The sequence below is a fragment of the Streptomyces sp. NPDC006384 genome (genome assembly GCF_042870695.1).
GTDB lineage: Bacteria > Actinomycetota > Actinomycetes > Streptomycetales > Streptomycetaceae > Streptomyces.
Window position 1 is genome coordinate 1 of sequence record NZ_JBIAHR010000006.1, and the last position, 173501, is coordinate 173501.

Consider the following 173501-nt stretch of genomic DNA (forward strand, 5'->3'; position numbering starts at 1 on the left):
TTTTGGCACGCTGTTGAGTTCTCAAGGAACGGACGCTTCCTTCGTACTCACCCGAGAGACTCTCTCAGGCTTTCCTCCGGGCGCTTCCCTTCGGTGTTTCCAACACTATCAGGCTTTTCCAGTCCCTCTGACCACCCTCCTGCGAGCACGCAGAAAGTGATCCGGAGATAGGATCTGACAGGTTGGATGCCTGCCAGGCACGAGCGCACGCTTCGCATCGCTCAACCTCAAGCAGGAGTTACGACTGTACACGGGTCCGCGGAACGGGTGCAAATCCGTGGGGAGTGTGGTCTAGACCTCTATTGCGGAACACTCGTGCGGAACCGGTACTTCCTATGACATACCCTGCTGCTCAGTGCGCCGTCCGGGACAGGCAGTGACGGCCCGTACCGATCTCCACCACCGGGAGGCTTCCCATGACCACCGTCTCGTCCCCTCTTGCAGGACGTGCCATTGGACTGGCCGCTGTGCCGGATCCGGTCTTCTCCGGGGCCATGGTCGGCCCGGGTACCGCCATCGATCCCGTCCGGGAGCCTTCCGAGGCCGTCGCTCCCGTGGACGGGGTCATCGTGTCTCTGCACCCGCACGCGTTCGTCGTCGTCGACGAGAGCGGTCACGGTGTGCTGACCCACCTCGGCATCGACACCGTGCAGCTGAACGGCGAGGGTTTCGAACTGTTGGTGAACAAGGGCGACACCGTCTCGCGCGGGCAGGCCGTGGTGCGCTGGGACCCGGCCGCCGTCGAAGCCGCGGGCAAGTCCCCCGTCTGTCCTGTCGTCGCCCTCGAGGCGACGGCCGAGGCGCTCGGTGATCTCCGTGAGGACGGCGAAGTGAAGGCCGGCGAGACTCTCTTCCTCTGGAACTGACGACGGCGCCGTCGCACGACGGCCGGCAGGACAACCACCGCGGCGGCCGGGCCCGCCGCACTATCTGGACGGGTGAGATGGAGACAACGCTGCGAGGCGTCGGTGTGAGCCACGGTGTGGCGATCGGCGAGGTTCGGCACATGGGGACGGCGGTGCTCGAGCCGCCGGCCAAGCAGATCCCGGCGGAGGACGCGGAGCGGGAGCAGGGGCGCGCCCGCAAGGCCGTGGAGGCTGTGGCTGCCGACCTGATGGCCCGCGGCAACCTCGCCGGGGGCGAGGCCCAGGCGGTGCTCGAAGCACAGGCCATGATGGCGCAGGACCCCGAGCTGATGGCCGACGTGGAGCGGCGGATCGCCGTCGGCAGCACCGCCGAGCGTGCGGTGTACGACGCCTTCGCCGCCTATCGCGCGCTGCTGGCCGGGGCCGGTGAGTACCTGGCCGGCCGTGTGGCGGACCTGGACGACGTACGGAATCGCATCGTCGCCCGTCTGCTGGGCGTTCCGATGCCGGGCGTGCCCGACAGTGACGAGCCGTACGTGCTGATCGCGCGGGACCTGGCGCCGGCGGACACGGCGCTTCTCGACCCGACGCTGGTGCTCGGCTTCGTCACCGAGGAAGGCGGGCCGACCAGCCACAGCGCGATCCTGGCGCGGGCGCTGGGGGTGCCGGCCGTGGTGGCACTGCCGGGCGCCGGTGAGCTCGCCGAGGGCACGGTGATCGCGGTGGACGGCAGCACCGGCGAGATCTTCGTGAATCCCAGTGCGGAGAAGAAGGCGCAGTTGGAGGCGCAGGCCGCCGAGCGGAAAGCCGCGCTGGCCGCGTCGAGCGGGCCGGGTGCGACGTCCGACGGTCACAAGGTGCCCCTGCTGGCCAACGTCGGTGGTCCCGCCGACGTGGCTGCCGCGCTGGAGGCGGGTGCGGAGGGCGTCGGCCTGTTCCGTACCGAGTTCCTGTTCCTCGACGACAGCGCGAACGCGCCGTCCGAGGAGAAGCAGGTCACTGCCTACCGGCAGGTGCTGGAGGCGTTCTCGGAAGGGCGGGTCGTCGTGCGCGTGCTGGACGCGGGCGCGGACAAGCCGCTGGACTTCCTCACCCCGGCCGACGAGCCGAACCCGGCGCTGGGCGTGCGCGGGCTGCGTACCCTGCTTGACCACCCGGAGGTGCTGCGCACGCAGCTGACGGCGCTGGCCAAGGCCGCCGAGGGTCTGCCGGTCCACCTCGAGGTCATGGCCCCGATGGTCGCGGACCGTGCGGACGCCAAGGCGTTCGCCGATGCGTGCCGCGAGGCCGGGCTGCGGGCGAAGTTCGGTGCGATGGTGGAGATCCCGTCGGCCGCGCTGCGGGCACGCTCGATCCTGCAGGAGGTCGAGTTCCTGTCGCTGGGGACGAACGACCTCGCGCAGTACACCTTCGCCGCCGACCGGCAGGTGGGTGCGGTGTCCCGGCTGCAGGACCCGTGGCAGCCCGCACTGCTCGACCTGGTCGCACTGTCCGCCGAGGCGGCGAAGGCCGAGGGCAAGAGCTGTGGAGTCTGCGGTGAGGCCGCGTCCGATCCGCTGCTGGCGTGTGTGCTGACCGGCCTGGGTGTCACCTCCCTGTCCATGGGTGCCGCGTCGATTCCCTATGTCCGGGCGACGCTGGCGAAGTTCACGCTGGCCCAGTGCGAGCGGGCGGCCGCGGCCGCTCGGGCGACGGACAGTGCCGAGGAGGCACGGAGCGCGGCTCAGGCGGTGCTGTCCGGCGAGTAGTCCGGGCGCGGCATGTCCGTGGTCTTCGGTGAAGGGCGCTCCACCTTCGGGTGGGGCGCCCTTCGCGCGGTCAGTGGTGGTGGTCCGGGGCCGGGCCGTCGTCCTCCAGGCCGGGCGGGGCGCAGTAGTCGACGTTGGACTCGGGAGAGATGAGGTCGCCGGATTCGGCGTCGGTGCAGTAGGCGTCGAAGACCTCGCCGGCGGAGAGGGGCGCGAGTCCGTATCCGCGCAGGCGCCAGCCGTAGATGCGGTCGGGGCTGCCGGGGGTGCTGGTCCGCATGACGAGGCCGCCCGGGGTGCGGGTCGCGAGGCCGAGGGCCAGGACGGCGGTGAATTCCAGGGCGTCGGTTTCGTCGATCTGCGGGACGCCTGTGGTGTCGTCGTCGGCGTGGAGGACGGCCGTGAGGGTCTCCGGTTTCGTCGAGACGCTGCAGACCAGGTGGCGGTTGCCCGGTGGGGCCGTTTCCAGGATGCGGGTGAGGAGGCGTGAGGCGCGGGCGAAGGCGGCGCGGCCGAGGTCCTCGCCGCAGGTGGCGCATGCGCCGAGGCGGGCCAGCAGGAGGGAGGCGTACTCCCAGGTGGCCTGGCGGACGGCCTCGTCGACGAGGTCGGGGACCAGATCGGCGAGCGGCCGGCCGTCGTAGGGGACGGTGGGTCCGTGGACGGCGACTTCGGCGGTGAACCGGGTGCGGGTGGCGGGGAGATCGGGGTCGAGCCCCGTCGCCGCGCAGAACTCGGCGTAGTCCTCGGGGTCGAAGAGGGCGATCGTGGTGTGGGTGCCCTGGGAGGCCCGGGTGCGGAGCAGGGCCTCGACCTGCCGGAGGTAGACGGCATGGTCGTCGAAGGTGAAAGTGCGGTAGCGCCGCATGGCGCGGAAGTCGTGGTCGTCGGTGAGCAGTCCGATGGTGCCGGCGATCTCGCGGCCGAGGACGCGTCGCATGGTCTGGTCGGTGTGCGCCATGTTTCCCCCTGTGCACGGTCGATCAATGCTCACTCACCGTAACCGGCGGCACTGACAACAGGGGCCGGGCGGGAGCGGGCCGGCTCCTGGGGCCGGCCGGCCCGCTCGCCGGAGTGTCCGGTCAGGCGCGTTTGCGGGCGAGGTCCTCGTAGAAGTGCAGGAGGTCGAGGTTGTCGATGGAGCCCGGGTTGACGGCCTTGTCCAGCGGGGTGCCCTGGAGGAGGCGCTTGACGGGGACCTCGATGCGCTTGCCGGTGAGGGTGTGCGGGATGCCGGGGACCTCGATGACCTCGTCGGGGACGTGGCGCGGGGAGAGCTGTTCGCGGATGGTGCGCTTGATGCGGTCCAGGAGGGCGTCGTCGAGGACGGCTCCGGGGGCCAGGTGCACGAAGAGGGGCATCCAGTAGCCGCCGTCGGGCTGTTCGACGCCGATGACGAGGGACTCCCTGATCTCGGGGAGGCGTTCGACGGCCTCGTAGATGTCGGCGGAGCCCATGCGCACGCCCTGCCGGTTGAGGGTGGAGTCGGAGCGGCCGTGGATGACGACGGAGCCGCGGGAGGTGAGGGTGATCCAGTCGCCGTGCCGCCAGACGCCGGGGTAGGTGGCGAAGTAGCTGTCGTGGTAGCGGCTGCCGTCGGGATCGTTCCAGAAGCGGACCGGCATGGAGGGCATGGGGTTGGTGACGACGAGCTCGCCGACCTCGTCGACGAGGGGTTCGCCGTTCGGGTCCCAGGACTGCAGGTCGGTGCCGAGGCCGGGCGCCTGGAGTTCGCCGGTGTACACCGGGAGGGTGGGTACGGCGCCCGCGAAGCAGGAGCAGACGTCGGTGCCGCCGCTGACGGAGGCGATCCACAGGTCCGCCCCGCTCCCGGCGAATTCGTCGTGGAGCCAGCGGAAGCCGTCGGGCGGGAGCGGGGAGCCGGTGGTGGCGACGCACTGGATCCGGGAGAGGTCCAGGTCGCGGGCCGGGTGGACGCCTGCCTTGCGGCAGGCCATGACGTAGGCGGCGGAGGTGCCGAAGAGGGTGGCGCCGGTGCGTTCGGCGACGCGCCACTGGGCGTCCGTGGCCGGGTGGCCGGGGCTGCCGTCGTAGAGGACGACCGTGGTGCCGGTGAGCAGGCCGGAGACGAGGAAGTTCCACATCATCCAGCCGGTGGACGTGTACCAGAAGAAGCGGTCCCCGGGGCCGAGGTCGCAGTGCAGGCCGAGCTGTTTGAGGTGCTCGACGAGGATGCCGCCCTGGGACTGGACGATGGCCTTGGGCAGGCCGGTGGTGCCGGAGGAGTAGAGCACCCACAGGGGGTGGTCGAAGGGGACCTGTGCGAAGACCGGGTCCGTGTCGGCGGCCGTGAGGGCGTCCCAGTCGAGCGCGCCCTCGGGGGTCTCGGTGCCGAGGAGCGGGATGTGGACGACGGCGCGCAGGGTGGGCAGGTCGCGGCGGAGTTCGGCGACCGTGTCGCGGCGGTCGTGCTCCTTGCCGCCGTAGCGGTAGCCGTCGACGGTGAACAGGACGACCGGTTCCACCTGCTGGAAGCGGTCGAGGACGCTGCGGGCGCCGAAGTCGGGAGCGCAGGAGGTCCAGACGCCGCCCACGGCGGCGGTGGCGAGGAGCGCGACCACGGCCTGGGGAATGTTCGGGAGGTAGCCGCTGACGCGGTCGCCGGGGCGGACGCCGAGGGCGCGCAGCTCCGCGGCGAGGGAGCCGACCCGGCGGCGCAGCTCGGCCCAGGTGACGGGGCGGGGGTCGTGGGTCTCGTCGACGTACAGGAGGGCCGGTTCGTCCGGGCGGGTGGCGGCCGCGCGCAGGGCGTGCTCGGCGTAGTTGAGGGTGGCGCCGGGGAACCACTGGGCGCCGGGCATCGAGCGGTCGCCCAGCACACGCGCGTAGGGGGTGGTGAAGCGGACGTCGAACCATTCCGTGACGGCTTTCCAGAAGGTGTCCTGCTCGTCGACGGACCAGCGGTGCAGGGCCGCGTAGCCGCCGTCGGCGGGGGCGCCGTGGTGTTCGGCTGCCCAGGTCTGGAACCTGGTGATCCGTGCCTGGGCGATGCGCTGCGGATCTGGCTGCCAGAGCGGCTGGGGGTTCACGGTCGTCATGGTGCGGCTCCCGGACTGTGCGCGTCGTGTGCGTCCTCCGCGCACGGGCTGGGGTGTGCGCGTGACGCGGCTGACACGGACGATGCCACGGGAGCGACTCCCGCACCAGGGTGCGCCCCACATAGTCGAGGTCGCGGAGGTGTGGCGCTCTCATAGGTGAACGGCAGTTGAACGTCGCCCGGGGCGGGGGCCTGCGGTGGCAGGGTGAGCGGCATGGACGGTCGTGACCTGGTGCGTTCGGTGAAAGTGTTCGGTTGTGCGGGGGCGGCGCAGGGGTTGCGTACGGTGCGGGCGGTGTGGCGCGGGCGGCGTGCGGACGCCGCCGCGCTGCCCCCGCGGGGGGTGGAGCGGGCGCGGGTGCCGGGGCTTCTGCGGGAGGTGGAGCCGGGGCCGGGGGGCGGGGTGATCCGGTTCGACCGTGCGGAGCTGCGGATCCTCGTCGCCGTGAACGGGGCCGTGTTCTGGGGCTGGGACGGGGCGGAGCCGGAACCGTCGTACGCGCTGGCGGGCAGCTGTCCGGAGCCGGATCCGCGGGCCGTGCTGGAGCCGGACAAGGACGGTGGCCGGCGAGTGGTGGCGGAGCGGGTGACCGTGGCCGTGTCGCGGCACGGCGCGGTCGAGGTGCGCACGCCGGGGGGCGTGGTGCTGCGCCGTGAGCTGCCGCCCCGGTGGTGGGAACCGGCCGGGGGTGGCCCGGCGCGCTGGACGCAGCGGTCCCAGGTGGCCGCGGACGCCCGGTTCTTCGGGCTGGGGGGCCGGGCCCCGGGGCCCCGGCTGCGCGACGGCCGGTACCGGTTGTGGAACGCCGGTGCGGGCCCGTTCTCCGCCGCCGGTGAGGGGGCGCCGCACGTGACGATGCCGGTGCAGCTGGTGGTGGCGGACGCGGGGACCCACCTGGTGTTCCATGACAACCCGTGGGACGGGACGGTGACCCTGCGGGAGGGCGAGGAGGGTGCGGGGTCGGGGCACGACCGGCCGGGCACGAGTGTGCTGCGGATGGACGGGGGTCCGTTACGTTGCTGGGTGACGGTGGGTACTCCGGCGCGCGTGCTGCTCGCCTGGGCGTCGCTGACGGGGGCGGCGGCGCTGCCGCCCGCGTGTGCGCTCGGTCATCATCACGGGCTGCGGGGGCTCGGGAGCGAGCAGGAGCTGCGGCAGGCCGTCGCGGACCACGAGGCGCACGGCCTGCCGCTGGACGCCGTGCATCTGGACGCCGGCCGTCTCGACGGCCACCGGCCGTTCACGGTGGACGAGGAGCGGTTCCCGAAACTGCCGGTGCTCGCTCAGGAGCTGCGGCGGGACGGGATCCGGCTGGTGTCCGTCGTCGAGCCCGGGGTGCCGCCGGTGCCCGGGAGCGCCGCGTACGACAGCGGTGCGGAGGCGGACGTGTTCGTGCGGGGCGCGGCCGGGCCGGTCGTACGGGGGGTGGGGCGGGCCGGGGACGTGGTGTTCCCGGACTTCACGCACGCGCGTGTGCGCGAGTGGTGGGGCGGGCTCTGCGGGGAGCTGCTGGAGCAAGGGTTCGCCGGGGTCTGGCACGACCGGGACGGACCTGCCTCTCTCACCCCGTTCGGGGAGACGGCGCTGCCGCGTTCGGCCCGTCACCGGCTGGAGGGCCGGGGCGGTGACCACCGGGAGGCGCACAACGTGTACGCGCTGTGCATGGCCCGGGCCGGGTACGAGGGTCTGCGGCGGTCGGCGCCGGAGGAGCGGCCGTTCGTCCTGTCGCGTTCGGGGTGGGCCGGGATGCAGCGGTACGGCGGTTCCTGGGCCGGGGAGGTGTCCGACGGCTGGCCGGGGCTGCGGGCTTCGCTGGCGCGGGTCGTGGGGCTCGGGCTGTGCGGGGTGCCGTTCTCGGGGCCGGAGGTGGGCGGGTGCGGGGAGAGGCCGTCGCCGGAGCTGTATCTGCGGTGGTTGCAGCTGGCCGCGTATCTGCCGCTGCTGCGGACGTCCGGGGGTGCGCGGGCCGGGTGCCCGGAGCCGTGGGAGTTCGGTGCCGAGGTGCTGGAGCACGCGCGCGCGGCGCTCGTCGGGCGGCGGCGGCTGACGCCGTACTTCGCGACGCTGGCGTATCTGGCCCGGCACACCGGCGCGCCCTGGGTGCGGCCGCTGTGGTGGGCGGCGCCGGAGGACCGGGCGTTGCGGGACTGCGAGGACGCGTTTCTGCTGGGCGACTGCCTGCTGGTGGCGCCGGTGCTGGAGCCCGGTGCGGCCGGGCGTACGGTGCGGCTGCCCCGGGGGCGCTGGTACGACACGGCGACGGAGCGGGCGTACGAGGGGCCGGGGACGGTGTCCGTGGAGGCGCCGGTGGGCCGGATTCCGGTGTTCGCGCGTGCGGGAGCGGTCGTCCCGGTGCGCGGGGAGGACTGCGGGCCGGAGCTGGAGGTGTGGGCGCCCGCCCGGGGGCAGGCCGGGGGCGGGCTCGTCGTGGCGGACCTGGGTGACGGCCGGGAGGAGGCGGGGGCCGAGCGGTACGTGGTCCGCTGGGAGGGACCGCGGGTGGTCGTGGAGCGGGAGGGCGGGGACGGCCCGGCCGAGCCGTCCCGGCCCGTGCGCGTGCGGGGGTCGGCGGAGTGCTCCGATCAGATGTAGCGGCCCTCGAACCAGGCCCGCACGGCCCGGGTGTGGAGGGGGAACGCCAGCTCCTCGGCCCGGTGCAGGAGGTGCCGGCCGTCGGTCTCGTCGGTGGCGGTGAAGGGCGGGAGGTCCCGGGCCGGGCGTTCGGGGAGGAGCCCGAAGAGCAGCAGGTGGCCGTCGGGCGAGCTCATGGCGTCGGCGAGCCGTACGTCGCGGCTCGCCGCTTCGATGCCGGTCTCCTCCTCGAGCTCGCGGACGACGGCCTGCCGCCAGTCCTCGCGGTCGTCGATGTAGCCGCCGGGCAGTGCGACGCCGCCGAGGGCGGGGGCGACGGTGCGGGTGACGACGACCAGGGCGGTTCCCCTGGTGTCGTACACGGGCTGGAGGGCCACCGCCACCGGCAGGGGATTGCGGTAGGCGGTGGTGCCGCAGGCCGGGCAGGTGCGGGGCCAGCCGGAGGCGCCCTCTCCGTAGGGCGTGCCGCAGCTCGAACAGTGGGAGCCGGGGGCGGGGTCGGGAACGGAGGAGTGATTCTCGGACACGCGGCGGACTGTATCCGATCATCAAGTGGGCGGCTTGGGCGGCTGGTTCAGTCGCGTCCGGTCAGCGACCGCGCGGAGACCGGGAAGTCGAAGTAGGTGTCCGGGTAGGGCTCGGGCTTGTAGGTGAAGTGCCACCACTCCTCGGGGAGGTTGACGAGGCCCGCTTCTTCCAGTGTGTTCTTGAGCAGCAGCCGGTTGGCGCGCTGGGTGCCCTGGACACGGGGGTCGAGGGTGTGCGAGAGGGTGTCGAAGCAGTCGAAACCGGTGCCCATGTCGACGGAGTTGTCGGGGAAGCGTTCGTCCTGGGGTGCGAAGCAGGGGACCAGCGGCTGCCCGGGGCGGTAGGGGCGGGCGGGCTTCGCCGGGAGCCGCACGAGCGTGAGGTCCACGGTCGATCCGCGGCTGTGACCGGACTTCTCCGCGATGTAGCCGTCCGCGAACAGACGGCTCTTGTCGACGTTCGGGTAGAACTCGGCCTTCATCGCCTGGTCGTCGAGGTCTTCGGCCCAGCGGACGAAGTGGTCGACGGCGCGTTGCGGGCGGTAGCAGTCGTACACCTTGAGGGAGTAGCCCTGGCGCAGCAGCCGCTTCTGGGCCCGGTGGAGGGCCTCGGCGGCGGGGCGGGTGAGGATGCACAGGGGCTGGTGGTAGCCGTCGATGCGCTCGCCGACGAAGTTGTGCGGGGTGACGTAGCGCATGTCCTGGATGATCGTGGGGTCCACGCTTCTCAGGGCCACGAAGTCCGCGGGTGCCTTGGGCGAGGGGGCGGTGCGGGCGGCGGCGGTGGCGGGGACGGTGGTCACCGCGAGCAGGGCGGCGACGGCGGTGACCAGGGGGCGTACGACGGCGGGGAGTCGGAGTCGTGTCATGTTCCCTGCGTCTATCAGGCGGTGGCGCCGCGGGGGAAGTGGGCGAGCGGTCACCGGTGTCGCGGAGGCGTGCCGGCGGATGCGTGACGGCGTGCGAGAGGCGGGCCGGTTCAGGTGGTGACGGGCCGCGCCCTCGAAGCAGTCGACGCCGACCACGAAGGGGATGGAGCACCGTTCGAAGTAGTCGACGGCGGCGAAGCAGTGCTCCAGGCGGCGCGTGTCGGCGAGGACGACGGCGCCGAGGGTGGTCTTGCCCCCGCCGAAACCGCCGGCCACCAGGATCTTGAGCGTGACGGGCTCGACCGGCGGCTCACCGCGCTGAGAACGTCCGAGGACCATCGCTCTCTTCTCCTCGCCGTCCCGCGGGCCGCTCCACCGGGCCCTCGGGTGCTCGGCCGTGCCGCGGGGCCGCCTCACAGGGCCCGCAGGCCGCTGATCACGTCGCGCAGGACGTTCTCGTCGGGCAGTTCGGCCGGGGGCACGGGCCGGTTGACGTGCACGAGTTCGGCGTCGACGAGGTCACCGACCAGAACCCGTACGACGCCTACGGGCAGGTCGAGTCCGGCGGCGAGTTCGGCGACCGTCTGCGGGGTGTCGCGGCACCGTCCGACGATGTCCACGTGTTCCGGGGCGAGCGTGGCGTCCGCCTCCGGGTCGTCCGCGTGGGGTTCCGCGACCACCAGCGCGATGAGGTCGAGGCGGTGCTGGGCCGTGCTGGTGGTACGGCCGCGTGTCATGGCGTACGGACGGACGACGGGGCCTGCCTCGTCGTCGAACCAGTGGTTGCTTCCCTGACCGTCTGCGCTCATGTCGTCCCACTTACCCGCCCGAGGGCGGAACGGTGCGCGGGGCGGTGGCCAGATGCGCGCCGACCCGCTTGACGAGGAGGGTCATCTCGTAGGCGACCTGGCCGATGTCCGAGTCGGCGTCCGACAGCACGGCGAGGCAGCTCCCGGCACCGGCCGCCGTCACGAACAGGAAGGCGTCGTCGAGTTCGACGACCGTCTGCCGGACGCCGCCCGCCTCGAAGTGGCGGCCCACGCCCTTGGCGAGGCTGTGGAGGCCGGACGCCACGGCGGCCAGGTGTTCGCTGTCCTCCCGGGTCAGTTCCCTGGACGCCCCGGTCGCGAGGCCGTCGCCGGACAGGACGACGGCCTTGCGGATGCTCGCGACGCGGTCCACCAGGTCGTCGAGGAGCCAGTTGAGCTCACCGGACGGGGTCGCGGTGGGGCCGGTCGTCCTCGGCGTGGTCATCGGCCGTCTCCCTCGGTCGTTCGGTGTGGTGCCCGTGGTGCCTGCGGCGCTCGGGGTGCCGGTGGTCGGGTGCCGCCGGTGGCGTCGTCGGTGGTGTCATCGGTGGTGTCGTCGCCCGCGGCGTTCTCCGCGCGGCCTCGTTGCCAGCCGCGCTGGAGGGAGGCCATCCGGTCGCGCACCTCCTCGGCGTCCCGGCCGGCCGGTTCGCGCCGTTCCTCGTCGGGGCGTCCGGCGCTCCGTCTGAGCCGGGGGGCCAGGCCGGCCTGGCGCACGCGGCGGGGCAGCGTACCGCCGTCGGTGGTGTCCGGCCCCGGACGGCCGGGGGCGTGCTCGGTCTCGCGGCCGGCCGTGTCCGAAGGGGTGTCCTCCCGTCGGCGGCGGACCGGCAGCGCGGGTGGCGTGTCCGGTTCTGTCCGCAGGGCGCCCTGGCCGGTTCCGGGCCGGGGGGCGTCGTCCGCCCGGTCACGGGTGCCGCGCCCGGGCACCGGGCGTCCGTGCGAGCTGACCAGCTTGGGGGTCCGGCGGCGGGGCAGCGGCACGGGGGCGCCCGGGCCGTCCTCGGCACCGGGCGCCGGTGCTCCGCCGGGCCGGGCCTGGCCGCCGGTGCGATCCGGGGCCTCCGGTTGTTCTCCGTCCTCGGGGAGGCGGCCCGGTCCCGCCGTCGGGCGTCCGAGGGCGTCGGACGCCGGACGGCGCCGTTCGCCGCGCCGGTCCGCCGGGGCGTCCCGCGTCCCGGCGGACCGGCGCGGACGGAACAGGCCGCCCTCGCCGCCCTCGCCGTCCTGGTCGTCGAGGGCGGCGGGAAGGTCGTCGAGGGCGTCCAGGTCGACGGGCGCCTCCAGTTCCACGGGGCCGTCCAGCAGCGGGGCCGGCCGGCCCGGCAGGCGTACGGGCAGGTGCGCGAGGGCGGACCGGCTGCCGTCGCCCCGCTCGTGCTCCTCGGCGCGCCGGCTGCCGTCGAGGCGGAATCCGACGCCGTCGGTGTCGGGGACCTCGTCGCTGAGCAGCGCGTCGGGGAGGAGGACGACGGCGGTGATGCCGCCGTACGGAGAGGGCCGGAGGGAGACGCGGACGTTCTGGCGCCGGGCGAGGCGGCTGACGACGAACAGGCCGAGCCGGTCGGTGTCGGACAGCTCGAACTCCGGTGTCTCGGCGAGCCGGAGGTTGGCGTCGAGGAGGGCGTCCGCGGTCATGCCGAGACCGCGGTCGTGGATCTCCAGGGCGAAGCCGTTGGCGACCCGTTCGCCGAGGACCTGTACGGCGGTGTGCGGCGGGGAGAACACCGTGGCGTTCTCCAGCAGTTCGGCGACGAGGTGGGTGAGGTCGGCGACGGCCGGGCCGGTGACGGCGATGCCGGGCAGCCGTCGGACCTCGATGCGCTCGTAGTCCTCGACCTCGGCGACGGCGGCCCGCACCACGTCCATGAGCCGGACGGGCTTGCGCCACTGCCGGGAGGGGACGGCACCGGAGAGGATGACCAGGCCCTCCGCGTGCCGGCGCATGCGGGTGGTCAGGTGGTCGAGCCGGAACAGGTCGGCGAGTTCCTCGGTGTCCTCGGTACGGCGTTCCATGGCGTCGAGCAGGGTGAGCTGCTTGTGCAGCAGCACCTGGCTGCGGCGGGCGAGGTTGACGAACACCTCGGAGACGCCGGCCCGCAGCTCGGCCTGTTTGACGGCGGCCTCGACGGCGGCGCGCTGGAGGGTGTTGAGGGCCTGGCCGACCTCGCCGATCTCGTTCCTGTCGTACTCCAGGCGCGGCACCTCGGTCTCGACGTCGACCTGTTCGCCGGCCGAGAGGCGCCGCATGACGCCGGGCAGGCGGACACCGGCCGCCTCGTGGGCCTCCAGGCGCAGCTGCCTGAGGTCGCGGACGAGGGACCGGCCGACGCGGACGGACAGGAAGAGGGAGAACAGCACGGCGATCAGGCCGAGTGCGCCGACGACGACCGCCTTGGTGATGACGTTCGTCGCGACCGGCCGGACCCGGTCCTGGTGGCGGTCGGCGGCATGGCCGTCGAGGTCGCCGAGTTCGTCCAGGACCTTCCCGGCGGCGGTGTCCCAGCTCTTGGCGGTGACGCCGTCGGGCATGCCGCCGGCGGCGGACACGACCGCCTCCTCGGCGGTGCGCAGCGGAGCGGAGGAGGCGTTCTTCCAGAAGCTCTCGTACCGGCCGCGTTCCGCTGCGGGCAGCAACGGGAGACTGCTCTCGTACAGGACGGTGCGCTGGGCCACGAGGTCCGAGACGGTCCGGGTCTCGTCCCGGGTGAGACGGCCGGTGACCAGGGCGGAGCCGAGCAGGGCGTCCTCGCGGGAGAGCAGTTCGCGTGCGCGGGAGACGTCGACGAGCGCGCGGTACTGCTTGTCGAGACCGACGTCGTCGATGACGTGGAGGTCGGTGAGCAGAGCGTGGCAGGGGTCGACCAGGCGGTTGTAGAGGCCGAGTGCCTGGGTTCGGCCGACGGTGCCGTCCTCGACGCCGCGGCGCAGGGAGTCGAGGCCGGCGAGGGCGTCCAGGACCGCGGTCAGCCGCTCGCCCTCGGCCGGGCCGAGCGCGTCGCGCACGTCGCCGTTCCCGGCGTTGCGGCGGAGCTCGGCGACGGCCTCGTCGGTGGCGGTGCGACTGCGGCGCAGCGCGGAGAGGCCGTCGGCGGCTCGCGGGTCGGCGAGGTGGACGAGGGTCTGGCGGCGTTCCTGCTGGAGGACGCGGACCGTGTCCTCGACGGGGTAGCCGACCTTCTCGACGAGGGTCGACACGTCGAACAGCCGGCTCGCCTCACGGCCCGTGAGCACGGTGGCGAAGGCCCAGATCGCGGTCAGGGACACCAGCGGCACGAGAAGCAGCGCCACGATCTTCCGGCGGATCGACTTCCCGCGAAAGCGCATGTCCTCCCCCAGCCGGACCCCCACCGGAAGGGGGCACACATGTGCGTCAACAAACGGCGCGAGCCTACTACTGACACGCAGATGACCCGAAGACCCGTCCGGAGGACGAACGCCCGCTCCGACGGGCGGGGATGGTGAGTTGTCAGGTCATTGCGGAATATTGCCTCCCGCGATGCGGCCTGGGTGGAGCCGTGTGTCCGCGGCGTGGAAGGACGATTGGCCGAAAGCAGCCGACCGCGCTCGGCTGCGGGAATCCTGACGGCCTGTGGTTCGTCCTTCTTCACGGAGCGGGGAGGTTCCACGGGAGGGGAGGCGGAATCGGCCGAGGGGCCGCGTCACGCCTCCCGGCGGCGTAAAGCGGCGCAAGCCGGGCAGCCAGAGGGGAGCCGGGTCTTCGGACACGGGCGAGCGGTCTGTCAGGTGGTGGGGAGTGACATGGTGATGGGCGCGGCGGAGCGGCGCGAGGCCGGCGGGGACGCCGGGAAGGCCGGGCCGGTGCCGGGAGCGGGCCGCGGAACGCCGGACAACGGTGCTCCGGCGCCTCCCGGGCAGGCCCCGGAGCAGTCGAGCGGACGGGAACCGCGGCCGGAGTACCGGCCGTTGTGGACGGAGGAGCCCGCGCGGCGGCGCCGGCTGCCCGATCCGGTGCGCACGGCCGCCGTGCGCGCGGTGATCGTCGTGGCCGTGACGCTGGTCCTGGCCATGGTGGCCTTCCTGTTCACGATGGCCGGTTCCTGGCTGGCGTTCCCGATGGTGATCGGCAGTGTGGCCGGCACGGTGGTGGCCACGTGGAGCGTGCTCGACGTGTGGGTGACGCGCCAGGTCTGGAACCAGCGCCACGGTGTGGTGTCGATGCCGAGCAGCACCGCGCGGGCCGTACGGCGCGAACGGCGCCGGGCGCGGCGGCAGGCGCGGACCGCCCAGCGGTCCCAGGAACGGATATCGGGGCGCGGCCGGACGGGGCAGCTGTCGCACCCCTGAACGGCCGCGCGCCGTGGACGATTCCAGCGCGCGACCGGAACACCGGTTCCTACGCGGGTGACTGCGCGGGGCGTTTGAACATCCGGGTCGCCGTGATCTCGCTGTGCACCGTCTCCCCCTCGCTCGCGGGGGCCGGCTGGGGCAGTCCGGGCCTCAGGTGCTCCTCCACGCTGATGTACTTCAGTCCCGCCCTGAGGTCGGCGTCGTTGCGCAGCCGGATGACCAGGGGGAACTCGGCGAGGGCGGTCGTGTCGAACAGGCCGGTGGTGTACAGCAGCTGCACGCCGAGCGCGTCGGAGACGGCTCGCTGGAGTTCCAGCAGGTAGGTGGCGTTGGCGCGGCCGATGGGGTTGTCGAGGAACAGGGTGCCGGCGTGGCGGTGCCGGTCGTGGCCCCGGTCGTTGCTGCGCAGGGCGGCCATCGTGCAGTACAGGGCGATGGCGGCGGTGAGCAGCTGGCCGCCGGAGAACACGTCGCCCATCTGCCCGACGGGGACGCGCTCGGCGCGCAGGACGGCGTCGGGCTTGAGGATCTCGACGGCGACGCCCTTGGGCTGCAGGGCGGCGGCGACGCCGCGCAGCAGCAGGGACATGCCGTCCCGGCGCAGGTCGGAGTTCTTCTTCACGGCGGCGCGGGTGGCCTCGTCGACGACTTCGCCGAGCCGTTCGGTGAGGGTCGCCTGGTCGGGTTCCTCGAAGCGGATGCGCAGGAACTCCTGTCCGGACCACTCCCCGAGCCCCTCCGGCAGCCGGGACAGCCGCTGGGCGGAGCGGAGGGTGGCGAGGGCCGACTCGACCAGACCGCGCAGCCGGTCCACGATCGAGTCGCGGTTGCGTTCCAGCTGGGCCAGTTCGTCGGTCAGGACGCGGAGCCGGGGGGCGAAGGCGTCCGCCCACTTCGCGGCGTGCTCGGGCAGCGCGGAGGCGGGCAGTTCGCGGATCTGCTGGCGGGCGGGGGTGCGGACCTGCTCGTAGCGCGTGGAGTTGGCGTGGCGGACGAGGATGTCGCTCGCCTCGCGCACGGCGGACTCGGCGGCGGACAGGTCGGCGGCGCAGCCGCGCAGCGCACGGCGGGTCTCCGCGGCGGACTGCCGGGCCTCGTCCAGGGTGCCCGGGTAGGGCTCGGGCTCCTCGGGTTCGTCCTCCGGGGTGTGCTCGCGCAGCAGGTCGCGGAGCATGGCGGCGATCTCGTCGAAGCCGCCGGCCGCGTCCTCGGCGGCCCGGTGCGCCTCGAGGAGCTCCGCGTGGGCCTCGCGGGCCTGGGCGAACGCCTCGGTGCGGGAGGCGAGTTCGGCCGTCGCCGTGCGCAGCAGGGTCTGGGCGTGGCCGGCGTCGCGCGGGACGAGCTCCTCCGGGAGGTCGGTGTGGGCGTCGCCGTCCTCGGGCGCGAGCCGCTCGGCCTCGCCGCGCAGCCTGCCGAGCTGCTCGCTCGCGTTCGACACGCGCGTCTCCAGCAGCTGCACCAGCTCCTCGGCGCGGGCCGCGGCGGCCTGCCGGGAGGGACCGTCGGAGCCGTCGGGCGACTCCAGGAGCTGTCCGGCGCGGGTGCGGACCTTGTTGCTGAGCCGGTCCAGCTCCGCCCGGGCGGCGCTCTCGTCGCTCTCCGCGCGGGCCTGCTCGGCGCGCAGGTCGGCCCCGACGCCGACCTTCTCGTACACCTGGGACGCGGCCCGGTAGGCCTCGCGCAGGTCGGGCAGGGACGCCTTCGGCGCGTCCGTGCCGTTCCCGGGGGCCTCCCCGGGTACGTCGTCGGGGGCGCCGGCGATCTCGGAGCGTTCGGCGCGCAGCGCGCGGGCGGTGCGGCGGGCGTCGTCGGCGGCGCGCTGGGCGGCGCGGCGGTCCTCGTCGGCGGCGCGGGCCCGCTCCAGGCACGCCTGGGCGCGGGCCTCGGCCTCGGCGCCCTCGTCGGCCAGTTCCCGGAGCCGGGCCTGCCAGCCGGCGCGTTCACGCAGCCGGGAGGCGAGTCCGGCGAGGGCGTCGGCGGCGCGGCGGGCCTTCTGCGCCGCCTCCTGACGCTCGTCGCGCATCCGGACGGCCTCGGCGGCGCTCTCGTCGGCCTCGGCCCGTGCCGTGCGCGCCTCGGCCAGCTCGGCCTCGGTCTCCTCGGCGAAGGCGCGCGCCTCCTCGGCGGCGCGGGCCAGTTCGGCGAGGCGTCCGGCGGGGCAGCCGGAGCGCCAGGAGGCGAGCCGGGCCGCCAGTTCCCGGTCCTTGCCGAGCCGGGCGGCGAGCGCGCGGATCTCCTCGTCGCGCTCGGCCGCCCGCGCGCGCAGGGCCTGCCGTTCCTCGTCGGCGGCGTGTTCGTCGTGCATGGCCGGGTTCGGCGGGACGAGGAAGACGTCCTCGGCGGGGGAGCCAGGGGCGGGGGTGGGTGCGAGCAGGGCGGCGGCGGTGCCGACGGCCACGGCGGAGCGCGGCAGCAGCGCCGCGTCGCCGAGGACCTCCCGGGCGCGGGTGTGCGAGTCCGGGTCGGTGATGATCACGCCGTCGACCAGTTCGGGCCGGGCGGCCAGTACGCGTGCGTGGTCGGCGGGGTCGACGGCCTGGGCGAGGTAGCGCCAGCCGGGCAGGGCGGGGATGCCGTGCTCGCCGAGGAACTCGACGGTGGCCAGCACGTCCGGGCCGGGCGGCAGCAGTCCGCCGTCGCCGAGCGCGCCGAGGATGCGGGAGTCGTCGGCGGCGGCGGTGCGCAGGTCGAACAGCTGGCGTTCGGCGGAGGAGACGGTGTCGTCGAGCAGCTCGCTCAGTTCGTCGGCGAAACGGTCGAGTTCCTCGGCGGTCAGGGCCGTGTCGGCCGCCCCGGACTCGTCGGTGGTGTCACGGTCCGTGGCCCGACGTGTCCGGGGGATGCCCGGGCGGGGGTGGGCGGCCAGGCCGAGCAGTTCCGCGAGGCGTTCCTCGGCGGCCAGCGCCCCGGCGGTGCGCCGCTCGGCCTCGTGGGCGCGTTCCGCGGCGGTGGCCGCGTCGGCGGCGCGGGCGGCGGTCAGCTCGGCGCGGCTCTCGGCGGCTGCGGCCTCGCGCGCGTGCTCGGTGGCCCGGCGGGCCTCCTCGCGGGCGGTTTCCCAGGCGGCGACCGCGGTCTTCTCCGCGTCGCCGGCCGCGAGGGCGGCGCGGGCCGGGTCGGCGTCGAGCGTGCTGTCGTCGAGCCAGCCGGCCCGGACGGCTTCGGCGGTCTCCTGCTCGACCTCGGCCAGGCGCTGGCGCAGGTGCCCGATCTCGCTGCGGGCCCGCTGGGCCTCGGTGGCGGCGGTGGTGGCGTCCCGGTGGGCGGTTTCACCGGCCTCCTGGAGGGAGGCGGACCGCTCCTCCTCCTCGTTGGCGTGCCGCTCGGCCTTCCCGGCCGCCGCGTGCAGGGCGCGGACGAGGTCGACGGCGGCCCGGGCGCGGGCGGCGAGCGCGGGTGCGGCGTCCCGTTCGGCCTCCTGGATGGCGGCGGACACGCGGGCGACGCGGTCGGCGGCCGCGCGGTGGCGCAGGACCGCCTCGGCGGCCTGCCAGGCGGCGTGCAGGGTGCGCGCGTCGGCGAGTTCCCGCTTCTGCGCGGCGGCCGACTTCTCGGCGGCGGCCAGGGCCAGTGAGGCGTGCCGGTAGGCGAGTTCGGCGGCGACGCGCCCGCTGCGGTCGCGGGCCGCTTCGGTGTGGGTGACGGCGTGGGCGGCGGCGGTGACCCGCTGGGCGAGGTCGCCGGCCCGGGCCCGCTCCTGGGCGGCCCGGGCGGACAGCCGCCGGGCCAGGGTCCTGGTCCGGCGTTCGGCGCCGGTGTGGACGTCCCGGGCGCGGGCGCGGGCGTCGGCGGCCTCGACGATCCGGCCGAGCAGGTCGACGGAACCGGCGGTGAAGTCGCGTTCGGCGATGAGCTCGGCTCGCCGGCCCAGCTTGTTACCGAAGCCGCTGACCAGGTCGGCGAGTCCGTCGGTGTCGCGGGTGTCGGTGACGGCGCGCAGCAGCAGATCGGTGAAGTCGGAGTCCTTCTTGACCGCGAAGAGGCCGGCCGCCTCGCCCTCGTCGGCGTTCATCTCGCGCTGGTAGCGGAAGAGTTCGGGGTCGAGGCCGAGGTCGCCGAGGTGCTCTATCCAGCGGTCGTGGATCTCCTCCCAGTGCACCTCCAGGTGCGGGTAGGCCTTGCCGGCCTCGGTGAGCGCGTCCCGGAAGCCCTTCATGGTGCGCCGCCGGCCCCGGGCACCGGAGACGCCCTCGGCGGGCGGGCGGACGGCGGTGGCCTCGGCGACGGGCAGGTTGTCCAGGGTGAGTCCGGGGCCGGGCCGGAAGGAGTACCAGGCCTCGGCGAACTTGCGCGGGTCGTTGGAGACCTGGCGGCCGCGCCACTCGCTGACCTTGCCGACGACGACGCACTCGCCGGTCCGGACGTGCTGCCACTCCAGGGCGACGTGCCCGCAGTCGTCGGCGAGCAGGAACTTGCGCAGCACACCGGAGCTGGCGCCGCCCAGGGTGTTGCGGTGGCCCGGCAGCATCACCGAGAAGATCAGCTTGAGGAGGACGGACTTGCCGCCGCCGTTCTCCAGGAACAGCACGCCGGCGGGCGCGGGCCGGCGGGGCGGGCCGACGGGCTCCTCCTCGAAGAACTCCGCCTGCGCGGGCGCGGGATCGGGCACGGGCTCGCCGACACCGCGCAGGTCAAGCACGGTGTCGGCGTAGCGCGCACCGGCGGGTCCGATGGAGTAGAGGCGGACCCGGGACAGCTCGTACATGGCGGACTCTCGTAAGGCTTCGTGACGTCGGGGCGTGGTGGTGCGGGGCGGTGTCAGGAGGAGTGGAACGGCAGTCCGGCGTCGGCCACCAGTTCCAGGTCGTCCGTGTCCTCGGCGGGCAGCAGCGTCGCCGTGCCGTCGGTGACCGGGACGACGCCCAGGTCCAGCAGCTCGGCCATGGCGGCGCTGCCCGCCATGTCACGCACCTGGAGCTGGTAGCGGGCGGTCGTGCGGTACGTGCCGCCGTTCTCGTCGCCGGTGCGCTGGAGGAAACCGGACTCGGTGAGGAACGCGGCGGCCTTGCCGACGATGCCCGTGGTGGAACCGGGAAGTCTGCGGGCGTCCTTGGTGGCGCCGGTGGCGCTGCGCCGGGCCCAGACCCGCCAGGCGGCCTCCAGTCCGGGGGCGTCGCTGACCGGGTCGGTGTTCTCGCCGTGCGCCTCGGCCCGTTCCTCCAGGCGCCGGCATGCCTGGCGGACGAAGGCGTCGACGCCGTTGACGGTGACGCGGCCGATGTAGCCGTCGTCGGCGAGGTCCTCGGGGCGCGGGTAGGCCATGGCGGCGACGGCGAGGTGGGCGAGGCCGTGCAGGAACCGGTCGCCGGAGTCGGTGGCGGCGCGGCGCGCGTAGTCGCCCATGCGGACGGCGAACACGGAGTCCTCGGCGGCGGTCACGGCCATGCCGGCGCGCGGGGAGACCTCGAGGACGACAAGTCCGAGGCCCGCGGCGACGGCGTCGGCGAGGCGGGCGAAGGGCGGGTCCTCGCGGTAGCGGCGCAGCAGGTCGGCGTACTCCTGGTCGCGTGCGGGGAGCAGCTTGGGCTGGAGGCCGAAGGCCACGAGCCGCGCCGCGTCGGCGGCGTCGGCGGGCGTGACGGCCGCGGTGGCCGGCGCGGCGCCCGTCTCCGGTTCGCTCCGGTCGACGTGCTCGGTCACGGTCGGTGCTCCTTGCTGTGCTGGTGCTTCTCGCTGTGCTGGTGCGGGGGCCCGCCCCCGGTGTGCCCGGTGCGTCTCACGCGGCCTCCGTCCGGTCCGCCGCCATCCCGGCCGCGTCCAGCAGTGCCGTGCCGACGATGAGGTCGGCGCCGCCGAACTCGGGGTCGTCCAGCTCGGTGCCGTCGTCCACGGCGAACAGCAGCTTGGGTTCGCCCTGCCGGTAGGCGGTGCCGACCGGCGGGCTGGCCGCGTGCACGGCCAGCAGGGCGACGAGGTAGGGGAGGTCGGGGTCCTGCGCGCGGGCGTCGGCCAGCAGTCCGGACAGGCGGCGCGGCGCGTCGTGCGGCAGGTCGAGCAGTTCCATGGCCGCCGCCAGCTGTTCCTCGCTGAAGCGGCTGTCGTCCGGCGTGGCGATCAGGTCGGGCTCGGGCATCTCGGCGCCCAGGTGCTCCCGCTCCACGGGCGGGGTCAGCAGGATGTCGACGAGGTCGCCGACCCGGACGGAGACGGGCGTACGCAGTCCGGTGCCGTGCGCGAAGAAGGCGTCGGTCGCGCGCAGCGCCTGCTCCAGGGGCAGCGGCAGGACGGGGGCGACGAGGTGGCCGTACAGGTCGAGGCCCGAGGTGGTCCGGGGGGCGGCGAAGGCCTGCCGGTCCTGCTCGGCGCGGAAGAGCGGCCCGGCCTCCAGCAGGCGGGACTGGAGCTGGGTGTGGCGGCGGATGCAGTCCTTGACGATGTCGACGAGCTCGGCCGCGCGGCGCTTGTGCTCCGGGTCCTCGGACTCGTCCCGGGCCTTGCGGATGTTGGTGAGGATCGCGTTCTCGTGCCGGTACCGGTCGGCGACGTGGTCCAGGGCCTCGGCGATCATGTCGGGGACGGTGTTCAGCCAGTCGACCGCGCGGACGTTGCGCCGGGTGGCGTCCAGGGCCCTGCGCAGGGTCTCGGAGTACTGGACGGTGCGGTAGCGCGCCTGTTCGGCGGCGAGCTGGGCGTCGGCGAGCCGGCCGCGGCTGATCAGCACCTCCAGCTTGACCTCGGCGGCGATCTGGGCGCTGGTGACGTCGGTGTCCAGGGCGCCGACCAGGACGTTGACCGCCTCGTCGGTGGTGCGCAGATAGACGGTGCCGCCGGGGCCGGGGACCTCCTCCAGCAGCTTGAAGTCGTAGTCGCGCCGCACATAGGTGCCGTCCGGCTCGAAGGTGCCGTACACGGCGCGGAAGCCGCGGTCGACGCTGCCGACGTTGATCAGGTTCTCCAGGACCCACCGGGCCACCCGCTCGTGCTCGGCGGCGGGCCGCGCCGGGGCCTGGGCGGCGACGCGCGGCACGAGCCGGGCGACTATCTGGTCGTGGTCGGCGCCCGTGTCGAAGTCCATGTTCAGGGTGACGAGGTCGATGGCGGCGAGCGCCACCTCCGCCATGCCGTACACCGAGTACTCGCCGGCGAGGTTGGCCTTGCGCGCGTCGAGGTCGTGCAGCGGTGCCGTGCAGGCGAGCGCGCGCAGCCGCCGCGCCAGTCCCTCGTCGGCGGCCGGGCCCGGGGCGGGGCGCGGCCCCGCGCTGAGCTGGGGCGGAACGCTGTCCGTCGATGCAGGCGAAGTCACGTTGCACAGACTAGGTCCTCGGTCTGACAACAACCCAAACGGCGCAGAACCACCGCCGCACGGCACGGCCTCGAGCCGGCACGGGAAGCCCCGGGCCGGCGGGCCCGCCGTATGAAGAAGAGGCCCGGAACGGCCGCGTGGAGAACGGCTCGGAGGGCCGGTCGCTGCCCGCCGCCGCTCAGACCGCGGGCGTGTCCGGGCCGAAGCGGCTGCGCACCGCCGTCTGGACCTCGTCCTCCTCTGCCGGGTCGGCGGCGAGCCGGCGCAGCTGTTCGACGACACGGTTGTCGCCGGTGGCGGCGTACCGGGCGGCCAGTTCCCGGGTCGTCTCCTCACAGTCCCACAGGCACTCCACGGCGAAGCCCGCGGCGAAGGACGGGTCGGTGGCGGCCAGCGCGCGGGCGGCCCGGCCGCGCAGATGGGAGGAGGCGGTCTCGCGGTAGATGTGGCGCAGTACGGGGGCGGCGCAGGCGATGCCGAGCCGACCGGTGCCGTCGACCAGGGTCCACAGAGTGGCGGCGTCCGGCCCTTCGACCCGCACCGCCTCCCGCAGTGCGGCGAGGACGAGGTCGCGGTCCTGCGCGCCGCCCCTGCACGCGAGGACGCGCCCCGCGGCGGCACCCAGGGCGTCGGGCCGCCGGACCCAGACCCGTGCCCGTTCGACGGCCGCCAGGGCACGCATGCGTTCGAAGGCCGCGACGGCGGCCTCGACGACGGGCGCCGTGCCGGTGATCACGGCCTCCTCGATCAGGTCGAGAACGCCGGGGTCGTCGCAGTCCGCCAGGTAGCGCAGGGCCGTACAGCGGGCGCCCTCGGTGCCGGACCGCGCGGCCTCGACGATCTCGGTCCGGTCCTCGGAGCCGGCGACCGCCGCGAGACAGCGGGCGGCCGGGACGTGCAGCGCGGCGCCTCGCTCGGCACCCTGCTGGGCCCAGTCGAACACGGCCTGCACGCTCCAGCCCGGACGCGGCCCGGAGGAGTTCATCTGCCGCTGCCAGCGGTCGAAGCTGCCGGCCTCCCGGGCGGCACGCACACGCGTGGCGATCGATTCGCGCGGGTCCTCCGCCCACAGGCGCCAGGGCCGGGGTTCGAAGGTGTCGCGCACGGCGACGGCCAGTTCGGCGTCACCCTCGGGATCCCGTGGGAAGCGGGCCAGGACGGGCACGGCCAGGGCCCGCAGCCCCGCGTCGTCGTCGCGCAGCGCCAGTTCGTCCAGGGCCCAGGCCCAGTTGACGCCGTGCGCGGCGTACCGGCGCAGCAGCCGGAGGGCGTCGAGCCTGCCGTAGGACGCGAGGTGGCCGAGGACCGCGAGGGCCAGCCCGGTGCGTGACTCGTCGGGGTCGAGGACGTCCTCGGGGTCGAAGAGGTGGGCCTCGATCGCGTCCAGGCCGCCGTGGAGGTCGAGATAGAGACGGGCGTAGTAGAGGGAGCGGTTCTCCAGCTGCCAGTCGTGGCGGGGGTCGTGCAGCACACAGTGGTCGAGGGCCGCGAGCGCCTCGGCGCGCGGGGCGGTGAGAGCGTGCAGCGTGCCGTCGCCGCGCCCTCGCTGCAGCAGGCCGAGCAGGGTACCGCTGGGCGCTATGACCGGATCGAACATGGGAAACAGCCTCACATCAAGCGTCGACGCAACCGGGAAACACGCGTTACCTGGCCGGGCGACAACACGTCGGAGAGCCCGCCGTCTCTTGCTTGCTGCTGACCATGTTCCTCTGCCTCTCGTCGGTGGCCCATGCGGGCCGTGTCACGGCCCGCGCGGTGCGGCAACACCTGCCCAGCCATCACGTCCGTGAACCACGTCGTCATGATGACCCGGCGGTCACATCTGCCGCGACCGAAATTTCGGCGGCCCCGTACCGCCTCCCCCGTCTGTCGTGTCGTCCCCGGTCGGCCCGGCCGGCCAGGCATTGGGTCAACTCCCGTTCAGGCCACCCCGAACAGCTCCAGCAGCTCGGTGCGGGCGAACATCCGTGCCGTGTCGACGGCCGACGGGGTGCCCGCCGAGGGGTCGGCGCCGGCTTCCAGAAGCGCCTTGGTCACCTCGGTCTCCCCCTTGAAGGCGGCACCGGCGAGCGGGGTCTGGCCCCGGTCGTTGACCCGGTCGGCCTCGGCGCCGCGGGCCAGCAGCGCGCGCACCGTGCCGGCGTGGCCGTGGTAGGCGGCGAGCATGACGAGGGAGTCGCCGCGGTCGTTGGTGAGGTCGGCCGGAACGCCGGCGTCCACGTACGCCACCAGCTCCTCGGTCCGCCCCTGCCGGGCCAGATCGAAGATCTTGGTCGCCAGCTCCACGACCTCCGGGTCGGGGGCTTCACTCATCGGCCGGACCACCTCTCACTACGGACGTACGAACGTCGGGGACTGCGTGTGCGCACGGCCGCGAGCGGTGCGGCCGTGCGAGTGAATCGTCAGGGTACTGGCTCGCGCGGCGTCCGACCGGACACCCCCGAGGTGGAAGATCGCCCCGGATCCGGCCGACGGCCGCGCCCCTGCCCGGCCGACCCGAGGAAGACTCCGCCATCCGGGGCAAATGTGCGAAATTTCCCCCATTTGCACCTTTAATCGTATGGATACATGCTGTGAGCCTGGAAGTACTCATGGTGACTGTCCCCGCGAACCAGGAGAACTCACATGATCCTCTCGATCTCAGGCGTGGTCCTGCTCGGCATCGTCGTCTTCATCTTCTTCCGCAAGGACGGCCTGAAGGCCTCCCACGCGCTGGTGGCGGTCCTGTTCGGCTTCTACCTCGCGAGCACGGCCATCGCCCCGAGCATCAAGGCGGGCGGCGAGAGCCTGGCGGGCCTGCTCGGCGGAATCAAGTTCTGACGGCCCTCCCCGCCCGAAACCCGCACGTACGGACTTCCCTGGAGGCAGCAGTGGCCCGGCGGCCCCTCCCCCGCATTCTGAGCAACGGCGGCGCACAGCTCGCCCGGAGCCGGGAGCTGGCCCGGACGGCGGCCGACAGCGCCACCGACGTCCTCCAGCCGCTCATCACCATCGTCCGCGGTCTGCGCCGACTGGCGTCGGCCGCGTGGCGCAGATGGACCGAGACCCCGAAGGACCGCCGCGGCGCGGTGCTGTTCCTGGTGGCCTCCGTGGTCCTGGTCGTGGCACTGATGCCGTACGGCCCGCTGCTCGCCGTCGTCGTACTGATGACGGCGGCGGCGTGGCAGGGCAGGGAACGCGCCCCGGTGGCGCCGGCGGGCCCGGACGAGGCCCAGGTCCACCGCCTGAAGTCGCTCTACGAGGCGCTGGTCCCGTATTTCTCGATCGCCGAGGACCCCGATCCGCTCTACACGCACGGCGGCTCGTGGGAGAAGGCGTTCCCGGCCTACGAGTTCGACGACACCGGCCGCGTCCGCGAGCTGGTGGTCCGCTACCCGGCCTACTTCACCGACGGGGAGGCGGAGTCCCGGGCGCGGATCGAGCACCTGCTCACCGCCAAGGCCGGCCGGGGCCGTGAGTACCACTACGCGTGGGACGAGGAGGCCAACCACCTCACGGTCACCGTCCTCGCCCCGCTGCCCACCGACATCACCGCCCAGCGCTTCGTCACGGCCCCCGGCGAGACGGTCCTCGGCTTCACCGACCCGACCCGGGTGCAGCGCACCCTTCCGCTCACCCACGGCGAGGAGCAGCGGGACGTGCCGCCGGTCGTCTGGCGCACGGGGGTCCGCTCCACCGAGCCGCATCTGCTGGTCCTGGGGCAGCCCGGCACCGGCACCTCCACCCTGCTGCGCTCCATCGCCCTGCAGGCCCTGCACCACGGCGACCTGGTCGTCGTGGACGGCGGCGGCACCGGCGAGTACGCCTGTCTGACCGGGCGCGACGGCGTCCTGGCCGTCGAGTGCGGCCTCGCCGGGGCGCTGGCCAGCCTCGAGTGGGCCGCCCACGAGACGGAACGCCGGCTGATCTCCGTCAACCGGGCCCGGCAGGAGGGCGAGCCGCCGCCCGACGACACCCGCCGGCCCCTGTGGGTGCTCGTGGACCGTCCGAGCGCCTTCACCCACCTGGCCGCCGCGGACGGACGCCGGGATCCGCAGACCCTCCTCCAGATCCCGCTGCGGCACGGCCGCGCGGCGAACGTGACGGTGGTCGTCGCCGACCAGCTGGACGCCCTGGACGCGCTCTGCGACGCCGTACGGCAGCACACGCGCGCGCGGGTCGTGCTCGGCCCGGCCACGGCCGACGAGCTGACGGCGGTGCTGGGCGCCGCCCCGCAGACCACACCCGTCGACCAGGTGCCGCCCGGCCGCGGCTACGCCCGCCTCGGCACGGGCCCGGTGCACCGTCTCCAGGTCCCGGCCACCCCGGACCCCTACGACGACGCCACGAGCGACGCCCACCGGCGGGCGGTGCTGGACCTGCTGCCGCCGCGCACGACGCCCGCCGACGGGGAGCATGCCTCCGTGCCCGCGAAGGCCGTGCCGAAGGCGGTCGTCATCGAGACGAAAGGGCTCCCGGTGGAGGCGGAGGCCGCCCCCGTCGCGGCGCAGGAGAACCCGGTGAGGACCACAGCGGTACCCGCCGGGGCCGAACCCCTTCACGCGCAGGCCCGGGAGGTGCCCGCCGCCGAGGTGAAGACGCTCGTGCCGAAGTCCGGGGCACCGGCCGTGGAGACGGCGGAGACGGCGGAGACAGCCGGCACGGCAGAGACCGCAGAGGCGGCAGGGTCCAGGGCGAGGGCCGAGGCGGGGGCGGTGACCGCCCCCGCGGGAGAGACCTTCACCACCGAGGCCCCCCTCGTCGCGGCGGTACCGGCCGTGGGCGCCACCGCGGAACCGGTCCCCGCCGAGACGGGGGTCCCGGAAGCCGTCGCGGCCAGGGCCGTCGCGGTGAAGCCGAACTGACCGCGGACGACCGGGCCCGTCCATAACCGGGCCGGGGCGGGCCGCCCTTCCCCGCCCCGGCTACGCCACGAAGGTCCGGGGGGCCTCGCTTCCCGGGGCACCCCCGTTCTCCACCAGCCGGGCCGCCGCGGCCAGCCGTACCGCCGCCTCGTCGGCCACCGCCCCGCCGACGGTGAACGGCAGGCGGACGTACCCCTCGAAGGCGCCGTCGACCCCGAAACGGGGGCCGGACGGGACCCGCACCCCCACGCGCTCCCCCGCCTCGGCCAGCCGCGAGCCCGACAGGCCGCCCGAGCGCACCCACAGGGTGAGCCCGCCGCGCGGCACCTCGAACTCCCAGTCCGGCAGCTCCCGCCGCAGGGCCGCCACCAGTTCGTCCCGGTTCTGCCGGGCCTGCTCGCGGCGCATCCGCACGGCCTGCTCCCAGCCGCCCGTGCTGAACAGCCAGTTCACCGCCAGCTGCTCCAGGACGGGCGTGCCCAGGTCGGCGTAGGCGCGGGCGGCGACCAGGCTGCGGATCACGTCGGGCGCGGCGCGGACCCAGCCGATGCGCATGCCGGCCCAGAAGGCCTTGCTGGCGGAGCCGACGGTGACGACCGTGGAGCCGGCCGGGTCGAAGGCGCACACGGGGCGCGGCATCTCGACGTCGTCCTCCAGCCACAGCTCGCTCATCGTCTCGTCGGCCACCAGGACGGTCCCGGCCGACCGGGCCGCCTCCACCAGCCGGCGCCGCTGGTCCTCGTCGGCGAGGGCGCCGGTGGGGTTGTGGAAGTCGGCGACGACGTAGGCGATGCGGGGCGCGGCCTCGCGCAGCACCTGGCGCCAGCGGTCCACGTCCCAGCCGGTGAGGCCCTCGGCCATGGCGACGGGGACGAGCCGGGCCCCCGCCTCGCGCATCAGCTGGAGGATGTTGGCGTACGAGGGCGACTCGACGGCGATGCGTTCGCCCCGTCCGCCGAAGAGGTGGCAGATCGCGTCGATCGCGCCCATCGCGCCCGTGGTCACCATGATCTGCTCGGGCATGGTGGGGATGCCGCGCGCCGTGTAGCGCTCGGCGATCATCGACCGCAGCGCGGGCAGTCCGGCCGGGTAGTCGCCGTGGGTGTGCGCGTAGGGCGGCAGCTCCTCCAGGGCGCCCTGCACCGCGCGCGTCAGCCAGGGCTCGGGCGCGGGGAGCGCCGCGCAGCCGAGGTCGATCATCGAGCCGAGCGCCTCGGGCGGCAGGGGTTCCAGGCCGCGCGCGGGCAGGGGGTTCCCGGCCGGTACGGCGGTCCAGCTGCCGGCGCCGCGGCGGGACTCCAGGAAGCCCTCGGCGCGCAGGGCCTCGTAGGCGGCGGCGACGGTGGTGCGGCTCACCTTCAGGGCGAGGGCCAGTTCGCGTTCGGCGGGCAGCCGGGCGGCGACCGGCACGCGTCCTTCGAGCACGAGCAGCCGGACGCCGTCGGCGAGGGCGCGGTAGGCGGGCGGGCGGCGGGTGCCGGGGCCGGCCGGGCGGTCCTGCTGGGAGCCGAGCAGCCGGGCGAGCTGCGCCGCCCCCACGGCCGAAGTCCACTGCGCCATGGAAATCAGTCCACCTTCCCCGAATTGGCCGTGGTTGGCCGTTGTTCTCGCGCCACAGGCTGTCATGAAGCAGGCCACTACCACCACACAGGGGGCACATCTTGTCCAGCGAGCGGCAACTCCCACGCCGGCTGACCCAGCTGTACGGCGGTCTCCTCCTGTACGGCGCGAGTTCGGCGCTGCTGGTCAGGTCGGGGCTCGGCCTCGAACCGTGGAACGTGCTCCACCAGGGCCTCGCCGAGCGCACCGGCCTGTCCATGGGCGTGGTGCTGACGATCGTGGGCGCCGGCGTGCTGCTGCTGTGGATCCCGCTGCGCCAGCGGCCGGGCCTCGGCACGGTCTCCAACGTGCTGGTGATCGGCGCGGCGATGGACGCGACCCTGGCCCTCGTGCCCGGCGCCCACGGCTGGACCGCGCGGATCGCGATGATGACGGCGGGGATCGTCCTGAACGGGGCGGCGACCGGGCTGTACATCGCGGCCCGGTTCGGCCCGGGTCCGCGCGACGGCCTGATGACGGGCCTGAACCGGCGCACGGGCCTGTCGGTGCGCCTGGTGCGCACGGTCCTCGAGATCACCGTCGTGGCGACGGGCTTCGTCCTCGGCGGCACGGTCGGCGTCGGCACCCTGCTGTACGCGCTGTCCATCGGCCCACTCGCCCAGGTCTTCCTGCGCCTGTTCGCCGTCCCCGTGACACCGCGGGGCGGCACGGTGGTTGCCGGGGGGCTGCCGGACCGCGCGATACTGCGGCGGTGACCACCCCGATACGCCACCCCTACCTCGACCACCCCGGCCCGATCGCCTTCGCCCACCGGGGCGGGGCGGCGGACGGCCTGGAGAACACCCTCCGCCAGTTCCGGCGCGCGGTGGACGCCGGTTACCGGTACATCGAGACGGACGTCCACGCCACGCGGGACGGCCGGCTCGTCGCCTTCCACGACGCGACCCTGGACCGGGTGACGGACGGGGCGGGCCGGATCGCCGACCTGCCGTGGGAGGAGGTGCGCCGCGCACGCGTGGCGGGCGAGGAGCCGGTGCCGCTCCTGGAGGAGCTGCTGGAGACCTTCCCCGGGGTGCGCTGGAACATCGACGTGAAGGCGGAGCCCGCGCTGCGCCCCCTGCTGACCCTGATCGGGCGGACGAACGCGTGGGACCGGGTCTGCGTCGGCTCGTTCTCCGAGGCCCGCGTGGTCCGCGCCCAGCGGCTGGCCGGTCCGCGCCTGGCCACCTCGTACGGCACCCGGGGCGTCCTCGCTCTCCGGCTGCGCTCCTGGGGGCTTCCCGCCGCGCCGCGCCGCTCGGCGGTGGCCGCGCAGGTGCCCGAGGCGCAGTCGGGCATACCGGTGGCCGACGACCGCTTCGTCCGCGCGGCCCACGCGCGCGGGCTGCAGGTCCACGTCTGGACGGTGAACGATCCCGCCCGGATGCACCGGCTCCTCGACCTGGGGGTGGATGGCATCATGACCGATCACATCGACACACTGCGCAAGGTCATGGAGGACCGCGGCGTCTGGGTCTGAGACCGTCCAGGGCCCGGGATCCGAGGCCGGGACTCGGCGACGGCGCGCGTTCACGGGGGAAGCGAGGGCACGGATGGGCATCGGCACCGTGCGGACGGACGCGGCCGACGGGGCCGGCGACCGGCGGCGCGAGCAGCGCGGCTGGTACTTCTACGACTGGGCGTGCTCCGTCTACTCGACGAGCGTGCTCACCGTGTTCCTGGGGCCGTACCTGACATCGGTCGCCGAGTCGGCGGCGGACGCGGACGGGTACGTCCATCCGCTGGGTGTCCCGGTGCGCGCCGGGTCCTTCTTCGCGTACTCGGTGTCCCTGTCGGTGATCGTCGCGGTCCTGGCGATGCCCCTGGTGGGTGCCGCGGCCGACCGCACCGGCCGCAAGAAGCCGCTCCTGGCCGCCGCCGCGTACACCGGGGCGACGGCGACGGCCTGCATGTTCTTCCTCGACGGCGACCGCTATCTGCTGGGCGGCCTGCTCCTGGTCGTCGCCAACGCCGCGCAGAGCGTGGCGATGATGCTGTACAACTCCTACCTGCCGCAGATAGCGCCGCCCGCGGAACGCGACGCGGTCTCCTCGCGCGGCTGGGCCTTCGGCTACGCGGCCGGGGCGCTGGTGCTGGTGCTGAACCTGGTCCTCTACACGGCCCACGACTCCTTCGGCCTGAGCGAGAGCGCCGCGGTCCGCGTCTGCCTGGCGTCGGCGGGGCTGTGGTGGGGCGCCTTCGCACTGATACCGCTGCGCCGGCTGCGCGACCGCCGCGCTCCCGCGCGGGAGGCGGCCCTGCCCGGTTTCCGGCAGCTCGCGGCGACCGTCCGCGACATGCGGCGCCGTCCGCTGACCCTGGCCTTCCTGCTGGCGTACCTCGTCTACAACGACGGCATCCAGACGGTGATCTCCCAGGCCTCGGTCTACGGGTCCGAGGAGCTGGGGCTCGGGCAGTCCACGCTCATCGTGGCCGTGCTGCTGGTCCAGGTGCTGGCGGTGGCGGGCGCCCTGGCGCTGGGCCGGCTGGCCCGGACGTACGGCGCCAAGCGCACGATCCTCGGATCACTGGTGGCCTGGACGGTCACCCTCGCGGCCGGGTACTTCCTGCCGGCCGGGGAGCCGGGGTGGTTCTTCGCGCTGGCCGCGGGGATCGGTCTCGTCCTCGGCGGCAGCCAGGCGCTCTCCCGCTCCCTGTTCTCGCACATGATCCCGCCGGGCAAGGAGGCCGAGTACTTCTCCGCGTACGAGATGAGCGACCGCGGTATGAGCTGGCTGGGGCCGCTGCTGTTCGGGCTCACCTATCAGCTGACCGGGAGCTACCGGGACGCGATCATCTCGCTGGTGGCGTTCTTCGTCATCGGTTTCGTGCTGCTGGCGCGGGTGCCGGTGAGGCGTGCGATCGGCGACGCGGGCAATCCGGTACCCGAAAGGATTTAGCACTCGACCCGAAAGGGCTGTAGTGTACGCGTTTGGCCTGCCAGGCGTACCGTTACTGCGCGTCAATGGCGCCGAAACGGTATGTCACAACTGGTAACAGGAGTGACAAACCGGACGTCGGCGGGTACTGCACTGGTTGCAAGGCTGCGGCTGCGACGGCGACGCAGGGCCCGGAACGGGGACTCCGGACGGGAATCTTTACCGCCGCCCGGACGTTGACCGGATGACGACGACAGCGACACCTGTCCTGTGGGCGACAAGCCCGGGAGGCACGATTCATGAGTGAGCGAGCTCTTCGCGGCACGCGCCTCGTGGTGACCAGCTACGAGACGGACCGCGGCATCGACCTGGCCCCGCGCCAGGCCGTGGAGTACGCATGCGAGAAGGGGCATCGGTTCGAGATGCCCTTCTCGGTCGAGGCGGAGATCCCGCCGGAGTGGGAGTGCAAGGTCTGCGGGGCCCAGGCACTCCTGGTGGACGGCGACGGCCCTGAGGAGAAGAAGGCCAAGCCCGCGCGTACGCACTGGGACATGCTGATGGAGCGGCGCACCCGCGAGGAACTCGAAGAGGTCCTCGAGGAGCGGCTGGCCGTTCTGCGCTCCGGCGCGATGAACATCGCGGTGCACCCGCGGGACAGCCGCAAGAGCGCCTAGTCCCCACGGGGACCGAGCCGGTCTTTCAGCGAACGCGGAGCGGGCGCCGTACGTGACTCACGTACGGCGCCCGCTTCGTCGTGCGCGTTCCCCGCGCCGTGCTCTTCGCGGACGGCGCGGGGGCAGCGGCGCGGAGACTCAGCGTGCCAGCGGCGGACGGGGGCCCTGCGGAGCGTCGCCCGGTTCGTCCCGGATCACCTCGCCCTGGACGACCTTGCCGTCCGGGCGGTGCATCCGGGCCTGCCGGAAGGCGTCGCCGAGGCTTCCGGGACCGGCCTCGCGGAGCTTGCGCTCGACCGTGCGCTGCGTGTACCGGCTCACGGCCTTCTGGACCGGGGGCAGCAGAAGGAGCAGGCCGAGGACGTCCGAGATCAGACCGGGGATCATCAGGAGCAGCCCGCCCAGCATCGTCAGGCCGTTGCCCTCACTGTTCCGGCGGGGCTCCGGCACGGCGCCGGACTGCTGCTGCTGGAGCGTCTCGGTGAGATCGCGGAAGGCCCGGCGGCCGGCCCGCTTGATGACCACGGAGCCGAGGAGCACGCCGGCGACGAGGAGCAGGAAGACCACGAACCCGCTCGACGCGCCCGCGACCACGGTCAGCAGCCAGATCTCCAGCACGAGCCACGCGGCGGCGCCCAGCGGCAGGTAGGTGCGCAGCCGTGAGCGCCGGGGCGGCCGGGCGGGGGACCTGGGAGTCTGAGCGCCTGTCGTCATGCTCCCAGTGTGCCTGGGCCCGGCTCAGCGCGGGATAAGGGGGCGATCAGGCCTTCCGGTCCGGTGCGTCGGCCTGTGCCCGGGCCGGCTCCCCGGCCGGTCCTGCGGCCGGCGCGCCGGTTGTCCTGTCGCGGCCCAGCACCTTGCCGACCCGCTCCCCCACGCCCCAGGTGGTGACCCTCCAGAGGGCCTCCACGAGGATGTCGCGGCTCATCTTCGAGTCGCCGAGCTCCCGCTCGACGAACGTGATGGGCACCTCGACGACGTGGTATCCGGCCTTGACCGCCCGGCGGGCCAGGTCGACCTGGAAGCAGTAGCCCTGGGAGGCGACATCGTCCAGGCCGAGCCCTTCGAGGGTCTCCCGGCGGAAGGCCCGGTAGCCGCCGGTGACGTCGCGCAGCGGCAGGTCCAGGGCCAGGCGGGAGTACATGCTGCCGCCGCGGGAGATGAACTCGCGGGACCTGGGCCAGTTCACCACCCGGCCGCCGGGCACCCAGCGGGAACCGAGCACCAGGTCGGCGCCCTTGAGCGCGGTGAGCAGACGGGGAAGCTCCTCGGGCTGGTGGGAGCCGTCGGCGTCCATCTCGATCAGCACGCCGTAGCCGTGCTCCAGCCCCCAGCGAAAGCCGGCGAGGTAGGCGGCTCCCAGACCCTCCTTGCCCTTGCGGTGCAGGACGTGGACCTGCTCGTCCCCGGCGGCCAGTTCGTCGGCGAGTCTGCCGGTGCCGTCGGGGCTGTTGTCGTCGGCCACGAGAACGTGGGCCTCGGGGACCGCCTCGCGCACGCGCCCGACGATCGCCTTGATGTTCTCCGCCTCGTTGTAGGTCGGGATGATCACCAGGGCCGTGCCCAGGGGGCCGAATCGCCTCCCGTGGTCCGCTGCCGCGAGCGTCCCGTCGCCGTCGTTCACTACTGCCCCTTCATGTCCGTACGCAGAGGACCACCATAGTGGCCAGGGCCTGCGATGACGTGACAGGACGCCGGAATGGCGGTGTCACCGTCCCCGGAGCGGGGTAGGGATGTGTGTTTCGGGCCGTTTCCGCGGCGGATGGGGGCCCGGCGCCCTTCGGGCCGGCCCGGGACCCGCCGGCTGCGGATCGACCGGGGCCGTTGTCTACTGAGCGCCCGGGCCCCACCCGGGTCACACCTCCCGACCGGCCGTGACGTCCCCTCGTCACGGCGCGAGCGCTGAGCCTGGCTCCCAGTGGCGGTGCCCCGGTGCGGCACACCGTCCCTGACGCAGCGGCGCCGCGGCGAGTGCGCGGACGTTTCCCCGGTCGGGTGTCCGGTGGTGGACTCCGTCGAACCTACCGGGCCCCCGCCGCGGCCTGTCAACAGGGGTCCCACCTGCGTCTTTCACGCCAACACCCAGGTCAGCGCGGTGTCCGGCCGAAGTTTACGGGCCGGAAGATCATCGCCCCGTCGGCCGTGGAGATCACTCGCCCGGCCGCACGAAGACCGTGCGGCCGCCCACCACGGTGCGCAGACAGACCGGCAGGTCCCGGCCCGGGGTGAGATCGGGCAGGCCGGGGGTGCCGGAGCGGGGGTCCGTCGACCAGCGCGCCACCCGGTCGTCGGGAGCCTGCACGACCAGTTCGCCGGTGCGCCACACGGCGTAGTCCGCGGGCGCGCCCGGCACCAGGACGCCCGCGTCGTCCCGGCCGACCGCCCGCCAGCCGCCGCGCGTGTGCGCCGTGAACGCCGCGCGCACGGAGATGCGGTGCTCCGGGGTGCGGTGGAAGGCGGCGGCCCGGACGGTGCCCCACGGGTCGAGGGGCGTGACCGGGCTGTCGGAGCCGAAGGCGAGCGGGACACCGGCGCGCAGCAGCGCCGCGAAGGGGTTGAGGGTGCGGGCCCGCTCGGCGCCCAGCCGCTGGGCGTACATGCCGTCCTCGCCGCCCCACAGGGCGTCGAAGGCGGGCTGGACGGAGGCGGTCAGGCCCAGTTCGGCGAAGGCCGCGACGGTCTCGGGCGTCATCATCTCGGCGTGCTCGACGCGGTGGCGGGCGGCGCGGACGCGGGCGAGGCCGAGCTTGTCGGCGGCGGCGCGCACGCCCTCCACCACGGTGGTGACGGCGGCGTCGCCGATGGCGTGGAAGCCCGCCTGGAGACCGGCCTCGGTGCAGGCGACGACGTGGGCGGCGACGTCGGCGGCGTCCAGGTAGGCGGTGCCGGTGTGGGCGGCGTCGGCGTAGGGCTGGTGCAGGCAGGCGGTGTGCGAGCCGAGGGCGCCGTCGGCGAAGAGGTCGCCCGCGGCGCCGGCCGCTCCCAGCTCGCGCGCCTTGTCGACGTCCTGTTCGGCCCAGTAGCCGACCACCCGGGGGCCGTCGCCCTCGGCCGCGAGGCGCAGCAGGCCGGTGAGGTCGTCCTCGGAGGAGATCTCCGGGCCTGCGCACTCGTGAACGGTTCCGATGCCCAGCGAGGCGGCGTGCGCGAGGGCGGCGCGCTGGGCCTCGGTGCGCTGGGCGGGGGTGACAGCGCCCAGCGCGGCGGCGCGCACGGCGTGGTGGGCGTCGGCGGTGAGCGGGCCGTCGGGCCGGCCGACGTCCTGCGGGACGAGGTCGAGCAGGGCCGTCGTGACGACCGCCGAGTGGACGTCGATCCGGCTGAGGTACAGGGGGCGTCCGCCCGTGGCCCGGTCGAGTTCGGCACGGGTCGGGGGCAGGCCGTCGGGCCAGCGGGAGGCGTCCCAGCCGTGTCCGAGCAGGACGCGGTCGTCGGGGCGGGTCGCGGCGAAGTCCCGTACGAGGGCGAGGGCCGCCTCGCGGGAAGGCGCGCCGGACAGGTCGAGGCCGGTCAGCGCGAGGCCCGTGGACGTGGTGTGCACGTGTGCGTCGGTGAACGCCGGGGTGACCAGGGCTCCGTCCAGGTCGATCACCTCGTCCACGCCGTCCGCGAAGGCGTCCGCGGCGCCCTCGGAGCCGACCCAGGCGACCTGGCCGCGTTCGACGACCATGGCCGTCGCGAAGGGGTCGGCGGGACTGTGGACCTCGCCGCGGCGCAGCAGGACCGTGGCGGGCGGGGTGGTGGACTCACTCATGGCAACCAGTCTCGCCCCTCGCGCCGGCCGGTCCGCAGGCAGGTCGGCGCCGCGCGCGGGGCGGGGGTTGCCGGGACGGGTCAGATACGGGGCGGGCGGGCCTCGTAGGGCGTCGAGAGGACCACCGTGGTCCGGGTGGACACGCCGGCCAGGGAGCGCACCCGGGCGAGCAGCTCCTCCAGTTCGTGCGGGGTGGCCACCCGGACCTTGAGGATGTAGTTCTCGTCGCCCGCCACGCTGTGGCAGGCCTCGATCTCGGGGACCCCGGCCAGCCGGTCGGCGATGTCGTCGGGGGCACTGGGGTCGAACGGTTTCACGGAGATGAAGGCGGTCATCGGCAGCCCGACGGCCTCCGGGTCGACGACCGCGGCGTAACCGCGGATGACGCCACGCTGCTCCAGCCGCCGCACCCGCTGGTGCACGGCCGACGTGGACAGGCCCGTGGCCTTGCCCAGGTCTGTGTAGCTCATCCGCCCGTCCTTGACGAGCAGCTGCACGATCTGTCGGTCCAGCTCCTCCATGGCGCAAGAACCTACAGTGCGCTTGACCTCCCCGGACACCCGCGTGGACGGGGGCATGGCCGGTCCGTGCCGCGGGAGGGCGCCGGCCGGTGCTCCGGCGGGGACAAAACCACCGCACCGGACACCTGCGCGTGGCATGTGACGAACGCCACACACGTTGGTCCTTCTCCGTGATGTTCCCGTGATTACTCGTGAGATCCGGCGGGAAGTGCTTGCTGTGGCCGAGACCGCAGTGCCGTCACGGCCCAGCCCGAGGGGGAGAATCCCATGCAGAGTCTTAAGCGCCCTGGTCGTACCGCGCCCAAGCGGCAGCAGCCGGTCGTCGAGTCCGTGCCGGAGGGCGTCGATCCCGACGCCTTCGACGACGAGGAGCTCGACGCCTACGACACCTTCGAGATGTACCGGGTGATCTGCCCGGACTGCGCGCAGCCCATCGCCCTGCTCGCGGACGAGGAGGTGCTGCCGGAGCACGCGCTGTGCGCCTCGCCGTGGGATCCCTTCGGCCTCACCGTCTGCGCCGGCACCGGCCGCAGGGCCGACGACGCCCGTCCGGCGGACGAGTCCTTCGAGCCGCACGAGCAGGACACCGCCCTGCTGCTGACGCTCCCGCGCGGCCTCGACTGGCGGACGCAGCCCTTCTCCCACGTCGGCGGCCCGGGCTCGCGCCCGATGCGCATGCCGGTGATGCGGCGCCAGGCCGCCTGAGCGGCCGCGCCCCGGCGCGCAGCGCCTGCGCACGGAGCCACCCCTGTCGCCGCGCCATGGCCTCGAGTGCCGTGGCGCGGGCGGGACCGCCGGGCCGGGCAGCCGGGAGCGTGCCCGTGCGTCCGGGCCCGGCAGGACGCCCCGCCCGGACGCCGCGGCGGAGCGGTCACGGAGGGCCGGGCGGCGGACCTCGTGGACGTACGCTCGATTCCGTCGGCCGGTGACCTGTCCGCGCTTCGCCACGTTGCCCGGGTATGACTCCCACGCACTCGGCCACCGGGAGCCGGCGCCGTGCGTTCGTGCCGGTGCCGACGGGCATGGCCCCGCCGGCACCACAGCTCCCGGATCCGCCGATCTACCGTGAGCTGATGCGGACCTGGGCCGACCGTGGCCGCACCCTGCCGGGGCGCCACGATCCCGAGTGGCTCAGGCTCGCGGCGCCCCCGCACGGAGCCGGCGACGTCGTGTCCGGTGGCGACTTCAGCGTCACCGGCACCTTCAGCGTTCCTCGGGCCCCGCGAGATGACGGGCGATGACCATCCGCTGGATCTGGTTGGTGCCCTCGACGATCTGCAGGACCTTGGCCTCGCGCATGTAGCGCTCGGCCGGGAAGTCCGCGGTGTAGCCGTAGCCGCCGAGAATCTGCACGGCATCGGTGGTGACCCGCATCGCCGCGTCGGTGCAGTACAGCTTGGCCATGGCCGCCTGCTTGCCGAAGGGCAGTCCCGCGTCGCGCAGCCGTGCCGCCGTCAGGTACAGGGCGCGGCCGGCCTCGACCTGGGTCGCCATGTCGGCGAGCATGAAGCGCAGCCCCTGGAAGTCGGCGATCGGTCTGCCGAACTGCCGTCGCTCGCCCGCGTAGGACACCGCCTCGTCCAGCGCGGCCCGGGCGACGCCGATCGCGCAGGCGGCGATGCCGAGCCGTCCGGACTCGAGCGCGGACAGGGCGATCGCGAACCCCTGTCCCTCCTCGCCGATGCGCCGGGCGTCGGGGACCCGCACGCCGTCGAGGTGGACCTGCGCGGTGGGTGAGCCCTTGAGGCCCATCTTCTTCTCCGGCACCGCGGCGCTCAGGCCGTCGGCGTCGCCGGGCACCAGGAACGCGGTGATGCCGCGCGGGCCGTCCTGCCCGGTGCGCGCCATGACGGTGTAGAAGTCGGCGATCCCTCCGTGGGTGATCCACGCCTTGGTGCCGGTGATCACCCAGTCGTCGCCGTCGCGCACCGCCTTGGTGCGCAGGGAGGCGGCGTCCGAGCCGGAGGCGGGCTCGGACAGGCAGTAGGCGCCGAGCATGCCTCCGCCGAGCATCGCGGGCAGGTGCTCGGCCCGCTGCTCCTTGGTGCCGTACGCGGCGAGCGCGTAGGAGGCGAGGGTGTGCACGCTGACGCCGAGGCCGACGGTGAGCCGGGCCGCGGCGAGCTCCTCGAGGACCTGGAGGTATACCTCGTAGGGCTGGTCCCCGCCGCCGTGCTCGGCGTCGTAGGGCAGGCCGAGCAGGCCCGAGTCGGAGAGCAGGGCGAAGACCTCGCGCGGGAAGCGTCCGGCGTCCTCCTCCTCGGCCGCGTGCGGGGCGATCTCGCGCTGGGCGATGTCGCGGACGAGCGAGATCAGGTCCCGGGCCTCGTCCGTGGGCAGTTGCCGGTCCACCGGCTGCGGGGCGCGGTCGGGCATGGCGACGCTCTCCTCCCTGTCGGGCACATCGGCGGACGTGCGCCTTGGGTGGAGGCGGCTCCGCCGGGTCGTTCGGCCTGGCCGATGCTCGCACTCCCGGGTCGCGGAAGCGGCTGACCAGCGGCTGTGCGCTGTGAGTATGCCCGATCGGAGGCATGGAGTCACCAGTTAACGAGCGCTCACTTCGGGAAGTTTCCGGCTTGCGCGCCGGGCCGGGCCCGGCACGGGACGCGGAGGGGGCGGCGGGCCGGTGTCCGTGGGGTCGTACGCGCTCTCGGCGACGGTCCCGACGATCGCCTCGCGCACTCCGTCGCGGACGGCCCGCACCTCGGCGTCGAAGCCGACGCCGCCGCTGACGACGGCGGCGCGGCGGGCGGCCTGGCCGGGCTCGGCGCGGGACAGACACCCGCCGGTGGTGCGGTGGACGCGCTCCGCCGCCGGCGGTTCGGTGCCGCCCACCGCGGTGGTGACCGGACCGGCGGCCGGATCCTGGATGATCGCCGGGTAACAGCCCCGCCCGGACCGGAAGCAGTGGTGGATCAGGCTCTTGGCGACACGCGCCGGGCGGGTGGTGTCGTCCGTCGGGAGCGCGTCGTACGACGTGTCGGCGAACGACGTGCGCCCGATGGCGACGAGGCCGGGGCGTGGCGCAGGTCGCACGAGGGTCGCGTCAGAACAGGCCGAGCTGGACCACGAGCATCGCGAACACCACGACGAGGGTCCAGCCCGCGATGTGCTCGACGATCTTCGGGCCGTCGTCCTCGGGACCGCCGGTGCGGACGCGGGTGGCGGTGGCGGTGTGTGCGGTCATGACTTCTCGCTGCTCTCGACGACTGCTGGGATCCCCCCGGAACCCTGTCCACTTTGCCACTGGGAGCGGCTTTCGTGGCGGAGACGTTCCTCACAGGGCCCCGCCCCCGGCGCGGTGCGCACCGGGGGCGGGGCCGGTGTTCGGGGACGGGGGTCAGCGCACGCCCACCGCCGCGAGCGCCCTGCGCCGGCGGGGGTCGGGACGCGCCGGGAAGTACAGGTAGCAGACGCCTCCGGTGCCGGAGACGACCTTGCCGCTCGCGTTGTACCGCTTGGTGCGCAGCCAGATGTTCTCCCACTCGCGGCGCCTGTAGACCCGGCGTACGGCCTCGTTGTCCGGTGAGGCGGGGTCGTTGGCGACGACGTCGCCGTCGGCGGTGAAGCCGGTCACGGTCATCAGGTGACCCGCGGTGCCGTAACCGGCCCCGGTCAGCTCCTCCTCGAGGAAGGACTGGGACGTGATGACCGGGATGCCGGCCGCGATCAGCGTCTCCAGGTCGGTGAGGGAGCCGAGGCGGGTGACCACGCCCTGCAGGCCCTCGAAGGTGGCCGCGTAGGCGGCGTTGAAGGGCCAGTTGCCGCAACCGGCGTACTGGTGGTCGTACGTGTACCGGGCCGCGTGGCAGACCTGGGGGTCGGTGTACGACGGATCGACCCAGGCCAGTTGTTCCTCGGTGAGCCGGCCGCCCCAGTACTCGACGACCATCTGCGAGGAGGTCGGGCTGCACCAGGCCTCGCCGCCGTTGTCGTACTCGGGGTAGCGGCCCTTGTGGATCTCCTGCGAGTAGCGCGGGACGCGCAGTTCGCCGGTGTGGCCGGGCCGGGAGGCCGGGACCGTGAAGCGGTCGGGGACGTCGGAGCCCATCACGCCGATCCGGTGGACGGTGGGCGTGAGCCTCGTGCCGGGGCGGCGGTGGAGGGTGAGTCTGATCCGGCAGGACACCAGGCGCAGGCCGGTGGAGGCGTCGTCGAGGGAGAGGGTGTCCGTCCAGACGCTGCTCCTGCCGTCGCTCTGGCCGTCGACGGAGGTCCGCTTGATGTCCTGGTCGCCGGCCGCCCAGCGCCCCATCACGTACCAGGGCGTCTTTGTGCCGTCGGAGTAGGTGCCCCTCAGCTCGGTCTGGATCCAGGTGCCGGCCGGGGTGTGCGCGTTCCAGGAGGCGATGAGCTCCGTCGAGGGCACGGCGAGCCGGTGTTCGGGCGAGGTCCAGGTCGCGTACTCCCAGTCGGCCGTCCCGCCGGTGTGCGGATCGGTGTAGGCGGTGGTGCCGGCCGGGGCGGCGATGACGACGCCGGGCCGGGCGCCCGCGACGGGTCTGGTGCCCCGGCCTGTGCCGCCGCACCAGTCGTGGAAGGTGACCCAGGCCCGGTTGTCGACCGGACGGTGGGTGCGTTCGGGGTCCGCGGCGTCCGGGCCGGCGGCCGGGGCGGCCTCGGCGCCGGACGGGACCGCCGCACCGGTCACGGCGGTCGCTGCGGCGACGGCGGCGGCCAGGACCGTTCTACGGGACGGCTGTTCGGCTCTGTTCATGGGCGGATGACCCCCAGGGTGTGCGCGTCGGGCGGGACCGTTGCACGGATGTGCGCCAACTATGGCCGCAGGCCGCCGCTCCCGCCAGCACCCCCGCACACGCCACGCCATGCACACGGGTGCCGTGCGGGCGCGGACGGCCGTGCTCCGGAGCGCGCGGGCGCGGTTAGAGTGCTGGGCGAACGACGCCCGTCCCCCTCCTCCCCGCCCAGGACTCGCCATGCACGGCCTCGCCGCCCGGATCCGCCGGCTGCCCCCCTCCTGCGGGCCCGTGCGCCTCGTCGGCGTGGACGGACACGCGGGGTCCGGGAAGTCGACGTTCACCGGGCGGCTGGCCGTCGCGCTGGGCGGTGCGCCGGTGCTGCACCTCGACGACGTGGCCAGCCACGACGAGCTGTTCGACTGGACGGCACGTCTGACGGACCAGGTGCTCGGGCCCCTGCGGCACGGCGGCACCGCGCGGTACGCGCCCTACGACTGGCGGGCCCGGCGCTTCACCGCGCCCCGGGCACTGCCGCCCGCACCGGTCGTCCTGGTCGAGGGGGTCGGTGCCGGACGCCGGGCCCTGCGCCCGCATCTGGCCCTGCTGCTCTGGATGGAGCTGGAGCCCGAGGAGGCGTGGAGCCGCGGCAGGGCGCGCGACGGGGCGGAACAGCGGACCTTCTGGGACGAGTGGATCCCGGCGGAGCGCCGGCACTTCGCCGACGACCCCACGCGCCCCTTCGCGCACCTGCTGGTACGGCAGAGGGACCAGGGGTACGAGGTGCTGCCGGGGCCCGCGGGAAACGCAGGCCCGGGCGCGTCCCTCACGCAGGGTGACGGACCTTCCGCATTGTGTTGATTCCGTGAAGACGGCTTCCCCGCGACGCGCCACAGTGCCCCAACTTCGCTTGACCCCGGGGTCGTACAGGTCTTACGTTCTCAATGTGCGGTGATTCCGAGCCGCCCGTGAGCACGAAGCCCCCGGTTGTTCCCCCGTGACCGGGGGCTTCGTTCTGCCCTCATTCCTCGCTTTCCGGACGCTCCACGGCATGGCGCACTCACGCTGGGTCACCGCCCCGTCTGCGCCCCCTCCGCCTCCACCTCGGCAAACGGCCCTTCCCGGCACCTTCGGCGGGAACACGGCCGCGGGTACGATGCCCCTCGGTGCGACCTGCGTACGACTGTTGCACGCACCTTGCAACTCCGGCCGTACGCAGAGCGGTTGGAGTACGGGCCGACGGGTGACGACCCGGCGGCGTACCGACGGGGGCACGGTTCGTGGGGGACGTGATGGACTTCGGCACGCAGGGCCCGCAGGCCCCGGCCGACCTCGCCTGGCTGCGCGGCGTGGACGCCTACACGGTGGGGGCCTACCCGCAGGCGGAGGAGGAGTTCCGGGCCGCGGTGCGCATCGACCCCGCGATGGCCGACGCCTGGCTGGGCCTGCACGCGCTGCGCGTCGACACCACGAACGCGCTGCTCAGGATGTTCCGGCACCGCGACCGCTTCGGCGAGCAGCGCACCCGGTACCGTCGTACGCTCAACTCCTGGTACTGGCTGGGCTGGTGGGTCCAGCCCGTGCTGGAGACCACGCGCGACCTGCTGCTCGCGCACGCCTCGCACTGGCTGGACGGACGCCATGTCCCGGAGCTGGACCGCGCGTTGGCCGGGCTGCCGCCGGTGGACACCGACCCCCAGGTGCGTTTTCTGCACGCCTGCCGCGCCTATCTCGTCAAGGACTGGGAACAGCTCGTCCGGCACACCGACCCGCTGACCGGCGACCCGCTGCTCGGCATCGAGGCCGGCCTGTTCGGCGGCATGGCCCGGGTGCGGCTGGAGATGTACGGACAGGCCGAGCCGCTGCTGTCGGCGGCCCTCATGCGGTGCCGCAGCGAGCAGCCGCAGCGCAAGGAGCTGCGGTACTGGCTGGCGCGGGCCCACGAGGGCACGGGCCGCAGTGCCGCGGCGCTGCCCCTGTACCGGGCCGTGCACCGAGTCGACCCGGGCTTCATGGACACCTCGGCGCGGCTGGCGGCGATCTCAGAGGGTGACGGGTACGACGAGGCGGCCGACCTGGCGGGGCCGGCCGCGGCCGGTGCCGGAGCGGACGGCCTGGACGGGCCCGACGGACTCGATCCGTTCCTCGGCGTGGAGGAACGGGGCCTCAAGCTCTCCGATCCGCAGCCGCCGTCCGCCGCACTGCCCTCGCCGACCGGTCCTCCGGTGCGCGAGAGGGCCGCCGCGCCGGGCCCCTCCCTGCCCGCCGGGCCCACGGACCCCGCGTTGCTGGAGGACGCGCTCGCCGAACTGGAGCGCATGGTGGGCCTGGATCCGGTGAAGCGTCAGGTCAAGGCCCTGTCCGCGCAGCTCAACATGGCGCGGCTGCGGGCCGGGCAGGGGCTGCCGGTCCAGCCGCCCAAACGTCACTTCGTCTTCTCGGGCCCCTCCGGCACCGGCAAGACCACCGTGGCCCGCATCCTGGGCCGCGTCTTCTACGCCCTCGGCCTGCTAGGCGGTGACCATCTCGTGGAGGCGCAGCGAGCCGACCTCGTCGGTGAGTACCTGGGCCAGACGGCCGTGAAGGCCAACGAACTGATCGACTCGGCGCTCGGCGGAGTGCTCTTCGTCGACGAGGCGTACTCGCTGTCCAACGCGGGGTACGGCAAGGGCGACGCGTACGGAGACGAGGCGCTGCAGGTGCTGCTGAAGCGGGCGGAGGACAACCGCGATCACCTGGTGGTGATCCTCGCCGGCTATCCGGAGGGCATGGACCGTCTGCTGGCGGCCAACCCCGGGCTGTCGTCCCGGTTCACGACGCGGGTGGACTTCCCGTCGTACCGGCCGCTGGAGCTGACCGCCATCGGGGAGGTGCTCGCCGCGGAGAACGGGGACGTGTGGGACGAGGAGGCGCTCGACGAGCTGCGGTCGATCGCCGGGCACGTGGTCGACCAGGGGTGGATCGACGAGCTGGGGAACGGGCGGTTCCTGCGGACGCTGTACGAGAAGAGCTGCGCGTACCGGGATCTGCGGTTGTCGGGGTACTCGGGGGAGCTGACGCGGGACGATCTGGCGACGTTGCGGTTGCCGGATCTGATGCAGGCGTACGGGGAGGTGCTGTCGGGGCGGGGTCCGCAGGCCCCTCCGGGGGTGTGAGGGGACGGGGCCGGGCGGCGCCGGCGGGTGCCGCCTGCCGAGGCCGGCGACCGGGTGGGTTCTCGCTCGCCCCGCTGGGGGCCGCTGTGGCGGCGGTCAGGTTGCCAGGGCCTGTTCCGGAGTCGTGGGCGGGCGTTGTCCTGTCAGTGGCGGGGGCTCGCGGTGGGCCGGGTCGCGTACTTCGCCCACGAGGAGTTCGAGGACGTCCTCCAGGGCGACCAGGCCCAGCACCTTCCCGGACGCGTCGGCCACCTGGGCGAGGTGGGTCGCGGCGCGGCGCATGACGGTGAGGGCGTCGTCGAGCGGGAGTTCCGGGCGGAGCGTCGTCATCGGGCGCCACAGCCGCTGGGGCACCGCGCGGCCGGAGTCCTCCAGGTCCAGGACGTCCTTGACGTGCAGGTAGCCCATGAAGGCGCCGGTGTCCGCCGCGACCGGGAAGCGCGAGTACCCGGTGCGGGCGGTGAGGCCGACGACCTCCTCCGGGGTGACCGAGGGGCTGACCGTGACCAGGCGGTCGCGTCCGAGGAGTACGTCCGTCACCGGGCGGGAGCCCAGTTCCAGGGCGTCCTCCAGGCGTTCCTGTTCCTCGGGGTCGAGCAGGCCGGCCTGGCCGGCGTCCTCGACCAGCCGGTTGAGCTGCTCACTGGTGAAGACGGCCTCGACCTCGTCCTTCGGCTCGACGCGGAACAGCCGCAGGATGCCCCGGGCGCAGGCGCCGAGGGCGAGGGTGACCGGCTTGCAGAGGCGGGCGAAGGCGACCAGGCCGGGGCTCAGCCACAGGGCGGTCCTCTCCGGGGCGGCCATCGCGAGGTTCTTCGGGACCATCTCGCCGATGACGAGGTGGCAGAAGACGACGGCGGCCAGCGCGACGGCGTAGCCGAGCGGATGGATCATGCCGTGCGGCAGGTGGATCCACGCGAAGACCGGCTCCAGCAGGTGGGCGACCGTGGGTTCGGCGACCGCGCCGAGCGTCAGCGAGCAGACGGTGATGCCGAACTGGGCGGCGGCCATCATCTGCGGCAGCCGTTCCAGCCCGTACAGCACCTGCCGGGCGCGGGCGGTGCCGAGGGGTTCGATCTGGCTGCGGCGTACGGAGACGAGGGCGAACTCGGCGCCGACGAAGAAACCGTTGGCCAGCACGAGCAGTGCGGCGAACAGGAGTTGCAGGGCGCTCACCGGGCGGTCTCCAGCGCGGGGACCGGCGCCGTGCGCACCAGCCGTATCCGTTCGGCACGGTAGTGGCCGACCTGGCGGACCGAGAGCCGCCAGCCGGGCAGTTCGGCGCGGTCGCCGACGGCCGGGATGCGGCCGAGCAGGTCGGCGACCAGGCCGGCCACCGTCTCGTACGGCCCCTCGGGGGCTTCCAGGCCGATGCGGCGCAGGGCGTCGACGCGGCAGCTGCCGTCGGCGTCCCAGGCGGGGTTGCCGTCCTCGGGCGGGGCGGGGGCGAGTTCGGGGACGTCCAGTCCGTCGTGCTCGTCGCGGACCTCGCCGACGATCTCCTCGACGATGTCCTCCAGGGTGACGACGCCGGCGGTGCCGCCGTACTCGTCGACGACGACCGCGATGGGCTGTTCGCTGCGCAGGCGGGTGAGCAGCGGCCGTACCGGGAGGGTCTCGGGGACGAGCAGGGCCGGGCGGGCGATGCGGGCGGCGGGGGTGCGCAGCCGGCCGTGCGCGGGTACCGCGAGGGCGTCCTTGAGGTGGACCATGCCGACGATCTCGTCGATCTTCTCCCGGTAGACGGGGAAGCGGGACAGTCCGGTGGCGCGGGTCAGGTTGACCACGTCCTCGGCGGTGGCCGAGGAGTGCAGGGCGCTGACCTTCACGCGCGGGGTCATGACGTGCTGTGCGGTCAGCCCGCCCAGCGACAGGGTCCGTACGAAGAGGTCGGCGGTGTCCTGTTCGAGGGCGCCGGCGCGGGCGGAGTGCCGGGCGAGGGAGACCAGTTCGCCGGGGGTGCGGGCGGAGGCCAGTTCCTCGGCCGGCTCGACGCCGAGCATGCGCACGAGCCGGTTGGCGACGGTGTTCAGCGCGGCGATCACCGGGCGGAACAGCCGGGCGAAGACGTGCTGCGGGCCGGCGACGAAGCGCGCGACCTGCAACGGCCTGGACACGGCCCAGTTCTTGGGCACCAGCTCGCCGATCACCATCTGCACGGCCGAGGCCAGCAGCATGCCGACGACGACCGCCGCACCGGGCACGGCGCCTTCGGGGACGCCGATCGCGGTGAACGGGCCGTCCAGGAGCCGGGCGAGGGCCGGCTGGGCGAGCATGCCGACGACGAGGGAGGTGAGGGTGATGCCGAGCTGGGTGCCGGAGAGCTGGAAGGACAGCTCCTTGAGGGACTCGACGACCCGGCGGGCTCGCCGGTCGCCGTCGGCGGCGGCCTGTTCGGCGTCCGGCCGTTCGACGGTGACGAGCCCGAACTCGGCCGCGACGAAGAAGCCGTTGGCCAGGATCAGCAGGAACGCGGCTGCCAGGAGCAGCAGGGGGGTGGTCATGTTGCCGCCGCCTGTGCGGGGACGCGCGCCTCGCGGGTGCGGTCCGCGTCATGTCGGCAGGGGGCGGCGCAGATACTGCAGGACGGTCCGTCCATCGCCGGAGGGAGTCACTCCTCGGGTAGCAGGAACCCCCGCGCACCGGGCGGGGCGAAGGGGCGGAGCCGCGACGGCCGCGACTCCGTTCTCAGATTAATCACGGAAAGGGCGTGTGCGGCAGGGCGGACGCCTCCGTGCCGGTGCCCGGCACGCGGCCGGAGGCGTTCCGCCCGGGGTGCGGGGTCAGTCGCGCGGTGCCTCGGGGCCGGTGGCGGAACGGGCGTCCACCAGGGCACGCAGGGCCCGGGCGTCGGCGATGGCGCGCTGCTTGGCGATGCCCGGCTGGATGCCGAGGGCGGGCAGGCTGGTGCCGTCGCTGAGGTCGAGGAACACCCACGGGTCGCCCTGACGGAGGTTGACGCGGAGGATCTCCGGCCATTCCAGACGCCGCACCCTCGTCAGGTTGACGACGGTGACGCCGGTCTCGTCGGCGACGACCTTGGGCCGGGCCAGCAGCAGGAGGACGCCGGCCATGACGAGGGCGGTCAGCGCGAAGCTGATGCGCTCCGCCGGGGCGAGGCCCGGCAGCAGCATGCCGACCGTCGTGACGGTCACCAGGGCGGCGACGGCCAGGACGAGGAGGACGGCGCGGGTGCGGCCCGGCCGGAAGGTGACGGGCAGGGCGGGCAGGTCCGGTCCGGCGCCCGACGGTGCGTCCGACATGGTGGGTGTGCTCCGGGTCATGCTGGAGGAACGACGGTCAGGGGCGGCGGGTCAGCGACCGCGGGTCACAGACGGCAGGCGTGGATGGCCGTGGTCAGGATGGCCCGGGCGCCGATGTCGTACAGGTCGTCCATGATCCGCTGGGCGTCCTTGGAGGGGACCATCGCGCGGACCGCGACCCAGCCCTCGTTGTGCAGCGGGGAGACGGTCGGGGACTCCAGGCCGGGGGTGAGGGCGACGGCCTTCTCCAGCTGCTCGACGCGGCAGTCGTAGTCCATCATCACGTAGGTCCGGGCCACCAGGACGCCCTGGAGGCGGCGCAGGAACTGCTGGACCTTGGGGTCCTCCGCGTCGGCTCCGGTGCGGCGGATCACGACCGCCTCGGACGTCATGATGGGCTCGCCGAAGACCTCCAGGCCGGCGTTGCGCAGCGAGGTGCCGGTCTCGACGACGTCGGCGATGACCTCGGCGACCCCGAGCTCGATGGCGGTCTCGACGGCGCCGTCGAGGTGGACGACGGCGGCGTCGACGCCGTGCTCGGCGAGGTGGCCCGCGACGATGCCCTCGTAGGAGGTGGCGACCGTCCTGCCCTTGAGGTCGTCGATGCCGGTCGCGGTGCCCGGCTTGGCGGCGAAGCGGAAGGTGGAGCGGGCGAAGCCGAGCGGGAGGATCTCCTCGGCGTCGGCGCCGGAGTCGACCAGCAGGTCGCGGCCGGTGATGCCGATGTCGAGCTTCCCGGAGGAGACGTAGATCGCGATGTCGCGGGGGCGGAGGTAGAAGAACTCCACCTCGTTGACCGGGTCGACGATCCGCAGTTCCTTGGACTCGCGGCGCTGCCGGTAGCCGGCCTCATGCAGCATCTCCCCCGCGGGGCCTGACAGGGAACCCTTGTTGGGGACGGCGATGCGCAGCATGAGGTCGGCTTCCTTTGTGTGAAGGGGTGGAGAAGAAGGGGGTCCGGCTCTACAGGTGGGCGTAGACGTCGTCCAGGGAGATGCCGCGGGCGACCATCATCACCTGGACGTGGTACAGCAGCTGGGAGATCTCCTCGGCCGCCGCGTCCTTGCCCTCGTACTCGGCGGCCATCCAGACCTCGGCGGCCTCCTCGACGACCTTCTTGCCGATGGCATGGACCCCCTTGTCCACCAGTTCGGCGGTGCGGGAGGTGGCGGGGTCGCCGCTTGCGGCCTTGTGCTGGAGCTCGGTGAAGAGCTCCTCGAAAGTCTTCTTGGACATGGTGCCGCCCACTTTACGCGTAGTGCCGGGCGGCCTAGCGCCACGGTTCGGATACTGAACGCAGCGTGGCCGCGGTGGCGACGGCCGCGGTGACCGCCTCGTGGCCCTTGTCCTCGCTGGAGCCCTCGAGGCCGGCCCGGTCCAGGGCCTGCTCCTCGGTGTCGCAGGTGAGGACGCCGAAGCCGACGGGGACGCCGGTGTCGACGGATACCTGGACGAGGCCCTGGGTCACGCCCTGGCACACGTAGTCGAAGTGCGGGGTGCCGCCGCGGATGACGACGCCGAGGGCGACGATCGCGTCGTAGCCGCGGCCGGCGAGGACCTTGGCGACCACCGGGAGCTCGAAGCTGCCGGGGACCCTGAGCAGGGTCGGCTCGTCGATCCCCAGCTCGTGCAGGGCGCGCAGGGCGCCGTCCACCAGTCCGTCCATCACCTTGTCGTGCCACAGCGACGCGATGACGGCGACCCTCAGGTCACCCACATTGCGTACGGACAGCTCCGGTGCACCCTTGCCGCTCACGTGTCTCCTCGCTTCTCTGCTCGCCGCTGCTTACTGGTTGCCGCAGGTGGACACGGGCGTGGTGTCCAGCCAGGGCAGGTCGTGTCCCATCCGGTCCCGCTTGGTGCGCAGGTAACGGAGGTTGTGCTCGCCGGCCTGGACCGGCATCGGCTCGCGGCCGGTGACCCGGATGCCGTGCCGTTCGAGCGCGTCGCGCTTGTCGGGGTTGTTGGTCATCAGCCGTACGTCACGCACGCCGAGGTCGGCCAGGATCTGGGCGCCGGCGCCGTAGTCGCGGGCGTCGGCGGGCAGGCCGAGCTCCAGGTTGGCGTCGAGGGTGTCGCGGCCTCGTTCCTGGAGTTCGTAGGCGCGCAGCTTGGACATCAGGCCGATGCCGCGTCCCTCGTGGCCGCGCAGGTAGACCACCACTCCCCTGCCCTCGGCCTGGATGCGGTCCAGGGAGGCGTCGAGCTGGGGGCCGCAGTCGCAGCGCTGGGAGCCGAAGACGTCGCCGGTGAGGCACTCGGAGTGGATACGGACCAGGACGTCCTTCCCGTCGCCGATCTCGCCGTGGACGAGGGCGACGTGCTCGACGCCGTCGACGGTGGAGCGGTAGCCGTACGCGGTGAACTCGCCGTGCCGGGTGGGCAGGTGGACCTCGGCCTCGCGGCGGACGGTGGGCTCGGCGCTGCGGCGGTAGGCGATCAGGTCCTCGATGGAGATGATCGTCAGGCCGTGCTTGCGGGCGAACGGGATCAGCTCGGGCAGGCGCAGCATGCGCCCGTCCTCGCCGGCGATCTCGACGATGGCGCCGGCCGGGCGCAGGCCCGCGAGGCGGGCGAGGTCGACGGCGGCTTCGGTGTGGCCGTTGCGGGCGAGGACGCCGCCGGAGCGGGCGCGCAGCGGGAAGATGTGGCCGGGGCGGACGAGGTCGTCGGGCTCGGCGGTGCCGCCCGCCAGGAGCCGGAGGGTGGTGGCGCGGTCGGAGGCGGAGATGCCGGTGCTGACGCCGTGGGCGGCGGTGGCGTCGACGGAGACGGTGAAGGCGGTCTTCATCGACTCGGTGTTGTCGTCGACCATCTGCGGCAGGCGGAGGCGGTCCAGTTCGTCGCCCTCCATGGGGGCGCAGATCAGGCCGCGGCACTCGCTCATCATGAAGGCGACGATCTCCTCGGTCGCCTTCTCGGCGGCGATGACGAGGTCGCCCTCGTTCTCGCGGTCCTCGTCGTCGACGACGACGACCGGGCGGCCGGCGGCGATGTCGGCGACAGCCTGCTCGACGGGGTCGAGGAACAGGTCCTCGGGGCCGTCGGTGCTGTAGAGGACGGGTGCCGTGCTCATGCGGGCGCTCCTTCCGGGACGGGCCGCGCCGCGGTGCGGGAGCGCAGCCACCAGTCGCGCAGGCCCCACAGGACGAGCGCGCCGTAGACGACGTAGACGAAGCCGGAGAAGGCGAAGCCGTTGGCGAAGTTCAGCGGGACGCCGACCAGGTCGACCAGCAGCCAGGCGAACCAGAACTCGACCATGCCGCGCGCCTGGGCGTACATCGCGACGACGGTGCCGACGAAGATGTACGCGTCCGGCCAGGGATCCCAGGACAGGGTCGGGAAGGCGGTGAACAGGCCGCCGACGGCGAGCGTGCCGAGGGCGGCGACGCCGAGCAGGGCGACGCGTTCGCGCCAGGTGGCGAAGCGGACGGCGATGGAGCCGTCCTGGGTCTGCCGCCGGCCGCGGTTCCACTGCCAGAAGCCCCACGCGGCGACGACCATGACGACGACCTGCTTGCCGGCGCTGCCGGAGAGGTGGGCGGTGGCGAAGGCGGCGAAGAGGATCAGGCCGGAGACGAACTGCACGGGCCAGGTCCAGATCGAGCGCCGCCAGCCGAGTGCGAGGCCGAGCAGGCCGATCACGTTGCCGATCATGTCCGACCACTTGATGTGCTGGCCGAAGAGGACGAACGCCTCGGAGTTGAGCCAGTTCACCGGGTGCCCCCCTGGGTGCCGAGCAGGCGCTCGACGTACTTGGCGATGACGTCCACCTCGAGGTTGACCGGGTCGCCGGGCTGTTTGATGCCGAGCGTGGTCAGGGCGAGGGTGGTGGGGATGAGGCTGACCGTGAAGAAGTCGGGGCCGGCGTCGACGACGGTGAGGCTGATGCCGTCGACGGTGATGGAGCCCTTCTCCACGACGTAGCGGGCGAGGCCTGCGGGCAGGGAGATCTTCACGAGCTCCCAGTGCTCGGAGGGCTTGCGCTCCAGGATCTCGCCGGTGCCGTCGACGTGGCCCTGCACGATGTGTCCGCCGAGGCGGGCGCCGACGGCGGTGGGGCGTTCCAGGTTGACGCGGGAGCCGGTGGTGAGGACGCCCAGGCTGGAGCGGTTCAGGGTCTCCGCCATCACGTCGGCGGTGAACTCGTCGCCCTCGTGGTCGACGACGGTGAGGCAGACGCCGTTGACGGCGATGGAGTCGCCGTGCCGTGCCCCTTCGGTGACCGCGGGGCCGCGCACGCGGAAGCGGCAGGCGTCGTCGAGGGTCTCGACGGCGGTGATCTCGCCCAGTTCTTCGACGATTCCGGTGAACACTTCCCGGGTCCTCCTGCCTCTTCGGGCACGGACTCCGGGGCTGTCGTGAACGACAGGGACCGCGAGCAAGGACACCGGGAACGACGCCGGACGGGCCCACCCGTGACGGGCGGGCCCAGAGATCGGCGGCGCGCACGTGTGCTCGCCCGCCGCGCACTGCCTCCCATCCGGACTTTAACCGTCGGTCCAGGAATTTCACCTGGTCAACCGGTCGCTGGAGGCGACCGGGTCGCGGACTGTAACCGCCGGTTCGGACTTTCACCGACCCCGGAGTGCGCTGCTTCTGGTACAGGGCCAGTCTGCCACGCCCGATCACCCTCCATGCGGCCGGAGCGTGTGGAGTGACTCACAGAGCGTTCCTCCAGCGCGATCCCACCGCGTCCCGGCGGCCCGACCGGGCCGCCGGCCAGGAGAGCTGTCGTCCCGACGGCCTGTACCGGCTCCCTGGCGTCGACGTCCCCTACTGCTCGGGGTACGACGCCGGGGGCCGGGAGAGGATGGGCGCGGACCATCCGCGCCGGGTGATCGGCCACTTCACGGCCTGGCGCACCGGCAAGGACGGCAAGCCGGCCTACCTGGCCTCGGACATCCCCTGGGACAGGGTCTCACCCACATCAACTACGCCTTCGCGCACGCGGACGGCGGCGACAGGCTCTCCGTCGGCCCGGCGCACCGGACGGGCGGCCCCCACCCCCTCGCCCGGACCGCAGAACGTCGCGGGCTACCGCTCCGGCGGCGCGAACAGTTCGTCCTGGGCGCGGTCCCGGGCGGTCAGCAGTGCCCCACGCAGGACGGCGCCGCCGCCCAGTGCGGTGGCCCGCACCTCGGTGGCCAGCGGCGACATCCGGGTGAGGCGGTCCTGGACGCGGGCGGCGAGCGCGTCGGCGCCGGCGCGGCCGACCTCGCCGGCCAGCACCACGCAGCCGGGGTCCAGGACGGAGACGACAGCGGCCGCGCCGAGGGCGACCCGGTCGGCGAGGGCGTCCAGGAAGCGGGCGGCCCCCGGGGCCGTGGCCGACCGGCGCACCGCCTCCCGTACCAGCGCGGCGGCATGCGGCTCGGGCCCCTCGGGCACGGCCGTCACCCCGTGTTCCGCCGCCAGCGCGCTCACCGCCGCCGCACCGGCCACGGAGTGGAACCCGCCGTCGCAGTCGGTGGCCGACGGCAGGCCCGCGGTGCCCGGCACCGGCATGAAGCCGATCTCGCCCGCGCCGCCGGAGACGCCCCGGCGCAGCGTGCCGTCGAGGACGACCGCGGCGCCGATGCCGAGGCCGAGCCAGAGCAGGACGAACGTGTCCCGGCCCCGGGCCGCCCCGTCGCGCTGCTCGGCCAGGGCGGCCAGGTTGGTCTCGTTCTCGACGCCGATCCGCGCCTCGGGGAACCTGTCCTGAAGGGCGGCCGTCAGCCGTCGGTGCCACGCGGGCAGGCCCGTGGAGTCGCGGAGTTCGCCGCTGACCGGGTCGATCAGTCCGGGCGCGCCGATGCCGACGGTGTGCAGCCGGCCGGCGCCCGCCTCCTTCGCCGCCCGCTCGACCAGGCTCACCGCCTGCTCCACCGCGGACCCCGTCCCGGTGTCGTCACCGATCGGCCCGGACACCTCGGCGAGGACGCGGCCGAGCAGGTCGGACACCAGCACGGCGACGCTCTCGGTCCGCACGTCGAGGGCGGCGAGGTACGCGCGGCCGGCGACGATGCCGTACAGCTTGGCGTTGGGGCCGCGGCGCTGCTCGCCCGACTCCCCCACCACCTCGACCAGTCCGGAGGCGATGAGGCGTTCGACGAGGTCGGCGACCGTGGGCCGGGACAGACCGGTCAGCTGCTTCAGCCGCCCCGCCGTCAACGGGCCCTCCTGCTGGAGCAGTCGCAGGGCGAGCCGGTCGTTGATGGCCCGGGCGGTGCTCGGTGATGCGGGCATGCCGGGATCCTTCCAGATCTGCGGTCGCGGGGTCCGCGGAGAATACTCCCTATCTATCAGGCAGGCTTCCTGATAGTTTACGCGGCGCGACGAAGACGGAGCAGTGGACACGGATCCGACGGAGGAACCGAGAATGAGCGCAGTGGTCTGTGCGCACGGCCGGGTGAGGCGTGCCCGGTACGCCGTGGCGGCCGTGTTCGCCGTGCACGGCGCGGTCACCGGCTCGTTCGCGACCCGGGTGCCGTGGATCCAGGACCACGCCGGGGTCAGCGCGGGCCAGCTGGGACTGGCGCTCGCCTTCCCCGCGCTCGGCGCCTCCGTCGCCATGCCGCTGGCCGGCGGCGTCAGTCACCGCTTCGGCGCACGCACCGCCCTGCGCGGTCTGCTCGCCCTGTGGACGCTGGCGCTGGTGCTGCCCGCCCTCGCCCCGAACCTGCTCACCCTGTGTCTCGCCCTGTTCGTGTACGGCGCCTCGGCGGGCATGTCGGACGTGGCGATGAACGCGCTCGGCGTCGAGGTGGAGAACCGGCTCGACAAGTCGATCATGTCCGGGCTGCACGGCATGTGGAGCGTGGGCGCCCTGATCGGTTCGGCGGCCGGCACGCTCGCCGCCCACCTGGGCTCGGACGCGCGGCTGCACCACGCCCTGGCCGCGGCCGTGCTGACCGCGGCGGGGCTGGTGGCCTGCACCTGGGTGCTGGACATCCAGCCCGCCGAGGACGAGGACCCGCCGCCGCGGTTCGCGCTGCCGCCCCGGTCGGCGCTGCTGATCGGCGCCGTCGGGTTCTGCGCGGTGTTCGCCGAGGGCGCGAGCCTGGACTGGTCCGCGGTCTATCTGCGGGACCAGCTGGAGGCCTCGGCCGGACTGGCGGCGGCCTGCACGACGGGCTTCACGCTCACCATGGCCCTGGCCCGGCTCGCCGGGGACAAGGTGGTGGACCGGTTCGGCGCGGTGCGCACGGTCCGGGTGAGCGGTGTGCTGGCCACGCTCGGCGGCCTGCTCGTGGTCGTCGGCGGGCATCCGGCGGTGGCGATGGCCGGCTTCGCGCTGATGGGTCTCGGCATCGCCGTGGTCGTCCCGCTGTGCTTCGCGGCGGCCGGCCGGGCCGGTTCCAACCCGAGCCTGGCCATCGCGGGCGTGGCGACCATCACGTACACCTCGGGCCTGGTGGCGCCGAGCGCGATCGGCGGTCTGGCTCAGGCGACGAGTCTGATGGTGTCGTTCGGCCTGGTCACCGCGCTGGCCTGCTGCCTGGTGGTCTTCGCGAAGGTGCTGCGGGCCGGCGACCGCGAGCGGCCGAAGGTCAGCGGGCCGGGCGCAGCAGTGCCCGGCCGGCAGTCCTGAAGGCCTCGCTCCACGGCGCCGGGCGCAGCGTCGCGGGGTCGAGGCGGACCAGCACCCGGGTGCCGCGGGCGTACGTGGTGGCGCCGTCCGCGGAGCAGAAGCGGAAGCCGTACGTCAGCCCGGTCGTGCCGAGCCGCTCCAGCCAGAGGTGGACGGCGTACGCGCCCGGCCGGGTGACCGGCGCCTCATAGGTGATCGTCAGTTCCCTGACCGCGTTGCAGGCGTCGCCGGCCGCGGTCCAGTCGCCCTCGAAGCGGAAGCCGTGCTCGGTCCACAGCTCGGCCCAGGCCCGCTCCACCATCACGGGGTAGCGGGCGTTGTGCAGCAGGCCGAGGGCGTCCAGGTCGTCGAAGTGGACGGTGACGGGGGCGAGTCTGCCGTAGGACAGGGCGGGCGCGGCGGGGGCTTCGGCGGTCACGGGCGGGGCTCCTGGTCCTGCTCGGTGGTGCTCACGTGCGGCGGAACCCCTCCATCCTAAGCGGACGCTCAGTGACGGTGGCCGGGGGAAGGCGCTGGTCAGCGAGGGGCCGCGGGACGTGGCAGGGGCGGCTACCCCCGACAATGGTGCGGACAGACCTCATGCACGGCAGAAAGCGAAACCTCACCATGGACCTCGGCGTGCGCTGGAAGCTGCACGGTGACGGGAAAGTACCCGCGCCCGGAGCGGTGGTCCGCCCCGACGAACGGCTCTCGTGGCCCCGCACGGCCGGGCTCGGCGCCCAGCACGTGGTGGCCATGTTCGGGGCGTCCTTCGTGGCTCCGGTCCTGATGGGCCTGGACCCCAACCTCGCGATCATGATGTCGGGCGTGGCGACCGTCATCTTCCTGCTCGCCACCCGCGGCCGGGTGCCCAGCTACCTCGGCTGCTCGCTGTCCTTCGTCGGTGTCGCCGCCGTGATCCGGGCGCAGGGCGGCACCAGCGCCACGGTGACCGGCGCGGTCCTCGTCGTCGGCGTCGCGCTGTTCCTGGTGGGGCTCGCGGTGCAGCGCTTCGGCGCCCGGATCATCCACGCCGCGATGCCGCCGGTCGTCACCGGCGCGGTGGTCATGCTGATCGGCTTCAACCTCGCCCCGGTCACCGCCACCACCTACTGGCCGCAGGACCAGTGGACGGCGCTGCTGGTGATGCTGTTCACCGGTCTGGCCGTGGTCTGCCTGCGCGGCTTCTGGTCCCGCATCGCGATCTTCCTCGGGCTGGTCTTCGGCTACGCCCTCTCCTGGGCCCTGGACCAGGTCTTCGGGAAGATCCACTCGGTGGACGGCAGCGGCAGGGTCACCGACCACTGGCGGCTGGACCTCTCCGCCGTCGGCCACGCCGACTGGATCGGCCTGCCGTCCTTCCACGGGCCGAGCTTCGAGTGGTCGGCGATCCTGGTCGCCCTCCCGGTGGTCATCGCGCTGGTCGCGGAGAACGCCGGGCACGTCAAGGCGGTCGGCGAGATGACCGGCGACTCCCTCGACGACAAGCTGGGCACGGCAATCTCCGCGGACGGCGTCGGCTCGATCCTGTCCACCGCGGTCGGCGGCCCGCCCAACACCACCTACTCCGAGAACATCGGCGTGATGGCCGCGACCCGGGTCTACTCGACGGCCGCCTACTGGGCCGCCGCCGGCTTCGCGCTCCTCTTCGGCCTCTGCCCGAAGTTCGGCGCGGTCGTCGCCGCGATCCCCGGCGGCGTCCTCGGCGGCATCACGGTCATCCTCTACGGCATGATCGGCCTGCTCGGCGCGCAGATCTGGGTCAACGCCAAGGTGGACCTGCGCAATCCGCTGAACCTGGTGCCGGCCGCCGCGGGCATCATCATCGGCGTCGGCAACGTCAGCATGAAGTTCACCGACACCTTCTCCCTCAGCGGCATCGCGCTCGGCACCCTGGTCGTCATCACCGGCTACCACGCGCTGCGCGCCTTCGCCCCGGCCCACCTCAAGACGCAGCAGCCGCTGCTCGACGAGGGCACGTCGTCGTACGACGAGGAGACCGGGGGCGACGGCTCTCAGCGCGCCAAATCGTAGGCGTAGGACGGGGTGAAGGTGCCCGGGGCGCCCTTGCAGCCGTCCGACTCGCCCGGCAGCTTCACCCACAGGTAGGCGTCGATGCGGCCCATGCCGGTGCTCAGGGTCGGCGTGCGGCCGATCTTGCGGCCGGCGGGATCGCACCACTGGCCGTCGGGCGGGGCGCCGTTGCCGTTGCGGCTGGTGTCGATGACGGCTCCCAGGCTCGCCGGGCCGCCGAGGGCGTCGAGGACCGCGCGGTCGTAGGCGATCTCGTCGGCGGTGGTGTGGAAGTTGGAGACGTTGCTGAAGATGCCGTCGGAGGAGTCGGCCGAGGCGGCACCGGCCTGCCTGAGCCACCGGGCCTGCTTGGCGGGCGCGTGCCAGCCGGAGTGGCCGGCGTCGAAGTAGACGCGCGCCCTCGGGTTGGCGTCCTTCATGACGCGCCCGGCGCGGGCCAGGGAGGCGAAGCGGGCGGCCCGTTCGCCGTCGGACAGGCACTCGGCCTGGGCCACCGAGTCGGGTTCCAGGACGACGATGACCTCGCCGGAGCCGAGCCCCGCGGCGAACCGGTCGATCCAGGCGTCGTAGGCGCCGAGGTCCGGGGCCCCGCCCTCGGAGTGCCCGCCGCAGTCCCGGCCGGGTATCGCGTACGGCACGACGACCGGCACCCGGCCCTGCGCGGCCGCGCCCGAGGTGACCGCGCGGACCCGGGAGGTGATGGTGTCCGGCGTGAAGTCGGCGAACCAGACGGCGGCCGGGTGGTCGGCTATGCGGGACTTTATGACGTCCCGGAGCGGGTCGCCGGGGTTGGCCCGGACCCAGTCGAGGACCTGGGACTCGGGGTGCCGGTAGAGCCGCGCGGAGACCGTGGTGGTCCGCGTCTCCTCCCCGGTCCTTCGCGGCGAGGGGCTCGGGCTCGCCTTCCGCGTGCCGGAGGGCGAGGCGGAGACCGACGGTGTCGCCGGCACGGAGGGGGTCGGCGACGGGGACGGGGAGTGGGAGTGGGGCGAAGGGGACGGGTGCGGCGAACTCGTCGTCAGCGGCCGCGCCTCGTCGACCCCGCCACCGCCGCCGTCGTCCTCACCGAACGCGGACAGCATGCCGGTCGCGGTGCCGACCGCGACGACGACGGACGCCGCAGCGACCATCGCGCTGCGCCGGACGGCGCGCCTGCGCTCGGACCTGCGAGCGGCCAGGCGCCGGGCACGAAGGCCTGACACGTACGTTCCCCCCTCCCGTACGGCGGGCGCGTTCCCCCGTTCTGGGGAAGCGTCGGGCCCGCCGGCACTGCTCCCACCCTAAAGCTGCGACCCTGCCGCCATGGCGCACTGTGAGCAAGTTCCGGCGTCCGTCCGGACCGTGGACACGGTCCTGACCCGGATGCGCGCCCTCGACTCCGCGCTGCCCGCGTGGGACGGGGTGGCCGTCTTCAACCGTGTCTACCTGACCGTCACCGAGGCGGTCGGCCGGCACATCGGCACAGGTCTGTTCCCGGACGCCCGGGCCGCGACCGCGCTGGACGTGCGCTTCGCGGAGCGCTACCTGGCCGCCGTGGACGCCCTGGAGAACGGACGCCGGCCGCCCGCGTGCTGGCGCCCCCTGTTCCAGTTGCGCCGTCATCCCGGCGTACGTCCGCTGCAGTTCGCGCTGGCGGGCATCAACGCGCACATCGGGCACGACCTGGCGCTGGCCGTGGTGGACACCTGTCGTACGCTCGGCTGCGAACCCGCCGACCTGGAGGACGAGTTCGACCGGGTGGGCGACCTCCTCGTGTCGCTGGAGGAGCGCGTGCGCGACGAGCTGATGCCGGGCCCCGACCTCCTGCAGATCGCCGACCCGCTGACCCATCTGCTCGGGTCCTGGAGCCTGGAGCGCGCCCGCGAGGCCACCTGGGCCTCGGCCCGCGCGCTGTGGGCGCTGCGCCGGACGCCCGACGTGGCCGGGGAGTTCACCCAGCGGCTGGACGCGGCGGTGGGCTTCGCGGGCCGCATGCTGCTCACCCCGCTGCGGAACTGACCCGGCGCCGGCCGGTCCGGCCGGCGCCGGGGTCTAGTCCTCGGGGAGTTCGACCGGCGCGATCTCGTCGTAGAGGTCGCCCGGGCCGGGGTTGGCCGGGTCGGTCTCGCCGCCGAAGTGGTGCATGACGCCCCAGACCGCGTTGAGCGCGGTCTGGACGGCGCCCTCGGCCCAGCCGGCCGTCCAGGAGATGTCGTCGCCGGCCAGGAAGATGCCCCGCTTGTCCTCGGGCAGCCGGTCCTGCATGAAGTGTGTGAACAGGCGCCGCTGGTAGCGGTAGTGGCCCGGCAGGTTGGCCTTGAACGCGCCCATGAAGTAGGGCTCGTTCTCCCAGGAGACCGTCACCGGGTTGCCGATGATGTGCTTCCTGATGTCGACCTTCGGGTAGATCTCGCCGAGCGACTTCAGCATGACCTCCATCCGCTCGTTCGCGGACAGCGGCAGCCACTTCAGGCTGTCGTCGCACCAGGTGTAGGAGAGGCAGATGACGGCCGGCTTGTCCGGGCCGTCGTCGAGGAGGTAGGTGCCGCGGGTCATGCGGTCGGTGAGCGTCATCGACATGACGTCCCGGCCGGTCTCCTCGTCCTTGTCCAGCCAGAACGGCCGGTCCACGGGCACGAAGAGCTTGCTGGACTCCATGTAGTGGGTGCGCTCGATCGCCGTCCAGTGGTCGATCGGGAAGAGCGAGTCGTCGCAGGCGACCTTGGAGAGCAGCATCCAGGACTGGGCGGTGAAGATCGCCGCCCGGTAGGTGCGGATGTCGCCGTTCGCGTCGGTCACGGTGATGTGGTTGCCGGCGGTCCGGTTCAGGCGGGTCACGGCCGGGCGGGGCTCGCCGCCCTCGTGCAGGCTCGCGAGCGAGGTGCCGTACGGCCAGTGGACGATCTTCTCCGGCTCGCGCTCCCACAGGCGCAGCGGCAGCTGCTGGGAGCCGCCGACGATGCCGCGGTGGTGGTCGTCGGCCTCGGTGTAGACGACGCGGAGGATCTCCAGGATGGAGTTGGGGAAGTCGGTGTCCCAGCCGCCGGTGCCGAAGCCGACCTGGCCGAAGATCTCGCGGTGCCGGAAGGACTTGAAGGCCTCGGACTCGCAGAGGAAGCCGTAGAAGGTCTGGTTGTCGAGCTTCTCGACCAGCTTCGACCAGATCTCGCGGATGCGGGGCACGTCGCGCTCGCGCAGGGCGCGGTTCATGTCGGAGAAGTCGGCGCCCTCCTCCAGGCACCTGGCCCAGGCCTCGGCGACGTCCCGGTAGACCTGGGGCAGGTCGTCGAGCGTCTCGGCGTAGTGCGACTCGCCCTTGAGGTCGACGACGGTCGAGGGGGTCGCCTCGGCGAGGGGGTTGGGGAAGGGACGGGTCTTCAGGCCCACGAGGTCGATGTAGTGCTGGAGGGCGGTGGAGGACGGCGGGAAGCGCATCGCGCCCATCTCGGCGGTCAGGGACTCGTCACAGCCGTCGAAGCCGACGGTCCGCAGCCGGCCGCCGATCCGGTCGGCCTCGTAGACGACGGGCTTGAGACCCATCTTCATCAGCTCGTAGGCGGCGACGATGCCGGACAGACCGCCGCCGATGACGGCGACCTCGGTGCCGTGCTCGGTCGCGGGTATCTGGCCGAGGCCCGCCGGGTGGGCGAGGAAGTCGTCGTACGCGTACGGGAAGTCCGGGCCGAACATGGTGATCGGCGGCTGCTGCTCGTCGGCGTGCTCGATCGCGTTGGGCACCGTGGACGTCATGGGGTACGGACTCCTTGCACAGGTGGTACGGGGGTGGCGGTGGGGGGTCAGACGAGGGACCCGTAGAGACCGGGGAGGCGGTCCTTCAGGTACGGGTTGGTCTCGCGGGAGGCGGCGAGGAAGGCCGGATCGGCGTCGGCGAGGATCAGTTCCTCGGTACGTCCGGCGCGGGCGCGGGGCGTGCCGTCGGGCCCGGCGAGCACGGAGAGCCCGACGAACTCGAACTCGCCCTCCGGGCCGACCCGGTTGACGTACGCGACGTACATCTGGTTCTCGAAGGCCCGCACGGGCACGACGGACTCGGCGACGAACTGGAACGGGTGCATCTGCGCGGTCGGGACGAGCAGCAGGTCGGTGCCGGCCAGGGCGTGGGCGCGGACGTTCTCCGGGAACTCGACGTCGTAGCAGATCATCAGGCCGACGGTCAGGCCGTTCAGCTCGGTCTGGACGACCGGCTGCTCGCCCGGCACGAAGTGCTCCCGCTCGAAGCAGCCGAAGAGGTGGGTCTTGCGGTAGTTGGCGAGGCGGGTGCCGTCGGCGGAGATCAGCTGGACGGAGTTGAAGACGCGCTCGCCGTCCCGCTCGGGGTAGCCGTACGCGACGGCGAGGCCGTGGCGGGCGGCGGTCTCGGCAACCGCGTCGGCCGCCTCGCCGTCGGCGGCCTCGGCGAGGCGGCCGATGCCGTCGCCGATGGCGTACCCGGTCAGGAACAGCTCGGAGGTGACGAGCAGCCCGGCTCCCGCGGCGGCGGCGCGGCCCGCGGCCTCGTCGAGGACCTGGAGGTTCTCGGCGGTGGAGCCGGGTCGGCCGGAGCTCTGGAGCAGGGCGGTGCGCATGCGTGTTCCTCACCGGTGGGAGGGGGTCGGGGGCCAGATAGACGGTACGGTCGGCGGACTCCGCCGGACAAGAAGCAGCCGTTGCGCGCCGGTGAGCGGCTCGTTGCGTCCGCCGGGCACGCGGCGGCGATTCGTTGCGCGCCTCGTCCGTCCGTCCCTCCTCCCCGGGGCGCAGTTCCCGCCCGTCCTCCCCCGCCGCGCGGCGGAGAGCGGTGCCGCCTTCGGAACGATGTGGCGGGAGCGCCGCGCCGCGACAGTGGTGACCGTTCGGTTCACCGGGTTCCGCCTGCGGAGAGGACCACCATGAAACGCCGTACGACGACCACCGCGCTCTGCGCCGCGCTGCTGCTCACCGCCGCCACGACCGGCGCGGCCGTCGCCTCGGGCCCTCACCGGGACCCGTCCCCCGGGGAGGCGGCCGCGCTCACCGGCACCGCGAAGCTGTACCGGTCGGCCGGGGACGACATCACCTTCACCTTCGACGCCCACCTGGCAGCCGAGAACGGCGACGACCCGCTCGAGGCGACCGGGACCTTCGAGTTCAGCCACCACCGGAACGGCAAGGGGGCTCACGCGAAGGCCACCGTCGACTGTCTGCTGACCGGCGGTGACGTGGCCGTCGTGACCGGCGTCATCACCTCCTCCGACCTGCCCGGCGCCACGGGCAAGCGGGTCGGCGTCACCGTCCACGACCGCGGCCGCCACGACCGCCTGGGCTACAGCTGGGTCGCGAGCGGTTCGCCCGCCGGGACGGACGGGCTGCCCCGGTGCGTGGGGTCGGCGCCGTTCGAGAAGGTGAAGAAGGGCACGGGCGACTTCAGGGTCGTGCCCTGGCAGCCGAAGCTGTAGCCCGGGCGGCCACCAGCACCGCCGCCGTCAGCAGGTACGGCACCGCGAGGATCGCGAACGCGGTGCCGTGCCCCGTCTCCGTCCCGGCCACCGCGTACGCCCCGTACACCGCGACCGTGGCCACCTCGGTGCCGAGCCCCGCCACCGAGGTCAGGGTCGCCCGGCCGGCGCTCTCGATGCGGTGCTGGAGCCGGGCGTCGGCGAGCACGCTCGCCAGCTGCAGGCCGCCGAAGGCGACCGCGACCAGCGCCAGCCCCGCCGGCGTACCAGCGCCGGCGCCCAGGGCGAGGGCGAGGGCGGCGCCGGCCAGCAGGCCGGCGAAGCCGGTGTCGCCCAGCCGTTCCGCGGTGCCGGCCAGCAGACCTCCGGCCGTGGCGCCGGCCCAGACCAGCAGAAGCAGCCACGGCACGGTCGCCTGGGCCACGCCGGTGTCGCGGACCAGCAGCGGGGTGTACTCGTCGAGGGCGCCCCACACGGCGCCCACGGCCGGCACGAGCAGCAGCGCGCCACGCACGGACCGGTCTGCGCGGGCCTCGGACAGCCCGGCCCGCAGGGCCGGGAGCCAGCCGCCTTGGTGTCCGCCGGACGGCCGGTGCTCGGGGAAGCGGGTCGCCACGGCCGCCGCCAGCAGGCAGACCAGGATGCTCGCCGCGCCCACCGCCGGATAGCCGCCCCGGGCGAACACCGGCCCGGCCAGGCCCATCGCGGCCATCACGGCCACCAGCCCGGCCGAGCGGGCCCTGCCCATGACGCGGGCGTACCGGCCGGCCTCGCCGAGCCGTTCCAGCTCGTCGTGGACCAGCGCCTCCAGCGCGCCGGACCCGAGCGCTCCCCCGGCGCCCCACAGCACGAAACCGGCCGCGAAGGCGCCGTAGGAGGGGAGGAGCACCCACAGCGCGAAACCGGCGGCGGTGAGCAGCGGGCCGAGGCAGAGGAGGAGCCGCCGCGAGACGGCGTCGGCCCAGGCGCCGGAGGGCACCTCCAGCAGCACGCCGGTGACGGACCACAGGGCGAAGAGGGAGGAGATCTGCCAGACGGACAGGCCGGTGTCGGCAAAGAGCAGCGCGTACACCGGGTAGAGCAGGACGAAGTCGTCGAGGAACGCGTAGCCGTACAGCGTGGCCGCAAGGCGCCGGCAGCCGGCGGACGGCACACGGGCGGGTGTGGGAGACATGGGACCTTCCCGAGGGGAGCGGATCGGACACCGGGGGTACGGCGTCCGGGGCGGCCCTCGGGGGCGGTCACGGCCGGTGGATCAATGTCGCCTGGTCATGACACCGATGCTAGACGCGACGGCGTCCCCGTGCCCGGCGTTCACGCGGGCGCCCCCGACGAGAAGCGCCGCAGCAGCGGCGAGAGCACCAGCACCGACTTGGTGCGCTCGACGAAGGGCTCCCCGGCGATCCGCTCCAGCACCCGTTCGAAGTGCCGCATGTCGGCGGCGAAGACCTGGGCGATGGCGTCCGCGTCCCCGGTGACGGTGGACGCGGCCACGACCTCCTGGTAGCGCTCCAGCCCCCGCCGGATGGTCTCGGGCGAGGTGTTGCGGCGGCAGTGGATCTCGACGAACCCCTCGGTCTGCCAGCCGAGCGCGGCCGGGTCGACCCGTACCGTGAAGCCGGTGATGGCGCCGGTGGCGCGCAGCCTGTCCACGCGCCGTTTCACGGCGGGCGCGGACAGGCCGACCGACTGCCCGATGTCCGCGTAGGAGCGGCGGGCGTCCTCGGCGAGGGCGTGCACGATGCGTTCGTCGAGATCGTTCAGCACTGCGGGTCGTTCACTTCACTTCTGGTGCGCCCGGACCGCGGACGTGTCCGGCGTGGCGAGTCGGGAACGGCGATGGCCGTACAGGAAGTAGAACACGAGCCCGGCCGCCATCCAGGCACCGAAGACCACCCAGGTGACGGTCGACAGGCTGCCCATCATCCAGACGCAGAAGGCGAAGCCCAGGGCAGGCAGGACCGGGGAGAGCGGCACCCGGAAGCTGCGCGGCATCTCCGGGCGGGTCCGGCGCAGCACCACGACGGCCACGTTGACCAGGGCGAAGGCGAAGAGGGTGCCGATGCTGGTGGCGTCGGCGAGCTGCCCGAGCGGGACGGCGGCGGCGAGGACGCCGCAGAACAGCGAGACGATCAGGGTGTTGGCGCGGGGCGCGCCGCTCTTCGGGTGGACCTTGGAGAACACCCTGGGGACCAGTCCGTCGCGGGACATCGCGAACAGCACGCGGGTCTGGCCGTACAGGACGGTCAGCACGACGCTGGCGATGGCGACGACCGCGCAGAACGCCAGCAGGGTGCCCCAGAAGCTGTGCCCGGTGACGTCGGTCATGATCTGGGCGAGGGCGGCCTCGGAGTCGGCGAAGCCCTTCCACGGCCTGGCGCCGACGGCGACGGCGGCGACGAGGACGTACAGCACGGTGACGATGGCGAGGGAGAGCATGATCGCGCGGGGCAGGTCGCGCTGGGCGTTCTTCGCCTCCTCGCCGGCGGTGGAGGCGGCGTCGAAGCCGATGTACGAGAAGAAGAGCGTCGCGCCGGCCGCGCTGACGCCGGCCATGCCGAGCGGCATGAAGTTCTCGTAGTTCCCGGAGCGGAAGCCCAGGACGCCGACGGCGCAGAACATCACCAGCGCGGCGATCTTGACGACGACCATGACCGTGTTGGCGCGGGCGGACTCGCGGGCGCCGCCCAGCAGGAAGGTCATGGCGAGGAGCACGACGATCAGCGCGGGCAGGTTGAAGACGCCGCCGTCGCCGGGCGGGGCGGAGAGCACCGCCGGGATGGTGACGCCGATGGTGCCGTCGAGGAGCTCGTTGAGGTACTCGCCCCAGCCGACGGCGACGGCGGCGACGGACACGCCGTACTCCAGGACCAGGCACCAGCCGCAGATCCAGGCGATCAGCTCGCCCATGGTCGCGTAGGTGTACGAGTACGAGGAGCCGGCGACGGGGATGGTGCCGGCCAGTTCCGCGTAGGACAGGGCGGAGAAGAGCGCCGTGAGGCCGGCGATGACGAAGGAGAGCGTGACCGCCGGTCCGGCCTTGGGGACGGCCTCGCCGAGGACGACGAAGATGCCGGTGCCGAGGGTGGCGCCGATGCTGATCATCGTGAGCTGCCACAGGCCGAGGGAGCGGCGCAGGGTGCCTCCCTCGCCCTGGCCTCCCTCGGCGACCAGGCGTTCCACGGGCTTGCGGCGCATGAGGCGCGCGGCCAGGCCCGGGGACGCGGGGGCGGCCGGTGTGTCGTGGGGCGGGGGTGCGCCGTGGTCGAGCACGCGTTGACTCCTTTGTCACTGCCGGTCGCGCCGCCGGCCTGTGCGGGCGGTGTCGCGGCGGGCTTCTGGAGCGGCGGGGACCTGACGGGTACCCCCGCGGAAGCGGGAACCCACCGAGCGGGGTCCCCGCCACGCCACGTACAGCGAAGAACCTTACGAGCGGGGTGTTCCCCGTGGTAATGCAGCAACCTTGCGCATCACCGCACGATCGTTGCGTCTGCCGGGGCGGGGCGTAGGTTCGTTGCGCGGGGGCTGTACGGAGTTGCGCGGAGCGCCGCCGGGCGGTCCGGTGACGGATCGTCCCTGGTCAGTGCCGGGAACGGCGTACGGCCCCGGTCCGTCCCGGGGTGACGGGACGGACCGGGGCCGTACGGACGGCCGAGAGGCCGTATACGGGGTGCCCGGGGGCCGTGCGGGACGGCCCTGTACGGGTCAGCTCCAGCTGGCGTGCAGCGGCTTGCCCTCCGCGTAGCCGGCGGCGCTCTGGACGCCGACGATGGCCTTCTCGGCGAACTCCTCCAGGGAGGCGGCACCGGCGTAGGTGCAGGAGGAGCGGACGCCCGCGATGATCGAGTCGATCAGGTCCTCGACGCCGGGACGGGCCGGGTCGAGGAACATCCGGGAGGTGGAGATGCCCTCCTCGAACAGCGCCTTGCGGGCCCGGTCGTAGGCGGACTCCTCGGAGGTGCGGTTGCGCACCGCGCGGGCGGAGGCCATGCCGAAGGACTCCTTGTAGGCGCGGCCGTTCGCGTCGTGCTGGAGGTCGCCCGGGGACTCGTAGGTCCCGGCGAACCAGGAGCCGACCATCACGTTGGACGCGCCGGCCGCGAGGGCCATCGCCACGTCGCGCGGGTGGCGGATGCCGCCGTCGGCCCACACGTGCTTGCCGTACTTCTTCGCCTCGGCGGCGCACTCCAGGACGGCGGAGAACTGCGGCCGGCCGACGCCGGTCATCATGCGGGTGGTGCACATGGCGCCGGGGCCGACACCGACCTTGATGATGTCCGCGCCGGCCTCGATCAGGTCGCGCACGCCTTCGGCGGAGACGATGTTGCCGGCCACGATCGGCACCTGCGGGTTCAGGTCGCGCACCAGCTTGACCGCGCTGATCATCGACTCCTGGTGGCCGTGCGCGGTGTCGATGACGAGGGTGTCCACGCCCGCGTCCAGCAGCTGCTTCGCCTTGCCCGCCACGTCGCCGTTGATGCCGACGGCGGCGGCGATGCGGAGCCTGCCCTGCGCGTCGACGGCCGGGGTGTACAGCGTGGCGCGCAGAGCGCCCTTGCGGGTGAGGATGCCGGCCAGGCGGCCGTCCGCGTCGACGGCGGGCGCGTAGCGGCGGTTGGCGGCGTCGAGGGTGTTGAAGGCCTCGCGCGGGTCCATGTCCGCGTCGATGAGGAGCAGGTCCTTGGACATGACCTCTTCGAGCTGGGTGAAGCGGTCCACGCCGGTCAGGTCGGTGTCGGTGACCACGCCGACGGGCTTGCCGTCCCCGTCCACGACGACGCCGGCGTTGTGCGCCCGCTTGGGCAGCAGGGAGAGCGCGTCGGCGACGGTCTGGTGCGGGGCCAGCACGATCGGCGTGTCCAGCACGAGGTGACGGCTCTTCACCCAGGAGACGACCTCGGTGACGACCTCGATCGGGATGTCCTGCGGGATGACCACGAGGCCGCCGCGCCGGGCCACCGTCTCGGCCATGCGGCGGCCGGCGATGGCGGTCATGTTGGCGACGACCAGCGGGATCGTGGTCCCCGTGCCGTCCGGGGAGCTGAGGTCCACGCCCTGCCGGGAGCCGACGGCGCTGCGGCTCGGCACCATGAAGACGTCGTCGTACGTCAGGTCGTGCGAGGGCTGGATGTCGTTGAGGAAACGCACGTGCTGCACATCCCAGTCGATCAGAGGTGGCCCCCGGACAGGTCAGCCAGGGGGAAAGAGCACGTACTTCATTCTCCCACGACCGGTGACGGACGGTCTCCGGGCGGATCATCCAGGCCGGTCGGCGGCCTGCTTGGAGGAACCTCCAGGCCCCAGGGTCACGAAGAGCCCCGGTCCGCGGTCGGTCGCCTCCCCGAACACCTCCTCGGCCACGGCCCACTCGTCCGGCCGCGTCTCGGCGTACGCCCGCCAGCCCCGCACGACGACCAGCAGTCCGCGCTCCGCCGCTCCCTCGGGCCAGGCCGAGGGGTCGGCCAGGGAGTCGGCGAGCGCGTCCCAGTCCCGGCCGGCCGGGTCGGGCAGGCCGGGCAGGCCGGGCAGGCCGAGGGTGCGGGCGCAGCGGTCCATCAGGCCCGCCCGGTCCGTGACCCCGTCGAGGTCGAGCGTGACCACGAGCCGGCCCGCGGGGTCCTCCGTCATGCCGCACTCCTCTCCTGACCGGCCGTCAGGCACCGTCCGGGTCCGACCGGTTGAGCGTCGGCTTGGGCGCCGTACCGGCCGTCAGCAGGTAGTCCGCGGCCGACGTGTCCGTCACCAGGCTGGTGACCAGACCGGACCGCAGCACCGCGTCGATGGCCGCCGCCTTGCGCTGCCCGCCCGCGATCGCGACGACCTCGGGGATACGGCGGAGCTGGTCGGCCGTGACCGTGATGCACCGCTCCCCCAGGTCCCGTCCGACGCGGCGGCCCTCGGCGTCGAAGAGGTGCGCGGACATCTCGGCGGCGACGCCGAGCGAGGCGTAGTGCGCGCGCTCCTCGTCGCTGAGCATGTCGTGCACCGTGGAGATGCCCGGCTCCCAGGAGCCGATGGAGACGCAGGCGACCGTGACCTTGTCGAAGTACTCGAAGGCCCGGGCGATCCCGGTCTGGTGACGCAGCGCCTGGGCGGTGGCCGCGTCGGGCAGCAGCATCGGCGCGTAGATGGGGTGGGCGTCGCCGCCGGACACCTGGGCGGCGCGGCGCACGGCCTCGACGGAGCCGCGCTCGGCGGTCCCCGCGTCGTACACGCCCGTCAGCTGCACCACCGTGCACGGCGGCAGCCGGTCGAGCGCGGCCGCCATGTGGATCGTGGAACGGCCCCAGGCGAGGCCGAGCACGTCACCCTCGTCGACCAGCTCGCCGAGCAGGTCGGCGGCCACCTCGCCCAGGTTCTCCGGGTCGGGCGTCTCCTCGGCGTCGGCCGGGGACTCCACCACGACGGCGTGCCTGAGGCCGTAGCGGGCCCGCAGGGCGTCCGAACGCTCCGCGTCCAGCTCCGCCGGCACCCGGATCTCGATTCGTACAAGGTCCCGCTCGAGGGCGGTCTCGAGGACCCGGGCCACCTTGAAGCGGCTGACGCCGAACTCCTCCGCGATCTGGATCTTGGACTTGCCCTCGAGGTAGAAGCGGCGGGCCATGGCCGCCGCCTGGACCAGCTCAGCGGGTCCCATCCGCATGGCTGAACGGCCCGCCGACATACCCGACACGGCGATCTCCTTCACTGCTGTTCACACTCTGGATTCGCCGTTCATCCTTGCAGATTCGGCGCACTCGATCAGCCCTGATGGGTGCCGTTCACGTTCTGTTCCTCAGTGATCGCACGCCCAGGACGCCTTGGCGGTCGCCGCCTCGGCCTGCTCGCGCAGCGCACGTACCGCCTCGGCCGGGTCGGACGCCCCGTACACGGCGCTGCCCGCGACGAAGACGTCGGCACCGGCGTCGGCGCACTGCTCGATCGTGGACGCCGAGACGCCGCCGTCGACCTGCAGCCACAGCTCCAGACCGTGCTTCTTGATCAGCTCACGGGTGCGGCGGATCTTCGGCAGCATGATGTCGAGGAACGCCTGCCCGCCGAAGCCCGGTTCGACCGTCATGATCAGCAGCATGTCGAGCTCGGGGAGCAGGTCCTCGTACGGCTCGACCGGCGTCGCGGGCCGCAGTGCCATGGAGGCGCGGGCGCCCTTGGCCCGGATCTCGCGGGCGAGCCGGACCGGGGCGGCGGCGGCCTCGACGTGGAAGGTGACGGAGCCGGCACCGGCTTCCACGTACTGGGGCGCCCAGCGGTCGGGGGCCTCGATCATGAGGTGGCAGTCCAGCGGGGTGTCCGTCGCCCGGGCCAGCGACTCCACGACCGGCACGCCGAGGGTGAGGTTGGGGACGAAGTGGTTGTCCATGACGTCGACGTGGAGCCAGTCGGCTCCCCGGACCGCCTCGGCCTCGTCCGCGAGGCGGGCGAAGTCGGCGGACAGGATGCTGGGGTTGATCTGCGCGGCCATGCCCCCAAGACTGCCATGCTCTCCGGGGACGGGGGGCATGGGGTTGTTCTTCGGCCGCGGGCCGTCCCCGGTCGCTCGCGCCCCGCGGCGGGGCCGCACGATGTCACAGCCCCGCGCCCCTTCGGGGCGCGTCAGGCGGTGCGGCGGATCAGGGCGAGGTACATGGCGTCCGTGCCGTGGAGGTGGGGCCAGAGCTGGATGTCGGGGCCCTCGCCGAGATGGGGGACGCCGGGGAGGAGGGGGCGGGCGTCGAGGAGTTCGGTGTCCGGGTGCTGCTTGAGCACGTCGGCGACGACCGCCCGGGTCTCGGCGAGGTGCGGCGAGCAGGTGGCGTATCCGACGACGCCGCCGACCCGGACGGCCTCGAGGGCGCTGCGCAGCAGCCCGCGCTGGAGCGGGGCGAAGCCGTCCAGGTCCTCGGGACGGCGCCGCCAGCGCGCCTCGGGGCGGCGGCGCAGGGCGCCCAGGCCGGTGCAGGGCACGTCGACCAGGACGCGGTCGAAGCTGCCGGGCCGCCACGGCGGGCGCGTCCCGTCGGCGGCGATCACCTGGTACGGGCCGGAGTTGCCGTCCAGCGCCCTGGCGACCAGCCCCGCCCGGTGCGGCTGCTTCTCGGAGGCGAGCAGGAAGGCGCCGCGCTCGGCGGCCAGCGCGCCGAGCAGCGCCGCCTTGCCGCCGGGCCCCGCGCAGCCGTCCAGCCAGCGCCGGTCGGGCCCGTCCAGGGGCGCGCCCGCCAGGGCCAGCGCGACGAGCTGACTGCCCTCGTCCTGCACGCCCGCCCGGTTCTCCCGGACGGCCTCGACGGCCCCGGGTTCGCCGCCCTCGCTCAGCCGCACCGCGTACGGCGACCAGCGCCCCGGTACGGCCGCCTTCTCCTCGAGCAGCTCCCCGGTCGTGGCCCGTCCGGGCCGGGCGACCAGCGTGACCTCGGGCCGCTCGTTGTCGGCGGCCAGCAGTTCCTCGATGCCGGCCCGGCCGCCGCCGAGCGAGTCCCACAGCGCGGAGACGACCCAGCGCGGGTGCGAGTGGACGACGGCGAGGTGCTCCTCGGGGTCCTCGTCGTAGGGCGGGGCGACCCGCTCCAGCCAGCCGTCGAGATCGTCCTGCGCGATCCTGCGCAGCACGGCGTTGACGAACTTGGCCCGTCCGTCGCCGAGCACCACGCGCGCCAGCTCGACGGAGGCGGACACGGCCGCGTGGGTCGGGATGCGCGTCCCGAGCAGCTGGTGCGCGCCCAGGCTCAGCACGTCCAGCACCGGCGGGTCGACCTCCCGCAGCGGCCGGTCCACGCAGGCCGCGATGATCGCGTCGTACGTCCCCTGCCGGCGCAGCGTCCCGTACACCAGCTCGGTGGCGAGGGCCGCGTCCCGGGCGTCGAACTTCTCGGGGCCTTCGCTCTCCCGCGCCTTGCGCAGCAGCGGCGGCAGCACGAGGTTGGCGTAGGCGTCCCGTTCGTCCACGGCCCTGAGCGCCTCGAAGGCGAGGATGCGGACGGGGTCCTTCCGGGGCCTGCGGTACGGCTTGCCGGGCTTGCGGGGACGACGGGGCTGCTCGTTCACGAAAAGGTGCTCCGGGTGTGGGATGAAGTGCGGTGACCAGCGTACGTCGGGCCGGTGACCGGTGACGCCGGGGTCAGGCGCCCAGCAGCTCGCCCTCGGCGATCCGCACCCCGCGCGCCCAGTCCGCGCCCCGCATCGGCTTCTTGCCCTGCGGCTGCACCCACAGCAGCTCCACGGCGTGCGAGCCGGTGCCGGCGTACACGTTGTTCTTGCCGGCCGCGAGCTGTCCGGGGGCGAGGTCGGTGCGGTCGGGCACGGGCGCGGCCTGCACCAGCTTGAGCCGCTCGCCGCGGAACGTGGTCCAGGCGCCGGGCGCCGGGGTGCAGCCGCGGACCACGCGGTCGACGCGCAGTGCCGGGGCGGTCCAGTCGATCCGGGCGTCCTCGACGGTGATCTTCGGCGCGAGGGTGACGCCCTCGGCGGGCTGCGGCACGGCTTTCAGGCTGCCGTCCTCGATGCCGTCCATGGTGGCCGCGAGCAGTCCGGCGCCGGCGAAGGCGAGCCGGGTCAGCAGGTCTCCGCTGGTGTCGGTGGGGCGGACGGTCTCGGTGACCGTCCCGAAGACGGGCCCGGAGTCGAGTCCCTCCTCGATGAGGAAGGTGGACGCCCCGGTGATCTCGTCGCCGGCCATCAGCGCGTGCTGCACGGGCGCGGCACCGCGCCAGGCGGGCAGCAGCGAGAAGTGCAGGTTGACCCATCCGTGGACCGGCACGTCCAGGGCCACGCGGGGCAGCAGGGCGCCGTAGGCGACGACCGGGCAGCAGTCGGGGGCGATCTCGCGCAGCCGCGCCAGGAAGTCGGGGTCGCGGGGCTTCGCGGGCTTGAGCACCTCGATCCCGGCCTCCTCCGCCCGCTCGGCCACCGGGGAGGCGACCAGCCGCCGCCCGCGTCCGGCCGGGGCGTCGGGACGGGTGACCACGGCGGCCACCTCGTGGCGCTCGGAGGCGATCAGGGCGTCCAGGGCGGGAACGGCGACCTCGGGGGTACCGGCGAAGACCAGCTTCATGGGTGGGACGGGCCTCTCGGGCGGGGGCGGATGCGGGCGACGCACCAGTCTACGAGCCCGAAGACGCCCGGCGGCCGACGGCGGTGCGCGCACCCCGCGGCAGGCCCCGGCCTCCCGGCCGGCGGAAACGGGCGGTGCGAGGGCGTGCGGGGGCGGGAGAGGAGTACCGGGGACGAGGACCCAGGCGCGCATCCCACCAGGAGGGGCGCACACATGCCCTCACGCCCCCATCCCGTGACCAGCGGAGCGCCCACGCGTTGGTCAAGGAAGAGTTGACCACACAGGGCCGCGCGCGCGACCCGATTCCTTTCAACGCCGGTTCGAGAGGCTTGTTCATGGCCGACCACGCAACCCACGACGCCCAGGCTCGGGCCAGCCTGCACTTGCTGGTGCGGGACATCGAGCGGGTCCGCCGGCAGGTGGACGCACTGCGCACCCTCACCGCCCAGCTGGGCAACGTCTACCGTCCGCGCCGTTCCGGCCCGTCCACGGGCTTCGTCGTCTACGGACGCGCCCCCGCACCGACGGTCCGTCTCGCCCAGGAGCTGCGGGACAGCGTCGAGACCCTGGTCACGGCCGCCGTGGACTTCGACCGCTCGCTCGGCTTCTCGTGGGACGCGGTGGGCTCCGCGCTCGGCGTCACCAAGCAGGCGGTGCACCGGCGTTACGGCTCCCGCCGGGCCGCCGCCCAGGCCGCGGCCGCGGAGATCCCCGAGCGCGCGCCGGAGCCCATGGGCACGGGCACGCGGACGGTGAGCGCCGACGTGCCGGCCGTGCCCACGGTCCCCGCGGCCCGCTCCATGCCGACCCAGCCGACGGCGGGAAGCCCGTCCCTGCGGGAGGACCCCAGGCCGACGGCCTTCCCGGGCTCACGCAACGGCTGACGACCCGGCCCGCTCTCCCGGGGACCTGCGGGAAGGCCCGCCGCCTCCGCGCCGCGCCAGGACACAGGGCCCGCGGCTTCCCCGATTCCCCGCGACAACTGGTCCGTCCCCGCCCTCCCGGTGATCTCCGGGAGGGCGCCTCTCTTCCCGGACACCCCCGCGTGCCGGGCCGGGCGGCTCCGGCCTCCCCTGCACCGGCGGGACGGCCGCGGCCCTCACCCGAGGCCACGGCCCTCACCCGATGTCGAGCGGATCGATCCGCACCCACACCGGTACGTCGTTCCCGCGGGCCGTCCGCGCCGCCTGGGCCGCCTTCAGCGCACCGGCCAGCGCCGCCCCGCTCCCCGGCGGCACCCGGATCAACGCCCGCTCCCAGTGCTCCCCCGGCGGCGGCCCGCCCGCCCGGCGCGGGCGCCCCGGCGCCGTGACGGGCAGCGGCACGGGCCCCAGCACCTCGGCCTCGCGCGGCAGCTCCACCGCGCTCAGGAAGCCGGCCACCGCCTCGGGAGGACCGGCCACGGACGCCATCCGCGACACCGGCGGAAAACCCAGCTCGGCCCGCTCGGCCAGCTCCCGCAGCGCATGGCCGACGGGATCCCAGCGCACCAGCGCCTGCACCGGCCGCAGGGTCGGCTCGGCCACCACGACGACGGTGCCGCCGGCGCTCTGCGGACGCACCAGCGCGGCGGCCGCGAGCCAGCGCCGCAACGCGTCCTCACCGGCCCGCAGGTCGGGCCGCCCGAGCATGGCCCAGCCGTCGAGCAGCAGAGCCGCCGCGTACCCGCCCTCGGCGACGGGCTCGGCACCCGGGGTGCTGACGACCAGGGCGGGCGCCCCCGACACGGTGTCCAGCACCTGTTCGCGTCCCGAGGTGCGCACCGGCACCGCGGGGAAGGCCCGGCCGAGCTCCTCGGCGGTGCGGCGCGCCCCGACGACCTGCGCGCGCAGCCGGAAGGCCCCGCACTCCGGGCAGTGCCAGGCGTTCTCCTCGCGTCCGCACCAACCGCAGCGCAGCGCCGGTCCGGACTCCTGCCCCTCCAGCGGCCCGGAGCAGTGCCGGCACCGTGCGGGCGTCCGGCAGGCGGCGCACGCCATCCGGGGCACGTATCCGCGCCGGGGCACCTGCACGAGGACCGGCCCGTGCCGCAGCCCGTCCCTGACGGCCTGCCAGGCCAGGGTGGGCAGCCGGGCGGCCCGGGCCGCCTCGTCCCGCGCCAGGTCCCCGTCGCCCACGGTCCGCACGAGCGGGGCGGCGGCCCGCACCTGCTCGCGGGCGGCTACCAGCGGCCGGGCCCAGCCGGTCTCCACCAGCTGGGCGGCCTCCACGGTGCAGTGCCGGCCGCCCAGCAGGAAGCCGCACCTGTCCTGGGCCGCGCGCAGCAGCAGCACCTCGCGGGCGTGCGGCTGCGGGGCGTGCTGCTCGCTGTGGCTGTCGTCGCCGTCGTCCCACAGGGCGACCAGCCCGAGGTCACGCACCGGGGCGAACATGGCGGCACGGGTCCCGACGACGGCCCGTACGGCTCCGCGGCGCACCGCGAGCCACTGGGCGTACCGCTGCTCGGGGCCGGCGTCGGCGGTGAGCACCGCGTGCCGTCCCTCGCCGAGCAGGGCGGTCAGCGCGGCGTCCGCCCGGGCGACCGCCCTGCCGTCCGGCAGCACGGCGAGCGCGCCCCGGCCGGAGGCCAGCGTGGCCGCCACGGCACGCGCCAGCTCCTCGCTCCAGGCCGGTCCGGGCAGCGCGTTCCACACCGCGCGCGGCGCCCCGCCCGAGGCCAGGGCCGCGAGGAACTCCGGTCCCTGCCCGTACCGCTCCCAGGAGCCGGGGGCGGGCACCGGCGGCGGGGGCAGGGGGGCGGGTGAGGGCCGCTTCTCCGCCCTCGCGTTGCGCGGCGGCACGGCGAGCTGCAGGACGTCGGCGAGGCTGCCCGCGTACCGGTCGGCGACGGCCCGCGCGAGACCGAGCAGCTCCGGGTCGAGCACCGGTTCGGGCGAGACGACCTGGGCCAGCGCGGCCAGCGGGCCCGCGTAGTCGGACTCCGCGCGCCGCTCGATCAGGAAGCCGTCGACGAGGCCGCCGCCCTCGCGGCGTCCCTCCCGCACCCGGTGCCGGCCGGCGCCGAACCGCACCCGCACCCGCACGCCCGGCCGGGCCTCGGCGTCCAGTTCCTCGGGGACGGCGTAGTCGAAGTACCGGTCGAGGTGGAGGACGCCCTTGTCGACCAGCACCCGGGCGACGGGCAGCTCCCTGGCCAGCGGGGCGCCGCGCCAGGTCCGCGGCTTGGCCCGCGGCGTCTTCGCCCTGCGCACGCTCTCCCGGATGAGCGCGAGCTGTTCGGGCGGCGCGTCGCCCGCGCCACCGCCCGCCGGTCCGTTCTCGCTGCTCACGCCTGCATTCTTACCAAAGGCCACTGACAACCGGCGGCCCGCCCGGGTGGGCACCGCCTCTCCCGGGGGCGGCCGCGCACGGCCTGCGGACACGCCGGGGCCCGGCGCCCCCAGGGGGACGCCGGGCCTCGTGCCGTGCCTTCGGAGAGGAACCGGACGTTACAGCCCGGCCGCCTCGCGCAGCGCGTCGACGCGGTCGGTGCGCTCCCAGGTGAAGTCCGGCAGCTCACGGCCGAAGTGGCCGTAGGCGGCGGTCTGGGCGTAGATCGGGCGGAGCAGGTCGAGGTCGCGGATGATCGCGGCCGGACGGAGGTCGAAGACCTCGTCGATGGCCTTCTCGATCTTCTCCGCGTCGATCTTGGCGGTGCCGAAGGTCTCCACGAACAGACCGACCGGCTCGGCCTTGCCGATCGCGTACGCGACCTGCACCTCGCAGCGGGAGGCGAGCCCGGCGGCGACGACGTTCTTGGCGACCCAGCGCATCGCGTACGCGGCCGAGCGGTCCACCTTGGACGGGTCCTTGCCGGAGAAGGCGCCGCCGCCGTGGCGGGCCATGCCGCCGTAGGTGTCGATGATGATCTTGCGGCCGGTCAGGCCGGCGTCGCCCATCGGGCCGCCGATCTCGAAGCGGCCGGTCGGGTTGACCAGGAGACGGTAGTTCTCCGTGTCGAGCTTGATGCCGTCGTCGAGCAGCGCCTTCAGCTCCGGCTCGACGACGAACTCCTTGATGTCGGGCGCGAGCAGCGACTCCAGGTCGATGTCGCTCGCGTGCTGCGAGGAGACGACGACCGTGTCGAGGCGGACGGCCTTGTCGCCGTCGTACTCGATGGTGACCTGGGTCTTGCCGTCGGGGCGCAGGTAGGGGATGGTGCCGTTCTTGCGGACCTCGGACAGGCGCTTGGACAGGCGGTGCGCGAGGAAGACCGGGAGCGGCATCAGGGTCGGGGTCTCGTCGGACGCGTAGCCGAACATCAGGCCCTGGTCGCCCGCGCCCTGCCGGTCCAGTTCGTCGTCGTCGCCCTCGACCCGGGACTCGTACGCCGTGTCGACGCCCTGCGCGATGTCCGGGGACTGCGCGCCGATCGAGACGGACACGCCGCAGGAGGCGCCGTCGAAGCCCTTCTTCGAGGAGTCGTAGCCGATCTCCAGGATCTTGCCGCGCACCAGCGTGGGGATGTCCGCGTACGCCTTGGTGGTGACCTCGCCGGCCACGTGCACCAGGCCGGTGGTGATCAGCGTTTCGACGGCGACCCGGGACGCCGGGTCCTCGCGCAGAAGCGCGTCGAGAATGGTGTCGCTGATCTGGTCAGCGATCTTGTCGGGGTGGCCCTCGGTCACGGACTCCGAGGTGAACAGGCGACGGGACACAACGCTCCCTGGGGTTGCAGCGGCTGCTGGCTGATCATTGGTGGACGGCACGGGGAGCTGCACCCGGCGACGTCCGAGAACAGTTTATCGGTCGCACTCGGCCGCGGACTCACCCGTCTCAGCTCTCGGAAGGGCTGTGACCTGCGGCACGGGCATTCTGCACAATGCGGAGGGCCGTTGGCCAGGCACGCCACGCCCGATCGCGCGGTGGCCACGGGCGCCGGGGGCCGGACGGGGCATTCAGCCGAGCCGTTCCGCCACGAGGTCCCACACCGTTTCGGCCAGGGCCTCCTTCGGGCCGTGCGCCACCGGGGTCTCGCTGCCGTCGGCGCCGAGGACCACGGCCTCGTTCTCCTCGGAGCCGAAGGTCCTGCGTTCTCCGACCTCGTTCACCACGAGGAGGTCGCAGCCCTTGCGCTTCAGCTTGGCCCGGCCGTTGGCGAGGACGTCGTCCGTCTCGGCGGCGAAGCCGACGACGATCTGCCCGGGGCGGGCCCGGCCGGCGGAGATCTCCGCGAGGATGTCCGGGTTGCGGACCAGCGCGATCGGCTCGGGTTCCCGGCCGTCCTTCTTCTTGATCTTCCCGGTGGCGTACGTCGCCGGCCGGAAGTCGGCGACCGCGGCGGCCATGACGACGGCGTCGGCGTCCGCCGCCGCGCGCAGCACGGCCTCGCGCAGTTCCACGGCGGTGCCCACCGGGACGACGTCCACGCCGGCCGGGTCGGGCAGTGCCGCGTTGGCCGCGATCAGCGTGACGCGGGCGCCCCGGGCGGCGGCGGTGCGGGCGAGGGCGTAGCCCTGCTTGCCCGAGGAGCGGTTGCCGAGGAAGCGGACGGGGTCGAGGGGCTCGCGGGTGCCGCCGGCGCTGACGACGACGTGCCGTCCGGCGAGGTCGGGCTCGGTGACGCCGCGGGCGAGCACCCGGCGGCAGACCTCGAAGATCTCCCCCGGGTCGGGGAGGCGGCCCTTGCCGGTGTCGACGCCGGTGAGGCGGCCGACGGCCGGTTCGATCACGACGGCGCCGCGGCGGCGCAGGGTCGCCACGTTCTCCCGGGTGGCCGGGTGCTCCCACATCTCGGTGTGCATGGCGGGGGCGAAGACGACCGGGCAGCGGGCCGTGAGCAGGGTGTTGGTGAGGAGGTCGTCGGCGAGGCCGTGGGCGGCCCTGGCGAGCGTGTCGGCGGTGGCCGGGGCGACGACGACCAGGTCGGCGTGCTGGCCGATGCGCACGTGCGGGACCTGGTGGACGTCGTCCCACACCTCGGTGGAGACGGGGTTGCCGGACAGGGCGGACCAGGTGGCGGCGCCGACGAAGTGCAGCGCGGAGGCGGTCGGGACGACGCGCACCTCGTGTCCCGACTCGGTGAATCTGCGCAGCAGCTCGCACGCCTTGTAGGCGGCGATCCCGCCGCTGACCCCCAGAACGACCTTGGGCTTGTCCACCGTCTCTCCCGACCTCGGTATGCGTAGGCCCCCATCACACACCACAGGCCCGGCAGTCGGACCGCCGGGCCTGTGGAAAAGTCAGCTTCAGGCTGAAAATGCTACTGCTGGCACTACTGTGCCGGGCCCTCGATGGCCTCGGACGTCAGCAGACCCGCGTTGATCTCGCGCAGGGCGATCGAGAGCGGCTTCTCGTGGACGTGGGTGTCGACGAGGGGACCGACGTACTCGAGGAGGCCCTCGCCGAGCTGCGAGTAGTACGCGTTGATCTGGCGGGCCCGCTTGGCCGCGTAGATCACGAGGCTGTACTTCGAGTCCGTGGCCTCGAGGAGCTCGTCGATCGGCGGGTTGATGATGCCCTCGGGCGCGGAGATGGAAGAGGACACGCTCTACCTTCCGATGGATGGGAAAGAATCAGTCGGGTCGATCGGCCGGGCTCGCTGGACCTGGCGCGATCACACGACGTTCGTCAAGGCTAGCAGCTCGCGCGCCACGTCCTCGACGGAGGTGTTGACGAGGGTCTCGTCGAACTCCGGCTCGGCCGCCAGCTCGACCCTGGCCGCGGCGAGGCGGCGCTCGATCACCTCCGGCGGTTCGGTGCCGCGGCCGGTGAGCCTGCGCACCAGCTCCTCCCAGGAGGGCGGGGCCAGGAACACCAGCTGGGCCTCCGGCATGGAGGCGCGGACCTGCCGTGCGCCCTGGAGGTCGATCTCCAGCAGCACCGGCTCACCGGCCTCCAGGCGCTCCAGCACGGCGGCGCGGGGTGTGCCGTAGCGGTTGCCCGCGAACTCGGCCCACTCCAGCAGCTCGCCGTTGGCGATCAGCTTGTCCATCTCCTCGTCGGTGACGAAGAAGTAGTGGACGCCGTGCTGCTCGCCGGGGCGCGGCTTCCGTGTCGTCGCCGACACGGAGAGCCAGACCTCGGGGTGTTCCTTGCGCATATGGGCGACGACCGTGCTCTTGCCGACCCCCGAGGGGCCGGAGAGCACGGTCAGCCGCGGACGAGCGTCCGGGGGTGCGGGGGACGTCCCCCGGGGTGTTGCAGCCATGCGGCGATTATTCCAGCAATCGCGCGGTGCCCGGGACTCAGGAGCCCGTGCTGCCGAACTCACGCTCCAGGGATGCGATCTGGTTGGAACCCAGACCCCGCACGCGGCGGCTCTCGGAGATGCCGAGCCGCTCCATGATCTGCTTGGCGCGGACCTTGCCCACGCCCGGCAGGGACTCGAGGAGGGCGGAGACCTTCATCTTGCCGATGACGTCGTTCTCCTGGCCCTGCTTGATGACCTCGTGGAGGGAGGCGCCGGAGTGCTTGAGTCGATTCTTGACCTCGGCCCGCTCCCGGCGAGCCGCGGCGGCCTTTTCGAGCGCGGCTGCGCGCTGTTCAGGGGTAAGGGGCGGAAGAGCCACGCCTACGTCACCTCGGATGTCGAACTGTCGGATACGGACCGGTGAGGAACCTAGTCGCCCCACACCTGGGGAGCCACGAGCAACACACGCGCCCGGTCCCCCCGCCGCCCTGAGGGGCGCGGGGGCTGCTCCCACTCGACGGAGACTAGCGGTCGATGCCGCCAGAGTCAGCGAGAACAGCGGAAAAGTCCAGGTCAGCATCTATCAGGCCGGACATTTAGGGCAAAATTCCTCGCTTTGGGGAGTGGTTTCGGGCTCAGGACGCCGCGACCGCGCTCCGGATCTCCTCGGCGAAGCGGTCGGCGGCCGTCCGCAGCGCCCCGATGTCGGGGCCGTGACGAAGAACACCCCGGCTGACGTTCGGCACCACGTTGCGCACGGCGTCCCCGAAGACCCGCGGGAGGTCCGCGGGGGTGGCCCCCTGGGCGCCGATGCCGGGAGCCAGCAGCGGTCCGCCGATGGCCAGGTCGTAGGAGGACAGGTCGCCGAGGGTGGCGCCGACCACCGCGCCGAAGGAGCCGAGGGGCCGCTCCCCCTCGTTCTCGGCGGCCAGGTGCGCCAGCATCGTCGCGCCGACGCCGCGCCCGTCGGCGCGCACCGCGTGCTGCACCTCGCCGCCCTCCGGGTTGGAGGTCAGCGCCAGCACGAACAGGCCGGTGCCGTTCTCGCGCGCCAGGTCGACGGCCGGCTTCAGGGAGCCGTAACCGAGGTACGGGGAGACGGTCAGCGCGTCCGAGAACAGCGGGGCGCCCCGGCGCAGGAAGGACTCGGCGTAGGCGGCCATGGTGGAGCCGATGTCGCCGCGCTTGGCGTCCATGACGACCAGCGCGCCGGCCTCCCGGGCCTCCTGCACCGACTTCTCCAGGACGGCGACGCCGCGCGAGCCGAAGCGCTCGAAGAAGGCGCTCTGCGGCTTGAGCACGGCGACGCGGCCGGCCACGGCCTCGACGACGGTGCGGCTGAAGCGCTCCAGGCCCGCCACGTCGTCGTTCAGGCCCCAGTCGGCGAGCAGCGAGGCGTGCGGGTCGATGCCGACGCACAGCGGGCCGCGTTCGTCCATGGCACGGCGCAGGCGTGCGCCGAAGGGCTCGGGGACCGTCATGCGTTCTTCCTCACGTCGGCGCCGACCGCGTCGGCGAGGGTGGCGTACGGGCTCTGCCGCAGACGGGCGGCGAGCCCCCGGTGGATGGCGCGGGCCCAGAAGGGACCCTCGTAGATGAAGGCGCTGTAGCCCTGGACCAGCGTGGCGCCGGCCAGGATGCGCTGCCAGGCGTCCTCGGCGCTCTCGATGCCGCCGACGCCGACCAGGGTGATCCGGTCGCCCACGCGCGCGTACAGGCGGCGCAGCACCTCCAGGGAGCGCGCCTTGAGGGGGGCGCCGGAGAGGCCGCCGGTCTCCTGGACCAGGGCGGGCGCCGAGCGCAGGCCGAGGCCTTCGCGGGCGATGGTCGTGTTGGTGGCGATGATGCCGTCCAGACCGAGCTCGACGGCGAGGTCCGCCACCGCGTCGACATCCTCGTCGGCGAGGTCGGGCGCGATCTTGACCAGCAGGGGCACGCGCCGGGCGGGCACGGCCCGGTCGGCGGCCTCGCGGACGGCGCCGAGCAGGGGGCGCAGGGCCTCGGTGGCCTGGAGGTTGCGCAGGCCGGGGGTGTTGGGCGAGGAGACGTTGACGACCAGGTAGTCGGCGTACGGGGCCAGCCGTTCGGCCGACTTCACGTAGTCGCCGACGGCCTCCTCCTCCGGGACGACCTTGGTCTTGCCGATGTTGACGCCGACGACGGTCCGGAAGACCGGGTTGCGGGAGGCCAGGCGGGCGGCGACGACGCGGGAGCCGTCGTTGTTGAAGCCCATGCGGTTGATCAGCGCCCGGTCGGCCACCAGCCGGAACAGCCGCTTCCTGGGGTTGCCGGGCTGCGGCTCCCCCGTCACGGTGCCGATCTCGACGTGGTCGAAGCCGAGCATGGCCATGCCGTCGACGGCGACCGCGTTCTTGTCGAAGCCGGCGGCGAGCCCGAAGGGGCCGTGCATGCGCAGGCCCAGGGCCTCGGTGCGCAGCTCCTTGTGGCGGGGGGCGAGCACGGCGGCGGCGAAGGTGCGCAGCACGGGCACGCGGGCGGCGAGACGGATCCAGCCGAAGGCGAGGTGGTGGGCCTTCTCCGGGTCCATCCGGGAGAAGAACAGCTTGAAGAAGATCTTGTACATGTGTCCTCGTAGGGCGTCATGCGGGGCTCATGGCCAGGGCTCATGAAGAGGGGGACACCGTTTCCGGTGTCCCCCTCGGGGCTGCTAGTCGCGGGCCGCGGTCAGGAACGCCGCGTGTTCCTGCAGTGAGCGGACCCCCACGTCGCCGCGGTTGAGGGCGTCGATGCCCTGGACCGCCGCCGCGAGCGCCTGGACCGTGGTCAGGCACGGGACGGACCGGGCCACGGCCGCCGTACGGATGTCGTAGCCGTCGAGGCGGCCGCCGGTGCCGTACGGGGTGTTGACGATGAGGTCGACCTCGCCGTCGTGGATGAGCTGGACGATGGTCTTCTCGCCGTTCGGACCGGTGCCCTCGGACTGCTTGCGCACGACCGTGGCGTTGATGCCGTTGCGCTTGAGGACCTCGGCGGTGCCGGAGGTGGCGAGCAGCTCGAAGCCGTGGGCGACCAGCTCGCGCGCCGGGAAGATCATCGAGCGCTTGTCGCGGTTGGCGACCGAGATGAACGCCCGGCCCTTGGTCGGCAGCGGCCCGTAGGCGCCGGCCTGCGACTTGGCGTAGGCCGTGCCGAAGACGGAGTCGATGCCCATGACCTCGCCGGTGGAGCGCATCTCCGGGCCGAGGACCGTGTCGACGCCGCGGCCGTGGATGTCCCGGAAGCGGGACCACGGCATCACGGCCTCCTTGACGGAGATCGGCGCGTCCAGCGGCAGCTCGCCGCCGTCGCCGTTGGCCGGGAGCAGGCCCTCGGCGCGCAGCTCGGCGATGGTGGCGCCGAGCGAGATGCGGGCGGCGGCCTTGGCCAGCGGCACCGCGGTCGCCTTCGAGGTGAAGGGGACGGTGCGCGAGGCGCGCGGGTTGGCCTCCAGGACGTAGAGGATGTCCCCGGCCAGCGCGAACTGGATGTTGATCAGGCCGCGCACGCCGACGCCCTTGGCGATGCCCTCGGTGGAGGCGCGCAGCCGCTTGATGTCGAAACCGCCCAGCGTGATCGGGGGCAGGGCGCACGCCGAGTCGCCGGAGTGGATGCCGGCCTCCTCGATGTGCTCCATGACGCCGCCGAGGTACAGCTCCTCGCCGTCGTACAGGGCGTCGACGTCGATCTCGATGGCGTCGTCGAGGAAGCGGTCGACCAGGACCGGCCGGGAGGGGCTGATCTCGGTCGACTCGGCGATGTAGGACTCCAGGCGGGTCTCGTCGTAGACGATCTCCATGCCGCGCCCGCCGAGGACGTAGGAGGGCCGGACGAGGACCGGGTAGCCGATCTCGTCGGCGATGGCCTTGGCCTCGGCGAAGGTGGTGGCGGTGCCGTGCTTGGGGGCGGGCAGGCCCGCCTCCTTGAGAACCTGGCCGAAGGCGCCGCGGTCCTCGGCGGCGTGGATGGCCTCCGGGGAGGTGCCGACGATGGGCACGCCGTTGTCCTTGAGCGCCTGGGACAGGCCCAGCGGGGTCTGGCCGCCGAGCTGGACGATCACGCCCGCGACCGGGCCGGCCTGCTGCTCGGCGTGGACGATCTCCAGGACGTCCTCCAGCGTGAGCGGCTCGAAGTACAGCCGGTCGGAGGTGTCGTAGTCGGTGGAGACGGTCTCCGGGTTGCAGTTGACCATCACGGTCTCGTACCCGGCGTCGCTGAGCGCGAAGGATGCGTGGACGCAGGAGTAGTCGAACTCGATGCCCTGGCCGATGCGGTTCGGGCCGGAGCCCAGGATGATCACCGCGGGCTTCTCGCGCGGCGCGACCTCGGTCTCCTCGTCGTAGGAGGAGTAGAAGTACGGCGTCTTCGCGGCGAACTCGGCGGCGCAGGTGTCGACCGTCTTGTAGACCGGGCGGATGCCCAGCGCGTGCCGGACCTCGCGGACGACGTCCTCGCGCAGGCCGCGGATCTCGCCGATCTGCTGGTCGGAGAAGCCGTGCCGCTTGGCCTCGGCGAGCAGGTCGGCGGTCAGCTCGGGCGCCTCGGCCAGCTCGTCGGCGGTCTCCTTGATGAGGAAGAGCTGGTCGACGAACCAGGGGTCGATCTTCGTGTACGCGAAGACCTCCTCGGGGGTGGCGCCCGCGCGGATGGCCTGCATGACGGTGTTGATCCGGCCGTCGGTGGGCCGGACGGACTCCTCCAGCAGCGTCTTCTTGTCGCCCGGCTCGCCGACGAAGGTGAACTGGCTGCCCTTCTTCTCCAGCGAGCGCAGCGCCTTCTGGAAGGCCTCGGTGAAGTTGCGGCCGATGGCCATGGCCTCGCCGACCGACTTCATGGTGGTGGTCAGCGTCGAGTCGGCGCTCGGGAACTTCTCGAAGGCGAACCGCGGGGCCTTGACGACCACGTAGTCGAGCGTCGGCTCGAAGGAGGCCGGGGTCTCCTGCGTGATGTCGTTCGGGATCTCGTCCAGCGTGTAGCCGACGGCCAGCTTGGCGGCGATCTTGGCGATCGGGAAGCCGGTCGCCTTGGAGGCCAGGGCGGAGGAGCGCGACACGCGCGGGTTCATCTCGATGACGATGACCCGGCCGTCCTCGGGGTTCACCGCGAACTGGATGTTGCAGCCGCCGGTGTCGACGCCGACCTCGCGGATGATCGCGATGCCGACGTCGCGCAGCACCTGGTACTCGCGGTCGGTCAGCGTCATCGCGGGCGCGACGGTGATCGAGTCGCCGGTGTGCACGCCCATCGGGTCGAAGTTCTCGATGGAGCAGACGACCACGACGTTGTCGTTCTTGTCGCGCATCAGCTCCAGCTCGTACTCCTTCCAGCCGAGGATGGACTCCTCCAGGAGCACCTCGGTGGTCGGCGAGAGGGTGAGGCCCTGGCCGGCGATGCGGCGCAGCTCCTCCTCGTCGTGGGCGAAACCGGAACCGGCGCCGCCCATGGTGAAGGAGGGGCGCACGACGACCGGGTAACCACCGAGCTCCTCGACGCCCTTGAGGACGTCGTCCATGGAGTGGCAGATGTAGGACCGGGCGGACTCGCCGTGGCCGATCTTCCTGCGGACCTCCTCGACGACCTCCTTGAACAGGTCGCGGTCCTCGCCCTTGTGGATCGCCTGCACGTTGGCGCCGATCAGCTCGACGCCGTACTTCTCCAGGACGCCGTTCTCGTGCAGCGAGATGGCGGTGTTGAGCGCCGTCTGGCCGCCCAGGGTGGGCAGCAGGGCGTCGGGGCGCTCCTTGGCGATGATCTTCTCGACGAACTCGGGGGTGATCGGTTCGACGTAGGTGGCGTCGGCGATCTCCGGGTCGGTCATGATCGTCGCCGGGTTGGAGTTCACCAGGACGACGCGCAGGCCCTCGGCCTTGAGCACGCGGCACGCCTGGGTGCCGGAGTAGTCGAACTCGGCGGCCTGGCCGATGACGATCGGGCCGGAGCCGATGACCAGGACGGACTGGATATCGGTGCGCTTAGGCACGCTGGCCCTCCATCAGGGAAACGAAGCGGTCGAACAGGTACGCGGCGTCGTGCGGACCGGCTGCCGCTTCGGGGTGGTACTGGACGCTGAAGGCCGGCTTGTCGAGAAGCCGGAGGCCCTCCACCACGTTGTCGTTGAGGCAGACGTGGGAGACCTCGGCGCGGCCGTAGGGGGTGTCGGAGACCTTGTCGAGCGGGGCGTCGACGGCGAATCCGTGGTTGTGCGCGGTGACCTCGACCTTGCCGGTCGTGCGGTCCTGCACGGGCTGGTTGATGCCGCGGTGGCCGTACTTCAGCTTGAAGGTGCCGAAGCCGAGCGCGCGGCCCAGGATCTGGTTGCCGAAGCAGATGCCGAACAGCGGGGTGTCCCGCTCCAGGACCGCCTGCATCAGGGCGACGGGGTGGTCGGCGGTGGACGGGTCGCCGGGGCCGTTGGAGAAGAACACGCCGTCGGGGTTGACGGCGTAGACGTCCTCGACGCTCGCGGTGGCCGGCAGGACGTGCACCTCGATGCCGCGCTCGGCCATGCGGTGCGGGGTCATGCCCTTGATGCCGAGGTCGATCGCGGCGACGGTGAACTTCTTCTCGCCGATCGCCGGGACGACGTACGGCTCGGTGGTGGCGACCTCGGCGGAGAGGTCGGCGCCGCTCATCTCGGGGGCCTGGCGGACCTCGGCGAGCATGGTGCCCTCGTCGGGCAGCGCGTTGCCGGAGAAGATGCCGACGCGCATGGCGCCGCGCTCGCGCAGGTGCCGGGTGAGGGCGCGGGTGTCGATGCCGGAGATGCCGACGACGCCCTGGGCGGCGAGCTCCTCGTCCAGCGTGCGCGTCGAGCGCCAGCTGGAGGGCACGCGGGCGGGGTCGCGCACGACGTAGCCGGAGACCCAGATCTTCCTGGACTCCATGTCCTCGTCGTTGACGCCGGTGTTGCCCACGTGCGGGGCGGTCATCACGACGACCTGGCGGTGGTACGACGGGTCGGTGAGGGTCTCCTGGTAGCCGGTCATGCCGGTGGAGAACACGGCTTCGCCGAACGTGGCCCCCACGGCCCCGTAGGCGCGGCCGCGGAAGACCCGGCCGTCCTCCAGGACGAGTACGGCGGGAGTCCGGTGGGCTCCCCTGGTGGAGGTCGTCATCGTGCGCCTTCCGTTTCCGTCTTGTTGATCATGTCGTTCAGAATCTCGACCCACTCGTTGTGCTCGGCCGCGTGGTCGGAGCGGAAACCGGAGTCGATCAGTTTGCCGCCGTGCTCCCAGGTGACGACCAGCAGGCCGCCCTCGGTGAGCACCTTGCCGGCGATGCCCTTGTCGAGCCGGGCCTCGCGCAGTGCGGCGGCGGGGACGAAGAAGTCGTCCGCGCCGGGGCGTACGACGTCCAGTCCCTCGTCCGTCAGCGTGAGCTCGGCCCGGCTGCGGGTGCCCAGTCCGTGCGCCACGATGCGGTCCAGCCACTGCCCGGCGGTGGTGGAGCCGTGGTAGCGGCCGCTCATCGTCAGTCTCGCCGGACCGGGGGCGTCCGGCGCGCCGGGCAGCCCGGGCAGGTCGCCCTGGAGGGTGCCGCGCCACTTCCAGCCCTCGCGCATCAGCCAGTAGACGAGCGCGACGAACAGGGCGAGGCCGACGACCCAGCCGATGCGGGCCGCCCAGTCGGTCACTTCCGCCGATTCCTTCCCGGCGGCCAGCAGGATTACAGGTGTCACGTGAGCTTCCCGTCGACGAGCGTCGCCTTGCCCCGCAGCCACGTGTGCGTCACACGGCCCGGCAGCTCACGCCCCTCGTACGGAGTGTTGCGGCTGCGCGAGGCGAAGCCCGCGGGGTCCACCCGGCCACGGTATGCCGTGTCGACGAGGGTGAGGTTGGCGGGCTCACCAGCCGAGACGGGACGGCCGTGTCCGGTGGCCTGTCCGATCTGCGCGGGCTTGAAGGACATCCGGTCGGCGACGCCGGCCCAGTCCAGCAGGCCCGTGTCCACCATGGTCTCCTGCACCACCGACAGCGCGGTCTCCAGGCCGACCATGCCCATGGCGGCGGCGGCCCACTCGCAGTCCTTGTCCTCGTGCGGGTGCGGGGCGTGGTCGGTGGCGACGATGTCGATCGTGCCGTCGGCGAGCGCCTCGCGCAGGGCCATGACGTCACGCTCGGTGCGCAGCGGCGGGTTGACCTTGTAGACCGGGTTGTACGACCGCACCAGCTCGTCGGTGAGGAGCAGGTGGTGCGGGGTGACCTCGGCGGTGACGGCGATGCCGCGGGACTTGGCCCAGCGGACGATCTCGACGCTGCCGGCGGTCGACAGGTGGCAGATGTGGACGCGGGAGCCGACGTGCTCGGCGAGCAGCACGTCCCGCGCAATGATCGACTCCTCGGCGACGGCCGGCCAGCCCCCGAGACCCAGCTCGGCGGAGACGACGCCCTCGTTCATCTGGGCGCCCTCGGTGAGCCGCGGCTCCTGGGCGTGCTGGGCGACGACGCCGCCGAAGGCCTTCACGTACTCCAGCGCCCGGCGCATGATCACGGCGTCGTGGACGCACTTGCCGTCGTCGGAGAAGACGGTGACGCCGGCCGCGGAGTCGTGCATGGCGCCCAGCTCGGCGAGCTTGGCGCCCTCCAGGCCGACGGTGACGGCGCCGATGGGCTGCACGTCGCAGTAGCCGGACTCCTGGCCGAGCCGCCAGACCTGCTCGACGACACCGGCGGTGTCGGCGACCGGGAAGGTGTTGGCCATGGCGAAGACGCTGGTGTAGCCGCCACTCGCCGCCGCGCGGGTGCCGGTCAGGACGGTCTCGGAGTCCTCGCGGCCGGGCTCGCGCAGGTGGGTGTGGAGGTCGACCAGGCCGGGCAGCAGCACCTTGCCGTCCGCCTCGATCACCTCGGCGCCCTCGGCGCTCAGGCCCGTGCCCACCTCGGCGATGACGGCGCCGTCGATCAGCACGTCCTGCGGCTCGCCGCCGAGCACCTTCGCACCGCGGATCAGGGTCTTGCTCATCTTCTTACTTCTCCTCGGTGGTGCGGAGTTCAGAGGTGGGCGCGGAGCGCCTCGTTGTCGGGGTGGTGGTGGGCGACGGGTGGGCGACGGCGGGCTCGGCGCCGCCGAGCAGCAGGTACAGGACGGCCATCCGGACGGAGACGCCGTTGGTGACCTGCTCGACGACGGTGCAGCGGTCGGAGTCGGCGACCTCGGCGGTGATCTCCATGCCGCGGACCATCGGGCCGGGGTGCATCACGATGGCGTGCTCGGGCATCTTCGCCATGCGGTCGCCGTCCAGGCCGTAGCGGCGGGAGTACTCGCGCTCGGTCGGGAAGAAGGCGGCGTTCATGCGTTCGCGCTGCACGCGCAGCATCATCACCGCGTCGGACTTCGGCAGGGTGGAGTCGAGGTCGTAGGAGACCTCGCAGGGCCAGGTCTCGACGCCGACCGGCAGCAGAGTGGGCGGGGCGACGAGGGTGACCTGGGCGCCGAGGGTGTGCAGCAGGTCGACGTTGGAGCGGGCGACGCGGCTGTGCAGCACGTCGCCGACCAGGGTGATGCGGCGGCCGTCCAGGTCCTTGCCGAGGCCGGCGTCGGGGCCGACCAGGCGGCGGCGCATGGTGAAGGCGTCCAGCAGGGCCTGTGTCGGGTGCTGATGGGTGCCGTCGCCGGCGTTGATGACGTGCGCGTCGATCCAGCCCGAGGTGGCCAGGCGGTACGGGGCGCCGGAGGCGCCGTGCCGGATGACGACGGCGTCGACGCCCATCGCCTCCAGGGTCTGTGCGGTGTCCTTGAGGGACTCGCCCTTGGAGACGCTGGAACCCTTGGCGGTGAAGTTGATGACGTCCGCGGACAGGCGCTTCTCGGCGGCCTCGAAGGAGATCCGGGTCCGCGTCGAGTCCTCGAAGAAGAGGTTGACGACGGTCCGGCCGCGCAGGGTCGGCAGTTTCTTGATCGGCCGGTCCGCGACCCGGGCCATCTCCTCGGCGGTGTCGAGGATCAGGACGGCGTCGTCGCGGGTGAGGTCGGCGGCCGAGATGAGATGACGCTGCATCTGTCAGGCTCCGTAAGGCGAGTCATGCGAAAGAGCGGGATAATTCGGGCGGCCTGGGGCGTGCGGGGGCACACCGGGGCGGCGTACGGCAGGGGTGTGCGCGTACGCGTGCGGTCAGGGGTGGGCGCCCGGGGTGTCCTGCTTGGCGCCGAGCAGCACGGTGTCGCGACCGTCCTCCTCGGCGAGCTGGACCTTGACCGTCTCCCGCAGCGACGTGGGGAGGTTCTTGCCGACGTAGTCGGCGCGGATGGGCAGTTCGCGGTGGCCGCGGTCGACGAGGACGGCGAGCTGCACCGCGCGCGGGCGGCCGATGTCGTTCAGCGCGTCGAGGGCGGCGCGGATGGTGCGGCCGGAGAAGAGGACGTCGTCGACGAGGACGACCAGACGGCCGTCGATGCCGTCGCCGGGGATCTCGGTGCGGGCCAGCGCGCGCGGCGGGTGCATGCGCAGGTCGTCGCGGTACATGGTGATGTCGAGCGAGCCGACCGGCATCGTGCGCTCGGTGATCTGCTCCAGCTTGGCGGCGAGCCGACGGGCGAGGAAGACGCCGCGGGTCGGGACGCCGAGGAGCACCACGTCGTCGGCACCCTTGGCGCGTTCGACGATCTCGTGGGCGATGCGGGTCAGCACCCGGGCGATGTCGGGGCCCTCGAGAACGGGCCGGGCATCGGCGGGCGGATCCTGCCGGGAGTCCTGCTGCTTGTCCATACGAAACGGACCTCCTTCTCCGCCTCACGGGACGGACCTTAAAGGACGTCGGAATTGCGCCGCCTACGTTACCAGGTCACCGGAGCCGCCCGGGACGCACCCTCGACACGCCCCCGTCACTCCCGTGCCGCCCCGGCATCACCCGCCCGCAGCAACGGAGGGCGAATACCACGGAAGCATCGGTGCGGACCATTCGGCTTGACGCGGAAGAGTAACGCTGCGTAACCTCACAGTGAGTTACCAGCCGAGCGGCAGACAACACAGCCGGCCGCGTCGACACCTTGTCCGGGGAGCCATATGTCCAGCGAATACGCCAAACAGCTCGGGGCCAAGCTCCGGGCCATCCGCACCCAGCAGGGCCTTTCCCTCCACGGTGTCGAGGAGAAGTCCCAGGGCCGCTGGAAGGCGGTCGTGGTCGGGTCGTACGAGCGTGGCGACCGCGCCGTGACCGTGCAGCGTCTCGCCGAGCTGGCGGACTTCTACGGCGTTCCCGTGCAGGAGCTGCTGCCGGGCACCACCCCGGGCGGTGCCGCCGAGCCGCCGCCGAAGCTGGTCCTGAACCTGGAGCGGCTGTCCACGGTGCCGGCCGAGAAGGCGGGCCCGCTGCAGCGTTACGCGGCCACGATCCAGTCGCAGCGCGGCGACTACAACGGCAAGGTGCTCTCGATCCGCCAGGACGACCTGCGCACCCTCGCCGTCATCTACGACCAGTCGCCGTCGGTCCTCACCGAGCAGCTGATCAGCTGGGGTGTGCTGGACGCCGACGCGCGCCGCGCGGTGGCCTCCCACGAGGACGCCTGAGCGCACCGCGCTCTGCGCGCAGACAGCAGAAACGTGGGGGGGGGGGGGGGGGGGGGGGGGGGGGGGGGGGGGGGGGGGGGCGGGGGGCGCCGGCGGGGGGGGGGGGGGGGGGGGGGGGGGGCGGGGGCCGGGCGTCCCCCCCCCCCCCCCCCCCCCCCCCCCCCCCCCCCCCCCCCCCCCCCCCCCCGGCCCCCCCCCCCCCCCCCCCCCCCCCCCCCCCCCCCCCCGCGGGCGTTCTGCGGTGCCGGAGTCGGCCCCCGCGTGGAACGCCGGAGGGCCTGTGACACCCTCGCGGGTCGCCACAGGCCCTCCGGCGGCTGTGTCTGTCAGGCCTCGTCACGGCGCAGCGAAGGCTTCAATTCCTTCAGCCGGCCGAGCAGACCGTTGACGAACGCGGGCGACTCGTCCGTGGAGAACTCCTTCGCCAGCTGCACCATCTCGTCGAGGACGACGGCGTCCGGGGTCGCGTCGACCCAGATCAGCTCGTACGCGCCGAGACGCAGGATGTTGCGGTCGACGACCGGCATGCGGTCGAGCGTCCATCCGACCGAGTACTGGGAGATGAGCTCGTCGATGCGCTCGGCGCGCTCGGCGTAGCCCTCGACCAGCTCCATCGTGTACTCGCTCACCGGCGGCTGCCGGGTGTCGGACCGGGAGTGCCGGACCCAGTCGGCGAGGACCGTCAGGACGTCGGCGCCGCGCTGATCGCCCTCGAAGAGGATCTGGAAAGCGCGCTTGCGGGCCGTGTTGCGGGCAGCCACGGTTAGCTGTTCACCCGGCCGAGGTAGTCGCTCGTACGGGTGTCGACCTTGATCTTCTCACCGGTGGTGATGAAGAGCGGGACCTGGATCTGGTGGCCGGTCTCCAGGGTGGCGGGCTTGGTGCCGCCGGTGGAGCGGTCGCCCTGGACACCGGGCTCGGTCTCCTGGACGGTCAGCTCGACGGCGGCCGGCAGCTCGACGAAGAGCACCTCGCCCTCGTGCTGCGCGACGGTCGCCTCGAAGCCCTCGACGAGGAAGTTGGCGGCGTCGCCGACGACCTTGCGGTCGATCATCAGCTGGTCGTAGGTCTCCATGTCCATGAAGACGAAGTAGTCGCCGTCCATGTACGAGAACTGCATGTCGCGCTTGTCGACAGTGGCCGTCTCGACCTTGACGCCGGCGTTGAAGGTCTTGTCGACGACCTTGCCGGAGAGCACGTTCTTGAGCTTGGTGCGCACGAAGGCCGGGCCCTTGCCGGGCTTGACGTGCTGGAACTCGACGACGGACCAGAGCTGGCCGCCTTCGAGCTTGAGCACCATGCCGTTCTTGAGGTCGTTCGTGGAAGCCACGGTTGCGGAATCTCCTGGACTGGACTGACGTGGACGACCCCGGGGCGGTCTGGCGCACAGCGCGAAGGCTAGAGCGCGAGCAGCTCCTTGGTCGTGATGGTGAGTAGCTCGGGTCCGCCGTCCGCCTCGGGGCGCACGACGAGCGTGTCATCGATCCGGACCCCGCCCCGGCCCGGGAGGTGGACCCCCGGTTCGACGGTGACCGGCACACAAGCGTCCAGTTTACCCATGGCCGCGGGGGCCAACTGCGGGTCCTCGTCGTTTTCGAGTCCGACACCGTGACCGGTGAGCGCCGGAAGGTGCTCCGCGTACCCGGCGGAGTCCAGCACCTGACGGGCCGCACGGTCCACGTCACGGCAGGACGCCCCGGGCACGAGAGCCTCCCGGCCGGCCCGCTGGGCGGCGAAGACGAGGTCGTACAGCTCGATCTGCCAGTCGGCCGGCGAGGTGCCGATGACGAAGGTGCGGCCGATCTCGCAGCGGTAGCCGCGGTACGTCGCGCCCAGGCAGACGGAGAGGAAGTCGCCCTCCTCCACCCTGCGGTCGGTGGGCCGGTGCCCGCGCCGGCCGGAGTTCGGGCCGGTGCCGACTGAGGTCGGGAAGGCGGGACCGTCGGCGCCGTGGTCGACCAGGCGGCGCTCCAGCTCCAGGGCGAGGTGCCGCTCGGTACGGCCGACGAGGATGGACTCCAGCAGTTCGCCGAGGGCCTGGTCGGCGATCTCCGCGCCGATGCGCAGGCAGGAGATCTCCTCCTCGTCCTTGACCACGCGCAGTTGCTCGACCGCCTGGCCGAGGTCGCTCAGCCGGAGACCGGGGGCGGCCGAGCTCATGGCCCGGTGCCGGACGACGGTGAGGTGGTGGTCCTCGGTGGCGAGGGTCTCGGCGCCCTGGGCGGCGGCGAGGCCCGCGGCGACGACGGCCGGGTCACCGCCGGGGTCGGTCAGCGCCCGCAGGGACGACGACCCGTCGGGCCTGCCGTCGGTGGAGCGGCCGTCCGGCGGGCCGGCGCACACCAGGAGATCCTCGGTCCGCCCCAGCAGCAGTACGGCACCGCGCGGGGCGGCGCCGGCGAGATAACGCACGTTGGCGGGCCGGGAGACGAGCGCCGCCGCGCTGCCGCCCGCGTTGCAGCGTTCTCGTAGGCGCGTCCGGCGGGCCTCGTACACCTCTGACATGGACCGAGCGTATGGCTCCGCCGGGGGGTGCGCCGCTCGGGTGGGCCGAGTGGGCGGGGCCGGGAGACACGGGGTGCGCCGACGGGGGTGGAGCTTGCTGTTGTGCGGCGGCCGGCCGCCGGTGGGGGTTGCTCGCGCCCCGCGGCGGAGCCGCAGACGGACACAGCCCCGCGCCCCTGCGGGGCGCTCACCAGTTGGGTGGGCTGGCTATGGAGCGGGCGAGGGCCTCGTCCAGGAGGCGGGCCGTTTCCGGGACGTCGAGCTGGGAGTTGTCGATGATCGGGAGACCCGAGCCGTACCAGCCGGCCATGCGGCCGTGGATGCGGGCGACCTCTTCGTCGCTGAGCCGCCGGTTGCCGCTGCGCTCGGCGTTGCGCTCCAGGACGACGTCCAACCCCGGCAGCAGGACGACGGGGAGCAGCCCCGGCCCGACGTGCCGTTTCCAGCCGCCGAGTCCGACGACCGGGCGGTCGGGGAAGACGGCGTCGTCGAGTATGCAGGAGATCCCGTTGGCGAGGAAGTTGCGCGCGGAGAAGCCGCAGGTGCGGCGGGCGAGGCGATACTGCGCCTCGGAGTGCTCGTTCCACCCGGTCTGGGGGTCGGCGAAGCCCGAGCGGACCCATTCGCGCACGTCGTCGAGGCTGATGTGGGCGGTGGGGACCCTGCGGTGCTCCGCCCAGTACTTGGCGACGCTGGTCTTGCCCGCGCCCGCGGGCCCGATGAGCAGGACGGCGAGGGTGGTCGTGGCCGGGTCGGGCGCGGAGGCTGCGGCGCCCGGCGCACCGGGCTCCGCGACGGGGCCGCCGGGCGGCAGCGGCACGTGTCCGGTGCCCTCCGTCGCGGGCGGCGGTGCGGGGGCGTGCCGCGGGGCCGCGGGGTGCGGGGCCCGCATCGGGTACCCCGGTGCCGGGGGCGGCGGCACGGGTGCGGGGCCCTGGTGCGGGCCCGGGTGGTGTGCGGCCGGGGACCAGCCGACGGCCGGTCCGTGCCCCGGCTGGTGGGGCGGCGGCAGCGGAGAACCCACTGCGTGCTGCATCCGGTGCCACTCCGTCTCGTACAGGCGATGGGCGCTTATCGCGGGGCGGGCCCGCGTGCTACTGAACGGTACCGCCCCCGGGTGTCCTTCGGTGAACGGCCGGGGGCGGTCCGAAGTGCCCGGCCCGCAGGGCGAATCGGGCGAAAGGAGCGCCGGGTGGCCTACTCGCCCACCTCGCCGTAGGCGGCGAGGAGGACTGCCGGGTCGGGGCCCTCCAGGACGGTGGGCCTGGCCAGGCCGTCCAGGACGATGAAGCGCAGCATGTCGCCGCGGGACTTCTTGTCGACCTTCATGTTCTCGACCAGCTTGGGCCACTGGTCGTAGCGGTAGTGCAGCGGCAGGCCGACCGCTTCGAGGACGGTGCGGTGGCGGTCGGCGGTGGCGTCGTCCAGGCGGCCGGCGAGGCGTCCCAGTTCGGCGGCGAAGTGCATGCCGACGGAGACGGCGGCGCCGTGGCGCCACTTGTAGCGCTCGTTCTTCTCGATGGCGTGGCCGAGGGTGTGGCCGTAGTTGAGGATCTCCCTCAGGCCCGCCTCCTTGAGGTCGGAGGAGACGACCTCCGCCTTGACCTTGATGGAGCGCACGATCAGCTCGGCGGTGTGCGGCCCGGCCGGGGTGCGCGCGGCCTGCGGGTCGGACTCGATCAGGTCGAGGATCACCGGGTCGGCGATGAAGCCGGCCTTGATGACCTCGGCGAGACCGGAGACGTAGTCGTTGACCGGGAGCGAGTCCAGGGCGGCGAGGTCGCACAGGACGCCGGCGGGCGGGTGGAAGGAGCCGACGAGGTTCTTGCCCTCGGCGGTGTTGATGCCGGTCTTGCCGCCGACGGCCGCGTCGACCATGGCGAGCACGGTGGTCGGGACGGCGATCCAGCGCACGCCGCGCAGCCAGGTCGCGGCCACGAAGCCGGCGAGGTCGGTGGTGGCGCCGCCGCCGACACCGACGACGACGTCGGTGCGGGTGAAGCCTGACTGGCCGAGCGCCTTCCAGCAGTAGGCGGCGACCTCGGCGGTCTTGGCCTCCTCGGCGTTGGGCACCTGGATGGCGATCGCTTCGTAGCCCTGCTCGGCGAGGTCGGCGCGCAGCGCGTCGCCGGTCTCGGCGAGGGCCTCGGGGTGGATCACCGCGACCCGCTTGGCCTTGGCGCCGATCAGGCCGCCGAGCTCGCCCAGGAGCTGACGGCCCACCAGGACCTCGTAGGGGTCGGATCCCGCGGTGCCGCCGACCTGGATCCGGGTGACTGCCTCGCTCATGCTTCCTTCAACTCCAGTGCGTCCAGGACGGTCCGGGTGACTTCCTCCGGGGACCGTCCGTCGGTCGCCACGACGACCGTGGCGACCTCCTCGTAGAGATGGCGGCGGGCCTCCATCAGCTCGCGCCACTGCTTGCGCGGGTTGACCGCGAGCAGGGGGCGCGCGACGTTCAGGCCGGTGCGCCTGACCGCTTCCTCGACGTCCATCGACAGGTAGACGACGCGCTGCCCGGCGAGCAGGCCGCGGGTGTCCTCGTCGAGGACCGCGCCGCCGCCGAGGGCGAGGACGCCGTCGTGCTCGGCGAGGGCCGTGCGCACGGCCTGCTTCTCCAGGGCGCGGAAGGCCGGTTCGCCGTCGTCCACGAAGATCTCGGCGATGGTCCGTCCCTGGGCGGAGACGATGTCCTCGTCCGTGTCCCGGTAGGCGGTGCCGAGACGCTCGGCCAGCAGCTTCCCGACGGTGGACTTGCCGACGCCCATCGGTCCGACCAGGACGATCAGCGGGGTGCTCATCGGATGGCCAGGTTGTCGAGGTAGGAGGTGACGTTGCGGCGGGTCTCGGTGACGCTGTCGCCGCCGAACTTCTCCGCCACGGCGTCCGCGAGGACGAGGGCGACCATCGCCTCGGCGACGATGCCGGCCGCCGGGACCGCGGAGACGTCGGAGCGCTGGTGGTGGGCCTGCGCTGCCTCGCCGGTGGTGACGTCCACGGTCTTCAGGGCGCGCGGCACGGTCGCGATCGGCTTCATCGCGGCGCGGACCCGCAGCAGCTCGCCGGTGGACAGGCCGCCCTCGGTGCCGCCGGCGCGGCCGGAGACGCGGCGGATGCCCTCGGGCGTGGCCACGATCTCGTCGTGCGCCTTGGAGCCGGGCACCCGGGCCAGCTCGAAGCCGTCGCCGATCTCGACGCCCTTGATCGCCTGGATGCCCATCAGGGCACCGGCGAGGCGGGCGTCCAGCTTGCGGTCCCAGTGCACGTGCGAGCCGAGGCCGACCGGGACACCGTACGCCAGCACCTCGACGACGCCGCCGAGCGTGTCGCCGTCCTTGTGGGCCTGGTCGACCTCCGCGACCATCGCCTTGGAGGTGTCCGCGTCCAGACAGCGCAGCGGGTCGGCGTCCAGCTTCTCGACGTCCGCCGGGGTGGGGTACACACCCTGCGGGGCCTTCACGGAGCACAGTTCGGTGACGTGGCTGACGATCTCGATGCCGGCCGTCTCCTTCAGGTACGACCGGGCCACGGCGCCGAGGGCGACGCGGGCGGCCGTCTCCCGGGCGGAGGCGCGCTCCAGGACGGGCCGGGCCTCGTCGAAGCCGTACTTCTGCATGCCCGCGAGGTCGGCGTGGCCGGGGCGGGGACGGGTCAGCGGGGCGTTGCGGGCCAGACCGGCCAGCACCTCGGGGTCGACCGGGTCGGCCGCCATGACCTGCTCCCACTTGGGCCACTCGGTGTTGCCCACCATGATCGCGACCGGGGAGCCCAGGGTGAGGCCGTGCCGCACGCCGCCGAGGAAGGTGACCTCGTCGCGCTCGAACTTCATCCGCGCGCCGCGACCGTAGCCCAGCCGCCGCCTCGCCAGGTGGTCCGCCACCATGTCGGTGGTGATCGGCACGCCGGCGGGCAGACCCTCCAGCGTCGCGACGAGTGCGGGACCGTGGGACTCCCCCGCGGTCAGCCAGCGCAACCTGCTCAACGGTGCTCCTCAGTGCTCGCGCCCCGGTTGTGTCCGCGTACGCGTCTGCTCCGCGTACGGCGGCGGCGTGACCGGGTGCGCGGGCCCCGGTCCGCCACCTCCGATCCTCCCACGTCCGGCCGTCCGGCCCGGTCGCCGGTCCATCTGGCGGACGCGCGGCCGGACGGAGCGGGTGCCCCGGTCCTCCTGAGGAACCGGACGGACCCTAGCGGTCCGCGAGGGCGCGCTCGCCCGCCTTCCGCATGGCGGCCAGCGGGGCGGGGGCACGGCCCGTCATCCGCTCGACCTGGAGCACCGCCTGGTGCAGCAGCAGGTCGAGGCCGCTGACGACGGCACCGCCGTACGCCGACCAGCGGGCGGCGAGCGCGGTCGGCCAGGGGTCGTAGAGCACGTCGAAGAGGGTCCCGGGCATCTCGGGCACCGCGGAGGCCAGCGCGTCGGTGGTGCCCGCGGGCGTGGTGGCCACGACCAGCGGAGCGTGCAGCGCCTGCTCGGCGTGTGCCCAGTCGGCGATGCGCACGTCGACGTCCAGCCGCTCGGCCCAGCCCCGCATCTCGGCGGCGCGCGCCTCGCTGCGGACGTACACGGTGACCTCGCCGGTGCAGACCCGGGCGAGAGCGGCCAGCGCGGAGGACGCGGTGGCGCCGGCGCCGAGGACGGCGGCGGTCTCGGCCTTCTCGATGCCGTGCTCGCGCAGGGCGGCGACCATGCCGGGGATGTCGGTGTTGTCGCCGGTCCTGCGGCCGTCCTCGGTGAACACGACGGTGTTCACCGCGTCCACCGAGGCGGCGGTCTCGCTGATGCCGTCCAGCAGCGGGATCACCGCCCGCTTGAGCGGCATGGTCAGCGACAGCCCGGCCCATTCGGGGCCGAGCTGCTCGAGGAAGCCCGGCAGCGCCGCCTCGTCGACGTCGAAGCGGTCGTACGTCCAGCCCGCCAGGCCCAGCTCCGCGTAGGCGGTGCGGTGCAGCACCGGGGAGAGGGAGTGGGCGATCGGCGAACCGAGAACGGCGGCCCGCCGGCGGTCAGTTGCGGGAGCTGGCATCGAACTTTTCCTTCAGCTTCAGGAACTCGTCGTGCGTCTTGGCGAACTCGGTGTTGCTCACGCCGTCGGTGGCCACGAAGTACATCCAGCCGTCGTCCGTGGGATCCAGCGCCGCCTGCAGGGCCTCTTCGCCGGGGTTGCCGATGGGGCCGGGCGGCAGGCCCCGGTTGGTGTAGGTGTTGTACGGGTCCATGTTGGTGTTGATCTCGGACTCGCTGATGTGGATCTTGCTCTGGCCCATGAGGTAGTTGAACGACGAGTCGAACTGGAGCTTCTGGTTCGTCTCGGTGTTGGTGGTCTTGAGCCGGTTGTAGATGACCTCGGACATCTTGCGGAAGTCGTCGTGGGTCTTGCCCTCGGCCTGCAGCAGGCTCGCCACGGTGAGCAACTGCCACGGACCCTCGAGGCCGAGCCCCTGCGCCTTCTGCTCGAGCCCGATCCTCTCGTACTGCTCGTTCGCCCGGGCCACCATCTGCCTCAGGACGTCCTCGGGCTTCTGCCCCTTGGCCGCCGGGTAGCTGGACGGGTACAGGAACCCTTCCAGCGGGTCCTTCACGTTCTTGTGGTTCATCGCCCACTGGGGCAGACCGAGGCTCTTCCACTCGCTCTTGGCGACCTTGGCGGTGGTGCCCGCGGAGACTCCGAGCTGCTTGTCGATCATCTTGTAGACGTCGACGTTGCGCTTGCCCTCGGCGATGATCAGGTTGCTGCGGCTCTTGGGGCTGAGCAGGAGTTCGACCGCGGCCTTGGCCGACATCTCCTTCTGCAGCGTGTAGACGCCGTCCTGGATGCTCTTGCCGTTCGGGGCGCTCTGCTGGGCGGCGATGAAGGCGTCGACGCTCTTCACGACGCCCTTGCGCTTGAGCTCCTGGCCGATGGCCGAGCCGCCCGCGCCCTTGGGGATGGTGACGACCACCTGCTCGCCGTTGCCGTCGCCCGCGAAGTCCGGGGCCGCGCCGAAACGATTTTGGTAGAACTGGTAGCCGAAATACCCGACGCCGGCCACACCGCCGCCCAGGACCAGGCAGACCACCAGGCAGGCGCATCCGTTGCGGCGTTTCTTCGCTCCCGCGCCACGGCCCCTGCGGTCGCCGCGCCGGCGGTCCGCGTCCTTCGCGTGGTCCTCGGTGCCCCCGTCGGCGAAGAAGGCGTGCTCGTCCTCGTCGGGACCGGGATCCCCGTCGGTGCGCTGCGGCCCGGGTTCGGCGCGTCGGCGGCCGGGCGGCTCCGGCGGCGAGTACGCCTGGGGGGTGCCGTAGAAGTCGGGCTGCTCCTCGTCGTACGTGGCGCTCTGCTGGCCGTAGGGGTCCGACGGGTCGACGGGGTACTGCACGGGGGGATGTGCGCCGCTCCCCCACTCGCCGTCGTCGCCCTGGCCCTGCTGGGGCTGCGCCTGGGCCGCGTACTGCTGGTCGTACCGGGGGTCGTGCTGCTGCGGATCGTACGGCCGGCCGTACTGGTCGTACTGCGGCTGCTGGCCGTACTGCTCCTGCCCCTGCTGCTGACCGTACTGGTCGTACCGGGGATCGGTGTGCTGCTGACCGTACTGGTCGTACTGGGGCTGCTGGCCGTACTGGTCGTACTGCTGCCCGTACTGCTGCTGGGCGTAGGCGGCCTGGCCGCCGTCGCCCCAGTCGCCGTACTGCTGCTGCGGCTGCTCCGGATGCGGACGGCCGTCGTGGGGGGACTGCCGGCCCGTGTGGGCCTGCTGGCCACCCCATCCGCCGTCCCCGGACAACGGGTCCTCCGGATGCCACGGTTCGGAGCCTGGACCCCGGCCATACTCAGTCATCGATCCCCTAGAGCCGCGAGGCGGCGGTCCGCGCGGCCTGTCATGGGGGCCGGCTCCGGTTCCGCCTCTTGCTGTGCGGGGCTGTTCGAATGCCGCCGCATCGCGCGGAACGTTACCGTATCGCGATCAGATGACCACTTCGACGCCCTCACCGGGTGCTTCGCCTGACACCCGTTCGGATTCCAGCGCCTGCTGAAGGATGATCACAGCGGCGGCCTGGTCGATGACCGACCGGCCCTTCTTGGACTTCACACCCGAGGCGCGCAGCCCCTGACTCGCCGTCACGGTCGTCATCCGCTCGTCGACCAGCCGCACGGGGACGGGTGCGATGCCCTTGGCCAGTTCCTGGGAGAAGCCCCTGACCTTGGCCGCGGCCGGTCCCTCGCCCCCCTTGAGGGAGCGGGGGAGGCCGACGACGACCTCGATCGGCTCGTACTCCTCGACCAGTTGCCGCAGGCGGCGGTGGGCCGCCGGGACATCGCGTCCGGGAACGGTCTCCACCGGGGTGGCGAGGATCCCGTCGGGGTCGCACGAGGCGACCCCGATCCGGGCGTCACCGACGTCGATCGCCAGTCGTCGGCCTCTGCGCATGACCGGACCTACTTCGCCGTCTCGGCGACGAGGCGCTCCACGGCGTCCACGGCGTCGCCGATGGCGGCCGCGTTCTGGCCGCCGCCCTGGGCGACGTCCGGCTTGCCGCCGCCACCGCCGCCGAGGGTCTTGGCGGCGGTGCGCACCAGGTCACCGGCCTTGAGACCGCGCTCGCGGGCGGCCTCGTTGGTGGCGATGACGGTGAGCGGCTTGCCGTTGGCAGTGGTGAACAGGGCGACCACGGCGGCCCGGCCGCCCTGGATGCGGCCGCGTACGTCGAGGACCAGCTTGCGCAGGTCGTCGGCGGTGGTGCCGTCCGGGACCTGCCCGGTCACCAGGGCGACGCCGTGCACGTCCTTGGCGGAGTCGGCGAGCGAGCCGGCGGCCTGCAGGACCTTCTCGGCGCGGAACCTCTCGATCTCCTTCTCGGCTTCCTTGAGCTTGCCGAGCATGGCGGAGACCTTCTCCGGGAGCTCCTCCGGGCGGCCCTTGATCAGCTCCTGGAGCTGGGCGACGACCGTGTGCTCACGGGCGAGGAAGTTGTAGGCGTCCACGCCGACCAGGGCCTCGATGCGGCGCACGCCGGAGCCGATGGAGGACTCGCCGAGCAGCTTGACCAGGCCGAGCTGGGCGGTGTTGTGCACGTGGGTGCCGCCGCACAGCTCCTTGGAGAAGTCGCCGATGGTCACGACGCGGACGCGCTCGCCGTACTTCTCGCCGAACTCGGCGATGGCGCCCTGCTTCCTGGCCTCGTCGATGCCCATGATGTCGGCGCGGACGTCCAGGTCACGGGCGAGCACCTCGTTGATCTTCTGCTCGACATCGGTCATCACGGCCGTCGGCACGGCGGACGGCGAGCCGAAGTCGAAGCGGAAGCGTCCGGGCTGGTTCTCGGAGCCGGCCTGGGCGGCCGTCGGGCCGAGGGCGTCGCGCAGGGCCTGGTGGGTGAGGTGGGTGGCCGAGTGGGCGCGGGCGATGGCCTTGCGGCGCCGGTCGTCGATGGCGGCGTGGGCCTTGGCGCCGACGGTGATCTCGCCGACCTGGACGACGCCCTTGTGGACGTAGACGCCCGGGACCGGCTTCTGGCAGTCGCGGACCTCGATGACGGCGCCGGAGTCGGCCTTGATCCTGCCGGTGTCGCCGATCTGGCCGCCGCCCTCGGCGTAGAACGGGGTGCGGTCGAGGACGATCTCGACCTCGTCGCCCTCGGTGGCGGCCGGGGAGGAGACGCCGTCGACGAGGATGCCGACGATCGTGGACTCGCCCTCGGTGTCGGTGTAGCCGATGAAGTCGGTGGCACCGGCGCGGTCGGCGATCTCCCGGTAGGCGCCGAGGTCGGCGTGGCCGGTCTTCTTGGACTGGGCGTCGGCCTTGGCGCGCTCCCGCTGTTCCTTCATCAGGCGCCGGAAGCCGTCCTCGTCCACGGCGAGACCCTGTTCGGCGGCCATCTCCAGGGTGAGGTCGATCGGGAAGCCCCAGGTGTCGTGGAGCAGGAAGGCCTTGTCGCCGGAGAGGACCGTGCCGCCGGCGGCCTTGGTCTCGCTGACGGCGGTGTCGAGGATGTTGGTGCCGGCCTTCAGCGTCTTGAGGAAGGCGTTCTCCTCGGCGACGGCGACCTTCTCGATGCGCTCGCGGTCGGTGATCAGCTCGGGGTACTGCTGCCCCATCATGCCGATCACGACGTCGATCAGGTCCTTGACGACCGGACCGGTGGCGCCGAGCAGGCGCATGTTGCGGATGGCGCGGCGCATGATGCGGCGCAGCACGTAGCCGCGGCCCTCGTTGCCGGGGGTGACGCCGTCGCCGATGAGCATCACGGAGGTGCGCATGTGGTCGGTGACCACGCGCAGGGAGACGTCCGAGGCCTGGGCGTCGCCGTAGGCCACGCCGGTCAGCTCGGTGGCCTTGTCGATGACGGCCATGGAGGTGTCGATCTCGTACATGTTCTGCACGCCCTGCAGAATCATGGCGAGGCGTTCCAGGCCGAGGCCGGTGTCGATGTTCTTGCTCGGCAGGTCCCCGAGGATCTCGAAGTCCTCCTTGCCTGTGCCCTCGCCCCGCTCGTACTGCATGAAGACGAGGTTCCAGATCTCCACGTACCGCTCGTCGTTGACGGCGGGGCCGCCCTCGGCGCCGAACTCGGGGCCGCGGTCGTAGTTGATCTCGGAGCAGGGGCCGCAGGGGCCGGGGACGCCCATGGACCAGTAGTTGTCCTTCTTGCCGAGGCGCTGGATGCGCTCGGACGGGACGCCCACGACGTCGTGCCAGATGCGCTCGGCCTCGTCGTCGTCCTTGTAGACGGTGATCCACAGACGCTCGGGGTCGAGGCCGTAACCGCCCTTGTCCTGGGGGGTGGTGAGCAGCTCCCAGGCGAGCTTGATGGCGCCTTCCTTGAAGTAGTCCCCGAAGGAGAAGTTGCCGCACATCTGGAAGAAGGTGCCGTGCCGGGTGGTCTTGCCGACCTCCTCGATGTCCGGCGTGCGCACGCACTTCTGCACGCTGGTGGCGCGGTCGAAGGGCGGCTTGACCTCACCCAGGAAGTAGGGCTTGAAGGGCACCATGCCCGCGGGCACGAGGAGCAGAGTCGGGTCGTCCGCGATGAGCGACGCCGAAGGGACGACGGTGTGACCGCGCTCCTCGAAGAAGCTCAGCCAGCGGCGGCGGATCTCGGCCGACTCCATCAGTGGTCCTCATTCCGGTTGTACGGGTACGTCGTCCTGTCGATGCGCGACAGGGCGGGCTTGGGGTCGTTGCGGTTCTCGATGGCGGTGTACCGCACGGGCGCGGGCAGTTCACGGTCGACGGGGGCGTTCAGCCCGAGCGCGTCGTCCAGTTCGGCCTCCCGCCGGGCCATGTTCTCGCGGACGTCGAGGGCGAAGCCCACCGCGCGGTCCTTGAGCCGGGTGCCCGCCTCGATCGCCTTGTCGGCCGCGGTCGCGGCGAGGCTGTCGGGGGTCAGCTGCCTGAGCTTGCGGTTGACCTTGGTGGTGGCCCAGACACCGGCGGCCATGCCGGTGCCGAACCAGAACGTACGGCGGAACATCCCTGGATCAGTCCTTCTTCCGCTTGGCCCGCCGCGCGTCCGGGATCGTACGGCCGACGATCACCGTGCGCCGCGGCTCCCTGGCCGGCTGGTCCTCCTTGCGGCCGCCGAGTGCCCGGCGCACGCCGTAGCCGAACGCCGCGACCTTGACCAGGGGGCCGCCGAAGGTGGAGGCCACGGTGGTCGACAGCGCCGAGGCGTTCGACGTGACCTCCTGGACGTCGGAGGCGATCGCGTCGACCCGGTCGAGCTGGGTCTGCGCGGAGCGCACCGCCGAGGAGGCGTCGGCCAGCAGCGGGACGGCCTGGTCGGTCACGTCCGCCACCAGCTTGGTGGTCGCCCTGAGCGTCTGGGCCAGTCTCGCCAGTGCGACGGCGAGGAAGGAGACCAGGATCGCCCAGAAGACGGCCACCAGGATTCCGGCCACCTCACCACCGGACACTGCGCACCCGCTCCCTGAAACGTGCCTGAACATCGAGAACATCGAAAAAGTCGTGCACCGAGCCTATCGCGCCGGACGCGGGGCTCCGTACCGGATTACCGTCCGCGCGCAGGGCGGGGCGGGGGCGGGAGGCGGCGGGCGTGCACAGCGCGAAGCCCGCCGCCCCGCCCGCCCTGAGGGGCGGGAGGGACGGCGGGCCGAGGTACCGCGGAGGTACTGACGTCCGGCTGGATCAGCGGGCGTAGTACTCGACGACGAGCTGCTCGTCGCAGATCACCGGGATCTCCTTGCGGTTCGGCTCGCGGTCCAGGCGGAACGCCAGGGCCTTGAGGTTCACCTGGAGGTAGCGCGGGATCTCGCCGTCGGGGGCGAAGCCGCCCTCGCGGGCGATCGTGAAGAGCGTCTTGTCCTTGGAGCGCTCGCGCACCTGCACGACGTCGTCCGGACGGACACGGAAGGACGGCTTGTCGACCTTCTGGCCGTTGACCTGGATGTGGCCGTGGACGACCATCTGGCGGGCCTGGTAGATCGTGCGGGCGATGCCCGAACGCAGGACCAGCGCGTCGAGACGGCGCTCGAGCTCGATGACCAGGGCCTCGCCGGTCTTCATGTTGGTCTTGGAGGCGCGCTCGTAGGCACGGACGAGCTGACGCTCGCTGAGGTCGTACTGCGCGCGCAGACGCTGCTTCTCGAGCAGACGGACCTTGTAGTCCGAGTTCTGCTTGCGGCCGCGGCCGTGCTCACCCGGCGGGTAGGGGCGGGCCTCGAAGTACTTGACGGCCTTCGGCGTCAGCGCGATGCCGAGGGCACGCGACTTCTTGACCTTGGGGCGGGACTGGTTCGCCACTGTCTGTGTCTCTTTTCTGAGTCTCCGGCTTGTCAGGGTTGAGGGAGGTCGCATCCGCAGCCGGGGAAACCCGCCGGTCCCATGGGACCTGCCGGGCAGCCGCTCCCCTGGTCTGGGCACATACGTGCAGCACGCGAGTGGCCCACCGACCGGTCCCGGAACTCCGGGTGGTGGTGGGCGGCCCGCGACACCGTTCGACGGTGCGCGACGCTCCTGGAACCCCGAGGGGTTCCGGCTGGTTGTCCCGTTCTGACTGCACGGAACTCAGCGCTTCGGGCGATTCTACAGGCTGCTCAGGGCCGCTTGCGACCGAGGTGCTCCCGGGTCCACTCCACCGCGTCCGCGTACCGGGCCTCGGCTCCGTGCCGGGTCGGGGTGTAGTAGGTGCGGTCCTTCAGCTCGTCCGGGGCGTACTGCTGGGCGGCGATGCCCTCGGGCAGGTCGTGCGGGTAGACGTAGCCCTGTCCGTGTCCGAGCTTGCCCGCGCCCTTGTAGTGGCTGTCGCGCAGGTGGGCCGGTACGGGACCGGCGTGCCCCTTGCGCACGTCCTCCAGGGCGGCGCCGATGGCGGTGGTGGCGGCGTTGGACTTGGGGGCGAGGGCCAGGGCGATGGTGGCGTGGCTGAGGGTGAGGGCGGCCTCGGGGAAGCCGATCATGGCGACGGCCTGGGCGGCGGCGACGGCGACGGGCAGCGCGTTCGGGTCGGCGAGGCCGATGTCCTCGCTGGCGGAGATCATCAGGCGGCGGGCGATGAAGCGGGGGTCCTCGCCGGCCTCGATCATGCGGGCCAGGTAGTGCAGGGCGGCGTCGACGTCGGAGCCGCGGATCGACTTGATCAGGGCGCTGGCGACGTCGTAGTGCTGGTCGCCGTCACGGTCGTACTTCACCGCGGCCCGGTCGACCGTCTCCTCCAGCGTGGTCAGGGCGATCTCGCCCTCGCCCTTGTCGAGCGCGGCCCCCGCGGCGGCCTCCAGGGAGGTCAGCGCGCGGCGGGCGTCGCCGCCGGCGATGCGCAGCAGGTGGTCCTCGGTGTCCTCGGGGAGGGTGACGGCGCCCCTGAGCCCCCGCTCGTCGGTGAGGGCGCGGCGGAGCAGGCCCCGGACGTCGTCGTCGGTGAGGGGTTCGAGGGTGAGCAGGAGGGAGCGGGAGAGGAGGGGCGAGATCACCGAGAAGTACGGGTTCTCGGTGGTGGCGGCGATGAGGGTGACCCAGCGGTTCTCGACGGCCGGGAGGAGGGAGTCCTGCTGGGCCTTGCTGAAGCGGTGGATCTCGTCGAGGAAGAGGACGGTCTCCTTGCCGTACCCGCCGACGGCGCGGCGGGCGCCGTCGATGACCGCGCGGACCTCCTTGACGCCCGCGGTGATCGCGGACAGCTCCACGAAGCGCTTGTCGGTGGCCTTGGAGACGACGTACGCGAGGGTCGTCTTGCCGGTGCCGGGCGGGCCCCACAGGATCACGGAGGAGGGGCCGGCGGGGCCGGACGCGCCCTCGCCGACCAGTCTGCGCAGCGGCGATCCGGGCTTGAGCAGGTGCCGCTGGCCGACCACCTCGTCGAGGGTGCGCGGGCGCATCCGCACGGCGAGGGGGCTGCCGGACGGATCCTTCTCCTGGCGTTCTTCTGCTGCGGCGGTGAACAGGTCGGGCTCCACGCGAGAACCCTAAAGCACCGCACCGACAACGCCGCCGGCCCGGTGGGCGGCCGGTCAGCTGGTCCAGAAGTCCCACCAGCGGGTCAGGATCAGCATGCCGATGATGCCGATGTGCAGCACCGGCATGACCCAGGTGAACTCGCCGAAGAAGCTCTTGAGCCAGCCGGGGGCGGGCAGGAAGCCCTTGCGGACGTTGAAGGAGGTCACGTACCAGAACATGAGGATCGTGGCGACCCAGGCCAGGCAGCACCACAGGCACAGGGCGTTGATCCGGTACAGGGACTGGAACATCAGCCAGGCGCAGAAGCCGACGCCGAAGAGGGTGCCGGCGTTGAAGGTGAGCCAGTACCAGCGCGGGAAGCGGGCCCCGGCGAGCAGGCTCATGCCGACGCAGATCACGATGCCGTAGGTGGCCAGGCCCAGCATCGGGTTGGGGAAGCCGAAGACGGCGGCCTGGTCGCTCTCCATGACGCTGCCGCAGGAGACGACCGGGTTCAGGCTGCAGCCGGGCGTGAACGTCGTTCCCGCGACCTTGGCCTCGAGGAGCTTGAACTTGTCGAGGGTGATGACCCACGCGGCGAGCACCCCGGCGGCGCCCGTGATCACCAGCAGCAGGGCGAGGGCGCGGCCGGCGCCCTCCGCGCGCGGGGCTCCGGAGGCGGGTTCCGGCGCGGGCTCTGCCACGGTGGAGACGTCCTTCACTGTCGTCTTGCTCATCACGCCGATTCCGTCACTTGAGTCGGGCCTGCTTCGGGCAGGGGCCATTGTGCCGCACGGAGCCGTACGACCACCGTTCGATGAACATAAGAACGTACCGGCGGTCGCTCTGGGGCGTGATGTTCCGGCCGATGTCCGTTCGCCGGGGGCACATGTGAACGATCGCCTGTGCCCCCGGGCGTACGGAGGTCAGCCGAGCCGGGACTCCAGTTCCGCGACGATCTCGTTGACGCCGATCGCCGTCTGCTCGCCGGACTCCATGTCCTTGAGCTGGACGACGCCCTCGGCGAGGTCGCGCTCGCCGAGGACCAGGGCATAGCGGGCGCCGGAGCGGTTGGCGGCCTTCATCGCGGCCTTCAGGCCCTTGCCGCCGTAGGAGAAGTCGGCGGCGACACCGTTCTTGCGCAGCTCGGTGACCTTGGCGAACAGGATCCGGCGGGCCTCCTCGCCGAGCGGGACGGCGAAGACGGAGGTGGCGGCGGGGATGTCCAGTTCGATGCCCTCCGCCTCCAGGGCGAGGACGGTGCGGTCGACGCCGAGGGCCCAGCCGACGGAGGGCAGGGCGGGGCCGCCGATCATCTCGGACAGGCCGTCGTAGCGGCCGCCGCCGCCCACCGCGGACTGGGAGCCGAGTCCGTCGTGGACGAACTCGAAGGTGGTGCGGGTGTAGTAGTCCAGGCCGCGCACCAGCTTGGGGTCGTCCTCGAAGACCACACCGGCCGCCGTGATCAGCTCGCGGACCTCCTCGTGGTACGCCTTGCAGGCGTCGCACAGGTAGTCGCGCAGCAGCGGGGCGTCGGTGAGCTGCTTCTGCACGTCGGGGCGCTTGTCGTCCAGGACGCGCAGCGGGTTGATCTCGGCGCGGCGCAGCGTCTCCTCGTCCAGGTCCAGGCCGCGCAGGAAGTCCTGCAGGGCGGCCCGGTAGACGGGGCGGCACTCCTTGTCGCCCAGGGAGTTGAGCAGGATGCGGAAGTTCCGCAGGCCGAGCGCGCGGTACGACTGGTCGGCCAGGATGATCAGTTCGGCGTCCAGCGCCGGGTCCTCGGCCCCGATCGCCTCGGCGCCGACCTGGGAGAAGTGGCGGTAACGCCCCTTCTGCGGACGCTCGTAGCGGTACTGGGAGCCCGAGTACCAGACCTTCACCGGCAGGTTGCCCGCCTTGTGCAGGTTGGCCTCCAGGACGGCGCGCAGCACGGGCGCGGTGGTCTCCGGGCGCAGGGCGAGCCGGTCGCCGCCCTTGGTCTCGAAGACGTACATCTCCTTGGTGACGATGTCGGTGGACTCGCCGACGCCGCGCGCGAACAGCTCGACGTTCTCGAAGCCGGGCGTCTCGATGTAGCCGTAGCCGGAGTTGCGCAGCGGGGCGGCGATCGCCTCGCGGACCGCCAGGAACTTCGCGGAATCGGGCGGCAGCAGGTCGTACGTGCCCTTGGGGGCCTTGAAGGTGCTCACGGAAGGTCTCTCGTCACATTCCTCGTCGGGGCGCGTCGAAGGCGCCCTGGCCGTCGGCCACCTGCCGCAGATACGGGTTGGTGGCGCGCTCCTGGCCGATGGTCGTCTGGGGGCCGTGGCCGGACAGCACCACGGTCTGGTCGTCGAGCGGCAGGACCACACGGGCGAGGGACGCCAGCATGTCGTCCATGGAGCCGCCCGGCATGTCCGTGCGTCCGATGGAGCCGGCGAACAGCAGGTCGCCCGAGAAGAGGACCGGCGGGATGTCCGCCGCCTCGGGCAGGCCGAAGGTCACCGACCCCTTGGTATGGCCCGGCGCGTGCGCGACCGTCAGCTCCATGCCCGCCAGTTCCAGCTTCGTGCCGTCGGTCAGTTCCCTGACGTCGTCCGGCTCCCCCACGGTGAGCTCGCCCATGAGGGGCATGCCGAGGGAGCGGCCGATCCCCTTCTCGGGGTCGCTCATCATGTAGCGGTCGTCGGGGTGGATCCAGGCGGGCACGTCGTGCGCGCCGCACACGGGGACGACCGAGGCCACGTGGTCGATGTGGCCGTGGGTGAGGACGACGGCGACGGGCTTGAGCCGATGCTTGGCGAGTGCCTCCTCGACGCCCTGCGCGGCCTGGTGGCCGGGGTCGATGATCACGCACTCCTCACCCGCGGCGGGGGCGACGAGGTAACAGTTCGTCCCCCAGGCCCCGGCGGGGAACCCGGCAATGAGCACGATCGTCCTTCGTTTGTGTCGGTACGGGTGGCTTGCGGGCGGGCTGCGCCCGTGGTCAGAGCCTACCGGCGGTGCCGTTTCCTCAGCGAACCCATATACGGTACGGGGCTACACGCACGCGGTCGGTTCGTCACTCGCACGCGTACCGGTCGGCACACACGACGCATGAGGAGAGAACCCGGTGGTCAGCCAGGAGCAGCGGCGGCGTCAGCTCGCCCGGGAGAAGTTCTTGCGGCAGCAGCAGCGGCGCACCTCCGCGCGCCGCAGGGCGCGCACGCGCAACGCGGCGATCGCCTCGGCTCTCGGGGTCGTCCTGATCGGCAGCGTCGCGCTGTACACGACCGGGGCCGTCGGGGGCGACGACGACGGGACGAACGCGAACGCGGAGGTCACCCCGAGCGCCTCCGCGAGCAGCAAGGCCCCGGACCCGTGCGACAAGCCCGCCGGCGGCAAGGTCAAGACGCAGACCTGGAAGAAGGAACCTGCGATGGCCATCGACAAGTCGGCGAAGTACACGATGAAGCTGTCGACCACCTGCGGTGACATAGACATCGCGCTGAAGGCGTCGGCGGCGCCGCGCACCGTCAACTCGTTCCACTTCCTCGCGGGCAAGGGCTACTTCGACCACACGAAGTGCCACCGGCTGACCGACCAGGGCATCTACGTCCTCCAGTGCGGCGACCCCCAGGGCACGGGGATGGGTGGCCCCGGCTACACGATCCCCGACGAGAACCTGAAGGACAAGAGCCTCCAGGGCAACGTGTACCCGGCGGGCACGGTGGCGATGGCCAACCAGTACAACGCGCAGACGCAGCAGGGGCGGAACTCGGGCGGCAGCCAGTTCTTCCTCGTCTACCAGGACAGTCAGCTGCCGCCGGACTACACGCCGTTCGGCACGGTGTCCGAGGCGGGGATGAAGGTGCTGAAGAAGATCGCGGACGCCGGGGCGCAGCCCATGGACCCGACGACGGGGAACACGGCGCCCAACGCGACGGTCGTGATCAACAAGGCGACGGTCACGGAATCCTGAGCCCCATCTGCGGAATTTCGGTCGCGCGGGATGCGGACAGGCCCCCCGCCGGTCGCCTATGTTGGCCGTGACGAAACTGTGGACGATGCCCGGGGGCGACAGAGCCCTCCGCGGGCATCATGTGGAGGAGGCGCTGTGAGCAGCGACCCGTGGGGCCGCGTCGACGAGACGGGGACCGTGTACGTGCGTACGGCCGACGGCGAGAAGGTCGTCGGTTCCTGGCAGGCAGGCTCCCCCGAGGAGGCGCTGGCCTATTTCGAGCGCAAGTACGAGGGCCTGGTTGTCGAGATCGGCCTCCTCGAGAAGCGAGTGAAGACCACCGACCTGTCGTCGAAGGACGCCCTGGCCGCCGTGGAGCACCTGCGCGAGCAGGTCGACGCGCACCACGCGGTCGGTGACCTGGAGGCGCTGCGGGCCCGGCTGGACAAGCTCGTCGAGCTGGTGGAGAAGCGCCGCGAGGAGCGCAAGGCTCAGCGGGCCAGGCAGTCCGACGAGGCGCGGAGCGCCAAGGAGGCGCTGGTCGCCGAGGCCGAGGAACTGGCGCGGTCCGACCAGTGGCGGGCGGCCGGTGAGCGGCTGCGGTCGCTGGTGGACACCTGGAAGGGGCTGCCGCGCCTGGACCGCAAGTCCGACGACGAGCTGTGGCACCGCTTCTCGCATGCGCGCTCGGCGTTCTCCAAGCGCCGCAAGCAGCACTTCGCGCAGCTGGACGCGCAGCGCGAGGAGGCCCGCCGGATCAAGGAACGGCTGGTCGCCGAGGCCGAGGCGCTGTCGAACTCGACGGACTGGGGTCCGACGGCGGCGCGATACCGCGATCTGATGTCCGAGTGGAAGGCAGCGGGCCGCGCCCAGCGCGAGCACGAGGACGCCCTGTGGAACCGCTTCCGCGGCGCCCAGGACGTCTTCTTCGCCGCCCGCAGCTCGGTCTTCGCCGAACGGGACGCGGAGCAGGCGGAGAACCTCAAGCTCAAGGAGGAACTGGCCGCGGAGGCGGAGAAGATCCTCCCGGTCACGGACCTCAAGGCCGCCCGCGCCGCGTTCCGCTCGCTCAACGAGCGCTGGGAGGCCATCGGCCATGTGCCGCGCGACGCCCGGCCGAAGGTCGAGGGCCGGATGCACGCCGTGGAGCGGGCGATCCAGGAGGCCGAGGAGGCGGAGTGGCGCCGGACCAACCCGGAGGCACGTGCGCGCGCCGAGGGTCTGACCGGTCAGCTCCAGGCCGCGGTGGACAAGCTGCGCTCCCAGATCGAGCAGGCGCGCGCCCAGGGCAACAACGCCAAGGCCGACAAGCTCCAGCGGGAGCTGGACGGCCGGCAGGCGCTGCTGGACCAGGCCCTGAAGGGCCTGCAGGAGTTCGGCGGCTGACGCGCAGGTGAGAGGGGCTCCCGTACGGTGCGTACGGGAGCCCCTCTCGCATGTGCCGCGCCGTCCGGTCCGCGGGCCTACGACGGCCTGCGCGCCGACGTCACCCGGTACACGTCGTACACGCCCTCCACGCCCCGTACGGCCTTCAGGACGTGCCCGAGGTGTTTCGGATCGCCCATCTCGAAGGTGAAGCGGGAGGTCGCCACGCGGTCGCGGGAGGTCTGGACGGCCGCGGAGAGGATGTTGACGTGCTGGTCGGAGAGCACGCGGGTGACGTCCGACAGCAGCCGGGAGCGGTCCAGCGCCTCGACCTGAATGGCGACCAGGAAGACCGAGGACTGGGTGGGCGCCCACTCCACGTCGAGGATGCGCTCGGGCTCGCGGGAGAGCGAGTCCACGTTCACACAGTCGCTGCGGTGGACCGACACACCGCTGCCACGGGTGACGAAGCCGATGATCGGGTCACCGGGGACGGGCGTGCAGCAGCGGGCCAGTTTGACCCACACGTCCTCGACGCCCTTGACGACGACGCCCGGGTCGGCGCTGGCACGGCGCTTGCGGCCGCGACCGCGCGAGGGCGGTACCGACTCGTCGATCTCCTCGGTGGCGGCCTCCTCGCCGCCGAGCGCCTGGACCAGCTTCTGCACGATGTTCTGCGCGGAGACGTGCCCCTCGCCGATCGCCGCGTACAGCGCGGAGATGTCCGAGTAGCGCATCTCGTGCGCGAGCGTGACCAGGGAGTCGCCGGTGAGGATGCGCTGGATCGGCAGGTTCTGCTTGCGCATGGCGCGGACGATGGCGTCCTTGCCCTGCTCGATCGCCTCGTCGCGGCGTTCCTTGGAGAACCAGCCGCGGATCTTGTTGCGGGCCCGCGGGGACTTGACGAAGCCGAGCCAGTCGCGGGAGGGGCCGGCGCCGGCCGCCTTGGAGGTGAAGACCTCCACCAGGTCGCCGTTGTCCAGCGTGGACTCCAGCGGGACGAGGCGTCCGTTGACGCGTGCCCCTATGGTCCGGTGACCGACCTCGGTGTGGACGGCGTAGGCGAAGTCCACGGGGGTGGCCCCGGCGGGGAGCGCTATGACGTCGCCCTTGGGGGTGAAGACGAAGACCTCGTTGCGGGACAGGTCGAAGCGCAGGGACTCGAGGAACTCGCCGGGGTCCTCGGTCTCCTTCTGCCAGTCCAGCAGCTGGCGCAGCCACGCCATGTCGTTGAGGTGGTCGTCCTTGCCCTTGCCCGTCGTCCTGGGCGCGTCCGTACGGATCTTGGAGGCGCCGGCGACGGCCTCCTGCTTGTACTTCCAGTGCGCGGCGATGCCGTACTCGGCGCGGCGGTGCATGTCGAAGGTGCGGATCTGCAGCTCGACCGGCTTGCCGCCCGGCCCGATGACCGTCGTGTGCAGCGACTGGTACATGTTGAACTTGGGCATCGCGATGTAGTCCTTGAACCGCCCCGGAACCGGGTTCCAGCGGGCGTGGACCGTACCGAGCGCCGCGTAGCAGTCGCGGACGGTGTCCACCAGGACGCGGATGCCCACCAGGTCGTAGATCTCCGCGAAGTCACGGCCGCGGACGATCATCTTCTGGTAGACGCTGTAGTAGTGCTTGGGGCGGCCGGTGACGGTCGCCTTGATGCGGGCCGCGCGCAGGTCCTGCTGGACCTCGTCGGTGACGACGGCGAGGTACTCGTCGCGCTTGGGGGCGCGCTCGGCGACCAGGCGGACGATCTCGTCGTACATCTTGGGGTAGAGGATCGCGAAGGCGAGGTCCTCCAGCTCCCACTTGATGGTGTTCATGCCCAGGCGGTGGGCGAGCGGCGCGTAGATCTCCAGGGTCTCGCGCGCCTTCTTCTCCTGCTTCTCGCGCTTGAGGTAGCGCATGGTGCGCATGTTGTGCAGGCGGTCGGCGAGCTTGATGACCAGGACGCGGGGGTCCTTGGCCATGGCGACGACCATCTTGCGCACGGTCTCGGCCTGGGCGGCCTCGCCGAACTTGACCTTGTCCAGCTTGGTGACGCCGTCGACGAGCAGGGCGACGACGTCGCCGAAGTCACGGCGCAGGTCCTCCAGGCCGTACTCGGTGTCCTCGACGGTGTCGTGCAGCAGGCCGGCCATCAGCGTGGCCGGGTCCATGCCGAGTTCGGCGAGGATGGTGGTGACGGCGAGGGGGTGCGTGATGTACGGGTCGCCGCTCTTGCGCTTCTGGCCGCGGTGCCAGCGCTCGGCGACCTGGTAGGCGCGTTCGATCTGGCGCAGGGTCGCGGTCTCGATCTTGGGGTCGTTGCTGCGCACTATCCGCAGCAGGGGCTCCAGGACCGGGTTGTACGGGTTGGCGCGCTGCACGCCGAGGCGGGCGAGGCGGGCGCGGACGCGGTTGGAGGAACCGGAGCGCGCCGGCTGGCCGGCGGGGGCGCGGACCACGGGGGCGTTGCGTTCGCGCTCGGGCGGCGTGGGCGGCTTGGGGCCCGGCTGCTGCCCGGCGGGCTTGTCGACGGGCGCGGCCGGGGCGTGCTGGATCGGCCCGCGGGTGTCGTTCTTCGCCTGCGGCCCGCTCGGCGCGGGCTTCGCCGCGGCCGAGGCGGACTCGGGCTTGGCGGCGGTCAGTGGCTGGGCCTCGTCTGGCAAGAGGACTCCTCGTGCGCGATCCGGGTCCCCCGGTCAGGCTCCGGAAACCCCATGGTAGCGATCCTGCGCCCGGGGATCGCCTTCAGGCCGATGTGGAAGGGACCCTCGACGGGGAAACACCGGAGGCGGGCGCCGGATTCCTCCGGGCCCGCCTCGGGGTGCGGCGCGGGGCCGCGTCAGACGGTGAGCAGCGCCTCCAGCGGGGCGCCGGCCAGTGCGGGCACGAGCCGGGCGCGGCCGTCGAGGAAGCCCAGCTCCATCAGCACGGCGAGGCCCGCGACCTGGGCGCCGGCCCTGCGGATGAGCTGGACGGCGGCCTCGGCGGTGCCTCCGGTGGCGAGGACGTCGTCGACGATCAGCACGCGGTCGTCGGCGTCCAGGTCCTCGGCGTGCACCTCGATCTCGGCCGATCCGTACTCCAGGTCGTAGGCCTGGCCGAGGGTGGCTCCGGGCAGCTTGCCCGCCTTGCGGACGGGGACGAAGCCGAGGCCGGCCCGCAGGGCGACCGGGGCGCCCAGGATGAAGCCCCGTGCCTCCAGACCGACGACCTTGGTGGCACCGGTGCGCCCGGCGACCTCGGCGAGGGCGTCGGTGAGCGCGGTGAACGCCGCCGGGTCGGCCAGCAGCGGGGTGATGTCCTTGAACACCACGCCCGGCTCCGGGTAGTCGGCGACGTCCCGGATACGGCTGAGCAGCAGCTCCTGGATGTCGGTCATCGGCGCTTCCCCGAGGGTCGGCCGCGGCCCCGGCTGCGGGACGCGGGCTGGTTGCGGGGACCGGCCACCGCTGCCGCGGCGCCCTCGGGCTCGTCCTCGGCGTACGGCCCGCCGGTGACCGGTGCCTCCTCCGGCTCGCCGTTGGCGGCGATCTGGGCGCGCTTGGCGAGGACGCGCTTCTTGAGGGACTTCATCCGCGGTTCGGCCTCCTTGAGGTCGGCGACCAGCGGTGTGGCGATGAAGATCGAGGAGTACGCGCCGGCCGCGAGGCCCACGAACAGCGACAGCGAGATGTCGTTGAGCATGCCCGCGCCGAGGACACCGCCGCCGATGAACAGCAGGCCGCCCACCGGCAGCAGCGCGACCACCGTGGTGTTGACGGAGCGGACCAGGGTGCTGTTGATCGACCGGTTGGCGATCTCGCTGTAGGTCCAGCGGGTCTGCTTGGTGATGTCCTTCGTCTGCTCCTTGAGGCTGTCGAAGACGACGACCGTGTCGTAGAGCGAGTAACCGAGGATCGTGAGCAGACCGATCACCGTGCCCGGTGTGACCTCGAAGCCTACGAGGGCGTAGATGCCGACCGTGATGGTGATGTCGTGGATCAGCGCGATGAACGCGGCGAGCGCCATGCGCCACTCGAAGGCGATCGCCAGGTAGATCACGACGAGGACCATGAAGATCGCCAGGCCCTGCCAGGCCTTGTTCGCGATCTGGTCGCCCCAGCTGGGGCCGACCAGGTCGGCGTTGATCTTCTCCGCGTCGACCTTCAGGTCCTTGGAGAGGTCGTCCTTGATCTGGTCCGACTTGGCCGTGTCGATGCCCGCGATCTGGATGCGCAGGCTGCCGTCGCCGAGCTTCTGGACGATGGCGTCGTGGCCGGAGGCCTCTTCCGCGTACGACTCGGCCTGGGAGACCGAGGCGCTCATGTTCTTCGGGGTGGTGAAGACCGCACCGCCCTGGAACTCGATGCCCATGTGCAGACCGCGCACCGCCAGGCCGACGATGGCCGTGATGGTGATCAGGATGGAGATGCCGTACCAGATCTTGCGGTTCTTGATGAAGTCGTAGCCGACCTCGCCATGGTGCAGCCGGGCGCCGAGCTTGCCGAGCTTCGACATCTCTCACGCCTCCTTCGGTTCGACGGGGCCGGCGGACGGACGGCGGGTGCGGCGCAGCGGCGGCTTGGCACCCAGGCTCTTCGGGTCGAGGCCGGACCACTTGTGGCCGCTCGCGAAGAACTTGCGGCGGGCCATGAGCTGGAGCAGCGGCTTGGTGAAGAAGAACACCACCACCACGTCGAGCAGCGTGGTCAGACCCAGCGTGAACGCGAAGCCCTGGACCTTGCCGACGGTGACGATGAAGAGCACCGCGGCGGCGAGGAACGACACGAAGTCGGAGACCAGGATGGTGCGCCGGGCACGCGGCCAGCCGCGTTCGACCGCGGGACGCAGCGAGCGGCCCTCACGGATCTCGTCGCGGACGCGTTCGAAGAACACGATGAACGAGTCCGCCGTGATGCCGATGGCGACGATGGCTCCGCACACGGCCGGCAGGTTCAGCGCGAAGCCGATGGTCGGGCCGAGCAGGGACATGATCACGTAGGTGAGTCCGGCGGACACCAGCAGCGAGGCGATGGCGATGAACGACAGGCCGCGGTAGTAGACCAGCAGGTAGAGGACGACCAGCGCGAGGCCGATGGCGCCGGCGATCAGGCCGGCCTGCAGCTGCTCACCGCCGAGCGCGGCGGTGACGGTGGTGACGCTGTCCTCCTTGAAGGTCAGCGGCAGGGCGCCGTAGGACAGCATGTTGGCGAGGCTCTGAGCCTCTTCCTGGCCGAAGCTGCCGGAGATCTCCGCGTTGCCGCCGGTCAGGGCCTGGCTGACGTAGGGGTCGGAGACGACCTCGTTGTCCAGGACGATGGCGAACTGGTTCTGCGGGGTCTGGTTCCGGGCCAGCTTGCCGGTGATGTCCGCGAACTTCTTGGCGCCGGAGTCCGTGAACTTCATCGTGACGGTCCAGCCGGCGGCCGTCTGCGTGTTGAAGACGGCGTCGGCCTTGTCGACGTCGGTGCCGTCGACCGCGGCGGGGCCGAGGATGTACTTCTGCCACTGGCCCTGCGCGTTCTGGCCGCAGGCCACCGTCGAGTCGCCGGGCTTGGCACCGTCGCCGGCCTTGGCGCGGGCCGACTCGTCCGTGCAGTCGAGCGCCGCGTACTGGGCCTGGAGCGCGGCGGTCGCGTCGTCGCCGGAGGCACTGGCGCTCGGGGACGGGGCGGCGGTGCCGGAGGGCTTGCCGGAGGCGGAGGGGCTGGGGTCGGCCTTCAGGGCGTCGGTGAGCGCACGGCCCTGGGAGGTGGCGCCGGGCGAGGCGGAGCCGGACGGGGACGAGCCGGCCTTGTCCGGCTCGGTCGCCTTGTCGGTGGCCGTGCCGGTCGCCTTGTCACCGGCGCTGCCGGAGGCGCTCGGCGCGGGGCTGGCGGTCCCCGCGGGGCCGGAGAGTTCGGTGGCGACGACCGGGCGGAAGTAGAGCTTGGCGGTGGTGCCGACCTGGGCCCGGGCTTCCTTGGAGTTGGTGCCCTTGGGGATGTTGACGATGATGTTCCGGTCGCCCTGGGTCTGCACCTCGGCCTCGGAGACACCCAGACCGTTGACGCGGCGGTTCATGATGTCGACCGCGGTGTCCATGTTGGTCTTGTTGATCGCCGACTCCTGGCCGGCCTCGGGGACCGCCCGGAGCGTGATGCTCGTTCCGCCGGCGAGGTCGATACCGAGACGCGGAGTCGTGTGTCCGGAGGCGAACATGCCTCCCGTGAGCGCGGCGACGACGATCACGATCAGGGCCAGCGAGCGCCCGGGCTTGCTCTGGACGCTCGCGTTCTTTCCCTTTTTAGGTGCTACCACCTGTTCGTACTCCCTCTCGGGCCGCCGCACGCCGGGTCGGCGCACGGACGGCCATCACATGGTGTGGAGATCCGCGCGAGCCGCGCGTCGCGCGGGGTGCACGCGAACCGACCGCGCACCCCGGGACCCGGCTACTTCGCCTCGGAGCCGCCGTCGGACTTCTTCGACTGCTCGTCCGTCTTCGCCTCGGCGGTCGTGGCGTCGGCCGTCGGCTCGTCGGCCACGTCCTTCTTGCCGAGGTCGACGGGCTTGTCGTCGGAGTCGTCGGCGGAGGCACCGGTCTCGGTGAGGGAGGAGACATCGTCCGGGACGGTCTCGGCGTCGGACTTCAGGTCGTGCTCGATGCCGTGGACGATGCGGTTGTACTCGTCGTCGCTGAGGACGGCACCGATCGAGTTCTTCGCGAAGAGCAGCTCGACGCCCGGGCCGGCGTCGAGGAGGACCGTGTCCTCGTTGACCTCCTTGACCGTGGCGTACATGCCCCCGATGGTGCGGACACCGGAACCGGGCTGCATCTGGTTCCGCATGTCGATGGCCTGCTGCTGCTTCTTCTTCGCCGACCGGGTCATCAGGAACATGGCCCCGATGAGCACGATGAACGGGAGGAGGGTCACGAGACTCACGGGTCGGTACTTCCTTCACACGACCGCAGATGGCGAGCGGCCTGATGGTTGGGGGTGTGTGCGCCGCCGGCAGGGGCGGCATCGGCGGAGTCTAAGCGAGTCCGCGCGCAGGGAACAACGCTCAGCATGGCACTGGGGTTCCTGCCACGGCCAATGTGCCTGCCGTGACGGGGACGTCACGTCCCGAACAGGTCCTGTTGTCCGTTTCCGGAGGACTGCGCGTGCGGCGGGGTCAGGCCGAGGTGCGCCCATGCGGCGGGGGTGGCCACCCGTCCGCGGGGGGTGCGGGCGAGCAGACCCTCCCGGACGAGGAAGGGTTCGGCCACCTCTTCCACTGTCTCACGCTCCTCCCCCACGGCGACGGCGAGCGTGGACAGGCCGACCGGGCCGCCGCCGAACAGTCCGAGCAGGGCCTGCAGCACGGCCCGGTCGAGGCGGTCCAGGCCGCGGGCGTCGACCTCGTAGACGGCGAGGGCGGCGGCGGCGATCTCCTGCGTGATCCGGCCGTCGGCCTTGACCTGGGCGTAGTCGCGGACGCGGCGCAGCAGGCGGTTGGCGATGCGGGGGGTGCCGCGGGAGCGGCCGGCGATCTCGGCGGCGCCGGCCGGGTCGATCTCGACGTCGAGCAGTCCGGCCGAGCGGTGCACGACGCGTTCCAGCTCGGCCGGTCCGTAGAACTCCATGTGCGCGGTGAAGCCGAAGCGGTCGCGCAGCGGGGGCGGCAGCAGGCCCGCGCGTGTGGTGGCGCCGACCAGGGTGAAGGGGGGCAGTTCGAGCGGGATGGCGGTGGCTCCCGGGCCCTTGCCGACGATGACGTCGACGCGGAAGTCCTCCATCGCCATGTAGAGCATCTCCTCGGCGGGCCGCGACATGCGGTGGATCTCGTCGAGGAAGAGCACCTCGCCCTCCTGGAGGGAGGAGAGGATCGCGGCGAGGTCGCCGGCGTGCTGGATGGCGGGCCCGGAGGTGATGCGGATGGGGGCGCCCATCTCGGCCGCGATGATCATCGAGAGGGTGGTCTTGCCGAGGCCGGGGGCGCCGGAGAGCAGAACGTGGTCGGCGGTGGCCCCGCGGGCGCGGGCGGCGCGCAGGACGAGGTCGAGCTGCTCGCGGACCTTCTCCTGGCCGATGAACTCGCCCAGGTCCTTGGGGCGCAGGGCCGCCTCCACGGCCTGGTCCTCGCCGTCGGCGACCGAGTCCACCAGCCGTTCCCCCGCGGCCTCGGTGTCGGTCGTGTCGTCCCAGTTCATGAGGTGTGCCTCGGTTTTCGCTACGGGCTATCGGGCGCGGTTCAGTGTCTGCAGGGCGGCCTTGAGCAGCTGCCCCACCTGGGGCGTGCCGCCGGCGGCCTCCGCCTGGGGCGCCACGGCGGACACGGCCTCGTCGGCCTCCCGGGTCGCGTACCCGAGACCGATGAGGGCGGCGTGCAGCTGGTCGCGCCAGCCGGCGCCGGCCGGGGCGCCGACGGCGGGAGCGCCGACCGGTTCGCCGAGGCGGTCCTTCAGTTCCAGCAGGAGCTTCTGGGCGCCCTTCCTGCCGATGCCGGGAACGGCGGTCAGCGCCTTCTCGTCGCCGGTGGAGACGGCTCTGCGCAGGGCGTCGGGGCGGTGCACGGCGAGCATCGCCTGGGCCAGGCGGGGGCCGACGCCGCTGGCGGTCTGGAGCAGTTCGAAGACCTGGCGTTCGTCGTCGTCGGCGAAGCCGTACAGGGTCAGGGAGTCCTCGCGGACGACGAGGGAGGTGGCGAGCTTGGCGGGCTTGCCGACGCGGAGGGCGGAGAGCGTGTTCGGCGTGCACTGGACGGCCATGCCGACCCCGCCGACCTCGACCACCGCGGTGTCGGGGGCGAGGGCGGCGACCGTGCCGCTGACGAAGGCGATCATGCCGTACGGCCTTTCGTTGCCCGGGGGGTCCGGGAGGGGGTGGTGGAGGTGTGCCGGGCCACGGCCTGCTGGAGCCGGTTCTGCGCGGGGGCGCGCCAGATGTGGCAGATGGCGAGGGCGAGGGCGTCGGCGGCGTCGGCGGGTCTGGGGGGCGCGGACAGCCGCAGCAGGCGGGTGACCATGGCGCCCACCTGGGCCTTGTCGGCGCGTCCGCTGCCGGTGACGGCGGCCTTGACCTCGCTGGGGGTGTGCAGGGCGACGGGGATGCCGCGCCGGGAGGCGCACAGGATGGCGACGGCGCTGGCCTGGGCGGTGCCCATCACGGTACGGACGTTGTGCTGGCTGAAGACGCGCTCCACGGCGACGAACTCCGGCCGGTGCTCGTCCAGCCACTGTTCGATGCCCTGCTCGACGGCGACGAGGCGGTGGCCGAGGTCGGCGTCGGCGGGGGTGCGGACGACGCCGACGCCGAGCATGGTCAGCGGCCTGCCCGCGACGCCCTCGACGACACCGATGCCGCAGCGGGTCAGCCCCGGGTCCACCCCCAGTACGCGCACGTCCACGCCTTCCCTCGATCACCTGTTTGTGCAGGCTATCGGGTACCACCGACAACGGCGGCGGGCCGGGGGACGTGTCCCTCCGGCCCGCCGGGATGCCATCGCGCGTGCGGGCGCTACGCGTCGACCTTCTCCATGACCTCGTCGCTGACGTCGAAGTTGGCGAAGACGTTCTGCACGTCGTCGCTGTCCTCCAGCGCGTCGATCAGCTTGAAGATCTTGCGGGCGCCCTCCTCGTCGAGCTCGACCTGCATGGTCGGGACGAAGTTGGCGTCGGCGGACTCGTAGTCGATGCCGGCGTCCTGGAGGGCGGTGCGGACCGCGACCAGGTCGGTGGCCTCGCTGATGACCTCGAAGGTCTCGCCGAGGTCGTTGACCTCCTCGGCGCCCGCGTCCAGGACGGCGCCGAGCACGTCGTCCTCGGTCAGCTCGCCCTTGGGGACGATCACGACGCCCTTGCGGTTGAACAGGTACGACACCGAACCCGGGTCGGCCATGGAGCCGCCGTTGCGGGTCATGGCGACGCGGACGTCGGAGGCGGCGCGGTTGCGGTTGTCGGTGAGGCACTCGATGAGCACCGCGACACCGTTGGGGCCGTAACCCTCGTACATGATCGTCTCGTAGTCGGCGCCACCGGCCTCCAGGCCGGCGCCGCGCTTGACCGCGGAGTCGATGTTCTTGTTGGGGACCGACTGCTTCTTCGCCTTCTGGATGGCGTCGTACAGCGTCGGGTTGCCTTCGGGGTCGGCGCCCCCCATGCGGGCCGCGACCTCGATGTTCTTGATCAGCTTCGCGAAGAGCTTGCCGCGCTTGGCATCGATGACGGCCTTCTTGTGCTTCGTCGTGGCCCATTTAGAGTGGCCGGACATCTGCCTGTCTCCTTCGCGTAACCCGTCTTTGTACGAACGGAGGAATCCTACAAGGACCCCGGGGCCCCGTTCGCGCGCACCATGTCGGCGAAGAGGCGGTGGACGCGGTGGTCGCCGGTCAGCTCCGGGTGGAACGAGGTGGCCAGCGCGTTGCCCTGGCGGACGGCGACGATGTGGCCGTCGTGCTCGGCGAGCACCTCGGCACCGGCGCCCACGGACTCGACCCAGGGGGCGCGGATGAAGACGCCCTCCACGGGGCCGCCCTCGACGCCCTCGACGCCGACGGCCGCCTCGAAGGACTCGTTCTGCCGTCCGAAGGCGTTGCGGCGCACGATCATGTCGATGCCGCCGACCGTCTCCTGGCCGGAGCGCGGGTCGAGGATCTTGTCGGCGAGCAGGATCAGGCCGGCGCAGGTGCCGTAGACCGGCATGCCGTCCCGCACCCGTGCGCGCAGGGGCTCCATCACGCCGAAGAGGACGGCCAGTTTGGAGATGGTGGTGGACTCGCCGCCGGGCAGCACGAGGCCGTCGACCCCGGCGAGTTCCTCGGGGCGCCTCACCGGCCTGGCCACGGCGTCGGCCGCGGCCAGGGCGACGAGGTGCTCCCGTACGTCGCCCTGGAGGGCCAGGACGCCGATGACGGGGGTGTCGCTCATGGGATCGGTGCCTTACCAGCCGCGGTTGGCGTAGCGCTCGGTCTCGGGGAGGGTGTCGCAGTTGATGCCGACCATGGCCTCGCCGAGGTTGCGGGACGCGTCCGCGATGATCTTCGGGTCGTCGTAGAAGGTGGTGGCCTTCACGATGGCGGCGGCGCGCTTGGCGGGGTCGCCGGACTTGAAGATGCCGGAGCCGACGAAGACGCCCTCGGCGCCGAGCTGGCGCATCAGCGCGGCGTCGGCGGGGGTGGCGACACCGCCGGCGGAGAAGAGGACCACCGGGAGCTTGCCCAGCTCGGCGACCTCCTTGACCAGCTCGTACGGGGCGCGCAGCTCCTTGGCGGCGGCGTACAGCTCGTTGTTGTCGTATCCGCGCAGCCGGGCGATCTCGTTCTTGATCTGGCGCAGGTGGCGGACGGCCTCGACGACGTTGCCGGTGCCGGCCTCGCCCTTGGAGCGGATCATGGCCGCGCCCTCGGCGATGCGGCGCAGGGCCTCACCGAGGTTGGTGGCACCGCAGACGAAGGGGGTGGTGAAGGCCCACTTGTCGGAGTGGTTGACCTCGTCGGCCGGGGTGAGGACCTCGGACTCGTCGATGTAGTCGACGCCGAGGGACTGCAGGACCTGGGCCTCGACGAAGTGGCCGATGCGGGACTTGGCCATCACGGGGATCGAGACGGCGTCGATGATGCCCTCGATCATGTCTGGGTCGGACATGCGGGCCACGCCGCCGTCCTTGCGGATGTCGGCGGGGACGCGCTCCAGGGCCATGACGGCGACGGCGCCCGCGTCCTCGGCGATCTTCGCCTGCTCGGGCGTGACGACGTCCATGATCACGCCGCCCTTGAGCTGCTCGGCCATGCCGCGCTTCACGCGGGCGGTGCCGGTCTCGGGGGCCTGGTTTTCGGAGAGCGTGCTGGACACGGGTACCTCGCTGGTGAGAAAGAGGAGTTGCTGCAGCACTGAGGAAACGCGACGGGAGCAGGCCACAGCAAGGGCCAATAGGCAGCCGGTGGCTCCTTTTGGGGGCCGGTGTCCGAGGGGTGGCGGGCGGAAGGCCGCGCCGGTGGCCCCGGCGGGCGGCCCTCCCCGTCAGGTGGCCCGGTCGACCAGGGCCGCCGGCGGCTCGTCGTCCATCTCGAAGGCCAGCGGGAACGGGGCGTGCCCGGCGAGCCGGAACCAGCGGACCTTGCGGTGCTCACGCAGCCTGCGTGCGCCCCCCACCGCGTCGTTGTGGAAACGCCGGGCCATCGGTACCCGGCGCACCGCCTCGGCCAGTTCGCGGGCCGCCTCCTCGCCGCCGGGGGCCTCGCGCAGGGCGTCCACCTGGAGCTGGTCGGCGAACACGGCCCGCAGGGCCTGGCTCAGCTCGCTCTCGGCGACCTCCCGCTGTTCCTCCTCCGCCTGCCGGGCGGCGTGCGCGGCCTCGTACAGCACGATGGAGGCGGCAGGGTCCAGCACACCCGAGGTGGCCAGCTCCTGGGCCACGGAGGCCCTGCGCAGCAGCTGGGCGTCGAGCGCGGCACGGGCGGCGTCGATGCGGGCGTGCAGACGGTCCAGCCGGCCCGCCGTCCAGCTCAGGTACAGGCCGATCGCGATGAGGACGACCAGGATCCAGATGAGGGTGGGAGTCACGGGCGGCAACCCTACGGGAGCGCTCCGCGGGACGGGGCGGGCGCCTCCGCGGCGGGCGTCTCAGTCCTTCGCCGCCAGGCCGAACCGCGCGCGCAGGCCCGTGGCCCTCTCGTCCGCCGCCACCGCCGCCGCGCCCGCCGTCACCGTCTCGTAGACGGAGAGGATGTCCGCGCCCACCGTCGACCAGTCGAAGCGCCGTACGTGCGCGCTGCCCCGTTCCCGCAGTCCGGCCCGGCGCTCGGGGTCGGCCAGCAGCCGCAGCGCCGCGTCGGCCAGGGCGTCGGCGTCCTCGTTGGCGAACAGTTCGCCGGCCGCCCCCTGGTCGAGGACCTGGGCGAAGGCGTCCAGGTCGGAGGCGAGCACGGGGGCGCCCGCCGACATGGCCTCGACGAGGATGATGCCGAAGCTCTCGCCGCCGGTGTTGGGCGCCACGTACAGGTCGACGCTGCGCAGGAGACGCGCCTTGTCCTCGTCGCTGATCATGCCGAGGAACTCCACCCGGGGGCGCAGTTCGGCGGGCAGGGAGGCCACCGCCTCCTTCTCGTCGCCGCGCCCGGCGACCAGCAGCCGGGTCTGCGGGCGGGCGGCGAGGATCTTCGGCAGGGCCCGCATCAGCACCGGCAGGCCCTTGCGGGGTTCGTCGATGCGTCCGATGAAGCCGATCGTGTCACCCTGCCACTCGGGCCGGGGCTCGGCGTTCGCGAAGAAGCCGACGTCGACGCCGTTGGGGATCACGACCGCGTCGCCGCCCAGGTGCTCGACGAGGGTGCGGCGGGCGTACTCGCTCACCGCGATCCGGGCGCTGATCTTCTCCAGGGCGGCCTGGAGGATCGCGTACGCGGCGATCATCGCGCGGGAGCGCGGGTTGGACGTGTGGAAGGTGGCCACGATCGGGCCCTGCGCCGCCCAGCAGGTGAGCAGGCCCAGCGACGGTGAGGTCGGCTCGTGGATGTGGATGACGTCGAAAGCGCCCTCGTGCAGCCAGCGCCGTACCCGGGCCGCCGACAGGAAGCCGAAGTTCAGGCGGGCCACCGAGCCGTTGTACGGCACCGGAACCGCGCGCCCGGCCGAGACGACGTACGGCGGCAGCGGGGTGTCGTCGTCGGCGGGGGCGAGGACGGACACCTCGTGGCCGAGGCGGATGAAGTACTCGGCGAGGTCCCGGATGTGGAACTGGACGCCGCCCGGCACGTCCCAGGAGTACGGGCAGACGATGCCGATCCTCACGAGGCGTCCCGCCCGCCGCCGGGCGCCTTGGCCGGGTCGAGGTCCTTCAGCCACAGGCGCTGCAGCATGTGCCAGTCCTCCGGATGCTCGGCGATCCCCGTGGCGAAGGCGTCGGCCAGCGCCTGTGTCATGACGGACGTCTTCTCACGCCGCGTACCCGTCCCGGGCACCTCGACCGGCGGATGGACCCGGCCCCGCATGACCGGCGAGTCGTCGTACCAGAGTGTCACCGGCAGCAGCCGCGCGCCGGTCTGCTGGGCGAGCAGGGCGGGGCCGGCCGGCATGCGGGCCGTCTCGCCGAAGAAGTCGACCTCCACTCCGGAGGCGGACAGGTCGCGGTCGGCGACCAGGCAGACCAGGCCGCCGTCGCGCAGCCGCCGGGCGAGGGTGCCGAAGGCGGTGCCGCCGCTGTGCGGGAGGACCTCCATGCCGAGGCCCTCGCGGTAGGCGACGAAGCGGTCGTAGAGGGACTCCGGCTTGAGGCGCTCGGCGACGGTCGTGAACGGAATGCCCAGTGCGGTGGTGGCCCAGGCGCCGGCGAGGTCCCAGTTGGCCAGGTGCGGCAGGGCGAGGACGACGCCCTTGCCCGCGTCCAGGCCGTCGGTCAGGTGGTGCAGCCCCTCGGGGACGAAGCCCGCCCTGACGCGCTCGGCGCTCCAGGCGGGCAGCCGGAAGGACTCCATCCAGTACCGCAGGTACGAGCGCATGCCCGCGCGGGAGAGCTCCGCGAGCCGCTCGGGCCCCGCGCCGGGCACCACGCGCGCGTAGTTGCTCTCCAGCCGCCGCACGCCCGCCCCGCGCTGCTTCCAGGCGAGATCCGCCACGGTACGGCCGAGGCGTACGGCGGCCGGCTCGGGAAGCTTCTTGACGGTGCTCCAGCCGGCGCCGTACAGGGCGTCGGACAGTCGTTCCTGGAGGCTCACTTGGCCGCCTCGGTGCCCTGGTTCTCCTGCGCGGCGGCGTCCGCCTCGGCGGACTCCCGGCGGACCGTGACGACGCGCTGGACCAGCGTGACGAGGCTGCCGACGGCGACGATCCACAGGGCGACGGGCAGCAGGTACTGGATGCCGGGCACACCGAACTTGTGCAGCCCCGCGAAACCGGCGGCGACCAGGGAGATCACCAGCCGCTCGGCCCGCTCGACCAGGCCGTTGACGGCGACCGGCAGGCCGATCGACTCGCCGCGCGCCTTGGTGTACGACACCACCTGCCCGCTGGCCAGGCAGAAGATCGACACGGCGCACAGGACGTTGTCGTCGCCGCGGCCCGCGTACCAGAGGGCCAGCCCGCCGAAGATCGCACCGTCGGCGACCCGGTCGAGGGTGGAGTCCAGGAAGGCGCCCCAGCGGCTGGAGCGGCCGAGCTGGCGGGCCATGTTGCCGTCGACGAGGTCGGAGAACACGAAGAGCGTGATCACGACCGTGCCCCAGAAGAACTCGCCCATGGGGTAGAAGACCAGCGCACCCGCGACCACTCCGGCGGTGCCGATGAGCGTGACCGTGTCGGGGCTGACGCCCCTGCGGATGAGAAACGCGGCGAACGGTGTGAGGACACGCGTAAAAAATGCACGCGCGTACTTGTTCAGCATGGCCTTCCCGACGGTCGGTGTGGCCGCGCGGCCCTTGCTGGCCACCGGCTGGCCCATCGTAGTCACGCGCGCGCACGGGCGGCGGACGGGCACCCGAAGCCGGCCCGCGCGACCCCGTTCCGCGACCGGGCGACGGCCGTTCCGTGACCGGACGGCACCCCGCTCCGGCCGGCGCACGTCCCTCGTATGGACGCGGGGTGACGGGAGTGGGAATCTCGAAGGACCGCGGGCGTCGCCGGAGCCGTCAGTGCACGCGGTCCCGCGTGTCCGCGCCCCCGACGACCTCACCGCGCACGGGAGGCAAGGCCATGGGCGACAAGGCACACAACCACCCCGGAGCCGCCGGCAGGGCAGCGGCGGCCGACCGTCCCGCGTCCGTACGGAACGTGGTGCTGGTCGGCCCCTCCGGATCGGGCAAGACGACCCTGGTGGAGGCTCTCGCGCTGACCGCGGGAGCCGTGAACCGGGCGGGCCGCGTGGAGGACGGCGGCTGCGTCTCGGACTACGACGAGATCGAGCACCGGCAGCAGCGCTCGGTGCAGCTCTCCCTGGTGCCGGTGGAATGGGACGGCATCAAGATCAACCTGCTGGACACCCCCGGGTACGCCGACTTCGTCGGTGAGCTCAGGGCCGGTCTGCGCGCCGCGGACGCGGCCCTCTTCGTCGTCTCGGCCTCCGACGGGGTGGACGGCTCGACCCGCATGCTGTGGGAGGAGTGCGCGGCCGTCGGCATGCCCCGCGCCATCGTCGTCACGCATCTGGAAGCCGCCCGGGCGGACTTCGAGGAGATGACGCGCCTGTGCGCCGAGGCCTTCGGCGCGGACGACCCGGACGCGGTGCTGCCCCTGTACCTGCCGCTGCGCGGCCCTCAGGGACCCGACGGGCACGCTCCCGTGACGGGGCTGATGGGACTGCTGACGCAGCGGCTGTTCGACTACTCCTCCGGCACCCGCGAGGAGTCCGCACCGGTCGGGGACCAGCTGCCGGTGATCGACGAGGCCCGCAACCGGCTGATCGAGGGGATCATCGCGGAGAGCGAGGACGAGACCCTCATGGACCGCTACCTCGGCGGCGAGCGGATCGACGTCAAGACCCTGATCGAGGACCTGGAACGGGCCGTCGTCCGCGGCGCGTTCTTCCCCGTCCTGCCCGCCGCCCCCGCCGCCGAGGGGGCCCGGCAGGGGCTCGGCACCGTGGAACTGCTGGAGCTGGTCACCCGCGGCTTCCCTACCCCCCTGGAGCGCGAGGCGCCCCGGGTGACCACCCCCGACGGCACACCCCGCGAGCTGCGGATGTGCGACCCCGACGAGTCGCTGGTCGCGGAGGTCGTCAAGACCTCCTCCGACCCGTACGTCGGCCGGATCTCCCTCGTGCGGGTGTTCTCCGGCACCCTGCGCGCCGACCGGACGGTGCACGTCTCCGGGCACGGCCTGGCCGACCGCGGCCACGAGGACCACGACGTCGACGAACGGATCGGCACCCTGTCGACCCCCTTCGGCAAGCAGCAGCGGCCGGTCTCCCATGTGATCGCCGGTGACATGGCGTGCGTGGCCAGGCTGAGCCGCGCGGAGACCGGGGACACCCTCTCCGCCAAGGACGACCCGCTGCTGATGGCCCCCTGGGAGATGCCCGACCCGCTGCTGCCGCTCGCCATCCGGGCGCACAGCAAGGCCGACGAGGACAAGCTCTCCCAGGGTCTCGCGCGGCTCGTCGCCGAGGACCCGACGATGCGCCTCGAGCACAACCAGGACACCCGCCAGGTGGTCCTGTGGTGCCTCGGCGAGGCCCACGCCGACGTCGCCCTGGAACGGCTGCGCAACCGGTACGGCGTCCAGGTCGACGTCGTCCCCCACCGCGTGGCCCTGCGCGAGACGTTCGGGAGCCGGGCGACCGGACGCGGCCGGCACGTCAAACAGTCCGGCGGGCACGGACAGTACGCCGTCTGCGAGATCGAGGTGGAGCCGCTGCCGGGCGGCTCCGGCATCGAGTTCGTCGACAAGGTGGTCGGCGGGGCGGTCCCCCGGCAGTTCATCCCCTCGGTCGAGAAGGGCGTGCGCGCCCAGGCCGCCAAGGGCGTCGCCTCCGGCCATCCGCTGATCGACGTCCGCGTCACCCTGCGGGACGGCAAGGCCCACTCGGTGGACTCCTCCGACGCGGCCTTCCAGACGGCCGGCGCGCTGGCCCTGCGCGAGGCCGCCGCCGACGCGAGGATCCACCTGCTCGAGCCGGTGGCCGAGGTGAGCGTGCTGGTCGGCGACGACTACGTGGGCGCCGTGATGAGCGACCTGTCGGGGCGGCGCGGCCGTCTGCTCGGCACCGAGCAGACGGCCGGCGGGCGGACCCTGATCCGGGCCGAGGTGCCCGAGCTCGAGATCGGCCGGTACGCCGTCGACCTGCGCTCCCTCTCCCACGGCACCGCGCGCTTCGACCGCCGCTACGCCCGGCACGAACCGATGCCGCCCCAGGTCGCGGAACGCCTGCGCGGGGAGGTGGGTGCGGCATCGTAGCGGCGCTGTAGCGACACCGTGACGGCACCGCGCGAGCCGGACGCGACGCCCCGGCCGCCGGCGTCCACCGGCGCGGGCAGGCCCGCGCCGGTGGCGTGCGCCCCGGCGCACGAGGGCGCACCGGGAGGCCGGACCGCGTGCGCGGGGGCGCCTTCGGCCGTCCGGTGACGCGGAGCGGCGACGGCGGATACGCTGATGCACTGATCAACAAGTGTGCGGGGCAGGGAAGTCGGGAAGGCCGCAGGAGCGACGAGTGGTGGCGATCGGGGGCGGGAATGGCCGTTGACGGCGGTTACGCGGACTTCTTCGGACCGCAGGTTCCGCGTACGGACGACGGGGGGCAGACGGCCACCTTCGCGCTGGCCTCGGCCGCCTACCGGGACAACCCGGTGGAGGAGATCAAGAAGGCCGACAACGAGTGGCACCAGACGACCGTCAACCCGGGCCGCTCCTGGGCCACCATCTTCCGCCCCAACCTCGGCGAGGCCTTCTCCCGCGCGGTGACCGACCGCATGCTCGGCGGCGACCGCAAGCCGCTCATCCAGTCCTTCGGGGCCGAACCGCAGGTGGTCGTGGAGCACTGCCTGGCGGCCAACGGCATCCGCAAGGCCCGCGACAACCGGCTCACCCTGGTGAGCGTGGTGTGCGGACTGCTGTTCCTGCCGGGCACGCTGGTCTGGCTGCTCGGCTTCCAGATCCGCACCACCGTCACCAAGTCGGAGAACAGGCGGGCCGGCGCCCTGGGCACCGCCGTGCTCGTCGCGATCGCCGCCCTGGCCCTGCTGTTCCTGCTCAGGATGCCGTTCTCCGGCTTCTGGGCGTGGTACGCGCGGGCGGCCGTGGTGGCGCCCGTCATCGGCTGGTTCTGGGCCAAGCGGATCTGCGAGGCCACCGCCCGGGATCTGCGGGAGCGCTGGGACGGACTGCTGTCCGGCAGCGGCGTCGGCGCCAAGGTCCCCGAGGCCGTCCCCAGCAACCCGAACGAGACCGCGGCCGAACAGCTCCGCCAGTCCCTGGCCAGGCTCGGCGCCGAGCAGCAGTCCAACTCCGTCTTCTACGCCGGCCCCAAGGGCATCCTCGGCATGGGCACCCGCTGGGGCAGCTGGCAGCTCGCCGAGGAACTCGTCCCGGCCGACCCGACCCGCGAGATCCACCCGTTCCGCAGCTGGGACGTCATACGCGCCATCCACGACCAGCTGAGCATGCTCCAGCGCGGCCCCCTGAACACCGGCGGCTTCCCCACGCCCTCCATACGGCACTGGATCGTCACGCCGATCGGCGAGAACGCCAAGGCGGTGTCCCGCCCGGAGGGCACGGACGTCGAGGCCTACCAGGTCAAGCCGCACGCGGTCCAGGAGATCTGCAACAAGCAGCAGTTCGGCGCCGGCGACCGGCACTACCTGGGCGTCCAGTGGACGCTGTGGGACGGCCAGCTGGTCCTCACGATGATGATCACGGTGACCGTGCTGCACGCCACCTTGCGCATCGAGGTCACCGGCCACGCCCTGGGCCCGGTCAACCCGCTCTTCACGACCAAGCCGGAGGCCCCCTCCAAGGAGGTCGCCAAGTCGTTCAAGCCGTGGGAGACGCGCAAGGTGATGCTCCCGCTGGTCACCGCCAACGAGGTGGTACGGCTCGCGGTGCGCGCCCCGCTCACCTGGTACCCGCCGCTGCTGAACTGGCTCGGCGGCACGATCGGCCTGCCCGAGCCCTTCGGCCTGCGGCACGCCTGGGCGGACCAGCCGTGGCGCCACCGCTTCATGGCCGACGACGCGCTGCGGGCGGCGACGCCGGTGCTGCGGGTGGTGCACTCGGCGGCGATCAAGGTGCTGGAGGAGAACGGCGTGGACACGGAGAAGTTCGGCGCGCGCTCGGCGTTCCTCAGCACGGCGGTGCAGGACCCGTCCCCGAAGAAGGCCGACCTGTACGACGCGTAGGCCCCCGGCGGTCCGGCCGGAGGCGTGCGGACGCGCCGGTCAGCCCGCCGGCCAGGCCTCCGCCAGCATCTTGCGGGTGTCGGCCAGGAGCTGCGGCAGGATCCTCGTGTGCCCGATCACGGGGAGGAAGTTGGTGTCGCCGCCCCAGCGGGGCACGACGTGCTGGTGCAGGTGGGCGGCGATACCGGCACCGGCCACCGTGCCCTGGTTCATGCCCAGATTGAACCCGTGGGCCCCGGAGGCCCCGCGCAGCGCCCTCATGGCCTGCTTGGTGAGTTCCGCGAGCTCCGCGGTCTCCGCCTCCGTCAGGTCGGTGTAGTCGGCGACGTGCCGGTAGGGGACGACCATGAGGTGGCCGCCGTTGTAGGGATACAGATTGAGCACTGCGTAGACCAGCTCACCACGCCGCACGACCAGGCCGTCCTCGTCGGACTTCGCCGGGATCGAGCAGAAGGGGCAGCCGTCTTCGGCGCCGGGGCCGGTGGGCTTGTTCTCACCCTGGATGTAGGCCATCCGGTGGGGCGTCCACAGACGCTGGAACGCGTCCGGCGTCCCCACTCCGATCTGCTGCTCCGGCTCACTCGTCATGCGTGCCAGCATATTCGCCACCGGGCGGGACACGGGGTGAGGGTCGGCCCCTTCCCAGGGGCCGACCCTCATCGCACCCGCGCCGGCGGGGACCACTCACACCTGGACGCGACGCTCCACCACATCGAGCAGCTTGGCGATCGCCTGGTCACGGGGGATTCCGTTCTCCTGCGACCCGTCGCGGTAGCGGAAGGACACCGTGCCGGCGTTCATGTCGTCGTCGCCGACGATGATCATGAACGGGACCTTCTGCTTCTGCTGGTTGCGGATCTTCTTCTGCATGCGGTCCGAGGAGGAGTCCACCTCGACCCGCAGCCCCTTCTTCCTCGCGTCCGCCGCGAACTGCTCCAGGTACTCGACGTGCGCGTCGCCGACGGGGATGCCGACCGCCTGCACCGGGGCGAGCCACGGCGGCATCGCGCCCGCGTAGTGCTCCAGCAGCACCGCGAAGAACCGCTCGATCGAGCCGAACAGCGCGCGGTGGATCATGACCGGGCGCTGCTTGGCGCCGTCCGCGCCGGTGTACTCCAGGTCGAAGCGCTCCGGCAGGTTGAAGTCGAGCTGGATGGTCGACATCTGCCAGGTGCGGCCGATGGCGTCGCGCGCCTGCACGGAGATCTTCGGCCCGTAGAAGGCGGCACCGCCCGGGTCCGGGACCAGGGGCAGACCCTGCTTCTCGGCGACCTGGCGCAGCGTCTCGGTGGCCTCTTCCCACGCCTCGTCGGTACCGACGAACTTCTCCGGGTCCTTGGTGGACAGCTCCAGGTAGAAGTCGGTCAGGCCGTAGTCGCGCAGCAGGTTCAGGACGAAGGTGAGCGTCTTGTCGAGCTCCTCCGCCATCTGCTCGCGGGTGCAGTAGATGTGCGCGTCGTCCTGGGTGAAGCCGCGGGCGCGGGTCAGGCCGTGCACGACGCCCGACTTCTCGTACCGGTACACGGTCCCGAACTCGAACAGACGCAGCGGCAGTTCGCGGTAGGACCGCCCGCGCGCGTCGAAGATCAGGTTGTGCATCGGGCAGTTCATGGGCTTGAGGTAGTAGTCCACGCCCTCGTCGAGCTGCATGGGCGGGTACATGCCGTCGGCGTACCAGTCCAGGTGGCCCGAGGTCTCGAAGAGCTTCCCCTTCGTCGCGTGCGGGGTGTAGACGAACTCGTAGCCCTCCTCCTCGTGGCGGCGCCGCGAGTAGTCCTCCATGACCCGGCGGATGATGCCGCCCTTGGGGTGGAAGACGGCGAGGCCGGAGCCGATCTGCTCCGGGATGGAGAACAGGTCGAGCTCGGAGCCGAGCTTGCGGTGGTCGCGCTTCTCGGCCTCGGCGAGGAACTCCAGGTGCGCCTTCAGCTCGTCCTTGGTGGGCCAGGCGGTGCCGTAGATGCGCTGGAGCATCGGGTTCTTCTCGCTGCCGCGCCAGTAGGCGGCGGCGTTGCGCATCAGCTTGAACGCCGGGATGTTGCGGGTGCTGGGCAGGTGGGGACCGCGGCAGAGGTCCTTCCAGCACAGCTCGCCGGTCTTGGCGTCCAGGTTGTCGTAGATCGTCAGCTCGCCGGCGCCGACCTCGACGTCCGCGCCGTCGTCGTGGGACGCGGAGCCCTTGAGGCCGATCAGCTCCAGCTTGTACGGCTCGTCGGCGAGCTCCTCGCGGGCCTCCTCGTCGGTGACGACGCGGCGCGAGAAGCGCTGGCCGCGCTTCTGGATCTCCTGCATCTTCTTCTCGATGGCCTTGAGGTCATCGGGGTGGAAGGGCTTCTCGACGTCGAAGTCGTAGTAGAAGCCGTCCTTGACCGGCGGGCCGATGCCCAGCTTGGCCTCGGGGAAGAGTTCCTGCACGGCCTGGGCCATGACGTGCGCGGTGGAGTGGCGCAGGATGTTCAGGCCGTCCTCGGAGGAGATCTCGACGCCCTCGACGGTCTCGCCGTCCCTCAGCTCGTACGCGAGGTCCCTGAGCTCGCCGTCGACGCGGGCGGCGATGACCGAGCGCTCGCCGGCGAAGAGCTCGGCGGCCGTAGTGCCCGTAGTCACCACGCGTTCTTCCCGCTCGGAATCGCGTTGGATGATCACACGGACGTCTGACACCGGTCTCTCCTGACTGAAGTGGGACTGCGGCGCCATACCGGAGCGCACGCATGAGGGCGATCGTACCGACCCGGGCCCGCCCCGGTCGAAATCATTCCCCTCCGCAGGCCTCCCCGAAGACGTCCAGGTTCTCCTGGAGGGCCTTCAGCAGCCGGTCCCGCTCGGCGTCGTCGACCTGTACGGGGGTGACCTCGCAGGCGCCGGTGAGGCGGCGGAACCCGCCCCGGCTCTCCAGCCGTCCCAGCACGCGCACGGGCAGCCCGACCAGGTGCGCGTGCCCGGCGATGCGGTACGCCTCCTCGTCGAGCGTGATCCGTACGTGCGGGACGTCGGCCCCGGCGAGGACCCGCAGCCGTACGGTGCCGGCGCCGCGCGGCCCGGCCCTGCGCATCCTCACGACCGTGCCGGTGAGCCGTACCGGCACGGAGGGCTCGGCGCGCAGGTAGCGGGCGCCGGCCTCGCGCAGGGCGGGCAGGTCGCCGGGCGAGAATTCGACGGGTTCGGCGGAGGCGGCGCAGCCCTCGGGAACCCCGGCGGCCGGGGCCCAGGCGACAGCGATCCGGGCGCCCTCGGTGCCCCGGACGAGGGCGACGAGCGCCTCGGTGAGTTCGTGGCTGACGCCCGCCGCGACGGCGCTGTCGAAGGCGTCCATGGCGCCGGTGGCGCGCCGGTAGTCGACGGCCTCGCGGGTGGCGAAGAGGGCCTGGTGGAGGCGGACGGCGAGGGGGCGGCCGGTGGTGACGGGCACGAACGCGGTGAGCCGGCGGCCGTCGGTGACGGGGCCGACCAGGACGTCGGCCAGGGCCGCGGCGGCGGCGCGGCGGTGCCGGGCGCCGTGGTAGCCGGCCCGGACGCGGGTGGCGAGGGCGCCGGCGAGCAGGATGCCGCGGGCGGCGGAGCGCAGGTGCTCCTCCACCGGCCAGGCCGCGGTGCCTGCGGGGCCGGCCGGCAGGTCGCGCCACCAGCGGATCTCGTCGCTGGGTACGGCGAGGGAGACGAGGATCTCGCGGGCGGAGGGCGCGGCGCTGCGGGACAGGGCGAGCAGTGCCTCGGCGAGCAGGTCGTCGCTGTCGGGGAAGGCGCGGCTGTCGGGCACCAGCAGGCTGGTGGCGCCGCCGCCGGGGCCGGGCGGGGTCCAGCGGCCGTAGCGGCCCGGGGCGCCGCCGCGCCGGTGCCAGCCGTGCCGGTGCAGCAGGGCGGCGAGCACGGCCGGGTCGACGGCGGCGGGGTCGGGCGGGGCGCCGTCGCAGGTGTCGCCGCCCGCGATCGCGGGGTGCGGGCGGACGGGGCGCAGGGGTTCGTGGGTGGGGCGGTGCGTCATGGTTTCCCTCCCGTCCCGACCCGCGTCATGATCTCGCACAGCGCCCGGTCGTCGAAGACCCGCGCGGTCGGTATCCGCACGGTGGTGCGGTGCCGGCCGGTGACCGGGTGTCCGGCGAGGTTGGTCCAGTAGCAGCAGTGCCTGAGGTCCAGGCGGTCGTGGCCGGCGCGCAGCCACTGGTCGCGGGAGCGCGGGACGATCATCACGACCAGGATCTTGTGCACGGAGACCGGGGTGCGGGCGAGCTTGGCCAGGTGGTCGTTGTCGAGGGTGAAGGAGAAGAAGCGGCCCGGGGGGCTCGGCGGGATCTGGTAGGTCGCCTTGAGCTGCACCTTGATGGTGACCTCGTCGTCGACGGTGTGTCCGGGCGCGCTGTGGCTGACGTGCCAGTCGATGCCGTTGTCCGGGAAGGGCTGGGACAGCGAGCAGCCGGCCGCGGCGGCGACCGCGTGCAGATAGCCGACCTGCAGGGTCTCCATGCAGGCGGTGGTGGCGAGGGAGCCGCGGACGGGTGCCGTGCGCTCGGGCAGCAGCCCGCCCCGTTCGGGCTGCGCTATGGCCATGGCCGACAGCCTTCCAGAACTGGTGTATCCGCGCTGCGGGCCGCTGAACTGCAAAGACCCGTACTCCTGTTGTGTCCTTCCGGCGTACGCCGCAAACAGCCCGGGTATCACCGGACCGGGACGGACGACGGCGCGTCGGCTGCCCTGCCGGGACGAGGAGTTGAGTGCCCTATGACGTGCTGGTTCGAGGGGCCGCTGGCGGCCTTCGACACGGAGACGACGGGTGTGGACGTCGAGAACGACCGGATCGTTTCGGCGGCCCTGGTCGTGCAGGACGCCCCGGGGCTGCGGCCCCGGGTGAGCCGCTGGCTGGTGAATCCGGGTGTGCCGGTGCCGGAGTCGGCGACGGCGGTGCACGGGCTGACGGAGGAGTATCTGCAGCGCAACGGGCGCTGGCCGGCGCCGGTGATGCACGAGATAGCCGAGCTGCTGGGCGAGCAGGCCCGGGCGGGGCGGCCGCTCGTGGTGATGAACGCGCCGTTCGATCTGACGTTGCTGGACCGGGAGTTGCGCCGTCACCGGGCCTCGTCGCTGGCGGCCCGGCTGGAGCGGACGTCGCTGTGTGTCCTCGATCCGCGGGTGCTCGACAAGCACCTGGACCGCTACCGCAAGGGCCGTCGCACCCTCACCGACCTGTGCGCGCACTACGGCGTCGAGCTGGCGGACGCGCACGACGCGGCGGCGGACGCGCAGGCCGCGCTGGAGGTCGTACGGGCGGTGGGGTGTCGCTTCCAGGCGCGGCTGGAGCGCCTGTCCCCCGCCGAGCTGCACACGCTGCAGGCGGTGTGGCACGCGGGGCAGGCGCGCGGGCTGCAGGCGTGGTTCGCGCTGAACGGGAGCGAGGAGGCGGTGGACCCGGCCTGGCCCCTGCGTCCGGACCTGCCGGCGGCGGCGTGATCACGCGAAGAAGCCGGTCCGTCGTGCGACGGACCGGCTTTTCCCGGTGGGCGATACTGGGTTCGAACCAGTGACCTCTTCGGTGTGAACGAAGCGCTCTCCCACTGAGCTAATCGCCCGGGAACGCACTGAACAATACAGGTCCCGGGCCCATTCCTTCAAACCGCTCGCCGGCCGCCGGACAGGTGCGCCGCCAGTCCGCGCCGTCCCGCCCGCATCATCAGCCGGTGATTGGCCCGGAACAGGGGCCGTCCCGGCACGGCGAGGCGGCGCAGCAGGGGTTTGCGGACGTCGGCCTCCTGGTCGTAGCGGACGCGGGCGCCGCCGGTGCCGTCGGGGGCGACCGTCCAGCGGGCCCGGCCCTCGATGTCGCCGGTGAGGGAGACCTCCAGCACGCCCGCCGCCGGGTCGCGGCGCAGTTCCCGCACGGTCTGGGTCAGGTCGTACGGGAGGAGGGAGCGGATCCGGACGGTCCCGGTGGTGGCGTCGAGGCGGGTGACCTCGCGCACCTGGGGCCACCAGCGGGGGTAGTCCTCGATGCGTTCCAGTTCGCGGTAGACGGCGGGGGCGGGCGCGGGCAGGGTCCACAGGCTGCGGAAGACGTAATGGTTCCGGTCCATCCGTGGAGTGTGCCCGCGCCCGCGGCCGTCATATGCGGGCTACGGCATCCTGTCCCCCAGGAGTGCGAGGTTCTCGATGGCGGCGAGGCCGTAGAGGGCGGTGTCGTTGGTGGAGACCCAGGTCGCCTCGCTGCCCGGCACCAGGGCGGCGGGGCCGGTCAGCTTCTCCGTCCTCCAGGGTGCCGATTCCCGGTAGCCGTCGGAGTTGTAGAACTTGTCCCAGGCGCGCTTGGCGAGCTTGTCGTCGCCGGTCTTCACGGCGGCGTAGGCGTCGAGGCGGGAGTGGCCCTGGAAGAGGATGAGGTTGCCGAAGTTGCTGCCGTAGCGGGCGGCCTGTTCGGCCTTGGTGGCGTTGAAGTAGCGGCAGTAGTCGAAGTAGGCCTCGTTGAACTCCGGCATGTCGACGAGGTCGATGAGCTCGGCGCACAGTTCGTTGAGGCCGAAGACGGCGGAGAGGTGCGAGACCCCGACGACCGGCTTCTCGGCGATGGCGAACCGTCCGGTGTCCAGGTCGTACAGGCCGGTGCCCTGGACGAAGCCGTTGGGCTGGGCGGCGATGGTCTCCATCGTCGACAGCACCCGCGCCTTCGCCTTCTCCCACTTGGGCCCCTTGCGCTCCCACTCGGTGAGCCACGCCGACACCAGGCCGCTCCAGTCGGTGCCGAAGCCGATCGACAGCGCGTGCCGGTCGGGTGTGTACGGCTCGGTGCGGATCTTGCGGATGGGGTCGAGGACGAGGAAGGTCTCGTCGGAGTCGACGTTGGCGTGCATGAGGTCGCCGACGCGTTCGTCGGCGGTGAGGAAGTAGTAGTAGCGGCGGTAGGTGGTGTTGGCGATGCGCTGCTGTTTGGCGCTGTCGGCGAAGTGCTGCACGCCGTGCCGGGTGCCGAGGCCGGCCCACTTGCCGAGGTGGTAGACGTCGACCTCGCCGGTGTGGCGGGTCATCGCCTCGGCGAAGCGGAAGATGTCGGCGCGGCCGCTTCGGAGGTACGCGTACCAGAGCCACAGGTCGGGCGAGAGCTCGGAGTTGTCCCAGGCGTAGCCGCCGACGTCGTAGCGCCACTGGTGCCGCACGGTGTCGTAGGTGTGCATGATGTCGCCGTAGTCCCAGAAGCCGTACCAGCGGCGCTGCTCCACCTGGTCCTTGTAGTAGGTGAAGAGGAAGTCGAGGTGGTCCTCGATCCTGGCCTTGGCCGGGGTGGAGCGGTCGGGTTCGGCGAACAGGCCCTTGCCGAAGACGCCGGCCTTGATGAGCTGCTTCGGCGGCGCGGCGAGCTGCGGCAGGATCCGGACGGCCTCGACCTGTTCCGCGAGGGTCTCGGCGCTCGGTGTCGACTCGTTGGCCCAGAAGAGGAGTTCGGAGGTGCGGGCGATGCCGTAGGGGGTGCCGAAGCCGGGCTCGTAGTCCTCGTAGGTGATGTTGAGGCCTTCGAGCTGTTCGGGGTAGGTGTCCTGGCCCATGCCGTCGTGGTAGAAGCGCATGTCCATGGGCTGGGCCTCGGGGGACCACAGCCAGAGGGTGACCTCGGCGGCGTCGGTGTGGGCGTCGCGGATGTCGAGCTGGGCGGGGAACTTCTCCCAGAATTCGCGCAGGCCGAAGGAGAGGCCGCCGCTGACGCCGCCGACATAGCCGAATCCGGAGGCGCGCCGGCCGCCGCCGGCGGGGATCCAGCCGTAGCCCTTCTTGGTGCGCTTGCGCAGGGCGAAACCGTCGGCGGAGAGCTGGGAGAGGGTGTAGTCGCCCCATTCGGGGATGTACTGCAGGCGGGTGGTGACCCGCTGGTCCCAGGTCGAGGGGTCTGGCAGCTTCTTGCCCGCGAACTGTGCCTCCTGGACGGCGATTCCGGGGTCGCGGCGCAGCCCGGTGATGCCCTTGACGGCCTCGCGGAGCATGCCGGTGCCCTCGCCGCCGATGCGGATGTGGCGGTCGTAGGACTCGTCGCGCATGGGCACGGTGAAGCGGACGCCGAGGCCGCGGATGAAGTCGCCGCTCGCCTTGCCGGGTTCCTGGGTCCCGTCGTAGGTGATGGTGTGCACCATGCGGAAGGAGTCGGCGCCCGCGTAGAAGTAGAGGCGGATGGAGAACGGCAGCCAGCTGCGACTGCCCTTGCGGTGCTTGCCGTCGATGCGGACGACGGCGCGGACGGGGCCCTCCTGTTCGACGGTGACCTCCAGGACGGCGCCGTCGAAGCGCTCGGTCCTGACGTTGGTCTGGTCGCCGTCCTCGAACTCGGGCTGGCGCAGCAGGACGAGGCGGCCGTCGCGGGCGATCTCGGTGGAGCCGCGGGTGACGGACTTGACGATCGTGGCGCCCGACTTGGCGATCTTCGCGGTGATGACGCCGGTCGAGACGTCGATGGTGCCGCCGCTCTTGTCGACGGTGACCTTCTTCTCCGGGGCGGCGGGCGTGCCGGTGGTGAGGGTGAGCTTGCCGGAACCGGAACTCACCGCGTGGGCGGTCCACTTGAGGGATCCGTCGGGCCAGTAGGCGATCGGCCAGGTCTGGACGGGGACGGGCCTGCCGTCGGCATCGGTCAGGGCGAAGGTCTGGTCCTCCTTGCAGGCGCCCTTGGGCCAGGGCACGCCGACGGTGGAGCCGGGGGCGGCGCCGAGGCCACCGTCCTCCAGCCAGTCCAGGGTCACCGGGTCGGCGTCGGCGGCCTCGGCGCGGGGTGCGGCGGCGGCGTTCCGCGTTCCCAGGGCCCAGCTGAACTGGGCGGCGGCGCCGGCGACGGCGGCCGCCTTGAGCAGGGATCTGCGGGGGATGGGGGACATGGCCTTTCCTTTCCGTTGCAAGGTGCAAGTGGTGTCAAGGGCATGACAGAGAGAGGTACGGCGCCGGAGCGCCGACCTCGTAAGAGGGGCACCACCCGTCAGCGGTGCCGGTACCGCTTCTCCACGGCGACGGCCGCCGCCGCGACGGCCCCCAGGACGGGGACCGCCAGCGGCGGCACGAACCAGGCGGACAGGACCACGACGGCCAGGCCGCACACCACCAGGAACGAGCCGGCCGGGTCGAGCACGGTCCGCCGCCCGGCGTCCGCGAGCAACGCCCGCCAGGAGGCGCCGGGCGTCCAGACGGCGGCCGCCCGCAGCAGGGCCACGGAGGCACCGACCAGCGCGAGGATGCCGACGGCCCCGACGAACGGCCCGCCGGGGAGACCGGCCTGCGCGGCCAGGACGTCCACCTGGACCGCGACGGCCACGGCCCACCAGGCGAGCCCGACGGCCCACCCGCGGCGCAGGGCCGTACGGAAGTCCGTGAGGAACTCCCGCAGACCACCGGCCTCGTGCGCCGTACGGCGGCGCAGATGCCGTGCGCCGGCGGCGAAGGCCGCGGGACCGGTGACGACGCCGAGCGAGGCCACGGTGATCCACACGCCGGTGAGCATGCACTCGGCGAAGACCGCGAAACGCTCGCCGAACACGGACTCCTTGCGCCGGGACTCCTTGCGCAAGGCTCGGGCCTTCACGTGTGCTTCGGCCATGGTGAACGCCTCAGCCCTTCAGTCCGGAGGTCGCCATACCGTCGATGAGGTAGCGCTGGAAGGACATGAAGAAGGCGATGACGGGCACCAGCGCCACCAGCGACATCGCGATCATGCTGCCGTAGTTGGAGATGCCCTCCTGGTCGCGGAACATCATCAGGCCCAGCGAGACGGTGTACTTCTCGGGGGAGTTGAGGTAGATCAACGGTCCCATGAAGTCGTTCCAGGCGTTGATGAAGGTGAAGATCGCGCTGGTGATGAGCGCGGGCCGGCTCAGCGGCAGCACGATCGACCAGTAGGTACGCAGGTGCCCGCAGCCGTCGAGCTTGGCCGCCTCGTCCAGCTCCTTGGGCAGACCGCGCATGAACTGCACCATCAGGAACACGAAGAAGGCTTCCGTGGCGAGGAACTTGCCCGCGACGAGCGGCACCAGGGTGTCGGTGAGCTCCATGTTGCGGAAGAGCACGTACTGCGGGATGAGCAGCACGTGGTACGGCAGCAGCAGCGTGCCGATCATCAGCGTGAACAGCAGGTTCCGCCCGGCGAACCGGATCTTGGCGAAGGCGTACGCGGTCAGCGAGCTGGACAGCACGACACCGGCCACGGCGAGGACGGCGTACATCAGCGAGTTCCAGAAGAAGCTGCTGATGGAGATGCCGGAGATGCCGTCGGCGAGCCCGGAGAAGTTCTCCCAGACCGGCTTCGTGGGCAGCAGGTCGAGGCTGGCGATGATCTCCTTGCTCGGCTTGAACGAGGCGCCGACCACCCAGATCACGGGATACAGGACGACCGCGAGGACGACGAGCGCGCCCAGGTGCCAGGCGATCGCTCCGAAGCGCCGGCGCTCGTTGGCATTGCGCACGGCAGGAGTGGTGGCGGTGGTCACTTGGTGGCCTCCTCGTAGTGCACCCACTTCTTCTGCGACCAGAACAGGACCGCCGTGACGAGCGCCACCGCGATCACCAGCGTCCAGGCCATCGCGGAGGCGAAGCCCATCTGGGCCTCCTTGAAGCCCTTCTGGTACAGGTAGCAGGTGTAGACGAGCGTGGCGTCGGCGGGCCCGCAGGACGTGTTGGAGACGACGTACGCGGAGCCGAACACCTGGAACGCGTGGATGGACTCCAGCAGCACGTTGAAGAACAGCACCGGGGAGATCATCGGCAGCGTGATGTTCCAGAACCGCCTGAGCGGCCCGGCACCGTCCACCTCGGCGGCCTCGTACAGTTCCTGCGGGACCTGCTTGAGGCCGGCCAGGAAGATGACCATGGGTGCGCCGAACTGCCAGATGCTCAGGGCCACCAGGGCGTAGAGGATGTAGTCCGGGTTGCCGATCCAGCCGCCCACGTCGATCCCGAGGATCTTCTGGCCGCGGTCCACGATCGCGTCGTCGGAGAACAGCGCTCGCCAGACGAAGCCGACGGAGACGCTGGCGCCGATCAGCGAGGGCATGTAGAACGCGGCCCGGTACAGGCCCTGCCCTCGCCGCTTCTGCGCGAGCAGCAGCGCCACACCGAGCGCGAGCAGCAGCTTCAGCGGGGTGGCCACAACGACGTACTTGAGGGTGACCTCCACCGACTTCTGCCAGCGCGGGTCCTGGAACATCGTCGTGAAGTTGTCCAGGCCCACCCACTGGGGCGGCGTGAACAGGTTGTAGCTGGTGAACGCGTAGTACAGCGACGCGACCATCGGGCCCGCCGTGAGGAGCAGGAAGCCCGCGATCCACGGCGACATGAAGAGATAGCCGGCGATGTTCTCGCGGCGTCGCCCGCGCCGCCCGGCGGCGGGAGCGGTGGACCGCTTCCCGGCCGGGCGCACGGGCGCTTCCTTGACGAGCGTCATGGTGACAGGTCCCCTCAGCCCGCGGCGAACGCGGCCTTGGCCTCGCCGAACAGCGCCTTGGCGGCGTCGGAGGGCTTGGTCTTGCCCTGGGCGACCTCGCCGCCGATGCGCAGGAACGCGGCCTCGACGACGTCGGCGCCGGACGGGTGCGGTGTGATCTTGCCGAGGACCCCGGCCGCGGCGACCTCTTCCTCGTACGCCTTGACGCCCTTGTTGGTCTCGTCGGTGGGCGTGTAGGCCTTGTACTGCTCCTCGGTCGCGAGGATGCCGCGGTCGTACCCCATGATCTTGCCGACCTCGGGGTCGTGCACCATGAAGTCGATGAACTGGGCCGCTTCCTTGGGGTGCTTGGTCCCGGAGAAGGCGCTCAGCATCAGCGAGCCGAGGTACTGGCCGGTGTCCTTGCCGTCGGTGGTGGGAATCGGCGCGAGGCCGTAGTCGGACTCGCCCTCGCCCTCGTAGCGGATGGAGAAATTGTCCCAGGTGAACTCGGAGGCGGCGAGGCCGGCCGACAGACCGGACTTGGGAGCGACCTGCTCGATCTTCTTGGGATCGGCGACGAGGCCGGACCGCACGCGCTTGTAGCCGTCCTCCCACCACTGCGTCAGATCGTCCTCGGTGAAACCGAGCCCGGTGTCCGTGAAGAAGGCCTTGCCGTTCTGACGCAGATACAGGTCGTAGAGGTACATGATGCCGAAGTAACCGGTGTCACCGGCGATCTTCAGCTTGTCCTGGATCGTCTGCAGCGCGTCGAAGTACTCGTCCCAGGTCCAGCCCATCTTGACCTCGACGCCGGCCTTCTTGAAGGCCTTGAGGTCGATGACGAGCGCCATGGTGTTGGCGCCGACGGGTATCGCGATCTGCTTGCCGTCGACCTGACCGTTCGACAGAACTCCGTTCCGGAAGTTCTCGAGGTTCAGATTCCCGGCGTCCGCCTGCGACTTGAGGTCCAGCAGAATACCGCGCTTGTCGTACTTACGCAGGAATCCGACCGCATTCTGGAAAACGTCCGGCGGATTCCCGCCGGAGGCCTGGGTCTGGAACTTCTCCCAGAACGCCTGATAGTCGGTGAATTCGGGCTTGATCTTGATCTTCGGGTACTTCTTCTCGAAGAGCGCGATCGTCTTCCTGATGGCGATGGCGCGCGGCTCGCCGCCCCACCACGCGTAACGGAGCGTCACTTCCCCGTTTCCGGAGCCGGTGCCGCCTCCGCACGCGGTGGCCGTCGCCCCCAGTCCGGCGACGGCCAGCGAGGCCCCTGCCGCTTTGAGGATCGTCCGCCTCTCCACATTCTTCCCGTGCTGCATATGAGCCTCCCGCGACGCTCGCGTCCCGCTTCGTGAATCGTTTCAAGTAAGCGCTTGCTGGCACAAGTTACGGAGGGCCCCCGGGCACGTCAATGATTCGGACAGGAATTGATGGCGGCGGGGAGCGCCGAGGCGGTGACGGCAATGACGGCCCCGACGGCCGGAGTGGGAGAAACGTGCAGGCAGAAGGGCCGTGACCGAGGGGCCGAACGCCGACGGGCCCGCGACGGCGTCCGACGGGAAAGGTCACGGTTGGATGAAGGCGGGCGAAAGCGGAACGACGCCCGGGGCCGCGGGAGGTGGCCGAAGATCGCCCTGGGGCACGCACGGGCACCTCCCGAACGGGGCTCTTGAGCCAGGAGCCGGGACGGGAGCCCCCACCGACGGGGGGACACGGCAAAGCGGCCCGGCTCACCATTGGTGAGCCGGGCCGCCTGATGATCCGGTGGGCGATACTGGGTTCGAACCAGTGACCTCTTCGGTGTGAACGAAGCGCTCTCCCACTGAGCTAATCGCCCGGACGCAGGAAGAACATTACCCCATGTCAGAGGGTGCTCGTGACCGGCGGGGGCCAGGGCCGCCGGTCACGCGGCACCTCACTGGTCCTCGATCTTCCAGGGCATCTGGAGGCCGAACTTCCACAGGTAGATTCCGGCCAGCACGCCGAAGATCACCACGCCGACCGAGGTCAGGATGATGTTCCGGCGCCGCACCTTGGGGTCGAGCGCGCGCTGCGCCGCCTCGGTGACCTTGCGTTTGGTCCACCGGAGCACGAGCTGCGCCCAGACGAACTCGGTCGCCCAGATCGCCATGCCACCGAAGATCACGACCCAGCCCGGTCCGGGCAGCACCAGCATGGCGGCGCCGGCCACGACGACCGCCAGGCCCACGACGAAGACGCCGACCTGCCAGCTCAGGTGCAGGGCGCGGCGCGCCTTGACGAATTCAGGCGCCCGCGAGCCGAGCGCCTGCACGGGCGCCACCTCGCCGTCCGCCCCCGTACGGTCTTCCGCCACGGCCGCCTCGCCGGGCTTGTTACTCCCCGTGTTCATACGGCCAAACACTACCGGAGCGAGACCTGTCACCGTAATGGGCGCACACCGCGAACGACCTTTCGGCCGGATGGGGTACGTAAACACACGCAAAACGCTCAGAGGGGTTTACAACGGCACCGTAGGTGGCATGTCGATTTCGCCGACGTGCGAATCCCCGAGCGCACACTGAGCGAAAGGCCCTGGCGCTTATGAACACCACGGTCAGCTGCGAGCTGCACCTGCGCCTCGTTGTGTCGAGCGAGTCCTCCCTGCCTGTCCCCGCAGGCCTGCGGTACGACACGGCCGACCCCTACGCCGTGCACGCCACCTTCCACACCGGAGCCGAGGAGACCGTCGAGTGGGTGTTCGCCCGCGACCTCCTCGCCGAAGGCCTCCACCGCCCCACCGGTACGGGCGACGTCCGCGTCTGGCCGTCCCGCAGTCACGGTCAGGGCGTCGTGTGCATCGCCCTGAGCTCCCCGGAGGGCGAGGCACTGCTCGAGGCCCCGGCACGGGCCCTGGAGACCTTCCTGAAGCGCACAGACGCCGCCGTGCCCCCCGGCACGGAGCACCGGCATTTCGATCTCGACCAGGAGCTCTCGCACATCCTGGCGGAAAGCTAGGGCGAGGCCCCGTAATCCGCCCGGCGCCGTCGACTCGGGGTGACGGCACGGGCCCGGACAACCGCATACGGCACACACCGGCGTCGCGCCCTCGGATCTCCGTGGGGCGCGGCGCCGGTGCGCCTGCGTGGGGACGGTGTGCCGACGCGGAACCGGCGGTGAGGGAGCTGCGGCCGGTCACCGCGCAGGGCCCCGTGACCGGGCCGGGGCCGAGGGGAACCGTCGAGGGGAACCGGGACCGGTCCGCCACCGTTGTACCGGCGACCGTGGGCAGAGGCGGGGCGCGGAGCCGGTCGGGCCGCCGCGGAAGCCACTACCATCGGCCAGCATCGGCGGGTGCCCGCGCCCGACCCCCAGGCCAGGGAGCAGAACGTGCTGATCACCCACGACACCCGGTGCGCGCTCGACACCGTGGTGGATCTGGTGAACACCGCGCCGGAGGACGAGTCGGCGCCGGACGGGCTGCCGGACGTCCCGGCCCTCGAGAATTTCGTGAGGGCGCACGAGATCAGCGACGTGGGCGTCCTTTCGGAGCCGGACCTCTCGGCGGTGCGCAGGATCCGCGGGCGGTTCGCGTCCGTCTTCGCCGCCCCGGAGCCCCGGGCCGCCGCCGAACTGATCAACGAGCTGGTCGCCGCCGCCGGTACCACTCCCCGGCTCACCGACCACGACGGCTACGACTGGCACATCCACTACTTCGCGCCCGGTGCCTCCGTCGCCGACCATCTGGCCGCCGACTGCGGCATGGCCCTGGCGTTCTTCGTGGTCGCCGGGGAGCACGAGAGGCTGCGCCGGTGCGAGGCGCCCGACTGCCGGCGGGCCTTCGTCGATCTGTCCCGCAACCGCTCGCGGCGGTACTGCGACAGCCGTACGTGCGGCAACCGGCTGCACGTGGCCGCGTACCGGGCACGGCGCAAGGAGGCCGCGGGCTGAAAGAGGCCGGTGTCCGCGACATGCTTCGACACGGCCCCCGGCGGGTGACGCCGGGGACCGCGGGTACGGCTCACAGCAACAGCAGGTCGTGCAACGAAGCCATGAGGAGCAGACACCCGATCACCGCCAGGAAGATCATCAGCGGTGGCTGGGAAAGGGCGAAGAGGCAGCCGCGCGCCTGTTCCTGCCGTGGCGCGGTTCCGCTCTGTCTCGTGTCCAGCTGTGTGTCCAGCTGAGTCGGGTCCGGCATCTCGCGGCGATGATGACGCAGCGCACCCGTGGTCCGCGATCAACACGCCCGTGAAGACCGGAAGATCATTGGATTCCGCGATGTCTGGTTCGGATCGTGATCGTTCGGGGGCACCGGCTGACGGCCTCGGACCGGTGTGCCGCTGTCAGATGCCGTGCTTCTTGAGGATGGCCTCGATGTCGCTGAAGTCGTCGTCGCCGCGCGGTGCGCTCGCGGCGGGCCGGGTGGCCTGACGGGTCTCGGAGCCGCCCAGGGAAGGCGTGGAGGCCGACGGGGCGACCGCGTCGGGCCGTGCCGCGGCCCGGGCCGCCCTGCGTTCCCTGCGGGTGCCGCCGCGGCGGCGCTCCACGGCGCGGGTGGTCATGAACAGCAGCCATGCCACCCCGAGCACGGCGAAACCGGCCCAGGCGGTCGGGCTGAAGGCCGTGTCGGCCAGCCACTGGACGATGCCCGTCATCACCAGGCCGACCGGGATCAACGAGTAGGCGGCGATGCGGGCGGCCGTGAGGAAACGCCTGCGGTACGCGGTGACCGCCGCGATGCCCAGGCCCGCCGCGGACACCGCGGAACAGACGGTCTCGGCAATCATCCGGTCCTCCAGGCTGGGTCGGTCGGGCACGCGTGCTTCCGTCCCTTCCATCCTGCACCGCCGGACCCCGCGGGAGCCACGCCCCGGCCCGAGATCAGGGAGATCTGGGGGACCGGCTCCTCCCCAGGTGCCGGTGGCGGCGTAGGCCGGGAGCGTGCCGGGTCCGGTTGGGGCGCCGCCGTCGGGGCTGGGAGACTGGGCCCATGAGCGACTCCTCCCCCGCCCCCGCCGCCGTTCCCGTCCTCGACGTCTGGTGCGAGCTGCAGTGTCCGGACTGCCTCACCGCCCTGGACGACATCCGTGCCCTGCGGGCCCGATACGGGGACCGTCTCGAGGTGCGGCTGCGGCACTTCCCGCTGGAGAAGCACAAGCACGCCTTCGCCGCCGCGCAGGCCGCCGAGGAGGCCGTGGCGCAGGGCCGGGGCTGGCCGTACGTGGAGGCCGTGCTGGGCCGGGTCGCGGAGCTGGAGCGCCGGGGCGAGGCCCTGCTGGTCGAGGTGGCCCGGGAATTGGGGCTGGACGCGGAGGAGTTCGACACCGCCCTCGTCGACGGCCGGCACATCCTGATCGTCGACGCCGACCAGGCCGAGGGCAAGGCGATCGGCGTGACCGGCACCCCGACGTACGTGATCGGCGGCGAGCGTCTCGACGGCGGCAGGAGCCAGGAGGGCCTGCGCGAGCGCGTCGAGGAGATCGCGGACCGGCTCCTGGCCGCGCGGGAGGCCTGAGCCGGCGCGGGCCGCCGCGCGGCTACAGCAGTGGCTTGGCGTAGCTGCGCCGCACGGTCCGGTGGCCGAGGGACTCGTAGAGCCGCTCGGCTGCGGTGTTGCCCGCGAAGACGTTGAGGCCGAGCAGGTGCCGGCCGGCGGCGAGCGCCTGTCTCTCCGCCAGCAGCATCAGTGTGCGGCCGTGGCCCCGGCCGCGGTGGTCCGGGTCGGTCTCCACGTCGAAGACGTAGGCCTGCTCCTCGCGCAGGGCCAGCCACAGGGTGCCGACCCGGATGCCGTCGTGCTCGAGGACGCTGAGCAGCGTGTTCTCGGTGTCCAGGCCCCGGGGCAGGAGCGTCTCGTGGTCGTGGCGGGACTTGGCGCGGGCCGCGGCCCCGGTCATGCCCCGTTCCGTCCAGGTACGCACGTACTGCTGCGACTGGCGGGCGTACCAGGTGTCGAACTCGGCGGGGGTCATGGGGCGCGGGGCGCTGCCCGCGGGCAGGGCGGGCGGGGTGGCGGGGAGCGTCTTCAGCATGCCGCGGCTGTACAGGACGTAGCCGAGCGCCTCGGCGAGGTGCGCCCCCGCCTCCTGGTCGTCGGTGACGCTCACCTGGATCCGCCGGCAGCCCCAGCTCCGCGCGACCTCCTCGGCGGCGAGCGCGGCCACCGTGCCTCTTCCGCGCCGGCGGTCGGGTTCGTCGATGCGCAGGTCGTGGATCACGGCGACCGAGTCGCCGAAGGCGGGGTCGGTGCCGAGGTGCACCGACCCGACGGGGCGGCTGTTCACGCACACCTGGTAGCGGCGTGAACGGGCCCCGTCGGCCGCGCGCTGGAGCGGCCCGGTCGGCCGCAGGGTGGTGGTCATCACAGGTGTTCTACCCACGAAGCGGCCCAGGGCGCAGCCGGATATCGCGTGTCAGGGGTCGAGGTCGTCCGCGGACCGTTCCTCGAAGATCCGCATGGCCTTGGCGGTCACCGGGCCGGGCGCGCCCGGCAGTTCACGGCCGTCGACGCGGTGCACGGCCTGCACGTCCCGCAGGGTGGAGGTCAGGAAGACCTCGTCGGCGCGCTCCAGGACGTCCAGCGGCAGGTCGGTCTCGCGGGCGCCGGTCCACTCGACGGCCAGGGCGCGGGTGATGCCGGCGAGGCAGCCGGAGGCGACCGGCGGGGTGTGGATCTCGCCGTCGAGGACGACGAAGACGTTGGACCCGGTGCCCTCGCACAGCCGCCCGGCCGTGTTGCCGAACAGGGCCTCGGTGGCCCCCTGTTCGCGGGCACGGGCGAGGGCGACGACGTTCTCGGCGTAGGAGGTGGTCTTCAGGCCGGTGAGCGCGCCGCGTTCGTTGCGGGTCCAGGGGACGGTGATCACGGCGGTGGAGTCGGGGCGGCGCCCGGTCTCGCCGAGGGCGACGACGAGGGTGGTGCCGTGCTCGCCGCGGTCGGAGCCCAGCGGGCCGTGGCCGCCGGTGTAGGTGATGCGCAGCCGGCCGAGCGGCACCGGGTCGGCCTCGAGGACGGCGGCGCAGGCACGGCGGACCTCGTCGAGGTCCGGGTCGGGCAGGCCGAGGCCGCGGGCCGAGCGGGTCAGCCGGTCCAGGTGCCGGGTCAGCGCGAACGGCCTGCCGTTCACCGTCTTGACCGTCTCGAAGACGCCGTCGCCCACGGTCAGCCCGTGGTCGAGAACGGAGACGCGGGCGGACTCGGTGTCGCGCAGCCCGCCGTCGAGCCAGATCTTCACGTCTGTGGTGCCTCTTCCTGTCCGTCCGTCCCGTACGCACCCGACGCTACCGCGAGGAGCCGGGACGCCTTCAGTTCGGTCTCCCACCACTCCCCCTCGGGGTCGGATCCCCAGGTGATGCCGGCGCCGGTGCCGAAGCGGAGCAGCCCGGCGGCGCGGTCGATCCAGAAGGTGCGGATGCCGACGGCCAGCTCACCGGTCCCCCGGTCGGCGTCGACCCAGCCGACGCCCCCGCAGTAGGGGCCCCGGGGGGAGGTCTCCAGCGCGTCGATGATCCGCAGGGCGCTCGGCTTGGGGGCGCCGGTGACCGAGCCGGGCGGGAAGGCGGCGTCGAGGAGTTCCGGCCAGCCGGCGTCCGCGCGCAGCTCGCCGCGCACCGTGGACACCAGGTGCACGAGTCCGGGGTGCTTCTCGACGGCGCACAGGTCGGGCACGGTCACGGTGCCCGGGACGCAGACCCGGCCGAGGTCGTTGCGGACCAGGTCCACGATCATCACGTTCTCGGCGTGGTCCTTCTCCAGCAGGTCCGCCTCGGTCCGTCCGGTCCCCTTGATCGGCCCGGACTCGACGGTCCGGCCGTCGCGCCGCAGGAACAGCTCGGGGGACGCGGTGGCGATCTCGACGCCGTGCCGGGGCAGCCGGACCGTGCCGGCGTACGGCGCGGGGTTGCCGCGGGCCAGCAGAGCGGTGAGGGCGTCCACGTCGGCGTCGGGGGCGACCGGTGCGGACAGCACCCGGCAGAGGTTGGCCTGGTAGACCTCGCCGGCGGCTATGTGCGCGCGGATGCGCCGTACGGCGGCGGTGTACGCGGCGCGGTCGAGGGAGGACGTCCAGTCACCGGCGGCCGGTCCCCGCCAGCGGCCCGGCACCGGCGCGGGGACGGCCCGCGTCCGTACGTCGGCGAAGCGCGCGCAGGTCAGGCCGCCCTCGAAGTCCGCGCAGACGGCCCAGAAGCCGCGGGAACCGAGGGCGGCGGGATCGCTCGTGACGTCGAGCAGGCCGGTGGCGAGACGGTCGCCGAAGCGGGCGAGGGGTGGGAGGTCGAGCACGTGGCCGAGTCTAGGCGGGGTGTCCGAAAGTCGGCCCGGACGTGTCCTTCCGGGGGCTTGACCGGGTCCGTGCGCCGGGGCACCGCAGCACGCTGCGCAAACGCGTTTTTGTGCTGGCCCGGGAATCCGCTAGAGTTCAACACGTCGCCGGGACGCGGAAGCGGACCGAACCGACAGGCGGACGTAGCTCAGTTGGTAGAGCGCAACCTTGCCAAGGTTGAGGTCGCGAGTTCGAGCCTCGTCGTCCGCTCGCAGGAACAGGGGGACCTCCCGGGTCCTCTACACTCCTGGTGGAGTGGCCGAGAGGCGAGGCAACGGCCTGCAAAGCCGTCTACACGGGTTCAAATCCCGTCTCCACCTCCAAGGACGATTAGCTCAGCGGGAGAGCGCTTCCCTGACACGGAAGAGGTCACTGGTTCAATCCCAGTATCGTCCACTGTCCGCAAGGACCTCGATCCGCAAGGGTCGCGGTTCACGAGGACCCCGCGCGATTAGCTCAGCGGGAGAGCGCTTCCCTGACACGGAAGAGGTCACTGGTTCAATCCCAGTATCGCGCACGCAGTACCTCCCAGGACGATTAGCTCAGCGGGAGAGCGCTTCCCTGACACGGAAGAGGTCACTGGTTCAATCCCAGTATCGTCCACGCCATCCGCGAAGCCCCCGGCCGTCTCGTTACGGCCGGGGGCTTCGTCGTGCCGGTGCCCGGCCGTGAAGGGCCGGGCACGGGGTCAGCTGGAGAAGAGCATGCGGCCGAAGCTCTTCTGGCGGTGGTGGCCGTAGTGGCCGTGGCCGGCCTGCGGGGCGCCCCAGGCGGGGGCCGGGGCGGCCGGGTAGGCCTGCGGGGCGGGCGGGGGCGGCGGCGCGGGCTGCGACCACTGGGCCTCCAGGCGGGTCAGCGACTCCAGCTCCCCGTAGTCGAGGAAGATCCCGCGGCAGCCGCTGCACTGCTCGATCTGAACGCCGTTGCGGTTGTAGGTGTGCATCGGTGCGTGGCACTTGGGGCACTGCATGCTCGGCTCAACTCCTCGCCGGTCGGTCCTGCTTCGCGTATCGCCAGGACAGACTCCTGTCCGGCGGCGGTCGGTTGCACCCTACTTCGGGAGACACCGGATCAGTCCGGCGGGGAGGACGGCGGGACGGAGGCCATCCGCGCGCAGGCGTCGACCAGGGAGCCCTCCACGTCGTCCAGGGGGCGGCCGGCCGCGACCGCCTTGGTGACGGCCCGGGCGGCGGTCTGCGCGGTGAGGGCTCGCGCCGGCACGTCCAGGGCGGGCCAGGGGTCCCCCTCCCGCGGGACGGCCGGTCCGCCGGCCGCCCGGTAGGCGCCCAGGAAGCGGTCCCACTCGCCGGACGGAAGGAGCCCGCAGGCGTACCAGGCCGCGGGCCGGGCCAGGTCCCAGGCCGGCACGCCCGTGCCCAGGTCGTCGACGTCGATCAGCAGCCAGGGACCCTCGGGGCCGGGGTGGCGTACGAGCTGGCCGAGGTGGAGGTCGCCGTGGCAGAGGACGGCCGGGGCCGGCATGGCACTCTGCCCGCGCGCCCAGGCGGGGAGGGCCGCCCAGGCCCGCAGCACGGGGGCGGTGGCGGGGTGGTCCGGGGCGGTGGTGCCCAGCAGTGCGACGGCGCGGGCCGCCTTCTCGGGGCCGCGCATGGGCGGCAGGCCCGCGACGGGCGACGGGCTGCGGTGCAGGCGGGCGAGGAGGGTCGCCGCGGCCTCCCAGGGGGCGGCGTCCGGGGCGTCGGGGTCGACGGGGGTGCCGTAGGGCCAGTGGGTGACGAGCCGTCCGCGCAGGCCGGCGGGGGCCGGGCGGAGCGGGGGCAGGAAGATGCCGGGGAGCCCGGCGGCGACGGCGACGCGGAGGGCCAGCCCGGCCGGGTCGGCGTCCGCGGCGTGGGCCTTGGCGACGGTGCCGGCGTGGCGGACGACGGTGGCGTCGGGGCGGTCGGCGAGGGTGGCCGCGCCGCAGGGGCAGGTGCCGGTGCGGGCGTGCGCGGTGTCCCTGACGTGGGCCGTCAGGGCGGGGAGGAGGGCGTCCGGGGTCACGGGGTGAGGGTACGGGGACAGAGCAATGCCGGCGCAGCTCCCCAGCTGCGCCGGCATCATGCCGTCCGCCGCACCCCCGTCCCCACGGGGTTTCCCGGATGGATGACCTGCCCGGACCGCTCTTCCGGGCCCGGGGCGCTTCTCAGCGCCCCAGCATCACACCCACGGACGACGCCTGTGTGGCCACCGTCTCCCACCCGTCGAAGACGAGGAGGAGCAGGGCCGCCAGGGGCAGGGCCATGAGTGTCGCCACCACCGGGTGACGGCGTCCCTGACGGCTCCGCTCCCGCGTGCGGACCGGTGTCCGCGGTGCCGTCCGGATCATGGCCCTTCTCCTGACCGTTCTCGTTGTCCGTCTGCGGCGGCGGGTGTCCGACCTCGGGGGACGAGTCCTGCACCCGCCGCTCGACCTCAAATCTAGGCGGGCGGGGGCCGGCGGGCGTCATGCCCTCGTACCGAATGCCGGGCCTCCCGGAGGATGAGCCGCCGCCCGCGGTGTACTCCCCTGGGTGGAGACCCGCCCGCGCGTCTCGGGGTCTTCCCGGAAGGGCCCCGTTCCGGCCGGTGACTTCGATCACCCACCGCCGGCCGCGGCGTGCCGGCGGCGGCGTCGGCACGCCGCGGCGGGTGTCCGTCCGGCAGGCCAATCGCCCTGCCGGCGCGGGCGGTTGGGCCCGCCGGGCGTACCGGGGCCGGCCGTCCGCGCGGACCTGCCGGTTCCTCAACTCTCCGGTACGTCACCGACAATCCCTCGGGAGGAGAGGGCGCGGCCTCTGCGCGCCCGCCGGTGTGGAAACGTAAGCTGTGGCACGTCACAGGGACCGGGCAGCGGGGATGAACATGGCGATGATGCGCCTGAGGCGCGAGGACCCGCGCGTCGTCGGCTCGTTCAGGCTTCACCGGCGGCTCGGCGCGGGCGGTATGGGCGTGGTCTACCTGGGCTCCGACAAGAAGGGGCAGCGGGTCGCGCTGAAGGTCATCCGGCCCGACCTGGCCGAGGACCAGGAGTTCCGGTCCCGGTTCGCCCGCGAGGTCTCGGCGGCCCGGCGGATCCGCGGCGGGTGCACCGCGCGGCTGGTCGCCGCGGACCTGGACGCGGACCGGCCCTGGTTCGCCACGCAGTACGTTCCCGGGCCCTCCCTGCACGACAAGGTCGTCGACGAGGGCCCGCTGTGCGCGGCGGACGTCGCCGCCGTGGGCGCCGCCCTGTCGGAGGGTCTTGTCGCCGTGCACGAGGCGGGGGTCGTGCACCGGGACCTGAAGCCGTCCAACATCCTGCTGTCCCCGAAGGGGCCGCGGATCATCGACTTCGGCATCGCCTGGGCGACGGGCGCCTCGACGCTCACGCACGTCGGTACGGCGGTCGGCTCGCCGGGCTTCCTCGCGCCGGAGCAGGTGCGCGGCGCCGCGGTCACCCCGGCCACGGACGTGTTCTCGCTGGGCGCCACGCTGGCGTACGCCTCGATGGGCGACTCGCCCTTCGGGCACGGCAGTTCCGAGGTGATGCTGTACCGCGTGGTGCACGAGGAGGCCCAGCTGCACGGGGTGCCGGACGCGCTCGCGCCGCTGGTCCGGGCGTGTCTGGCGAAGGACCCCGAGGAGCGGCCCAGCACGCTGCAGCTGTCCCTGCGGCTGAAGGAGATCGCCGCCCGGGAGGCCCAGGGGTTCGCCGACGTACGGCCGCCCGCGCCGCGTTCCGGCGAGGCGGACCGGCCGACCGGGCGGCTCGCCGACACGTACCCGGAACGGGAGCGTGTCCAGCGGCGCACGCAGGGACGGCCGGGAGGGCAGGACACCTCCGGTTCGCGGGGGGCGTCCGGTTCGCGCGGCGCCTCCGGGTCCCGGGGCGGTGCGCCCGGGAGGGGAGCCGTTCCCTCGCGCGACGGCACGCCCCGCGACGGCGCGCCCCGCGGCGGTGGCTCGCGCGGCGGGGCCACGGGATCCCGGCCCGGGTCCCGGCCCACGCCCGCCTCCCACGGTGCCGGGCGGAACGGCTCGCGCTCCGGCGGCGGCGGCAGGCCCGGGCCCCGCAGCGGGGCCGGCCGTCCGGGGACGAGGACCACGGGCACCCGGCTGCGTCCCGCGAATCCGCGGCTGCTGCGGCAGCGGCTGTTCGTGTTCGTGGTGGTGACGCTGCTGGTCGCCCTGGGCATCGCCGCGGCGCAGGGCTGCCAGGGGCCGTCGCGGGGGCTGGGCGACGACCGTGGCGGCGTACGGGCCGGGCAGGGGCCGGTGGAGGTGCCGGGCTTCGGCCTGTCCGGGCTCTGACACCCGGCGGCACAGACGCCGGGCGGCTTCTCTCCGGCGGCTCCGGCCCCCGGGCGGCGGCGGCCGGTGGTGGGGGCGTGTCAGGGGGTGCGGGGGCGGGTGGCGTAGAAGGCCACGGCCGACGCGGCCGCCACGTTCAGGGAGTCGACGCCCGCGTCCATCGGAATGCGCACGTGCTCGTCGGCGGCGGCGAGCGCCCCGGGGGTGAGGCCGGTGCCTTCCGTGCCGAACAGCAGGGCGAGTCTGCCGTGTTCCCTCGCGGCGAGTTCGTCGAGGGTGACGGCACGGTCGCTCAGGCAGAGCGCGGCGACCGTGAACCCCGCGGAGCGCAGCGTGTCGATGTCCGCGGGCCAGGACTCCAGCCGGGTCCACGGCACCTGGAAGACGGCGCCCATGGACACCTTCACGGCCCGCCGGTAGAGCGGGTCGGCGCAGCGCGGGGTGAGGAGGACCGCGTCGACGCCGAGGGCGGCGGCGTTGCGGAAGGCGGCGCCGACGTTGGCGTGGTCGACGATGTCCTCGAAGACGGCGACCCGGCGGACCGTGCCGTCGCCTCGCCCGTGGGCCGGTGCGGTGTCCAGCAGGCCGGACACCGTGGGCAGCGGTTCGCGCCGCATGGAGGCGAGGGCGCCGCGGTGCACGTGGTAGCCGGTGACCTGTTCGGCGAGCGCGGGGTCCACCACGTACACCGGGGCGGGGGTGGCCTCGATGACGTCGCGCATGACGTCGGTCCACTTGGCGGACAGCAGCATCGACCGCATCTCGTGGCCCGCCGCCAGGGCCCGCCGGATGACCTTCTCGCCCTCGGCGATGAACAGGCCCTCGGCGGGCTCGCGGCGGCGGCGCAGCTGGACGTCGGTCAGGTCGGTGTAGTCATGCAGGCGGGGGTCGTCGGGGTCGTGGAGGGTGAGGGGCTCGGCCATGTCACGCGGTTCCCTGCGGTCCCTGGCGGACGACGTCGCCGACGACGATGACGGCGGGGGGCCTGACCTCCTGGGCGACGACGGTCTCGGCGACCGTGGCGAGGGTGGCGTCGACCCGGCGCTGGGCGGCGGTCGTGCCCTCCTGGACGAGGGCGACCGGGGTGTCCGGGGACCTGCCGTGCGCGACGAGGGTCTCGGCGATCCTGCCGATCTTGTCGACGCCCATGAGGATCACCAGCGTGCCGGTGAGCTTCGCGAGCGACGGCCAGTCGACCAGGGAGCGCTCGTCGTCGGGGGCGACGTGGCCGCTGACCACGGTGAACTCGTGGGCGACGCCCCGGTGGGTGACGGGGATGCCGGCCGCGCCGGGGACGGAGACGGCGCTGGAGATGCCGGGGACGACCGTGCACGGGATGCCCGCCTCGGCCAGTGCCTGGGCCTCCTCCATGCCGCGCCCGAAGACGAACGGGTCGCCGCCCTTGAGCCGTACGACCGACTTGCCCTGCTTCGCGTGCTCGATCAGCGCGTTGTTGATGGCCTCCTGGGCCATGAAGCGGCCGTAGGGGATCTTCGCCGCGTCGATCACCTCGACGTGCGGCGGCAGTTCGGCGAGCAGGTCGCGGGGGCCGAGGCGGTCGGCGATGACGACGTCGGCCTCGGCGAGCAGGCGGCGGCCGCGGACGGTGATCAGGTCCGGGTCGCCGGGGCCGCCGCCGACCAGGGCGACGCCGGGGGTGCGGGTGCGGTGGTGCGGGGCGACGAGGGTGCCGTCGCGCAGGCCCTCCACGACCGCGTCGCGGATGGCGGCGGTGTGGCGGGGGTCGCGGCCGCGGGCGTCGGTGGTGAGGACGGCGACGGTCACGCCCTCGCTGCTCCCGGTGGCCGGGGTCCAGGCGGTGGCGGCGTCGGCGTCGTCGGAGCGGACGCACCACACGCGGTGGCGTTCGGCCTCGGCGGAGGCGGCGGTGTTGGCGGCGGTGTCGCCGGTGGCGATCAGGGCGTACCAGGCGTCCGCGAGGTCGCCCTCGGCGTACGGGCGCTTCTCCCAGGTGATCTCGCCCGCGTCCGCCATGGCCTCGACCGAGGGGGTCACCTCGGGGGAGACGAGGCGGATGTCCGCGCCCGCGGCGATGAGGGCCGGCAGGCGGCGCTGGGCGACCTGTCCGCCGCCGAGGACGACCACACGGCGGCCGGTGAGGCGGAGGCCTACGGGGTAGGCGGGGTGTTCGGCCATGAGGGGACGGCTCCTCCTGCGGCGGTGGCGCTGACGTGCGGATTTTATGGCGGGGGTGGGCGGTCCGGTTGCTGGACTCCGGTGGCGGGTGCGGGCCGCGGTGCCCGCGCGTGTACCGACCGGGTCTCAGGGCGCGGGGCGGCCGGAAAGGCTGCCCCGGCCGTGCGGGGCGGGCGGGGCCCGGCCGGCGGGTGCCGGGCCCCTCGTGCCGTGCGGGCGCTACTTCTCGGTGACGCCCGCCGAGTCGAACGTCGCCACCTCGTGCATCGCCCGGGCGGTGCTCTGCACCATGGGCAGGGCGAGCAGCGCGCCGGTGCCCTCGCCGAGGCGGAGGTCGAGGTCGACCAGGGGGCGCAGGCCCAGCTTGCCCAGCGCGGCGACGTGGCCGGGCTCGGCGCTGCGGTGGCCCGCGATGCAGGCGGCCAGGACCTCGGGGGCGATCGCGCGTGCCACCAGGGCGGCGGCGCCGGCGCTGACGCCGTCCAGGATCACCGGGGTGCGCAGGGAGGCGCCGCCGAGCAGCAGGCCGACCATGGCCGCGTGCTCGAAGCCGCCGACCGCGGCGAGGACGCCGATCGGGTCGGCCGGGTCCGGCTGGTGGAGTTCCAGCGCGCGGCGCACGACCTCGGTCTTGCGGGCCAGCGTCTCGTCGTTGATACCGGTGCCGCGGCCGGTGACCTCGGCCGGATCGGCGCCGGTGAAGACGGAGATGAGCGCCGCGGACGCGGTGGTGTTGGCGATGCCCATCTCACCGGTGAGCAGCGCCTTGTTGCCGGCCGCCACCAGGTCGCGGGCGGTCTCGATGCCGACCTCGATGGCCTGCTTGGCCTCCTCGCGGGTCATCGCGGGGCCGGCGGTCATGTCCGAGGTGCCCGCGCGGACCTTGCGGGGCAGCAGCCCCGGGGTGGCGGGCAGGTCGGCGGCGACACCGACGTCCACGACGCAGACCTCGGCGCCGACCTGGGTGGCGAAGGCGTTGCAGACCGCTCCCCCGCCGAGGAAGTTGGCCACCATCTGGGCGGTGACCTCCTGCGGCCAGGGGGTGACGCCCTGGGCGTGGACGCCGTGGTCGCCGGCGAAGACCGCGACGGCCGCGGGCTCCGGGATCGGCGGCGGGCACTGGCGGGACAGTCCGGACAGCTGCGCGGAGATGATCTCCAGCATGCCGAGCGCGCCGGCCGGCTTGGTCATGCGCTTCTGCCGCTCCCAGGCCTCGCCGAGCGCCTTGGCGTCCAGCGGGCGGATCTGCCCGACGGTCTCGGCGAGCAGGTCGTGCGGCGCCTCGCCGGGCAGGGCGCGGCGGCCGTACGTCTCCTCGTGGACGACCCACGACAGCGGGCGGCGCTTGGACCAGCCGGCCTGCATCAGCTCGGGCTCGTCCGGGAACTCGTCGACATAGCCCACGCACAGGTAGGCGACGACCTCGAGGTGTTCGGGCAGGCCGAGGGCGCGGACCATCTCGCGCTCGTCGAAGAAGCTGACCCAGCCGACACCGAGGCCCTCGGCGCGGGCGGCGAGCCACAGGTTCTCGACGGCGAGCGCGGAGGAGTACGGCGCCATCTGCGGCTGGGTGTGGCGGCCGAGGGTGTGCCGGCCGCCGCGGGTGGGGTCGGCGGTGACGACGATGTTGACCGGGGTGTCGAGGATGGCCTCGATCTTCAGTTCCTTGAACTGCTTGGCCCGGCCCTTGGGGAGGGACTTCGCGTACGCCTCGCGCTGCCGCGTCGCCAGTTCGTGCATGGCGCGGCGGGTGTCGGCGGAGCGGATGACGACGAAGTCCCAGGGCTGCGAGTGGCCGACGGAGGGCGCGGTGTGGGCGGCCTCCAGGACGCGGAGCAGCACCTCGTGCGGGATGGGGTCGCTGCGGAAGCCGTTGCGGATGTCCCGGCGTTCGCGCATGACCTTCAGGACGGCCTCGCGCTCGGCGTCGTCGTAGGCGGGGGCCGCGGGGCCGGAGGGCTGTCGTGCGTCTGCCGCTGCGGCCGTGCTCACGTGCGGGTCTTCCTGGTCTTCCTGACCGGCGTCCCGGGTGTCCAGGTCGTCGGCGTTCTGGACGAGTCCGGCGTCGGCGTCGCGCGGGGCGGGGACGCCGGTGACCGTGTCCTGGGCCGCTGCGTCCTGGGCCTCCGCGGGGAAGGCGGGGGTCTCGGGCGGGGCCGGGGCGAGGTGCGGGGTGGTGGGCACCTGTCCGCCGCCGACCGGCACGAAGTGACCCGCCTGCGCCTCGGGGTGGGCCGGGGGCTCCGGGGCCGGGGACGCGTCGGGGGCCGCGAGGGACTGCGGGCCCTGGGCGGGGCTCGGGGCACCGGCGTGCCGGGGCTGCGCGTCCGGATGGTGCTGTGCGGCCTCTTCCGCCGCGGGGGCGGACTGCGCGGGGGCGGGCTCGTCGAGCACGAGGACCTGCGGGGCGTGCTGCTCCTGCGGGGCTGCCGGTGCTTCGGAGGCGGTGGGGGCCTGCGGGGCTCCGGGCGCCTGGGGGGAGGGCTCGGGCCCGGTGGTTCCGGGGGCGGGCAGGCCGGGGGCCTGGGCGTCCTGGGGCTGCGGGGTGACGGGGTGCTCCGGCTGCTGCGGCATCGGGGCGGGCGCGGGGGCCGCCTCGACCGGCTCGGTGGCGGCCGCTTCGGCGGTGGCCGGCTCCACGGGCGCGGTGGGCTGCGGGGGCGCGGCGTCCGCCGTCGGGCCGGGAGCCGTACGGGCTTCCTCCGGCACGGGCGGCTCGGCCTGCTCGGAGACGTCCGCGGCGGGGGCGGCGTGCGCACCGGGTGCCTGCGCGGTCACGGGGGCGCCCGGCTCGTACGCCGGTGCGGACTCGTCCGTCGGCACGGTGCCGGGGGCGGATTCGGCGACCTGCGCGGCTTCGGTCTCCGGTGCGGCGGGGGTGTCGGGGGCCTGCACGGCTTCCGGGCCCGGCACGGCGGGGGTGTCGGGGGTCTGTGCGACCGTCGGGCCCGCGGTGGCGGGCGTCGGCGCCGGGGCGGCCTCGGTCACCTGCACGGCCTCCTGCTCCGGCACGCCGTCGGGCGCGTGGAGGGGGGTCTCCCGTGTGGCGTCCGGTCCCGGTGCCCCGCCGGTCGCGGGCTCGCCGTCCGTGCCGGGCGCGGGGGCACCGTCGGCGGCGGGCCGGGCGTCCGTGCCGGTCGCCGGAGCGTCGCCGGGCGCGGCGTCCGGTGCGGGCGGCTGAGCGCCGCCGGACTCCGGAGCACCGTCCGCGACGGGTGCCGGTACGGCGTCGGACGGGGCCGCGTCGCCTGTGGCGGAGGCGCCGTCGGTCCCGGGGACGTCACCGGGAGCGGGGGCGCCTCCGGCCGGAGCGGCACCGTCGGCCACCGGCTCGCCGCCGGGACCGGACGCGCCGTCGGCCGTGGACGCACCCTCGCCCACGGGCACACCGTCGGCCGGAGCGCCGTCGGCCACGAGGGCATCGTCGGCGGACACGCCGCCACCTGTGGGTACGCCGTCGGACGTGCCCGCACCCGCGGGCGCGGGCACGTCGTCGGCCGAAGACACGGCGGCACCCGTGGAGGCGCCCTCGGCGGACACGCCGTCCGTCGCGGGGGCACCGTCGCCCGTGGGCGTGCCGTCGGCCGGAGCGTCGGCGGCGGACACACCGTCGCCGGCCGCCGTGGGGCCGGCCGGAGCCGCACCGTCCGCCGAAGACGCATCGTCCGGCGGGATCGCACCGTCGGCCGTGGGCGGCTCCGGCGCGGGGGCGGTCGCCGGTGTCCGGGTGTCGTCGGCGGCGGGTACGGCTGCCGCGGCGTGCGTCGCTCCGTCGGCCGGCGCGCCGTCGGCTCCGGCACCGCCGTCCGCCGGCGCGGTCCGCTCGGCCGGCGCGGTCCGCTCGGCCGGCGCGGTCCGCTCGGCCGGCGTGTCCGGCTCGCCGGTGTCCGCGGCGGCCGGCGTCCCGGGCTCACCGGGCGTCCCGGCGTCCGTGTCCGGGCCGGGCGCGGGGGCGCCCGCGGTAGCCGCCACGCGGGCGACGAGCGCCTGGGCCGCGCCCAGTGTGTCGGTGCTCCGGTCCGGTGCCGGAACAACCGTTTCCGCCGGCGGCGCCCCGGCGCCCGACGGGGCCGCGTGCGCGCCCCGGGGCGCCGTCCCCTGCGGGACGTCGAGGTGCTCGGGGCCGGCGGTCGGCGGGCCCGCGTGCCGCGCCGGCGCGGCGGCGGGGCCGCGGTCGGCGAGGGAGCGGACCGGGCTCGCGGAGGTGTCGGGGATCGGCGGGCCGAGGTGCAGGGGGCGGCGCGGCGGCGCCGGCGCGGCCGCGGGCTCCGCGGCCGGTTCCGGCAGGCGTACGCCGCCGAGGTCGACCGATCCGCTGTCGCGGCCGGACAGCTCGTGCGGTCCGGGCTGGTGCACGGCCTCGACGACCGGCTCCGGCGCCGGCGGCGCGACCTCGTTGCCCCAGGCGCTCTGGGCGCCCGGCAGCAGCAACAGGTCCTCGTCCTCGGCGGTGGTCTCGGAGAGGTAGGTGTACGCGCCGGGCGCGGGGGCGCCCTGCTGCTCCACCATGCCTGAGTTCTCCGGCAGCCCCTCGCCCGGGATCTGGCCGGTGTCGGTCATGCGTAACCCCTCGCCCATCGGTTAGTGCTTCTACGACCAGCTCACCCGGGACGGCGCACCGACCGCCCCGTAGTCAAGAACGAGCGTGCGTGCCCCGCGGCACGAACGACCTGCCGGAAAAGACGACAAAGCCATTCAGTGGCATTGTCGCGGTCGTTCCCCCGCCACGACAGCGTGATCGGCGACGGTCCGCTGTGGACTGCGCCACGTTGCGCGCCCCTCCGGTTCTGCCGTACCACGCCGCCCCCGGACCTGGCGGGTTTTCAGGACATCGGACGACGAAGCGTCCGGTGTCCCGACGCGGTACAACAATCCGCCAGCCTACCTCGCGCGGTACGACGATCCGATCACGGGGCGCGGTCGGACCGTCCCCTTCGCTCCCCCGCCCACCGGCCGGCCGGCGCCGCTCAGCGGGATGCCTGGCGCCGCACGATCTCCGCGGTGAGCAGGAACGCGACGCTCCGCTCCGTCTCCGTCCAGGCGCGGGTGTCCAGGCCGACGGACTGCAGCAGGGCGCACTCGACGCGGTAGCCGTGCTCCGTCAGGTCCCTGCCCACGAGTTCGGCCGCGTCGCGGGTGGCCGCGTGGGCGACGATGCGCTGCGGCCGGCGGTCGGCGACGGCGGAGACGACGGCCGCTCCCCCGCCGCCGACGCGGACGACGTCCGGTTCGGGGAGGTCCTCCAGGATGTGCGGGGCGGTGCCGTGCACGGTCTGGAGCTGGACGCCGAAGTGCCGTGCGGTGGCCTCGGTGCGGGCGCAGGCGTCCCGGTCGCGGTCGACGGCGATGACGGCGGCGCCGCCGCGCGCGGCCTCGGTGGCGAAGGCGCCGCTGCCGCAGCCGATGTCCCACACGAGGTCGCCGAGGCGCGGGCCGAGGCGGGCGAGCTGGGCCGTGCGCAGCAGGTCCGTCTCGCCCTCGCCCAGTCCGCCGCCGTACGCCTCGGCGGGCAGCGACCAGCCGCGCGGTCCGGCGGCGGGGTCGCGTCCCGCGATCCAGCCGCCCCCGTCGGCCGCGGGGCCCGGGCCGGTGACGCCGCCGACGACGATGACGACGTTGGGGTCGCGCCAGGTGTGGTCGGCGGCCTTGTCGGAGGTGACGACGGTGACCTGTTCGCGGGCGGTGCCGAGTTCCTCGCAGATGACGAAGGTGCGGTGGATGCCGTCCATCAGCAGGCCGAGTTCGGCGGGGCCGGCGCCCGGCGAGGTGAGGACCGCGACCTTGGTGTGGGCCCGGCACACGTTGACGGCGCGTCGCAGCGTGCGGGGGTGGGCGACCACCACGTGGGCGTCGTCCCAGGGCATGCCGGCGCGGGCGAAGGCGGCGGCCACGGAGGAGACGGCCGGGTCGACCTCGACCTCGAGGCCGAACTCGGGTGCGCGCAGGGTGCGGACGACGCCGAAGAAGCCGGGGTCGCCGTCGGCGAGGACGACCGCCGTGCCCCGGTGGGCGGCGATGCGGCGGGCGGCGAGGGCGACGCTGCCGAGCCGGACGCGTTCGGCGGCGGGCGGTACTTCGGGGAGCGCGAGGTGGTGGGGGGCACCGGCCACCAGCGTGGCGGCGCCCAGGGCCGCGCGTGCCGCGGCGGACAGCGGTGAACCGTCCCAGCCGATCACCGTGACCCGGTCGGCCATCGTCGTCAGTTCTCCAGGGTCTTCGCGGGGGTGGTCGCGGATCCGCTCGCGGGCGGGCTCCGTGAGGGTACCTGGTGCGGCCTGGGGGCGTGGTGGTGACGCCGCCGTCCTCCAGGTCAGTTCCAGTCGGTGAAGGCGGTGAAACCGTCGCCGCCGGCCAGCTGCTCCCCCGCGCCCTCGAGGTCCTCCGGCAGCAGGCTCCACACGATGAGGTCGGTGCGGACCTCGCTCCAGATGCCGTCGTCGGCGCGGGCGCGCGCTATACAGGCGCCGCGCAGGACGCCCTCGCTGATGCAGCCGATCTTCTGGGCGACCTGCTGGGCGGCGGTGTTGTCGGCCGCGGTGCGCAGTTCGATGCGTTCGAACTTCTGGTCGCCGAAGAGCCACTGGGCGGTGGCGAGGGCGGCCTCGCAGGCGTAGCCCTCGCCGCGGGCCCAGGGGGCGACGACGTACGACAGCTCGGTGGAGCGCACGTGCCAGTTGGTCCGGGAGAGCTGGACGAGGCCGACCAGGCGCTGGGTGAGGAACTCGGTGACGGCGAGGACGAGTCCGCGGCCGGTGGTGCGCTCGGCGGGGGCGGACCCGGTGGTCCAGGCGCGGGCGCTCTGCTCGGTGAAGGGCTGGGGGACGTCGGTCCAGGCGACGACCTGCTCGTCGTTCATCATCGCCGTGAGGGCGGGCACGTCGTCCTCGTCGAGGGGGCGCAGCACCAACCGCTCCGTGCTGATGGAGATGTTGGGGAAGGTGCTCGTCATGCGCCGCTCCGTAACCTGTGTGACCTTCGGTCCCTGCTGAACTGCCCAGCATGCAGCATCAGAGCACTCAACCACACCGGGGGTCCGCTCCCGCCGGGCGGACCCCCTGGTGCGGCGGGCGGGCCGGGAGGGTCAGAAGGAGGGGAGGACGGCGCCGTCGTACTTGTCCTCGATGAACTTCTTCACCTCGGGCGAGGTGAGGAGCTTGGCGAGCTTCTCGACGCGCGGGTCCTTCTCCTGGCCCTCCTTGACGGCGAGGAGGTTGCTGTTCGGGTTGCCCTTGGCGCTCTCCAGGACGAGGGCGTCCTCGGCGGGCTTCAGACCGGCCCCGATGGCGTAGTTGCCGTTGACGACGGCCGCGTCGACGTCGTCGAGGGAGCGCGGGGTCTGGGCCGCCTCCAGCTCCTTGAACTTGAGGTTCTTCGGGTTGGCGGTGATGTCCGCGGGGGTCGCGGAGGTGCCGACGCCGTCCTTGAGGGTGATGATCTTGTTGGCCGCGAGCAGCTGCAGGGCACGGCCCTCGTTGACGGTGTCGTTGGGGACGGCGACGGTCGCGCCGTTCTTCAGGTCGTCCGCCTTCTTCGCCTTGTGGGAGTAGAGGCCGAGGGGCTCCAGGTGCACGTCGACGACGGACACGATGTGGGTGCCGCGCTTCTTGTTGAAGTCGTCGAGGTACGGCTGGGTCTGGAAGAAGTTGGCGCCCACCGAGCCGTCCTCCGTCGAGGTGTTCGGCGTGATGTAGTCGGAGACCTCCTTCACCTCGAGGTCGAGGCCCGCCTTCTTCGCCAGGTTGTCCTTGACGTAGTGGAGGATCTCGGCGTGCGGGGTGGGGCTGGCGGCGACGACCAGCGGGCCGGAGGTGCCGGCGGCGGAGTCCTTGTCCGAGCCGCAGGCGGTGAGCCCGAGGGTGAGGGCTCCGACGGCGAGGACGGCGGTGGTGAACTTGGCGGTGTTACGCACGAAAAGTGCCTTTCCTGAAGGGTGGTACGACCCCGTCCCGGCAGGGCGGGGAGTCTGGGTGGGTCAGACGGCCTTGCTCACGTCGGCGGGCGCGGGCTTCCCGGCCTTCAGCAGCCGCAGCCGGGGGGCGGTGCCCGAGCGTGAGCCGCGGCGGTGCAGGGAGCGGGCCGCGTAGTCGCCGGCGAACTGGATGAGGGAGATCACGACGGCGAGGAGCGCGACGGTGATCCACATCATGCCGGTCTCGAAGCGCTGGTAGCCGACGCGGACGGCGAGGTCGCCGAGGCCGCCGCCGCCGACGGTGCCGGCCATGGCCGAGTAGCCGATGAGGGCGATGACCGTGGTCGTGGTGCTGGAGATCAGCGACGGGAGCGCCTCGGGCACCAGGACCTTGCGGACGACGGTCCAGGTGTTGCCGCCCATGGCCTGGACGGCCTCGACGAGTCCCGCGTCGACCTCGCGCACGGCGGTCTCCACGAGCCGCGCGAAGAAGGGGATGCCGCCGATGGCGAGCGGCACGATCGCGGCCTCGCTGCCGATGGTCGTGCCGGTGATCCACCGGGTGAAGCTCATCAGCGCGACCATGAGGATGATGAACGGCATCGAGCGGCCGATGTTCACGATCTGCCCGATGACCTTGTTGACCACGACGTTCTGCAGCAGACCGCCCTTGTCGGTGAGGACGAGGAGGACGCCGAGCGGAAGTCCGGCGACGACGGCGATCAGGGTGGACCAGCCCACCATGACCAGCGTCTCCCAGGACGCCTGCTCCAGCAGGGGCTGCATCTCGGACCAGGTCACTTGGCACCTTCCTTCACCGGCGCGGGCCGGTCCTCGTTCACGACGTCGATCTGCAGGCCCTGTTCGCGCAGGAAGCCGACGGGCACGACGTTGTCCTCGTAGCGGCCGGGGAGTTCGATGCGCATCCGGCCGATCTGGAGACCGCCGACGGTGTCGATGGCGGCACCGAGGATCGAGATGTCGATGTTGTAGGTGCGGGAGAGCTGGGAGATGACGGGCCGGGTGGCGGCCTCGCCGTGGAAGGTGACGTCGAGGACGGTGCGGTCGGCGCCCGTCGGCTCGCCGCCGACCGGGAAGAGGGCGGCGGCCAGTTCGGAGCCGGGCGTCGCGAGCAGGTCGCTCACGGTGCCGGACTCGACGATGCGGCCCTTCTCCATGAGGGCGGCCGAGTCGCAGACGCTCTTGACGACGTCCATCTCGTGCGTGATGAGGAGCACGGTCAGGCCGAGCTGCCGGTTCAGGTCGCGCAGCAGCTGGAGGATGGAGCGGGTGGTCTCCGGGTCGAGGGCGCTGGTGGCCTCGTCGGACAGCAGCACCTCGGGGTCGCCGGCCAGGGCGCGGGCGATGCCGACGCGCTGCTTCTGGCCGCCGGAGAGCTGGGCGGGGTAGGCCCCGGCCTTGTCGGCGAGGCCGACGAGGTCGAGCAGCTCCAGCGCCCTGCGGGAACGTTCCCTCCCGGACCTGCCGAGGATCTCCAGGGGCAGTTCGACGTTGTCCTGCACGGTCCGCGTGGACAGCAGGTTGAAGTGCTGGAACACCATGCCGATACGGCTGCGCGCCTGCCGCAGCTCCTTGCCCGCGCGGGGGCCGCGGCCGGCCAGCGCGGTGAGGTCCTGTCCGGCGACGGTGACCGTGCCGGAGGTGGGGCGCTCCAGGAGGTTGACGCAGCGGATGAGGGAGGACTTGCCGGCGCCGGACTGGCCGATGACGCCGAACACCTCGCCTTCGCGGACGTGCAGGTCGACGCCGTCCAGGGCGGTGACCTCGCGGCCGCGTGAGCGGTAGACCTTGGTGAGGCCCGATGTGGTGATCACGTGGGTTTCCGTCACTGTCGAGTGCGCGGCGCGGGTGTGTGCGCCGGGCACGGGGCGTTGTTCTTCGGGGGTCTCGGGGAACCTCGGGAACCTTCGGAACGCGGCACGGTTCTCGCGGTGGCGGTGCGCCATGGCGGTGGGACCGGGGGAGAAACGTGTGCGCGGGGCGTGGCTCGGCCGCGTGCGCGGGACGCGCGGGCGGACATGAGCGGGCGCTCGCTTCGGGGCGCGAGGCTCAGGCGGTGCGGGGGCCCTCTAGAAGGCGCGCATTCGACAGCACATACAACGAGCACCGGGCGTCGTCGTCGCCTCGGTCGCAGGGGTGCGGTCGCTCGTGGTGCTCATGCCGATCAGTAAAGCAGACCGGTGCCCCTGAACGGACACCGGTGTCCGCATGCTGGACGGCGGTGGACGGTGCCCGGTCGGGGGCGGCGCGGCCTCAGTCCCGTACGGAGATCTCGACGCCTTCGTCGGTGACCAGTACGGACAGGGCCGAGAGGTCCCCGACGACCAGGTCGGCGTCGAGTTCGCCGGCCCGGTGGGTTGTGGCCAACGCCACGGTGGTCATGCCGGCGGCGCGGCCCGCCTGGAGTCCGGCGGGGGCGTCCTCGAAGACCACGCAGGCGGCCGGGTCGACGCCGAGGGCGCGGGCACCGAGCAGGTAGGGCTCGGGGTCGGGCTTGCCGCGCGTGATGTCGTCGGCGGCGACGAGGGTCTTGGGGAGGATGCCGACGGCGTCGAGCCTGGCCTCGGCGAGGCGCCGGGTCGCCGAGGTGACGACGGCCCAGCGGTCGCCCGGCAGCGCGCCGAGGAACTCCCGGGTGCCGGGCAGCAGGTGCACGCCGCCGTTGGGCACGTCCTCGACCTCCAGCCGCTCGATCCGCGCGACGGCCTCCGGTACGACGCCGGCGGGCAGCAGGTCGGCGGCTATCTCGGCGGCCGGCCGGCCGTGCAGCTCGACCCGCGCGAACTCCTCGGGGGTGATCCCGTACTCGTCGGCCCACCGCGTCCAGCAGCGGAGCACGGACTCGATGGAGGACACGAGGGTCCCGTCGTTGTCGAACAGGAGGGCCTGGGCATGGATCTTCATGCCTTCGACCCTACGACGCCGTCCGCGGCGCCCGGGCCGGGCGGTGCGGGCGGGGCCGCGCGCAGGGGGCCGTTTCGGGCGTAATAGGGTCGCTGCCATGCTTGACGTCCTGACGCTGGTGATCTCGGTCGCCGCGCTGCTGCTCGCCGCCTGGTGCGGCTGGGCGGCCTACCGTGACCAGCCGACGAAGGACTGGCACTTCCTCGGCATGGCCGTGGTCTCGGCGCTGGTCCTGCTGCAGCTGGTGGTCGGGATCGTGCAACTGGGGCGGGGCGAGAAGCCCGGGCAGGGCACGGTGATCTTCGTGGCGTATCTGCTGGGTGCCTTCGCCTGTGTTCCCGCGGCGGGGTTCATGTCGCTGGCCGAGCGCACCCGCTGGGGCTCGGTGACGGTCGCCGCCGGCGGTGTGGTCCTCGCCGTCCTCGAGGTGCGGCTGTATGACATCTGGGGAGGCTGAGATGACGGCGGCCGAGGAGAAGACGGCCCGGACCCGGCTGACCGGCGGGCCCGGGATCCTGCTGGTGTGGCTGTACGGGGTGATGGTCGTCGGCGCGGTGTCGCGGTCCGCGTACCAGATCGCGACCGAGTTCGACCGGGCGCCGCTCGCCTACACGCTGTCGGCCGTCGCCGGCGTCGTCTACGGCTTCATCACATACACGCTGGTGCGCGGCGGGGAGAAGGCCCGCAGGGCGGCGCTGGTGTGCTGCGCCGCCGAGCTGGTGGGTGTGCTGGCCGTGGGGACGTGGACGCTGGCCGAGCCCTCGGTGTTCCCCGACGCGACCGTGTGGTCCGACTTCGGCATGGGCTATCTCTTCATCCCGGTGCTGCTGCCGCTGACCGCGCTGTACTGGCTGCGCAGGAGCGCGCCGCACCGGAAAGCCGCCTGACACCGCCGGGCGGCATCGGGCGGCGCCGGTCTCACGCGGTCGTGGCGTACGCCTCGGCCGGCTTCTCCAGGACGATCATCGGGACGCCGTCCGTGCCCTCGGCGGTGCCCACCGTCTCGTAGCCGACCCGCCGGTACAGGCGCAGATTGCCCTCGCTGCGGTGGCCGGTGTGCAGGCGGAAGCGCGTGGCGCCGTGCTCCTCTGCGAGGGCGGCCTCGGCGGCCCTCAGCAGCCGGGCGCCGATGCCGTGGCCCTGGAGGCGGGGGTGGACGCAGAGCCTGGCGATGGAGGCGGCGCCGTCCCCGGTCACCCGGCCCCGCACCGAGCCGACGACCTCGTCGCCGAGCCGCGCCACGAAGACGCAGTCGCGGGCGACCTCCTCGCGCACGGAGTCGAGGGTCTGGACGAGCGGGTCGATGCGGTAGTTGCCGTACAGCGCCGCCTCGCTCTGGAAGCAGAGGTACTGCAGCCGGAAGATCTGCTCGGCATCCTGCCCGGTCGCCGCCGAGATGGTCACGCTCATGCCCATGTGCGCATGCCTCCCGCTCACCTGATCACCTGTGGTCCCCCACTCCTATCCCCGTCCTCAGCGGGCCGCAACCTCCGGTGTCATCAATCGCCGTAGACATCCCAGACATCTGGAACGTTCCGGGCCGAGACTGCCCTGTGAGATACCCAACTCCCCTGCGATCTCCCGGTAGGTGAGGTCCCGTGGGGAGAGCAGGGCCTCGATCAGGCGGGGGCAGCGGCCGGGCAGCCGGCGCACCGCGTCGCGCAGTGCGCGGTGGCGTGCCGCGGTCAGCGCGAGCTGTTCCGGCCCGCGTTCGGCGGCGTCGGCGGGCTCGGTCGCGTAGGGCCGCTCGGCGCGGGACGTACGGCGGGTGCGGCGGGCCTCGGTGCGAACGGCCCTGCGCAGCCAGCGGTGGGGGTCGCGGGGCGGGCCCTCGGCCTCCAGGCGTTCCAGGAGGCGCAGCCAGACCGCCTGTTCCAGGTCTCCGGGATCGGCTCCGGAGGCATATGCCTCGGCCGACACTTCCGCGGTGAGCAGCGGGCGCAGGGTGGTGACCAGGTCGTACGTCATATGCGGTGCGACGCGGCCGCCCCGGCGACGGTTGCCCGGGGCGGCCTTCTCTCACCCCGACGGGGCGGTGTCGTACGTCGGTTGACGCGGGGCGGCCGGTGTCCGGCGGCCGTGGTGCGTCCTCAGCGGGCGAGGAAGTCCTCGCGGGCCAGTACGCCGGTGTCCGGGTGGTCGGTGAAGACGCCGTCGATGCCGGTGGCGAAGTAGGCGCGGTAGGCGCCGAAGACGTCGCCGTAGGCGTCCGGGTCGCCGCCCCTGCGGAAGTCCGCGGGCAGGAAGGGGTTCTCGTTGCGCAGGGTGTAGGGGTGCAGGATCAGGCCGGCGCGGTGCGCGTCGCGCACGAGCGTGGTCGGCTCGGTGAGCCGGCCCGCCGGGTCGCGCGGGATGATCAGGTCCAGGGTGGGTCCTATGCCCTGCGCGTAGGAGGCGATCTCCTTCAGGCCCTCGGGCGTGATCAGGTCGGCGACCCTGCGCGGGTCGCCGCTTTCGACGAAGTCCCAGGGGCGGCTCTTCGCGCCGGACAGCAGGACGGCGAGGGGGTTGTCGACGAGCTTGTTCATCCGCTGGATGCTGGTGGGCTCGAAGGACTGGATGACGACGGGCGAGTTCTTCCGGTCCTTGCCGTACTTGCGCAGCAGCCGTGCGAGCCGCTCCTCCGTACCCAGGCCCAGCTTGCGGAAGTAGGTGGGGTGCTTGAGCTCGGGGTAGATCCAGACCTGCCTGCCGCGCCTGCGGGTCTGCTCGTTCTGCCAGCGCAGCACCTCTTCGAAGGTGGGGATCTCCCAGCGGCCGTCGTAGAGGGTGTTGTGCGGGCGGTTGGCGGGGATGCGCTCGGTGGCGCGGAGCGTCTTCAGCTCGGCGAGGGTGAAGTCCTCGGTGAACCAGCCGGTGGTGGAGACGCCGTCGAGCAGCTTGGTGCGCTTGCGGTCGGCGAACTCGGGGTGGTCGGCGACGTCCGTGGTGCCGCCGATCTCCGGCTCGTGCCGGCAGACCAGATGGCCGTCCTTGGTGGGGACCAGGTCGCCGGCCTCGACGATGTCGGCGCCCATGTCGAGGGCGAGTTCGTAGGCGCCGAGGGTGTGCTCGGGGCGGTAGCCGCTGGCGCCGCGGTGGCCGATGACCGTCGGCACGGGCAGGCCCTTCAGGCCGCCGCGTCCGCCGTGCCCGGCGCCGTGCCGGGTGTCGGCGGCTCCCGCCGTGCCGGACAGGCCCAGGACGGCTCCGCCGGCGCCGAGCACCGCCGCGCCGAGCAGTGCCCGCCGTCCGGTGCCGCCGCCCGCCTGTCCGTCCTGCCGCCGTGACCCCTGCGACTCCTGCGTTCCCATCGGACCCTCCCGCCGTCGACCTTCGGTGCGGGCCGATCGTAGGGGCGCGTACATGACCAGCGGGAGACCTCCGACGGAACACGCGGGTGACCTGGTGTGTCGAGCGGGGGTCAAGACGCCGGGGAGACGGGGCGCCTGACACCTCGTCGGCTTGGACCGCCCGGGGCGGGGTACACGATCGGTGGCCGTGCTCGCCGTGGCAATGCCCGTCGGGGCCGGGGATCCGGGCCGGACGCGGTCCGCGTACCGGCGTGTCCCGCGGGCCCGGACCCGGGCGGTGCCGGCGGCCCCCGGAACGGAGTCGCGAGGCCCGTGGAGGCGGTGCGGACGCGAGTTGCCTCACATCCCGCCGCCCGTGACACGGCCGCGCGGACACCGGCACCGCAGGTGAACGCGTGTCAACAGCGGGTGAGACACCTGTGTACCGGCGTGCGCGACCCCCACGGCCGCGAGTAATGTCCTCACCTGCACAGACTCATACCGCATCCCCGACACCGGAGGACCCGTTGTCCCGCTTCGCGCTCATCAAGGCAGTGCTCGGTCCGGTCATGCGCCTGATGTTCCGCACACGGGTGGAGGGCATGGAGAACATCCCGGGCGACGGTCCGGTGATCCTGGCCGGCAACCATCTCACCTTCATCGACTCGGTGATCATGCCACTGGCCTGCGACCGGCAGGTCTTCTTCATCGGCAAGGACGAGTACGTCACCGGCAAGGGTCTCAAGGGCCGGCTGATGGCCTGGTTCTTCACCGGCGTCGGCATGATTCCGGTCGACCGCGACGGCGGCCGGGGCGGGGTCGCGGCGCTGATGACCGGCCGCCGCGTGCTGGACGAGGGCAAGGTCTTCGGCATCTACCCGGAGGGCACCCGCTCCCCCGACGGCCGCCTCTACCGGGGCCGCACCGGCATCGCGCGGCTCACCCTGATGACCGGCGCCCCCGTGGTCCCGTTCGCCGTGATCGGCACCGACAAGCTCCAGCCGGGCGGCGCGGGCCTGCCCCGGCCGGGCAGGGTCACGGTCCGCTTCGGCGAGCCGATGGAGTTCTCCCGCTACGAGGGCATGGACCGCGACCGTTACGTCCTGCGGGCGGTGACCGACTCCGTGATGGCCGAGGTGATGCGGCTGTCCGGCCAGGAGTACGTGGACATGTACGCCAGCAAGGCGAAGGCGGCGTAGCCCGGGACGTACGGACGCGCGAACGGCGGGGGGGGGGCCCCGCCCGGGGGGGGCCCCCCCCGCGGGGGCCCCCCCCCCCCGGGGGGGCGCCCCCCCCCACCCCCCCCCGGGGCCGCCCCCCGGACCACGCCCCGACGGGGGGGGGCCGCACCAC

154 protein-coding genes, 7 tRNA genes, 1 pseudogene and 1 riboswitch are annotated in these 173501 nt (G+C 72.8%); of the genes and pseudogenes, 38 read left to right on the forward strand and 124 right to left on the reverse strand.

From position 1 onward, the window contains the following. The first annotated feature begins 416 nt into the window (after nucleotides 1–416). Nucleotides 417–866 carry a PTS glucose transporter subunit IIA gene (locus ACFYOJ_RS09245; RefSeq protein ID WP_356556827.1) on the forward strand — a complete coding sequence of 150 codons (450 nt, stop codon included), beginning with the start codon at nucleotides 417–419 and terminating at the stop codon, nucleotides 864–866. A 77-nt stretch (nucleotides 867–943) separates the two neighbouring features. Continuing rightward, nucleotides 944–2614 carry a phosphoenolpyruvate--protein phosphotransferase gene (gene ptsP / locus ACFYOJ_RS09250; protein ID WP_356556828.1) on the forward strand — a complete coding sequence of 557 codons (1671 nt, stop codon included), beginning with the start codon at nucleotides 944–946 and terminating at the stop codon, nucleotides 2612–2614. 70 nt (nucleotides 2615–2684) lie between these two features. On the opposite strand, the gene ACFYOJ_RS09255 is transcribed toward ptsP, so the two are convergent. Together ACFYOJ_RS09255 and ACFYOJ_RS09260 are read right to left on the reverse strand one after the other, a co-directional pair. Then, on the reverse strand, nucleotides 2685–3575 hold the full coding sequence (locus tag ACFYOJ_RS09255; protein WP_356556829.1) for a hypothetical protein: 891 nt from the start codon (nucleotides 3573–3575) through the stop codon (nucleotides 2685–2687). Between the two features lie 121 nt (nucleotides 3576–3696). Then, on the reverse strand, nucleotides 3697–5673 hold the full coding sequence (locus ACFYOJ_RS09260; protein WP_356556830.1) for an acetoacetate--CoA ligase: 1977 nt from the start codon (nucleotides 5671–5673) through the stop codon (nucleotides 3697–3699). 213 nt (nucleotides 5674–5886) lie between these two features. On the opposite strand from ACFYOJ_RS09260, the gene ACFYOJ_RS09265 reads away from it, so the two are divergent. Beyond that, on the forward strand, nucleotides 5887–8265 hold the full coding sequence (locus ACFYOJ_RS09265; RefSeq protein WP_356556831.1) for a glycoside hydrolase family 31 protein: 2379 nt from the start codon (nucleotides 5887–5889) through the stop codon (nucleotides 8263–8265). Here ACFYOJ_RS09265 and ACFYOJ_RS09270 read toward each other — a convergent pair. The 5 genes from ACFYOJ_RS09270 to ACFYOJ_RS09290 all read right to left on the reverse strand — a co-directional run bounded on the left by ACFYOJ_RS09270 (nucleotide 8256) and on the right by ACFYOJ_RS09290 (nucleotide 13797). Continuing rightward, nucleotides 8256–8792, reverse strand: coding sequence for an NUDIX domain-containing protein (locus tag ACFYOJ_RS09270; protein ID WP_356556832.1), 537 nt, complete (start codon nucleotides 8790–8792; stop codon nucleotides 8256–8258). The genes ACFYOJ_RS09265 and ACFYOJ_RS09270 overlap by 10 nt on opposite strands. A 47-nt stretch (nucleotides 8793–8839) precedes the next feature. Further along, a complete protein-coding gene (locus tag ACFYOJ_RS09275; protein ID WP_356556892.1) occupies nucleotides 8840–9661 on the reverse strand; it encodes a M15 family metallopeptidase in 822 nt (273 codons plus the stop codon). Between the two features lie 413 nt (nucleotides 9662–10074). Beyond that, nucleotides 10075–10470, reverse strand: coding sequence for a DUF742 domain-containing protein (locus ACFYOJ_RS09280; RefSeq protein ID WP_356556833.1), 396 nt, complete (start codon nucleotides 10468–10470; stop codon nucleotides 10075–10077). Between the two features lie 10 nt (nucleotides 10471–10480). Continuing rightward, nucleotides 10481–10915, reverse strand: coding sequence for a roadblock/LC7 domain-containing protein (locus tag ACFYOJ_RS09285; RefSeq protein ID WP_356556834.1), 435 nt, complete (start codon nucleotides 10913–10915; stop codon nucleotides 10481–10483). Next, nucleotides 10912–13797, reverse strand: coding sequence for a nitrate- and nitrite sensing domain-containing protein (locus tag ACFYOJ_RS09290; RefSeq protein WP_356556835.1), 2886 nt, complete (start codon nucleotides 13795–13797; stop codon nucleotides 10912–10914). The genes ACFYOJ_RS09285 and ACFYOJ_RS09290 overlap by 4 nt, the downstream gene beginning before the upstream one ends. A gap of 435 nt (nucleotides 13798–14232) precedes the next feature. Here ACFYOJ_RS09290 and ACFYOJ_RS09295 point away from each other — a divergent pair, with 435 nt between their 5' ends. Continuing rightward, nucleotides 14233–14778, forward strand: a complete 546-nt coding sequence (locus tag ACFYOJ_RS09295; RefSeq protein ID WP_356556836.1) for a hypothetical protein — start codon at nucleotides 14233–14235, stop codon at nucleotides 14776–14778. Between the two features lie 49 nt (nucleotides 14779–14827). Here the strand turns inward: ACFYOJ_RS09295 and ACFYOJ_RS09300 are convergent, their stop codons facing one another. The 5 genes from ACFYOJ_RS09300 to ACFYOJ_RS09320 form a co-directional block, all read right to left on the reverse strand. Beyond that, nucleotides 14828–19483, reverse strand: coding sequence for a hypothetical protein (locus ACFYOJ_RS09300; protein ID WP_356556837.1), 4656 nt, complete (start codon nucleotides 19481–19483; stop codon nucleotides 14828–14830). A 53-nt stretch (nucleotides 19484–19536) separates the two neighbouring features. Then, nucleotides 19537–20418 carry a hypothetical protein gene (locus tag ACFYOJ_RS09305; RefSeq protein ID WP_356556838.1) on the reverse strand — a complete coding sequence of 294 codons (882 nt, stop codon included), beginning with the start codon at nucleotides 20416–20418 and terminating at the stop codon, nucleotides 19537–19539. Nucleotides 20419–20494: 76 nt separating this feature from the next. After that, the gene (locus tag ACFYOJ_RS09310) at nucleotides 20495–22021 is read right to left on the reverse strand and encodes a hypothetical protein (protein ID WP_356556839.1); all 1527 of its coding nucleotides are present in this window, start codon (nucleotides 22019–22021) and stop codon (nucleotides 20495–20497) included. Between the two features lie 178 nt (nucleotides 22022–22199). After that, nucleotides 22200–23618 carry a HEAT repeat domain-containing protein gene (locus ACFYOJ_RS09315; protein ID WP_356556840.1) on the reverse strand — a complete coding sequence of 473 codons (1419 nt, stop codon included), beginning with the start codon at nucleotides 23616–23618 and terminating at the stop codon, nucleotides 22200–22202. A 323-nt stretch (nucleotides 23619–23941) separates the two neighbouring features. Further along, nucleotides 23942–24334 carry an ankyrin repeat domain-containing protein gene (locus tag ACFYOJ_RS09320; RefSeq protein WP_356556841.1) on the reverse strand — a complete coding sequence of 131 codons (393 nt, stop codon included), beginning with the start codon at nucleotides 24332–24334 and terminating at the stop codon, nucleotides 23942–23944. Nucleotides 24335–24646: 312 nt separating this feature from the next. On the opposite strand from ACFYOJ_RS09320, the gene ACFYOJ_RS09325 reads away from it, so the two are divergent. Then, on the forward strand, nucleotides 24647–24841 hold the full coding sequence (locus tag ACFYOJ_RS09325) for a hypothetical protein (protein WP_003977410.1): 195 nt from the start codon (nucleotides 24647–24649) through the stop codon (nucleotides 24839–24841). Between the two features lie 50 nt (nucleotides 24842–24891). Next, nucleotides 24892–26865 (forward strand): hypothetical protein, encoded by a 1974-nt coding sequence (locus ACFYOJ_RS09330; RefSeq protein ID WP_356556842.1) that lies wholly within the window; start codon nucleotides 24892–24894, stop codon nucleotides 26863–26865. A 60-nt stretch (nucleotides 26866–26925) separates the two neighbouring features. Here the strand turns inward: ACFYOJ_RS09330 and ACFYOJ_RS09335 are convergent, their stop codons facing one another. Further along, on the reverse strand, nucleotides 26926–28425 hold the full coding sequence (locus ACFYOJ_RS09335) for a PLP-dependent aminotransferase family protein (RefSeq protein WP_356556843.1): 1500 nt from the start codon (nucleotides 28423–28425) through the stop codon (nucleotides 26926–26928). 101 nt (nucleotides 28426–28526) lie between these two features. Between ACFYOJ_RS09335 and ACFYOJ_RS09340 the strand changes: the two genes are divergently transcribed. From ACFYOJ_RS09340 to ACFYOJ_RS09355, 4 genes are all read left to right on the forward strand, one after another. Further along, entirely contained in the window at nucleotides 28527–29180 is a 654-nt protein-coding gene (locus ACFYOJ_RS09340; RefSeq protein ID WP_356556844.1) for a hypothetical protein, read from the forward strand. Beyond that, nucleotides 29177–29944, forward strand: coding sequence for a glycerophosphodiester phosphodiesterase (locus ACFYOJ_RS09345; protein WP_356556845.1), 768 nt, complete (start codon nucleotides 29177–29179; stop codon nucleotides 29942–29944). The genes ACFYOJ_RS09340 and ACFYOJ_RS09345 overlap by 4 nt, the downstream gene beginning before the upstream one ends. Before the next feature lie 73 nt (nucleotides 29945–30017). Then, nucleotides 30018–31364, forward strand: coding sequence for an MFS transporter (locus ACFYOJ_RS09350; RefSeq protein WP_356556846.1), 1347 nt, complete (start codon nucleotides 30018–30020; stop codon nucleotides 31362–31364). Between the two features lie 278 nt (nucleotides 31365–31642). Beyond that, complete coding sequence (locus ACFYOJ_RS09355; protein ID WP_003977404.1) at nucleotides 31643–32017, forward strand: RNA polymerase-binding protein RbpA; 375 nt, start codon at nucleotides 31643–31645, stop codon at nucleotides 32015–32017. A gap of 138 nt (nucleotides 32018–32155) precedes the next feature. Here ACFYOJ_RS09355 and fxsA read toward each other — a convergent pair whose 3' ends face one another. The 4 genes from fxsA to ACFYOJ_RS09375 form a co-directional block, all read right to left on the reverse strand. Beyond that, nucleotides 32156–32731 carry an FxsA family membrane protein gene (gene fxsA / locus ACFYOJ_RS09360; protein WP_356556847.1) on the reverse strand — a complete coding sequence of 192 codons (576 nt, stop codon included), beginning with the start codon at nucleotides 32729–32731 and terminating at the stop codon, nucleotides 32156–32158. Between the two features lie 46 nt (nucleotides 32732–32777). Further along, complete coding sequence (locus ACFYOJ_RS09365) at nucleotides 32778–33641, reverse strand: polyprenol monophosphomannose synthase (protein ID WP_356556848.1); 864 nt, start codon at nucleotides 33639–33641, stop codon at nucleotides 32778–32780. Between the two features lie 525 nt (nucleotides 33642–34166). Further along, nucleotides 34167–35771 (reverse strand): amidohydrolase, encoded by a 1605-nt coding sequence (locus ACFYOJ_RS09370; protein WP_356556849.1) that lies wholly within the window; start codon nucleotides 35769–35771, stop codon nucleotides 34167–34169. Nucleotides 35772–35851: 80 nt separating this feature from the next. Continuing rightward, nucleotides 35852–36292 (reverse strand): Lrp/AsnC family transcriptional regulator, encoded by a 441-nt coding sequence (locus ACFYOJ_RS09375; protein WP_006136660.1) that lies wholly within the window; start codon nucleotides 36290–36292, stop codon nucleotides 35852–35854. Between the two features lie 267 nt (nucleotides 36293–36559). Between ACFYOJ_RS09375 and ACFYOJ_RS09380 the strand changes: the two genes are divergently transcribed. Together ACFYOJ_RS09380 and ACFYOJ_RS09385 are read left to right on the forward strand one after the other, a co-directional pair. Continuing rightward, entirely contained in the window at nucleotides 36560–36997 is a 438-nt protein-coding gene (locus ACFYOJ_RS09380) for a hypothetical protein (RefSeq protein WP_356556850.1), read from the forward strand. Between the two features lie 254 nt (nucleotides 36998–37251). Next, nucleotides 37252–37533 (forward strand): hypothetical protein, encoded by a 282-nt coding sequence (locus ACFYOJ_RS09385; RefSeq protein WP_356556851.1) that lies wholly within the window; start codon nucleotides 37252–37254, stop codon nucleotides 37531–37533. Here the strand turns inward: ACFYOJ_RS09385 and ACFYOJ_RS09390 are convergent. The 4 genes from ACFYOJ_RS09390 to ACFYOJ_RS09405 all read right to left on the reverse strand — a co-directional run bounded on the left by ACFYOJ_RS09390 (nucleotide 37496) and on the right by ACFYOJ_RS09405 (nucleotide 41009). Continuing rightward, nucleotides 37496–38668, reverse strand: a complete 1173-nt coding sequence (locus tag ACFYOJ_RS09390) for an acyl-CoA dehydrogenase family protein (protein WP_356556852.1) — start codon at nucleotides 38666–38668, stop codon at nucleotides 37496–37498. The two genes, ACFYOJ_RS09385 and ACFYOJ_RS09390, sit on opposite strands and share 38 nt — an antisense overlap. Nucleotides 38669–38836: 168 nt before the next feature. After that, nucleotides 38837–39328, reverse strand: a complete 492-nt coding sequence (locus ACFYOJ_RS09395) for a hypothetical protein (protein ID WP_388596458.1) — start codon at nucleotides 39326–39328, stop codon at nucleotides 38837–38839. A gap of 10 nt (nucleotides 39329–39338) precedes the next feature. Then, nucleotides 39339–39479 (reverse strand): SCO1431 family membrane protein, encoded by a 141-nt coding sequence (locus ACFYOJ_RS09400; RefSeq protein WP_356556853.1) that lies wholly within the window; start codon nucleotides 39477–39479, stop codon nucleotides 39339–39341. Between the two features lie 153 nt (nucleotides 39480–39632). Beyond that, the gene (locus tag ACFYOJ_RS09405) at nucleotides 39633–41009 is read right to left on the reverse strand and encodes a peptidase C39 family protein (protein ID WP_356556854.1); all 1377 of its coding nucleotides are present in this window, start codon (nucleotides 41007–41009) and stop codon (nucleotides 39633–39635) included. A gap of 220 nt (nucleotides 41010–41229) precedes the next feature. On the opposite strand from ACFYOJ_RS09405, the gene ACFYOJ_RS09410 reads away from it, so the two are divergent. Further along, entirely contained in the window at nucleotides 41230–41850 is a 621-nt protein-coding gene (locus tag ACFYOJ_RS09410; RefSeq protein ID WP_356556855.1) for a hypothetical protein, read from the forward strand. Between the two features lie 431 nt (nucleotides 41851–42281). Further along, nucleotides 42282–44144, forward strand: a complete 1863-nt coding sequence (locus tag ACFYOJ_RS09415; RefSeq protein WP_356556856.1) for an AAA family ATPase — start codon at nucleotides 42282–42284, stop codon at nucleotides 44142–44144. Nucleotides 44145–44240: 96 nt separating this feature from the next. Here the strand turns inward: ACFYOJ_RS09415 and ACFYOJ_RS09420 are convergent, their stop codons facing one another. From ACFYOJ_RS09420 to ACFYOJ_RS09460, 9 genes are all read right to left on the reverse strand, one after another. Beyond that, the gene (locus tag ACFYOJ_RS09420) at nucleotides 44241–45320 is read right to left on the reverse strand and encodes a hemolysin family protein (RefSeq protein WP_356556857.1); all 1080 of its coding nucleotides are present in this window, start codon (nucleotides 45318–45320) and stop codon (nucleotides 44241–44243) included. Further along, nucleotides 45317–46648: a hemolysin family protein gene (locus tag ACFYOJ_RS09425; RefSeq protein ID WP_356556858.1), complete on the reverse strand. Its 1332-nt coding sequence runs from the start codon at nucleotides 46646–46648 to the stop codon at nucleotides 45317–45319. The genes ACFYOJ_RS09420 and ACFYOJ_RS09425 overlap by 4 nt, the downstream gene beginning before the upstream one ends. A gap of 279 nt (nucleotides 46649–46927) precedes the next feature. Further along, nucleotides 46928–47407 (reverse strand): PH domain-containing protein, encoded by a 480-nt coding sequence (locus ACFYOJ_RS09430; protein ID WP_356556859.1) that lies wholly within the window; start codon nucleotides 47405–47407, stop codon nucleotides 46928–46930. Between the two features lie 65 nt (nucleotides 47408–47472). Then, the gene (hisG, locus tag ACFYOJ_RS09435; RefSeq protein WP_356556860.1) at nucleotides 47473–48321 is read right to left on the reverse strand and encodes an ATP phosphoribosyltransferase; all 849 of its coding nucleotides are present in this window, start codon (nucleotides 48319–48321) and stop codon (nucleotides 47473–47475) included. A 49-nt stretch (nucleotides 48322–48370) separates the two neighbouring features. Further along, on the reverse strand, nucleotides 48371–48643 hold the full coding sequence (locus tag ACFYOJ_RS09440) for a phosphoribosyl-ATP diphosphatase (RefSeq protein WP_059299784.1): 273 nt from the start codon (nucleotides 48641–48643) through the stop codon (nucleotides 48371–48373). 34 nt (nucleotides 48644–48677) lie between these two features. Further along, nucleotides 48678–49163: a 6,7-dimethyl-8-ribityllumazine synthase gene (gene ribH, locus ACFYOJ_RS09445; RefSeq protein ID WP_077797805.1), complete on the reverse strand. Its 486-nt coding sequence runs from the start codon at nucleotides 49161–49163 to the stop codon at nucleotides 48678–48680. 30 nt (nucleotides 49164–49193) lie between these two features. Then, nucleotides 49194–50483 carry a bifunctional 3,4-dihydroxy-2-butanone-4-phosphate synthase/GTP cyclohydrolase II gene (locus ACFYOJ_RS09450; RefSeq protein ID WP_356556861.1) on the reverse strand — a complete coding sequence of 430 codons (1290 nt, stop codon included), beginning with the start codon at nucleotides 50481–50483 and terminating at the stop codon, nucleotides 49194–49196. After that, a complete protein-coding gene (locus tag ACFYOJ_RS09455) occupies nucleotides 50480–51124 on the reverse strand; it encodes a nicotinamide mononucleotide transporter family protein (RefSeq protein WP_356556862.1) in 645 nt (214 codons plus the stop codon). Before ACFYOJ_RS09455 ends, ACFYOJ_RS09450 begins: the two co-directional genes overlap by 4 nt. Next, nucleotides 51121–51723 carry a riboflavin synthase gene (locus ACFYOJ_RS09460; protein WP_356556863.1) on the reverse strand — a complete coding sequence of 201 codons (603 nt, stop codon included), beginning with the start codon at nucleotides 51721–51723 and terminating at the stop codon, nucleotides 51121–51123. Before ACFYOJ_RS09460 ends, ACFYOJ_RS09455 begins: the two co-directional genes overlap by 4 nt. 149 nt (nucleotides 51724–51872) lie before the next feature. Then, nucleotides 51873–52003: riboswitch (FMN riboswitch) on the reverse strand. A 61-nt stretch (nucleotides 52004–52064) separates the two neighbouring features. Between ACFYOJ_RS09460 and ACFYOJ_RS09465 the strand changes: the two are divergent. After that, nucleotides 52065–52387, forward strand: a pseudogene (locus ACFYOJ_RS09465) (hypothetical protein); the annotation flags it as partial. A 57-nt stretch (nucleotides 52388–52444) separates the two neighbouring features. Here ACFYOJ_RS09465 and ACFYOJ_RS09470 read toward each other — a convergent pair. Further along, a complete protein-coding gene (locus tag ACFYOJ_RS09470; protein WP_356556864.1) occupies nucleotides 52445–53638 on the reverse strand; it encodes an ROK family transcriptional regulator in 1194 nt (397 codons plus the stop codon). A gap of 133 nt (nucleotides 53639–53771) precedes the next feature. Here ACFYOJ_RS09470 and ACFYOJ_RS09475 point away from each other — a divergent pair, with 133 nt between their 5' ends. Further along, on the forward strand, nucleotides 53772–54983 hold the full coding sequence (locus ACFYOJ_RS09475; RefSeq protein WP_356556865.1) for an MFS transporter: 1212 nt from the start codon (nucleotides 53772–53774) through the stop codon (nucleotides 54981–54983). Here ACFYOJ_RS09475 and ACFYOJ_RS09480 read toward each other — a convergent pair. Continuing rightward, nucleotides 54943–55401, reverse strand: a complete 459-nt coding sequence (locus tag ACFYOJ_RS09480) for a hotdog domain-containing protein (RefSeq protein WP_356556866.1) — start codon at nucleotides 55399–55401, stop codon at nucleotides 54943–54945. The genes ACFYOJ_RS09475 and ACFYOJ_RS09480 overlap by 41 nt on opposite strands. 188 nt (nucleotides 55402–55589) lie before the next feature. Between ACFYOJ_RS09480 and ACFYOJ_RS09485 the strand changes: the two genes are divergently transcribed. Next, nucleotides 55590–56996, forward strand: coding sequence for a solute carrier family 23 protein (locus ACFYOJ_RS09485; protein WP_356556893.1), 1407 nt, complete (start codon nucleotides 55590–55592; stop codon nucleotides 56994–56996). On the opposite strand, the gene ACFYOJ_RS09490 is transcribed toward ACFYOJ_RS09485, so the two are convergent. Next, nucleotides 56978–58126, reverse strand: a complete 1149-nt coding sequence (locus tag ACFYOJ_RS09490) for a glycoside hydrolase family 6 protein (protein WP_356556894.1) — start codon at nucleotides 58124–58126, stop codon at nucleotides 56978–56980. The two genes, ACFYOJ_RS09485 and ACFYOJ_RS09490, sit on opposite strands and share 19 nt — an antisense overlap. A 172-nt stretch (nucleotides 58127–58298) precedes the next feature. Here ACFYOJ_RS09490 and ACFYOJ_RS09495 point away from each other — a divergent pair, with 172 nt between their 5' ends. After that, nucleotides 58299–58994 (forward strand): DUF5995 family protein, encoded by a 696-nt coding sequence (locus ACFYOJ_RS09495; protein WP_356556867.1) that lies wholly within the window; start codon nucleotides 58299–58301, stop codon nucleotides 58992–58994. Nucleotides 58995–59027: 33 nt separating this feature from the next. On the opposite strand, the gene ACFYOJ_RS09500 is transcribed toward ACFYOJ_RS09495, so the two are convergent. After that, nucleotides 59028–60725, reverse strand: coding sequence for an NAD(P)/FAD-dependent oxidoreductase (locus ACFYOJ_RS09500; protein WP_356556868.1), 1698 nt, complete (start codon nucleotides 60723–60725; stop codon nucleotides 59028–59030). Nucleotides 60726–60772: 47 nt separating this feature from the next. Further along, complete coding sequence (locus ACFYOJ_RS09505; RefSeq protein WP_356556869.1) at nucleotides 60773–61561, reverse strand: carbon-nitrogen hydrolase family protein; 789 nt, start codon at nucleotides 61559–61561, stop codon at nucleotides 60773–60775. A 303-nt stretch (nucleotides 61562–61864) separates the two neighbouring features. On the opposite strand from ACFYOJ_RS09505, the gene ACFYOJ_RS09510 reads away from it, so the two are divergent. Beyond that, a complete protein-coding gene (locus tag ACFYOJ_RS09510; protein ID WP_356556870.1) occupies nucleotides 61865–62410 on the forward strand; it encodes a Repetin in 546 nt (181 codons plus the stop codon). Here the strand turns inward: ACFYOJ_RS09510 and ACFYOJ_RS09515 are convergent. The 9 genes from ACFYOJ_RS09515 to fmt all read right to left on the reverse strand — a co-directional run bounded on the left by ACFYOJ_RS09515 (nucleotide 62379) and on the right by fmt (nucleotide 72437). Further along, entirely contained in the window at nucleotides 62379–63584 is a 1206-nt protein-coding gene (locus tag ACFYOJ_RS09515) for an MFS transporter (protein ID WP_356556871.1), read from the reverse strand. The genes ACFYOJ_RS09510 and ACFYOJ_RS09515 overlap by 32 nt on opposite strands. A 140-nt stretch (nucleotides 63585–63724) precedes the next feature. Beyond that, nucleotides 63725–64177 carry an Lrp/AsnC family transcriptional regulator gene (locus ACFYOJ_RS09520; RefSeq protein WP_356556872.1) on the reverse strand — a complete coding sequence of 151 codons (453 nt, stop codon included), beginning with the start codon at nucleotides 64175–64177 and terminating at the stop codon, nucleotides 63725–63727. Between the two features lie 15 nt (nucleotides 64178–64192). Further along, a complete protein-coding gene (locus ACFYOJ_RS09525) occupies nucleotides 64193–65683 on the reverse strand; it encodes an amino acid permease (RefSeq protein WP_356556873.1) in 1491 nt (496 codons plus the stop codon). Between the two features lie 432 nt (nucleotides 65684–66115). Next, entirely contained in the window at nucleotides 66116–67558 is a 1443-nt protein-coding gene (locus tag ACFYOJ_RS09530; RefSeq protein WP_356556895.1) for a GuaB1 family IMP dehydrogenase-related protein, read from the reverse strand. 108 nt (nucleotides 67559–67666) lie between these two features. Continuing rightward, on the reverse strand, nucleotides 67667–68038 hold the full coding sequence (locus tag ACFYOJ_RS09535; protein WP_356556874.1) for a barstar family protein: 372 nt from the start codon (nucleotides 68036–68038) through the stop codon (nucleotides 67667–67669). 25 nt (nucleotides 68039–68063) lie between these two features. Further along, the gene (locus tag ACFYOJ_RS09540) at nucleotides 68064–69083 is read right to left on the reverse strand and encodes a sugar-binding transcriptional regulator (protein WP_388596470.1); all 1020 of its coding nucleotides are present in this window, start codon (nucleotides 69081–69083) and stop codon (nucleotides 68064–68066) included. Nucleotides 69084–69185: 102 nt separating this feature from the next. Then, complete coding sequence (gene rpe / locus ACFYOJ_RS09545) at nucleotides 69186–69872, reverse strand: ribulose-phosphate 3-epimerase (protein WP_356556875.1); 687 nt, start codon at nucleotides 69870–69872, stop codon at nucleotides 69186–69188. A gap of 131 nt (nucleotides 69873–70003) precedes the next feature. Then, nucleotides 70004–71431: a transcription antitermination factor NusB gene (locus ACFYOJ_RS09550; RefSeq protein ID WP_356556876.1), complete on the reverse strand. Its 1428-nt coding sequence runs from the start codon at nucleotides 71429–71431 to the stop codon at nucleotides 70004–70006. Between the two features lie 73 nt (nucleotides 71432–71504). Beyond that, nucleotides 71505–72437 carry a methionyl-tRNA formyltransferase gene (gene fmt, locus ACFYOJ_RS09555; RefSeq protein ID WP_356556877.1) on the reverse strand — a complete coding sequence of 311 codons (933 nt, stop codon included), beginning with the start codon at nucleotides 72435–72437 and terminating at the stop codon, nucleotides 71505–71507. Between the two features lie 335 nt (nucleotides 72438–72772). Here fmt and ACFYOJ_RS09560 point away from each other — a divergent pair, with 335 nt between their 5' ends. Beyond that, the gene (locus tag ACFYOJ_RS09560) at nucleotides 72773–73321 is read left to right on the forward strand and encodes a hypothetical protein (RefSeq protein WP_356556878.1); all 549 of its coding nucleotides are present in this window, start codon (nucleotides 72773–72775) and stop codon (nucleotides 73319–73321) included. Between the two features lie 234 nt (nucleotides 73322–73555). Here the strand turns inward: ACFYOJ_RS09560 and ACFYOJ_RS09565 are convergent, their stop codons facing one another. The 14 genes from ACFYOJ_RS09565 to pyrR form a co-directional block, all read right to left on the reverse strand. Beyond that, nucleotides 73556–75706 carry a primosomal protein N' gene (locus ACFYOJ_RS09565; protein WP_356556879.1) on the reverse strand — a complete coding sequence of 717 codons (2151 nt, stop codon included), beginning with the start codon at nucleotides 75704–75706 and terminating at the stop codon, nucleotides 73556–73558. Nucleotides 75707–75865: 159 nt separating this feature from the next. Next, a complete protein-coding gene (gene metK / locus ACFYOJ_RS09570) occupies nucleotides 75866–77074 on the reverse strand; it encodes a methionine adenosyltransferase (RefSeq protein ID WP_356556880.1) in 1209 nt (402 codons plus the stop codon). Nucleotides 77075–77314: 240 nt separating this feature from the next. After that, the gene (gene coaBC, locus ACFYOJ_RS09575) at nucleotides 77315–78517 is read right to left on the reverse strand and encodes a bifunctional phosphopantothenoylcysteine decarboxylase/phosphopantothenate--cysteine ligase CoaBC (protein ID WP_356556881.1); all 1203 of its coding nucleotides are present in this window, start codon (nucleotides 78515–78517) and stop codon (nucleotides 77315–77317) included. Nucleotides 78518–78630: 113 nt separating this feature from the next. Further along, on the reverse strand, nucleotides 78631–78903 hold the full coding sequence (gene rpoZ / locus ACFYOJ_RS09580) for a DNA-directed RNA polymerase subunit omega (RefSeq protein ID WP_003977348.1): 273 nt from the start codon (nucleotides 78901–78903) through the stop codon (nucleotides 78631–78633). A 69-nt stretch (nucleotides 78904–78972) separates the two neighbouring features. Beyond that, a complete protein-coding gene (gene gmk, locus ACFYOJ_RS09585) occupies nucleotides 78973–79566 on the reverse strand; it encodes a guanylate kinase (protein ID WP_356556882.1) in 594 nt (197 codons plus the stop codon). 37 nt (nucleotides 79567–79603) lie between these two features. Further along, complete coding sequence (locus tag ACFYOJ_RS09590) at nucleotides 79604–79927, reverse strand: integration host factor (protein ID WP_003977346.1); 324 nt, start codon at nucleotides 79925–79927, stop codon at nucleotides 79604–79606. Between the two features lie 256 nt (nucleotides 79928–80183). Then, complete coding sequence (gene pyrF, locus ACFYOJ_RS09595; protein WP_356556883.1) at nucleotides 80184–81029, reverse strand: orotidine-5'-phosphate decarboxylase; 846 nt, start codon at nucleotides 81027–81029, stop codon at nucleotides 80184–80186. Next, a complete protein-coding gene (locus tag ACFYOJ_RS09600) occupies nucleotides 81026–82132 on the reverse strand; it encodes a quinone-dependent dihydroorotate dehydrogenase (RefSeq protein WP_356556884.1) in 1107 nt (368 codons plus the stop codon). Before ACFYOJ_RS09600 ends, pyrF begins: the two co-directional genes overlap by 4 nt. Before the next feature lie 84 nt (nucleotides 82133–82216). Next, on the reverse strand, nucleotides 82217–85525 hold the full coding sequence (gene carB / locus ACFYOJ_RS09605; RefSeq protein ID WP_356556885.1) for a carbamoyl-phosphate synthase large subunit: 3309 nt from the start codon (nucleotides 85523–85525) through the stop codon (nucleotides 82217–82219). Next, the gene (carA, locus tag ACFYOJ_RS09610) at nucleotides 85518–86660 is read right to left on the reverse strand and encodes a glutamine-hydrolyzing carbamoyl-phosphate synthase small subunit (protein ID WP_356556886.1); all 1143 of its coding nucleotides are present in this window, start codon (nucleotides 86658–86660) and stop codon (nucleotides 85518–85520) included. The genes carB and carA overlap by 8 nt, the downstream gene beginning before the upstream one ends. Beyond that, complete coding sequence (locus ACFYOJ_RS09615) at nucleotides 86657–87223, reverse strand: hypothetical protein (protein ID WP_356556887.1); 567 nt, start codon at nucleotides 87221–87223, stop codon at nucleotides 86657–86659. Before ACFYOJ_RS09615 ends, carA begins: the two co-directional genes overlap by 4 nt. After that, nucleotides 87220–88506, reverse strand: a complete 1287-nt coding sequence (locus ACFYOJ_RS09620) for a dihydroorotase (RefSeq protein ID WP_356556888.1) — start codon at nucleotides 88504–88506, stop codon at nucleotides 87220–87222. The genes ACFYOJ_RS09615 and ACFYOJ_RS09620 overlap by 4 nt, the downstream gene beginning before the upstream one ends. 4 nt (nucleotides 88507–88510) lie before the next feature. Further along, a complete protein-coding gene (locus ACFYOJ_RS09625; RefSeq protein ID WP_356556889.1) occupies nucleotides 88511–89542 on the reverse strand; it encodes an aspartate carbamoyltransferase catalytic subunit in 1032 nt (343 codons plus the stop codon). 114 nt (nucleotides 89543–89656) lie between these two features. After that, entirely contained in the window at nucleotides 89657–90250 is a 594-nt protein-coding gene (gene pyrR / locus ACFYOJ_RS09630; RefSeq protein WP_356556890.1) for a bifunctional pyr operon transcriptional regulator/uracil phosphoribosyltransferase PyrR, read from the reverse strand. A 297-nt stretch (nucleotides 90251–90547) separates the two neighbouring features. On the opposite strand from pyrR, the gene bldD reads away from it, so the two are divergent. After that, complete coding sequence (bldD, locus tag ACFYOJ_RS09635) at nucleotides 90548–91051, forward strand: transcriptional regulator BldD (protein WP_356556891.1); 504 nt, start codon at nucleotides 90548–90550, stop codon at nucleotides 91049–91051. A 326-nt stretch (nucleotides 91052–91377) separates the two neighbouring features. On the opposite strand, the gene nusB is transcribed toward bldD, so the two are convergent. The 18 genes from nusB to ACFYOJ_RS09725 form a co-directional block, all read right to left on the reverse strand. Next, nucleotides 91378–91812: a transcription antitermination factor NusB gene (nusB, locus tag ACFYOJ_RS09640; RefSeq protein WP_356554047.1), complete on the reverse strand. Its 435-nt coding sequence runs from the start codon at nucleotides 91810–91812 to the stop codon at nucleotides 91378–91380. Nucleotides 91813–91814: 2 nt separating this feature from the next. Continuing rightward, complete coding sequence (gene efp, locus ACFYOJ_RS09645; protein ID WP_356554045.1) at nucleotides 91815–92381, reverse strand: elongation factor P; 567 nt, start codon at nucleotides 92379–92381, stop codon at nucleotides 91815–91817. A gap of 68 nt (nucleotides 92382–92449) precedes the next feature. Beyond that, a complete protein-coding gene (locus ACFYOJ_RS09650) occupies nucleotides 92450–93556 on the reverse strand; it encodes an aminopeptidase P family protein (protein WP_356554043.1) in 1107 nt (368 codons plus the stop codon). Nucleotides 93557–93743: 187 nt separating this feature from the next. Next, the gene (locus ACFYOJ_RS09655) at nucleotides 93744–94592 is read right to left on the reverse strand and encodes a Pro-rich N-terminal domain-containing protein (protein WP_356554041.1); all 849 of its coding nucleotides are present in this window, start codon (nucleotides 94590–94592) and stop codon (nucleotides 93744–93746) included. Between the two features lie 161 nt (nucleotides 94593–94753). Next, the gene (gene aroB, locus ACFYOJ_RS09660) at nucleotides 94754–95845 is read right to left on the reverse strand and encodes a 3-dehydroquinate synthase (protein ID WP_356554039.1); all 1092 of its coding nucleotides are present in this window, start codon (nucleotides 95843–95845) and stop codon (nucleotides 94754–94756) included. Next, entirely contained in the window at nucleotides 95842–96357 is a 516-nt protein-coding gene (locus ACFYOJ_RS09665) for a shikimate kinase (RefSeq protein ID WP_356554037.1), read from the reverse strand. Before ACFYOJ_RS09665 ends, aroB begins: the two co-directional genes overlap by 4 nt. Beyond that, a complete protein-coding gene (gene aroC, locus ACFYOJ_RS09670; protein WP_356554035.1) occupies nucleotides 96354–97538 on the reverse strand; it encodes a chorismate synthase in 1185 nt (394 codons plus the stop codon). The genes ACFYOJ_RS09665 and aroC overlap by 4 nt, the downstream gene beginning before the upstream one ends. Before the next feature lie 205 nt (nucleotides 97539–97743). After that, a complete protein-coding gene (locus ACFYOJ_RS09675) occupies nucleotides 97744–98583 on the reverse strand; it encodes a shikimate dehydrogenase (RefSeq protein ID WP_356554033.1) in 840 nt (279 codons plus the stop codon). Further along, the gene (gene mltG / locus ACFYOJ_RS09680) at nucleotides 98564–100375 is read right to left on the reverse strand and encodes an endolytic transglycosylase MltG (RefSeq protein WP_356554032.1); all 1812 of its coding nucleotides are present in this window, start codon (nucleotides 100373–100375) and stop codon (nucleotides 98564–98566) included. The genes ACFYOJ_RS09675 and mltG overlap by 20 nt, the downstream gene beginning before the upstream one ends. 126 nt (nucleotides 100376–100501) lie before the next feature. After that, a complete protein-coding gene (ruvX, locus tag ACFYOJ_RS09685) occupies nucleotides 100502–100966 on the reverse strand; it encodes a Holliday junction resolvase RuvX (protein ID WP_356554030.1) in 465 nt (154 codons plus the stop codon). A gap of 8 nt (nucleotides 100967–100974) precedes the next feature. Then, nucleotides 100975–103647 carry an alanine--tRNA ligase gene (alaS, locus tag ACFYOJ_RS09690; protein ID WP_356554028.1) on the reverse strand — a complete coding sequence of 891 codons (2673 nt, stop codon included), beginning with the start codon at nucleotides 103645–103647 and terminating at the stop codon, nucleotides 100975–100977. Then, entirely contained in the window at nucleotides 103647–104009 is a 363-nt protein-coding gene (locus ACFYOJ_RS09695; RefSeq protein ID WP_356554027.1) for a hypothetical protein, read from the reverse strand. The genes alaS and ACFYOJ_RS09695 overlap by 1 nt, the downstream gene beginning before the upstream one ends. Nucleotides 104010–104016: 7 nt before the next feature. Beyond that, entirely contained in the window at nucleotides 104017–104451 is a 435-nt protein-coding gene (locus tag ACFYOJ_RS09700) for a DUF948 domain-containing protein (RefSeq protein WP_356554026.1), read from the reverse strand. A gap of 232 nt (nucleotides 104452–104683) precedes the next feature. Next, a complete protein-coding gene (gene rpsD / locus ACFYOJ_RS09705; protein WP_356554025.1) occupies nucleotides 104684–105298 on the reverse strand; it encodes a 30S ribosomal protein S4 in 615 nt (204 codons plus the stop codon). Between the two features lie 293 nt (nucleotides 105299–105591). Continuing rightward, nucleotides 105592–106947 carry a replication-associated recombination protein A gene (locus ACFYOJ_RS09710; RefSeq protein WP_356554023.1) on the reverse strand — a complete coding sequence of 452 codons (1356 nt, stop codon included), beginning with the start codon at nucleotides 106945–106947 and terminating at the stop codon, nucleotides 105592–105594. 54 nt (nucleotides 106948–107001) lie between these two features. Then, on the reverse strand, nucleotides 107002–107664 hold the full coding sequence (locus ACFYOJ_RS09715) for a vitamin K epoxide reductase family protein (RefSeq protein ID WP_356554021.1): 663 nt from the start codon (nucleotides 107662–107664) through the stop codon (nucleotides 107002–107004). A 189-nt stretch (nucleotides 107665–107853) separates the two neighbouring features. After that, complete coding sequence (hisS, locus tag ACFYOJ_RS09720) at nucleotides 107854–109116, reverse strand: histidine--tRNA ligase (protein ID WP_356554020.1); 1263 nt, start codon at nucleotides 109114–109116, stop codon at nucleotides 107854–107856. A gap of 13 nt (nucleotides 109117–109129) precedes the next feature. Then, the gene (locus ACFYOJ_RS09725; RefSeq protein WP_356554018.1) at nucleotides 109130–109837 is read right to left on the reverse strand and encodes an MBL fold metallo-hydrolase; all 708 of its coding nucleotides are present in this window, start codon (nucleotides 109835–109837) and stop codon (nucleotides 109130–109132) included. 181 nt (nucleotides 109838–110018) lie between these two features. Between ACFYOJ_RS09725 and ACFYOJ_RS09730 the strand changes: the two genes are divergently transcribed. Both ACFYOJ_RS09730 and ACFYOJ_RS09735 read left to right on the forward strand, forming a co-directional pair. Beyond that, a complete protein-coding gene (locus tag ACFYOJ_RS09730) occupies nucleotides 110019–110867 on the forward strand; it encodes a peptidylprolyl isomerase (RefSeq protein WP_356554016.1) in 849 nt (282 codons plus the stop codon). 135 nt (nucleotides 110868–111002) lie between these two features. After that, nucleotides 111003–112232, forward strand: coding sequence for a DUF349 domain-containing protein (locus ACFYOJ_RS09735; protein WP_356554014.1), 1230 nt, complete (start codon nucleotides 111003–111005; stop codon nucleotides 112230–112232). Nucleotides 112233–112309: 77 nt separating this feature from the next. Here ACFYOJ_RS09735 and relA read toward each other — a convergent pair whose 3' ends face one another. The 15 genes from relA to pgsA form a co-directional block, all read right to left on the reverse strand. Beyond that, a complete protein-coding gene (gene relA / locus ACFYOJ_RS09740) occupies nucleotides 112310–114853 on the reverse strand; it encodes a GTP pyrophosphokinase (protein WP_356554013.1) in 2544 nt (847 codons plus the stop codon). A 176-nt stretch (nucleotides 114854–115029) separates the two neighbouring features. Further along, nucleotides 115030–115569: an adenine phosphoribosyltransferase gene (locus tag ACFYOJ_RS09745; RefSeq protein WP_356554011.1), complete on the reverse strand. Its 540-nt coding sequence runs from the start codon at nucleotides 115567–115569 to the stop codon at nucleotides 115030–115032. Then, nucleotides 115566–116687, reverse strand: a complete 1122-nt coding sequence (gene secF / locus ACFYOJ_RS09750) for a protein translocase subunit SecF (protein WP_356554009.1) — start codon at nucleotides 116685–116687, stop codon at nucleotides 115566–115568. The genes ACFYOJ_RS09745 and secF overlap by 4 nt, the downstream gene beginning before the upstream one ends. Before the next feature lie 3 nt (nucleotides 116688–116690). Continuing rightward, nucleotides 116691–118469, reverse strand: coding sequence for a protein translocase subunit SecD (gene secD, locus ACFYOJ_RS09755; protein ID WP_356554007.1), 1779 nt, complete (start codon nucleotides 118467–118469; stop codon nucleotides 116691–116693). A 131-nt stretch (nucleotides 118470–118600) separates the two neighbouring features. Next, complete coding sequence (gene yajC, locus ACFYOJ_RS09760; RefSeq protein WP_356554006.1) at nucleotides 118601–119092, reverse strand: preprotein translocase subunit YajC; 492 nt, start codon at nucleotides 119090–119092, stop codon at nucleotides 118601–118603. Between the two features lie 176 nt (nucleotides 119093–119268). After that, a complete protein-coding gene (gene ruvB / locus ACFYOJ_RS09765) occupies nucleotides 119269–120342 on the reverse strand; it encodes a Holliday junction branch migration DNA helicase RuvB (protein WP_356554004.1) in 1074 nt (357 codons plus the stop codon). Between the two features lie 27 nt (nucleotides 120343–120369). Further along, a complete protein-coding gene (gene ruvA, locus ACFYOJ_RS09770; protein ID WP_356554002.1) occupies nucleotides 120370–120975 on the reverse strand; it encodes a Holliday junction branch migration protein RuvA in 606 nt (201 codons plus the stop codon). After that, entirely contained in the window at nucleotides 120972–121532 is a 561-nt protein-coding gene (gene ruvC, locus ACFYOJ_RS09775) for a crossover junction endodeoxyribonuclease RuvC (protein ID WP_356554073.1), read from the reverse strand. The genes ruvA and ruvC overlap by 4 nt, the downstream gene beginning before the upstream one ends. 116 nt (nucleotides 121533–121648) lie before the next feature. Beyond that, entirely contained in the window at nucleotides 121649–122401 is a 753-nt protein-coding gene (locus ACFYOJ_RS09780) for a YebC/PmpR family DNA-binding transcriptional regulator (RefSeq protein ID WP_356554000.1), read from the reverse strand. Nucleotides 122402–122448: 47 nt separating this feature from the next. Then, a complete protein-coding gene (gene pdxT, locus ACFYOJ_RS09785; RefSeq protein ID WP_356553998.1) occupies nucleotides 122449–123057 on the reverse strand; it encodes a pyridoxal 5'-phosphate synthase glutaminase subunit PdxT in 609 nt (202 codons plus the stop codon). 12 nt (nucleotides 123058–123069) lie between these two features. Continuing rightward, on the reverse strand, nucleotides 123070–123981 hold the full coding sequence (gene pdxS, locus ACFYOJ_RS09790; protein ID WP_356553996.1) for a pyridoxal 5'-phosphate synthase lyase subunit PdxS: 912 nt from the start codon (nucleotides 123979–123981) through the stop codon (nucleotides 123070–123072). A 168-nt stretch (nucleotides 123982–124149) separates the two neighbouring features. Continuing rightward, a complete protein-coding gene (locus ACFYOJ_RS09795; RefSeq protein WP_356553994.1) occupies nucleotides 124150–124692 on the reverse strand; it encodes a hypothetical protein in 543 nt (180 codons plus the stop codon). Between the two features lie 60 nt (nucleotides 124693–124752). Next, the gene (locus ACFYOJ_RS09800) at nucleotides 124753–125919 is read right to left on the reverse strand and encodes a glycosyltransferase family 4 protein (protein ID WP_356553993.1); all 1167 of its coding nucleotides are present in this window, start codon (nucleotides 125917–125919) and stop codon (nucleotides 124753–124755) included. Continuing rightward, complete coding sequence (locus tag ACFYOJ_RS09805) at nucleotides 125916–126842, reverse strand: phosphatidylinositol mannoside acyltransferase (protein ID WP_356553991.1); 927 nt, start codon at nucleotides 126840–126842, stop codon at nucleotides 125916–125918. The genes ACFYOJ_RS09800 and ACFYOJ_RS09805 overlap by 4 nt, the downstream gene beginning before the upstream one ends. Further along, the gene (gene pgsA / locus ACFYOJ_RS09810; RefSeq protein WP_356554071.1) at nucleotides 126839–127564 is read right to left on the reverse strand and encodes a phosphatidylinositol phosphate synthase; all 726 of its coding nucleotides are present in this window, start codon (nucleotides 127562–127564) and stop codon (nucleotides 126839–126841) included. Before pgsA ends, ACFYOJ_RS09805 begins: the two co-directional genes overlap by 4 nt. 251 nt (nucleotides 127565–127815) lie before the next feature. On the opposite strand from pgsA, the gene ACFYOJ_RS09815 reads away from it, so the two are divergent. Both ACFYOJ_RS09815 and ACFYOJ_RS09820 read left to right on the forward strand, forming a co-directional pair. Continuing rightward, the gene (locus ACFYOJ_RS09815) at nucleotides 127816–130014 is read left to right on the forward strand and encodes an elongation factor G-like protein EF-G2 (RefSeq protein WP_356553989.1); all 2199 of its coding nucleotides are present in this window, start codon (nucleotides 127816–127818) and stop codon (nucleotides 130012–130014) included. A gap of 275 nt (nucleotides 130015–130289) precedes the next feature. Continuing rightward, entirely contained in the window at nucleotides 130290–131951 is a 1662-nt protein-coding gene (locus tag ACFYOJ_RS09820; RefSeq protein ID WP_356553987.1) for a hypothetical protein, read from the forward strand. 39 nt (nucleotides 131952–131990) lie between these two features. On the opposite strand, the gene ACFYOJ_RS09825 is transcribed toward ACFYOJ_RS09820, so the two are convergent. The 4 genes from ACFYOJ_RS09825 to ACFYOJ_RS09840 all read right to left on the reverse strand — a co-directional run bounded on the left by ACFYOJ_RS09825 (nucleotide 131991) and on the right by ACFYOJ_RS09840 (nucleotide 136496). Continuing rightward, nucleotides 131991–132551: an HIT domain-containing protein gene (locus tag ACFYOJ_RS09825; RefSeq protein WP_356553985.1), complete on the reverse strand. Its 561-nt coding sequence runs from the start codon at nucleotides 132549–132551 to the stop codon at nucleotides 131991–131993. An 84-nt stretch (nucleotides 132552–132635) separates the two neighbouring features. Beyond that, nucleotides 132636–134612, reverse strand: coding sequence for a threonine--tRNA ligase (gene thrS / locus ACFYOJ_RS09830; protein ID WP_356553983.1), 1977 nt, complete (start codon nucleotides 134610–134612; stop codon nucleotides 132636–132638). Nucleotides 134613–134703: 91 nt separating this feature from the next. Further along, nucleotides 134704–135933, reverse strand: coding sequence for a hypothetical protein (locus tag ACFYOJ_RS09835; RefSeq protein WP_356553981.1), 1230 nt, complete (start codon nucleotides 135931–135933; stop codon nucleotides 134704–134706). Further along, entirely contained in the window at nucleotides 135930–136496 is a 567-nt protein-coding gene (locus ACFYOJ_RS09840) for a DUF4365 domain-containing protein (protein WP_356553980.1), read from the reverse strand. The genes ACFYOJ_RS09835 and ACFYOJ_RS09840 overlap by 4 nt, the downstream gene beginning before the upstream one ends. Before the next feature lie 171 nt (nucleotides 136497–136667). Here ACFYOJ_RS09840 and ACFYOJ_RS09845 point away from each other — a divergent pair, with 171 nt between their 5' ends. Further along, nucleotides 136668–137393: a 3'-5' exonuclease gene (locus tag ACFYOJ_RS09845; RefSeq protein WP_356553978.1), complete on the forward strand. Its 726-nt coding sequence runs from the start codon at nucleotides 136668–136670 to the stop codon at nucleotides 137391–137393. 47 nt (nucleotides 137394–137440) lie between these two features. Here the strand turns inward: ACFYOJ_RS09845 and ACFYOJ_RS09850 are convergent. The 9 genes from ACFYOJ_RS09850 to ACFYOJ_RS09890 form a co-directional block, all read right to left on the reverse strand. Beyond that, nucleotides 137441–137512, reverse strand: a tRNA-Val gene (locus ACFYOJ_RS09850). Between the two features lie 39 nt (nucleotides 137513–137551). Continuing rightward, the gene (locus tag ACFYOJ_RS09855; RefSeq protein WP_356553976.1) at nucleotides 137552–138013 is read right to left on the reverse strand and encodes an SRPBCC family protein; all 462 of its coding nucleotides are present in this window, start codon (nucleotides 138011–138013) and stop codon (nucleotides 137552–137554) included. 39 nt (nucleotides 138014–138052) lie between these two features. Continuing rightward, entirely contained in the window at nucleotides 138053–140788 is a 2736-nt protein-coding gene (locus tag ACFYOJ_RS09860) for a Tat pathway signal sequence domain protein (protein ID WP_356553975.1), read from the reverse strand. A gap of 98 nt (nucleotides 140789–140886) precedes the next feature. Next, nucleotides 140887–141501, reverse strand: coding sequence for a hypothetical protein (locus ACFYOJ_RS09865; RefSeq protein ID WP_356553973.1), 615 nt, complete (start codon nucleotides 141499–141501; stop codon nucleotides 140887–140889). Nucleotides 141502–141511: 10 nt separating this feature from the next. Further along, nucleotides 141512–142387, reverse strand: a complete 876-nt coding sequence (locus ACFYOJ_RS09870; RefSeq protein WP_356553971.1) for a carbohydrate ABC transporter permease — start codon at nucleotides 142385–142387, stop codon at nucleotides 141512–141514. Beyond that, a complete protein-coding gene (locus ACFYOJ_RS09875; protein WP_356553969.1) occupies nucleotides 142384–143340 on the reverse strand; it encodes a sugar ABC transporter permease in 957 nt (318 codons plus the stop codon). The genes ACFYOJ_RS09870 and ACFYOJ_RS09875 overlap by 4 nt, the downstream gene beginning before the upstream one ends. A gap of 14 nt (nucleotides 143341–143354) precedes the next feature. Then, the gene (locus ACFYOJ_RS09880) at nucleotides 143355–144647 is read right to left on the reverse strand and encodes an extracellular solute-binding protein (RefSeq protein WP_356553968.1); all 1293 of its coding nucleotides are present in this window, start codon (nucleotides 144645–144647) and stop codon (nucleotides 143355–143357) included. A gap of 446 nt (nucleotides 144648–145093) precedes the next feature. After that, nucleotides 145094–145165: transfer RNA gene (locus tag ACFYOJ_RS09885), tRNA-Val, on the reverse strand. A 78-nt stretch (nucleotides 145166–145243) separates the two neighbouring features. Beyond that, entirely contained in the window at nucleotides 145244–145699 is a 456-nt protein-coding gene (locus ACFYOJ_RS09890; protein WP_356553967.1) for a TIGR02611 family protein, read from the reverse strand. Between the two features lie 191 nt (nucleotides 145700–145890). On the opposite strand from ACFYOJ_RS09890, the gene ACFYOJ_RS09895 reads away from it, so the two are divergent. Together ACFYOJ_RS09895 and ACFYOJ_RS09900 are read left to right on the forward strand one after the other, a co-directional pair. Beyond that, complete coding sequence (locus ACFYOJ_RS09895) at nucleotides 145891–146304, forward strand: SsgA family sporulation/cell division regulator (RefSeq protein ID WP_356553966.1); 414 nt, start codon at nucleotides 145891–145893, stop codon at nucleotides 146302–146304. A gap of 372 nt (nucleotides 146305–146676) precedes the next feature. Next, nucleotides 146677–147237, forward strand: coding sequence for a CGNR zinc finger domain-containing protein (locus ACFYOJ_RS09900; protein WP_356554069.1), 561 nt, complete (start codon nucleotides 146677–146679; stop codon nucleotides 147235–147237). 70 nt (nucleotides 147238–147307) lie between these two features. Here the strand turns inward: ACFYOJ_RS09900 and ACFYOJ_RS09905 are convergent, their stop codons facing one another. Continuing rightward, nucleotides 147308–147487, reverse strand: a complete 180-nt coding sequence (locus tag ACFYOJ_RS09905) for a hypothetical protein (RefSeq protein ID WP_356553964.1) — start codon at nucleotides 147485–147487, stop codon at nucleotides 147308–147310. A 145-nt stretch (nucleotides 147488–147632) separates the two neighbouring features. Continuing rightward, a complete protein-coding gene (locus ACFYOJ_RS09910; RefSeq protein ID WP_356554067.1) occupies nucleotides 147633–148076 on the reverse strand; it encodes a hypothetical protein in 444 nt (147 codons plus the stop codon). 203 nt (nucleotides 148077–148279) lie between these two features. Between ACFYOJ_RS09910 and ACFYOJ_RS09915 the strand changes: the two genes are divergently transcribed. Beyond that, the gene (locus ACFYOJ_RS09915; protein ID WP_356553963.1) at nucleotides 148280–148804 is read left to right on the forward strand and encodes a DsbA family protein; all 525 of its coding nucleotides are present in this window, start codon (nucleotides 148280–148282) and stop codon (nucleotides 148802–148804) included. 22 nt (nucleotides 148805–148826) lie between these two features. Here ACFYOJ_RS09915 and ACFYOJ_RS09920 read toward each other — a convergent pair whose 3' ends face one another. From ACFYOJ_RS09920 to ACFYOJ_RS09930, 3 genes are read right to left on the reverse strand one after another with little or no spacing between them, the layout of a single operon-like run. Continuing rightward, on the reverse strand, nucleotides 148827–149651 hold the full coding sequence (locus ACFYOJ_RS09920) for a GNAT family N-acetyltransferase (RefSeq protein WP_356553961.1): 825 nt from the start codon (nucleotides 149649–149651) through the stop codon (nucleotides 148827–148829). A 51-nt stretch (nucleotides 149652–149702) separates the two neighbouring features. Then, nucleotides 149703–150524 carry an aminodeoxychorismate lyase gene (locus tag ACFYOJ_RS09925; RefSeq protein WP_356553959.1) on the reverse strand — a complete coding sequence of 274 codons (822 nt, stop codon included), beginning with the start codon at nucleotides 150522–150524 and terminating at the stop codon, nucleotides 149703–149705. Further along, on the reverse strand, nucleotides 150521–151573 hold the full coding sequence (locus ACFYOJ_RS09930) for a chorismate-binding protein (protein WP_356553957.1): 1053 nt from the start codon (nucleotides 151571–151573) through the stop codon (nucleotides 150521–150523). The genes ACFYOJ_RS09925 and ACFYOJ_RS09930 overlap by 4 nt, the downstream gene beginning before the upstream one ends. Before the next feature lie 177 nt (nucleotides 151574–151750). On the opposite strand from ACFYOJ_RS09930, the gene ACFYOJ_RS09935 reads away from it, so the two are divergent. From ACFYOJ_RS09935 to ACFYOJ_RS09955, 5 genes are all read left to right on the forward strand, one after another. Continuing rightward, nucleotides 151751–151823, forward strand: a tRNA-Gly gene (locus ACFYOJ_RS09935). 39 nt (nucleotides 151824–151862) lie between these two features. Next, a tRNA-Cys gene (locus ACFYOJ_RS09940) sits at nucleotides 151863–151936 on the forward strand. Nucleotide 151937: 1 nt separating this feature from the next. Continuing rightward, nucleotides 151938–152009: transfer RNA gene (locus tag ACFYOJ_RS09945), tRNA-Val, on the forward strand. A 49-nt stretch (nucleotides 152010–152058) separates the two neighbouring features. Continuing rightward, a tRNA-Val gene (locus ACFYOJ_RS09950) sits at nucleotides 152059–152130 on the forward strand. Between the two features lie 14 nt (nucleotides 152131–152144). Beyond that, nucleotides 152145–152216: transfer RNA gene (locus ACFYOJ_RS09955), tRNA-Val, on the forward strand. Nucleotides 152217–152301: 85 nt separating this feature from the next. Here ACFYOJ_RS09955 and ACFYOJ_RS09960 read toward each other — a convergent pair. The 3 genes from ACFYOJ_RS09960 to ACFYOJ_RS09970 all read right to left on the reverse strand — a co-directional run bounded on the left by ACFYOJ_RS09960 (nucleotide 152302) and on the right by ACFYOJ_RS09970 (nucleotide 153942). After that, nucleotides 152302–152583, reverse strand: a complete 282-nt coding sequence (locus ACFYOJ_RS09960; RefSeq protein WP_356553955.1) for a zf-TFIIB domain-containing protein — start codon at nucleotides 152581–152583, stop codon at nucleotides 152302–152304. A 101-nt stretch (nucleotides 152584–152684) separates the two neighbouring features. Further along, nucleotides 152685–153617, reverse strand: coding sequence for an aminoglycoside phosphotransferase family protein (locus tag ACFYOJ_RS09965; protein WP_356553954.1), 933 nt, complete (start codon nucleotides 153615–153617; stop codon nucleotides 152685–152687). A gap of 142 nt (nucleotides 153618–153759) precedes the next feature. After that, a complete protein-coding gene (locus ACFYOJ_RS09970) occupies nucleotides 153760–153942 on the reverse strand; it encodes a hypothetical protein (protein ID WP_356553952.1) in 183 nt (60 codons plus the stop codon). Between the two features lie 509 nt (nucleotides 153943–154451). Here ACFYOJ_RS09970 and ACFYOJ_RS09975 point away from each other — a divergent pair. After that, the gene (locus ACFYOJ_RS09975) at nucleotides 154452–155885 is read left to right on the forward strand and encodes a serine/threonine-protein kinase (protein WP_356554066.1); all 1434 of its coding nucleotides are present in this window, start codon (nucleotides 154452–154454) and stop codon (nucleotides 155883–155885) included. A gap of 80 nt (nucleotides 155886–155965) precedes the next feature. On the opposite strand, the gene ACFYOJ_RS09980 is transcribed toward ACFYOJ_RS09975, so the two are convergent. The 9 genes from ACFYOJ_RS09980 to ACFYOJ_RS10020 form a co-directional block, all read right to left on the reverse strand. Further along, the gene (locus tag ACFYOJ_RS09980) at nucleotides 155966–156808 is read right to left on the reverse strand and encodes an RNA methyltransferase (protein WP_356553950.1); all 843 of its coding nucleotides are present in this window, start codon (nucleotides 156806–156808) and stop codon (nucleotides 155966–155968) included. Between the two features lies 1 nt (nucleotide 156809). Further along, the gene (gene cobA, locus ACFYOJ_RS09985; protein WP_356553948.1) at nucleotides 156810–158042 is read right to left on the reverse strand and encodes a uroporphyrinogen-III C-methyltransferase; all 1233 of its coding nucleotides are present in this window, start codon (nucleotides 158040–158042) and stop codon (nucleotides 156810–156812) included. A gap of 219 nt (nucleotides 158043–158261) precedes the next feature. Then, nucleotides 158262–162602, reverse strand: coding sequence for a nicotinate-nucleotide--dimethylbenzimidazole phosphoribosyltransferase (gene cobT, locus ACFYOJ_RS09990; protein WP_356553947.1), 4341 nt, complete (start codon nucleotides 162600–162602; stop codon nucleotides 158262–158264). Nucleotides 162603–163009: 407 nt separating this feature from the next. Further along, nucleotides 163010–164236, reverse strand: a complete 1227-nt coding sequence (gene cbiE, locus ACFYOJ_RS09995; RefSeq protein WP_356553945.1) for a precorrin-6y C5,15-methyltransferase (decarboxylating) subunit CbiE — start codon at nucleotides 164234–164236, stop codon at nucleotides 163010–163012. Nucleotides 164237–164352: 116 nt separating this feature from the next. Continuing rightward, on the reverse strand, nucleotides 164353–164991 hold the full coding sequence (locus tag ACFYOJ_RS10000; protein ID WP_356553943.1) for a GNAT family N-acetyltransferase: 639 nt from the start codon (nucleotides 164989–164991) through the stop codon (nucleotides 164353–164355). 132 nt (nucleotides 164992–165123) lie between these two features. Continuing rightward, nucleotides 165124–165951: a MetQ/NlpA family ABC transporter substrate-binding protein gene (locus ACFYOJ_RS10005; protein ID WP_356553941.1), complete on the reverse strand. Its 828-nt coding sequence runs from the start codon at nucleotides 165949–165951 to the stop codon at nucleotides 165124–165126. Nucleotides 165952–166014: 63 nt separating this feature from the next. Beyond that, nucleotides 166015–166752 (reverse strand): methionine ABC transporter permease, encoded by a 738-nt coding sequence (locus ACFYOJ_RS10010; protein ID WP_356553939.1) that lies wholly within the window; start codon nucleotides 166750–166752, stop codon nucleotides 166015–166017. Continuing rightward, nucleotides 166749–167786: an ATP-binding cassette domain-containing protein gene (locus ACFYOJ_RS10015; protein WP_356553937.1), complete on the reverse strand. Its 1038-nt coding sequence runs from the start codon at nucleotides 167784–167786 to the stop codon at nucleotides 166749–166751. The genes ACFYOJ_RS10010 and ACFYOJ_RS10015 overlap by 4 nt, the downstream gene beginning before the upstream one ends. A 439-nt stretch (nucleotides 167787–168225) precedes the next feature. Continuing rightward, nucleotides 168226–168876: an HAD family hydrolase gene (locus ACFYOJ_RS10020; protein ID WP_356553936.1), complete on the reverse strand. Its 651-nt coding sequence runs from the start codon at nucleotides 168874–168876 to the stop codon at nucleotides 168226–168228. Between the two features lie 97 nt (nucleotides 168877–168973). On the opposite strand from ACFYOJ_RS10020, the gene ACFYOJ_RS10025 reads away from it, so the two are divergent. After that, nucleotides 168974–169333 carry a hypothetical protein gene (locus ACFYOJ_RS10025; protein WP_356553934.1) on the forward strand — a complete coding sequence of 120 codons (360 nt, stop codon included), beginning with the start codon at nucleotides 168974–168976 and terminating at the stop codon, nucleotides 169331–169333. 1 nt (nucleotide 169334) lies between these two features. Beyond that, nucleotides 169335–169763, forward strand: a complete 429-nt coding sequence (locus ACFYOJ_RS10030) for a hypothetical protein (RefSeq protein ID WP_356554064.1) — start codon at nucleotides 169335–169337, stop codon at nucleotides 169761–169763. A 31-nt stretch (nucleotides 169764–169794) separates the two neighbouring features. Here the strand turns inward: ACFYOJ_RS10030 and ACFYOJ_RS10035 are convergent, their stop codons facing one another. From ACFYOJ_RS10035 to ACFYOJ_RS10045, 3 genes are all read right to left on the reverse strand, one after another. After that, a complete protein-coding gene (locus tag ACFYOJ_RS10035) occupies nucleotides 169795–170292 on the reverse strand; it encodes a GNAT family N-acetyltransferase (protein ID WP_356554063.1) in 498 nt (165 codons plus the stop codon). Between the two features lie 57 nt (nucleotides 170293–170349). Further along, nucleotides 170350–170844: a sigma-70 family RNA polymerase sigma factor gene (locus ACFYOJ_RS10040; RefSeq protein ID WP_356553932.1), complete on the reverse strand. Its 495-nt coding sequence runs from the start codon at nucleotides 170842–170844 to the stop codon at nucleotides 170350–170352. Between the two features lie 122 nt (nucleotides 170845–170966). Beyond that, on the reverse strand, nucleotides 170967–172169 hold the full coding sequence (locus tag ACFYOJ_RS10045; RefSeq protein WP_356553931.1) for a glycerophosphodiester phosphodiesterase: 1203 nt from the start codon (nucleotides 172167–172169) through the stop codon (nucleotides 170967–170969). A 506-nt stretch (nucleotides 172170–172675) separates the two neighbouring features. Between ACFYOJ_RS10045 and ACFYOJ_RS10050 the strand changes: the two genes are divergently transcribed. Continuing rightward, nucleotides 172676–173347 (forward strand): lysophospholipid acyltransferase family protein, encoded by a 672-nt coding sequence (locus tag ACFYOJ_RS10050; protein ID WP_356553929.1) that lies wholly within the window; start codon nucleotides 172676–172678, stop codon nucleotides 173345–173347. Nucleotides 173348–173501: the final 154 nt, after the last annotated feature.

What these genes read in the sequence shown, in the direction of transcription:
- ACFYOJ_RS09415 (WP_356556856.1), top strand. Translation starts at nt 42,282, where the DNA reads ATGGACTTCGGCACGCAGGGCCCGCAGGCCCCGGCCGACCTCGCCTGG.
- ACFYOJ_RS10020 (WP_356553936.1), bottom strand. Translation starts at nt 168,876, where the DNA reads ATGAAGATCCATGCCCAGGCCCTCCTGTTCGACAACGACGGGACCCTC.
- ACFYOJ_RS09440 (WP_059299784.1), bottom strand. Translation starts at nt 48,643, where the DNA reads ATGTCCAAGAAGACTTTCGAGGAGCTCTTCACCGAGCTCCAGCACAAG.
- cobA (WP_356553948.1), bottom strand. Translation starts at nt 158,042, where the DNA reads ATGGCCGAACACCCCGCCTACCCCGTAGGCCTCCGCCTCACCGGCCGC.
- ACFYOJ_RS09295 (WP_356556836.1), top strand. Translation starts at nt 14,233, where the DNA reads ATGGTGATGGGCGCGGCGGAGCGGCGCGAGGCCGGCGGGGACGCCGGG.
- fmt (WP_356556877.1), bottom strand. Translation starts at nt 72,437, where the DNA reads ATGAAGCTGGTCTTCGCCGGTACCCCCGAGGTCGCCGTTCCCGCCCTG.
- ACFYOJ_RS09260 (WP_356556830.1), bottom strand. Translation starts at nt 5,673, where the DNA reads ATGACGACCGTGAACCCCCAGCCGCTCTGGCAGCCAGATCCGCAGCGC.
- pdxT (WP_356553998.1), bottom strand. Translation starts at nt 123,057, where the DNA reads ATGAGCGACACCCCCGTCATCGGCGTCCTGGCCCTCCAGGGCGACGTA.
- mltG (WP_356554032.1), bottom strand. Translation starts at nt 100,375, where the DNA reads ATGACTGAGTATGGCCGGGGTCCAGGCTCCGAACCGTGGCATCCGGAG.
- ACFYOJ_RS09620 (WP_356556888.1), bottom strand. Translation starts at nt 88,506, where the DNA reads ATGAGCAAGACCCTGATCCGCGGTGCGAAGGTGCTCGGCGGCGAGCCG.
- ACFYOJ_RS09410 (WP_356556855.1), top strand. Translation starts at nt 41,230, where the DNA reads ATGCACGGCCTCGCCGCCCGGATCCGCCGGCTGCCCCCCTCCTGCGGG.
- fxsA (WP_356556847.1), bottom strand. Translation starts at nt 32,731, where the DNA reads ATGACGACAGGCGCTCAGACTCCCAGGTCCCCCGCCCGGCCGCCCCGG.
- ACFYOJ_RS09745 (WP_356554011.1), bottom strand. Translation starts at nt 115,569, where the DNA reads ATGACCGACATCCAGGAGCTGCTGCTCAGCCGTATCCGGGACGTCGCC.
- ACFYOJ_RS10030 (WP_356554064.1), top strand. Translation starts at nt 169,335, where the DNA reads ATGACGGCGGCCGAGGAGAAGACGGCCCGGACCCGGCTGACCGGCGGG.
- ACFYOJ_RS09980 (WP_356553950.1), bottom strand. Translation starts at nt 156,808, where the DNA reads ATGGCCGAGCCCCTCACCCTCCACGACCCCGACGACCCCCGCCTGCAT.
- ACFYOJ_RS09510 (WP_356556870.1), top strand. Translation starts at nt 61,865, where the DNA reads ATGAAACGCCGTACGACGACCACCGCGCTCTGCGCCGCGCTGCTGCTC.
- ACFYOJ_RS09475 (WP_356556865.1), top strand. Translation starts at nt 53,772, where the DNA reads ATGAGCGCAGTGGTCTGTGCGCACGGCCGGGTGAGGCGTGCCCGGTAC.
- ACFYOJ_RS09905 (WP_356553964.1), bottom strand. Translation starts at nt 147,487, where the DNA reads ATGCCGGACCCGACTCAGCTGGACACACAGCTGGACACGAGACAGAGC.
- ACFYOJ_RS09910 (WP_356554067.1), bottom strand. Translation starts at nt 148,076, where the DNA reads ATGATTGCCGAGACCGTCTGTTCCGCGGTGTCCGCGGCGGGCCTGGGC.
- ACFYOJ_RS09625 (WP_356556889.1), bottom strand. Translation starts at nt 89,542, where the DNA reads ATGCAGCGTCATCTCATCTCGGCCGCCGACCTCACCCGCGACGACGCC.
- ACFYOJ_RS09860 (WP_356553975.1), bottom strand. Translation starts at nt 140,788, where the DNA reads ATGTCCCCCATCCCCCGCAGATCCCTGCTCAAGGCGGCCGCCGTCGCC.
- ACFYOJ_RS09320 (WP_356556841.1), bottom strand. Translation starts at nt 24,334, where the DNA reads ATGAGTGAAGCCCCCGACCCGGAGGTCGTGGAGCTGGCGACCAAGATC.
- ACFYOJ_RS09960 (WP_356553955.1), bottom strand. Translation starts at nt 152,583, where the DNA reads ATGCAGTGCCCCAAGTGCCACGCACCGATGCACACCTACAACCGCAAC.
- ACFYOJ_RS09350 (WP_356556846.1), top strand. Translation starts at nt 30,018, where the DNA reads ATGGGCATCGGCACCGTGCGGACGGACGCGGCCGACGGGGCCGGCGAC.
- ACFYOJ_RS09265 (WP_356556831.1), top strand. Translation starts at nt 5,887, where the DNA reads ATGGACGGTCGTGACCTGGTGCGTTCGGTGAAAGTGTTCGGTTGTGCG.
- ACFYOJ_RS09655 (WP_356554041.1), bottom strand. Translation starts at nt 94,592, where the DNA reads ATGCAGCACGCAGTGGGTTCTCCGCTGCCGCCGCCCCACCAGCCGGGG.
- ACFYOJ_RS09375 (WP_006136660.1), bottom strand. Translation starts at nt 36,292, where the DNA reads ATGGAGGAGCTGGACCGACAGATCGTGCAGCTGCTCGTCAAGGACGGG.
- aroB (WP_356554039.1), bottom strand. Translation starts at nt 95,845, where the DNA reads ATGAGCGAGGCAGTCACCCGGATCCAGGTCGGCGGCACCGCGGGATCC.
- ACFYOJ_RS09290 (WP_356556835.1), bottom strand. Translation starts at nt 13,797, where the DNA reads ATGCGCTTTCGCGGGAAGTCGATCCGCCGGAAGATCGTGGCGCTGCTT.
- carA (WP_356556886.1), bottom strand. Translation starts at nt 86,660, where the DNA reads ATGACGACCTCCACCAGGGGAGCCCACCGGACTCCCGCCGTACTCGTC.
- secF (WP_356554009.1), bottom strand. Translation starts at nt 116,687, where the DNA reads ATGTCGAAGCTCGGCAAGCTCGGCGCCCGGCTGCACCATGGCGAGGTC.
- ACFYOJ_RS09815 (WP_356553989.1), top strand. Translation starts at nt 127,816, where the DNA reads ATGGGCGACAAGGCACACAACCACCCCGGAGCCGCCGGCAGGGCAGCG.
- ACFYOJ_RS09450 (WP_356556861.1), bottom strand. Translation starts at nt 50,483, where the DNA reads ATGAGCACGGCACCCGTCCTCTACAGCACCGACGGCCCCGAGGACCTG.
- ACFYOJ_RS09505 (WP_356556869.1), bottom strand. Translation starts at nt 61,561, where the DNA reads ATGCGCACCGCCCTGCTCCAGAGCTCCGGCCGACCCGGCTCCACCGCC.
- alaS (WP_356554028.1), bottom strand. Translation starts at nt 103,647, where the DNA reads ATGGAGTCGGCCGAGATCCGCCGCCGCTGGCTGAGCTTCTTCGAGGAG.
- ACFYOJ_RS09975 (WP_356554066.1), top strand. Translation starts at nt 154,452, where the DNA reads ATGAACATGGCGATGATGCGCCTGAGGCGCGAGGACCCGCGCGTCGTC.
- ACFYOJ_RS09665 (WP_356554037.1), bottom strand. Translation starts at nt 96,357, where the DNA reads ATGAGCACCCCGCTGATCGTCCTGGTCGGACCGATGGGCGTCGGCAAG.
- ACFYOJ_RS09425 (WP_356556858.1), bottom strand. Translation starts at nt 46,648, where the DNA reads ATGACCACCCCCCTGCTGCTCCTGGCAGCCGCGTTCCTGCTGATCCTG.
- ACFYOJ_RS09970 (WP_356553952.1), bottom strand. Translation starts at nt 153,942, where the DNA reads ATGATCCGGACGGCACCGCGGACACCGGTCCGCACGCGGGAGCGGAGC.
- ACFYOJ_RS09490 (WP_356556894.1), bottom strand. Translation starts at nt 58,126, where the DNA reads ATGGTCGCTGCGGCGTCCGTCGTCGTCGCGGTCGGCACCGCGACCGGC.
- ACFYOJ_RS09865 (WP_356553973.1), bottom strand. Translation starts at nt 141,501, where the DNA reads ATGGCCGAAGCACACGTGAAGGCCCGAGCCTTGCGCAAGGAGTCCCGG.
- pyrR (WP_356556890.1), bottom strand. Translation starts at nt 90,250, where the DNA reads ATGGACAAGCAGCAGGACTCCCGGCAGGATCCGCCCGCCGATGCCCGG.
- ACFYOJ_RS09890 (WP_356553967.1), bottom strand. Translation starts at nt 145,699, where the DNA reads ATGAACACGGGGAGTAACAAGCCCGGCGAGGCGGCCGTGGCGGAAGAC.
- ACFYOJ_RS09915 (WP_356553963.1), top strand. Translation starts at nt 148,280, where the DNA reads ATGAGCGACTCCTCCCCCGCCCCCGCCGCCGTTCCCGTCCTCGACGTC.
- cbiE (WP_356553945.1), bottom strand. Translation starts at nt 164,236, where the DNA reads ATGGCCGACCGGGTCACGGTGATCGGCTGGGACGGTTCACCGCTGTCC.
- ACFYOJ_RS09845 (WP_356553978.1), top strand. Translation starts at nt 136,668, where the DNA reads ATGACGTGCTGGTTCGAGGGGCCGCTGGCGGCCTTCGACACGGAGACG.
- ACFYOJ_RS09285 (WP_356556834.1), bottom strand. Translation starts at nt 10,915, where the DNA reads ATGACCACGCCGAGGACGACCGGCCCCACCGCGACCCCGTCCGGTGAG.
- ACFYOJ_RS09560 (WP_356556878.1), top strand. Translation starts at nt 72,773, where the DNA reads ATGGCCGACCACGCAACCCACGACGCCCAGGCTCGGGCCAGCCTGCAC.
- ACFYOJ_RS09300 (WP_356556837.1), bottom strand. Translation starts at nt 19,483, where the DNA reads ATGTACGAGCTGTCCCGGGTCCGCCTCTACTCCATCGGACCCGCCGGT.
- ACFYOJ_RS09840 (WP_356553980.1), bottom strand. Translation starts at nt 136,496, where the DNA reads ATGGCCATAGCGCAGCCCGAACGGGGCGGGCTGCTGCCCGAGCGCACG.
- hisG (WP_356556860.1), bottom strand. Translation starts at nt 48,321, where the DNA reads ATGCTGCGCATCGCCGTCCCCAACAAGGGTTCCCTGTCAGGCCCCGCG.
- pyrF (WP_356556883.1), bottom strand. Translation starts at nt 81,029, where the DNA reads ATGACGGTCCCCGAGCCCTTCGGCGCACGCCTGCGCCGTGCCATGGAC.
- ACFYOJ_RS09400 (WP_356556853.1), bottom strand. Translation starts at nt 39,479, where the DNA reads ATGACCGCACACACCGCCACCGCCACCCGCGTCCGCACCGGCGGTCCC.
- ACFYOJ_RS09370 (WP_356556849.1), bottom strand. Translation starts at nt 35,771, where the DNA reads ATGAGTGAGTCCACCACCCCGCCCGCCACGGTCCTGCTGCGCCGCGGC.
- ACFYOJ_RS09880 (WP_356553968.1), bottom strand. Translation starts at nt 144,647, where the DNA reads ATGCAGCACGGGAAGAATGTGGAGAGGCGGACGATCCTCAAAGCGGCA.
- ACFYOJ_RS09920 (WP_356553961.1), bottom strand. Translation starts at nt 149,651, where the DNA reads ATGACCACCACCCTGCGGCCGACCGGGCCGCTCCAGCGCGCGGCCGAC.
- ACFYOJ_RS09355 (WP_003977404.1), top strand. Translation starts at nt 31,643, where the DNA reads ATGAGTGAGCGAGCTCTTCGCGGCACGCGCCTCGTGGTGACCAGCTAC.
- cobT (WP_356553947.1), bottom strand. Translation starts at nt 162,602, where the DNA reads ATGACCGACACCGGCCAGATCCCGGGCGAGGGGCTGCCGGAGAACTCA.
- ACFYOJ_RS10040 (WP_356553932.1), bottom strand. Translation starts at nt 170,844, where the DNA reads ATGACGTACGACCTGGTCACCACCCTGCGCCCGCTGCTCACCGCGGAA.
- ACFYOJ_RS09650 (WP_356554043.1), bottom strand. Translation starts at nt 93,556, where the DNA reads ATGTCAGAGGTGTACGAGGCCCGCCGGACGCGCCTACGAGAACGCTGC.
- ptsP (WP_356556828.1), top strand. Translation starts at nt 944, where the DNA reads ATGGAGACAACGCTGCGAGGCGTCGGTGTGAGCCACGGTGTGGCGATC.
- ACFYOJ_RS10045 (WP_356553931.1), bottom strand. Translation starts at nt 172,169, where the DNA reads ATGGGAACGCAGGAGTCGCAGGGGTCACGGCGGCAGGACGGACAGGCG.
- ACFYOJ_RS09390 (WP_356556852.1), bottom strand. Translation starts at nt 38,668, where the DNA reads ATGCCCGACCGCGCCCCGCAGCCGGTGGACCGGCAACTGCCCACGGAC.
- ACFYOJ_RS09325 (WP_003977410.1), top strand. Translation starts at nt 24,647, where the DNA reads ATGATCCTCTCGATCTCAGGCGTGGTCCTGCTCGGCATCGTCGTCTTC.
- ACFYOJ_RS09335 (WP_356556843.1), bottom strand. Translation starts at nt 28,425, where the DNA reads ATGGCGCAGTGGACTTCGGCCGTGGGGGCGGCGCAGCTCGCCCGGCTG.
- ACFYOJ_RS09780 (WP_356554000.1), bottom strand. Translation starts at nt 122,401, where the DNA reads ATGTCCGGCCACTCTAAATGGGCCACGACGAAGCACAAGAAGGCCGTC.
- ruvA (WP_356554002.1), bottom strand. Translation starts at nt 120,975, where the DNA reads ATGATCGCCTTCGTCAGCGGCACGGTCGCCGCCCTCGCCCCCGACACC.
- ACFYOJ_RS09600 (WP_356556884.1), bottom strand. Translation starts at nt 82,132, where the DNA reads ATGTACAAGATCTTCTTCAAGCTGTTCTTCTCCCGGATGGACCCGGAG.
- bldD (WP_356556891.1), top strand. Translation starts at nt 90,548, where the DNA reads ATGTCCAGCGAATACGCCAAACAGCTCGGGGCCAAGCTCCGGGCCATC.
- ACFYOJ_RS09855 (WP_356553976.1), bottom strand. Translation starts at nt 138,013, where the DNA reads ATGGACCGGAACCATTACGTCTTCCGCAGCCTGTGGACCCTGCCCGCG.
- ACFYOJ_RS09380 (WP_356556850.1), top strand. Translation starts at nt 36,560, where the DNA reads ATGCAGAGTCTTAAGCGCCCTGGTCGTACCGCGCCCAAGCGGCAGCAG.
- rpe (WP_356556875.1), bottom strand. Translation starts at nt 69,872, where the DNA reads ATGGCCGCGCAGATCAACCCCAGCATCCTGTCCGCCGACTTCGCCCGC.
- ACFYOJ_RS10000 (WP_356553943.1), bottom strand. Translation starts at nt 164,991, where the DNA reads ATGACGAGCACCTTCCCCAACATCTCCATCAGCACGGAGCGGTTGGTG.
- ruvB (WP_356554004.1), bottom strand. Translation starts at nt 120,342, where the DNA reads ATGAACTGGGACGACACGACCGACACCGAGGCCGCGGGGGAACGGCTG.
- ACFYOJ_RS09245 (WP_356556827.1), top strand. Translation starts at nt 417, where the DNA reads ATGACCACCGTCTCGTCCCCTCTTGCAGGACGTGCCATTGGACTGGCC.
- ACFYOJ_RS09500 (WP_356556868.1), bottom strand. Translation starts at nt 60,725, where the DNA reads ATGACGTCCACGGTGCCCAACGCGATCGAGCACGCCGACGAGCAGCAG.
- ACFYOJ_RS09695 (WP_356554027.1), bottom strand. Translation starts at nt 104,009, where the DNA reads ATGTTCCGCCGTACGTTCTGGTTCGGCACCGGCATGGCCGCCGGTGTC.
- ACFYOJ_RS09715 (WP_356554021.1), bottom strand. Translation starts at nt 107,664, where the DNA reads ATGAGCAAGACGACAGTGAAGGACGTCTCCACCGTGGCAGAGCCCGCG.
- ACFYOJ_RS09535 (WP_356556874.1), bottom strand. Translation starts at nt 68,038, where the DNA reads ATGACGGAGGACCCCGCGGGCCGGCTCGTGGTCACGCTCGACCTCGAC.
- ACFYOJ_RS09820 (WP_356553987.1), top strand. Translation starts at nt 130,290, where the DNA reads ATGGCCGTTGACGGCGGTTACGCGGACTTCTTCGGACCGCAGGTTCCG.
- ACFYOJ_RS09255 (WP_356556829.1), bottom strand. Translation starts at nt 3,575, where the DNA reads ATGGCGCACACCGACCAGACCATGCGACGCGTCCTCGGCCGCGAGATC.
- ACFYOJ_RS09470 (WP_356556864.1), bottom strand. Translation starts at nt 53,638, where the DNA reads ATGCCCGCATCACCGAGCACCGCCCGGGCCATCAACGACCGGCTCGCC.
- ACFYOJ_RS10035 (WP_356554063.1), bottom strand. Translation starts at nt 170,292, where the DNA reads ATGGGCATGAGCGTGACCATCTCGGCGGCGACCGGGCAGGATGCCGAG.
- ACFYOJ_RS09430 (WP_356556859.1), bottom strand. Translation starts at nt 47,407, where the DNA reads ATGTCGGACGCACCGTCGGGCGCCGGACCGGACCTGCCCGCCCTGCCC.
- ACFYOJ_RS09875 (WP_356553969.1), bottom strand. Translation starts at nt 143,340, where the DNA reads ATGACGCTCGTCAAGGAAGCGCCCGTGCGCCCGGCCGGGAAGCGGTCC.
- ACFYOJ_RS09825 (WP_356553985.1), bottom strand. Translation starts at nt 132,551, where the DNA reads ATGCTGGCACGCATGACGAGTGAGCCGGAGCAGCAGATCGGAGTGGGG.
- ACFYOJ_RS10025 (WP_356553934.1), top strand. Translation starts at nt 168,974, where the DNA reads ATGCTTGACGTCCTGACGCTGGTGATCTCGGTCGCCGCGCTGCTGCTC.
- ACFYOJ_RS09275 (WP_356556892.1), bottom strand. Translation starts at nt 9,661, where the DNA reads ATGACACGACTCCGACTCCCCGCCGTCGTACGCCCCCTGGTCACCGCC.
- ACFYOJ_RS09675 (WP_356554033.1), bottom strand. Translation starts at nt 98,583, where the DNA reads ATGCCAGCTCCCGCAACTGACCGCCGGCGGGCCGCCGTTCTCGGTTCG.
- ACFYOJ_RS09895 (WP_356553966.1), top strand. Translation starts at nt 145,891, where the DNA reads ATGAACACCACGGTCAGCTGCGAGCTGCACCTGCGCCTCGTTGTGTCG.
- ACFYOJ_RS09485 (WP_356556893.1), top strand. Translation starts at nt 55,590, where the DNA reads ATGGACCTCGGCGTGCGCTGGAAGCTGCACGGTGACGGGAAAGTACCC.
- ACFYOJ_RS09835 (WP_356553981.1), bottom strand. Translation starts at nt 135,933, where the DNA reads ATGACGCACCGCCCCACCCACGAACCCCTGCGCCCCGTCCGCCCGCAC.
- ACFYOJ_RS09280 (WP_356556833.1), bottom strand. Translation starts at nt 10,470, where the DNA reads ATGAGCGCAGACGGTCAGGGAAGCAACCACTGGTTCGACGACGAGGCA.
- ruvX (WP_356554030.1), bottom strand. Translation starts at nt 100,966, where the DNA reads ATGCGCAGAGGCCGACGACTGGCGATCGACGTCGGTGACGCCCGGATC.
- ACFYOJ_RS09315 (WP_356556840.1), bottom strand. Translation starts at nt 23,618, where the DNA reads ATGTTCGATCCGGTCATAGCGCCCAGCGGTACCCTGCTCGGCCTGCTG.
- ACFYOJ_RS09515 (WP_356556871.1), bottom strand. Translation starts at nt 63,584, where the DNA reads ATGTCTCCCACACCCGCCCGTGTGCCGTCCGCCGGCTGCCGGCGCCTT.
- pgsA (WP_356554071.1), bottom strand. Translation starts at nt 127,564, where the DNA reads ATGGGCCAGCCGGTGGCCAGCAAGGGCCGCGCGGCCACACCGACCGTC.
- ACFYOJ_RS09405 (WP_356556854.1), bottom strand. Translation starts at nt 41,009, where the DNA reads ATGAACAGAGCCGAACAGCCGTCCCGTAGAACGGTCCTGGCCGCCGCC.
- ACFYOJ_RS09495 (WP_356556867.1), top strand. Translation starts at nt 58,299, where the DNA reads ATGGCGCACTGTGAGCAAGTTCCGGCGTCCGTCCGGACCGTGGACACG.
- ACFYOJ_RS09385 (WP_356556851.1), top strand. Translation starts at nt 37,252, where the DNA reads ATGACTCCCACGCACTCGGCCACCGGGAGCCGGCGCCGTGCGTTCGTG.
- gmk (WP_356556882.1), bottom strand. Translation starts at nt 79,566, where the DNA reads ATGGCTGCAACACCCCGGGGGACGTCCCCCGCACCCCCGGACGCTCGT.